The organism is Psychrosphaera ytuae, from assembly GCF_017638545.1.
Lineage (GTDB): Bacteria > Pseudomonadota > Gammaproteobacteria > Enterobacterales > Alteromonadaceae > Psychrosphaera > Psychrosphaera ytuae.
Genome location: NZ_CP072110.1, coordinates 171,904 through 402,589, shown reverse-complemented (window position 1 = coordinate 402,589; position 230,686 = coordinate 171,904). Strand labels below are relative to the sequence as shown.

General features: G+C 41.1%; 188 protein-coding genes and 3 tRNA genes (1 of these 191 cut by a window edge). 78 read left to right on the top strand and 113 right to left on the bottom strand.

Annotated features, from left to right (window positions below):
• Positions 1-25: 25 nt before the first annotated feature.
• From J1N51_RS01825 to J1N51_RS01815, 3 genes are all read left to right on the top strand, one after another.
• Positions 26-2,746, top strand: a complete 2,721-nt coding sequence (locus J1N51_RS01825; RefSeq protein ID WP_232842837.1) for a M14 family metallopeptidase — start codon at positions 26-28, stop codon at positions 2,744-2,746.
• A 293-nt stretch (positions 2,747-3,039) separates the two neighbouring features.
• Positions 3,040-5,277 (top strand): EAL domain-containing protein, encoded by a 2,238-nt coding sequence (locus tag J1N51_RS01820; protein ID WP_208832302.1) that lies wholly within the window; start codon positions 3,040-3,042, stop codon positions 5,275-5,277.
• Between the two features lie 12 nt (positions 5,278-5,289).
• A complete protein-coding gene (locus tag J1N51_RS01815; RefSeq protein WP_208832301.1) occupies positions 5,290-7,152 on the top strand; it encodes a sensor histidine kinase in 1,863 nt (620 codons plus the stop codon).
• A 14-nt stretch (positions 7,153-7,166) separates the two neighbouring features.
• Here J1N51_RS01815 and J1N51_RS01810 read toward each other — a convergent pair whose 3' ends face one another.
• The 14 genes from J1N51_RS01810 to J1N51_RS01745 all read right to left on the bottom strand — a co-directional run bounded on the left by J1N51_RS01810 (position 7,167) and on the right by J1N51_RS01745 (position 22,583).
• Positions 7,167-8,840: a GGDEF domain-containing protein gene (locus J1N51_RS01810; protein WP_208832300.1), complete on the bottom strand. Its 1,674-nt coding sequence runs from the start codon at positions 8,838-8,840 to the stop codon at positions 7,167-7,169.
• Positions 8,837-10,333 carry a bifunctional metallophosphatase/5'-nucleotidase gene (locus tag J1N51_RS01805; RefSeq protein WP_208832299.1) on the bottom strand — a complete coding sequence of 499 codons (1,497 nt, stop codon included), beginning with the start codon at positions 10,331-10,333 and terminating at the stop codon, positions 8,837-8,839. The genes J1N51_RS01810 and J1N51_RS01805 overlap by 4 nt, the downstream gene beginning before the upstream one ends.
• A gap of 26 nt (positions 10,334-10,359) precedes the next feature.
• Positions 10,360-10,923: a lipid-binding SYLF domain-containing protein gene (locus J1N51_RS01800; protein WP_208832298.1), complete on the bottom strand. Its 564-nt coding sequence runs from the start codon at positions 10,921-10,923 to the stop codon at positions 10,360-10,362.
• A 99-nt stretch (positions 10,924-11,022) separates the two neighbouring features.
• Complete coding sequence (locus J1N51_RS01795; RefSeq protein ID WP_208832297.1) at positions 11,023-12,423, bottom strand: alpha-amylase family protein; 1,401 nt, start codon at positions 12,421-12,423, stop codon at positions 11,023-11,025.
• 128 nt (positions 12,424-12,551) lie between these two features.
• Positions 12,552-13,478 carry a WYL domain-containing protein gene (locus tag J1N51_RS01790; RefSeq protein ID WP_232842836.1) on the bottom strand — a complete coding sequence of 309 codons (927 nt, stop codon included), beginning with the start codon at positions 13,476-13,478 and terminating at the stop codon, positions 12,552-12,554.
• Positions 13,479-13,524: 46 nt separating this feature from the next.
• A complete protein-coding gene (gene pyrF / locus J1N51_RS01785; protein WP_208832296.1) occupies positions 13,525-14,223 on the bottom strand; it encodes an orotidine-5'-phosphate decarboxylase in 699 nt (232 codons plus the stop codon).
• Between the two features lie 20 nt (positions 14,224-14,243).
• A complete protein-coding gene (locus J1N51_RS01780; protein ID WP_208832295.1) occupies positions 14,244-15,398 on the bottom strand; it encodes a hypothetical protein in 1,155 nt (384 codons plus the stop codon).
• Complete coding sequence (locus J1N51_RS14805) at positions 15,391-15,549, bottom strand: lipopolysaccharide assembly protein LapA domain-containing protein (protein ID WP_408635907.1); 159 nt, start codon at positions 15,547-15,549, stop codon at positions 15,391-15,393. The genes J1N51_RS01780 and J1N51_RS14805 overlap by 8 nt, the downstream gene beginning before the upstream one ends.
• Before the next feature lie 117 nt (positions 15,550-15,666).
• Positions 15,667-15,948: an integration host factor subunit beta gene (locus tag J1N51_RS01770; RefSeq protein WP_208832293.1), complete on the bottom strand. Its 282-nt coding sequence runs from the start codon at positions 15,946-15,948 to the stop codon at positions 15,667-15,669.
• 78 nt (positions 15,949-16,026) lie between these two features.
• Positions 16,027-17,694 (bottom strand): 30S ribosomal protein S1, encoded by a 1,668-nt coding sequence (gene rpsA, locus J1N51_RS01765; protein WP_208832292.1) that lies wholly within the window; start codon positions 17,692-17,694, stop codon positions 16,027-16,029.
• A gap of 93 nt (positions 17,695-17,787) precedes the next feature.
• A complete protein-coding gene (cmk, locus tag J1N51_RS01760) occupies positions 17,788-18,465 on the bottom strand; it encodes a (d)CMP kinase (protein ID WP_208832291.1) in 678 nt (225 codons plus the stop codon).
• A gap of 142 nt (positions 18,466-18,607) precedes the next feature.
• Positions 18,608-19,897 (bottom strand): 3-phosphoshikimate 1-carboxyvinyltransferase, encoded by a 1,290-nt coding sequence (gene aroA, locus J1N51_RS01755; protein ID WP_208832290.1) that lies wholly within the window; start codon positions 19,895-19,897, stop codon positions 18,608-18,610.
• Between the two features lie 13 nt (positions 19,898-19,910).
• On the bottom strand, positions 19,911-21,008 hold the full coding sequence (serC, locus tag J1N51_RS01750) for a 3-phosphoserine/phosphohydroxythreonine transaminase (protein ID WP_208832289.1): 1,098 nt from the start codon (positions 21,006-21,008) through the stop codon (positions 19,911-19,913).
• 93 nt (positions 21,009-21,101) lie between these two features.
• Complete coding sequence (locus J1N51_RS01745) at positions 21,102-22,583, bottom strand: FAD-binding domain-containing protein (protein ID WP_208832288.1); 1,482 nt, start codon at positions 22,581-22,583, stop codon at positions 21,102-21,104.
• A gap of 136 nt (positions 22,584-22,719) precedes the next feature.
• On the opposite strand from J1N51_RS01745, the gene J1N51_RS01740 reads away from it, so the two are divergent.
• On the top strand, positions 22,720-24,948 hold the full coding sequence (locus J1N51_RS01740; RefSeq protein WP_208832287.1) for a carbohydrate binding family 9 domain-containing protein: 2,229 nt from the start codon (positions 22,720-22,722) through the stop codon (positions 24,946-24,948).
• A gap of 68 nt (positions 24,949-25,016) precedes the next feature.
• Here J1N51_RS01740 and gyrA read toward each other — a convergent pair whose 3' ends face one another.
• A complete protein-coding gene (gene gyrA / locus J1N51_RS01735) occupies positions 25,017-27,665 on the bottom strand; it encodes a DNA topoisomerase (ATP-hydrolyzing) subunit A (RefSeq protein ID WP_208832286.1) in 2,649 nt (882 codons plus the stop codon).
• A 251-nt stretch (positions 27,666-27,916) separates the two neighbouring features.
• On the opposite strand from gyrA, the gene ubiG reads away from it, so the two are divergent.
• From ubiG to yfaE, 4 genes are all read left to right on the top strand, one after another.
• Positions 27,917-28,639 carry a bifunctional 2-polyprenyl-6-hydroxyphenol methylase/3-demethylubiquinol 3-O-methyltransferase UbiG gene (ubiG, locus tag J1N51_RS01730; RefSeq protein WP_208832285.1) on the top strand — a complete coding sequence of 241 codons (723 nt, stop codon included), beginning with the start codon at positions 27,917-27,919 and terminating at the stop codon, positions 28,637-28,639.
• A gap of 319 nt (positions 28,640-28,958) precedes the next feature.
• The gene (gene nrdA / locus J1N51_RS01725) at positions 28,959-31,274 is read left to right on the top strand and encodes a class 1a ribonucleoside-diphosphate reductase subunit alpha (RefSeq protein ID WP_208832284.1); all 2,316 of its coding nucleotides are present in this window, start codon (positions 28,959-28,961) and stop codon (positions 31,272-31,274) included.
• A gap of 42 nt (positions 31,275-31,316) precedes the next feature.
• The gene (nrdB, locus tag J1N51_RS01720) at positions 31,317-32,447 is read left to right on the top strand and encodes a class Ia ribonucleoside-diphosphate reductase subunit beta (RefSeq protein ID WP_208832283.1); all 1,131 of its coding nucleotides are present in this window, start codon (positions 31,317-31,319) and stop codon (positions 32,445-32,447) included.
• 21 nt (positions 32,448-32,468) lie between these two features.
• Positions 32,469-32,735 (top strand): class I ribonucleotide reductase maintenance protein YfaE, encoded by a 267-nt coding sequence (gene yfaE, locus J1N51_RS01715; protein ID WP_208832282.1) that lies wholly within the window; start codon positions 32,469-32,471, stop codon positions 32,733-32,735.
• Positions 32,736-32,774: 39 nt separating this feature from the next.
• Here yfaE and J1N51_RS01710 read toward each other — a convergent pair whose 3' ends face one another.
• The 3 genes from J1N51_RS01710 to J1N51_RS01700 all read right to left on the bottom strand — a co-directional run bounded on the left by J1N51_RS01710 (position 32,775) and on the right by J1N51_RS01700 (position 34,926).
• The gene (locus J1N51_RS01710) at positions 32,775-33,428 is read right to left on the bottom strand and encodes a DUF2987 domain-containing protein (RefSeq protein WP_208832281.1); all 654 of its coding nucleotides are present in this window, start codon (positions 33,426-33,428) and stop codon (positions 32,775-32,777) included.
• A gap of 33 nt (positions 33,429-33,461) precedes the next feature.
• Positions 33,462-34,253 (bottom strand): glucosaminidase domain-containing protein, encoded by a 792-nt coding sequence (locus J1N51_RS01705; protein ID WP_208832280.1) that lies wholly within the window; start codon positions 34,251-34,253, stop codon positions 33,462-33,464.
• A gap of 97 nt (positions 34,254-34,350) precedes the next feature.
• Positions 34,351-34,926 (bottom strand): hypothetical protein, encoded by a 576-nt coding sequence (locus J1N51_RS01700; RefSeq protein WP_208832279.1) that lies wholly within the window; start codon positions 34,924-34,926, stop codon positions 34,351-34,353.
• Between the two features lie 149 nt (positions 34,927-35,075).
• On the opposite strand from J1N51_RS01700, the gene yfbR reads away from it, so the two are divergent.
• From yfbR to J1N51_RS01670, 6 genes are all read left to right on the top strand, one after another.
• Positions 35,076-35,669, top strand: coding sequence for a 5'-deoxynucleotidase (gene yfbR / locus J1N51_RS01695; RefSeq protein ID WP_208832278.1), 594 nt, complete (start codon positions 35,076-35,078; stop codon positions 35,667-35,669).
• A 9-nt stretch (positions 35,670-35,678) separates the two neighbouring features.
• A complete protein-coding gene (locus J1N51_RS01690) occupies positions 35,679-37,013 on the top strand; it encodes an anti-phage deoxyguanosine triphosphatase (protein ID WP_208832277.1) in 1,335 nt (444 codons plus the stop codon).
• A gap of 317 nt (positions 37,014-37,330) precedes the next feature.
• Positions 37,331-38,848, top strand: coding sequence for a diguanylate cyclase (locus J1N51_RS01685; protein WP_208832276.1), 1,518 nt, complete (start codon positions 37,331-37,333; stop codon positions 38,846-38,848).
• 9 nt (positions 38,849-38,857) lie between these two features.
• Positions 38,858-40,213: a nucleotide 5'-monophosphate nucleosidase PpnN gene (gene ppnN, locus J1N51_RS01680; protein ID WP_208832275.1), complete on the top strand. Its 1,356-nt coding sequence runs from the start codon at positions 38,858-38,860 to the stop codon at positions 40,211-40,213.
• Positions 40,214-40,306: 93 nt separating this feature from the next.
• On the top strand, positions 40,307-40,687 hold the full coding sequence (locus J1N51_RS01675; protein ID WP_208832274.1) for a DUF3192 domain-containing protein: 381 nt from the start codon (positions 40,307-40,309) through the stop codon (positions 40,685-40,687).
• Between the two features lie 314 nt (positions 40,688-41,001).
• Positions 41,002-42,471 (top strand): hypothetical protein, encoded by a 1,470-nt coding sequence (locus J1N51_RS01670; protein WP_208832273.1) that lies wholly within the window; start codon positions 41,002-41,004, stop codon positions 42,469-42,471.
• On the opposite strand, the gene J1N51_RS01665 is transcribed toward J1N51_RS01670, so the two are convergent.
• Genes J1N51_RS01665 through J1N51_RS01655 form a run of 3 tightly spaced genes read right to left on the bottom strand, consistent with a single transcriptional unit; the run spans position 42,468 to position 44,493 of the window.
• Positions 42,468-42,851 (bottom strand): DUF423 domain-containing protein, encoded by a 384-nt coding sequence (locus tag J1N51_RS01665; RefSeq protein WP_208832272.1) that lies wholly within the window; start codon positions 42,849-42,851, stop codon positions 42,468-42,470. The genes J1N51_RS01670 and J1N51_RS01665 overlap by 4 nt on opposite strands.
• 60 nt (positions 42,852-42,911) lie before the next feature.
• Entirely contained in the window at positions 42,912-43,592 is a 681-nt protein-coding gene (locus J1N51_RS01660) for an alpha/beta fold hydrolase (protein ID WP_232842835.1), read from the bottom strand.
• Positions 43,585-44,493 carry a transcriptional regulator GcvA gene (locus tag J1N51_RS01655; RefSeq protein WP_208833282.1) on the bottom strand — a complete coding sequence of 303 codons (909 nt, stop codon included), beginning with the start codon at positions 44,491-44,493 and terminating at the stop codon, positions 43,585-43,587. Before J1N51_RS01655 ends, J1N51_RS01660 begins: the two co-directional genes overlap by 8 nt.
• 227 nt (positions 44,494-44,720) lie before the next feature.
• On the opposite strand from J1N51_RS01655, the gene cysK reads away from it, so the two are divergent.
• Together cysK and J1N51_RS01645 are read left to right on the top strand one after the other, a co-directional pair.
• The gene (gene cysK / locus J1N51_RS01650) at positions 44,721-45,683 is read left to right on the top strand and encodes a cysteine synthase A (RefSeq protein ID WP_208832271.1); all 963 of its coding nucleotides are present in this window, start codon (positions 44,721-44,723) and stop codon (positions 45,681-45,683) included.
• 103 nt (positions 45,684-45,786) lie between these two features.
• Entirely contained in the window at positions 45,787-46,245 is a 459-nt protein-coding gene (locus tag J1N51_RS01645) for a hypothetical protein (RefSeq protein WP_208832270.1), read from the top strand.
• Positions 46,246-46,247: 2 nt separating this feature from the next.
• Here the strand turns inward: J1N51_RS01645 and ggt are convergent, their stop codons facing one another.
• Entirely contained in the window at positions 46,248-47,978 is a 1,731-nt protein-coding gene (gene ggt, locus J1N51_RS01640; RefSeq protein WP_208832269.1) for a gamma-glutamyltransferase, read from the bottom strand.
• 96 nt (positions 47,979-48,074) lie between these two features.
• On the opposite strand from ggt, the gene rrtA reads away from it, so the two are divergent.
• Complete coding sequence (gene rrtA, locus J1N51_RS01635) at positions 48,075-48,677, top strand: rhombosortase (protein ID WP_208832268.1); 603 nt, start codon at positions 48,075-48,077, stop codon at positions 48,675-48,677.
• Between the two features lie 23 nt (positions 48,678-48,700).
• On the opposite strand, the gene J1N51_RS01630 is transcribed toward rrtA, so the two are convergent.
• The 3 genes from J1N51_RS01630 to J1N51_RS01620 all read right to left on the bottom strand — a co-directional run bounded on the left by J1N51_RS01630 (position 48,701) and on the right by J1N51_RS01620 (position 54,982).
• Complete coding sequence (locus J1N51_RS01630) at positions 48,701-51,082, bottom strand: S9 family peptidase (RefSeq protein ID WP_408635906.1); 2,382 nt, start codon at positions 51,080-51,082, stop codon at positions 48,701-48,703.
• Positions 51,083-51,153: 71 nt separating this feature from the next.
• Positions 51,154-52,218 (bottom strand): protease SohB, encoded by a 1,065-nt coding sequence (sohB, locus tag J1N51_RS01625; RefSeq protein WP_208832266.1) that lies wholly within the window; start codon positions 52,216-52,218, stop codon positions 51,154-51,156.
• A 100-nt stretch (positions 52,219-52,318) separates the two neighbouring features.
• On the bottom strand, positions 52,319-54,982 hold the full coding sequence (locus J1N51_RS01620) for a VolA/Pla-1 family phospholipase (RefSeq protein WP_208832265.1): 2,664 nt from the start codon (positions 54,980-54,982) through the stop codon (positions 52,319-52,321).
• Between the two features lie 234 nt (positions 54,983-55,216).
• On the opposite strand from J1N51_RS01620, the gene J1N51_RS01615 reads away from it, so the two are divergent.
• Positions 55,217-55,966: a YciK family oxidoreductase gene (locus tag J1N51_RS01615; protein ID WP_208832264.1), complete on the top strand. Its 750-nt coding sequence runs from the start codon at positions 55,217-55,219 to the stop codon at positions 55,964-55,966.
• Positions 55,967-56,048: 82 nt separating this feature from the next.
• On the opposite strand, the gene J1N51_RS01610 is transcribed toward J1N51_RS01615, so the two are convergent.
• Complete coding sequence (locus J1N51_RS01610; RefSeq protein WP_208832263.1) at positions 56,049-58,043, bottom strand: sensor histidine kinase; 1,995 nt, start codon at positions 58,041-58,043, stop codon at positions 56,049-56,051.
• 118 nt (positions 58,044-58,161) lie between these two features.
• Here J1N51_RS01610 and J1N51_RS01605 point away from each other — a divergent pair, with 118 nt between their 5' ends.
• Entirely contained in the window at positions 58,162-59,724 is a 1,563-nt protein-coding gene (locus J1N51_RS01605; protein WP_208832262.1) for an HD domain-containing phosphohydrolase, read from the top strand.
• A 78-nt stretch (positions 59,725-59,802) separates the two neighbouring features.
• Here J1N51_RS01605 and rluB read toward each other — a convergent pair whose 3' ends face one another.
• The 5 genes from rluB to J1N51_RS01580 are packed head-to-tail and all read right to left on the bottom strand — an operon-like array spanning position 59,803 to position 63,689.
• Positions 59,803-60,669: a 23S rRNA pseudouridine(2605) synthase RluB gene (rluB, locus tag J1N51_RS01600; protein ID WP_208832261.1), complete on the bottom strand. Its 867-nt coding sequence runs from the start codon at positions 60,667-60,669 to the stop codon at positions 59,803-59,805.
• Positions 60,670-60,691: 22 nt separating this feature from the next.
• Positions 60,692-61,315, bottom strand: a complete 624-nt coding sequence (gene scpB / locus J1N51_RS01595; protein ID WP_208832260.1) for an SMC-Scp complex subunit ScpB — start codon at positions 61,313-61,315, stop codon at positions 60,692-60,694.
• Positions 61,316-61,318: 3 nt separating this feature from the next.
• Positions 61,319-62,143, bottom strand: coding sequence for a segregation and condensation protein A (locus J1N51_RS01590; protein WP_208832259.1), 825 nt, complete (start codon positions 62,141-62,143; stop codon positions 61,319-61,321).
• A gap of 26 nt (positions 62,144-62,169) precedes the next feature.
• Positions 62,170-62,790 carry an L-threonylcarbamoyladenylate synthase gene (locus J1N51_RS01585; protein WP_208832258.1) on the bottom strand — a complete coding sequence of 207 codons (621 nt, stop codon included), beginning with the start codon at positions 62,788-62,790 and terminating at the stop codon, positions 62,170-62,172.
• A 53-nt stretch (positions 62,791-62,843) separates the two neighbouring features.
• On the bottom strand, positions 62,844-63,689 hold the full coding sequence (locus tag J1N51_RS01580) for a PHP domain-containing protein (protein ID WP_208833281.1): 846 nt from the start codon (positions 63,687-63,689) through the stop codon (positions 62,844-62,846).
• 312 nt (positions 63,690-64,001) lie between these two features.
• On the opposite strand from J1N51_RS01580, the gene J1N51_RS01575 reads away from it, so the two are divergent.
• The 6 genes from J1N51_RS01575 to trpA are packed head-to-tail and all read left to right on the top strand — an operon-like array spanning position 64,002 to position 70,819.
• Positions 64,002-65,621, top strand: a complete 1,620-nt coding sequence (locus J1N51_RS01575) for an anthranilate synthase component 1 (protein WP_208832257.1) — start codon at positions 64,002-64,004, stop codon at positions 65,619-65,621.
• Positions 65,614-66,213 (top strand): aminodeoxychorismate/anthranilate synthase component II, encoded by a 600-nt coding sequence (locus J1N51_RS01570; protein WP_208832256.1) that lies wholly within the window; start codon positions 65,614-65,616, stop codon positions 66,211-66,213. Before J1N51_RS01575 ends, J1N51_RS01570 begins: the two co-directional genes overlap by 8 nt.
• 2 nt (positions 66,214-66,215) lie before the next feature.
• Positions 66,216-67,238, top strand: coding sequence for an anthranilate phosphoribosyltransferase (gene trpD, locus J1N51_RS01565; RefSeq protein ID WP_208832255.1), 1,023 nt, complete (start codon positions 66,216-66,218; stop codon positions 67,236-67,238).
• Positions 67,239-67,242: 4 nt separating this feature from the next.
• Complete coding sequence (gene trpCF, locus J1N51_RS01560; protein ID WP_208832254.1) at positions 67,243-68,787, top strand: bifunctional indole-3-glycerol-phosphate synthase TrpC/phosphoribosylanthranilate isomerase TrpF; 1,545 nt, start codon at positions 67,243-67,245, stop codon at positions 68,785-68,787.
• 8 nt (positions 68,788-68,795) lie between these two features.
• Positions 68,796-70,013, top strand: coding sequence for a tryptophan synthase subunit beta (gene trpB / locus J1N51_RS01555; RefSeq protein WP_208832253.1), 1,218 nt, complete (start codon positions 68,796-68,798; stop codon positions 70,011-70,013).
• Positions 70,013-70,819: a tryptophan synthase subunit alpha gene (trpA, locus tag J1N51_RS01550; protein WP_208832252.1), complete on the top strand. Its 807-nt coding sequence runs from the start codon at positions 70,013-70,015 to the stop codon at positions 70,817-70,819. The genes trpB and trpA overlap by 1 nt, the downstream gene beginning before the upstream one ends.
• Before the next feature lie 128 nt (positions 70,820-70,947).
• On the opposite strand, the gene queE is transcribed toward trpA, so the two are convergent.
• A complete protein-coding gene (gene queE, locus J1N51_RS01545; RefSeq protein ID WP_208832251.1) occupies positions 70,948-71,622 on the bottom strand; it encodes a 7-carboxy-7-deazaguanine synthase QueE in 675 nt (224 codons plus the stop codon).
• Positions 71,623-71,744: 122 nt separating this feature from the next.
• On the opposite strand from queE, the gene queC reads away from it, so the two are divergent.
• Together queC and J1N51_RS01535 are read left to right on the top strand one after the other, a co-directional pair.
• On the top strand, positions 71,745-72,404 hold the full coding sequence (queC, locus tag J1N51_RS01540; RefSeq protein WP_208832250.1) for a 7-cyano-7-deazaguanine synthase QueC: 660 nt from the start codon (positions 71,745-71,747) through the stop codon (positions 72,402-72,404).
• 15 nt (positions 72,405-72,419) lie between these two features.
• Positions 72,420-73,082, top strand: coding sequence for a DNA-J related domain-containing protein (locus J1N51_RS01535; protein WP_208832249.1), 663 nt, complete (start codon positions 72,420-72,422; stop codon positions 73,080-73,082).
• A gap of 13 nt (positions 73,083-73,095) precedes the next feature.
• Here the strand turns inward: J1N51_RS01535 and J1N51_RS01530 are convergent, their stop codons facing one another.
• Entirely contained in the window at positions 73,096-73,335 is a 240-nt protein-coding gene (locus tag J1N51_RS01530) for a hypothetical protein (protein ID WP_208832248.1), read from the bottom strand.
• A 121-nt stretch (positions 73,336-73,456) separates the two neighbouring features.
• Here J1N51_RS01530 and fabA point away from each other — a divergent pair, with 121 nt between their 5' ends.
• Positions 73,457-73,972: a bifunctional 3-hydroxydecanoyl-ACP dehydratase/trans-2-decenoyl-ACP isomerase gene (gene fabA, locus J1N51_RS01525; RefSeq protein ID WP_208832247.1), complete on the top strand. Its 516-nt coding sequence runs from the start codon at positions 73,457-73,459 to the stop codon at positions 73,970-73,972.
• Between the two features lie 84 nt (positions 73,973-74,056).
• Here fabA and rmf read toward each other — a convergent pair whose 3' ends face one another.
• The 5 genes from rmf to rlmKL form a co-directional block, all read right to left on the bottom strand.
• Entirely contained in the window at positions 74,057-74,230 is a 174-nt protein-coding gene (gene rmf, locus J1N51_RS01520) for a ribosome modulation factor (RefSeq protein WP_208832246.1), read from the bottom strand.
• Positions 74,231-74,400: 170 nt separating this feature from the next.
• Complete coding sequence (locus J1N51_RS01515; RefSeq protein WP_232842912.1) at positions 74,401-76,077, bottom strand: DUF3466 family protein; 1,677 nt, start codon at positions 76,075-76,077, stop codon at positions 74,401-74,403.
• 21 nt (positions 76,078-76,098) lie between these two features.
• Positions 76,099-78,012, bottom strand: coding sequence for an ATP-binding cassette ATPase Uup (uup, locus tag J1N51_RS01510; RefSeq protein ID WP_208832244.1), 1,914 nt, complete (start codon positions 78,010-78,012; stop codon positions 76,099-76,101).
• Positions 77,999-78,235, bottom strand: coding sequence for a glutaredoxin family protein (locus J1N51_RS01505; RefSeq protein ID WP_208832243.1), 237 nt, complete (start codon positions 78,233-78,235; stop codon positions 77,999-78,001). Before J1N51_RS01505 ends, uup begins: the two co-directional genes overlap by 14 nt.
• A 4-nt stretch (positions 78,236-78,239) precedes the next feature.
• Positions 78,240-80,360 (bottom strand): bifunctional 23S rRNA (guanine(2069)-N(7))-methyltransferase RlmK/23S rRNA (guanine(2445)-N(2))-methyltransferase RlmL, encoded by a 2,121-nt coding sequence (gene rlmKL / locus J1N51_RS01500; protein ID WP_208832242.1) that lies wholly within the window; start codon positions 80,358-80,360, stop codon positions 78,240-78,242.
• Positions 80,361-80,563: 203 nt separating this feature from the next.
• On the opposite strand from rlmKL, the gene J1N51_RS01495 reads away from it, so the two are divergent.
• The 3 genes from J1N51_RS01495 to J1N51_RS01485 all read left to right on the top strand — a co-directional run bounded on the left by J1N51_RS01495 (position 80,564) and on the right by J1N51_RS01485 (position 81,035).
• Positions 80,564-80,640, top strand: a tRNA-Met gene (locus J1N51_RS01495).
• Between the two features lie 74 nt (positions 80,641-80,714).
• A tRNA-Met gene (locus J1N51_RS01490) sits at positions 80,715-80,791 on the top strand.
• Between the two features lie 167 nt (positions 80,792-80,958).
• Positions 80,959-81,035, top strand: a tRNA-Met gene (locus J1N51_RS01485).
• 249 nt (positions 81,036-81,284) lie between these two features.
• Here J1N51_RS01485 and J1N51_RS01480 read toward each other — a convergent pair.
• The 3 genes from J1N51_RS01480 to J1N51_RS01470 form a co-directional block, all read right to left on the bottom strand.
• Complete coding sequence (locus tag J1N51_RS01480) at positions 81,285-82,403, bottom strand: MFS transporter (protein WP_208832241.1); 1,119 nt, start codon at positions 82,401-82,403, stop codon at positions 81,285-81,287.
• Between the two features lie 187 nt (positions 82,404-82,590).
• The gene (locus tag J1N51_RS01475; protein ID WP_208832240.1) at positions 82,591-82,917 is read right to left on the bottom strand and encodes an Hpt domain-containing protein; all 327 of its coding nucleotides are present in this window, start codon (positions 82,915-82,917) and stop codon (positions 82,591-82,593) included.
• Positions 82,918-82,921: 4 nt separating this feature from the next.
• Positions 82,922-83,878 carry a response regulator gene (locus tag J1N51_RS01470; RefSeq protein ID WP_208832239.1) on the bottom strand — a complete coding sequence of 319 codons (957 nt, stop codon included), beginning with the start codon at positions 83,876-83,878 and terminating at the stop codon, positions 82,922-82,924.
• A 130-nt stretch (positions 83,879-84,008) separates the two neighbouring features.
• On the opposite strand from J1N51_RS01470, the gene J1N51_RS01465 reads away from it, so the two are divergent.
• From J1N51_RS01465 to J1N51_RS01455, 3 genes are all read left to right on the top strand, one after another.
• Complete coding sequence (locus J1N51_RS01465; RefSeq protein ID WP_208832238.1) at positions 84,009-86,756, top strand: response regulator; 2,748 nt, start codon at positions 84,009-84,011, stop codon at positions 86,754-86,756.
• A gap of 121 nt (positions 86,757-86,877) precedes the next feature.
• Positions 86,878-89,220 (top strand): carbohydrate binding family 9 domain-containing protein, encoded by a 2,343-nt coding sequence (locus J1N51_RS01460; protein ID WP_208832237.1) that lies wholly within the window; start codon positions 86,878-86,880, stop codon positions 89,218-89,220.
• Between the two features lie 153 nt (positions 89,221-89,373).
• Complete coding sequence (locus J1N51_RS01455; RefSeq protein ID WP_208832236.1) at positions 89,374-89,676, top strand: isoamylase early set domain-containing protein; 303 nt, start codon at positions 89,374-89,376, stop codon at positions 89,674-89,676.
• A gap of 4 nt (positions 89,677-89,680) precedes the next feature.
• Here the strand turns inward: J1N51_RS01455 and J1N51_RS01450 are convergent, their stop codons facing one another.
• From J1N51_RS01450 to J1N51_RS01440, 3 genes are read right to left on the bottom strand one after another with little or no spacing between them, the layout of a single operon-like run.
• Positions 89,681-90,259 carry a glutathione S-transferase family protein gene (locus J1N51_RS01450; protein WP_208832235.1) on the bottom strand — a complete coding sequence of 193 codons (579 nt, stop codon included), beginning with the start codon at positions 90,257-90,259 and terminating at the stop codon, positions 89,681-89,683.
• A 14-nt stretch (positions 90,260-90,273) separates the two neighbouring features.
• Complete coding sequence (locus J1N51_RS01445; RefSeq protein WP_208832234.1) at positions 90,274-91,044, bottom strand: methyltransferase domain-containing protein; 771 nt, start codon at positions 91,042-91,044, stop codon at positions 90,274-90,276.
• Between the two features lie 15 nt (positions 91,045-91,059).
• Positions 91,060-91,821, bottom strand: coding sequence for a Nif3-like dinuclear metal center hexameric protein (locus J1N51_RS01440; RefSeq protein WP_208832233.1), 762 nt, complete (start codon positions 91,819-91,821; stop codon positions 91,060-91,062).
• Positions 91,822-92,003: 182 nt separating this feature from the next.
• On the opposite strand from J1N51_RS01440, the gene J1N51_RS01435 reads away from it, so the two are divergent.
• Entirely contained in the window at positions 92,004-92,387 is a 384-nt protein-coding gene (locus J1N51_RS01435; RefSeq protein WP_208832232.1) for a hypothetical protein, read from the top strand.
• Between the two features lie 76 nt (positions 92,388-92,463).
• On the opposite strand, the gene ihfA is transcribed toward J1N51_RS01435, so the two are convergent.
• The 5 genes from ihfA to J1N51_RS01410 all read right to left on the bottom strand — a co-directional run bounded on the left by ihfA (position 92,464) and on the right by J1N51_RS01410 (position 98,187).
• Complete coding sequence (gene ihfA, locus J1N51_RS01430) at positions 92,464-92,778, bottom strand: integration host factor subunit alpha (protein ID WP_208832231.1); 315 nt, start codon at positions 92,776-92,778, stop codon at positions 92,464-92,466.
• 4 nt (positions 92,779-92,782) lie between these two features.
• Positions 92,783-95,194: a phenylalanine--tRNA ligase subunit beta gene (gene pheT, locus J1N51_RS01425; protein WP_208832230.1), complete on the bottom strand. Its 2,412-nt coding sequence runs from the start codon at positions 95,192-95,194 to the stop codon at positions 92,783-92,785.
• 12 nt (positions 95,195-95,206) lie between these two features.
• On the bottom strand, positions 95,207-96,187 hold the full coding sequence (pheS, locus tag J1N51_RS01420) for a phenylalanine--tRNA ligase subunit alpha (protein ID WP_208832229.1): 981 nt from the start codon (positions 96,185-96,187) through the stop codon (positions 95,207-95,209).
• 137 nt (positions 96,188-96,324) lie between these two features.
• The gene (hda, locus tag J1N51_RS01415; RefSeq protein WP_208832228.1) at positions 96,325-97,017 is read right to left on the bottom strand and encodes a DnaA regulatory inactivator Hda; all 693 of its coding nucleotides are present in this window, start codon (positions 97,015-97,017) and stop codon (positions 96,325-96,327) included.
• Positions 97,018-98,187 (bottom strand): DUF2066 domain-containing protein, encoded by a 1,170-nt coding sequence (locus tag J1N51_RS01410; protein WP_208832227.1) that lies wholly within the window; start codon positions 98,185-98,187, stop codon positions 97,018-97,020.
• A 205-nt stretch (positions 98,188-98,392) separates the two neighbouring features.
• Between J1N51_RS01410 and J1N51_RS01405 the strand changes: the two genes are divergently transcribed.
• The 3 genes from J1N51_RS01405 to J1N51_RS01395 all read left to right on the top strand — a co-directional run bounded on the left by J1N51_RS01405 (position 98,393) and on the right by J1N51_RS01395 (position 101,096).
• Positions 98,393-98,761 (top strand): histidine triad nucleotide-binding protein, encoded by a 369-nt coding sequence (locus tag J1N51_RS01405; protein WP_208832226.1) that lies wholly within the window; start codon positions 98,393-98,395, stop codon positions 98,759-98,761.
• 42 nt (positions 98,762-98,803) lie between these two features.
• On the top strand, positions 98,804-99,403 hold the full coding sequence (locus tag J1N51_RS01400; protein ID WP_208832225.1) for a tRNA-uridine aminocarboxypropyltransferase: 600 nt from the start codon (positions 98,804-98,806) through the stop codon (positions 99,401-99,403).
• Positions 99,404-99,485: 82 nt separating this feature from the next.
• The gene (locus J1N51_RS01395) at positions 99,486-101,096 is read left to right on the top strand and encodes a GMC family oxidoreductase (RefSeq protein ID WP_208832224.1); all 1,611 of its coding nucleotides are present in this window, start codon (positions 99,486-99,488) and stop codon (positions 101,094-101,096) included.
• Positions 101,097-101,104: 8 nt separating this feature from the next.
• On the opposite strand, the gene J1N51_RS01390 is transcribed toward J1N51_RS01395, so the two are convergent.
• The 8 genes from J1N51_RS01390 to J1N51_RS01355 are packed head-to-tail and all read right to left on the bottom strand — an operon-like array spanning position 101,105 to position 110,079.
• The gene (locus J1N51_RS01390; protein WP_208832223.1) at positions 101,105-102,025 is read right to left on the bottom strand and encodes a 2-hydroxyacid dehydrogenase; all 921 of its coding nucleotides are present in this window, start codon (positions 102,023-102,025) and stop codon (positions 101,105-101,107) included.
• 23 nt (positions 102,026-102,048) lie between these two features.
• Positions 102,049-102,870 (bottom strand): tRNA cyclic N6-threonylcarbamoyladenosine(37) synthase TcdA, encoded by an 822-nt coding sequence (tcdA, locus tag J1N51_RS01385; RefSeq protein ID WP_208832222.1) that lies wholly within the window; start codon positions 102,868-102,870, stop codon positions 102,049-102,051.
• A 33-nt stretch (positions 102,871-102,903) separates the two neighbouring features.
• Positions 102,904-103,584, bottom strand: coding sequence for a TIGR01621 family pseudouridine synthase (locus J1N51_RS01380; RefSeq protein WP_208832221.1), 681 nt, complete (start codon positions 103,582-103,584; stop codon positions 102,904-102,906).
• A 23-nt stretch (positions 103,585-103,607) separates the two neighbouring features.
• Complete coding sequence (gene kdsB, locus J1N51_RS01375) at positions 103,608-104,387, bottom strand: 3-deoxy-manno-octulosonate cytidylyltransferase (RefSeq protein ID WP_232842833.1); 780 nt, start codon at positions 104,385-104,387, stop codon at positions 103,608-103,610.
• A gap of 34 nt (positions 104,388-104,421) precedes the next feature.
• Positions 104,422-104,616, bottom strand: a complete 195-nt coding sequence (locus tag J1N51_RS01370; protein WP_208832220.1) for a Trm112 family protein — start codon at positions 104,614-104,616, stop codon at positions 104,422-104,424.
• Between the two features lie 23 nt (positions 104,617-104,639).
• Entirely contained in the window at positions 104,640-105,683 is a 1,044-nt protein-coding gene (gene lpxK / locus J1N51_RS01365; protein WP_208832219.1) for a tetraacyldisaccharide 4'-kinase, read from the bottom strand.
• Positions 105,684-105,686: 3 nt separating this feature from the next.
• On the bottom strand, positions 105,687-107,423 hold the full coding sequence (gene msbA / locus J1N51_RS01360; RefSeq protein ID WP_408635869.1) for a lipid A export permease/ATP-binding protein MsbA: 1,737 nt from the start codon (positions 107,421-107,423) through the stop codon (positions 105,687-105,689).
• A 40-nt stretch (positions 107,424-107,463) separates the two neighbouring features.
• Entirely contained in the window at positions 107,464-110,079 is a 2,616-nt protein-coding gene (locus J1N51_RS01355) for a DNA internalization-related competence protein ComEC/Rec2 (RefSeq protein ID WP_208832218.1), read from the bottom strand.
• A 109-nt stretch (positions 110,080-110,188) separates the two neighbouring features.
• Here J1N51_RS01355 and J1N51_RS01350 point away from each other — a divergent pair, with 109 nt between their 5' ends.
• Together J1N51_RS01350 and pyrC are read left to right on the top strand one after the other, a co-directional pair.
• A complete protein-coding gene (locus J1N51_RS01350; protein WP_208832217.1) occupies positions 110,189-110,734 on the top strand; it encodes a DUF2062 domain-containing protein in 546 nt (181 codons plus the stop codon).
• Between the two features lie 21 nt (positions 110,735-110,755).
• Complete coding sequence (gene pyrC / locus J1N51_RS01345; RefSeq protein WP_208832216.1) at positions 110,756-111,793, top strand: dihydroorotase; 1,038 nt, start codon at positions 110,756-110,758, stop codon at positions 111,791-111,793.
• Positions 111,794-111,860: 67 nt separating this feature from the next.
• Here the strand turns inward: pyrC and J1N51_RS01340 are convergent, their stop codons facing one another.
• From J1N51_RS01340 to J1N51_RS01330, 3 genes are read right to left on the bottom strand one after another with little or no spacing between them, the layout of a single operon-like run.
• The gene (locus J1N51_RS01340; RefSeq protein WP_208832215.1) at positions 111,861-113,132 is read right to left on the bottom strand and encodes a lipoprotein-releasing ABC transporter permease subunit; all 1,272 of its coding nucleotides are present in this window, start codon (positions 113,130-113,132) and stop codon (positions 111,861-111,863) included.
• Positions 113,132-113,797 carry a lipoprotein-releasing ABC transporter ATP-binding protein LolD gene (gene lolD, locus J1N51_RS01335; protein WP_208832214.1) on the bottom strand — a complete coding sequence of 222 codons (666 nt, stop codon included), beginning with the start codon at positions 113,795-113,797 and terminating at the stop codon, positions 113,132-113,134. Before lolD ends, J1N51_RS01340 begins: the two co-directional genes overlap by 1 nt.
• Before the next feature lie 9 nt (positions 113,798-113,806).
• Positions 113,807-115,045: a lipoprotein-releasing ABC transporter permease subunit gene (locus J1N51_RS01330; protein WP_208832213.1), complete on the bottom strand. Its 1,239-nt coding sequence runs from the start codon at positions 115,043-115,045 to the stop codon at positions 113,807-113,809.
• A gap of 95 nt (positions 115,046-115,140) precedes the next feature.
• Here J1N51_RS01330 and J1N51_RS01325 point away from each other — a divergent pair, with 95 nt between their 5' ends.
• The 8 genes from J1N51_RS01325 (at position 115,141) to J1N51_RS01290 (ending at position 124,834) form a co-directional block, all read left to right on the top strand.
• Positions 115,141-115,749: a PilZ domain-containing protein gene (locus tag J1N51_RS01325; RefSeq protein ID WP_208832212.1), complete on the top strand. Its 609-nt coding sequence runs from the start codon at positions 115,141-115,143 to the stop codon at positions 115,747-115,749.
• A gap of 2 nt (positions 115,750-115,751) precedes the next feature.
• Positions 115,752-116,783: an agmatine deiminase family protein gene (locus J1N51_RS01320; protein ID WP_208832211.1), complete on the top strand. Its 1,032-nt coding sequence runs from the start codon at positions 115,752-115,754 to the stop codon at positions 116,781-116,783.
• Positions 116,784-116,881: 98 nt separating this feature from the next.
• The gene (locus J1N51_RS01315) at positions 116,882-117,781 is read left to right on the top strand and encodes a carbon-nitrogen hydrolase (RefSeq protein WP_208832210.1); all 900 of its coding nucleotides are present in this window, start codon (positions 116,882-116,884) and stop codon (positions 117,779-117,781) included.
• 28 nt (positions 117,782-117,809) lie between these two features.
• Entirely contained in the window at positions 117,810-121,301 is a 3,492-nt protein-coding gene (mfd, locus tag J1N51_RS01310) for a transcription-repair coupling factor (protein ID WP_208833278.1), read from the top strand.
• Positions 121,302-121,360: 59 nt separating this feature from the next.
• Positions 121,361-122,788 (top strand): CsiV family protein, encoded by a 1,428-nt coding sequence (locus J1N51_RS01305; protein ID WP_208832209.1) that lies wholly within the window; start codon positions 121,361-121,363, stop codon positions 122,786-122,788.
• 13 nt (positions 122,789-122,801) lie between these two features.
• Complete coding sequence (locus J1N51_RS01300) at positions 122,802-123,611, top strand: purine-nucleoside phosphorylase (RefSeq protein ID WP_208832208.1); 810 nt, start codon at positions 122,802-122,804, stop codon at positions 123,609-123,611.
• Between the two features lie 2 nt (positions 123,612-123,613).
• Positions 123,614-124,393, top strand: a complete 780-nt coding sequence (gene deoC / locus J1N51_RS01295) for a deoxyribose-phosphate aldolase (RefSeq protein WP_208832207.1) — start codon at positions 123,614-123,616, stop codon at positions 124,391-124,393.
• A gap of 24 nt (positions 124,394-124,417) precedes the next feature.
• Complete coding sequence (locus tag J1N51_RS01290; RefSeq protein ID WP_208832206.1) at positions 124,418-124,834, top strand: hypothetical protein; 417 nt, start codon at positions 124,418-124,420, stop codon at positions 124,832-124,834.
• Between the two features lie 52 nt (positions 124,835-124,886).
• Here J1N51_RS01290 and chrA read toward each other — a convergent pair whose 3' ends face one another.
• The gene (gene chrA, locus J1N51_RS01285; RefSeq protein ID WP_208832205.1) at positions 124,887-126,065 is read right to left on the bottom strand and encodes a chromate efflux transporter; all 1,179 of its coding nucleotides are present in this window, start codon (positions 126,063-126,065) and stop codon (positions 124,887-124,889) included.
• Positions 126,066-126,179: 114 nt separating this feature from the next.
• Positions 126,180-127,364, bottom strand: a complete 1,185-nt coding sequence (locus tag J1N51_RS01280) for a sensor histidine kinase (RefSeq protein ID WP_208832204.1) — start codon at positions 127,362-127,364, stop codon at positions 126,180-126,182.
• Between the two features lie 60 nt (positions 127,365-127,424).
• Between J1N51_RS01280 and J1N51_RS01275 the strand changes: the two genes are divergently transcribed.
• The gene (locus J1N51_RS01275; RefSeq protein ID WP_208832203.1) at positions 127,425-128,972 is read left to right on the top strand and encodes a DUF3369 domain-containing protein; all 1,548 of its coding nucleotides are present in this window, start codon (positions 127,425-127,427) and stop codon (positions 128,970-128,972) included.
• Positions 128,973-129,022: 50 nt separating this feature from the next.
• Here J1N51_RS01275 and J1N51_RS01270 read toward each other — a convergent pair whose 3' ends face one another.
• The 28 genes from J1N51_RS01270 to J1N51_RS01135 all read right to left on the bottom strand — a co-directional run bounded on the left by J1N51_RS01270 (position 129,023) and on the right by J1N51_RS01135 (position 165,817).
• On the bottom strand, positions 129,023-129,997 hold the full coding sequence (locus J1N51_RS01270; RefSeq protein ID WP_208832202.1) for a sensor domain-containing diguanylate cyclase: 975 nt from the start codon (positions 129,995-129,997) through the stop codon (positions 129,023-129,025).
• Between the two features lie 202 nt (positions 129,998-130,199).
• A complete protein-coding gene (locus J1N51_RS01265) occupies positions 130,200-132,416 on the bottom strand; it encodes a TonB-dependent receptor (RefSeq protein WP_208832201.1) in 2,217 nt (738 codons plus the stop codon).
• Positions 132,417-132,845: 429 nt separating this feature from the next.
• Positions 132,846-134,426, bottom strand: a complete 1,581-nt coding sequence (locus J1N51_RS01260) for an amidase (protein ID WP_208832200.1) — start codon at positions 134,424-134,426, stop codon at positions 132,846-132,848.
• A gap of 86 nt (positions 134,427-134,512) precedes the next feature.
• Positions 134,513-135,118, bottom strand: coding sequence for an HD domain-containing protein (locus tag J1N51_RS01255; protein WP_232842832.1), 606 nt, complete (start codon positions 135,116-135,118; stop codon positions 134,513-134,515).
• A gap of 12 nt (positions 135,119-135,130) precedes the next feature.
• Positions 135,131-135,715: a thymidine kinase gene (locus tag J1N51_RS01250; RefSeq protein WP_208832199.1), complete on the bottom strand. Its 585-nt coding sequence runs from the start codon at positions 135,713-135,715 to the stop codon at positions 135,131-135,133.
• A 91-nt stretch (positions 135,716-135,806) separates the two neighbouring features.
• On the bottom strand, positions 135,807-136,862 hold the full coding sequence (locus tag J1N51_RS01245; protein ID WP_208832198.1) for an esterase-like activity of phytase family protein: 1,056 nt from the start codon (positions 136,860-136,862) through the stop codon (positions 135,807-135,809).
• Positions 136,863-136,987: 125 nt separating this feature from the next.
• A complete protein-coding gene (locus tag J1N51_RS01240) occupies positions 136,988-137,458 on the bottom strand; it encodes a Dps family protein (RefSeq protein ID WP_208832197.1) in 471 nt (156 codons plus the stop codon).
• Positions 137,459-137,607: 149 nt separating this feature from the next.
• Entirely contained in the window at positions 137,608-138,396 is a 789-nt protein-coding gene (locus tag J1N51_RS01235; RefSeq protein WP_208832196.1) for an SIMPL domain-containing protein, read from the bottom strand.
• Between the two features lie 26 nt (positions 138,397-138,422).
• The gene (locus J1N51_RS01230; protein WP_208832195.1) at positions 138,423-139,631 is read right to left on the bottom strand and encodes a phosphopentomutase; all 1,209 of its coding nucleotides are present in this window, start codon (positions 139,629-139,631) and stop codon (positions 138,423-138,425) included.
• On the bottom strand, positions 139,628-140,158 hold the full coding sequence (locus J1N51_RS01225; RefSeq protein WP_208832194.1) for a cell division protein ZapC domain-containing protein: 531 nt from the start codon (positions 140,156-140,158) through the stop codon (positions 139,628-139,630). Before J1N51_RS01225 ends, J1N51_RS01230 begins: the two co-directional genes overlap by 4 nt.
• Before the next feature lie 70 nt (positions 140,159-140,228).
• Positions 140,229-141,236, bottom strand: a complete 1,008-nt coding sequence (pyrD, locus tag J1N51_RS01220) for a quinone-dependent dihydroorotate dehydrogenase (RefSeq protein ID WP_208832193.1) — start codon at positions 141,234-141,236, stop codon at positions 140,229-140,231.
• A gap of 81 nt (positions 141,237-141,317) precedes the next feature.
• Positions 141,318-146,147 carry an NAD-glutamate dehydrogenase gene (locus J1N51_RS01215; protein WP_208832192.1) on the bottom strand — a complete coding sequence of 1,610 codons (4,830 nt, stop codon included), beginning with the start codon at positions 146,145-146,147 and terminating at the stop codon, positions 141,318-141,320.
• Positions 146,148-146,372: 225 nt separating this feature from the next.
• Complete coding sequence (locus tag J1N51_RS01210; RefSeq protein ID WP_208832191.1) at positions 146,373-148,679, bottom strand: efflux RND transporter permease subunit; 2,307 nt, start codon at positions 148,677-148,679, stop codon at positions 146,373-146,375.
• A 12-nt stretch (positions 148,680-148,691) separates the two neighbouring features.
• A complete protein-coding gene (locus J1N51_RS01205; RefSeq protein WP_208832190.1) occupies positions 148,692-149,711 on the bottom strand; it encodes a WD40/YVTN/BNR-like repeat-containing protein in 1,020 nt (339 codons plus the stop codon).
• Positions 149,712-149,790: 79 nt separating this feature from the next.
• The gene (locus J1N51_RS01200) at positions 149,791-151,152 is read right to left on the bottom strand and encodes a DUF1329 domain-containing protein (protein WP_208832189.1); all 1,362 of its coding nucleotides are present in this window, start codon (positions 151,150-151,152) and stop codon (positions 149,791-149,793) included.
• A 10-nt stretch (positions 151,153-151,162) separates the two neighbouring features.
• Positions 151,163-153,238 carry a DUF1302 domain-containing protein gene (locus J1N51_RS01195; RefSeq protein WP_208832188.1) on the bottom strand — a complete coding sequence of 692 codons (2,076 nt, stop codon included), beginning with the start codon at positions 153,236-153,238 and terminating at the stop codon, positions 151,163-151,165.
• Positions 153,239-153,402: 164 nt separating this feature from the next.
• Positions 153,403-153,627, bottom strand: a complete 225-nt coding sequence (locus J1N51_RS01190) for a DUF2835 domain-containing protein (RefSeq protein WP_208832187.1) — start codon at positions 153,625-153,627, stop codon at positions 153,403-153,405.
• Positions 153,628-153,639: 12 nt separating this feature from the next.
• Positions 153,640-156,222, bottom strand: coding sequence for an aminopeptidase N (gene pepN, locus J1N51_RS01185; protein WP_208832186.1), 2,583 nt, complete (start codon positions 156,220-156,222; stop codon positions 153,640-153,642).
• A 70-nt stretch (positions 156,223-156,292) separates the two neighbouring features.
• On the bottom strand, positions 156,293-157,726 hold the full coding sequence (nhaC, locus tag J1N51_RS01180; protein WP_208832185.1) for a Na+/H+ antiporter NhaC: 1,434 nt from the start codon (positions 157,724-157,726) through the stop codon (positions 156,293-156,295).
• 26 nt (positions 157,727-157,752) lie between these two features.
• Entirely contained in the window at positions 157,753-159,138 is a 1,386-nt protein-coding gene (locus J1N51_RS01175) for a sodium-dependent transporter (RefSeq protein ID WP_208832184.1), read from the bottom strand.
• Positions 159,139-159,244: 106 nt separating this feature from the next.
• Complete coding sequence (gene prc, locus J1N51_RS01170) at positions 159,245-161,293, bottom strand: carboxy terminal-processing peptidase (RefSeq protein ID WP_208832183.1); 2,049 nt, start codon at positions 161,291-161,293, stop codon at positions 159,245-159,247.
• An 8-nt stretch (positions 161,294-161,301) separates the two neighbouring features.
• Positions 161,302-161,925, bottom strand: a complete 624-nt coding sequence (gene proQ, locus J1N51_RS01165) for an RNA chaperone ProQ (RefSeq protein WP_208832182.1) — start codon at positions 161,923-161,925, stop codon at positions 161,302-161,304.
• Positions 161,922-162,206, bottom strand: coding sequence for a VIT1/CCC1 transporter family protein (locus tag J1N51_RS01160; RefSeq protein ID WP_208832181.1), 285 nt, complete (start codon positions 162,204-162,206; stop codon positions 161,922-161,924). Before J1N51_RS01160 ends, proQ begins: the two co-directional genes overlap by 4 nt.
• 4 nt (positions 162,207-162,210) lie before the next feature.
• Complete coding sequence (locus J1N51_RS01155) at positions 162,211-162,684, bottom strand: GAF domain-containing protein (protein WP_208833276.1); 474 nt, start codon at positions 162,682-162,684, stop codon at positions 162,211-162,213.
• Between the two features lie 146 nt (positions 162,685-162,830).
• Positions 162,831-163,655 carry a LytR/AlgR family response regulator transcription factor gene (locus J1N51_RS01150; RefSeq protein ID WP_208832180.1) on the bottom strand — a complete coding sequence of 275 codons (825 nt, stop codon included), beginning with the start codon at positions 163,653-163,655 and terminating at the stop codon, positions 162,831-162,833.
• A gap of 12 nt (positions 163,656-163,667) precedes the next feature.
• The gene (locus tag J1N51_RS01145; RefSeq protein ID WP_208832179.1) at positions 163,668-164,747 is read right to left on the bottom strand and encodes a sensor histidine kinase; all 1,080 of its coding nucleotides are present in this window, start codon (positions 164,745-164,747) and stop codon (positions 163,668-163,670) included.
• 115 nt (positions 164,748-164,862) lie between these two features.
• Positions 164,863-165,336: an Mpo1 family 2-hydroxy fatty acid dioxygenase gene (locus J1N51_RS01140; protein WP_208832178.1), complete on the bottom strand. Its 474-nt coding sequence runs from the start codon at positions 165,334-165,336 to the stop codon at positions 164,863-164,865.
• A 70-nt stretch (positions 165,337-165,406) separates the two neighbouring features.
• Positions 165,407-165,817 (bottom strand): acyl-CoA thioesterase, encoded by a 411-nt coding sequence (locus J1N51_RS01135; RefSeq protein ID WP_208832177.1) that lies wholly within the window; start codon positions 165,815-165,817, stop codon positions 165,407-165,409.
• Positions 165,818-165,936: 119 nt separating this feature from the next.
• Here J1N51_RS01135 and J1N51_RS01130 point away from each other — a divergent pair, with 119 nt between their 5' ends.
• Positions 165,937-167,733: a M61 family metallopeptidase gene (locus J1N51_RS01130; RefSeq protein WP_208832176.1), complete on the top strand. Its 1,797-nt coding sequence runs from the start codon at positions 165,937-165,939 to the stop codon at positions 167,731-167,733.
• Positions 167,734-167,745: 12 nt separating this feature from the next.
• On the opposite strand, the gene J1N51_RS01125 is transcribed toward J1N51_RS01130, so the two are convergent.
• On the bottom strand, positions 167,746-168,678 hold the full coding sequence (locus J1N51_RS01125; protein ID WP_208832175.1) for a M23 family metallopeptidase: 933 nt from the start codon (positions 168,676-168,678) through the stop codon (positions 167,746-167,748).
• Positions 168,641-169,507, bottom strand: coding sequence for a 6-pyruvoyl trahydropterin synthase family protein (locus tag J1N51_RS01120; protein ID WP_208832174.1), 867 nt, complete (start codon positions 169,505-169,507; stop codon positions 168,641-168,643). The genes J1N51_RS01125 and J1N51_RS01120 overlap by 38 nt, the downstream gene beginning before the upstream one ends.
• A 153-nt stretch (positions 169,508-169,660) precedes the next feature.
• On the opposite strand from J1N51_RS01120, the gene J1N51_RS01115 reads away from it, so the two are divergent.
• On the top strand, positions 169,661-169,978 hold the full coding sequence (locus J1N51_RS01115) for a putative signal transducing protein (protein ID WP_208832173.1): 318 nt from the start codon (positions 169,661-169,663) through the stop codon (positions 169,976-169,978).
• Positions 169,979-169,997: 19 nt separating this feature from the next.
• Here J1N51_RS01115 and J1N51_RS01110 read toward each other — a convergent pair whose 3' ends face one another.
• Entirely contained in the window at positions 169,998-170,438 is a 441-nt protein-coding gene (locus tag J1N51_RS01110) for a VOC family protein (RefSeq protein ID WP_208832172.1), read from the bottom strand.
• A gap of 200 nt (positions 170,439-170,638) precedes the next feature.
• On the opposite strand from J1N51_RS01110, the gene J1N51_RS01105 reads away from it, so the two are divergent.
• On the top strand, positions 170,639-171,577 hold the full coding sequence (locus tag J1N51_RS01105; RefSeq protein WP_208832171.1) for a tRNA-dihydrouridine synthase: 939 nt from the start codon (positions 170,639-170,641) through the stop codon (positions 171,575-171,577).
• 156 nt (positions 171,578-171,733) lie between these two features.
• Complete coding sequence (locus J1N51_RS01100) at positions 171,734-173,575, top strand: M2 family metallopeptidase (RefSeq protein ID WP_208832170.1); 1,842 nt, start codon at positions 171,734-171,736, stop codon at positions 173,573-173,575.
• Positions 173,576-173,694: 119 nt separating this feature from the next.
• Here the strand turns inward: J1N51_RS01100 and J1N51_RS01095 are convergent, their stop codons facing one another.
• Positions 173,695-174,534 (bottom strand): isopenicillin N synthase family dioxygenase, encoded by an 840-nt coding sequence (locus J1N51_RS01095; protein ID WP_208832169.1) that lies wholly within the window; start codon positions 174,532-174,534, stop codon positions 173,695-173,697.
• A gap of 125 nt (positions 174,535-174,659) precedes the next feature.
• Positions 174,660-175,559 (bottom strand): DMT family transporter, encoded by a 900-nt coding sequence (locus tag J1N51_RS01090; RefSeq protein ID WP_208832168.1) that lies wholly within the window; start codon positions 175,557-175,559, stop codon positions 174,660-174,662.
• 163 nt (positions 175,560-175,722) lie between these two features.
• Here J1N51_RS01090 and J1N51_RS01085 point away from each other — a divergent pair, with 163 nt between their 5' ends.
• The gene (locus J1N51_RS01085) at positions 175,723-178,203 is read left to right on the top strand and encodes a DUF748 domain-containing protein (protein ID WP_208832167.1); all 2,481 of its coding nucleotides are present in this window, start codon (positions 175,723-175,725) and stop codon (positions 178,201-178,203) included.
• A gap of 89 nt (positions 178,204-178,292) precedes the next feature.
• Here the strand turns inward: J1N51_RS01085 and J1N51_RS01080 are convergent, their stop codons facing one another.
• The 5 genes from J1N51_RS01080 to dapA form a co-directional block, all read right to left on the bottom strand.
• Positions 178,293-179,513, bottom strand: coding sequence for a phosphoenolpyruvate carboxylase (locus tag J1N51_RS01080; RefSeq protein ID WP_208832166.1), 1,221 nt, complete (start codon positions 179,511-179,513; stop codon positions 178,293-178,295).
• A gap of 12 nt (positions 179,514-179,525) precedes the next feature.
• Positions 179,526-180,161 carry a condensin complex protein MksE gene (locus J1N51_RS01075; RefSeq protein WP_208832165.1) on the bottom strand — a complete coding sequence of 212 codons (636 nt, stop codon included), beginning with the start codon at positions 180,159-180,161 and terminating at the stop codon, positions 179,526-179,528.
• Positions 180,158-183,880: an ATP-binding protein gene (locus tag J1N51_RS01070; RefSeq protein WP_208832164.1), complete on the bottom strand. Its 3,723-nt coding sequence runs from the start codon at positions 183,878-183,880 to the stop codon at positions 180,158-180,160. Before J1N51_RS01070 ends, J1N51_RS01075 begins: the two co-directional genes overlap by 4 nt.
• A 93-nt stretch (positions 183,881-183,973) precedes the next feature.
• Complete coding sequence (gene bamC, locus J1N51_RS01065; protein WP_208832163.1) at positions 183,974-185,041, bottom strand: outer membrane protein assembly factor BamC; 1,068 nt, start codon at positions 185,039-185,041, stop codon at positions 183,974-183,976.
• A gap of 23 nt (positions 185,042-185,064) precedes the next feature.
• Positions 185,065-185,949 carry a 4-hydroxy-tetrahydrodipicolinate synthase gene (gene dapA / locus J1N51_RS01060; protein WP_208832162.1) on the bottom strand — a complete coding sequence of 295 codons (885 nt, stop codon included), beginning with the start codon at positions 185,947-185,949 and terminating at the stop codon, positions 185,065-185,067.
• Between the two features lie 141 nt (positions 185,950-186,090).
• On the opposite strand from dapA, the gene J1N51_RS01055 reads away from it, so the two are divergent.
• Entirely contained in the window at positions 186,091-186,645 is a 555-nt protein-coding gene (locus J1N51_RS01055) for a glycine cleavage system protein R (protein WP_208832161.1), read from the top strand.
• Positions 186,646-186,660: 15 nt separating this feature from the next.
• Complete coding sequence (gene bcp, locus J1N51_RS01050) at positions 186,661-187,137, top strand: thioredoxin-dependent thiol peroxidase (RefSeq protein ID WP_208832160.1); 477 nt, start codon at positions 186,661-186,663, stop codon at positions 187,135-187,137.
• A gap of 81 nt (positions 187,138-187,218) precedes the next feature.
• Here the strand turns inward: bcp and J1N51_RS01045 are convergent, their stop codons facing one another.
• The gene (locus tag J1N51_RS01045; RefSeq protein ID WP_208832159.1) at positions 187,219-188,304 is read right to left on the bottom strand and encodes an AI-2E family transporter; all 1,086 of its coding nucleotides are present in this window, start codon (positions 188,302-188,304) and stop codon (positions 187,219-187,221) included.
• Positions 188,305-188,306: 2 nt separating this feature from the next.
• Complete coding sequence (locus tag J1N51_RS01040; RefSeq protein ID WP_208832158.1) at positions 188,307-188,579, bottom strand: sulfurtransferase TusA family protein; 273 nt, start codon at positions 188,577-188,579, stop codon at positions 188,307-188,309.
• Between the two features lie 46 nt (positions 188,580-188,625).
• Here J1N51_RS01040 and J1N51_RS01035 point away from each other — a divergent pair, with 46 nt between their 5' ends.
• Genes J1N51_RS01035 through J1N51_RS01000 form a run of 8 tightly spaced genes read left to right on the top strand, consistent with a single transcriptional unit; the run spans position 188,626 to position 195,484 of the window.
• Complete coding sequence (locus J1N51_RS01035; RefSeq protein ID WP_208832157.1) at positions 188,626-189,294, top strand: hypothetical protein; 669 nt, start codon at positions 188,626-188,628, stop codon at positions 189,292-189,294.
• Between the two features lie 8 nt (positions 189,295-189,302).
• A complete protein-coding gene (locus J1N51_RS01030; protein WP_208832156.1) occupies positions 189,303-190,796 on the top strand; it encodes a beta-barrel assembly-enhancing protease in 1,494 nt (497 codons plus the stop codon).
• Complete coding sequence (arsC, locus tag J1N51_RS01025) at positions 190,797-191,144, top strand: arsenate reductase (glutaredoxin) (protein WP_208832155.1); 348 nt, start codon at positions 190,797-190,799, stop codon at positions 191,142-191,144.
• Entirely contained in the window at positions 191,144-191,716 is a 573-nt protein-coding gene (locus tag J1N51_RS01020) for an NAD(P)H-dependent oxidoreductase (RefSeq protein WP_208832154.1), read from the top strand. The genes arsC and J1N51_RS01020 overlap by 1 nt, the downstream gene beginning before the upstream one ends.
• Positions 191,717-191,750: 34 nt before the next feature.
• Positions 191,751-192,218 (top strand): DUF2069 domain-containing protein, encoded by a 468-nt coding sequence (locus J1N51_RS01015; RefSeq protein WP_208832153.1) that lies wholly within the window; start codon positions 191,751-191,753, stop codon positions 192,216-192,218.
• Between the two features lie 54 nt (positions 192,219-192,272).
• Complete coding sequence (locus tag J1N51_RS01010; RefSeq protein ID WP_208832152.1) at positions 192,273-193,751, top strand: DASH family cryptochrome; 1,479 nt, start codon at positions 192,273-192,275, stop codon at positions 193,749-193,751.
• Between the two features lie 54 nt (positions 193,752-193,805).
• On the top strand, positions 193,806-193,934 hold the full coding sequence (locus J1N51_RS01005) for a DUF2256 domain-containing protein (protein ID WP_208832151.1): 129 nt from the start codon (positions 193,806-193,808) through the stop codon (positions 193,932-193,934).
• Positions 193,931-195,484 carry a cryptochrome/photolyase family protein gene (locus J1N51_RS01000; protein WP_208832150.1) on the top strand — a complete coding sequence of 518 codons (1,554 nt, stop codon included), beginning with the start codon at positions 193,931-193,933 and terminating at the stop codon, positions 195,482-195,484. Before J1N51_RS01005 ends, J1N51_RS01000 begins: the two co-directional genes overlap by 4 nt.
• Positions 195,485-195,519: 35 nt before the next feature.
• On the opposite strand, the gene J1N51_RS00995 is transcribed toward J1N51_RS01000, so the two are convergent.
• Positions 195,520-195,924: a hypothetical protein gene (locus tag J1N51_RS00995; protein ID WP_208832149.1), complete on the bottom strand. Its 405-nt coding sequence runs from the start codon at positions 195,922-195,924 to the stop codon at positions 195,520-195,522.
• 317 nt (positions 195,925-196,241) lie between these two features.
• On the opposite strand from J1N51_RS00995, the gene J1N51_RS00990 reads away from it, so the two are divergent.
• The gene (locus J1N51_RS00990; RefSeq protein ID WP_208832148.1) at positions 196,242-199,094 is read left to right on the top strand and encodes a TonB-dependent receptor plug domain-containing protein; all 2,853 of its coding nucleotides are present in this window, start codon (positions 196,242-196,244) and stop codon (positions 199,092-199,094) included.
• Between the two features lie 146 nt (positions 199,095-199,240).
• Positions 199,241-200,977: a protein adenylyltransferase SelO family protein gene (locus J1N51_RS00985; protein WP_408635868.1), complete on the top strand. Its 1,737-nt coding sequence runs from the start codon at positions 199,241-199,243 to the stop codon at positions 200,975-200,977.
• A gap of 91 nt (positions 200,978-201,068) precedes the next feature.
• On the opposite strand, the gene J1N51_RS00980 is transcribed toward J1N51_RS00985, so the two are convergent.
• Positions 201,069-203,141, bottom strand: coding sequence for a S9 family peptidase (locus J1N51_RS00980; protein ID WP_208832146.1), 2,073 nt, complete (start codon positions 203,139-203,141; stop codon positions 201,069-201,071).
• A gap of 246 nt (positions 203,142-203,387) precedes the next feature.
• On the opposite strand from J1N51_RS00980, the gene J1N51_RS00975 reads away from it, so the two are divergent.
• Positions 203,388-204,983, top strand: a complete 1,596-nt coding sequence (locus J1N51_RS00975; protein ID WP_232842831.1) for an AbgT family transporter — start codon at positions 203,388-203,390, stop codon at positions 204,981-204,983.
• A 91-nt stretch (positions 204,984-205,074) separates the two neighbouring features.
• On the opposite strand, the gene J1N51_RS00970 is transcribed toward J1N51_RS00975, so the two are convergent.
• Positions 205,075-207,297 carry an NADP-dependent isocitrate dehydrogenase gene (locus J1N51_RS00970; RefSeq protein ID WP_208832145.1) on the bottom strand — a complete coding sequence of 741 codons (2,223 nt, stop codon included), beginning with the start codon at positions 207,295-207,297 and terminating at the stop codon, positions 205,075-205,077.
• 136 nt (positions 207,298-207,433) lie between these two features.
• Here J1N51_RS00970 and rluE point away from each other — a divergent pair, with 136 nt between their 5' ends.
• From rluE to J1N51_RS00930, 8 genes are all read left to right on the top strand, one after another.
• A complete protein-coding gene (rluE, locus tag J1N51_RS00965) occupies positions 207,434-208,135 on the top strand; it encodes a 23S rRNA pseudouridine(2457) synthase RluE (RefSeq protein WP_208832144.1) in 702 nt (233 codons plus the stop codon).
• A gap of 139 nt (positions 208,136-208,274) precedes the next feature.
• On the top strand, positions 208,275-209,387 hold the full coding sequence (gene mnmA / locus J1N51_RS00960) for a tRNA 2-thiouridine(34) synthase MnmA (RefSeq protein ID WP_208832143.1): 1,113 nt from the start codon (positions 208,275-208,277) through the stop codon (positions 209,385-209,387).
• Between the two features lie 12 nt (positions 209,388-209,399).
• Positions 209,400-210,035, top strand: a complete 636-nt coding sequence (gene hflD / locus J1N51_RS00955; protein WP_208832142.1) for a high frequency lysogenization protein HflD — start codon at positions 209,400-209,402, stop codon at positions 210,033-210,035.
• Between the two features lie 10 nt (positions 210,036-210,045).
• Entirely contained in the window at positions 210,046-211,416 is a 1,371-nt protein-coding gene (gene purB, locus J1N51_RS00950) for an adenylosuccinate lyase (protein ID WP_208832141.1), read from the top strand.
• A gap of 87 nt (positions 211,417-211,503) precedes the next feature.
• Entirely contained in the window at positions 211,504-212,649 is a 1,146-nt protein-coding gene (locus J1N51_RS00945; RefSeq protein WP_208832140.1) for a cupin domain-containing protein, read from the top strand.
• A gap of 2 nt (positions 212,650-212,651) precedes the next feature.
• Complete coding sequence (locus tag J1N51_RS00940; protein WP_208832139.1) at positions 212,652-213,107, top strand: GNAT family N-acetyltransferase; 456 nt, start codon at positions 212,652-212,654, stop codon at positions 213,105-213,107.
• Between the two features lie 228 nt (positions 213,108-213,335).
• Positions 213,336-214,379 carry a Glu/Leu/Phe/Val family dehydrogenase gene (locus J1N51_RS00935; RefSeq protein WP_208832138.1) on the top strand — a complete coding sequence of 348 codons (1,044 nt, stop codon included), beginning with the start codon at positions 213,336-213,338 and terminating at the stop codon, positions 214,377-214,379.
• 263 nt (positions 214,380-214,642) lie between these two features.
• Positions 214,643-217,213 carry a TonB-dependent receptor plug domain-containing protein gene (locus J1N51_RS00930; RefSeq protein WP_208832137.1) on the top strand — a complete coding sequence of 857 codons (2,571 nt, stop codon included), beginning with the start codon at positions 214,643-214,645 and terminating at the stop codon, positions 217,211-217,213.
• Between the two features lie 161 nt (positions 217,214-217,374).
• Here the strand turns inward: J1N51_RS00930 and sucD are convergent, their stop codons facing one another.
• From sucD to sdhC, 8 genes are all read right to left on the bottom strand, one after another.
• Positions 217,375-218,247: a succinate--CoA ligase subunit alpha gene (gene sucD, locus J1N51_RS00925; protein WP_208832136.1), complete on the bottom strand. Its 873-nt coding sequence runs from the start codon at positions 218,245-218,247 to the stop codon at positions 217,375-217,377.
• The gene (sucC, locus tag J1N51_RS00920) at positions 218,247-219,413 is read right to left on the bottom strand and encodes an ADP-forming succinate--CoA ligase subunit beta (protein ID WP_208832135.1); all 1,167 of its coding nucleotides are present in this window, start codon (positions 219,411-219,413) and stop codon (positions 218,247-218,249) included. The genes sucD and sucC overlap by 1 nt, the downstream gene beginning before the upstream one ends.
• Before the next feature lie 164 nt (positions 219,414-219,577).
• On the bottom strand, positions 219,578-221,074 hold the full coding sequence (gene odhB / locus J1N51_RS00915) for a 2-oxoglutarate dehydrogenase complex dihydrolipoyllysine-residue succinyltransferase (RefSeq protein ID WP_208832134.1): 1,497 nt from the start codon (positions 221,072-221,074) through the stop codon (positions 219,578-219,580).
• Between the two features lie 15 nt (positions 221,075-221,089).
• Complete coding sequence (gene sucA, locus J1N51_RS00910; RefSeq protein WP_208832133.1) at positions 221,090-223,897, bottom strand: 2-oxoglutarate dehydrogenase E1 component; 2,808 nt, start codon at positions 223,895-223,897, stop codon at positions 221,090-221,092.
• A 126-nt stretch (positions 223,898-224,023) separates the two neighbouring features.
• Positions 224,024-224,737 carry a succinate dehydrogenase iron-sulfur subunit gene (locus tag J1N51_RS00905; RefSeq protein ID WP_208832132.1) on the bottom strand — a complete coding sequence of 238 codons (714 nt, stop codon included), beginning with the start codon at positions 224,735-224,737 and terminating at the stop codon, positions 224,024-224,026.
• 18 nt (positions 224,738-224,755) lie between these two features.
• Positions 224,756-226,522, bottom strand: a complete 1,767-nt coding sequence (gene sdhA / locus J1N51_RS00900) for a succinate dehydrogenase flavoprotein subunit (protein WP_208832131.1) — start codon at positions 226,520-226,522, stop codon at positions 224,756-224,758.
• On the bottom strand, positions 226,522-226,869 hold the full coding sequence (sdhD, locus tag J1N51_RS00895; RefSeq protein ID WP_208832130.1) for a succinate dehydrogenase, hydrophobic membrane anchor protein: 348 nt from the start codon (positions 226,867-226,869) through the stop codon (positions 226,522-226,524). The genes sdhA and sdhD overlap by 1 nt, the downstream gene beginning before the upstream one ends.
• On the bottom strand, positions 226,863-227,237 hold the full coding sequence (gene sdhC, locus J1N51_RS00890; protein WP_208832129.1) for a succinate dehydrogenase, cytochrome b556 subunit: 375 nt from the start codon (positions 227,235-227,237) through the stop codon (positions 226,863-226,865). Before sdhC ends, sdhD begins: the two co-directional genes overlap by 7 nt.
• Before the next feature lie 392 nt (positions 227,238-227,629).
• On the opposite strand from sdhC, the gene J1N51_RS00885 reads away from it, so the two are divergent.
• The 3 genes from J1N51_RS00885 to J1N51_RS00875 all read left to right on the top strand — a co-directional run.
• Entirely contained in the window at positions 227,630-228,916 is a 1,287-nt protein-coding gene (locus tag J1N51_RS00885) for a citrate synthase (protein WP_208832128.1), read from the top strand.
• Positions 228,917-229,159: 243 nt separating this feature from the next.
• The gene (locus tag J1N51_RS00880; protein ID WP_208832127.1) at positions 229,160-230,242 is read left to right on the top strand and encodes an efflux RND transporter periplasmic adaptor subunit; all 1,083 of its coding nucleotides are present in this window, start codon (positions 229,160-229,162) and stop codon (positions 230,240-230,242) included.
• A gap of 22 nt (positions 230,243-230,264) precedes the next feature.
• On the top strand, positions 230,265-230,686 hold the 5' portion of the coding sequence (locus J1N51_RS00875) for an efflux RND transporter permease subunit (RefSeq protein ID WP_208832126.1). Its footprint extends 2,872 nt past the window's final position; only the first 422 of its 3,294 coding nucleotides appear in the window; its start codon is at positions 230,265-230,267; its stop codon lies off the right edge, out of view.

Below are 230,686 nucleotides of genomic sequence, written 5' to 3'. Positions count from 1 at the left end.
AGGTTGTTTTTAAACAGGAAAAAACATGAAAAACACAAAAAGGATCAATTTGCGTAACGCCTTAAGTGCGGCGCTTATGGTATCAAGCGTTGTAGCTACTCCGTTAATACACGCAGAGACCGCCACATCTATCGTCCAAGCTTCAACAGTACAGGCTGAATACACAAACCAAATTCCTACAGTACAACAAGTACTTGGATATGCATCCGGCTCAAAGATTACTAATCACAGTGATATGATCCGTTATTTTGAAGCATTAAGCTTAGCGGCCCCTGACCGTGTAAAGTTATTTGATTATGGTGTGACCTGGGAAGGCCGTCGTCTTATTTATGTAGCTATCAGTAATAAAAGTAACATAGATAATTTAGATTCCTTCGCAGAAAACATGCAACGACTTTCTGACCCTAGAAAAACAACCGAAAAACAAGCACAGGAATTAATCGACAATATGCCATCTTCTGTTTGGCTTGGTTATAGTGTTCACGGCAATGAAATCAGCGGTACAGATGCCGCTATGCGAACTGCTTACCACTTATTGGCGGCATCAAATGATAAAACAGTGAACAAAATCTTGGATAACACCGTTGTTTTTATCGATCCATTACAAAACCCAGATGGCCGTACTCGTTTTACGTCGCGTTATTACGCAACAGTAGGACTTGAACACAGTTCAGACCGTTTAAGTGCAGAGCACAATGAACCATGGCCGCGTGGTCGTAGCAATCACTATCTATTTGATATGAACAGAGATTGGTTGGCAGTAACTCAGCCAGAAACCAAAGGCCGTATCGCTGCAATAAATGAATTTAGACCGTTAGTAGTCATAGACCTGCACGAAATGGGCGGTGATCAATCATATTACTTTGCGCCGGCAGCTAAGCCATTTAATCCACATATGACCGACACTCAAGTCGCAAATATGAACACCATAGGTGCGAATATAGGCAAGTATTTTGATCAAGATGGTTACGATTATTTTACTCGAGAAATCTTTGATGCATTTTATCCAGGTTATGGTGACAGCTGGCCTACCTTTTATGGAGCGTCGGCATCTACCTACGAAGTGTCTTCTTCACGGGGAGAGCGCTATACCAAAACGACGGGTGAATTACTGACCTATGACAATACAGTTCAACGTCATTTTGTTGCGTCAATTGCGACAGCCGAAGGCGTAGCAGACCACCGCAAAAAACTTCTTAATGATTACTATCAGTATCAAGTTACCGCGATTGAATCGGGTAAGGGCAAAGAGCGTATCTATGTTCTAAACGATGAATTAAATAGGGCAGGTAGCCACCGTCTAGCAACTTTGATGGCCCAACACGACGTCGAAGTTAAGCAAGCGACAGAATCCTTTAAACTGTGCGGTAATACTTACCCGACTGGGACTTATTTTATTGATTCGGCCCAACCTAAAGGTCGTTTTGTCACAACAACGATGACCGAGCAAGTCAACATGTCTGAGGCGTTTATCAAAGAGCAAGAACGTCGTAGAGCTCGTAATTTAAATGATGAAATTTACGATGTAACCGGCTGGTCACTACCATTAATGTTTGGTGTTGATGTTGATTCATGTAAATCAGTGCCTAAGGTAAAGTACACGTTTGTAACACCTGATCAAAAGCTCAAAGGGCAAGTAGAAAATTTGAATGCCAAGGTTGGTTACATTATTCCATGGGGTGATATGGCCGCAGGCCGCTTTTTAACTCATGCATTAAAGGCTGGGCTAACTGTAAAGACCGCAGATAAGTCCTTTACTTTAGATGGTAAGCAGCGTTTTCCAGCTGGTAGTATTGTTATTGAAAAGCGACAAAACTCAAAAGATTTACCATCAGTGATAAGTTCAATTGCAGCACAAACTGGCGCGAAAGTGATCGGAATTGATACAAGTTGGGTCACCGATGGCCCAAGTTTAGGTAGTGGCTCAATGCCTGAGCTAACTGCACCACGTGTCGCGATGGCTTGGGACGAACCTGTCAGTTCTCTTAGTGCCGGTCACACTCGTTTTGTTATCGAGCGTCAATTCGATTATCCAGTTACAGCCATTCGCACAAATGTATTGCGCTATGCTGATTTAAGTAATTATCAGGTGTTAATCCTACCACACGGTTATTATGAAAACGCGTTAGGTAAGGGCGGAGCTGATAACCTAAAACAGTGGGTTAAAAATGGCGGAGTTTTAATTACTTTTGCTGGTGCAACAAAATTTGCGTCAAACCCAGATTATGCAATTTTAGACGTACAACGCGAACGAGCCGTTAATGAAAACCCTAGTGTCTATAAAGATTCGGACTCAGGCTTGGTTGATGGTGTTGTTATCAAAAACCGAGAAACGTTAAAAGTAGCGACTGAAGAATTTGATAAAAATCCAGATTTTGTCGCTGGCGTGTTAGCAAACGTCGAAGTAGACCAAGAACATTGGCTAACTGCGGGCATAAAGCCTAACGTTGTGGGTATTGCTTATGGCAGCGACATTTTTACGCCGATCAAATTAAACTCGGGTAAAAACTTAGCTTGGTTTAGTTCGGAGGATAAAGTGTTGGCGAGTGGATATTTATGGGAAGAAAGCAAAAAGCAGTTGGCTTACAAACCGTTTTTAATTCACCAACCAATGGGCAAAGGTATGGTCATTGCGTACACGCAAGAACCAACAACTCGCGCATATCTTGATGGTCTAAACGTGATGTTAATGAATAGTATTTTCCGAGCAGCAGCACACGCATCGCCGTTAAAACAAATCCATTAACTAGCTATTTAGTTTCTAATGAATACAAAGAAAAGGAAGTGAAAGCTTCCTTTTTTGTTTAAGGGATAGACTGAGGGTAGAAGCTTCAAAGTAAGGCTCAGAGTTTAATCTTACAAGTATTACAATACTTGATTTAACATAATGTATATTATGTGCATATCAATGTATGGTATTGAATTTACAGTTGCGAAAATACGTTTTTACTACTGTACTGTCTCTTAAGCTAAACAAATACAATTGGCCTCTCAACATTTGTAACTTTTTGACGCCGTGATAACTGGAGTTAACCCAAAATGGCCGAAGGTTTATTTACCTTTACAGAAGACAAAACTAAAGTAAAAAATCAATTGGAACCTTGGCATGTTTTAAGCGTTGAGGATGATCCGGATTATCAGAAGACTCTTGAGCTTTGCCTTAATGGCCTAGAGGTTGAAGGCAGACCTATTGTACTCCATAAGGCTCAATCCGCTACCGAGGCGTCAACTTTTCTATCAAATCGTAATGACATTTCAGTCATCCTACTTGATGTGGTTATGGAGGAAGATGATGCTGGATTAAAACTTGTTAGCACGATCCGTGACGTTATTGACGACAACAGAGTTAGGATTATCTTATTAACCGGTCAAGCGAGTTTAGCGCCTCAAAAAGATATTATGGCCAACTATGATATTGACGAATATTGGAACAAGGTTGACTTAACCTCTGAAAAACTAAAAAGCTTAATAATTGCCAATATACGGAACTGGGATACGCTCAATCAGTTGTATATTGCCAAACGTGGTTTGCAAATAATTGTTGATGCGTCACGCTCAATCACACGTAGTAATGACCTGCAAAGTTTTACTTCAACCGTGCTAAATGAAATTAGCCGTGTCATACAAATTGATGAAACAGACGGTATAGTTTGTGTGAATTTTAACGATGCAAACACTCCAGAAACCTTTCAAATTCTGGCAACAACCAGTACTTATATTTCTCTCAATAATAAAGCGTTAAATGATTACCTAACGACACTAGAAAAAGAAGATTACAATACGGTTTTAGGTTTGGTTGATAAAGTAAAAAGCACAAAACAACATCAATTTGATGGAAGATGGAACATATTGTTTTTTAGTACCAAAGAATACGACAAAGCATCTTATTTATTTATAGTGCGAACAAATAGCCAAATAAAACAGCAGCATATCAACTTATTGAATGTATTTAGTGACAACATCAGCACTCGTTTCGCAAATCTTGCGTTGATGAATAAGCTTTCTTTCTTAGCATACTATGACGTAAGAACCCAGTTACCAAATCAAAACTGGCTGGCTAGAGAACTCGACAGCTTTAACCACAAAGACCGTTCCGAAGTCGTGCTTTTAGCCCTAAAGATTAACGAATTCCCTTCTCTAGAACTATGTTTAGGTACAGACAACATAAATCGCTTATTAAATGAAATGACGATAACCATTAAAGATCGGTTTAAGCAAAGCTATGCGGTGACTCTAGTAAGTCAGGATACTTTTGTTTTAATGTTTGATTCGCAAAGTTTTAAAACGAGTGATGTAACTTCCATTGATGAGTTGTTCATTGATAATGGCGATTTCCAGCATCATGTATCAATGACGGCTTTAACAGTTAAATTAGATTCATTAACCGAATTGAGCAGCTCAGATATAATCAACGCTATCGAAATTGGTCTGCTAGACATGCATGTTCAAGGTGCCAAGCAAGATGTTTTCGACAAAGAGTTAATTAACAAGACCTCTGAACGCCAAATTCTTTTACACCAACTTAATGACGCCATAAAAAGTAATAGTGGTATCCACTTAGTTTTTCAACCCAAAATTGATACACATACTAATACCACGGTCGGTGCCGAAGCGTTAGTAAGGTGGAATTTAGACAATAACCTACAGCTAAAGCCCGATCAATTCATACCACTTGCTCAGGATTCTGGCTTGATAACTCCACTAGATCAGTTGGTAATGGAGAAAACGTTTGATGCAGTTAAGCTACTCTTAAGTAAACAGCTGCCCTGCTCTTTATCTTTTAACGTAACCTACAGTGATTTAATTAATCAGAAATTTACTTCTCGGCTAATTGACCTCATCAAAGAAACCAAAGCACCGAACAACAGTATCGAAATAGAAGTTACCGAAACAGAATTAATGGACGATTATTCGATGATTGAACCAATCATAAATACACTGTTACAAAATGGTGTAAAAGTAGCAATTGATGATTTTGGTACTGGTTACTCTTCACTCGGTGTAATCACAAAATTGCCAGCCACGACTCTTAAGTTAGATAAGGTATTTGTAGACTCTCTTGCTACAGAAAAAGCTTCGCAAAGCGTAGTAAAGACAGTCAAAAGTCTATCAGACATTTTCAATTTTGAAGTCATTGCTGAAGGTGTCGAAACCGAACAACAAAAGCAAATTCTTGTGTCTATGGGAATTAAGGTCTGTCAGGGATATTTATATGCAAAACCCATGTCTTTAACAAACCTTGTGACGCGTCTCGAAAATGAGCGCCAAACTATATAGCGGAACAATCAAATGGATGAGTCCGAACACAGCAAAGGTTCAATTAATGGTGTATTAGTTTTAACACTTTCTCTATCGCTCATTACAACTTTGTTTGTTTATAGTATTTTAAAAACTGAAAAAGTATCTCGATTACAAAGCACGCAAGATTTGATAATCAATCAGGCGTCCATACTGTTTACAAAGCAAGTAGCGAATATAAGGCAAAGTTCTTTTTTGATTTTTCAGTACATCAAAGATGGCCATTCGGTACAAAAAACCTTTAATCCAGAACCATTACTAAATAAAGTCAGCACACTGCTACCCAATATTTCACAGGTACGGGTCCTAGATGAGGACGGAACGGAATTGGTTCGTGTCAATGTGCGTGATGGTATAGCAACTACCGTGGCCTCTGAAGAATTACAAAATAAAAGTAATCGAGATTATTATTTACAAGCTAAAAAACTAGCACCAGATTCACTGTATTTGAGTCAAATTGATTTAAATATTGAACAAGGCGTCGTGGTAAAACCAATTGAGCCAACTATAAGAGCTGTTTATCATTGGCAATTGGAAAAACGTTTTTATTTAGTCATCAATTACCAGCTCACGGAGCTTTATCAACAACTTAGAAACCTATCAACGGATTCAACCTTTTTAAAAGTAAGCGCGGGTACTGACTATTTCATAATTCACCCCGATAAAAAAAAGGAATGGGCAAGTTCCTTCGAGGAAAGAAACGCAACACTTAGTAATGAGTACCCTTCTTTAGCAGATACCTTAAATAATAACGTTTCTACACGTTTTTATTACGACAGTGAACTTGGTTACGTGAGTGGCCTTAAACTAAGTATTTTAAATGAAGAAATAAACGATAAAGATTCGACGAGTGGCTTGAATGATTTGATTTTTCTTACTATTACAAAAAAGGATCAAGAATTAATTCTCTTTTATAATGTTTATGTCTATACCCTACTCACCCTTTTTCTCTCTATTGTCGTGTTTGGCTTGTTAGGATACAAAGAGCTCAGCCAAAAAAGAGAATTAAAGCGATTAAACCAACAACTCGACCATGAGCATAAACAATTAAAATGCGCTTTAGAAATAGAACAAAAACTTAAAGACGAATTAGTGCAAGCCGAAAAAATGGCGTCTTTAGGATTTTTAGTTTCGGGTGTAGCACACGAACTAAATACACCAATAGGCGCCGCGAAAATGACTTCATCGAATTTAAAAACAATAAATCAAGATTTTGGCCTCAAAATTGAGCAAGGGATTTCTAAATCAGATTTATTAGAGTTAGTTGAAGGAAATGTATCCGGAAACCAACATATTCAAAATTGCTTACAAAAATCCAGTGATATTATTAAAAGGTTTAAGCGGTTAGCAGTAGACAGGCATGAAGAGGAGGTACAAACATTTGACCTGATCACTATAATAAATGATGTATTGGATTCTATGGGCCCTATTCTTCGAGAAGCAAAAATAACGACAAAACTACATGCTCCAAAAATCTTGGAAATGCAAAGTTACCCTGGTGCTCTTTCTCAAACTATCCAAAATATCGTAAAAAATTCAATGGACCATGCCTTTGAAGGGGTTACTTTTCGACGAATTGACATATCTGCGAATGCATCTCGAGATAGTGTGCAAATTGTGTTTGAGGATAATGGCATTGGTCTCAGTCAGACTATAAACGATGTGTTTGAACCATTTGCGACAACAGCAAGACATCAAGGTAATACAGGACTGGGCCTCCACCTAGTACATCAATGGGTAAACCAGTTATTAAAAGGCTCTGTTTCAATTTCAACTCGAAATGAAGGTGGTACGTCAGTAAATATAAGAGTCGCGAGATATATTAGTGATAAGCCAGACTCAAATGAAAACTAAAAACGAGTTTTGTATTAATGGCTGTAAACGACATAACGATTTCTGCCACGAGATTTTGCTTCGTATAGCGCAACGTCAGCACATTTGACAATGTCTTTGCTCTCGTTTGCATTATTACTATAGTCAAAACATGCAATGCCAACACTAATAGTGACTCTATCTGATGCAACACTGTACTCGTGGATTAAATTAGCTTGGTAGACTGCATCAACTAAACGTTTCGCAACAAGTTCTGCGCCTTTTCGGTCGGTGTTTTGAAGAATACAGCTGAACTCTTCACCACCATATCGCGCTATGAAATCAGTACCACGAGATAATTGGTTAGAAAGCGTGTTGGCAATAGCTTGCAAGCATTTGTCGCCTTTGGCATGCCCATAATTATCGTTATAAGGTTTGAACGAATCTACGTCTATCATCAACACAGACATTGACCACTTTTCTCGTTTGGCGATATGTATATCTGATTTTAACCGTCCATCAAAGGCCCGCCTGTTTGGTACCCCAGTCAATCCATCAGATAGCGAGAGTTCTTCCAATATTTCTTTTTGCTGCATAACGGTTTTGTAATAAATATTAAATGAGAACGCGATATCCGCTATTTCATCATTACCTGAAGTGTCTATCTGTACGACTTCCCCGTGTAATTTTCTTTTTATTGTATCTTTTAAAACCAATAAGCGCCTCGCTACTCTTACATGCAAAAACCATAATGTTATGCACAAAGTTAACACCGCTGTAACCGCCATAAAGGTAATGACTTGGATCTTTTCTTCTAGTTGCTGGCGCTGTTCTTTGGCTGCTGTTTCAACCGCTAATTTTTGTTTGTAGCCGTTGTACTCTGCTTGATTCGCGTAATCTAAAATAAGGTTGTGCATGAAATTTGCGCGCCCTTTCGTTCGTCCCCGCAACTGAATTAAGTCTATTTTTAGCTGAACTAAACCATCCTGACCTAAAATTTTATTTTCTAAATTAGTCAGTCCATTGTTAATCTTTTCAGAGTTGTAATTGGGAAAAGCAGACACAAACGTCCTTAAATGGGCTATATGTTCTTTGAAGATGGTTCCTAATTCTCGAACCTTAGAAAGATGCTCTGTTTGAGCAACTTCTCCTACCGGAATAATCACATCTGCAACCTCTTGCTGCCAGTTATAATAATCGATAGATGATTTATTGTTATCTTTTACATTTTCCTTTGTAAGTAAATTCCTATAGATGTAATACACATCCTGCTGAGTCTGGGAAAATTTTTCTGTTTTATTTAATTGATCCTTAACAGCCGTTTGTAATTCATATAGCTCTTTAATTACGGTCTGAAGTTGTACTTTAAAAAACACATTACCTTCAAATTTTGCTGCTACTATAGATAACTGTTCAAGGTGATGTTTAACGTCATCAAAGTTAATTCTTAATTCAGCTTTACTTCTTGAGTAAGCCATTCGCTCTGTTAAATAGGTTAACGTATTAATGTCACTGTATAGTCGGTTTGCTGTGGTAATTGATGGAATTGCTCTTTCTGTAAACTCATTTACTGTATGTTTAACATCTAATAACTGCGAAAAAGATTGAGACACCAAAATAATAAAAATCGTCAACACCACGACGATTGCGGTAGAAAGAACCACTCTAACTGATGAAATAAAACGAGCTAAATTACTTGGTACCATCAAACTAGAAAAATCTGATTTCATTTTGTATTTACCGTTATGCGCCCTTCAACTCGATTATGAATTTCAGGACGCTCTTGAATGTAACTAATCAAGACTTCAGACAAAAGTGGTGTAAGCCTTACGCCTATATCCACCTTTTCAGCAGTTTCGAACATAGTATATCCATCGCCCCCTGCAAAAATATAATCAGACGTTGCCATTGTGTATGTCTTATCTTTATCCAAAGGCCTACCGCTTATTTTTATATTGGTTACGCTTGGTGTTCCTTGAGTATTTTCAATGGTATATGACATACCGGAAACATGCGGAAAACGACCTTTTCTCAAAGCTAATTCACTTACTCCATTATTCAACGCAGCTTTGATTTGTTCTCCTTTCACTTTCAACAATATTACTCTACTTCTAAATGGGAGCTCAGTAGCGATGAGTCTACGAGTAATCTCTGTCCCCTTAGGGTAAATGGAATCACCACGGATTACACCACCGTTGATTAACGCAACGTCACTACCTACAAAGCTTTTCATTGCATCGGCTAAAAGATTTGCGAAACTGTTTTCTTCACTTCTAACTGATACTTTTAAAGTGGAAACTTGTTGTTTAAATGTTCCTAACTTAACGTCTAACAATCTGTCTAAACGCTTAGTGTAACCTTCTATCTGTGCGCTGACGGCGGTGTCAGAGGGTAGATTACTTAACTGAAATTTTTGAGAATTGGTTTTGGTTTGACCATTTAATATTAAATTTATCGTCAAGGCCGAGTTAGAATTAGAAAAATATTCATGATTATCAATTTCATCTAGCTTGGTTTTTTCTTCGTCTGTTAAATCATTATTCACAAGAATAGCAAGGTCAACGACACCTTTATTAACAAGCTCTAAAATCTTTTCGTTAAACCGCGAGTATATTAAAACGACAGCATCAACGTTTGCGGCCCGATACCTCCTAGCTTGATTGATAATTGTACTAGACTTGTCCATTACTTCTACGCGCGTCAGTAAATACTCATCTATAACTGAATCATCAATTAAGCTAATTATCCCCAGAGAAACATCGTTTTTGGTAATAACTACATCTCTAACTAAACCATCGAGTGGATCTTTAGTTCTGGAGTCTCGTAAATTACTGCACAAAATTGGAAAGCCGGCTTCGTAAGCGCGCATTGAGAGCTCATCTTCAAAATAAATAAACTCTCTTTTAGTTACAGACATTACATCAGGTTCTAATGAGTTCAATATATCTATGACGTGTGCGCCCTTATCAAATGACGACATAGGACTCGGTCCGATTGAACCTCCACCAAAAAGAAAAAATGTCGGTGCGGCTTTGTTCCGATAATCATTTAAAAGAAAGGCTAGCTGTCGGTAGTCACCTTGTACTTTATTGTTAATTAAAGGCATATCAGCACTAAAAACGATGTTTGCGACCTTTTTATTACCTTCTAGTGAACTAGCAGATGGCGTATATAAGCTCCAAAGCACTAGACACCAGCCAACCAATACCTTCATTGTTGGCATATTAGCCCTCTCTCATATGATATTTTTCAGTTCAATTCTTTATCGACCCAAAATTTGGTGCCTTTTATCGTAGCCTGCAGTGCAATGCCACTTTCGGTAAATGTATAAACTGTAACATCGCCGTAATAGGCTTCACCTTCTACAGATGCGCCTTTGCCGTTTGCTTTTACACCAGCGTCAGCATTACCGCCAAAGGTCCAACCGCTTTCTATGAAATTATTAATCGCTTGTTTGTTGTGAAATACCATCACAATTCGATAGTCTTTAGCACCGAACCCTAATCCTACGCCAGCTTCCGCCATATTCATATAGGTCGTTTCACCAGAAACCTTGTTTTTAACTACTCCATATCCTGTGCCTGCAGCGACGAATATAAAATTAACATTCGCGTTGCTAAATACAGCATATCCCGGCGCCGTGGAGATTTGAGCACGTGTATCTGGTTTTGTACGATAAAGCTCTTGAAGCGCTTCACGCTCCATATCTAATATTGCTTGACGTTTATCTCCCGGAGTACCATCGCCCATGGAAGCACAGCCATTGATGCCAATTATTAATAAGACAGAAAGCACTAATTTCAAAGTTTTCATTACGTTAATCCCTAAAGTTATTTGTCCCTATAACTATAGTGCGTATTAAAAAAAGCCCCAATAAATCGTTTTTATTAGGGCAATTATTGAACAGTGGTACTATTCCATTAGCCACATGTGGGCAGTTCGTGCACTTACTGTAAACTTATGCCAGGTGCTAGAAATATATTGAGTATTTGAGGCGTTTAAAGTGTCACGATACGTACGGTACCAATATAAACCGTGATTACTTGTATCCACCCAAATTTCTTGGCTTGTTCCACACTTGTTTATTGCAACAATCCCTTTATAACCGCGGTTGAACATAAGAATACAGTCATTACTCGCCATAACCTGCATCCCTTGTCCCTGGACTTCGTTGTGAAAACGGATCATATTAACTACATCCGTTCGTTTATATAGATCCTGCCAACGTCCACCGTCATTACTCTCGTTGTGGTCAGAATACATCATTGGCACACCACCATCTCGACCGAGAATATATGCGTTTGCCAAATATTCATCGGTTGAATCCAAAATTTGATACCTAAAACCATCATTTAATGGAATATCATGGGTTACAGAAAAAGTAAGTGCGCGTGATGGATTAATCGCTTGACCGTATGCCCCAGGGTCGACTAAAAGGTTCATAGAACCACCATATCCAAGTGCGGCTCGTATTTGTGCAAACAACGGGAAGTCGTATGCTGCATGGTCTGTTTCGTTGAGATATGGCTTCAAAAACGTCTCATATCCACTTTCTCCAGCGCCACCTGACGTTATTATCTCGCCAATGATATGCATGCCATTTTTGATATCTGGGGTAAAAACTGCGTTTAAGTGATATGCAGTCATATGCTTGGCAGCGTCTACCCGAAACCCCTTTACCCCCATGTTTTTCAAGGCTTGAAGATAGGCTTTTTGTTGAGAAACAACCCAATTATTAGGATCTAAATCCGGTAAACCTGTATCGCCATTACCACCACATAACCTGTAGTATTGCACTTCACCTCTATCGTTGTAATTTTGAATACAACCAGGTGCATGAAAATCACCTGCCCCTAAATAATTTTGTGACAGATCACCAAATAGGGTCTGGCTTGCGTAATAACCAACATTATTTGAGTAAGATTGTAAGATTTCTTGACCCGGATAATTTAAGTCAGAGCGTTTCCATGACTCATTGGCCTTATGGTTAAACACAATATCCGCATACACATCTACACCTTGTGCTCGTAGAGCATTAACCATGGCCTCAAAATTAACTCTGTTGCCTAAAGGATTATCTATTACGCGAATATCTTGAGGTTGATATCGAGCCCACCATTCATTTCCTGATGATTTGTAAGCGGGTGAAACCAAAACCTTTTTATAACCAAGGTTAGCTATTTCGTTAGCTTTAAGTCGAACGTCATCATACGTCCAATTAAATGCATGTAATATAACGTCTGCGGATGCCGTAGTGCACGACAATGCCGCAACGCCAATTAATGCCGCTTTGATTGTTTTGTTTGTTTTCATATTATTTCCTGTTGTTATTTGAGAAAGATTTCCTCTTTCCGCTGGAAATAATAAAAACAATTGTCACGACATGCGCTAAATTACATACGTATTCAAAGCGGGTTTCATCAGTAACTTGTTACTAATTATTAATAGCCTGGTGCTATGGCTAAGTTTTGTACCTGTTTGATCTCATTTCTGTTTTTCAACCAAAGTTGAAATTCGCCACCAGTTAAGTGAGCATCTACCGAACAATCAACATTCCAGCGACGTAATAAGTAGCCAGCTAAAGCGGCATTAGTGTTTATTTCTAATACGCCATCAATCATTCCATAATCGATTTCTATAGCCGTGGCAAATTGAACATTTTTGGGATGAGCGACGATTTTTAATTTTATAGGTGAGTTCCACTCTTCGTCATACCGTTTGGTTTCACGAATATCGTTGTCATTTGATAAGAGTGAAACCTTGCTGATCCTCGTTAATACAAAATCTCTAAATGTTTGGCTTTTTCTATCAAACGCTCTAAGGTGCCACCTTAATCCATTATCTACGATGCTATGAGGAACAAGATCCCTTGCACTAGAGCCGCTTGATAATGATGTATAAATCACATTAACCGCATTGCCATTCATAATAGCTTGGGATAACCGCGCAACGACTGTTAAGTCAGGAGTGTTTAATAATGATGGCGCTTGAATTGGATAGGGTTGTGCCTCAATTGCATCGAATCCGTCGGAAATTCCATTGGTGATTTTGGTCAGGGTTCTACGTACGTCATAAGCAAACAAAGGCTTAAAGCTATTACTTTGAAAATACCTTTGATTCAATTCGTCTAAATCAATATTCTCAGGGGCGCAGTCTAGATAATGTTGAAAACTAGCAAGCGCGTCAGCCGGTGTGAGGCTGAATCTCTCCTGTAGTGAAGATGTGTTTAAGTGCCCCTTAAAAAACAAACTGAAATCAATAAAATAAAGCTGCTTTATTTGAGAATGGGTGTAAGAGTCCAATTTTTTCTTAAGTAGAGGGTTTTCTTTTGATTTGTTTATTGCATATTCCATGTTTGCGTAATCCATACCACTTACTTTAAAACATAAAAAAGCCCGTTATACGGGCGTTTAGTTATTTACTTATCGACTGATAAATCGCTTTCATTGTTGCAATTGGATCGGGAGACTTTGTGATGGCACGTCCAATCACTAGAAAGTCAGCTCCGGCTGCCACTGCTTTTTCTGGTGTCATAATACGCTTTTGATCATCAACCGAAGCATCTGCAGTTCGAATGCCAGGGGTAACTAACTTAAAGTCAGAGCCATATTCAGCTTTGAGCATTTCGGCCTCTTGCGCAGAGCATACAACACCATCAAGGCCTGCCGAGTTTGCCAACCCAGCTAAAAACTTTACTTGCTCCTTTGGACTTCTCGTTATGCCTAATTCCACTAAATCGTCTTCAGACATACTAGTCAAAACAGTTACGGCTATTAATAATGGCGCTTTGTCGCCGTAGGGCAATAGCGCTTCTTTGGCTGCGGTCATCATTTTAACACCGCCCGAAGCGTGAACATTAACCATCCAAATACCAAGTTCCGCTGCTGCCTTAACCGCTTTAGCTACGGTATTAGGTATATCGTGAAATTTAAGGTCTAAAAATATCTCAAAGCCTTTGTCATGCAGAGTATTGATAAATTGAGGTCCAAAATGGGTGAACATTTCTTTACCAACTTTTAGTCGACATAAGTTTGGATCTAACTTATCGACTAACTCCAAAGCCTTAGTTTGCGATTCGAAGTCTAATGCGACTACAATTTTTTTGTCTTCCACTGTATATCCCAATTTTACGTTTAAATCCCATCAAGACCCGTCAACGGCTTAATGGTTTGCCAACTATTACACGCTGGGCAACGCCAGCTAAAATTATTTGTCGAAAAACCACAAGATTTACACTCGTAGTTTGGTTTTAATTCTATGTATTTTTTGACCAAACGTTGCAACTGGTCAAAATGCTCATCGGACATAAAGAACTCTTTTTCAAGTTCGATAAGTTTACTGAACCCCCTGACGCTTGGCACATATTGTAATTGTTGAATTATGTATTGACGAGCCGCTTCTACGCCCTTCTCCTTTGCGATAAAGTCCGCCATTTGATTATGCGCGTTTACGCTACTGATGTTCTTTTCTTTGATTAGCCAATATAACCATGCCGCCTGTTCAAATTCATCAACAAAACACTCTGGTGCTATATCAAAAATTGCCGGAGCAAAACTAGGTTCCTTATCTAAGGCTTCAATAATGAGTTCACGTGATTGTTGTTTATTATTGAGCAACAAATATAACTTTGCCAATGACACCATACTGCGCAAGCATTGAGCATTAACCTTTAACGCACGTTTATAAGCTTGTTTTTTTGTTTTTACACTATCGCTTTGGTCTGCCAACTCGCAATAAAAGTGACTTATCAGCTGCCTTGTATTTTCATTAATTAGTGTTTGTTTAGTTTTTAGATACGCATCTATGCCCTTTTGCCATTCTCTTGTTTGTTCAAACAAGTGTAGTAGCATCATCAGGGCTTCGTTGGCATGTGCAGACTTTAAGAGTGGCTCAAGCGTTTTTAAAGCGTGCTCTAGCATACCTGCGGACATGAAGTCTTGAGCTAACTCTAATTTTATAATTTCTAATTCAAACTCTGGAATCTTGATCTGATCGGTGTTTACAAGACCTTCATGAATAGCGATCGCCTTGTCAATCTCACCTTTCTTTCGAAAGAGCTTTGCTAAAGTTAAATAGTTTTCAATATTTGCGGGGGTATCATCAAAGTATTGTATGAGTCGATCAAACGCCTGCTCCTCTTTATTATTAAGAAGTAACGTAACACTCGAGGTTAATGCTTGGTTGAGGGACTTTTGCTGTTGAAGGAGTTCTTTTTTCGCATTGTGTTTGCCCATGACCCAACCATAAGCAACTGCGACCGGTAACAACAAAAATAACAGTTCAAGCATTTTTCTTGTTGAATACCTTAGTAATCGTCATCATCACATACGTGAAAAAGGCACCTAAAAACAGGCTGCTGAGTAGTAAAACAGAAAGTGGCGCGGTCAGTTTTATAAATAACAGATTAATCTCTGTTAAATGGCCATTTTCACTACCCAATGCGAGCGCAATGAACAGTATGACTAAAAATATGAGATATTTTATAAGTTTCAAAAGCCTACCCCTTTGTTTAGGGGTATAAGGCTATTGTAAGTCTGAGTTATAGTCAATCACGTATTACTTATAATCGACTCTTTCACGCAACTCTTTACCTGGCTTAAAGTGTGGTACGTACTTCGCGCCTAGTTCGACTGACTCACCTGATTTTGGGTTACGACCTACTCGTGGTGCTCTGTAGTGCAATGAAAAGCTTCCAAAACCACGAATCTCAATGCGATCACCACTAGACAGACTTTCTGCCATATTATCAATGATGCTTTTTACAGCGGTTTCTACGTCTTTAATAGGAAGTTGTTGATGTTGCTCTGCAAGCGCTTCTATTAATTCTGACTTAGTCATTTAATTCACCTTTTATTAAGACAAAAATAAGGGAGCATTACGCTCCCTTATATTTATAGCTCATTTAAATTCAAAAGCTTAGTCTTTTTGTGCATTTTTAAATGCAGCAGCCATAGCATTTTCGAATTCAGGCGTTTGATTTTGTAGATTATCTAACGCTTGCTTCTCTTCTGCTTCGTCAATCGCTTTGATTGATAAGCTGATAGTGCGGTTCTTACGATCAACACCAACAAACTTAGCTTCAACTTCTGAACCAGCAGTTAATACTGTAGAAGCGTCTTCGATGCGGTCACGTGAAATCTCAGATACACGGATGTAACCTTCAACGTCAGTACCTAGCTCAACAGTTGCGCCTTTCGCGTCAACGTCTTTGATAGTACCTTTAACAACTGCACCTTTCTTGTTGTTTTCTAAGTATTCAGAGAACGGATCAGAATCCATTTGCTTAACACCTAGAGAGATACGCTCACGCTCTGGGTCTACCTGTAGAACAACCGCTTCGATTTCGTCGCCTTTCTTGAATTCACGTACTGCTTCTTCACCTGCAACATTCCAAGAAATGTCAGATAAGTGAACAAGACCGTCGATGCCACCGTCAAGACCGATGAAGATACCGAAGTCAGTGATTGACTTGATGTTACCTGAAACGCGGTCACCTTTGTTGTGTGACTTAGCGAATACTTCCCATGGGTTGTCTTTACATTGCTTAAGACCTAGAGAAATACGACGACGCTCTTCATCAATTTCAAGAACTAGAACTTCAACTTCGTCACCTAAGCTAACAACTTTAGATGGGTGGATGTTCTTGTTAGTCCAATCCATTTCAGAAACGTGTACAAGACCTTCGATACCGTCTTCGATTTCAACGAAACAACCGTAGTCCGTAAGGTTAGTAACACGGCCTTTAAGGCGTGAACCTTCTGGATAACGACCAGCGATGTCGCCCCAAGGATCTGAACCAAGTTGCTTAAGACCTAGAGAAACACGGTTTTTCTCTTTGTCGAACTTAAGAACTTTAACGTCGATCTCGTCACCAACTGCAACGATTTCGCTTGGGTGCTTAACGCGTTTCCAAGCCATGTCAGTGATGTGTAGTAGACCGTCTAAACCACCTAGGTCAACGAATGCACCGTAGTCAGTTAGGTTCTTAACGATACCTTTAACTTCTGAACCTTCTTCAAGGCTAGCAAGAAGTTGCTCGCGCTCTGCAGAGTTTTCAGTTTCGATTACTGCACGACGTGAAACAACAACGTTGTTGCGCTTCTGGTCAAGCTTGATAACTTTAAATTCTAGTTCTTTACCTTCAAGGTGAGAAGTGTCACGGATTGGGCGAACGTCTACTAAAGAACCAGGTAAGAATGCTCTGATGCCTTCAACTTCAACAGTGAAGCCGCCTTTAACTTTACCAGAGATAAGACCTTTAACGATCTCTTCTTCTTCACATGCTTTCTCAAGACGTACCCAAGCTTCGTAACGCTTAGCTTTTTCACGAGAAAGGATAGTCTCACCGAAACCGTCTTCGATTGAGTCTAACGCTACGTCAACTTCGTCACCAACGCTAACTTCTAATTCACCAGCGTGGTTTTTGAATTGTGCCGCAGGGATTGCAGATTCTGACTTAAGGCCAGCGTCTACTAATACTAGGTCACGTTCGATAGATACGATTGTACCTTTAACGATTGAACCTGGACGTGTTTCGATAGTTTGAAGGCTTTCTTCAAATAATTGAGCAAAATTTTCTGTCATGATTTATCTTCATTTAATCCTATGTTGCGTTCCTGCGACAAAGGGGTTGATGTTTAACTTGTTACTTCCGTGCTAACAAGGCTTTCTAAAAGGTTATTTTAATTTACTTTCAACAACTTCTAACAGCTGTTCAAAGACTTGATGAGCGTTAAGATTAGTAGAATCAATAGAAATTGCATCTTCTGCAGGCACTAATGGCGCTACGCTTCTGTTCATATCACGCTCATCACGAGCTTGAATATCGCTCAAAAGGTCGCCGATTTTAACATCGTGCCCTTTGCCCTGCAACTCTTTAAAACGCCTATTTGCGCGTTCTTCCGCACTTGCAGTTAAAAATACTTTGATTGTTGCATCTGGAAAGACAACAGTGCCCATATCTCGACCATCTGCGATAAGGCCAGGACTTTGTCTAAATGCGCGCTGACGACGTAACAACGCCTCACGAACTCTTGGTAATGCAGCGATTTTTGACGCTACTCCACCGACTTCTTCGTTTCGAATCGAATGCGTAACTTCTTCACCTTCGAGGATAATCTTTGACGCATTTTGTTCCGCAACAAATTGAACGTCCAAGTGTGCTGCCAAAGGGATTAAGCTCTCTTCGTCACTTGGTTCAATTTGATGGTGAATCGATGCCAATGCTAATACTCGGTATATAGCACCGCTATCTAAGATCTCCCATCCCAGTTTATCTGCCAAAAGACGACATACTGTGCCTTTCCCTGCACCGCTTGGGCCATCGATGGTAATGACTGGTACTGAATGCTCCATAAATACTCCACTCGCTAAAATTGCGGGCAGTATTATACGCTAATCCGCCCAAAAAAAAATGAATTTAATTTGAACGGATTAGTTTCGCTTATCTAAAATGTCACATAAATGTGATGAAAAGACCGGTATTTGTAGTTTTCCGCTAATTAGTTACAGAGTTAAAACGCTCGAAATAATCTGGAAATGTCTTACTCGTTACTTTGGGATCATTGATAGTTATGCCACTTGGCTTAAACGACAGTAAAGAAAAACACATCGCAACTCGATGGTCGTCATAAGTATCTATGGCTACCTGTCTTTCTTTATCAGGTGTCACCTCGATAAAGTCATGACCCTCTACCACTTTTGCACCATATTTTTTTAGTTCAGTGGCCATCGCAGCTAAGCGATCGGTTTCTTTTACACGCCAATTGTAAATGTTGCGAATCTTAGTCGTACCTTCCGCAAACAAAGCGGTAGTTGCGATTGTCATCGCTGCATCGGGTATGTGATTCATGTCCATATCAATGCCTTTTAGTTGACCATTTGACGATACAGTCAAATGATCATCAAAATATTCAACTTCCGCTCCCATTGCAGCGAGAACTTCTGCAAATTGAATATCGCCTTGGACGCTGTTTTTGCCGATACCGAAAACTTCAATAGGACCGCCAGTGATTGCGCCCGCAGCCAAAAAGTATGAGGCAGATGATGCATCACCTTCTACCATAAACGTCTTTGGCGACTTGTATTGTTCGGTGCCGGTTAATTCGAACGATTGAAAGTCATTGTTGGTGATCTGTACACCAAACGACGCCAAAATAGATAGTGTTAAGTTGATATACGGCTTAGAGACTAGCTCACCAATAACATTTATTTTTACAGGAGAATTTAACAATGGTGCAGCCATCAGTAATGCAGACAAAAACTGACTCGACACGCTGCCATCTATATTGAATTCGATTCTATCTTGCTTTGTACCAGCGTATGGTCGAATTTTAAGTGGCGGATACCCCTCTTCTGCTAAATAAGTGACGTTATCTGCGAACGGAATTAACGCATCGATTAAGTGTCCGATAGGACGTTCATACATTCTTGGTTCACCGGTTAACGTGGCGTTTACTTGGCTAAAGGCCAAAACTGCGGCCAAAGGACGCATCGCAGTGCCCGCATTACCTAAAAATAACTCTTGGTTAGGAGACTTAAACGACCCACCAACACCGTGAACAATGCACTCTGTTTTATCTTCATTTAACTCGGTTTTAACGCCAAGTTGCTCCAGCGCCGTTAGCATATGACGAATATCATCGCTATCGAGCAGATTGGTTATCTTGGTTGTCCCTTCACATAAAGCAGCCAATAACAACGCTCTATTTGATAAACTTTTAGAACCGGGAACAGTTACTTTGCCAGAACAGATGGTTTTTTGTGACAGGGTTAGAGATTCAGACATACTACGGCTGGCCCTACTTAGTTTTGTGTTTTAGTTCAAATGTTTTCATAAATTCTACTAACGCTTTAACACCCTCAATTGGCATGGCGTTGTAGATACTGGCACGCATTCCACCGACACTGCGGTGACCTTCGATGGCAACAATACCATTGGCCTTAGCTTCATCTATAAAACACTGATTCAATGATTCGTCTTTCAAATAAAACGTAACGTTCATTAAAGAGCGATTTTGTTCTGCTACACGGTTCTCGTACAGCTCTGAATTATCAATCGCTTGATACAAGATCGCGGCTTTATCACGATTTTTTTGCTCGATAGCTTCTACGCCACCATTTTTTTGTAACCAATCAAACACTAATTTAGACAAATAAATTGCAAAAGTTGGTGGCGTGTTGTACATGCTGTCTTTCGCTTTGGTGATAGCATAATTTAGGAAAGTCGGTACCGACTCAGAGCTTCGGTTTAGTAACGCGTTATTAATAATAACAATAGCCATGCCAGATGGGCCGATGTTCTTTTGAGCGCCTGCGTATATTAAGTCGTAATCCGTAACATCGATGACACGTGACAAAATATTTGAACTCATATCAATAACTCTTGGAACGTCACGCGTAACCAAAAGTTGGTTCGCTGATTCAAATATCTCAATACCATCGACCGTTTCATTTAGACAGTAATGAATAAAGTCACTTTCCTCACTTACATTCCACTCGGCCAGAGGTAATATTGATGTTTTACCATTTACAACGACTCTGCAATCCTGCTCTTCAACCGTTAAGAACTTATTTCCTTCTACGACTGCATCTTCTGACCACAACCCTGTTGTGACGTAATGCGCTTTGCCATTTTTTTTAAGATTTAACGGGACGGATGAAAATTGGCCGCGACCACCACCTTGCATAAACAGAACACTGTAGTCATCTGGTATTTTCATTAATGATTTTAGCCCAGCAACAGCTTGCTCATAGACCTCAATAAACTCAGGACTTCTGTGACTCATTTCCATCACAGAGCACCCTGTGTTCTGCCAATCTAAAAGTTCAGATTGAACTTTTTGCATTACTTCCTTTGGTAACATTGCTGGACCAGCGCAAAAATTATATACGGTCATTGTTTACTCTACTAATTGCAAGGGGTTGAGGGATAATCGAACTTTTACTCTAACTTGTGTGACCCATGCTGACAAGTGATTAGTCAGACAAATTTAAAACAAGTTTAGTTGATCATCATTAAGGGTGGTTTTTCTTTTGTTTTTATTGGTATTTCGCTTCCTGCTCGCATGCTTTTTTACCACTCTTTCAGTTTCATCCCTATCTATATGTTTCTTGTAATAATCGGTGATCTTTTGCTTTGCGATTTTTGCTAATTCCGTTGGAGGTGTTGATTTTGGATATAGATCTTCTTTTAACCCACAATACATCCAGGGTTGATGTATATAACTATCTGGAACATGACGTAACTCTGGTAACCATTGTCGAATGAAATGGCCTTTGGGATCGTATTTTTCTCCCTGTGTGACTGGATTATAAATTCTAAAGGGATTTATACCAGTAACACCGGACTGCATTTGAATTTGTGGAAAATGAATACCAGGCTCGTAATCAACAAACATTTGAGCCAAATGTTGTGCGGGCTTTTGCCAATGTAGCCATAAGTGATAGCTAGAGTATGCAGTTAACATGGCGCGCATTCTAAAGTTTATCCACCCTGTATGGTGCAACATCCTCATACATGCATCTACAAAAGGAACCCCAGTATTACCTGTTTTCCACGCATCAAAAAGACTGTCATCAAATTCATCACGACGCATTTCATCAAGCGCCTTGTTTACCGCTCGGAATTCATGTTCTGGCTCTGATTCAAATTTTTGGATAAAGTGTGAATGCCAATACAAGCGAGATATAAATCCAGACTTATTGCGTTGGGCAAAGTCCCGGTCAAGGTTCCAAGCTGTTTGCATCACCTCTCTTAAAGATAAATTTCCGTACGCCAAATAAGGACTTAATCTAGAGCTTGCTGACTGACTTTTTATTGGACTTGATATGCCAAATAAATAGGAGGTAATTCGCTGTTCTATAAAAGACTGTAAAACGGCCGTACCTTGAGACCTACCGCCAATCTGAGGCGCTTTGGCATATAACGAGTCATTTCCAGGATAAGTCTGTAAATGTTCTAAACCGGAATGTTTGTTGATTAAAGGCTCGGCTTTTATTGGGCCTGTTTCAATTAGTGATTCAAAAAACTCATCTGCTTTTTTAGAATATTCATTTCGATCAAGTATGCCTCTAAAAACCGCTTTTTGTTGAAACTCAAACCAATCAATTTGGTTTTGCTGTAACCATGCTTTGACTTGCAAATCGCGCTGAAAAGTCCAGTCATTACCGGTTTCTTCATGGCTAAATACAGCATTAATGGCAATATATTGTTGTATTCTTTGTAATACCTCTACGACATTTCCTGTACGTATAGTTAAAGTAAGTCCAACTGATAAAAGTTCTTCGGAAAATTGCAGGAGAGACTCTTTAATAAAGTTAAATTGCCGTGCACTCGTATCTGGTAAAGACCAATATTCCGGTTCAATTACGTAAAGTACAACAATCGGCAAACCCCGCTTCGAGGCGTTGACGAGCGGCGCGTGATCAACAGCTCGTATATCTCTTTTTATCCAAACTATATTAATCGCCATAAGACACCCATGTTTACCAGAGTGTTTACGTAGAAGTAGGCAAATTGATCATTTTAGCGAACTTTTTTATTGGGAATTCAAACCTTTTTATTACTTGCAGCGACTAACTAGTAAAATAATTAGGAAAAATGGAATTATGAAACGTCAATATCTACCCTTAGTCTCAACAATACTAATATCCGCAGCCCTGGGTACAGCACCCATTAGTGCAAAGCAAATGTACCCAGTGATGAAAAACAATGAAACCATTACCGTCGATGCAAATCTCGATGAAGGGGTTTGGCAACAGGCCACTCAAATAAAGTTACTTTATGACATTAATCCTGGGTTAAACACTAAGGCGCCCGTTGAAACTACCGCATACATATACGAATCAGAGAGTTCGTTGTTTATAGGTTTTATTGCTAAAGACCCTAACCCCGAAAAAATTCGCGCTTATTACCGTGACCGAGACACAATATTCCAAGATGACTTTGTAGGTATTGTGATTGATACGTTTAATGACAACCGCCGGGGATATGAGTTTTTTGTAAACCCGTTTGGCGTGCAGGGAGATTTGATAAAAGACGATACTCAAGGTGGTAACGAGGACGCAAACTGGGACGCAATTTGGAACTCTGCAGGTCGAATAACAGAGGATGGATATATAGTAGAGATGGAGATCCCTTTCAGTGTAATGCGATTTCCTGCGGATTTAGATCAAATGAATTGGGGGTTTCAACTTCTCAGAATTTACCCACGTGATAAGCGTACCGTTATTTCCAACAGTGCGATAGACAGGGACATGGATTGTGGTATATGCCAATATGATTTGTTAACTGGCATTAGTAAAAAAGACCAAGGTAAAAATCTACAAATAACCCCAACCGTTACCTATTCGTATAGCGAAGAAAGACCAGAGATTAACAGTCCATGGAATGACGCCGACAAAAAAGCAGACGCTGGAGTAAATGCTAGGTGGGGGGTCAATGACAACCTTTATTTAAACGCCACTTTAAATCCAGATTTTTCTCAAGTAGAGGCTGACGCAGCGCAACTAGACATTAACAACACCTTTGCATTGTTTGTTAATGAAAAACGCCCATTCTTTCTAGATGGTAGTGATTATTTTAACACCCAGCGAATGAATCTTCTTCATACACGTAATATTAATGCACCTGACTACGGCCTAAAATTAACGGGTAAAACCAACCGCCACACTTACGGTTTTCTGACTGCCAATGATGAGTCTACGACATTTTTGGTACCAGGTACGCAAGGTTCGAGCGTCGCGCAAATTCAGCAAAAATCAAAAATAATGGTGGGTAGATACCGTTTAGATGTTGGCGAAACAAGTAATGTTGGATTAATGGTCACAGATCGTCGAGGCGATAACTACAGCAATACGGTCACTTCAATCGATGGAAAAAACACCATCACTAAATCAGACACAATTAGCTATCAGGTAGCACATTCTTCAAGTGACAATCCTGACTCAATTCAACAAGAATATGACGTCGATAAAAAACAAACTGATTCGGCCTATTCTTTGCGTTATAGCCACAACACCCAAAACTATGGATTTAGTGCCTCACACATGAAATACGGTGAGAACTTCAGAGCAGATTTAGGCTTCGAAAGCCAAGCAGGCATCAAAAAATCCATCATTGGTGGTTATTACGACTGGCGTCGTGGTAGTAGTAATAATTGGTCACGTATTGGTGTTTCAGGGGATTGGGATAAGACCTATGACCACACCGGCCAAATGTTAGAAGAAGAAGCTGAAGTTTACTTTAATGCAGATGGTCCAAAGCAGCTTTTTGCAGAAATAGGTTTGTTAACTCGTGAAAGCTACTGGGAGGGACAATACTATGATGTTAACAATGTAATGACATTTTTTAGATTTGACCCTTTCGATAATTTGAGAGTCTGGAATTTTATAAGAGTTGGTGATCAAATTGATTATGCAAACAATCGAATAGGTGATGGCACCATAGTAGAACTTGGCGGCAACTTTAAACTTGGAAGACATTTAAACGGAGAAGTTAACTACAATCACAGAAAAGTCGATGTTAACGACCAAAATGTCTTCTCTGCTAACCAATATGACGTCAGGCTAAATTATCAATTTAATCTGCAGTCGTATTTGCGCTTTATTGTTCAGTACACGGATATAGAGCGCAACCCAGAGATGTATTTATATGAAAGCGTCGACCGCCGCTTTAAAGGCGTCAAAACCGAACTACTTTATGCATATAAGCTCAACCCTCAATCATTAGTTTATGTCGGTTACACCGACAGAGCGAAACAAACTGATGAGTTAGAGGATATAGAAAAAGACAGCCGTAAAGTCTTCATGAAGTTAAGTTATGCTTTTCACTTATAATTCGCTTGTTAGCTAGGCAATAAAAAAGGGCGTAATAAATACGCCCTTCTCAATACTAACCTAGTGACTTAAGCTTCGCCTTCAGCATCTGACGCTGAGTTTTCAGAATCATTTGCTTCTGTCGTTTCAAGTGATTGTTCACCTGTTGCTTCGCCTTCAGAACCTTCAATTAGTTCGTCTTCCGGCTCTTCTATTTCTTCGATCTTAGCTAGACCAACAACAGATTCACCTTCAATCGTACGAATTAGACGTACACCTTGGGTGTTACGACCAACAACGCTCACTTCCTCGACACGAGTTCTTACCAATGTTCCTTTGTCACTGATGATCATGATTTCGTGATTGTCGGCAACTTGTGTCGCTCCAACTACTAAACCATTACGCTCACTGACCTTTATAGAAACAACACCTTGTGTCGCACGACTCTTAGCTGGGTACTCATGTTGTGGAGTACGTTTACCAAAGCCGTTTTCAGTTACGGTCAAGATGTTGTCTTCATGGTTAGGTACGATAAGTGATACTACTTTACTTTCTTCAGTAAGCTTAATACCACGTACACCTGTTGCCGTACGTCCCATTGAACGTACTTGGTTTTCATGGAAACGTACAACTTTGCCGTTTTGCGAGAACAACATAATTTCATCTTCGCCGTTGGTAATCGCAGCGCCGATTAGCTTGTCACCTTCATTAAGGTTAACAGCGATGATGCCGCTTGAACGAGGACGAGAATATTCTGTTAGAGCTGTCTTCTTAACCGTACCGTTAGCTGTCGCCATGAATACGAACTTATCTTCTTCAAACTCTTTAACTGGAAGAATCGTTGTGATCTTCTCTTCCGCGTCTAAAGGTAATAAATTAACGATTGGACGGCCACGAGATTGACGGCTCGCCAATGGCAATTGGTAAACCTTCAACCAATACATACGACCAAAGTCAGAGAAGCACAGAATAGTATCGTGTGTGTTAGCAATTAATAGCTTCTCGATGAAGTCTTCATCTTTCATCTTAGTTGCAGATTTACCACGGCCACCACGACGTTGAGCTTGATAGTCAGTCAACGGCTGATACTTGGTATAACCTTCGTGAGATAGTGTTACAACTACGTCTTCTTCGTTGATTAAATCTTCAAGATTAATATCGTGAGATGCATCACGGATTTCTGTGCAACGCTCATCGCCATATGTTTCGCGGATTAATTCTAACTCTTCACGAATTACTTCCATCAAACGAGCTGGTGATCCCAAAATCTCAAGAAGTTCAGCGATTAACTCTAACAGATCTGCGTATTCGCCTAGGATCTTCTCGTGTTCTAAGCCGGTTAACTTGTGTAGACGCAATTCAAGGATAGCTTGAGCTTGTTGCTCAGTCATATGGTACTCGCCATCGCGAATCCCATATTCAGGCTCTAACCACTCTGGACGTGCTGCATCATCACCAGCGCGCTCTAACATTGCCGCTACATCACCTAACTTCCAACCACGAGCAGTTAATCGAACTTTAGCTTCTGCAGGTGTCGGAGATGTTTTGATTAATTCAATAATTTCATCAATGTTAGCGAGTGCGATTGCTAGTGCTTCTAATATATGCGCACGATCTCGCGCTTTTCTTAAGTCATAAACGGTTCTGCGAGTTACAACTTCACGGCGGTGCGATAAGAATGCTTCTAGCATTTCCTTAAGGTTAAGGATTTTTGGCTGGCCATGATCTAGAGCGACCATGTTAATACCGAACACAGTTTGCATTTGGGTTAGTGCAAACAAGTGATTAAGAATGACTTCTGTAGGTTCACCGCGCTTCAGCTCGATAACGATACGCATACCGTCTTTATCTGATTCGTCGCGAAGTGCAGAAATACCTTCTAATTTTTTATCCTTTACCAACTCAGCGATTTTTTCGATTAATCTTGCTTTGTTTACTTGATAAGGAATTTCAGTAACGACAATTGTGTCTTTACCTGTCTTTTCGTCCGTCTCAATTTCTGTGCGAGCTCGGATATACACCTTGCCACGACCAGTGCGATAGGCTTCTTCAATGCCTTTTCGACCATTGATAATTGCCCCAGTAGGAAAATCTGGTCCAGGAAGGTGTTCCATCAACTCAGGCAATGTAATGTCACCGTTGTGAGACAGCGCTAACGTTGCGGCAATAACTTCACGTAGGTTGTGAGGCGGTATATTGGTTGCCATACCTACGGCAATACCAGATGAACCATTTACAAGCAGGTTAGGAACTTTTGTTGGAAGTACAGCTGGAATTTGTTCTGTACCATCGTAGTTCGGAACAAAGTCGACCGTTTCTTTTTCTAAGTCTGCCAAAAGTTCGTGTGCTAGTTTTTCCATACGAACTTCTGTGTAACGCATTGCAGCCGCTGAGTCACCATCGATAGAACCGAAGTTACCCTGACCGTCTACTAACGTATAACGTAGTGAAAAAGGCTGAGCCATACGTACGATAGTGTCGTAAACCGCACTATCTCCGTGTGGGTGATATTTACCGATGACGTCACCGACGACACGAGCAGACTTTTTATAAGGTTTGTTCCAGTCGTTTTTTAGTTCGTTCATGGCGAACAAAACGCGTCGATGTACCGGTTTCAATCCATCGCGGACATCTGGTAACGCACGGCCTACGATTACACTCATCGCATAATCTAGGTAACTGGTTTTTAATTCTTCTTCAATATTAATCGGACTAATATTGTTGGCGAGATCTGTCATAAACGCACTGTTCCCTGCAACTACTTTAATGAAGTTTTATTGTTATAAATCAGCTCGCGATTGTAACACAATGCTCCAAGCTGGCTAGTTTAAATTATTACTTTGACAACCTGACGACGAAATTTCAATCTCTGTTGGTTGTTATTTGACTGATCTGTCAGAAAGATCTTTTTTCGATCTTTATAATCTTTATTAATTATGTCATCGTAAAAAGGTCAATAATTTGTGTCTAAATTTAGACGTGGAACAAGATGAATTCTGAGGCAAATGTGAGTGGTAATGTAGACCACCAAGAAATAGAAAAATTTAACTCCATCGCATCTGCATGGTGGGACCAAAGTGGTGAATTTAAGCCGCTTCACCTATTGAATCCGGTTCGAGTTTCTTATATTCAACAAAAGATTAATGCCCTTTCCGAGAAGCATTTACTCGATATTGGTTGTGGTGGCGGAATTCTCGCCGAACAACTCGCTAAATTAGGTGCTAACGTAACTGGTATTGATCTTGCCGAAGATTCTTTGGCTGTGGCCAAACTGCACGCACTTGAACAAGGCGTAAAAAATGTAAGCTACGAAAAAGTGTCCGCAGAACAACACGCTGTGGCATGCCCCGAGCAGTATGATGTAGTTACGTGTCTAGAAATGCTTGAACACGTACCAGACCCTCAGTCTATTGTAAAAGCCGCTGTAGATGCGTGTAAGCCAGGTGGAAAGCTATTTTTTTCGACATTAAACAAAACGTTCAAAAGCTATCTACTTGCTATTGTCGCGGCTGAAAAAATGTTAAAGCTTGTTCCTGACGGTACACACGACTTTGAAAAATTCATTAGACCAGCGGATCTTATTCGCTGGATCGAGTCACATGGCGTAAAAGTTAGAGAGTCAATCGGTGTTCACTACAACCCGTTGACTGAGCAGTTTTCTATAAAGCCAGGTGTCGATGTTAACTACATTCTGTATTGTGAAAAGTTATAACATTTGGGCTCTTTTTTGAGCCCTTTTTTATGAAAAATTTCGAATAAAAAAAAAAGAAAAATTCCGGTTTTTGAGTAGATTTTTATTTTCTATTATTGGAATAAACACTGTAGCGTTAGGGGCTACTTACCCAAAAAATCACCGTCTATTTTTACGGCATATTTTGGGGTTGCAATTAGGATTCACACACACTATCTTGTGGTCTTGTAAATTTTAAAACACTATATGATGTGTTTTTATCCAAAGGGTAAAAACAGCTAGTTTTTAAGCAGAACGCTAGCCGTGCGCACATAATAAAAACAAAGGACAACTGGGCAAAATGAACAACAGCCTTTCTGTTAGCAAACGTGACGGTTCGAAAGAACCACTCGACCTCGAAAAAATCCACCGCGTCATTACATGGGCCGCAAAAGGTCTAGATAATGTATCCGTTTCAGAAGTTGAAATTCGCTCTCATATTCAATTTTATGACGGCATAAAAACCGAAGACATACACGAAACGATCATTAAAGCTGCGGCAGATCTAATTTCAGAAACGACACCTGACTATCAGTATTTGTCAGCTCGTCTTGCTGTGTTCCACCTTCGTAAAAAAGCATACGGACAATTTGAGCCGCCTCGTTTATACGATCACGTTAAAAAAATGGTCAGCGAAAAACGTTACGACGAACATTTGTTAGCGGATTACAGCGAAGAAGAGTTCGATGCTATTGATCAGTTTATCGTCCATAACCGAGACCTTGATTTCAGCTACGCTGCGGTTAAGCAATTAGAAGGTAAATACCTAGTTCAAAACCGTGTAACAGGTGATATTTACGAAAGCGCACAGTTTCTATACGTCCTTGTAGCAGCTTGTTTATTCGCGAAATACCCTAAAGAATCTCGTTTGGACTACATCCGCCGTTTTTATGATGCCGCGTCACAGTTCAAGATTTCTCTACCTACACCTATTATGTCAGGTGTTCGTACTCCAACTCGTCAGTTTAGTTCTTGTGTTTTAATCGAAACAGACGACAATCTAGATTCAATCAATGCCACCTCATCTGCTATCGTTAAATATGTCAGCCAACGCGCTGGTATTGGTATTAATGCTGGCCGTATTCGTGCTTTAGGTAGCTCGATTAGAAATGGTGAAGCATTTCACACAGGTTGTATTCCTTTTTACAAGCACTTCCAAACCGCGGTTAAAAGCTGTTCTCAAGGTGGTGTTCGAGGCGGCGCTGCTACCCTATTCTACCCATTATGGCATCTAGAGATTGAGTCATTACTAGTACTCAAAAACAACCGCGGTGTAGAAGAAAACCGAGTTCGCCACTTAGACTACGGTGTACAGTTCAACCGCACTATGTATGCGCGTCTTATCAAAGATGATTACATTACGTTGTTCAGCCCGTCTGATGTACCTGGACTTTATGACGCATACTTTGAAGACCAAGATAAATTCGAAGAGTTATACGTTAAGTACGAAAACGACCCAGCTATCCGCAAAAAGCGAATCAAAGCCGTTGAGTTATTCAGCCTGTTCTTAAACGAACGAGCGAGTACCGGTCGTATCTACCTACAAAATGTTGATCACTGTAATACGCACAGTCCGTTTAATCCAAAATACGCGCCTGTACGTCAGAGTAACTTGTGTCTGGAAATTGCTTTACCAACCAAACCTCTACAACATTTCCATGACGAAGAAGGTGAAATTGCACTTTGTACACTTTCTGCCTTTAACTTAGGTGCAATCAAATCTCTTGATGAACTTGAAGAATTATCAGAATTAGCAGTACGTGCGCTTGATAGCCTATTGGATTATCAGGACTACCCTGTTAAGGCTGCATACAATGCAACTATGGGACGCCGTACACTAGGTATAGGTGTAATCAACATGGCTTACTATTTAGCCAAAAACGGTGCTAAATACTCGGATGGTTCAGGTAATAACCTAGTTCATAGAACTTTCGAAGCAATGCAGTATTACCTATTAAAAGCATCAAATAACCTAGCCAAAGAACAAGGTGCATGTCCAAAATTCAATGAGACCACCTACTCTCAAGGCATTTTACCGATTGATACCTACAAAAAAGCGGTAGATGAATACTGTAACGAGCCACTGCATTTAGACTGGGAAACATTACGTGAAAACATCAAGCAACATGGCTTACGTAACTCAACCTTGTCAGCATTAATGCCGTCGGAAACATCGTCACAAATTTCAAATGCGACCAATGGTATTGAGCCTCCGCGCGGTTTAATCAGTGTTAAAGCAAGTAAAGACGGCGTGCTTAAGCAGGTTGTGCCAGAAATCACAACGCTTCGCGACCAATACGAGTTATTGTGGAGCTTAGAGAACAACACTGGTTATTTACAGCTTTGTGGCATCATGCAGAAGTTTATTGACCAAACGATTTCAGCGAACACTAATTATGATCCAAGTAAATATCAGGACCATAAAGTTCCAATGCAACAGTTATTAAAAGACTTGTTAATGGCCTACAAATACGGTGTTAAAACACTTTATTATCACAATACTCGTGACCAAGCCGGTACAGTATCAAAAGACGGTAAAGTAAAACCAGCAGAAGCACCAACTACGGTGGTTATTGAAGAAGACGAAGGCTGTGAAGGTGGTGCGTGCAAGATTTAATGCACCACCAGAATTAACTAATTTAATTTAGAGTTTATAAAAATGCGTTATACCACTTTTAACCAAAATGATGTGAATCCTCTAGAGCAGCCAATGTTTTTTGGCGAAAGCGTGAACGTTGCGCGTTATGACCAACAGCGCCATTCTATTTTTGAGAAGCTAATCGAAAAGCAACTGTCTTTCTTCTGGCGTCCAGAAGAAGTTGACGTGAGCCGCGATCGTGCAGACTTCCAAAACATGACGGATAGTGAAAAACACATTTTTATCTCTAACCTTAAATATCAAACGCTATTAGATTCGGTACAAGGTAGAAGCCCTAACGTTGCATTGTTGCCAATTACATCACTGCCTGAGTTAGAAACTTGGATCGAAACTTGGTCGTTCAGCGAAACGATTCACTCGCGTTCTTACACACATATTTTACGTAACTTGTTTACGGACCCTAGTGCGGTTTTTGATGACATCGTGAAAAACGAAGAGATTTTACGTCGAGCTACGGATATCTCTAAGTATTATGATGACTTGATTTTCCATACTCAATTATTTCAAACACTAGGCGAAGGTCAGCATATTGTAGACGGCGAAACGTATAACGTAACGCAACGTGAATTGAAGAAAAAATTATATTTGGCGGTTAATTCAATTAATGCCTTAGAAGCGATTCGTTTCTACGTTAGTTTTGCTTGTACTTTTGCATTTGCAGAACGCGAAATCATGGAAGGTAACTCAAAGATCATTCGTCTAATTGCCCGTGATGAAAACTTACACTTAACCTCTACGCAACACATCATTAATTTGTGGGCTGACGGTCAAGATGATCCTGAAATGCAAGAGATCAGCATGGAGTGTTTCCAAGAAGCACAAGATATCTTCATGCAAGCTGTACAACAGGAAAAAGAGTGGGCAGCATACTTGTTCAAAGATGGCTCAATGATTGGTCTAAACGAAGAAATTTTATGCCAATATGTAGAGTACATTGCAAACCACCGCATGACTGCCATAGGTATGCCAGCTAAGTTCGATGTGAAGAGCAACCCTCTTCCATGGATGAACAAATATTTAGAGTCAGACAACGTCCAAGTAGCGCCACAAGAAGCTGAAATTAGTTCTTACCTAGTAGGCCAAATTGACTCTGAAGTTAATGCTGCCGAGTTTGATGGCTTTGAGCTATAAAGCCACAGACCACCAGTAATAATGACGAAGGTAAAGGTCTCAAAAGGAAGTGATTCCGATACTAGCTTTGAGTTTAAAGAAAGTGATACAAACCTACTTAATGCGTTACAAAGTAACGGAGTAGATATCTTGTATCACTGCCGTGAGGGATTTTGTGGCGCATGCCGTTGTAAAATAAAAGACGGTGACGTTGAATACTTGAACGAACCTTTAGCGTTTGTTCGACGCGGTGAAATCTTAACCTGTTGCAGTAAACCCACATCAGATATAGAAATAGAGCTTATTTAAGCTCTATTTTTTTATAACTTTACATAATCTAAGACATGATTATTTAGTGATGTAAGGTAAAGCCTTAACGGGTGCAAGGTTAAATAAGACAGTATCAACCTGCTCAATTTCTTTTATGGTGATCGTGCATCGATTAGATTTGCACTGGCCCACTTTTGAGTTAACTACCTTCAATTCATCGGCTGGTGCAGCCAAAAATGTAACACCTACAACATCAGGTGTTAAAAAAGCCATCATTCCAGCAAGAGACTCTAACGCACCATCAAATTGGCTAGTTAACTTTGTAATACGACTTGTGCTTACTTCTGACTGAAACAGCTCCGTAGACTCTAGTCTCATATCTAAACCACACTCTTCTAGAGTGTCTTTATCAATGATCACTTTTGCTTTGTCCAAGTCTAGCTGCTTGTCATAAGGAAGAACGACTTCGCCCGTATCATAGAAGTAGACGGGCTTTTCCTTGAGCTTAGTTTTGAGCGTCACGTTTTTGATTGGACAAACCTGCCCGTCAGACAGTTGCTTTAAATAAAACGCTAACTTTACACTAGTAAATTCAGGCTCATCGAGCTTTTCGATTCGGTCGAAAAAGCCATCATAGTTTAAAACCATTTTGGTATCTGCAACCGCAAAACTGCTGGCCAATAAACAAATGGGCGCTAACCAAGCACCCATTTTTATTTTTAAAAGACTCATAACACCCTACTTATAAAACGAAATTCTGGCGTATTATAAATACTTTTTGTTAACACGGATCATATTTTGTATTTCAACGACATACTCTTCACGGCGTATCGAATATTTAGTTAGTCCTTCTGCTAATTCGGTAGCAGATGGTTGAACACCCTCATTGCGGAGCTCTTGACGAATTGCACGTAAATCTTTGTACGCATGCCCGGTATTTAAGTTATTAAAATAACTACGAATAGAATCTATTGGGTGGTCAAACTTGCGAACTTCATAAGTTTCACCTTTTGGTCGGCCTTTCGGAACCACACCACAACCTGGTGAGAAGCACCACTGACCAAATAAGTTGTTTGCTTGTAAGGCAAAACGAGACGTGCCCCACGCACTCTCATTTGCCGCTTGCATGAGTACGAGCGCCACGGGCAAAGTATCGACACGTCTCAACAAAACTTTTTTCATTTCAACGAAGTCACCTTCAACCTCTATATCATAACGTTTTAAAAGTTTGTTTAACCTTGCTAATTCCTCACCTTCAGTCGGTAGAGCATCAAGACTCTTAATGAAAGCGCGATTTGCCCTTACTTCTTCATTCACTTGTTCAACTAAAGGCTTGAGATAACCAAAAAACTCAGTCTTCTTTTTCTTCACGTCTCTAATTGCAGAAAAGTCTGGTAAAAATTCATTGCTGTATTTTTTTACCGATTTATTTTTTTTCACTACGGGCTTAGGTTGTTCCTGAGTGGGCGTGCCCTTATCTAAAAATGGATAAATAGCTGCAACACCCAGAACAAATAACAAAAAAACCTGGGTAAAGATACGACCTACATTATTCATAATGACTTACTACCTCACTAAAATAGCTGGTAAACACGGTCCAAAAAAGCGGACCTGTTAAAAAATAGCCGGCATACTATCATAGCCGTTCAACTTGTTATACCTTAACTTTATCCCAGTAAATATCTCTTCTATATTTATCTAGCAGTGTTTTGTTAAGTTCTCCAAACGTCACGACATTCTTTTTTGGTCCAAAAAAAGACGCCACAAAGCTATGACAGTTATTTTTTAACAACTCGTATTCTTGATAAGTAAACACCATCTTTAACGCTTTATCTGCCACATTTGGATCCGCGAGTGGCTCACCTAAATTGTTACATGCAACATATATTTCTTTTCCGGATCTATTCTTCAAAAAGCGCTCCGCACTTAAAGCCTTAATCAAACCATTATCACTAAATTCAATAATGCAATCAGAGTCTAGCCAAATTCCTGTATGCTCTAACTCGTGGAAAACTTCACAACACACCACAGAACCTTTCACCGGTTTTGAATGATGCAAATGTTGGCGGTCAGCGATATAAGAATTGGGTCCAACCTGGACCGCAGGTGCTTGCGTATTTGAAGTTACCAATTTACGTGTATTCAATACTTCTAAGGTTTTCTTATTAGCATTGTTAGCTGCCATCCCCGCAACTATCGAAGCACCTAATAAGTATAATGGTAAGGGCATAAAGACTCCTCAATTGATAGGACTTATACCTTCTATCATTATAGCCCAACTATTACTTAGTAAATTAATGCAACAATTTGTTAAATATATTTCGGCTATACACATTTATTGTTATGATTTTTATATTATTTAATAAGATGTAGGTCGTTATGGAAACCAGTCACTTCTTCGCCAATATGTCTCGTCTAAAGCTTATTTTTAGATGGCCACTAATGCGCACAATCACGCCAGAAAATGTTCAGGAACACAGCCATCAAGTTGCAACTGTTGCACATATGTTAGCGGTCATAAAAAACAAAAAGTTTGGTGGAGATTTAAACCCTGAGCACGTTGCTGTAGTGGCGTTATATCATGATGCCAGCGAAGTACTAACCGGTGACCTACCTAGTCCGATTAAATATCACAATGATGAAATCGCTCGGGCCTATAAAAAGATTGAAAACATTGCCGAACAACAACTCATTGCCATGTTACCAGAGGAATTTAGAGAGGACTTTTTGCCTTTAATAGACCATCACGAAATTTCACCAGAAATACGTGACATTGTTAAAGCTGCAGATGTTATATGTGGCTATATCAAAACCATCGAGGAGATCTCAGCTGGTAACCATGAGTTTGAAAAAGCGAAAAAGAACATTGAGCAGACTATGAAAAAGTATCAGTCAGAAGAACTTAAATACTTCATGGACGTTTTTTTACCAAGCTTTACACTCAATCTAGACGAAATTTCTCAACCTTTGTAGGACACAAAAATGAAGAATATGGATGCTAGGTTTTCTGGCAGCAATAATATAAGACCTAACGACCATCGAAACCCCTTTCAAAGAGATCGGGCCAGGATTCTTCATTCATCAGCGTTTAGACGTTTACAAGCCAAAACCCAAATAGTAGGCATTGGTAAAGATGACTTTTACCGCACCCGTCTCACGCACTCGTTAGAAGTAAGTCAAATAGGCACGGGGATTCTTGCTCATTTGCATCAACAAACAGATGTTTTAGCGAATCCAGAATTGTTGTCAGCATTACCCAGTGACGCGTTGATAGAGTCACTTTGTCTAGCCCATGACATTGGCCATCCGCCTTTTGGACACGGAGGTGAAATTGCACTTAATTATAAAATGTGGAAAGCGGGAGGTTTTGAAGCGAACGGTCACACCCTACGGATCGTTTCTAAATTAGAGCCTTATACCAAAACTCATGGTATGGATTTAACGAGACGTACTCTATTGGGATTAATAAAGTACCCTCAATTTATTAGAACAAACACAGATTACCAGGGGGATAGAAACCAGAGATTCTTTTCTGTAGATGAATGGAAACCAATAAAGGGTATCTTTGGTACCGAAATATCTACATTCCAATGGATTTTGGAAGGCTTAAGTAAAGATGACCAAGTACTTTTTAAATCTCAAACCGACCTTAATAAGAATAAAGTACAAACAAGCCCCTACATCAGAACCAAAACTACATACAAATCCCTAGATGCTTCTATTATGGAAATGGCTGATGATATTGCCTATGCAGTACATGACCTTGAGGACGCTATTGCCCTTAATATTGTGAATAAGGACATGTGGATTTCTGACGTATTAGACACCTTTTCATCTGCGGAAAACCCTTGGGCTAAAAAACATGCGTCCCAACTCACCGAAATGTTATTCAATGATGAACTCCATCAAAGAAAAAATGCTATTGGTGCCCTTGTTAACCATCTGATCACCAACACTGAAACCTTTCAAGTTAACCAACAGTTTAACTCTCCAATATTAGCGTTTAACATTCGCCTAAATGACGCTGCTTCACCAATCCTAGAATTACTTAAAAAGTTTGTTTATCAGCGGGTTATTTTGTCAACTGCGATTCAACAAACTGAGTTTAAAGGCCAGCAGGTGTTAACAGACCTTTTTGACGCGTTTTATACGGAACCTAAGCGTTTGATGGGTAATTCCGTTTCTCTTTCGGATGATACTTTTGAAGATGAGATAAAGCTCAAGCGCTTTGTCTGTGACACGTTAGCGAATATGTCTGATAATCAAGCCTTACAGGTATATGGACGCCTTTTTGGTGATGGAAAAAGTATAACTTAGCTATTACCCTCTATGTGCAAGTTGATTTCGCGCCAACTAAACTAAACAATAGCGCACCTTGTAACCCACACTGTAATATTACAAAAACACTTTCACAAAAAATATTTTTAAGCTAGACTTTAGGTTACTCATAATGGTGAGTTGGAGAGAGACATGAACGACGAATACACTAGTGAACCAAATTGGTTACCTTATTACTTAACAAAATAATACACTTTAATTCCCCTCAAAAAGCCATGTTAAATGGCTTTTTTCTTGCTTTCTTATTATAGTTATCTCAATCATTTACCTAACATTGATCCGGCCAATAGAGAGATATGAACTCTAAAAGTACTAATGAAGTAAGCCAACTTAGACGGGCTTTAAGCGAACAAAATGAAGTAATTACAGGTTCTTTTAAAGTCATCGATCGCCTAGGTATCGTACTAAAAGGCAACCACAAAGAACTCGACATTCGATTAGCGGATTTGCGTCGTCTGATTAAAAAGGATGCGAGTATTGATGATGTTAAGGCCGGCTTGGACAATGCAACAAATAAGTTAGCAGAATTTGAAAAGCAATTTTCATTTAGTCTAAGAGAACTCAAAACCCACTTGCTAGCCGCTGGCGAATCTTTACAGGCAAGTAAAGGCATGGACAGTGACATACGACGCCGTTTGCGTATGGTAATGAACAAACTAAAGTCCACTGACTCTTCTCAACTTGCTGAATTACAACCAAACTTTTTAGCCTTTTTTGACATAGTGACTGCCCTTAAAGGAAATAATCAGGAGCAATTAATTGCTAATGCTGAGCCCTTTTCCACTGAGTTAATGGAAAAACTGATCACTGGCCTGAGTTCTATTTCTAACAGTGATGTTGTTAAACCTAGTTTAGATACCTTTTCTGATAGAATAAAAGTTGCTGATTCTGACAATCACAAACTGGATATCTGTTTGAACTTTTTTGAGGACGTTGTATCTCGTTTTTCCGAGGAGTATACCCAGACTCAAAAGCTCATAATCAATATCAACAAAGCGCTTGCTGATGTCCACAACACCCTTTTAGACTCATTAAAAAGTTCTAAGAGCTATGACAAGCAACTGAAAGTCCTCAATTTACAGATTGATAAGCAAATACAAGAGTTATCAAAAAGTACAACACAAGCTACCTCACTATCTGAACTACAAGTAGTCATCGACAAAAAGCTCGGAATTATAAACACTTCTATTAAACAGCGGGATGAGATAGAGCAAGCTCGCAGTGATATGTTGCAAAACGCCATAGAAAAAATGGAAACCAAGTTAAGCGGCTTAGAGCAACGTACCGAATATTACAGAAAGAAATGGTTAGAAGAAAAAGTCCGTAATGGCCTCGATTCGTTAACCGGCTTGCCTAATAGAGGCGCGTACGACAATCGGATGAAAGAAGAGTATCAACGATGGTTACGCCAACCACAGCCGCTGTGTGTTGCGGTTATGGATATCGACCACTTTAAAAAGATAAATGATAATTACGGCCACAGTGTTGGTGATAAAACACTTAAGATTGTCGCTAACGCTCTTCAAAAACAACTTCGTGCAACAGACTTTTTAGCTAGGTATGGTGGTGAAGAATTTGTTGCAATATTAATAAATAGCGGTACAAATGAAGTAGCAGCGCCTCTAGAGAAACTTCGAATCGCTGTTGAAAAAATACCATTTAAAGTTAAGGACACACCTTTAAATATCACAATATCAATAGGTTACACAGAGCTTCGAGAAGGTGACAACATTCACACTGCCTTTGATAGAGCAGATAAAGCCCTCTACGAAGCTAAACAAACAGGAAGAAACAGGGTGTGTTTCAAAGAATAAGGAGTATCTATGCGGATAGAATTAAACCCGCTAAACGGGATGAATGTACTTTCTCAAGTTGAAGTAAAGCGTCTCGAAAAATCATCAAATAGCAATCTTTATCATTTATTCAGAAATTGTGCGTTGGCTGTACTAAACGTAGGTAGCACCACAGATGTAAGTTCTGACGTTTACGAAGCCTATAAAGACTTTGACATTCATCTTATCCCTCGTGAACGCGGCATCAAAATTGAACTTATTAACCCTCCTAAGTCAGCGTTTGTAGACGGTAAAATTATAATCGGTATCCAAGAGCATCTTCAGGCCGTTATTCGCGATATCTTGTTTAACGCAGATCGTTTCGAAGAAAAACTTGTTAAAGACATCTCGCCTGCAGCCCACATCACCAATAACGTGTTTGATATGCTTCGTAATGCCAACGTCATTCACCCTATAGACAGCCCAAATCTGGTTGTTTGCTGGGGTGGACATTCAATTAATGAAGTAGAGTACGATTATACTAAAGAAGTAGGTTACCAACTTGGTTTGCGTGGCCTCAACATTTGTACTGGCTGTGGTCCCGGTGCAATGAAAGGACCTATGAAAGGCGCTACACTCGCCCACAGTAAACAAAGGATTAAAAACGGACGTTATTTAGGTTTAACAGAACCGAGTATAATTGCCGCTGAAGCACCAAACCCGATTGTTAATGAGTTGGTTATTTTACCAGACATCGAAAAGCGACTAGAAGCATTTGTTAGGGTTGCCCATTCAATCATTATTTTTCCTGGTGGCGCAGGAACCGCTGAAGAATTATTGTATATCCTTGGCATCATGCTTGACCCAGCGAACAAATCCCAAGTTTTGCCAATTATTTTAACCGGCCCTTCTGAATCAATTGCTTATTTTGAAGAGATAGCAGAATTTGTCGAATCAATTTTAGGTAAGGAAGCGCGAGATTTATTAACAATAATCCCGGATGATCCAGAAAAAGTTGCAAAACTGGTAAAAGAAAACATGATCCCAGTGCGGGATTATCGTCGCAATATAGGCGATGCCTACCAGTACAATTGGACGTTAAAAATTCCAGAGCTGTTCCAACAAAGTTTTAATCCAAGTCATGAAAATATGGCAAACTTGGATCTGCACCTTGATCAACCATCACAAACATTAGCGGCAAATCTTCGCCGGGCATTTTCTGGAATTGTTGCAGGTAATATAAAAGATGAAGGTATAAAATCAGTTCAAAAGCACGGTAAATTTCAATTATCTGGTGACCCAGAATTGATGCGTAAGATGGATTCATTACTCATGGCCTTTATCAAACAAGGTAGAATGAAGTTGCCTGGGTCTGTTTATGAGCCATGTTACGAAATAAAAACATAATAAATTAGTTACGAAATTTTACATTATATGCCTTTTATAAACTGCCTCCATAGATATAATAGTGGCGGCAGTTTTTAAAGGTGAAGGATTAAAATGAAAAACCCAGTGGTAAAGTACGTCGGTATTGGCTTTATATTATATGCAGTTTTTGCAGCGTCGGTATTGACGTTTTATGAAGACGATCCTGATCAAATGAACTGGGAAGATAGACAGTCCTACAACCTTAAATTCATCAACAAACTCAATCTAGATCACCTGCATACGATAGAAAGTATCGTGGAACAGCTAGGTGCACCAGATATCACGGAAGCACGAAAAAACAAAGACACCACGTTACAGGTTATGTTTTATCGCACCAAACACGCAAAGTCTGATGGAATTACGACAAAAGACGAATGCACTCCATTATTGTTCAAAAATGGCAAGCTCATTGCTTGGGGAATTACAGCCTTTGAACAATACAATGCACTTTGATGAATCTTACGAATAGCCGAGAAAAAACCGAAAATACATCCACACTGAGTGACGTTTTTGACACTGTCGCTCAATGTAACGCTTTATTTAAAAATAATAGCAGCGCGTTTATTGACAGTTTTTATCAACTATCCGAACAATTACAAAGTATTTATTACAGTTCACCCACGTCTATTTCTGTTGCGTTACATAACTTAAACTCAAATCATTCAAAAGACATAAATTTTATTGCCAAAGCAATTTTTTTTAGTCAGTCGTTAAGCGCTGAAACTCGGTTCGACCAAGAATCACAAAATGCGTTAAACCAAGTAACCTTGTTTTTGGCGTTAACCTTATGTGCATCTATTAAACAGGCAAATGCTACACAACAATCAATCAAACAGGTACTGGCAACTTATCCAAAACACTATTATAAACTTTCAAAACAAGTTTTTAGACGCCAACCTAGCGCATTTCGATTGTTTACCCAAATCGCTGACCTTAATGATTTTAAAAATAAAAACCAAACGGCCCAAACTATATTATTAATGAGTTTAAACTTGGCATTTTTGAACGTGGGCTTAGTTACGCAACGCGTAAGTGTTTCTTCAGCAATAAACTCAATTAGATTTAAACCCTTGTTGGTAATTAATAAAGCCTTTTGTAAAAACCATCTTCATTATTTGATCAATAAAGTTGTTTGGCATAGCCAGGCATTCAACATGGGTATGCTAGTGCGGACGGCGTTAGGACAATATGCGTTTACCCTCAATAGACAACAATCTCTATCTGGCAAAGTAAAATGGACCGTCGTAGAAATTGATAACCCTAATCAAATCGAAACAAAAGACGTTAATGTATTAGGTGAAAAAGATTTGCTATTGACCCGTGTTCAACCTGCTATCGATTATCGCTTGGTTGATTCATTGATGGTTGAATTGACAAATTACGACGTAGTAAAAAAATATATAGAGCAGAAGCAAGAATTATCTGTATCACGCTATTCATTAACTACTCCCAACACATTAAACGACTTTTCGAAACTTTTAATTAATGCGACAAATAAACAAATTGCAGAATATTTAGAAGCACAACCGGCAACTGCAAAATTAATTCAAAGTTACGCGAGTAACTTATCCAGAGTCCAATCTCCAATTAAGGATTTGAAACATGCTGCTGCGTTAATTGGATTGGCTAAGCTTTATCCTGTTGTTTGTAATAGTGAAATATTAAAGTATCAAAAAACAAGCCATTTCATAGGTTCGGGTGAGGCGTTTAATAAAGTATCATTATTACACAATATCGCTATCAAATTAGGTCAGGATCTAAAGTGTGACATCCCCGAATACTTAGGTACGGTTTGTTTAATTATGTGTCATGCGGTTCTTTTAATCCCAAAGGGGCGCCACACTGCCACTGCTGGCAAATTAGAGAACAAACAAGGCTGTGCTAATTTAGCAGAATTCTTTGACATTTCTAATATAGAACAATGGCTTAAGATAACAGGAAAAATGGCTAGAGAGTGGCAATTACCTGTCAGTTATTTAACGCTATGCAAAGACTATTTTCGTTATATTGAAGGACGACTAGATCCTAGCGCTCTACCAAGAAGTGCCAAGACGCAGCTCGCCGCCCTTTTGATGACTCACTGGGTATTTATCCAAATTCAGTCTGGTATCGCTGTACCAAAAGAATTACCACGTACAAGCTTATTTAAAAATGTATTAGGTTACAGTAATAGTGATGTTTTGAGCGTCTATCGAGACGTAATAGAAAAGCTGGCACCACACACTCAGTTACTTTAAGGTTTTAATCGACCTTTCCATCCGGTCACAAACAACAAAACCCAACCAATCAAAAGTAACATGCCGCCAATCGGTGTAATTGCACCTAACCATTTTGTGCCAGTTATTGCTAAGACCTGCAATGAAACAGAAAATACTGCACACCCAAAAGCAAAGGAGATAAACGAATACTTCGCTGTTTTTTCTACTCCGGACATAAAATTAGGAAGTACAATAGCAAACAGCATGACTGGAACGTGAAAGAGCAAATAGTTTACTGCTGTTTGCCAAATACCTAATTCATAAGTAGACAAAGAGCCTTTTAAAGCGTGTGCACCAAAAGCGCCCGATGCGACACCCCAAAACCCCAAAAGAGATGCGATCATAACAAATCGTTTCATAAACATGCCCTGTTTAACTGTGACTGTGTAATTTTGTCCAATTATTTATTCGTGTAGCAATTAAGGAAGCTGCCCCAAAATAAACTTCGTCGTATATTCACAAGCAGTTTGAATGTTTTGTTTCTCTGTTACTGGAGCGGATTTACGAGGCTTAAAGCTATGGTCGCCATCAATTAACCATTCAATATCAATACTTGCTAAGCTAGGCGTTGACGCAACTAATGTTTGGTTTCCAAATGTATCTCTTTCTCCCTGGATAATAAGCATTGGTACCTTTAACGCACTGAAGTGCTCGATTCGCTCAGCTAACTTTTCTTTTTTACCAGGTGGATGGAAAGGATAGCCAAGAGCGACTACGCCTTTTATCTTTGTATTAAAATCGGGAGTTTTGCTCGAAGCTAAAAGTGTCGCCATCCGGCCGCCCATACTCTTACCAACAATAAAAATATCAAGTGAGGGTGAGATCGCTTTAGAAATCCACTCAACTTCGTCTTGCAGAGCTTGTAACAATTGAGGTGCTTTATTCGGCGGGCGCTTTTTGTCTAATTCATAAGCTGATTCCATATACGGGAAGTTCAACGCTGAGACAGTAAACCCATTTTCGGCAAGCAACATAGCGACAGTTTTTATAAATTCGTGTTGATTACCCGCACCTGCACCATGGGCCAGAACCACCAAAGCGTTAGGGTTTTTAGCGTGATACACATCCCTCTTATTTGCAAACCGTTCGATGTTAATCAAAAGACATCTCCTGCTGCTCTTTTTTAACTTTATTCAATAACCAATGTCTAAACACTTTTATTTTTTGGCTGTCTAATTGTGCTTCTCGGCAAACCAAGTAGTAAGCGCGTTCACTCACAAGTGCTTGGGTAAAAGGCACTACCAAACGACCTGAGTCTATGTCAGGTTGGGCAAGGACACTGTGTGCAAGCGCAATGCCTTGGCCATGGATTGCAGCTTGTAGCACCATAGAGGAATGAGAAAATATTGGACCTTGATTCACATTAACGTCCCTTACCCCAACTGACTTTATATAGTCTTTCCAATTGGTACGAGCGGTATCGTGTAATAACGTAAAGTTTGCTAAATCATCTAATGATCGCAGCCCAGTACCTTGGCTTAACAACAGAGGAGAACAGACTGGTATTAAGTATTCTGTATGTAATTTGTCAGCGTGAATACCATTCCACTGGCCTTTGCCATAATAAATCGCAACGTCAACATCATCAGTTAATGAGTTTTCATCGTGGTCTTGTGCTTTAATACGGATATCAATATCTGGGTTATGCTGTGAAAAGTCACTCAGACGTGGTACTAACCATTGAATAGCAAAGCTTGGGGTCAATGCGATACTAACAGCACCTTTAGCACCGCGGCTCAAAAGGCGTTCCGTTGCATCATGTAAATTAGCAAATACTTCTTTGATATCTAGGTAATAACTCTGACCCTCTTCCGTCAACAGCAAAGAACGATTCCTTCGCATAAATAATTTTATGCTTAAATGTTCTTCCAGTAATTTAATTTGATGGCTGATAGCGGCTTGAGTAACAAATAGTTCTTCAGCAGCTTTAGTAAAGCTTAAGTTGCGTGCTGCAGCCTCAAATGCTTTGAGAGAATTTAGCGGTGGTAAACGACGAGCCATTGTTATTTTTATCATTAGAAATATTATTGCGGTAGTGTATCACTAGGTTGAAAAAAGAACCAAATCAAACTGCTAAAATTTCAAAAAAGTCTCGATAAAGAAAATCAACTCAAACTTAAACGGGCGACATATAAAAATCACATATATATTATGAAGAAAGGTGATTTTGATTAACCCCAAAAAGGTTTTAACTTTGGCCTCATAACTAATTTCAGGAACATCAGACTATGATCTACGAAGACAATTCAACCAGTATTGGCAATACTCCTATAGTGAAACTAAACCGCGTTACCAGCGGTAACGTGTTTGCAAAGATGGAAGCTCGAAACCCTTCATTCAGTGTTAAGTGCCGTATTGGTGCCAATATGATCTGGGATGCAGAAAAGTCAGGTGTTTTAACAAAAGATAAAGAACTTATCGAACCAACTTCTGGTAATACTGGTATAGCGCTTGCGTTTGTAGCTGCGTCACGCGGTTATAAGTTGACCCTTACTATGCCAGAAACGATGAGTTTAGAACGTCGAAAATTGCTTAAAGCCCTTGGTGCAAACCTCGTTCTAACTGAAGGACCAAAAGGCATGGGTGGTGCAATAGCAAAAGCAAAAGAAATTGTTGACTCTGCTCCTGACAAATACGTTTTACTACAGCAATTTGAAAACCCAGCTAACCCACAAATTCACTTCGAGACTACTGGCCCAGAAATTTGGCAAGCAACCGAAGGTAAAATCGATGTTTTCGTAGCAGGCGTGGGAACCGGTGGTACAATTACAGGTGTTAGCCGTTATATAAAATTAGAGAAAGGTAAAGCGATTACGTCTGTAGCTGTAGAGCCTACGGATTCTCCTGTGATCAGTCAAAAACTTGCTGGACAAGAGTTAAAACCTGGCCCACATAAAATCCAAGGCATTGGCGCTGGCTTTATACCTAAAAACCTTGATTTAGAAATGATCGATGCCGTTGAGACCGTGACTAACGACGAAGCGATGGAAATGGCCCACAGATTAATGAAAGAAGAAGGTATCTTAGCAGGCATTAGCTCTGGTGCAGCGGTTGCTGCAGCTAAACGTCTTGCTGAATCAGACGAATACAAAGACAAAAACATTGTTGTTATTCTTCCTAGCTCGGCAGAACGCTATCTGTCTTCACCGCTGTTTGCTGGTGAATTTGGTGACAGCGAACTCGTTCAATAATAGCTAAGAGATCTCTCAGGCGGACTGCTTCGGTGGCCTGCCCCTTTCTTATTAGGCAATTAGATTATACACTTACCTTAGTTCTGAGATTTAAGGTATTACCGTGATAAAACGTTTTATTAGTCTAATTACAATTACTTTTTGCTTTCTACTCACTGCGTGTAGTGAAAAAAGTGACAATATCCCAGCCTTTGCAAACCCAGCAACGCCAGAATACAAAGCGCTTGCATTTTTTGATGCTTTATACAACGAAGATGATTTGCAAAAAGCTTTATCCCTTGCGACTAAAAGCCATGCACGAATTATAAAATCATACGGCAGTACTAAAGGTTATGCTCGATATGTACTAAACCTTCAATTTGATCCTGGTGTAGAGTTAAAAATCGATAGGACTTTAAGCCAAGTGGAAACAGAAGCGTCTAAGACAACATCGGTTAATGTTCTTTTCACTGGCTTTTATCAAGGCGACCGAGTTAACGATCTTCGTGAAGTTAAGTTTGAAAAAATAAAAGGGAAATGGAAGATAGCAAAAATAGCGGGCGATCCATACGCCCGCCGTTAATTTTATAAACCGACAGCGGTACCTTCTCTTCTAGGGTCCGCTGCACCTTGCCATCCTTTATCAGTTCTCAAAATACCGTGTATTCCGGATGTCATGTTCATTACACGAACTTTATGGCCTTTTCTTTCTAATTCTGCTTTTAGCCTGTCATTGTTATACCCCGCCTCAATTGAGGTATAACCATTCCGGTTGGAAATACGAGGCGCATCGATAACTTGCTTCATATCTAGGCCATATTCTAATAACCCCAATAAGGCATAACCAACATAGTTGATAATCCGACTCCCACCAGGTGAACCGATAACCGCAAACACTTTATCATCCTTAAAGATGATAACAGGCGTCATTGAGCTGCGTGGCCTTTTGTTTGCCTCCACTCGATTGGCCACCAGTTTGCCATCTACCTCAGGCTTCAAAGAAAAGTCTGTTAATTGGTTGTTTAACAAAAAGCCGTTGGCCATGACCGTCGAGCCAAAGCCCATCTCAATGCTAGACGTCATAGAAACTGCATTTCCAAAAGGGTCCACAATAGACATGTGCGTAGTATTGGGTTGTTCAACAGAAACATTTTCATGCAGATCCGAACCAAATACTCCTGCGGAGGCTTTACCCATATCTCTACTGTTACTAATTAACTTAGCTCGCTCTTTTAGATAGTTGGTATCTAATAAATTTTGAATAGGAACATCAATAAAGTCACTATCGGCCATGTATTTGTCGCGGTCCGCAAAAGCTAATCGTGCAGCCTGGGTGTATTTATGAATGGTATTTGGATGTTCATAAGGAAATTCATTTAAATCAAAACCTTCTAACATCTTTAATATTTGTAATACCGTTATCCCGCCTGAGCTTGGCGGTCCCATACTGCAGATTTCATAACTCTCTGCTGATTTATATTCAACACAGACAGGTACACGCTTCTTTGCTTGATAATTTGCTAAATCGACCTCTCGAAGTAAGCCCGGCGCCGCGTTAGATGACTGCACGGCCTGTGCAATATTTTTAGCAATATCACCTTTATAAAACGCACTTGCACCCTTTTCTGCCAGAACTTGTAATGTCTCTGCATAAGCAAGGTTTTTTAGGATTGACCCAGCTTTAATTGGTTCACCGTTTGGGAAAAAGTATGAGCTCGCTGTTTCTGAATGTCTTAGCCCCGGATTCATTTCCATTTGAACTAATTTTGCTAAGCGTGGGCTAACAACAAAGCCGCTTTGAGCTAATTTAATCGTTGGCTCAAATAGCGCTTTCCATTCTAATTTTCCGTGCTCCTTATGTGCCATTTCGAGCATCTTTAAAATGCCAGGAACCCCTACAGAGCGACCTCCGACAACAGCGTCAATCCATCGCAGAGGTTTACCGTTCGAATCTAAAAATAAACTCGGTGTCGCTTTTGAAGGTGCCGTCTCTCTGCCATCATAGGACTCTAATAATTTAGCATCAGCATTGTAATGTAGCATAAATGCACCACCGCCAATGCCTGAGCTTTGCGGCTCTACTAACGTTAGCATCAACTGTGCTGCAATAGCTGCATCGACTGCACTTCCACCCTTTTTCAGCATGCTCACTGCAGCGTTTACAGCATGAGGATTAGCTGCACTTACCATGGCTTTCTCAGAAAAACTCGCTTTGGTATAATTTAGTCCGGTAAATGCTTCGGGCACAGCTCGAGATGCTTTATCAGCAAACGCTGTGCTTGCAAATAAAAGGGGAATAAGAGTTAATAACCGCATAAAATTCCTAACAGAAAATAGATATTGACATGGTATCAAATAAACGCCGAATTCAAAGTGGCAATATCAAAGTAAAAATATAACAAAGGACATGCTTTGCTCGGATTTCCTACCCAACCAAGATATCTTTTACCATTTATCACTTTAATGATTGTTTTCACTGTTTTAATGGTGGTCCCTGAGCGTTATTCAAGTGCCTTGGTATTTAACTCAAACCTTATTAACGACGGCGAAATATGGCGCTTGTTAACCGGACATTTAGTGCACTCAAACTTCAATCACCTTTATCTAAACTGTGCAGGTATGTTGTTGGTCTGGGCCTTACATGGCGAATATTATCCTAGGTTTAAAGGATTACCCTTGGTGTTGATATCAAGCATAGTGATAGGTATTGGTTTGTTTTTGACAACTGACTATCAAAACTATTATGGGTTTAGTGCAGTAATTCATTTTTTGTTGGTTTGGGGCGCGCTCATTGACGTTCAGAACAAGGATAAAACAGGATACTTATTACTTATAGGTTTGATCTTTAAAGTAGGATATGAACAAGTTACTGGTGGCGATCCTATGACAGCAGCAACCATTGGAGCCAATGTCGCCACAGAGTCCCACTTGATCGGTGTTTTAGTTGCACTGGTTCTTTTTTTCTTAATGCCGAAAGCAATATTTGACGTAGACAATAAAAAAGCCGCTATTTAGCGGCTTTCTCTTCTATAAAGTCATTACAAGTTGTCTTCAAACAGCTTGTAAATCCTACGATATTCATCCAGCCAACTCGAAGGTTGTCTAAAACCATGTGGCTCTACAGGATATATTGCGGTCTCAAAGTTTTCTTTTTCTAGCTCAATTAGGCGCTGTACTAATCTGACGACATCTACAAAAAAGACGTTATCGTCGATCATAGGTGCATTGATTAATAATGGCTTTTGTAGTCCTTCTGCAAAATATAACGGTGAGCTTCTTCGGTAAGCAATCATATCGTCTTCAGGTCGGTTAAGAATGTTAGACGTATATCCGTCGTTATAATGTGCCCAATCGGTAACCGGACGCAATGCCGCCCCAGCTTGGAATAAATCAGGCTCGGTAAACAAGGCCATAAATGTCATAAAGCCACCGTAAGAACCACCATAGGTTCCTATTCGGCCGCGATCAACATTTGCATTTTTAACTAACCACTCTACACCATCAACTAAGTCTTGAGTTTCAGGCGTACCCATTTGACGGTAGATGGCTGTGCGCCAATCTCGGCCATATCCTTTAGAAGCTCTATAGTCCATATCTAACACGACGTAGCCCTGCTGTGCCAACATGTTATGGAACATAAACTCTCTAAAGTAACCAGACCAACCTTTGTGACTATTTTGTAAATAGCCTGCACCGTGGTTGAAAATAACAGCACGTCTTGGCTCGCCAGACTGGTAGTCTTTTGGTAAATACAGGCGCGCATAAATTGGCTTGTCTACGTGGGACGACGGAACTTCGATAATTTGTGGAGCTTGCCACGGCATCGACTTAAATTCTTCAGAAACAGTATCAGTCAAGCGTGTAATTTTGTTTGTGCCCACATCAAGCTTATATAAATCACTTGGCCTTAACAGAGTTGAGTGGGTGATTAGTAAGCTCTTTTCATCCGGGCTTAGACTGTAATTATTTTCACCAACCAATGCGCCTGTTAAGTTTACTGGCTTAGCGTTTTTTGTGTTTAAATCTAAACGGTAAATGTGGTATTCACCAGGATGGTTAATGTTACCTTTGAAATACATTGAGTTACCGTCTTGGGTAAGCGTCAAATTTGAAACTTCAAATTCGCCTTTAGTACGTTGAATCGGCTTTTGACTCAAATTTTTGGTGTAAAGGTGTGAGTATCCTGTTTCCTCAGACAAATAATATAGTGTTTCTTCTTGAGGTAACCAGCCAAAATCATTAAACGTATAGTTTATCCAAGCATCATCGTGTAACTGGTGTTGAGTAACTAGTTTACCATTATCGAAATCAACGGTTGCAATCCAACGATCTTTATTATCCCTAGCCTCAAACATCATCGCGACTTGTTCACCATTGTTATGCCACTGAATCGGACTTTGAGACCAAGACCAATCTACAATTAAATTGATGGTTCTTGGTGATGGTTTACTTTCATACTCATTGCCTGCTGCTTTGGCGTTTTCCGCTTTTACATCTGCGAGTACGTCTTTGTTAAAATCAGGTAGGTCCGAAACCGCTAATTGTTTTTTTTCACCGGTGGCTAGATTTAACAAATGAAAACTTTGTTGATTAGGTTTTGCGTCAGCAACACGACGGCGGACCTTTTCAAATTTTATGCGTCCATCATCACCAATATAATTTGGCATCAAATCGTCTTTACCGCGCCAATCAACTTTGGGTGCTGTAACGACGACAGCATAATTTAATGACGGTGAAACTTCCGCTGAGCGAACTGTATGCTCTTTATCAAAATAAAAGGTTTGCTTGTTAGCGACTTTGTTTTGCTTCGTTAACTGTTGATTAAATTCAAACCTCTGTTGTGCCGCTTTGTGCTCTTTAGCGACATATTCGATTAATTGGTGTTGTTCTTTCGCAATTAGATCTTTAGGGCCATCTGGTCCACTAGGTTGCTCTGCCATCTTTAAAGCGAAGCGTTCACGGATAACACGAGTTGTTAGGTTAACAGTAAAATAGTTATTGCCCTGCCAATAACCTAAATCGCCATTGTTTAAAAATTGTGGTCCGCGTTCTGTTGCACTGGTATGAGTTAGTTGAGTTACCTTATTGGTATTTTGATCAACAACAAAAATATCGCCTTTAAATACATATGCCGCTTTATTGTCTCCACCATAAGTTACTTGACTTAACTGCACCGTATGTAATGCATCAAGTCCGACGTCCTTCTGGCTAGCAGGCGAAAGAGTATCTAATCTAACAACTTTGTTTATCGCGTGATCCTTCACCGCTTGTTCAAAAACAACATGCCTTGAATCAGGTAACCATTTGGCTGACAAAGGTGTTTCAGCAATCCAACTTGGATCTGACATTATTTTTTCTAGTTTTATGTCTGAATTCGTATTGGCTAAAGCAGAACTTGAAACTAAGCCAAGAAACAACATCGAAACAAAACGTTTCACGTTTGTTTCCTTTGTGTTTTTTATAGAGTCCATAAACTCCTTCCCTATTTTTATTATTTAGAATGAGTCAACGACCAAGTCGAAAACTTTCCTAATGTTTTAGTAAACGCCGTACTTGCCGCTACACCCAGTTTTTCCGCAATGTTGTGTTTGATCTTGTATTCAACTGAGTAAACGTCTTTTTCTTTATGTAATTCTAGAATCAGATCATCACTGGTTTTGACCTGATCTATCAGGTTTAATTCTTTTGCCTGTACACCATACCAATGTTCACCCGTCGCAACCGTGTCGATTTCGACCACAGGACGGTTTTCCGAGACAAAGGATTTGAACAGTACGTGAGTTTCCTCTAGCTCTTCTTTGAACTTTTCTCGAGCTTTGTCCGTGTTTTCACCCAATACCGTTAAAGTTCGTTTGAACTCACCCGCTGTGTGCTGCTCAATTTCTACATCGTGCTTTTTTAATAACTTATTAATGTTTGGTAGTTGAGCTACAACGCCAATTGAACCAATAATTGCAAATGGCGCAGCAACGATCTCATCTGCAACACAGGCCATCATGTAACCACCACTTGCTGCAACTTTATCAACAGCAGCAGTAACTTTAATACCTCGTGACGTCAGTCGTTGAATTTGTGAAGCAGCTAAGCCATACCCATGAACCATCCCGCCAGGACTCTCTAGCTTGATTACCACTTCATCGTCTGGCTGCGCAATAGAAATAATCGCGGTGACCTCCTCTCGCAAAGACTCAACAGCGCTTGCTTCTACGTCGCCGTCGAAACTAACAACAAACACTCTTTTGCGCATTAATTGCTCTTCATCAGCCGCGGATGCATTTGATTTTTGTTTTGCCTTTTTGTCTTTCTTTTCTTTTTTAGCATTAGCTTTTATTTGTTTTTCATGCTCTTTCAATTCTTCTTTGGACATCATGGACTTTTTAATGTCATCCATATCCTCATTAAATTGTTCAGTCAGGTGGTCTATATTCAATTCACCTTTTTTACTTTGCTTTTGTTTGATTGCGGCACCTACTACAAAGCCTACAACTAATAAAACTGCAACGACAAAAGTGACTGCTTTTGCTAAAAACAAACCGTATTCGTAAAGATATTCCAAAACCTACTCCTGTATTTTGTTATGGGCTAATTGTTTCACAACTTGAATTGAAAGCAAAAAAAAACCAGCCGAAGCTGGTTTTTATTACGATTAATAGCTCTTATTCTGGGCTACAGTTTTCTTCGTTAGCGCCTTTAACTAAACACGCACCAAAACCTGCATCAGAAATATTTACTACTGTACCTTTGCTCTTCATGAACGTTGCTGCAATTGCCTGCATTTCTTGGTTCACTGCATTAAACAATGCCGGGTAGTTACCTTCTAGGCTTGTTGCTGGTGATAACAACGTTGAGTGGCCACCGTATCTAAATTCAACGATAGCTTGCAAACCAGACTCAAGATCAATAACTGATTGCTCAGTTACTTTTTGTAGTCCCATTTGCATTTCTAGACCTGAAGTACCAGCTAACATATTTGTCGAAACACGGTTTGGAACAACTTGATCCGATGGGTTCATACCACCTTCTTCTAAGTCACCAACCATTTCATACATTAGTACAGGAGTACCAGTTGCAACTAAGGTTTGGGCATAGTTAGTTGGGTCTGCCGCATCAATTACCGTTTGCGCTGCAAATGAGAACGACGCTAAACCAGACTGAACTTGTGCTTTTTGTTCGTCGGTCGCCGTAGCCATAAACGCTTCGTACGCACATACGATAGCAACACTTTGGTTAACTAAGTTACCTTCGCCGTCAAACGCTGCTGCACAGCTTGGGTTTGCCATCACAATTTGACCGTACGTTTCTGGTGCTAAGTTCGCCATTACCGCATCAGACAGTTCGTTTTCAAGACCTAGGACAACTGAAGCCGCTACTAACGGACCAAATGCACCTGATTCAAGTAAGAAATTACCGACACCTGCACCTGGGTTTGCCAAAACAGCCGTATCAATTTTGTATAGACCATCAAGAGACTCGTTACCAGTCGGACTGTTTGCTACTGCTGCAAAACCAACACCTGTGATACCGCCAAGTGAATGACCCAAGTAATGAACTTCTGAAGCATCAATAGTTGCAACAGTAGGATTTGTACCGTCAATCATCGCGTTTAGAGACAATCTTAGTTTTAATCCGTCTGCAATCGATTGACGCATATTGTCACGACCTGACAATAAACTCGCTAGGTTTAGGTAAACCGTCGGGTCACTACCTTCAACCGAACTACTTGCGTTGATAACAGTACCATCTTCAAGTTCAAACCCACGAGAACCGTGTAATGGGTGATCGATTGCTACCGTAGCAAAACCCATTGCAGATAGCACACCTGTCAAAGCAAGCATATCTTCTTTCTTAGAAGTAACACCGTGTTGTAGAATAACTACCGGCCAACCTGTCATAGGCTTGACCAAATCAGCAGCTAAACCAAAGCTAGGGCGTACCATGTTTGCGTTTTCAACGTTAGGTAGCGTTACCTGAATCGCAACTTCCTGCATTGATTTAGTTGCAGGTACTGGATTGAACTTGGTCAAATGACGATATGTGTCAATCCCAAAGTCAGCCAGTCCAACCTGCGAGCAAAGCTCGTGATTATCGCCAGCTTGTGCAGCTAGCGCAGCTTTTTGCTCATCACTCAACGCACGTAACATAGCACCTGAATCACATGCTGCTTCCCAACGCCCTGTTACTGATTCAGCACCAGACTCAAGGTAGTAAGGAACCGTCATAGAACCAGAATACAAGTTTGCAGAGTTAAACAATGCATAGCTTGGATTCATTGGGTCATTAGGGATCAAGTTTTGTGCTGCTAATGCTTGCGCAACCGTTAAATTAATTGATACTTCTGGAGCAACTTGCATCGAAACTGGAGCAATAACGGTTACTACAGAACTCGCGTCAGCTTGCGCCATCATACCAAACGCTTGGCCATTAAGCTGTTTTACGATTTGTAGTGGATCAGAAGTTGGTACCCCTGCCGACTGAACAGTAAACGCCTGCGTGTACGTTATTTTAGACGCATCAGCACCTAAATCCGCTTCTAGTACGTCTTCAAAATTATTAACCATAGTTTGAAGTAGACGTATACCCGCTTGAGTTGCGTTCAATTCGCTATCCGGGATAGAAGGCAATACTAATGGCGAAGAGTTTATGTCTGTTTTAACTGACGCATAAGTCGAAGACGGCGCCAATGCATTACCCAATGAGTCTTTAATATCATCTGATAACGCTACTACATAACTTGTGCCTGCTTCGAATGCCTTTAAAGGTACGATAGCAATGTTTTTGCCGCTTAGGGTTGCTACATAGTCAACTCCAAATTGAAGTTGCTTCAAACCTTTACACAAAAGACCAGCTTTTGTCGCGTCGCTACAATCTGGATCAGTCAAAGAAGGAAACTTTTCAACTTGGTAAAGAGCAACGGCACCAGGCACCTGTAGAGTAGCCGGATCTATTTGTAACTCATCGCTGTCGTAATCAAGCGCGATGGTAAATGAATTCTGAGTACCCCAACCGTCCAAAGCACCAAGTGCGATTTGAGGGTTTGTGAAGTCAACATCACCTGCTTCTTTCTGTGCAACTTCAGCAGGTATTTCTAAAGTACCGTCTGTTGTTCCGCTGAATAATAAGTCATTAGGTATGGAGATGTTTCCACCTGAAGGGTCAAACACCGTGCGTACACGAGGTGTCGTTAATTTTGCTACAGCTTCGGCTTTTAATTCGGCTTTTGCGGCAGCATTTTCCTGTTGAACGTCTTCCAAAGTCGTATCTTCACAACCTGTCAGACCCAGCGCACTGGTTATCGCTATGCTAAGTACTAATTTTTTCATTGTTCTCCCCAGAGTCCTAGTTTCTTTATTTTATTATTGTTGCGGAGTTACTTTGCGTACCTTCGCTTTGTAATTTGGACAATTTTAACAGCTTAGACCAGTTAAAGTTACATTAGAAAAATGGAATAAGCTAGCCCCAAAAATAAATTGAGCATAAAAAAGTGTAGCGGATAATGAATTTAAATGCGATGAGCGGTAACATATACGCTAATTTTTCTTTAATCCATGATATTTATGAATCTTTCTTCGTTACCAAACGACAAAAACGCACTACAAAACAAAGTTATATTAGTAACCGGCGCCGGAGATGGGATTGGCCGCCAAGCAGCGTTAACATACGCTGAATACGGTGCCGAAGTGATCTTACTCGGCCGTACGGTAAAAAAACTAGAAGCCGTTTATGACGAAATCGTTAAGGCTGGCGGTAAAGAGCCTGCTATTATTCCGCTTGATATGAACGGTGCAACAGTTAAAAACTATCAAGATATGGCCGCGACTATCGAAATGGAATTTGGCCGTTTGGATGGATTATTAAATAATGCATCCATTCTTGCTTGCTTAAACCCAGTAGAATTCATAACGGAAGACAGCTTTGACAAAGTAATGAAAGTAAACTTCAAAGCAACCTTCTTTTTAACTCAGGCGTTATTACCTGTCCTAAAGAAAGCCGAGAACCCGTCGATTATTTTCACTTCAAGCGGTGTTGGCAAAAAAGGTAGAGCGTTTTGGGGCGAGTACGCATTTTCAAAGTTTGCAACAGAAGGCCTAATGGAAACAATGGCTGACGAATATGGCCACACGCACATGCGCGTTAACGCCATAAACCCTGGCGCAACAAAAACTAAAATGCGTGCAAAGGCGTATCCTGGCGAAGATGTTGAGAAGCTGAAAACGCCGTTAGATTTAATGCCTGGATATGTATATCTAATGTCAGATGAAAGTAAAGAGGTGAATGGTCAATCAATCGACCTTCAACCTAAATAATCAACATAAATATTAGGCTAAAAACAAAAAGAAGCGACACTGGGTCGCTTCTTTTTTGTCAAAATTATTTTATCAAATCTAATTATTCCACCTCTGCAGACGAAATATCTTCAGCTTTAAGAGCCTTAGGTAGCTCGATGGTAAATGTCGTTCCTTGACCCAGTTCACTACTCGCTTCAATTCGACCGCCTAAAGCTTCGGTAACTATGTTGTAAACGATGCTCAAGCCTAAACCACTACCGCCTTGGCCACGTTTGGTAGTAAAGAATGGATCAAAGACTTTTTCTAAGTTCTCTTTGCTTATGCCTTTTCCGTCGTCACTGATTTCAACTTTAATTTTGTCGCCAATTTCCTTACAGTCAATTTTTACCATCCCTACTTCATTATCGTCAAAGGCGTGAATTAAACTATTGAGTAATAAATTGGATACAACCTGTGAAAATGCACCCGGACGTGTTTTGAGCGCTAAAGATTCGTCACAGTCTAAATATAAATCAATGTTCGTCGGTTTAAATTTAGGACGTACTGTATCCATGACCTTATTCATGTAGGTATTGAGTTCTACATCTCTAATATCTGAATTGTGCTGGTCGACGGCAACTTCTTTGAAGTTCTTAATTAAAGACGACGCTACTTGCAGTTGATCATTCATCAACTCGACCAAGCTTTTTGTCTCATTAATAAAGCCATCAAAATTAGATGCTGTTAGCTTACCTGTATTTTTATTGGTTTCTAATTGCTGCAATTGACCATCAATTTGACTTATGCCCGTAACAGCTACACCAAGCGGGGTATTAATTTCATGTGCAACCCCAGCTACCAATTCGCCAAGGGAAGCCATTTTTTCTGCTTTGACCAGTTCATTCTTGGTGTCGTGTAACTCTTCTAAAGCCTCTAACAATAGCGCGTTGGCCTCTTGAAATTCCTGCGTACGTTCATCAACTGCAAGCTCCAAATTTTCAGTGAGTTTTGTCAATTGCGCCGTTCTCTCCGCGACAACAACTTCTAGGTTTTCATTCATTTTCCATAGACTATTGGCCATTTGCGCAATATTTGTAGTGAGTGTTTTAATTTCCCTTGGATCTTTGGCTTCACTCACAATTTCTATTCCCTTCTCTCCCTCGGCAATTCGACTGACCGTTTTATTAATGCGTGTAATAGGTCTTGTAATTTGTCGGCTAAACAACCAGCCAATAACACCAGTTATTGCCATAGCAGTGATTAATGCCATTAACATTTGATGATAAAAGTTATCAATTGGGGCAAAGACTTCTTGTTTATTTAAATTAACTTGTAAAACAACTGCTCTACCGCTTATACGACGAGAAATCGTAATAAACTCATCACGCTTCCCACCAAAAGAAGATAAATAACCATCGTATGAGATATTCTCTAACGTTAGATCCTGATTTACATTTTGCTTGATACTAAGATCTGAAATATCCACCCAATTCCCTACTGCCGTAAGGGTCAGTACTCTTGTAAACCCGCCTTCTCCTAAGCCTGTTTTGTCGTAAAACGCTTCAACAAATCCCGTTACATCGATAATTATGTCCAACTCAGCGACCAGTTCGTCTTCATAAATGACCGGTTCGTTAAGATGGACATAGGTTTTACCAATATTGGTTTTGCTTATTTGGTAAAAGCCAAAGCTATAACCTTCACTCACATCTCGTAATATAGAAGCTCGTTCTACCTCACTCAAAAAGCCTAGACTTACTATTGGTTCGCGTTCTGGCGTAAACAACGCAAGCTTTACTAATACGCCTGAAGACTCTAATACGTCATCAAGTATGTTTCTGACTAAAGCGTAATCGTCAGGGTCACCATTTTTATTGTACCGGCCCAAAGCTTCTGACAATTGCGAATTATTAGAAATCAAAGCTGCTGATTCTGTCCAGCTATCAAGAGCCTGGCTAACTTTGATCTCTTGATTGCGAATCAGCGCATCTAGTCTTTCTGTAAGTGATGTATTGATATAATTTTGACTGAAGTTTATCGTCAAAAAAGCGAGTAAAATGAGTGCAGCCATCGCTGTTCCCATTACTAAGATCAGAGTACGTGAAAAAATTGACAAGACCGCATTCCTCTTCTATTAAATTAAGTAGAGACAGACAGTTAGTAGTTAACTCTCTAAGTTCTCACAATTAAAAGTAGCACAAATATTTAAAATTAAATTATGGGAATCAAACTCTATGTCCAACGATGGCCTAGACAGTGCATTTGTATTTGCACCAGAAGTAGATGTGGTCGCAGACGATACAACTGAAGAAACGTCCCCTTGGAAAGTTCTTATTGTTGATGATGAACCAAGTATCCATAAAATAACCGAGATAGCTCTTGGTCAATTCACTTTCTCAGATAAAGGCTTAGAGTTTCTTCACGCATATTCAGGCAAAGAAGCTGGCGAACTTTTATCTAAACAAAACGATATCGCTGTCGTTTTACTAGACGTCGTCATGGAATCCGATGATGCAGGTTTAAAAACCGTCAATTACATAAGAAATGAACTCGATAATCACAATGTACGAGTCATTTTAAGAACGGGCCAACCCGGCCAGGCTCCGGAAGTTGAAGTAATTGAGCAATATGACATCAACGGATACACCGAGAAGACCGAGTTAACTGCCAAAAAGCTACATTCAGTTGTCTACACTGCACTTCGCTCCTACCGAGACATTGTTGCACTCGATAAGCACCGTTTAGGTTTAGAAAAAGTCATAGATGCGACGGCAAGTATATTGGAAAAAAGTTCGATAAAAGGTTTCGCTCAAGGCGCATTAGAGCAACTTGCTGCAATATTATATTTAGAAGACGATGTATTCTTAATGGAATACGATGCGGTTATGGCTAAACAAGATGAAACGGACTTACAAGTCATAGCATCCGTAAAACAAGGAAATAGCAGCGGTGACGACAGCGCCTTATTTAACGAAGTTAAAAACAGAGCTTCTGAAACAACCGGAAGCGTTATTGTTTCAGATAAAAACAGCATAACGTTTACCAACGTTTATGGCGACAAAAAGCTCGTTTTATGTATAAAAGGCTCTTCTGAAATAAGTCACGTAGATTACTCCTTAATAGAGCTGTTTTGTAAAAATGTCTCTATTGCATTAGAAAACATCGAACTCTATGAAGACGTAACGAATACTCAAAAAGACATTATTTATTCGGTTTGTGAATTAGCTGAATCTCGGAGTAAAGAGACGGGTAATCACGTTCGAAGGGTTGCTTTATTTTCACGTTTACTTGCTGAATATTATGGCTTATCTGAAGCGCAATGTGACGAATTATTCTATGCGTCTCCACTACATGACGTCGGTAAAGTAGCGATTCCAGATAATATTCTTAACAAGCCAGGACCTTTAGATCCGGAAGAATGGGAAATCATGAAAACCCACGCTGAAGTCGGATATAACAGTCTTAGACATATGGAAAAGCCCATTTTCCAAGCAGGTGCAATCATAGCTGGTCAACATCATGAAAACTGGGACGGCAGTGGATATCCTGACGGGTTAAAAGGCGAAGAAATTCATATTTACGGTAGAATAACAGCAGTAGCTGATGTTTTTGATGCATTAATGAGTAAACGTTGTTACAAACCAGCTTGGGAACAGGAAGATGTAAATAAGTTTGTGATTGAGCAAAGCGGCAGTAAGTTCGAACCCAAACTTATTGAAATATTCGAAAAGCACAACGATGAGTTTGTAGAAATTTACAACAAATATCGGGATGAAGTAATAGACGATATGAAATAGATATAAGGTAAATAAAAGATACAACAGAAAAGAGGCTTAACGCCTCTTTTTTTAATCTGCAATTTTCTATATCGATAATTAACGTTTTTTCGTTTGACGCATTTTGTGTTTTTTAACCGCTCGCTTGATTCGTGCGTGTTCTACTCTGCGCGTTTGAGCCGTCTCTTTTTGGATATTTGGGTTAAACTCTCTTAGTTCGCGATCTAACCCTACCTTTTTACGCAATGCATTAACGTCGTCTAAACCAAGCTCTTTCCATCCACCTTGGATCAATCGTCTATCTAGTTTGATATCTGCATAACGAACTCGAACCAAGCGAGAAACGGTAACATCTTGTGACGCCCATAACCTTCTGACTTCGCGGTTACGGCCTTCTCGTAGACTTACCGAATACCACTTATTTTTACCTTCGTCAGACATATTTCGTTCGGCTTTAACGCGGTCGAACTTAGCCAAACCATCCTCAAGTTCTACACCTTGAGTAATGTTTTGCAATGTTTCATTAGTGACTTCACCAAAAACACGAACGGAGTATTCACGTTCAATTTCATAACTTGGGTGCATTAATCGGTTGGCCAGTTCGCCATCATTAGTAAACAAGAGCAATCCTGACGTGTTTACATCTAATCGGCCAATACCAATCCAGCGGCTATTTTTTAATTGAGGCAAGCGATCGTATACCGTTGGACGCCCTTCTGGATCTTTACGTGTACACATTTCACCTTCTGGCTTGTTGTACATCAAGACACGACATATTTCTTCTTCGCGACTACGAACATCAACGATATGTCCATCGACTCTGATGGTTTCTGAACCATCAACACGATCGCCAAGCTTAGCAACGTTACCGTTTACACTAACACGGTTATTAGCTATGTAGGTTTCCATCTCACGACGAGAACCCACACCTGAACGGGCTAACACCTTTTGTAATTTTTCACTCATTTTGAATCTTTTCTCTTCACAGTTAATGTGTTTGTTGGGAGTCTGGTTGTTGTTCCAGATTGTGCCCCATGAATTCTGTTTCTAGGCGCTTAGCAACGGCTTCTAACGATTCTGGTTCAATTAATTGCGGTAAGTCTGATAGACTTTTTAAACCAAAATAATCTAAAAACGGTTTATCTGTCCCGTATAAGGCAGGACGACCTGGCACCTCTTTGTGCCCTACAACTTTAATCCACTGCCTCTCGGACAAAGTCTTTATGATATTACTGCTAACAGCAACGCCACGAACGTCTTCAATTTCACCTCGTGTGATTGGCTGTTGGTAAGCAATCAATGCCAGTGTTTCTAATAATGCTCGTCCATATTTAGGTGGTTTTTCTTGCCATAACTTACTGATCCACTCACCATATTTCTCTTTTGTCCTAAAAGAAAAACCGCTCGCTGACTCCACTAATTCTACAGCTTTATGACTGTAGTCTTTTTTTATCGATTGTAATACGTCTTCAATTTCCATTTTTTTGATGTTTAACTCAGCGAACACCAAACTTTGGATCTTCTCTATCGAAATAGGCGCCGGACTCGCAAAAACAACTGCCTCGACGATTTTTTTCAACTCTTGTTTAGTTAATGTTTGTTCTGAAGACATAATCTAGTCCATCTCTGGCTGGCGGTATTTTACATGGATTTGCTGAAAAGCCGAAGTTTGAATCACGTCTATGAGTGATTCTTTTACCAATTCTAAAATTGCTAAGAAAGTTACAACAACTCCCTCTCGCCCCTCAGAGAGCTCAAACAATTCACTAAACTCGGTAAAATCACTTTTATTTTGTAGCATTACCAAAATTTGAGACATTCTTTCCCGAGTAGAAAGTCTTTCTTTACTAATCTCATGATGTTGAAATGCGTCGACCCTTTTGAGAACCGACTGAAACGCTAGCACCAAGTCCTGTAGGCTTACATCTGGCTCGATATCTTGCCTGACCATCGCATCAGGGTTGGTCACAGATATAGTAAATACGTCGCGTTCTGACCTGGGCAAGTCATCTAAATCTTGCGCGGCGTTTTTAATCACCTCATATTGCTGCAGCCGACGGATCAATTCTGCTCTCGGATCGACTTCTTCTTCGTCCTCAAAGTCGTGCTTGGGCAGTAACAACCGCGATTTAATTTCTGCTAGCATAGCAGCCATCACTAAATACTCAGCAGCTAATTCAAGTTTGAGTTTGCGCATCACCTCAACATATTCCATATACTGTTTAGTGATCTCAAAGATAGGCAAGTCGACAATATCGAATTTTTGTTTTTTAATCAGATACAACAAAAAGTCCAACGGCCCTTCGAATGCTTCTAAAAATACTTCTAACGCATCCGGTGGAATAAAAAGGTCCTGCGGTCGTTCAATGACAATCTCGCCGCGCACAAGTGCTAGGGGTAACTCCTGTTGAACCATTTCTGTTGTGTTTTTAGTATCCATTTAATCTTTAGTCAGCCACTAAATAATTACTCAAACTGGCTAACATCTCCTTCACCGCGTCGCAAAATTACCGCTTCGCCGTCTGAGAAATCAATCACTGACGTAGGTGACTCACCTAAAAAGCCGCCATGGATGACTAAATCCACTTGTTTTTCCAAACGTTCGCGAATTAATTCAGGGTCAGACTCAGCAAATTCATCACCAGGTAACAACAATGACGAAGACATAATCGGTTCATTTAATTCTTCCAGTAATGCTAGGGCAATGCGGTTATCCGGCACGCGTATACCTATAGTTTTGCGTTTTTCATTGAGAAGTCGTTTGGGAACCTCTTTGGTACCTTTGAAAATGAAGGTGTAAGGACCTGGTGTCAATGAACGAATCGTTCTAAACGCTTGATTATCAACCCGTGCAAAATTAGCGATTTCTGATAGGTCTTTACAAACCAGGGTAAAGTTGTGGTCCTTGCCAACTTTTCTTATCTTGGTAATGCGCTCCATTGCTTTTTTCTCGCCAATACCACAACCGATGGCATATCCAGAATCTGTAGGATACACGATCACCCCACCCGATTTGATAATATCCGCTGCTTGGGCAATGAGTCTTCCCTGGGGGTTGTCTGGATGAACATGAAAAAACTGGCTCATAAATTCTCTTTTATTTTAAAAGCTTAATAATATTTCTACAGTATACGTTCAAACTATAATAGGCGCCAACTGGGATGTTCCCAAACTGGTTTGCATTGCTCTGTTAATGACAAATTACGGCCTAGCTCTGTCCAGCGACTTTCATGATGAAAGTCAGAACCTTGCGAACTATACAAACCATGTTCCTTAGCGAGAGACGCGATGAATAATTTTTGATCTGGGTTCATTTGCACCAAACCAACTTCCAAGGCATCACCACCAGCAACAGTAAACTCTACGATTAGCTTTCTTAACCATTTGTTAGATAGGTCATATCGCACCGGATGCGCCAACACTGCTATACCGGCAGCTGACTTAATCGTGGCTACGGCTTCTTGGACACTACACCACTCAGGAGCGACAAAGGCTTGTTTGCCCTTGCCAATATATTTTTTAAAGGCACTATCAAAATCTTTGACATAACCAAGGGCTAGCATAGCTTTGGCAAAATGTCCGCGACTTACAGACTCGCCCGCAGCATACTGACAAGCAAGTTCGTACACGCCTGACAGGCCTTTCTTTTCGAGTTTTTCACCAATTTTTGCCGCTCTAATTCGACGCTTTTCTCTTTGTGATACCAAAAATTTTGTCAGTTCTGTAGAACTGTGATCAATGCAAAGGCCAACAACGTGTATGTCAAAACCATGCCATTTTGTAGAAATTTCTACGCCGGAGATTAACTGTACTTTATAGTTTTTCTTGTTTATTTCCTGTTGTGCAACGTCAATTGCAGCTACGCTATCGTGGTCTGTGATAGCAAGTACATCGACGTTTTTAACCTCTGCTCTTAGTATTAGTTCGCAGGGGGATAACGAACCATCAGAGCAGGTAGTGTGGCAATGCAGGTCATACTTCAAAATAGAAACCTAAAACTCGAATTAAACTGTAGCGGATTATGACATATACCGTATCGTTCTACCATTTTATCGCAATGTACCCAAATATATGATTGACAGCTAATCAAAAACACGTTTTTATATAACCACTTTTTACAAGCACATAATTTTGAAAGGCAGATACATGACTTTATTACATTCAACTCGCTCTTGGCATTGGTGGAATCCTATTTAACGCGGGTGGATGATCTGTATCTGGCTTAAAAGAGCCCTATTCTGAACAAACCCGCTTTTTGCGGGTTTTTTTGTATCTAAATTTAAGTGAAGAAGAAACATATGTTATTCAGTCAAATAACAACGAACATCGGAGAAGCAACAAGTATTTCATTACCCTGCAAATACGTTGCTGAACCAACCATAGCGTTTCAACAACTAACTTCGTCAAACGCTCATAGTTTGTTACTAGAATCCGCCGAGATTGATAGTAAAGACGAGCTCAAAAGTATTATGTTGATCGACACAGCGGTGACCTTTGAGTGCTTTGGAAAAAGCGTTGTTGTCAAAGCAACGACTAAAAATGGTGAATCTGTCGTTAGCTACCTAAAAACACAATTGAGCAAACTTAAAGAAGTTTCAATAAATGAGCTCAAGGAAAGTGACAATTTAACAGAGCTAACCATAACGTTTGACTTCAACGCTGAAGAGGTCGATGAACAAACTAGACTTAAGCAAGTTAACGCATTTGAAGTACTAAGAACCGTTGTTAGAGATATAAAACACAGCCCAAGTGATAAATATGCAACGTTTTTAGGGGGTGTATTTGCCTATGACATGTTGGCCAATTTTGAATCACTGCCCGACGTTCAAGAAGGGTTTAACACCACTCCGGATTATGCCTTTTACTTAGCAGAAACCTTATTGGTGATCGACCATAAAAATCGAGCATCTGAAGTAATTGGCAATGTTTTTAGCGACGAGAATGTCTATCAAAACTGCTTTGCCGTTGGCAAACGTTTAGAATCATTAAAGAATCAACTCGATGAATTAGATCAAACACGAGTGGGTGTGGAACAAAACTCGGATGTACCATTAGACTTCTCGTTAGCAACGGTTGATGTCAGTGATGAAGTATTTAAGAGTCAAGTCGCTAGTCTCAAAAACAACATAGTTCAAGGTGACATATTTCAAGTAGTGCCAAGCCGAGGATTTACACTTAAATGTAGCAATGCAATAAACGCCTATTCAGAGTTAAAACAGGATAATCCGAGCCCTTATATGTTTTACCTGAAGCACCCCGAATTTGAATTGTTTGGTGCATCGCCAGAGTCTGCACTCAAATATGACGCTCGTTCTAGACAAGTAGAAGTGTATCCAATTGCAGGTACCAGAAAACGTGGTTTCAATGCAGATGGCTCGATTGATCGTGATTTGGATTCTCGAATTGAGTTAGACCTGCGTAACGACCAAAAGGAAGTCTCAGAGCATACTATGCTAGTTGACCTTGCTCGTAATGATATCGCCCGTATTAGCGAAACGGGCTCGCGATATGTAAAAGACTTACTTAAAGTTGATAGATACTCTTATGTAATGCACCTTGTTTCGCGTGTCGTTGGCACTCTTAAACAAGATTTAGATGCCCTACACGCCTACCAAGCTTGTATGAACATGGGAACACTAGTTGGCGCACCAAAAATAAAAGCAGCGACGCTCATTCGCAATACTGAACAAAAGCGCAGAGGCAGCTATGGTGGCGCTGTTGGTTACTTAAACGGCAATGGCGACATGGATACATGCATCGTGATACGCAGTGCGTTTGTTAAAAACCAAACTGCATTTGTTCAAGCTGGCGCAGGCGTGGTCTATGACAGTGACCCTCAGTCTGAAGTAGAAGAAACATCAAATAAAGCAAGAGCTGTGCTAAAAGCAGTTTTGAGAGCGGAGTCGAACAATGGCTAGTGTAATTTTTATTGATAACCAAGACTCATTTACATACAACATTGTCGATGAACTAGAAAAACTGAACCATTGTGTAACTGTGTATCGTAATACAGTTAATAAACAAACGATTATTGATAAAATAAAAACAGCTCAAAGTGAGGGTAACTCGGTAGTGTTATTTTTCTCACCGGGGCCAGGCAAACCTTCAGATGTATTATTAATGAGTCAATTATTATCGACCTTCAAATCCGAGATCCCTATTATTGGAGTTTGTCTGGGCCACCAGGCTATTACTGAATTTTACGGTGGCGTAGTGGGATTGGCACCAGAGACCATTCACGGAAAATCTTCGAGAATAAACCTGCAAGAGCATCCAATTTTTGCCGGGCTAACAAACCCATTTACAGTTGCACGATACCATAGTTTAGTTGCGACTAAAGTACCTCAATCATTGACCGTAATTGGTGAAGTAAACGATTTACCAATGGCAGTGATAAACGAAAAAGATAAAGTTTTAGGGTTTCAGTTCCACCCAGAGTCTGTCCTGACGACCGAAGGTGCTACCCTTTTACAACAAAGTATTAATTATTTATTAGAAAGCGAACGTTAACCATGAATACAGTACAATTAGACTTAATCCACTTGGCAATGACAAACAAGTCACTCACTCGCCAACAAACCTATAAGTTATTTACCGATGTTGTTAACGGCGAAATGGACGACATCGCTCTTTCTGCTTTACTAAGTGCACTTAAGGTACGAGGTGAAACGCCAGATGAAATAGCCGGTGCGGCACAAGCCTTAGCAGATAATGCGCTGCCATTTCCAAAACTGGACTTCGAAACAGTGGATAACTGTGGTACCGGTGGCGACGGTACAAATACGATAAACATAAGTACCACCTCAGCCATTGTTGCTGCGAGCCTAGGCATAAAAATGGCGAAACATGGCAACCGCAAAGTTTCGTCAAGTACAGGATCGGCTGACGTCTTATCCGAATTAGGTATACCGTTAGACATGACACCTGAGCGTGCCAAAGAGTGTTTAGAAGAAACAAACTTAACTTTCTTAATGGCTCCGCACTATCACAAAGGCATCAAGCACGCTATGCCAGTGAGACAGTCCCTGAGAACCCGTACCATTTTTAATATACTTGGACCGCTAGTTAATCCTGCCAAATGTGAAACTAATATCATAGGTGTTTACGATCCAGAACTTTGTCGGCCTATGGCTGAGTCACTTAAGATACTGGGTAAAAAGCGAGCTTGGGTTGTTCACGGTGCCGGCATGGATGAAGTTGCGGTTCACGATGTCACTAAAGTCGTGCAATTAAAAGATGGTGAAATAACCGAATTTGAAGTAAAGCCAGAAGATTTTGGTCAAGTTCGTTACACCATTAAAGATTTGGTGGGTGGAGAGCCACGCCTTAACGCCAGTATCATTCGTCAAATCTTAGCTGGTGAAGGCGCTCCAGCGCACAACGCGGCCGTTATAATTAATACCGCACCGTTATTGTATTTGATCGGTAAGGCTGACTCTTTAATGGCTGCAGCTAAGATCGTCGAAGAAGCGCTCAATTCAGGTAAGGCACTTCAAACCTTGCAATCCTTCGTTGAAGTAGCAAATCGCGGTTAATACTATGACGATTAAATTTGAACAAACAGACATACAAGCCAATCAAACGAATGTCTTAAACAAAATCGTCCAAGACAAGCGCCTTGAAGTAGCTGAGCGCAAACAAGCCATGCCTCAATACGCAATTGAGCCAGGACTGACGACTTCTTCACGGAATTTCTTTAATCGTTTAAAAACCGATTACGACGAAAAAGGTGCGGGCTTTATTTTAGAAATTAAAAAAGCCAGCCCCTCTAAGGGTCTTATAAGAGAAAATTTTGACTTGGATGAAATATGTGAAGCCTACCGTCACTACGCGTCTTGTGTTTCTGTGCTGACGGATGAAAAATACTTCCAAGGTGACTTTGAAAGATTACCTGCCGTACGCGAAAAGTTGAATCAACCGCTATTGTGTAAAGACTTTTTTGTTGATCCCTACCAGGTGTATCTTGCTCGTTTTTATGGTGCTGATGCCATTTTACTTATGCTATCTGTGTTAGACGACGAAACGTACCAACAGCTGGCAAATGTGGCAAAAGAGTTCAATATGGACATTCTTACCGAAGTAAGTAATGAGCAAGAAATGACTCGTGCCGTTAAGTTAAATGCCAATATTATTGGAATAAACAATCGTAATTTAAGGGATTTAACTACCAACTTAGAGCAAACGCCTAAACTCGTAGACTTATTTACGGATATTGCATCACCAGCACAACAAGCCCGGACCCTATTAATAAGTGAGTCTGGTATTTACACCCATCAACAGGTCAAACAGCTTTCCAAAATAGCGCATGGTTTTTTGGTTGGCAGCTCTTTAATGGCCAAACAAAATCTAAAGCAAGCATGCCGCCAGCTTATTGTTGGCGAAATCAAGGTTTGTGGCATAACTAACACCGACGATTTAGTGGTGTTACAAGATCGCAACGTAGACTATGCAGGATTGATTACTGTTGCTGAAAGTAAGCGATTTGTTAGTGATGACGACATCGGCACTTTACTTAGTGAAACCTCGCTAAAGCTCAGCAATAATCAGCTTAACACTAAATTAGTCATGGTAACGCGAGACCTAAATATTAGCGACGTCGTCAGTAAACTATCCAAATTTCCAATCTTTGCAGTTCAACTACACGGTAGTGAAGACCAAACGTATATTGACGAGCTAAAGCAAACTCTACAATCGGCCAATCTCAACACTGAAATTTGGAAAGCTATTGGTGTTAGTGATGTTTATAGTGAAACAAATAATCAAGCTTTTACAGAGCTCTTAGCGCTAACACACAGTTATACCAACATTGACAGATTCGTCTTTGATACGTCCGCAAGTAATGGCCAGTCCGGTGGTACAGGACGCTCTTTTAACTGGGATCTGCTCGATAGTTTTGCGAACAATTTGTCTATGCCGAGCTTTTTAATTGCTGGTGGAATAAACCTAGACAATGCTGAGCGGGCAAGTGCCGCACTCGCGAATGGATTTGACCTAAATTCTGGGGTTGAGTCACAACCGGGAAATAAATCAGCGCAAAAGATTGATAACGTATTAACTCATTTTATTGGCCGATACGAGGCTTAAGGAATAACATGAATTCAAACAAAAAAACATTACCAGCTTACTTTGGTAAGTTTGGTGGAATGTTCGTACCAGAACTATTCGTTCCTGCTTTGGAGCAATTAGAGCAAGCCTACATCGACGCTACAGGCGACCAAGGTTTTTTGGACGAGTTCAACAGTTTATTAAAAGATTATGCGGGTCGCCCTACGCCCCTTACCTTATGTAAAAACCTCACAGAGGGTACGAATACAAAAATATATCTAAAGCGTGAAGATCTTTTACACGGAGGTGCCCACAAAACCAACCAAGTACTTGGCCAAGCATTATTAACCAAGCGTATGGGTAAATCGCGAGTCATTGCCGAAACCGGAGCAGGACAGCACGGTGTAGCGACAGCATTAGCTTGCGCCCTATTGGGATTAGAAGCCCGAATTTATATGGGCGCAAAGGATATTGACCGACAACAGCCAAATGTCTTTAGAATGAAGCTCATGGGCGCAGAAGTCATTCCTGTAAATTCAGGTTCTGGCACTCTAAAAGACGCAGTTAATGAAGCAATGCGTGATTGGGCATCGACGTATGAAGACAGTCACTACCTCCTTGGTACAGCGGCAGGACCTCACCCTTTCCCGACTATTGTACGTGATTTCCAAAAAATGATTGGTGAAGAAGCGAAAAAGCAAATTTTACAAGCAGAAGGTCGTTTACCGGACCAAGTCATCGCTTGTGTTGGTGGTGGTTCTAATGCTATCGGTATGTTCAATGACTTTATAAATGAAGACGGTGTTGGCTTAATTGGTGTTGAGCCTGGCGGCAAAGGACTTAAAACTGGAGAGCATGGCGCAGCCTTAGCTGTAATTAAAGAAGGTATAGATTCAACCGGTATTTTACACGGTGCGTTTACCCACATTATGCAAGACAAAGATGGCCAAATTGAAGAATCGTATTCAATTTCTGCCGGGCTTGATTATCCAGCCGTTGGACCTCAGCATGCGCATTTGATGTCTACAGGACGTGCTGACTATGTCGCAGTCAATGACGATGATGCATTAGAAGCATTTCAATTATTAGCTAAAAAAGAAGGTATTATACCTGCGGTTGAATCCAGTCATGCCCTAGCTTATGCAATCAAACTGGCTAAAGACAACCCAGATAAAGAACAAATTTTGTTGGTTAATCTATCTGGTCGTGGCGATAAAGACTTAGCTCACGTTCACGCAGTACTGACCGAAAAAGGAGAACAATAATGAGCCGCTACGATGACATGTTTGCATCACTTGCCGAAAAGAATCAGGGTGCGTTTATACCCTTTGTCACCATTGGTGATCCTAGTTTAGAGCGCAGTTATGAAATTATTGAACAGCTTATAGTATCTGGCGCAGACGCCTTAGAGCTTGGTTTGCCTTTTTCTGACCCGATTGCAGATGGACCAACCATCCAAAAAGCCAATATCAGGGCGCTACAACAAACAATTACCACACAAGATTGTTTAGATTTAATCGTAAAAATTAGGTCAAATTATCCGTCCACGCCAATCGGTCTCCTGTTATACAGTAATTTAGTTGTCGCCAAAGGCATCGATAGCTTTTACAAAGCCTGTTTTGAAGCTGGTGTTGACTCTGTGCTTGTTGCCGATGTTCCTGTACGCGAAAGTAAACCGTTTAGGCTGGCCGCTAAAACCAATAATATAGCACCAGTGTTTATTGTCCCACCGTCGGTAAATGATGACACCTTACGTCAAATTGCTTCGTACACTCGGGGCTATACCTATTTATTAAGTCGTGCAGGTGTAACAGGCGCAGAAACAAAAGCCAGTATGCCACCGGAATTAATGGTCAAGCAGCTTAAAGAATATCGTGCAGCTCCTGCTGTATTGGGTTTTGGTATTTCTTCTCCAGAACAAGTGAAATCTGCAATCGAGGCAGGTGCCGCTGGTGCCATATCGGGCTCGGCAGTCGTAAATATCATTGAGTCACATGTTGATGATCAGACAGCACTGCTTGGCGCCCTAGGTAAGTTTGTTAGTGACATGAAAGCCGCTACACAATTCTAAAACACAAACATATTTTCCAAATGCAAAAAGCCTAATCATTGGGATTAGGCTTTTTTATTACTGCGTGGTACTGAAGCGTGGTACTGAAGCATGATATTGAAGCGTGCTAATGGAGCGTGAACTTTGTATCAAGCAATACCAATGTATTTGTGTACCTGAATACTCAAACGCCAGTTCTTTTCCATACAGGTTTCTATAGCTAACTTGGTTGCTGGTATTTTTTGGCTGATTGGCTGTAAATAAATCAACGTACCTTCAGACACAGGAGCAGTATTTAACAGTTCCTCTAGTTCTTCGACATGTGACTGACGAGCAATCGGATGTTTGATTTCATTTGCCCTTGCCATTGAACTAGCCAGTACCTTGTACCCACCTGCCATATTTATTTTTGGCGATACTGTAACCCATGTTTTTGCTGGAACTTTAATTTCAAATGTGCCACTGGTTTCGATTTGCGTGCTAAAACCATGTGCGTGTAACGCATCACACATCTCAATTAAATTGTACATTGCCGGCTCACCGCCAGTAATTACAACGTGTTTAGAGCGATAACCTTGTAGTTTTATATGCTCGACAATTTCATTAGCACTTAAACTCGCCCACTGGGGTGTTTCTACGGTTTTAGCAAACACCTGTTGGATTGGTATCTGTAGGTCGTTTTCTACTTCCCATGTATGTTTGGTATCACACCAAGAGCAGCCAACCGGACATCCTTGCAAACGAATAAAAATTGAAGCGGTTCCCGTGTATTGGCCCTCACCTTGAATCGTTTCAAAAAATTCATTTATTTTGTAATTTGTCATGTCCAACCTAAACTATTAGCAACATTCGTCTTTTTATAAAACACGAGTTCGATTAAAATCAAAGAATCGCAAATTATATCAAACAACTCACAAATCTGTGAGTGTTATCAAGGTTATCGTTTATGTCTGAAAAGGTCGTCGTAATATATTCGGGTGGAATGGACTCGTTTACAGTGTTGAACAAAGCAATTAAACAAGGCTATGCCGTCCATGCACTTACTTTTAATTACGGGCAGCGCCATGTAAAAGAAGTGGAATATGCAAAGAATGTTTGTGAGGAGTTAAACATCCCACACAAAATAGTCGATATAAGTGCTATCAACTCTATTATCGCTGGTTCTTCGCTAACTGACGATATCGATGTACCAGAGGGACATTACGAAGCTGACAACATGAAGCAGACGGTCGTACCAAATCGAAATATGATCCTTTTATCTTTAGCAATCGGCTATGCGGTATCGCTCGAAGCAACAAAAGTCTATTACGGAGCGCACTCAGGCGATCACGCTATCTATCCAGACTGCCGACCAGAATTTGTTAAAAAAATGCAAGACGTTGCTGCGATTGCCAACTATGACGCAATCGATATTGCTGTGCCATATTTGAATAACGATAAGATTGAAATCTTAGCTGATGGTATCGAAATGGGATTGGATTACAGTAAAACCTGGACGTGTTACAACGGCCGTGAATTGGCCTGCGGAAAGTGTGGTGCGTGCCAAGAGCGACTCGAGGCTTTTGAAAAAAACAACGTAACTGACCCGCTTACTTACGAAGCTTAATGCTAAGCGACTAAAGTGAAACCCGAAGATTCTAAACAGGGCCCTATCCCATTTAACAAGCCACTTGATGAGAACTTAGTTGCTTTGGATTGTGCTCTGTTAGAGTTGTTAAACAAAAATGAATATACAGAATTCGAGTTAATACGTGCACTTCAAAGCTCGCCATACAATCTTTTTTCAACGGACTCCTTGAGCCAACCTCTAAGTCTTTTTCAAACCCACTTTGTACTATTTAATGCCCTTTACAGAATCAAAACGCATTTAAACGATGCTGACGGTTCCGACATCACTATTTCTGCGTTAAAAATAGCGTGGCACAGAAGCAATGCCCAAAGCGGTAATAACGAAATTCAAATAAATCACGAATCGGACGAAAAGCTCTCCACCTATTATTTAGATTGGCAAAATTTTAAATGTGCTGATGAACAAACCGTTAATTCATTATTAGATTCATTTTGGGAAAAGTTTTTAAAAAGCAGCAAGCCAGGGTTAGATCTTGAAGAGGCGTTAACAACATTAAACCTTGATCCTTCCGTACCATTAGAGTCGTTGAGTAAACAGACCGTAAAAAGCGCCTACAAATCCCTATCGCTTCGCCAACACCCTGATAAAGGCGGTAACAAATCAGATTTTCAAAAAACGACTGCCGCCTACCATGTTATCTTGCAAAACCTTTGAGAGCTTGAAACATCTATTTTTGGTGTTTAGTTAACCAGTTGTTCAGCAGTTTAATTTGTCCACATTTTTGGGCTGCATAGGTTAGCCTTAGTGCGTTAGACAAAATAGTAGAATCATCCCACCCCGTTTGTTCACGCAGTTCTGTTAGTACATCCTGAGCTTGTTCGGACAAATACCCTCTTACCTCTTTTTTTCCTTGGTTTGCTTTTCGCTCTCGATATCTTTTTTGTTTTTCTGCATTTGTTAACGGCATTGTCTTATCCAATGGCTATTATTTATTAAACACTACTTCACTGTTCAGAGTTGTTTAGCGTACAAGTGTACGCTAAATTAGCTGTTCTAAAATTTTACTTTAAGAAATAAGCGCTAACAAAATGATACAGAAAAACAGTTACGATAAAAACGATTTAATTGCATGTGGCAATGGTGAGCTTTTTGGTCCGGGTAACAGCCGTTTACCTTCAGACAATATGCTAATGATGGACCGCATCGTTTCGATCACGGAGGATGGTGGTGAACACGGAAAAGGTCAAATAGTAGCTGAATTAGACATTAATCCAGATCTTTGGTTTTTCGCCTGTCACTTTAAAGAAGATCCGGTAATGCCGGGCTGTTTAGGTTTGGACGCAATGTGGCAACTTGTTGGCTTTTTCTTAGGTTGGTCAGGTGGTCCAGGTAAAGGACGTGCTTTAGGTGTGGGTGAGGTTAAATTTACCGGCCAAATTTTACCAACAGCCAAAAAAGTAACTTACAGAATTAACCTGAAGCGAGTGATCAAACGTAAACTATTTATGGGCCTTGCCGATGGCACCGTGGAAGTTGATGGCAAAATTATCTACGAAGCTAAAGATCTAAAAGTTGGCTTATTTACCGATACTTCTAGTTTTTAATTAAGCATAAATTTTAAAAGCCCTAAAACTTGAAAGCTCGCAATGATGCGAGCTTTTTTATGTTGAGACAGAACCTAAAGTTCTTTATTTAAATAAACCTTCACTTTTATCACCGATGGCCTCTCTGTAACCTCCGAGCCATTGTGATTTTGAATCTTGAGAATGATATGGGCATGCGTCTTTCGAACGTCCTGAAATACCTGCTTTGTATCCTTGTGAATGAGCTCTATCTAAGCGGTCACGTTTTTGTCTTTTCATAGGCAGATCCTCTCTGTTTTTTAAATAAACACGGCCGTCGGACAATTGCCGAAAAACCGTACTACTATGAATAGTAAATTACAGAACGATGATCAATAGATAAATTGAAACAAAACGGTAAAAATAAATAAGCCCCTGATAGTCAGGGGCTTTTTATATAGAATTGATCGTTATATAAAACGTCTTCTAATAACAGCAAAGAATGAAAGAGTCGCCAATAACCAGATAGAAGTCGACATGCCTTGTCGCTCATAAGAAGGCTCTTCGAGTTCACCACAGTCATCAATTTGACCGCCCGAAATTGGCTCCAGTAACACAGCAACAGGTTGAGTCGTTGTTACATTATTACCATTATCATCAAGAACCGGCTCACCGAGCGCATTAACTACGTTTACCGTTTTAATCGCCGTCGCCGATATTTGGTTGTTGTTATTAATATCCGATACTTCAACAATCTCGTATTTCGACTGACACTCTGTTAAGTCATTTAAATCTAAAACCTGGTCCGTATTTAAGTCGTATAAGAAACCGTGCTTCCGACGAATTTGTGATGTCGTCAATTCGTACTCAGCCACACCAACAACATAACCATTATCATTAATGGCAGCCGCCTGGCTTTGTGCCGACTTGTAAAATGTCGTTGGAGTTTTAATTTCACCCGTGTTTATGTCGTACACAAAAAATTCATCGTTATATTGGCGATCAACGAATTTCTGTAAATGACCTACGACTAACCCCTGATTATTTATATCTGTAGCGTAACCACCGTCATAATCACGGTTATCTTCTAAGATTTGAATAGTGGTTCCGTCTTTAAACAAAAGTGGGAATTTTAAAATAACATTATCATTATCAGTCGCAGGAGCGTCACCGTAACCAACGGCAACACCCATTTCATTTACTGCAGAAGCGTATGCGACATAATTTCCGTTTTGATTTTCTTTGGGTGTGAACGCGAGTGGATACTCTGATTTTTCTAGTACATTTCCTTCATTATCGATAGACCAAACCACGGGACGTAAATCGTACAACGAAAGATTTTGAGCCAAACTCCACGCGCAGACGTTTTCAGGTAATGATTCACCTTTACAATCATTTTCTATTGTTGTTTGTGCCACTTCACGAACAGAAACAGATTGATAACCAGAAACGAAGTTATTGTCAGTAATCGACGTCGCAGCAGATACCCCGCCAAAAGTCACTTCTTTTGGAGCAATGGTTAAGACATTACCGTTGTTAATAACTGTTGCTCGACTGGTAAAGTCTCTTTCAAATAGAGTTATTGGGCTCTCACTAGCGTTTTCGCCAGTTTGTTGAAAACTAATCTTGCGATATGGAGCCGAAGCAGTACCTGCGGCAAAACCCAAGTTATTAATGTCGTTTAACTGCTCTACCGTACTGCGAGACAAGCTATTTAATTCTTCGACAAAAACATCTGTCAGTGTTGTTTGCGTCGTTTCGCCGGCAGAATATTTAAAAGAAACCACATCCCCTATTTTCTGATATGAAGGACTATCAACAAAATTACCACTAGTATTGCTCAGTGTGCTTTTCAAACAAGACGCACTACTGGCATCTAATTGACCAGCTGAGATTTCTGCATCGCTAATACCACAGTTTGCGCGAATACTCGCTGATGCGTTAGTTATGTAATTTTCAAAATAAAACGGAAAGTTAACACTGCTACGAGCGATACCAACCACTTCACCAACATTATTTAATGCGGTCGAAAATTGCTGACGATGATCTTTTACGTTAGGAATTTCTTTAATCTCGTAGGTTGCCGCATTCGCGTAACCAAATGAAAGCATTAAAGAAAGAGCGATTGTGGATTTAGCGAACTTCACGTATTTCAAAATAACTACCTGTTAATTCTTTTGTTTTTCTTCTAACTCAGTCCATCGTTCAAAAGCGATGTCGAGTTTCGACTCGATTTCAGCCAATTGGTTCAATGCTTTTTTTGTTTCTTCTGGATCCTGTTTAAAAAACTCTGGATCGTTGACCAATTCTTGCGCTGTCTCTAATTCCAGCTCGAGGGTTTCGATTAATTTCGGCAACGATTCTAACTCTCTCGACTCTTTATATGAAAGCTTTTTCTTAGAAGAATTAGGTTTACTGTCTTTAGCCTCTGCACTTTTGGGTTTTGGATCTGCTTTTTTAACTTCATCTTTACTTGGCTTGTTACCTTCTACTCGCCCTAAATAAGCAACATAGTCCTGGTAGCCACCAACAACTTTATTAATCAACCCATTGCCTTCAAACGCCCAAATAGACGTCGCAGTATTGTCGATAAATTCACGATCGTGGCTTACTAATATCACAGTACCTTGGTAACTAGAGACTAACTCTTCTAACAGTTCTAGCGTTTCAACATCGAGGTCATTTGTCGGCTCGTCGAGGATCAATAAATTCGACGGTTTAACAAATAGCTTTGCAAGCAAAAGTCTATTTTTCTCGCCACCAGACAGAGCCTTTACTGGTGTTCGAGATCTCACAGGTGGAAACAAAAAGTCTTGCAAATAACCTAAAACATGACGCGTAGAGCCATTAAAAGAAATTTCTTGTTTACCATCTGCTACGTTGTCTTGTACTGATTTTTCCAAATCCAAAGCAAGACGGTGCTGATCAAAGTACGCTACCTGAAGGTTTTCTCCAATGTGGACAATACCCTCATCTGGTTGCAAGTCCCCTAACAACAGCTTAATCAAGGTAGATTTGCCTACGCCATTTGGCCCAACTAAAGCGACACAATCGCCTCTCATAACTAAACTAGAAAAGTCTCTGATCAAAGTACGGCCAGGAATACTGTAAGAAATATCTTTGGTCTCGAATACTTTTTTAGCGCTCTTTTCACCTTGCTGTACCGTCATGTTTGCGGTGCCTGGCGCGTCGATACGTTGCTTTCTGGTTTTGCGTAACTCTTTTAATGCTCTAACACGACCTTCGTTTCGGGTCCTACGTGCTTTAATTCCTTGGCGGATCCAAACTTCTTCTTGAGCTAGCTTTTTATCGAACAATGCGTTTTGTTGCTCTTCCACTTCGAGAAGTCGTTGTTTCTCGGTCAAGTAGTAATCGTAAGTCCCATCAAAACTTGTAAGGTCGCCTCTATCGAGATCTAAAATACGTGTTGAAATCGCTCGAATAAATGCACGGTCGTGAGATATAAAAACAATCGCACCTTTAAATTCAACTAAAAAGCTTTCGAGCCAAGCTATGGCGTCAATGTCCAAATGGTTTGTGGGTTCGTCTAAAAGCAGGATATTAGGCTGCTGCACCAGTGCTTTAGCAAGCGCAACTTTTCTTAGCCATCCTCCTGATAATTTTGCTACTTCTTGTTCAGGGGTTAGACCAAGTCTAGTCAAGGTCTGACTAATCCGGCTATCAACAGACCAGCCATCGAGTTGGTCAATTTGAATTTGGACCTTTTCCATCCGACTCATTAAATTCGGTGATTCGGCCACTTTCATTGATAAGTCGTTAAATTCTGTAACTAGCTCGATAACGTGACTGACACCTGCACTTACAAAGTCGTATACCGTTCCTTGTTGCCCACGAGGTGGATCTTGCTCCAAACGCGCGACAGTCACTTCATTTACAAATTGAATTTTACCGTCGTCAAGGCCTAAATCTCCACTGATCACTTTTAGCAGAGAAGATTTACCTGCGCCGTTTCGACCAACAATACAAACCCTTTCACCTTCATTTATTTGAACATTTACCTTGTTCAAAATAGGCGCCGTACCAAACGCTAGTTGCGCGTCGCTTAACCTAACCAATTCCATAATATTTTACGTACTCAATCACTTGTTCTTTTTCGAAGGGCCAAAACAAGGCTTGTTCTGCACCTTCAACAATCAAAACCGGAATCGAGGCACCATATGCCTCCACTAACGCTTCATCTGTCACTATGTCCAATACCTCAAACGATAAGTTCAAGCTATTGAGTTGCTGTATTGCCACATCGCATAAGTGGCACCCGTCAGTACTTAATAAAAAGAGATTCATATCTTTATTTCAGGGTCAAACGCCAACAGTGATGGATATTCTGGTTGCGTTTAAAGTCCTCTGGCAACGTTAAGTGTTTGATATCTTCAATTTCAAACCCAAGCTCTTCGATTGCTTCTTTTTCTAATTTAAACTTTCTTAAATTATTCGAGAATAGAATTTGGCCACCATCCGTGAGTCGTTCTTTGACTAGTTCAAGGATTTCAACGTGATCTCTCTGAACATCCCAAGTTCGGTCCATCTTTTTGGAGTTTGAGAAAGATGGTGGATCCAAAAACACTAAATCAAACTTATCTCTAGACTTACTTAACCAATCTAAACAGTCAGCACGGTGGAAATAGTGGCCCTTGCTACCAATTTTATTTAACGCAAAATTGTCTTTAGCCCACTCAAGATAAGTATTAGACATATCAACACTTGTAACACGCTTAGCGCCGTTTAAGGCCGCATGCACACTTACACTACCGGTATAACAGAACAGATTAAGCACCGACTTTCCATCACACCAAGAAGCAAACTCTTTGCGAGTAGACCGGTGATCTAAGAACAATCCAGTATCTAGGTAGTCCTGAATATTGACGTAAAATTTAGCGCCGTGTTCCTCCACCACAAATCTGTGATGCTGGTTATTTTCTTTTTCGTATTGCGATTTACCTTTTTGCGCCTTACGTACTTTAAGTGCGAAATTTTCGGCAGTAAGTTCTAGCTTCTGTTGTAAAATACTTACGACATCCAACAATCGAATTTCAGACACCGATTCCTTTACTGATTTTGGTGCTTGATACTCATATACAACAACACGACCGTCATAATAATCTACGGCAACGTTAAATTCTGGTATATCTGCATCATAGATTCGATAACAATGGATACCCTCTTTACTGGCCCATTTTCTGAGCTTTTTGAGGTTTTTGTCTATTCTCTTGGAGAAAGACTGACCATCCTTACTCAAATAGTACTCACCGCGCTTAGCTTCTTCTGAGAGCTCACATTGTTGCGCCGTAAGCTCATAATTCGCTAAAACAGTATCTAATGGGCCATTTTTAAATTTGAATTCTTTTGATTTTTGTAAACGAAGAAGTTTCAACAATAAGGTTTGCCCTGTCAGTAATGACACATGCCACCCTTCAAAATTGGTCTTCAAGTTTAGGCCTAGCCTTTTGAATAAAGACAACAACTCAATGGAGTCACCAATCCTTTCTCCATAAGGTGGGTTTGACACGATATAACCAGGCTCTAACTTTTTAGAGACCGTCGCGTTTGCCGCGTCTTGTTGGTTTACGGTAATGACATCGGTCAAATTTGCTTGTTCGATATTCGCCTTAGCTTTCTCAAGAACATAGTTATTTATTTCGAAACCAATAAAAGAAACTTCAGGGCTCGTCTCTGCATTAATCGCTTCTTCACGAAGAGTTTCGTATTTGTGGACCATGAACTCAGGGTGTTTAGTGAACTGAAACGTTCTTTTATTCAAACCTGGCGCTCGATTTAAGTGCATATTGGCCGCTTCTATTAATAACGTGCCAGAACCGGCAAAAAGGTCTACAAAATTAGACTTTTTATCCCAGCCGCTTCTCATAATTAGTGCAGCCGCTAAATGTTCTTTTAGTGGAGCGGCACCTTGCTCGATCCGATAGCCTCTCTGATGTAACGAAGGACCTGAAAAGTCGACAAAAACATTACAACGGCCTTTGAATAATCGTGCGTGAATTCGAAGATCCGGGTTATCCTTTGAAATGTCGGGCCTTTTACCTGTTTCTTCGCGAATATTATCAACGATCGCGTCTTTGACGGTTAAAGCACCAAATTGACTATTTCTTATACTTTTGTCCGTTCCGACGAATTCAACCGCAAAACTTCTTGTTTTCGTAAAGTAAGGGTGCCAATCAAAGCCCAAAACTGCATCATAAATTTTTTCTTTCGTATTCCCCGGGATCTCAATCACATGCTTCATAACACGTGTCGCTAGACGAGACCAAAAGCAAATTCGAATCGCATCTTCGAATGAGGCGGAAAAATAGACTGATTGTAACTTAGGCTGTACATCAGTAGCGCCAAGGCTACTCAATTCATCAGCTAATAGCGGTTCAATACCCGCAGAAGTAAGGGCTATAAAATTTGGCATAATCACTAAACTTAAAAAATTTGAGGTCATTATAGCAAATTTATTCAAAAGACCTATTTATTACAGTTTTTTTAATTTGTGGGTTGCAATTGAAAATTAAATCGTTAGTATACGCACCTCGTTGAGGGACAGGCCTCAGCAAGCAGGTAAACTGCATGTCGTCGGAACCGACGACACTAATATAAACAGTTCAAGTCTACTGGCGCGGGATGGAGCAGCCTGGTAGCTCGTCGGGCTCATAACCCGAAGGTCGTCGGTTCAAATCCGGCTCCCGCAACCAATTTTTTGATTAAAGTTGGACAGTAACAGGTCGTCGGAGCCGACGACATAAATATAAATAGCTCAGTCTACTGGCGCGGGATGGAGCAGCCTGGTAGCTCGTCGGGCTCATAACCCGAAGGTCGTCGGTTCAAATCCGGCTCCCGCAACCAATTTTTGGTGTAGAAAAAGTTCGTCGGAACCGACGACACTAAAATAAACAGTTCAAGTCTACTGGCGCGGGATGGAGCTGATGGTAACTCATCGGGCTCGCTACACCCACAAGAGCCGAAGGTCGTCGGAACCGACGACACTAATATAAACAGTTCAAGTCTACTGGCGCGGGATGGAGCAGCCTGGTAGCTCGTCGGGCTCATAACCCGAAGGTCGTCGGTTCAAATCCGGCTCCCGCAACCAATTTCTAATTTTTCTAGTCAGGTACAAAGCCCATCGGGCTCAACTCTTCATAAGAGCCGAAGGTCGTCGGTTCAAATCCGGCTCCCGCAACCAATTTCTAATTTTTCTAGTCAGGCACAAAGCCCATCGGGCTCAACTCTTCATAAGAGCCGAAGGTCGTCGGTTCAAATCCGGCTCCCGCAACCAACTTCTAATTTTTGCAATCAAGTACAAAGCCCATCGGGCTCAACTGTACGCCCGCTACTCTAACTATTGAACTTCATCAAGTTTATAAGCCGTTATACATGCACCAAATGCCATTGTTGCAAAAACATAAAGTACAACGTCAATCCCTAAACTAGAAGCTATATAGCCAAAAACAGCACTAACTAATAAAAAGATGCCAATTATCGTGTTAGATAATGCGGTATACATTGCTCTATTCTCTTCAGAGGCCATGTCCACTAAATAAGTTGAACGACCTAACCTTACTCCTTGATACGCGATCATCAAGGTAAATAAAAAAAGAGGCAGCGCCCAGAAACTGCTTAACGTGCCATTTGCGTATGAAACATTAGTGAACAACAAAGCGATACAAGAAACGGCACCCGAAATTAATAAAACCAATCGGCTCGATTTGTCTGCTAGCCTTCCCCAAATATAACTGCTCAATAATGAAGCGAGTGACGATGCGAATAACAAAATGCCAAGGTTTATTGATCCGCTATCAGAACTTTCATTAGTTAACGCCACCATAAAAGGCGGTGCCAATGCCGAACTGACAAGTAAAGCTCGCGTCGTGATAAAAAGCCTTAATTGTTTGTCCGATTTTAATAAATCGATATTTTCATGGAAAATAGAAATCGGGTTGCCGCCACCTTCAGTCGCCCCTTCCGCTTCAAATAAAGTTGAAAAGACAAACGAAGCAAACAGCCACAGTATACTAGCTAGAAACAACCCCAAAATTACAATACTCTGTTTTTCAAATATTTCGGTAGTTAAAAGAGCGGCAAAAACAATGACAACACCTGCTGATATCGAAGTGGCTAATCCAGTCGTCGTGCCTCTTTTGGACTTGCTGATGGTCTTACCCAATACATCTTTGTAACTAACTGAGCACAAGCTACGAGCCAAACTTAGTGTTATTAAACTGATGACTACTGCCCATCCAAAACTATTACCTTCTAAAAATATTGCACTAATAGCAATGGATAAAGCCGATAATCCTTGAATAAATGCCCCTATCGTCCAGACCCATTTGCGAACTTTTAACGAGCGTAAATACTGTGCAGTAAAAAGTTGTGGGAGCAAGGCACCAGCTTCACGTATTGGTACAAGTAACCCTAAAAAAAAGCTTGAGGCACCTAAATGTGTGATAAGCCAGCTCAATATCAACTTAGGATCAACTAGGCCATCAGCACTTTTAGACATTATGAGTGACATTAGATGTTTTATGAAACTTTTGGGTTGCTCGTCACACGCTGATTCGGGAATGTCTTTGCATACCCTTCCGTCGTCTTCGGATGTCAGTAAGTTATAAGCTTTCTCGGACGCGGATATTTTCATTTATTTCCTTTTAGTATTTTAAGCTGGCCACATAGGTTTCTATAGCTATTTTTACCTTCGGCCAATGTTGAATGATGTGCTCTTTTTTAACTTTACCTTGACCATTATTTTTTTCAAACTCCTCACATATCAAAGCCATTTGCATAGCTCCAACCATTTTAGACATAGTTTTCAAACTATGGGCATGCCGGACAAGTGTCTCCATGTCTTCATATCGCATTTCATTTATATACACTTCAGCTTCCTTACAATAAGATTCCAAACCGTCAATCAACATGACCTCAGGCAGTCCCTCATAATTCTCATTAACAACGTCTTCAGAAAAAAGTTCGGTCATTTTATTATCCCTTTTTACGTTGAATAATTGGTTTGGATAAAATAGCAAGCCATGCGTTTCGCAGGTTTTTACTGAAAGCTTTACCCGTGTCTTCTGTAATTTTATCAGCACTAAGCCTTTTAAATGGCAGTTCAGAAATCATTTTTACTCGGTTTTGCAACGCTTGCCATATGGCTAAGTCTGGGTTTGCCTTTTTTAACGGTTTTACAGCGTAATTGAGATCATCAATACAAAGAGATATTTGTTCTATGTCTTTCTGAGCTGTTGGATATACCGGTTTATTAGTGCGATAAAAATGGAAATGGTTTAATTGATAACACAAATCTTTTAATCGTCTATCTAGCTGATGAAAACCAGTAGTTGCATTAGCAGGCCACTTTAAAAATTGATTATTCTCAACTTCATCAGCTCGTTTTTTAGAAGAATAGCTGCCGCTGCTCTGAGGTGTTTTTGATTGAACAACTGAGCTTGTCGGTTTAACACTTGGTTCTTTTGGCTTTTTCGCCATTAACTCAGCATCTAATTTTTGAAAGTATTCACAGCCAGGAAGCTCAACTGGCTTTTTTAGATGTGCTTCTACTTTTTTTCGCAACTCCATTGCAATAATAGGTTTGACGATGAAATCATTCACCTTAAATTGAACACACTCGGTTACTGCTTCTTTGTATGTATTACCCGAAAAAATCAAGATTGGAATATCATGCGCCCCTTTACCCTCACCTTTTCTGATTGCTTTAACGATTTCTATTCCATTTCCATCGGGTAAATTCAAATCAATGATAGCTAAGGAAACCGCAACACGTTCTATTACACCAGCAGCGCTCGCAACCCGAGCCGCAGTATGACATTCGACGCCACTAATTGGCCGCAATGTCTCACTCAGGAACTGACACATCAAATTAACGTCGTCCAAAATCAAAACATTGACCTTCTTTGTACTTTTAACTTCGCTCGGTGACATATTTTTGTTACAAACCTTTTCGCTTAGGGAATTTAGTGGATTAGAACGTTTCACATATCCATAAGCTTATTTATAGTCTATAAATTATTTAATTACATGAAATTGAAAACTTAAACTAGACGAAAAACCTATGCACTCTTCAAGTACGTTGAAGTTACTTGGTGGAATAAGCGGCCTGTTTGCTGCTTTGATTTTTGATGTCATCAATCTTTCAATGGGACTCTCTACAGCTTTGTATTTTTTCAGCCTGTTTTTTCTCAACCAGGCGATTAAATCCGAAAAGATCTATGTTTCTATTGGGTTATTTTGTTGTATTAGCATAGTAAATATTAGTTTAATAAAAAACGGGATCATACCTGCACTTTATAGTGCGGAAGACACTTTATCAGTTGTTGAGTCGACCGCCTTCGTGTTGTTTTCTCATTCATTTTTAGTATCTCTATTGCTACTGTTTTTTGTGGTCTTAACCAGAAAGTCACTTTCACCTTTATACCAAACCGAAACTATAACCGACCGTACCGCTACTTCCGATGCCGTAGTTGGCGTTCAACTTAATTCAGACGCACAAACCCAGTCTCTTGATTTAGTGGGTAAGGAAAGGATTAAGTTTGAGCGTTTTGCTAACGCTTTACCTATTTTTACCGCAACATTTTACGCCAATGGGAAAATCGATTTTATTAGTGAAAATTACCAAACCTTTTTTGGAAAAGACCCTGATTATATTAAAAAAAACTGGAAGTCGTTTATTCATGAAGACGACGCCCCATTCGTCTTTAAGAAATGGAACTCTGCATTAAAAAACAAAGCCGATACAAGCTTCGCTTATCGCGTGAAGGACAAGGATAATAACGAACGTTACTTTTATTCTCATTGCAGAGCCGTACAAATAAATAAAACTGGAGAATACCGGTGGTTCGTTTCAACTTTTGATAACAGCGAAACAGAATTACTGCGATTGGACAATGACAAACTCGTTGCAAAGTTACAGGGTATCCTACAAGGCATGGAAGATGGCTTTATTAGCCTAATTCCGACACGAGATAGCTTTAAAATAGAGTACTATAATTTTAGGGCCGAAATTCTTGTTGGGTTGCCCCGAGATGCTGATGGGATTCCAATTGAAGAATGTGGTGAGTTTTTCTCTAACCAAGAGCTCAATGATGCCATCATAATGGTAAATAATGAACAAATCACTAAGACACTTTCAACTATCTACGACAGTATAGAGTTGTTAATTAGAGTACATGCTAGTCCAAATGGAGTGAGGCTGTATATTCAAGATATTACATCCGAAAAAGCTTCCATTAATGAACTTAACCTTCTTCGAACCGCAATAGACAAAGCAAATGATGTAGTTTTGATTACCCAAGCGGAGCCAATCGATAAAACAGGGCCAAAAGTCGTTTACGTCAACGATGCTTTCGAAAAAGTAACCGGCTATAAAAAAGAGGAAATCATAGGTAAAACAGCGCGAATTTTACATGGCCCAAAAACCGAAACAAAAAGTAAAAAACGGCTGACAGAAGCTATGCTCAATGCCGAACCTGCTCGAGTATTAATAACTAACTACACCAAATTAGGTGAAGCTTTTGATAATGAAGTTGACCTTTCCCCGCTAAAAAACAGCAAAGGAAAAACGACCCATTTTATTGCTATAGAGCGTGATATCAGCAAACAAAAAGCCCAAGAGCAAATGGCGTTTAGAGCTCACAAAATGGACTCGATTGGGTTAGTTACAGGTGGCGTCGCCCATGACTTTAATAACCTACTTACCATAATTTTAGGTAACGCAGACCTACTGCTTTCTTCCGACAAGTTCCTAAATGACACTAACAGCAGTGACAAACTAAAATCAATATTTGAAGCCGCAAACCAAGGCGTTTCACTAACGAGAAGCTTATTGGCATTTAGCAAGCGTCAACCGATTTCTCAAGCGACGGTTGATATGCAAAAACTTATTTCTTCTGTTGAGCCGATCATTACAACTGCGTTAGGCGCAGAAATTAAACTAACTATCAGAACAAACGCTAAACGCCTATTAGTCAAAGGCGATCAATCGCAACTAGAAAGCCTATTTTTGAACATGGCAGTAAATGCGAAAGATGCAATGTTAAATAAATCAACACACTCTAGTGATAAAGAAATACAATTTTTGGGTGAGTTCACCATATTAATAGATAATAAGTCAGTGAAACCAGACAGTATTCTCGCAGCGTCGTTAGCGCCCGGTAATTATTTACGGTTAACGTTTAGAGACAACGGCACAGGAATTGATGAAGAAAATATTTCTAAAATATTCGACCCGTTTTTTAGTACCAAACCACTGACAAAAGGAACAGGTTTAGGATTGAGTATGATTTACGGGTTTATCACTCAGGCAGGTGGGCACATTGAAGTTAATTCCAAACTCGGGTTTGGTACCGATTTTGTCATCTACTTACCTTTAGCAAAAGAAGATGAGTCAGAGCTTACATCAACTCTCAACAAACCCACCTCTTATCAGCCTAAATCGTATAAAGGTAAAACAGTTCTTGTCGTCGAAGATACCGAAATGGTAGCCAAAGTCGCTCAGCATATTCTTACGGACGCTGGATTCAAGGTATTAATGGCTAGTGATGGCCCTACAGCGTTAAAGATATACCAATCCGAACCGATTGACTTACTGTTTACGGATATTATTTTGCCTAATGGAATTAATGGCAAAGAGCTGTCAGAAAAACTCCGAGCCAGCAAACCTGAACTTCCGATTATTTATACCTCAGGCTTTACCGATGGCAAGTTAAAACATGAGGATTATCAACAAGAAAACGTGGACTTTTTACAAAAACCATACACCAAAAAGCAACTCCTAGAGGTTTTAGAAAAAATACACCTCTGATGAGCTATTTATCGGCAAACCTTACCACCTCATCGCAATTTTAAATAAGTCATACGTTTTATCGGTTAGAATTTCTAACAGTTAACTATAAATAAAAAAATCAACTACCGATGAGGCATTAATGGACAAGTCTTTAAGCGTCAAACTAACAGCAGTATTGTTTGGCCTATCCGTATTTTCATCGCACGGAAACGTAGCTTCGCTTCATACCGAAAATACCCAAATCCATATCCCTAAAACAAGTTCGAATATTACCATTGACGGTCAAATAACAGAAAAAGCTTGGCAAAATGCCAAAAAGGTTTATATCAACAATATTACCTACCCTCAGGAAAATCATAAATCTCCGGTGAAAACTGAAGCGTTTATGCTCCAAGACGGTGAAACTCTTTATGTCGCATTTAAAGCATTTGACCCAAACCCAGAAGCAATTAGAGCGGTCCTAACAGATCGAGACAAAAACTGGGATGATGATTTGGTAGGTATCAAAATTGATACCTATAACGATCACGCCCTTGCCTACCAGTTTTTTATCAACCCACTCGGTACACAAACGGACTCAATAGAAAACGAACTCACTGGCAGAGAAAGCGCTGCTTGGAATGGTATATGGGAATCGGCAGGTCAAATCAATGACCAGGGGTACTTCGTAGAAGTAGCGATTCCACTCAGGATACTAAATTTTAATGATGGTTTAGACATACAACAATGGGGATTTGAACTGATCCGTTTTTTACCACGTGAAGAGCGTTATAGAATTTCCAATATGCGGGTCGATCAGGGTAACAACTGTTGGATTTGTCAAATGCCTACATTAAAGGGGTTCGCAGGCGCAAAGCAAGGAAACAACCTAACCGTTGTACCAACCTTTGTCAGCGGTATTTCAGAAGAACGTGAAATTACAGCCGATCAAGCCCCTCCATTAATCGGTGAATGGACCGATGAAAAGAACAATCAATTAGGCATGGATGTGAAATGGGGCATTACACCAGATGTGACACTAAATGCGACGATCAACCCAGACTTTTCACAAGTAGAGGCCGACTCTGGTCAACTTAATGTAAACAATACCTTTGCGTTATTTACTCCAGAAAAGCGTGCGTTTTTTCTTGCCAATGAAGACTACTTTAAAACACCTGTAGATTTGGTTTATACCCGTAACGTTCAAGCACCTAGTTACGGCGGTAAAATCACAGGTAAAGTAGATGAGCACTCCTTTGCAGCATTCGTTGCAGACGACGAATCATCCTTGTTTCTACTGCCAGGTAACTTAGGCTCTAACCTGTTTGAAATCGACGAAACTACCACTAACGGTGCATTTAGATATAACTATATGGTGAATACTGATGTAAATGTCGGTGGCACTGCGACGATTAGGAAAAACGATTCTTATCACAATTACTTAACAAGTATCGACACCAAATACCAACCAGATGATCACAACCGACTTGATATTCAATACATGGTTTCAGATACCTATTTAAGTGATATCTATGTCAATGAAATTGCCAATTCTGGTGATTATAGTGATGAACAGGAGCTTCGTGCAGCAAGTATAAATGGTAGTGATATCGCTTTTCGCATTAACTACGAACACAACCGCCGTGATTGGTTTTTTAGAGCAAACCATATGAACATTGGTGAGGCATTTAGGGCGGATTTAGCATTTTTTAACAATACCGATCAACACAAGACTGTAATTGGTGGTGGTCGTATTTGGCGTGGCGATGAAAACAATTGGTGGACTAGAATGTCTCTTGAAGGCGATATCGACGCAACGTTCTCTCAAGATGGTGAAAAAATTGAAGAAGAAGCTGAGATGTTCTTTAACATTAACGGCCCACGTCGCTCTTTCATCCGTCATGGTGTAATTGTTAGAAATAAAGTTGGAAACCGCTTAGATACCAGTAACCTAGCTATAGAAGGTAACACTGAGACTTTCAAAGAGCAGGAATTTCGGTCGTGGATGGAGTTTCGACCCTACCCAAATGTTTGGCTAGGTAACTTTTTTAAGTTTGCTGAAAATCTAGACTACGCCAACTCTCGCCTCGGTGACGTCATTGCGTTTGAGCCAAGAGTAACACTGAACTTGGGTAAGCATATTGAAACTCGACTTTCTTACAAATTTAACCAAATGGAATATGAGGGCGCTGAAGTATACACAGCAAACTTGTTAGACTTGCGTATGAACTATCAGTTTAATATCCGTAGTTTTTTACGCCTAAGTGTCGTTCGCTACGATATTCAGCGTAATTTAATCAATTACCTCCCTGAAGTACGTGAAGACTATTCTGAGAACTATAAGAGTATCGCAACTCAGTTGTTGTTTTCTTATAAAGTAAACCCGCAGACTCTATTCTTTGTTGGTTATTCTGAAGGCAGCTTCCAAACCGAAGAGCTAACAAAATTAACCAAAGATCGCCGCAGCGTATTCTTAAAAATGAGTTATGCATGGATTTTGTAACAGCTCAAAATGATTAGTATTAAAAAGAGGCCTTGATGCCTCTTTTTTTTACAATCGAATTCATAATAAATTCATACAATTTTACTGACGTTTTAATAAATCACCTTCTATATTAAAGATTAGAGTAAATAGTTTAATAGAAGGAGTTTTTAAATGAGTCTTAAAAAACAATACTTAAAATCCAAACCCATTTGTAAAGTAACATTTAGATGTGCCAAAAATGAAGCTCAAGGTGCGCACAGTGCGGAAGTTCTTGGTGAGTTTAATAACTGGACCCCTACGCCTATGAAAAGGCTTAAATCAGGTGATTTTACTCTGACGGTCGCACTGGAAAAAGGAAAGCAATATCAATTTAGATATTTACTCGATGGTGAACAATGGGAAAATGATTGGGAGGCCGATGCTTACCTCCCTTCACCATTGAGTTACGAAGACAACTCAGTCGTTGCCGTTTAGATTATTAATCTTGAGGTTTCGTCTCTCTTACACCCGGTTGATTTTGGCAGTGGGCGATGAAGTTGAGTATTGCTGGATAGTTATTAAAATCGAATAGCCCTCTAAACTGGGCCCACTCAACCAATACCAAAAAGCTAATCGCAATGTAATCCCAGTCAAATTGATTGGCTTCAAGCTTTTTCTCAAAGTAATCAAAGGTTGTTATACAGCGCTCTCGTTGGATATTAAAGTAAAGCTTATCTTCATTAACATCCACCTTTGAACGAGTCAAAATCATCATGTTTACAAGACTGTCGTTACAGCTATTTATTAGCGCCAGGTCATTTTTCTGGTGCCAACTTAATGCTGGAATAGACAGCTTATGGGCAATGTATTCGTAGATAATATTTGAATCTAATAACAAAGGAACCGAAGCATCGCTCTTATCTTCAAACATTGGAATTTTGAGCGTTGGGTTAACTTCTTTTAATTTACTTCTTTCTTGCCCAAAAATATTTACTGCCTCAAACTCGTAGTCTTGCCCTGCTAGTAAAATACGCAACCTACGAACATACGGCGATGTAATCGAACCATATAGTTTCATTGTTAGTTCCTTTGTTATTCTAAAATTAAGTGAGTGTAGCGGCCGATTTGATTGTATGGAGACTTTAAACTGTATTCTAATTCCATTTCAATGATTCCCGGTAAGTCATCTTGCCACTTGTTGATGTCTCTCATATAGTCGTGAAAACAACGCACCCCAGATTGCAACACGATAGACAAACCGTGTTTGTTTACCCAATTAGCTACAGTATCAGCATCTAACGAGCTTTGTGGGTTGAGCTTAACCACTTTACGCCCTTTCATTCCGTCCTTGATATACTCGAAGTTTCCATACACCAAGTTACTCAGCGTTTGACCCACTTTATTGTAATACATGAAAGATAGTAGCCCATTGGGTTTAACTAGGCTCGCCAATATATCAAAGCCTGACTTTGGATCTTCTAACCACTCGAAAACTGCATGGCATAGAACCAGATCAAATTCGTCTTTAAAGGTATCCCCGCACGCTTGCAAAGACATTTGTTGTATTGTGATATTTGTTACTTTGTTTTGGTCTGCATAGTTCCTTGCAACGTCCAACATCTCGTTTGAAATATCCGTCAATACTACATCGTGGCCAAGGGCAGCTAAAAAGAACGCAAGTTGACCTTGGCCACCACCGACATCTAAGACTTTTAAGCGGGTGCCTTCTGCAAATGACTTCTCAAGGATTAAGGTTAGATCTCTTTGTAAAATGGCTTCTCGAACTTTGCCTTTACTCGTCCCATAAATATTCTTTTTAAATGTGCTGTTACTTTTATCAAAATTGACATCTTTTGAAGCCATTATTTGCCCTTTGCTTTATACAGGGTTGTGAATATCGACAAACACAACATTGATATCTAGTTGTTCAGCAATATACTCGCCAACGGCTTTAACGCCATAGCGCTCAGTCGCGTGATGACCAGCCGCAAAAAAGTCGATATTTTGTTCTCTGGAACTATGGATAGTTTGCTCCGAAGCTTCTCCTGTCAAAAACGCATCAAGCCCAAGCTCTGCGGCTTTATCGATATAGCCCTGACCACCTCCTGTACACCAGCCGATCGTTTCGATGAGTTGATTTCTAACGCTACTGATCATAGGAGCACGCTGCAGTGCTGTTGTTATTTTTTTGCCAAACATCTCCGCCGTCATTGGCGACTCTAGCTCGCCTTGCATTAACACACCTTTAGGAGATATAGACTCTACTGCCGTCACATTTTTAATCCCAAGTAAATTGGCAAGTTGTGCGTTATTACCATGCTCAGGATGTACGTCTATCGGTAAATGGTATGTAATTAAGCTGATGTCATTGGCTAACAACTTACCAATACGCGCCTTTTTCATTCCGGTGATGACCTGACTCTCACCTTTCCAAAAATAACCGTGATGTACCAAAATTGCATCGGCCTGGTGTTCAATTGCCGCATCGATTAACGCTTCTGAAGCGGTAACACCTGTTACTATAGTATGAATCTCTTTTTTGCCCTCAACTTGTAGGCCATTAGGGCAATAATCTTTTATTAATTGCGAGGATAGGTGTTGGTCAAGATAAGATATTAAATCTGGTAAGCGAACGGACATAACAATCCTTTTTTACAAACTAAAATTAAGTTGAATTTTAAAGTAGCAAATTATCCTTACAAGTGAAATTGGCTCATATTCCACCGAAAACCCGCTATTTTCCCTATAAAGTTGAATTTATGCGTGAAAGTTTGTATAAATAACCTTCATCTTTTAAATATAAAAATTATTAGGTAATCGTAATGAGCAAACTAGACAAAGATCAAGTCTTGTCTGACTTCACTGAAGCGTACAAAGCTAAAAACGGCAAAGAGCCAGAAATCGAAGTGAAGAGTGGTTGGTACAGCGTTGATGGTGGTAAAAATGTACGCTTAGCCGCTATCGTAGACATGACTGCTGAGTTGACTGGCGGCGAAGCCCCAGCAAAAGCAGAAGAAAAGCCAGCTGCGAAAAAAGAAGCTAAGAAGCCAGCAGCTAAAAAGGCTAAGACACCAGCTAAAACAACTGCTACCTCTAAAGGTTACACAGTGACTAAAAAAGGTGATGGCTATAATCCAGCTAACTTCTGGTTAGATTACCTAGCGTCTTTAGGTAGTGACAGTCGTACACCACAAGGTTTCTACTAATTAAATCTTTTTTATAAGTTAGAAACAAAAAAACCAAGGCAATGCCTTGGTTTTTTTATGTGTATGCAACAGTCTGTTACGACTGTTGCTCTTTGACTAAGTCAGCCGTGCCAACTTCCACCCTCGCCTTTAGTTTTTGGCCAGGTCGAAAAGTGACAACACGTCGAGCTGAAATAGGAATATCCTCACCCGTTTTAGGATTACGTCCTGGACGAGATTTCTTTTCCCTCAACTCGAAATTACCAAATCCAGAAAGTTTAACCTGCTCGCCGTTCTCCAACGTCTCGCGTATCTTCTCAAAAAAGTCTTCAACTAAAGCTTTTGAGTCAGCTTTACTTAATCCTACTTTTTCAAACAAATATTCAGATATTTCTGCTTTGGTTAGTGCCATAATTCTATTGCCTTAGCGTCGCGTCAAATTTATCAGTTAACATACTAACTACTTGATCAATCTTAGTACTAATATCCTGTTCTTCCAATGTTTTATCAACATCTTGTAGTACTAATGAAATGGCAAGACTTTTGTTGCCATTTTCGATACCTTCTCCACGGTACACGTCGAATAAGTTTAGGTCAACCAATTGATTTCCGCTAATATTTTTTATTTCTTTTAGTACTTCACCTGCATTTACCGACTCTTTTACAACGACTGCGATATCGCGACGGTTCGATGGGTACTTAGAAATTGGTTGCGCTTCTGGTAAGTTACGCTGTTCGATTTCTGATAATAACAGTTCAAAAACAAACGTTTTACCATTCAACCCTACCGCTTTTTCCGCTTGTGGGTGAACCGCACCAACGTAACCTATCACTTTGTTATTACGACGAATTTGAGCCGATTGACCTGGGTGCAAAGCGGTTTTATTCTGATCATCCGCTGGCATAGGGACAAACTCAATAACTGCATTGTCTGCACATTTCGCTAGTAATGATTCTACGTCACCTTTAATGTCGTAAAAATCTACTGCTCGTGGGTTACCGTCCCAGTACTCGCCAGCAATAGTTCCAGAAATTACACCTGCAATCATAGCTTCTTGACGAATGTTCATTTCCGCTGATTCATCTGGAACAAAGCGTAAGCCTGTTTCGAATAAACGAACTCGGCTTTGTTGACGTTTTTGATTATAAGCTACAGCCGGCAGTAAACCAGACCAAAGGCTCAGACGCATTACCGACATATCTGCTGATATCGGATGCGGTAAAGTTAGACCTTCTAACTCAGGGAACAATGCTGTTTGAACCTTAGGGTCTACAAAGCTATATGTAATAGCCTCTTGATAACCAAGGTCAATCAAAGTTGAAGCAAATTTAGACTTATTAATTTGACTCTCTTTATGCTGAGGCATAACTAATGAAGCAGTCGGAGCAATATTTGGAATATTGTTATACCCGTATACTCGAGCGACTTCTTCTATTAGATCTTCTTCAATAGAAATGTCAAATCTGAAGCTTGGCGACGTAGCCGTCCAAACGTCATTTTCAAATGATACGTTTAAACCTAAACGAGAAAGTATCGTTGTCACTTCTTCATCGCTGATAGAATGACCTAATACTCTGTCTAAACGTTGTCTGCGCAATGTTACTGGTGTCTCTTGCGGTAAATCAGCGTCACTAATCGCTTCCACAATCGGGCCTGCTTGACCACCAACAATCTCTAGTAACAGGTTAGTTGCGCGTTCCATTGCCGTACGCTGAAGTTTGAAATCCACTCCGCGCTCATAACGATGAGATGCGTCTGTGTGTAAACCATAGCGACGCGCAGTACCTGCCATCGCAACAGGAGCAAAAAATGCACTTTCTAAAAGTACATCGTTTGTTTCAGACGTTACCCCTGAATTTAGACCACCAAATACACCGGCGATCGCCATAGGTTTGTTATGATCAGCAATAACTAACGTATTTTCGTCTAACGTTACTTCGTTTTCGTCTAACAAAGTTAGTTTTTCACCTGCGGTCGCTTTACGTACCTTAATGCCACCTTCGATTTTAGCTAAATCAAACGCGTGCATTGGGTGACCAAGCTCTAACAATACGTAGTTTGTTACGTCAACAACTGGATCAATTGAGCGAACACCACTACGGCGTAACTTTTCAACCATCCATAATGGCGTTGTCGCATCTAAGTTAATGCCTTTAATCACTCGTCCTAAATAACGAGGACAAGACTCTTTATCTTCAAGCTCAATACTCAAAGTATCGCTAATCGAAGCAGAAACCGGCTCAACTACAAACGGGTTTACGTCTGCGTTATTCAATACACCAACTTCACGAGCCACACCCATAATACCTAAACAGTCACTGCGGTTTGGTGTTAGGTCAATCTCGATAATTTGATCATTTAGATTCAAATATTCACGGATATCCGTGCCTAACGGAGCGTCTGCTGGTAGTTCTAAAATACCATCTGAGTCTTCTGCCATGCCAAGTTCTGACCATGAGCACAACATACCAAAAGACGGTTGCCCGCGGAGTTTAGCTTTCTTGATCTTAAAATCACCAGGTAAAACAGCTCCTACCATAGCAACTGCGACTTTTAAGCCTTGACGACAGTTTTTCGCACCACAAACGATATCGATTAATTCGCCATCACCTGCCGTACCGACATTGATTTTGGTTACTTGTAACTTATCGGCTTCAGGGTGTTTACCACATTCAACCACTTCGCCTACGACAACACCGCTGAATTGGGCTGCTGCTGGCTCAACGCCGTCAACCTCTAGACCAGCCATAGAAAGCTGTTCACTCAACTCTTCGGTTGAAATATTAGGGTTCACCCATTCACGTAACCATTGTTCACTAAATTTCATTTGGCTGAACTCCTATTTAAACTGCTTTAAGAAACGAAGGTCATTTTCGAAGAACGAACGCAAGTCGTTCACGCCGTAGCGCAACATAGTTAGTCGTTCGACGCCCATACCAAATGCAAAACCAGTGTACTCTTCTGGATCTATACCTACTGAACGTAAAACATTAGGGTGTACCATTCCGCAACCCAAAACTTCTAACCACTTACCGTTTTTACCCATAACGTCGACTTCAGCCGAAGGCTCAGTAAACGGGAAATAAGAGGGACGAAAACGAATCTGCAAGTCCTCTTCGAAGAACTGGTGTAAGAAGTCGTGTAAAATGCCTTTTAGTTCTGCGAAGCTCACGTTTTTGTCAACCATTAGACCCTCTACCTGATGGAACATCGGAGTATGAGTTTGGTCGTAGTCGTTTCGATATACACGCCCTGGTGAGATGATTCGCAATGGCGGCTTTTCTTGTTCCATTGTGCGGATTTGAACACCAGAAGTTTGGGTTCTCAATACCGTATTAGGTGTGAAGTAGAACGTATCGTGATCAGCTCGCGCCGGATGGTGTTCAGGAATGTTCAATGCGTCGAAGTTATGGAAACCATCCTCTACTTCTGGGCCCTGCTTTACTTCAAAACCTAAGTCACCGAAAAATTGTTGGATGCGCTCTATTGTGCGATTTACCGGGTGCATGTTTCCAGGTGTTACACCTCGGCCAGCTTTAGTTACGTCAATGGTCTCTGACGCTAACTTTGCATTTAACGCTTCAGTTTGCAGCGCTTCACGACGCGTGCTTAACGCTTTTTGTACGTCACCTTTAGCAACGTTAATTGCCTGGCCTGCTTCTTTGCGTTGTTCGTGGTCCATCTTACCAAGTCCCTTTAACAACTCGGTGATTCGACCTTTTTTACCTAGAAATTCTACGCGAACTTCTTCAAGCCCAGGTATATCCTTGGCATCTTGAATGGCTTGTTTAGCTAAGCCAACAATTTCTTCTAAATTCATGGAACACTCTTATTGGATTTCGTGATGTTCAGTTTTGATTGATTTTTAATAAATTTTAGGGCGCAAATCTTAGCGCAAATCGTCTAAAGATTTTAGCTTTAATTGATCAAAATTGGGGTTTTTGTATGGTTTTTTATTTAAATACCGAGCACTTCTTTCACAAAAGGTACGGTAACGACCCTTTTTAGTGCGACACTTTGTTTAGCCATGGTTTCGAGGGCTTGCATTAAAAAGATCATATTACGCGGAAGTCGATTGATCATAAATTTAGCAACGTCTTCTGTAACCTCAAATTCCATTAAGTGGGCATGTTGAATCAAGGCTTCTATTTTTTGGTCTTCTGACAATTCCGGCAACTGAAAAAGCGTACACCACTGCAGTCTTGACCCTAAATCAGGTAGAGACAAAGTTAACTTATTAGGCGCTTGGTGACCGGCAAAAATAATTGTCGCTCCATTTTGTTGCAACGCATTAAACAAATTAAACAGTGCGGTTTGCCATGTTGCGCTCGTGGATACTAAATCAACATTGTCGATACAAACAACGTCAACGCTTTCAAGTCCGTCAATGAGTTCAGGTGTCGCAGAGATCACCTGCTCCAGCGGCAACAACATACTGCTCTTACCGATTTCGTCCGCATAATGACAACTCGCATTGAGTAAATGAGTACAACCTACTCCGTGTTGTCCGGAAAGGTAATGCGCAGTAAACTCTTTGCTTTCTATCGCTCTGTGTAATTCATTAATCAGTAATCCCTCGATTCCTTCACCTTCAATAAAGGAGCTGAAAGTCTGTGTAGAATTATAAGTTACAGGTAATAATAACTGCATTTATGCACCTACCCACTGATAGTGCAGTATCGTGTTTTTCGTTTCTGCCTTGTTCGCTTGATCATCCAAGTTACCGATATATTCATTGGTTAACCTGTCCAAACGTTCTTCTACAGAAAGGTTAGGTTGTACTTCTTTTACCGGATTTTCTAATTGGTTAAAGTTCGGAAGTAATTCCAGCGCTTTAATTACATCTAGGGTTTGACCACTGAGCCACAATTTAAAAGTTATTTGGCCAGATTTATATGCGGTTAAATAAGACTTTTTAACTGGTGGTAACGAATTAACCTGAGTCTCCACGCGTTTGAGGTCTAACATAGAATTGATGCCTGAGATTGTTAGAACAACTTCGTCTTGTTGGACTTGAGCATTATCAATTGCATACTGTTTTGCAAAATAATCACCTAAGCTATTAATCAATTCCCGTAAAGACGTAAACTGGTCAGTATTAAAACTGCCTTCATTCAAAAACTGATTACTTGAAAAAAGCTGGTAATCAAGCAGCCATCCAGTTTTGTATTCTGGCTCATTCAATGAATCTACGTATCGCAAACGAGCCATCACAAAATGCTCAGCCCCTAACTGTTGACTCTCTTTTGCCACAACTCGGTCAAATCGCGCCCAAACATCAGACACATAAATGCGCTCCTGGCGCTGTTTATCCATTGTTGGAATTACGACAGGCACACCTCTGTTTTCAGCACTTTGGTTCAGAACTTCGGCAAGTTGAGGAAAGTTGTCTTGTGTAACTATTTGGCGACGATTGCCTTCCTCCAGTACTAGCCAAATACTGGTCAATGGACGGCGTTGACCCCATATTGCGCCATTCACCTTGCGGATCAGTTGGTCAATTTTGGTTTGGTCAAATTCGTCGACTAAAAATGTCCTGTCTTGTTCGTCAGTGACAAATGAAAAGGATTTGATGTAGTTTGCTGTACGAACACGAATTTCATACTGGACTGTCTTATCTTCAAGAATATCACGTGAACCGGTCACTTTTGTTAATACCTGCTCTATTGCCCAGCGATGAGCTTTTACCCTCGTCTTTTGGGTCTTATCAGTCACAAGTATCTTACCCCGATATAGGTTTTCTACCTCGACGGCAGGCGCAGATGTACTGATCAGTATCACAACTACTGTTAACAAAAGCTTTATTATAGGATGTGTCACGATAATTCTGTTTACCCTAGGTGGTAATGGCTCAAAAACAATCATACCCAAATAAATAGCACAAAAAAACTATAAACTAGTCAAATGATTGCGCATTAACCCGTTTGAGCTTGCGAAACATACTTCCGGTGTTTAAAGTTCAGTGTTACTGACCATCTGAGTTTCACGATACTCACTTTTCTGTAACCTTATTCGAGGAAAAAGTATGTCCGAGTCCACTATTTTCGACAAAATTATTAGCAAAGAAATACCTGCTGAGATTCTCTATGAAGATGATCAAGTACTGGCTTTTAAAGACATCAATCCACAAGCGCCTGTACATTTTTTGGTGATTCCAAAAGTCCGTATTGCAACAGCAAATGATATTAATGAAGAAAATGCAAAAACCGTTGGTTTACTTTACGTAACAGCCGCAAAGATTGCTAAGCAAATGGGTTTTGCTGAAGATGGTTATCGTTGTGTTATGAATTGCAACCCGCACGGAGGACAAACTGTCTATCATATTCACCTTCACGTTTTAGCTGGCAAAGCGTTAGGTTGGCCTCCCTACCAAGATACGTTAAAAACCCAATAATAATTACTGTATTTAAAACTTGATTTTAAAAGGCGTTTTATTTTGGCAAGAACCTTATGCAGCTCATGTGGCCAACCTCTGGCCACCTGTTTATGTCAATTTATCTCATCGGCACAACACTCGACCTCAATTATTATTATCCAATGCGGTAAAGAGTCTCAGCACCCAAAAAACACAGCGAACTTGTTGCCACTTCTTTCTGATCACATCACATTGGTTCAAGCCGCTGACGTCGACACCATGTCGCGATTGCGAAATAATATCGAATCCAATCCAAACAAATACGCTCTTCTATTTCCGATACCAGAGTCTCAATCAATAGAAGAATACGTACAACAAAACACCCCAAAAATTGAAGTGCTTCTTGTCATTGATGGAACTTGGCGAAAAGCTAAACGATTTTTTTATGAAAATGAATGGTTGCAGCCACTATCTGCACTTTGTTTGAGTCGTGAGTACGATAGCCAATATGCCATTCGAAAAACGAGTGTCACCAATGGCTTATCAACTCTTGAAGCCATAGCCTATAGCTTAAATGAATTGGAAAAGGCTGATGTAAAACCCTTCTTGCAATTATTAAACGGAATTAATACTGTATTTACTCAGCGAATGCCCTCAGATGTAAAAGCTCGCTATAAATAAAATCCACGTGCTCACATATCTATGTGCCTACGTACATACGTATCATTGTTTTTCGATAATAACTATACAAAAGGGAAACGCAATGCAAACAGAATTCGATTATATCATCGTCGGTGGTGGCTCTGCCGGCTGCGTACTGGCCAATAGACTAACCGCGGATCCCTTGACTAAGGTACTACTCCTTGAGGCGGGTGGAGATGATACAAACCCGCTAGTGCACATACCTACTGGCGCCGTAACTATGGTACCAACGCGTTTTAACAACTGGGCACTTTCATCTAAGCCTAACCCACACTTAAATAATCGGGTTGGCTATCAGCCTAGAGGTAAGGTTCTTGGTGGTAGTAGTGCAATCAATGCCATGATTTACATCCGAGGCCATCAAGATGACTACAATGACTGGAAAGATCTTGGTTGGGGTTGGGATGATGTGTTCCCTTACTTTTTAAAGTCTGAAAACAATCAACAAATCGATAATTCATTCCATGGTAATCAGGGCCCGCTTTATGTGAGTGACTCGCGCTCGCGTCATCCAGTTGCACAAGATTTCATCAAAGCCGCAATAGATGTTGGCCATCAGCATAATTCAGATTTTAATGGTCAAGAACAAGAAGGTGTGGGTTTTTATCAGGTTACTCAAAAAAATGGAAAGCGCTGCAGCTCAGCAGTAGCCTACCTGTCTCCTGTAAGACACCGAACTAACCTAACTGTCATCACCAGTGCTCAAGTACAGCACTTGACCTTTAACGAAGAATCAACTCCTACCTGCACAGGGGTCGTAGCATTGGTAAATAATGAGGTAATTGAATTTAAAGCCACTAAGGAAGTGTGTTTATGTGCGGGAGCAATCCACTCTCCACAACTGTTGATGGTCAGTGGTATTGGCGATGCCGAACAACTGTCCAAACACGGCATAGATGTAAAAGTGTCGTTGCCAGGTGTAGGTGACAACCTGCAAGACCACCCCGATTACGTAAGTTGCTATCAGGCATATGACTACAGGCTTTTTGGTCTCTCTTTCAAAGGGTTAGTACATTTAGCCAAAGAAACCTTTCGCTTCTTCAATAAAAGAGAGGGAATGTTGACCAGTAACTTCGCCGAGGCCGGCGGCTTTTTAAAGACTCACGCCAAACTTGATCGGCCTGACATTCAATTTCATTTTGTTGTAGCGACAGTAAAAGATCATGCTCGGGATTGGCGTGCAGCTTTGCAACACGGATTCAGTAATCATATTTGTGTGCTACGCCCCAAGAGTAAAGGTTCAATTTCTTTACGGTCTGCATATATGAAAGATGCACCAATCATTGATACCAACTTTATGGCTGAACCCGAGGACCGCCAAACCCTTATCAACGGCATCAAACTCTCTAATGAAATCATTAAAAATGAATTTATGGCTAAATATAAAGTTAAACCACTCAATGATGACTTAACGTTTGATGACGACAAGTTACTGGAGAAATTAAAAGCACATACAGACACGGTTTACCACCCTATCGGGACTTGCAAAATGGGGCATAAGTCTGACCCTTTAGCGGTAGTTTCACCTGACCTTAGAGTTTATGGGGTAGAAAAGCTTCGAGTGGTTGATGCGTCTGTTTTCCCAAATTTAATTGGTGGTAACACCAACGCACCAACAATTATGTTAGCAGAGCGAGCGGCCGACTTGATTATTGGTAATAAAGAACAATAGTCAATTGGTTAATATCCTTTTTGTCTGTCCGCTAGGTTAATCATAGGCTTACCACTTTTGACGTTTTTGTAATTAACCAAAATCTGTTCTAACGCTGTATCTAGATTGGTGACAGCAGAAATATGTGGGGTTATTGTTAGATTAGGGGTACGCCAATATGGATGTTGTTCTGGTAGTGGTTCAATATCGAAAACATCTAAATAAGCTTGAGCTATTTCTTTGTCATACAAGGCGCTAATCAAATCATCCTCGACAACATGCCCACCTCGTGCAACATTTATCAAAACCGCCGTATTTTTCATTTTGGTGAATACGGTACGGTTAAGCACGCCTTTCGTTTGTGGTGTCAGCGGTAATAGGCAAACTAAATAGTCAGAGGTCGACACTAAGTTGTCAAACTCCGCTAAGCCAGTGACTGATTTAACACCTGGGAGCTGTTTTATAGATTGACTCCAGCCTGTCACGTCAAAACCGCAAGAGACTAACATATTTGCAGTTTGTTGACCTAACTCACCTAACCCTAAAATACCAACTTTGTTGCCTTTTCTATTAGATCTCGGTTTCCATAGTGCCAAAGCTTGTTGTTGTGAATACTCGGACAAACGCAGTTTATGGGAATTAATTAATGTCGTTACATAAACTGCCATTGAGTTAGAAAGCTGCTCATCGACAATCCTAGCCACAGGGACACTTGGCAACTCTTTATCGGCAAATATCGCATCAACCCCTGCCCCAAACGAAGAAATCCCTTTTAGGCTAGGTAAGTTTTTTAATGTACCGGACTCGTGTTTCCAAACTAACGCAAAATCAACGTCTTCAGGCGAAGGAACATTTGGCCAAACAAATACGTCCTGCTGACCGAGTGCCAACACTAAACGTTCGGTCAATTTTTGGATATTGCGGTTGGGAATATTAACTAAAATTGCCATGCCTCTTCCTTGTTTATTTACAACTAGCCTTTTTGTTCTTTGTTTATTGAGCGCTGAGTCTTGTCGATGAACTTTGAAATCGCTTTTGACGCTGCAAAAAAACCAAACGTGCCAGTCACCATGGTTGCAGCACCAAATCCCATATTACAATCCAAACGCATAGTACCTTCTGCTGTCACTTTAGCCGCACAAACCGAACCATCTGATTGTGGATAGCGCAATTGCTCAGTACTAAACACACAGTCTATTGAAAACTTGCGTTTTGGATTTTTACTAAAGTTAAAATCACGTCGTAATTGGTTTCTGACCTTAGACAATAAAGGGTCATGTGTTGTCTTAGCAAGATCGCCAAATTGAATCTGGCTTGGGTCTATCTGACCACCTGCTCCACCTGTAACAACTAAAGGGATTTTATTGCGGTGGCAATGTGCAATCATAGCTACTTTGGCTTTTATGCTATCTATGGCGTCAATGACCATATCAAATTTTGGGGTAGTTCTATCGCCAAATAACTCAAACAAATTGTTTTCCGTTACAAAATCTTCAATACACTCAACATGACAATCTGGGTTTATCATGCGAATGCGATCCGCCATAACATCAACTTTAGCTAGACCGACCGTCCCCTGCATCGCATGTATCTGTCGGTTTGTATTCGTCGTGCATATATCATCTAGATCTATTAAAGTGATATGGCCTACACCAGAACGTGCCAGAGCTTCCGCCGCCCAAGTACCTACACCACCAATGCCAACGACACAAAAATGCGCTTGTTTTAACCAGGCACTAGCTTGCTGACCGTAAAGACGACCAATACCACCAAACCTAGTTTCAAAATCACTCATTATTTGAAAATTACCTATTTAACTTAACTTTAATTAACTTGGCCAATTGAGCTCAAGTAATTGTTCAACCACAGATTCTATTTTTAGCTGATCTTCTAAAAACACCTGACCTGAATTTGGAAGGCGAATTAAGTCTATATTTTGGTCCTTATAATTAAAAACCAACCTTGTAGCATGCAAATAAACACGGTCCGAGTTCGAGCCACTATAGAGTTCATCCCCAAGTATTGGCGCGCTTATGCTCTTCATTGCGACGCGCAGCTGATGGGTTTTTCCCGTCTCTGGTTTAAGTAAAAACAAGCGGGAACCTGGCTGTGTCAAAGGAACTGTGTGAAAACGTGTTACCGCAGGACTGACTTTTGTTTTTAATAGCTTCCACTGACCGCGCCTTGCTTTGGCCATGTCGCCTTTAATCGTACCTTGTTTCTTCTTGGGCTTTTGATCAGTAACCGCAATATAAAATTTAATGATTTGCTTATCAGCAAAAGCCAATTGAAACCACTGAGCAGCTTCTAAAGTCTTCGCCATTATTACTAAACCTGATGTCACCTTATCCAATCGGTGTACTGGATACAAAGTGTGTCCATATTGGTTCATACACTGATTGAAAAAACCCTGGCCTAAGTCGCCCTCATCGTGAAAGTTTACGTTAGCCGGTTTATCAACAACCAAAAAGTCAGGATGTTCTAATACGATATTGATTAATTCAGTCATTACTATTCAAGTTAGTTTAGACGTTACAGCTTCTTCAAACTTGCCACTAAACGTCTTACTTGCTCTAGGTCTTCAGGGGTATCTACGCCTGCTGGAGGTGGCTCAATCGCTAAATCAACATGAATAGCTTCGCCCTGCCACAATACTCGTAATTGCTCTAAGCTTTCTATTTTTTCGATTTCGGATGCTGGCCATTGCACATATCGACGGATAAAACCGGCACGGTATGCGTAGATACCTATGTGTCTTAGGTATGGAAAAGCCAGTGAAGTCGCTGAGTTCTTACCATCTCTATCATAAGGCAAAACAGAGCGAGAAAATGCAATCGCAAAGCCATTAATGTCCTTAACTACTTTTACAACATTAGGGTTATTTAACTCTGTTAAACTCGTTATTGATTCAGCTAAGGTCGCCATCCCGGCTTGGTCAGCAGGCAGTTGTGCTAAGTTTTTGGCTAGCTGAGATACGTTCACTGATGGGATCATAGGCTCATCACCCTGAACATTTACGATAATGGTTTCATCATCAAATTTATAACGTTCTACCACCTCTGCTAGACGCTCAGTTCCAGACTCATGATCCGTAGAGGTCATACACACTTCGCCGCCGAACTGCTCAACTGCGTCATATACACGTTGATCATCCGTTGCCACTATGACCTTTTGCGCGCCTGAAGCGATACTGCGTTCGTAAACCCACTGAACCATAGGCTTACCATCGATATCAGCTAATGGCTTTCCTGGTAATCTTGAAGAATCATAACGCGCCGGAATTACTACAACGAATGGAATCGAGTTTGACATAATGTGCTCTGAACTATCTGGTGTCATAAAGGGGTTATTTGTACTGTTCGATTTCTTCGAAAGTAAGTTGGCGAGCTTCGCCTTCAAGCATAACCGGGATATCTTCTTTTATTGCATAGGCAATGCGATCATTTTTACAAATCAGTTCATTTGCTTGTTCAGCGTAATGCAATGGTGATTTACAGATCGGACAGGCAATAATATTTAATAATTTTTTGTCAAACGCCATGTGATTCTCTCTTGTTTAATTTTCTAACTTTGTTTTTTCAGTAGTGTAATGCGTTCTTTTAAAAGTGACTCTAATGAGTCTGAAATTACCGCTTCTATTGGCAATATGTACCAATTTTCTTGTGCATATGAACTGCATTTAACCGCGTCTTTTTCAGTCATTACGACAATGTCTGTGTTTTTGTCTAAGGTCTGTAAAGTCGCGAAATCTGATTCTACAAATTTGTGGTGATCGGGGTACCAAAGGGTCGAGACCACATTTAAGCCAGCTTTTTTAGCGGTCTTTTCAAACCTCAACGGGTTGCCTATTCCCGATACTAAATGAACATTTCGCAATTCATCGTCAATTGATATCGAATCACCCGTAAAGCTGTGTAATGTATTAGCACGTAAGCTGTAATCCGGTACCAAGGAGTTGTATCTGCTCTTTACGCCATCTGTGAAACCACTATTAATAATCGTAAAATCAACTGTCTGCAAACGACTAATAGGTTCTCTTAACGGCCCCATTGGCAATAAGAGGCCATTGCCAAACTTTCTATCACCATCCACCAGCGCGATTTCTAACGCTCGATCCATTTTATAGTGCTGTAGGCCATCATCAGAAATAACAATATTTACTCCAGCTTTCTCTACCAATGACTTTACCGCTCTGACACGATTAGAATCTATAAAGACTGGTACTTGCGTCCGCATCGCTAACAGCTTTGGCTCGTCTCCTGTCAGTTCTACATCGTCTATTTCATTGACATATCTAGGAAAAGGATACGCTTCGCTCTCTTTCGCGCCATAGCCCCTACTGACAATCCCTGGGGTAAATCCAAGGCTTTTTAAAAGCTTAACTAGGTATATTGTGAATGGGGTTTTTCCTGTACCGCCGACTGTTATATTTCCAACCACAATAACTGGTACTGGTAGCTGTTTGGTTTTAATCCATCCTCGTCTAAAAACCACTCTACGTATAAACGCTACCGTCGCAAAAATTACAGTTAACGGCAAAAGGAACCACAACCAAAGTGGTTTCCATTTCGGGCCGTTTTGATACCAAGCTCTTTCAAGCGTATTCATTGACTATTCTTCACCAAACTGCAGTTGATGAAGAGCTGCATAAGCGCCGCCACGAGCTAACAGCTCATTGTGTGTTCCTTGCTCGAGAACACGACCTTGATCCATAACAATGATACTATCAGCACTTTCAATGGTAGAAAGGCGATGTGCAATCACAATACTGGTTCGATTTTCCATTAGGTGGTCTAGTGCTTCTTGGATAGCACGTTCTGACTCAGTATCAAGAGCACTAGTTGCTTCATCCATGATTAAAATAGGAGCGTTTCGTAGTATTGCCCGCGCAATCGCGATCCGTTGACGTTGACCACCCGAGAGCAACACACCATTTTCACCGACTTCCGTCTGTAAGCCCGCTTCCATATTATCAGTAAACTCTTTAACGTGTGCCAATACTGCAGCCCGCTCAATATCCTCTGGCGATGCGTTAGGCGACCCGTAAGCAATATTATTTGCAATCGTATCGTTAAACAGCACAACATTTTGAGACACTAAGGCAATGTGTGAACGCAAATTAGTGAGTTCAAATTCGTTTAGATCTACTCCATCTAGAGTGATATTGCCCTCTGTAGTAAAGTAATAACGAGGCACAAAATTACTAATAGTCGTTTTACCACTGCCAGAACGGCCAACAAGTGCGACTGTAGTACCTGGTTTGATATCCAAGTTAAAATCACTGATCACTTGTTTTTCAGTATTAGGATATTTAAAACTGACGTTAGAAAATACCAGGTGACCGTCCACCTTGTCTTTTTTGTGAGTGCCATTGTTTGTCTCTGAAGTCTCATCTAAGACTTCAAATACACTTTTCGCAGCCGTTAAACCACGTTGAAATTCACTGTTTACCGTTGTTAATAGTTTTAAAGGGCGTAAAAGCATCATCATCGATGATAAAATCACCGTAAAAGCACCAGGAGAAAGGGTTTCCAACATTTGTGGTTGCGCAGCTAAATACAAGACAGCAGCAAGCGCAAAACTTGCGATTATTTGAATGACTGAAACACTCAAGCTTTTGGTAACGACCATTTTCATGCGTTGCTGACGGTTGTGGTTATTACCCTCAAAGAATGACTTCGACTCTTGTTTTTGACCACCAAACGCCAATATTACTTTATGACCAGAAAGCATTTGTTCAGATTGCTTGGTTACACTGCCCATCGCGTTTTGAATTTTTTTGGATATGACTCTAAAACGCTTAGTTACATAACTAACGATAACCGCGACGATTGGCACAATCACTAAAATAGCGATAGACAGTTGCCAACTGTGGTAAAACATAATGCCTAACAAACCAAGAACCATAGCCCCCTCTCGGACTAACGTCATCAATGCTTTACTGCAGGCATTTTCAATTTGTTCAGTATCGTAAGTAATTTTAGAAATCAGCGTACCGTTTGACTCTTTGTCGTGATAGCTCACAGGCAAAGACATTAACTTTTCATATAACTCTTGGCGCAAGTTCATCACAATGTTACTTCCGACCCAGCCAAGACCATAGGTAGCCATGTAATTGAAAACGCCACGTAAGATAAAAACCACAACTACAAAGATTGGAGCTGCCGCTAAGACACCGCCATTTTGTTGCGTCAAACCTTCATCGATGAAGGTTTCCAATTCGTTAATAAACAAAACATCGATACCGGCATATCCAAGCATGCCGATTAAAGCGAGAACAAACCCCATTTTGTAAGGCTTAATATACTGACGGAGGCGTTTAAAAGTCGATGTATAATTATCTTGCAAGTGACTATCCACATGTTGTTTTTTGCGCAATGTGCTAATTCTACCGTATTTGTTGATGAAAGCTAAAAGGATTTTGTTTTTTCCAAAATGGCGACCATTTATTTAAAGACGTTGTTACTTTAACAGGACTATTAGGACCCGCACCTAAATCAACACGTATTTGTCCATAGTTTGTGGTTGAGACTTGTCTAGCTCCATAACGTTGATATCGCTCGATAACAGAATTGGTGGGAAAACCAAAACGATTCGCATATCCCGCATCATGAATAACTAACTTTGGATAAATCGCATAGATATAAGGTAACGAAGAAGAATAACTGCTGCCATGATGGGGACTCAACATGATCTCGCTCGCCATATTAATTTGCCCTGCTTGGTGAGCTCGAGCGAGTTGTAGTTCGACTCGGTGGCTAATATCTCCACTAAATAAAATCCGTATACCTGAAGCCTTAATGGTAAATTTCATAACACATGATAAATCGTTGCGTTCACTCGAATAATCAGACCAAATAGACGTCTTGTCTCTTAATTCTGGACGTGGCCATAACACTTGCATCTTAATCTCATCTGTTTCGAAATCAGCGCAAGGTGTAGGGTTTTTGTAAGGGAAGACATCATATAACTCAGCGAGGTCGCCTTTGTGATCAGAATCATAATGAGTTATTAAAACTTGATTTATAATTGGTACTCCTAGTCCGACAAGATTGTCCTTTAATACTCGCTCCGTTGCATTTGAACCGCCCCGATAAATCGGTCCCAAATCGATCAAACTCCTATTGTTTCCGCTTGTGATTAAACTTGCGCTGCCTTGCCCAACATCAAAAATGTTTATTGAGTTTGTGGATTTTGAAATTTGAATCCAAATGAAACATGCAACAATAGATACCACTGCTAAGTAAAACGCCCGAGTTACCTTAAATCCACTTACCCTTGCATTAATCTTTGACGATCTTCTAATACGTTTAGTTATAAAACTTGATATAAGTAAACTGGTCCCGATGCAGAGAAACAAAATAAGTCCCCAGTCACTCGAGATTGTAAAAACGGAAATTTCACTAGTAATACCCGTTCCTAGAGACCACAGAGCTTCGATTAAATGATCAGCAACTGCTACAAGTCCGTGAAAAGTTGACGATTCCGTAATGTTGATTTGGACTGCATCTAGCAATACCCCGACAACCAGCAATGGCATAATTATCAATGAAACTACCGGGGTAAAAATTAAGTTATTAACCAATGACATACTGGCAACCACTTGGAAATGGATTACAACTAGCGGCAACATCCAAATGGTTATAAAGACCTGAAATAAAACCAGTTGGGCAAAGCCTTCTTTAATTTTGGCGTAGATATCGAATAACTTGGACTCTGGATATTCAGGGACATTGAACAGGTTGACCTTTACAAAATTATGACGATATTCAATAAAAGTAATAATGCCAGCTACAGCCCAAAACGATAGTTGCCAGGCAACAGAAAGCGGTAGCCATGGATCCAAGGTGACACTCAAAGTTGCAACGTACAGTAAAATAGCGAGCGGTGGTAAATTGATTTTACTAACGTGCAGCAATAGCCAAAGCAACACTGCAATCCATGCTCGAATGGCTGACGGTGGTGCGCCAATTAACCACACATACCATCCTAAAAATACAATAGTGATCATAGGTACGCCAATAAAGCCCACTTGACTTACAAGGTGCTCAAAACCCAAACTAGCCCTTTTGTGACCATTACATATTAATAACGCCACGCCAGCTATCGTGCGTACCAGTAAACTTAATATTTTGTGACCGAGAAAATATAAAATACCTATGTGTAAACCTGAAACCGCAAACAAATGACCCACACCAAAGTCTCGGAGCTGTTGTCTTTCTGTTTTTGTTAGAAAAGATTTGTCGCCAGTCAACAAACTAAATAACAACGCAGGTCTTTTAAACTCACACGATTCACAGAATAATCTGCGATACAAAGTGCTTAACTTGTCTTCTTGCCAAGGTATTTTTGAGGTAGCTTTGGAAGACTCGGTGATTTCTTGGGTACTTAGTTTGGCCTTGATTCGTTTTTGTAAATAAAACTTATATTCATCAAACCCATAGTCATTGGCCAGTTTAGGCGCTGGTTTTATCGCTGACTTAAAATGAATTAAGGTCCCTTGCTGAAAAGGTTTTACTACCGTTTTATGATGTTGCTTGGGATACCAATACAAAATTGCCAATTGACCAGGCGCATACCAGGGAACCGACTGACCATTAATCTTTTCGATTTCTACGATCAGTTTCACTGGATTTTGCATTGACTCATCAGTCTTCTTTACTGATTTGTCATTTATTTTTTGATGGATTGATAAATTTTTGACCCGTGCGTCAAATTGAAATTGGCTAGCCTGGGAGTACTGTTCCGTCGTATTATTGATATTAGAAACAACCAATTGCCAACGACTGTATTCATTTTGAAAAACAACACCTATCAATACCCCAATCAACAAAAATAAAACACCTTGGATGTGTCTGTTGATCTTTGTTCTAGCTTGGTAAAGTGCAAAAAAAGTACAGAACGTGCCGATACACAAATAGCCCAGCTGGCTCCATGTAAGCAGAATTGGACTATATAAAAAGCCCCAAAGCCCGATCAAAAAACCACCAACCAGTTTGTTCAATCAAAATTCCTTGGCTATTGTCATAATTCGTTAATTACAAATGTCTAATTTTAAGGTAACTTACACGGCAGTTTAGACAAGTACAGATCCTTGCTCATCGCGAAAAATTATGCCTAAGAAGTTCATACAAAAATTTTTGCCTGACCACCAAAAAGTCAAACAAAACAAAGCCGTTAATATGTTTGGTGATCTATTACACGACGCCAACCTCTGGCACTTAAACCGCCGCTCAGCCCGTGGTGCTTTTGCCATTGGATTATTCAACGCCTTTATCCCTGTGCCGTTTCAAATGTGGCTATCGGCAGTTGGAGCCATCATTTTTAAAGTCAACTTACCTTTGTCTGTCGCACTTGTGTGGCTTAGCAATCCGTTGACCATGCCACCATTATTTTACGGTTGTTATCTGCTTGGAGAGTGGATTTTAGGTGGCCCAGCACAAGAGTTTGCCTTTGAGTTGAGTTGGGAATGGCTCATGTTAAGTTTAAGTACCATTGGTCCAGCTTTTATTACAGGCTGCTTGGTTGCTGCATCTGCAGCAGCTCTAATCGGATACTTTGGGATTGATTGGTTATGGCGATACTCTGTTGCCAAATCTTGGCAACGTCGCAAACTAATCCGTCTCGCTAAACAACTAAAATCGACAAACGACAACTAATAGCAGCATTCAGGAGCCGCAATGACTTCAATCACGATACAGACCCCAGACGATTGGCACCTCCACTTTAGAGATGGAGAAATGTTAAAAGAAACTGTGCCTGCAACGGCCCGTTGTTTTCAACGAGCGATTGTCATGCCTAACCTAGTGCCTCCCGTCACCAACGCACAAATGGTTAACGAGTATCGTCAGCGAATTCTTAGCGCACGCCCAGAAGGCAGCACGTTTGAACCTCTAATGGTGTTATATCTTACCAACGACACCACCAAACAAGACATCATCGATGCCAAAGCCGCGGGAACCGTAGCTGCGAAGCTTTATCCGGCAGGCGCAACTACCAACTCAGACGCTGCCGTGAGCGCGCTTGATGGTCTGTTTCCTATTTTTGAAGAAATGCAAAACCAAGGTATGTTGTTGTTAATCCACGGTGAAGTAACGGACAACCACATTGACATTTTTGATCGTGAAAAAGAATTTATAGACCGCAACATGAAGCGAATTGTCAGCGCTTTCCCTGAATTAAAAGTTGTCTTTGAACACATCACAACAAAAGACGCGGTGGACTTTGTATTAGCTGCTAGCGACAATGTTGCAGCAACTATTACCCCTCAGCACCTATTACTCAACCGTAACGATCTTTTAGTAGGTGGTGTAAGACCACACAACTACTGCTTACCAGTGTTAAAGCGCAATACCCATCAACAAGCCTTACGTGAAGTTGTTGCTACTGGTAACAAAAAGTTTTTCTTGGGCACTGACTCAGCGCCTCACGAAAAGTCAAAGAAAGAAAATGCCTGTGGTTGTGCAGGTTGTTACAGTGCTTGGAGTGCGATAGAACTATACACTCACGTGTTTGATGAACTAGGTGCGTTAGATAAACTTGAGGGCTTTGCGTCGCATCATGGTGCTGATTTCTACGGCCTACCAAGAAACCAAGGAACGATTACCTTAGTAAAAAAAGACTGGACTATCCCTGAATCGATCACGCTTCCTACCGGTGACGACATTGTGCCGTTTTTTGCAGGGCAAAATTGTACTTGGAAATTAGTGACAGCTTAAACTTGTAACTGTTCAGTTTGTTAATAAAAGGCCTGTTTGACAGGCCTTTTTTGGATGAAATTTAAATCTATTGAATTAATTCAACAGGGTTCATCCTACTGGCCTTTCTAGCCGGATACAGGCTGGCTAAATAGGCTATTACTAATGCGGTGGTCACAATAATTACTACCTGCCCTACATTCACTTCGCTAGGTAGATAATCAATAAAATATACATCACCATCTAAGGCCTTAAAGTTGAACAAGGTCTCTGCAAAGTGCATTATCCCAGACAGGTTTAGTCCCAATACAATCCCAAAAAACGTGCCCCAAGCTATTCCCTGAACCGCGGTAAGTAACCCCATCATAACGAACACCTGACGCACTTGCGCTACACTCAACCCCATGGTTTTTAAGATACCAATATCGCCGTACTTTTCTTGAACTGACATGGCCAAGCTCGAGACGATATTAAAACTTGCTACCGCCATCACTAACACCATAACCAAATACATAATGTCTCTAACTAACACAATGTCATTGTAGACATGACCATGCGTTCTAAACCAATCCAAAACATATACATAGTCATTTAATAATTGGCCAACTTCACTACCTAGGGTTCGCGCTGCAAATGGATCTTCAAAAGACACGGCTACACCTTGTGCTTGAGTGATAGACAAGCCCTGCTTTTCAACTAATGGACTAATACTGGTAAACACTTGACCCTGGTCGACTTGACCACCAACGTGATAAACACCAACAACCTGGTACACCAAATATGATGGTGCTTTGAGTTTACCGGTTTCAGAATAAGACGGGATTAAAAGTTCTAACTTATCACCCACACCGATACTGAGTTTTTCAGAAAGCCCTGAACCAATTACTACTTCTGCATTTATGTCCGAACTTGGTGTCGATAACCAGTCCCCTTCGCGAATACTTTTTGGAACGATACTAACCTCAGGTTCTAATATCGCATCTACTCCTTTGAGTAAAACCGCTTCCATTTGTTGGCCTTTTTGGACCATCGCGTTTAACTTAAAGTACGGTGCCGCTCCAACGACTTTTTCGTGTTGTAAAGCTTGTGTAGCTGTTTTAGACCAGTCAGAGAGGTGGCCATCAACAGCTTCATATTCAACGTGTGGAATGGCAGATAACAAAGTATTTTTGAGTTCGCGCTCAAAGCCATTCATCAATGACAAACCAATAATTAAAGCCGCAACTCCAATCGCAAATCCGATACGAGATGCCCGGTTTATAAAGCGTACATAGGTACTTTCAACACCGGTCGAATAGTAACGCGTTGCCAATTTAGTGGTTAGCGTATACCGTTTAAACCATGATTTGAACACGCTCATCAAACAATTCGTCCATCATCAAGTTTGATTACTCTGCCAAACTGGTTGGCGAGTTGTTGGTCATGGGTAACGACGATTAAGGTGGTGTTTAGCTCTTTATTTATTTTTAAAAACAAATCAAACACCGCTTGGGCATTCGCTTTGTCTAAATTACCTGTCGGTTCATCTGCTAACACTAATTTAGGTTCATTAACTAAAGCGCGCGCAATGGCGACGCGTTGTCGTTCACCACCAGAGAGCTGTGATGGCTTGTGGTTTAAACGGTGACTTAACCCGACTAACTCGAGTAGTTCAGTCGCTTTTTGTTTGGCTCTCGATTCATCTTTACCTGCAATTAACAGAGGCATCATCGCATTTTCAAGTGCTGTGAATTCCATCAGTAAATGATGGAATTGATAGATAAATCCCATATTTTCATTTCGAAACGCCGCAATCTTATCATCGGACAGCGTCGATATATCTGTATTTAATATGGTGACTTGACCCGATGAAGCACTGTCTAAGGCACCAATGATATGTAAGAGCGTACTCTTTCCACTTCCTGACTGACCTAAGATGGCCGCTTGCTCACCAGCTTCTATACTTAGGTTGAGCTCTTTCAATACCTCGGTCGATTGCACGCCTGGGTATACCTTAGTTAGATTAATACAATCTACGATTTTCATACTGCTATCCTATTCGTATCTGAGCACATCAGCCGGCTGCAGTTTTGCAGCTCTCCGTGCCGGGTAGACGCTTGCTAATAACGCCAATCCTATTGCCAATGCAGCGATAGCTACAACTTTCAAACCATTAAACTCGACCGGTAGACCTAATCCAGGTACTCCCAATATATTAATGTTAGTAACTGCCATTAAAGGGTTAATACCCAGTGTTACAATAGATCCTAATACAACACCCCAAATTGAACCGACAACACCATTCAACATACCCTGTAGAGTAAAGACTTTGGCCACATTGGTGTTCGATAAACCCAAGGTTTTTAAAATAGCAATTTCGCCTTGTTTTTGGGTAACCATCATGACTAACGCTGAAACAATATTAAAGGCCGCAACAGCGACAATAAGACTCAACATCAACCACATCATGTTTTTTTCCATTTTTACTGCATCAAACAACTTGCCATGTGTGCTATGCCAACTCTTTACCTCAAAATCTTTTAAATCAAAACGGTTATCTAACTCCGCAACGACTCGCTGCGCCGAAAATGCATCGTTCAATACCAGTCTTATTCCCTGACTACTGTCAGTTGGTTGTTTTAATAATCGGTTTAGGTTATCGCTTTTTACAAACACCATTTGTTGGTCTAGTTCGCTTTCTGTTTCAAAAAAGCCAACTACGGTAAAATTACGTTGCGCTGGTAATCGGCCAAGTGGTGTGTAAGAACTCGCTCCACTTACAATGAGACGAACTTTATCACCTAGACCAATGCCCTTTTGCAAAGCCAAGTAACGGCCTATTACAACGCCATAATTCCGACTAAAAAAGTCTTGCCACCGGCCGTTGACCAATACAGATTTAACCCCTAATGGTATAGAGTCTTGATCTTTTATTCCCTGCACCATTACGCCTTGCAAATCATTTGGCATTTGCAACAGTGCAGTGGTTTGAACGAGAGGTAATATCTGTTGAATTTGTGGGTGTGCATACTCTAATTGATTACTTAACGTGATTAGATCTGGCCCCCCACCGCTTAGCTCTTTAGGTTGAATAACAATGTGAGGGACAGAATTGAGTATGCGCTGTTTTAATACTCCTTCAAAACCATCCATGACAGAAATGACTATAATGAGAGCCATTACACCGATCGCTATACCCGCTTTGGAAAAAAGAGAAATCAAACCGACGAATTTTCCGTCCTTTGAAGCTTGAGCGTAACGACGTGCGATTATTAGACTGATAGGTAAATTCATCTAAGATCTTGAATCTTTTTAATTAAATTAGTGAAGGAAAGGATAAGGTTCGATAATATGTGTTTCTACCCAAAAGTACAAGCAAGGCAACCTTTATGAACGAGCAAGATAAGGCGTTATTCGAAGAGTATTTTCAACTAGAGCACAAAGTCGACATTAATGTTCAGCAAGGCGTTTTGTTATCGGACTGTCCAGACGAAGATGAATTTGAAGCCATGATCCCAGTGCCGTTCAAGTTGGCGTCAGAAATGAAAGGTGTAGAGCAGAATATGTTACGCCCATTGCGCCAATTAGGAGACGTAATCGAGCCTCTCGCAGACTACTTAAAAGCTCAAAGCCGTAAAATCGACCTAATGATGAGCTACATATTGCAAGCACAAGATGACTCTGATCACAAAACTCAAACTGTTTCTTATGGCGGCGGCGGCTTTGTGTTTACGTCTATTCAACAATTCGATTTGGATTCGGTCCTAGAATGTAAACTGTTTTTTTCAGAAGAAGCTTCTGCTATCTACTGTTTGGGGCGTATAATTGAAGTGAATGATGTAGACGTGGAAGAACATGAATCCCCATTGTACCAGTACGCTGTTGTGTTTCATCGAATTCGAGAAGACGACCGCGAACTTGTCGTGCGTGCTTCGTTGCATCAACAATCAAAACAATTATTGAAAAAAACCAAACAACGACAAAGTGAGAATCAGTGAAGATGGCGTTCACCCTACCTTCTGAATGGGCTTTACAATCGGCTGTCCAGTTAACATGGCCCCACGAAAATACCGATTGGCGTCCAATATTGACCGAAATTGAAAACGTATATATCGAACTTGCGAAAGCGATCAGTCATTACCAAATCGTCGTAATCGCTTGTCACGACGAGCAATTACAGCAGCGAGTCGTTGCTCTTTTGACTGAGCATCAAGCAAACTTAAGCCGAGTACGTACATTTATCGCGCCATGCAATGACACGTGGGCACGTGATCACGGCCCAATTACATTAACAAATGGCTCGCAGTCTAAAGTTTTGGATTTTACCTTTAACGCTTGGGGCGCTAAGTACGAATCAAATTTAGACAATGAGATTACCGCCAAATTAGCGTCTCAAGCCTTTTTCAATGCAGGTTCCATCGTCTCTCTCGACTTAATCCTTGAGGGTGGAAGTATCGAAAGCGACGGTAACGGTACAATTTTGACCACAACCCGTTGTTTACTTAACGAAAACCGTAATAAACATCTTTCTCAGCAAGAAATAGAACACGCTTTGTTGACAAATTTAGGCATGGAAAAGGTCATATGGTTAAAACACGGCTATTTGTCTGGTGACGATACTGATGCTCACATTGATACTCTAGCCCGCTTTGCACCAGAGGGCATTGTATATGTCAAATGTGAAGATTCATCGGATCCGCATTTTGAAGAGCTAAACCAAATGGAATTAGAATTAAAGTCTGCAACAGATAAACACGGTATGCCCTACTCTTTATTCCCGCTTCCAATGCCAAAGCCAGTGTTGGATGAAGAAGGAGAGCCATTACCTGCAACGTACGCCAACTATTTGATCATTAATGACGCAGTCTTAGTTCCAACCTATAATGATGTTGCAGATCAAGACGCCTTGGATATAATCGCCGCCGCGCACCCGGGTCGCGCGATAATAGGCATTGATTGTCGTGCAGTTATAAAACAATTTGGCAGTTTGCATTGCCTAACAATGCAAATTCCTGCAGGCGTTATAGTTTAACTACGCGACTTAATTAGACTACGTCAAACGTTAAATCATTTTTACAAATCAGTGATAGAGGCAAGCCCAAAGTGCATGCCCTTTTTGAGAGAATAGACATGTCACAACCGTCACAAAAAAAACTAAAGGTTGCTGTAGTTCAACACAGCAACAGTGCGGATATAGAACACAACGTAAACAAAACCATTCAAGGCGTTAGAGAAGCTGCAGCAGAAGGCGCCAAATTGATTGTCCTACAAGAACTGCACAGGTCTTTGTATTTTTGTCAAACCGAACAAACTGACCTGTTCGATCTCGCTGAAACTATTCCAGGACCTTCTACAGAACAATTTGGTGCTCTAGCAAAAGAACTCAATGTTGTTTTAGTTCTTTCTCTTTTTGAAAAGCGTGCCGTTGGTATTTATCACAATACGGCCGTTGTCATAGAGTGCGATGGTACTATTGCTGGAAAATACCGTAAAATGCATATCCCAGATGATCCTGGTTTTTATGAGAAGTTTTATTTCACTCCGGGTGATATGGGTTTTGAACCTATCGAAACATCAGTAGGGACACTAGGCGTATTAGTGTGCTGGGATCAATGGTTCCCTGAGGCTGCGCGTTTGATGGCGATGGCCGGCGCAGACATTCTGATATATCCAACCGCTATAGGCTGGGACACCAGAGATGATGAAGATGAACAACACCGCCAATTAGATGCCTGGGTAATTTCTCAACGAGGTCACGCTGTCGCTAACGGATTACCAGTCATCTCGTGTAACCGTGTTGGTCAAGAGCCAGACCCAAGCGGTCAATCAGAAGGTATTCTATTTTGGGGTAATAGCTTTATTGCTGGCCCTCAAGGTGAAATTTTGGCTCATGCTGGCGCCGAGGATGATCAAATCCTAACGGTCGACGTATCATTGTCTCGCAGTGAGGACGTTCGACGTATTTGGCCTTTTATGCGTGACCGTCGTATCGACCATTATTCGGACCTAACAAAAATATATAGAAAATAAAATAGGGATAAGTGTGCTTCCGCAATTACTGAATTTACCACTACCTAAGCCTAAAACGGGCGATGTAAAAAAAGCTGATAAAATAACTTGGGCTAGATTGGCCGGCAGTAGTAAGTCCCTCGCAATTGCGGAAGCGGCGTGTCATTCCGATCACGTAACGATTGTGGTCACGGAAAACACGCCAGCAGCTCACAGGCTCGAAACCGAACTCACAAGTATCCTAGATATAAAAACTCACCCTGTTTTTACCTTCCCAGATTGGGAAATCCTTCCATACGATAGTTTTTCTCCACATCAGGATATAATTTCTCAGCGTTTGTTAACGCTATACAAACTCCCACAAATGAAAAAGGGTGTGGTAATCGTACCGGTAAACACCTTGATGCACTTTATTGCACCGAAATCTTACATTTTGGGTAACAGCTTTGTCTTTAAACCAGGTGATCAAAAAGACATTCAAGCGCTGGCTTTGCAATTACAAGAAAATGGCTATCGCAACGTTGAACAAGTAATTGAACACGGTGAGTATTCTGTGCGGGGTTCGATTCTTGATCTTTATCCAATGGGTAGTGAACTGCCCTACCGAATAGATTTTTTCGATGATGAAATCGACAGTATTCGAGTGTTTGATACCGAATCACAAAGAAGTAAAGATAAAGTCGACGCTATTAACCTGTTACCTGCTCACGAATTTCCGCTAGATAAAGACGGTATTGAGCAGTTTAGACAAGGGTATCGCGACCATTTTACGGTACGTAACGAAAAAGATAGCCTTTACAAGCAAGTATCTGAAGGTAGTTTTCCTGCCGGTATTGAATATTTTTTACCGCTATTTTTCGAACACACAGATTCACTATTCGACTACTTTCCAACTAATTGCCACCTTGTTCTCGATGGGGAAATACAAGCGCAGGCAGAGTTATTTTTAAGGGAAACTCAAAAACGTCACGAAAACTTAAATGTCGACCCTTTGCGTCCATTGTTGCCACCTTCAAAGTTATTCTTGGCGATTGACCAATTGTTTGCTCAGCTCAATCAGTGGCCTCAAATTTTGTTGCAGCCAGGTGTTGCAAAAGGTGCGGGTAAGTACAATGCAAACACAAGTATTATCGATGACATTAACATCGACTCACAACTCAAGCAGCCTTTTACCAAAGTACTAGACCACCTTGTGCAAATAAAAAGTGACCAAGGTCGGATTTTGTTTAATGTCGAGTCAGCGGGACGAAGAGAAACATTATTAGAGCTATTAAAACAAGCGCAAATAAAACCCACTAAACATTCAAACATTGAAGAGTTCGTAAGTTCTGACAGTGATGTTGGTATTGTGATCACCAGCTTAGAGAATAGTTTTAGCCTATTAACTGAACTCAATGGTTCGACTGTACCCTTTTCGTTTTTGACAGAAACGCAGCTGCTTGGTGGCAGGGTTACTCAACGACGTCGTAACAAAAGAGATAAGTCCATCTCAAGCGATGCAATTGTCAAAAACCTGGCTGAATTAAAAGTGGGACAAGCCATCGTACATATCGAACACGGTGTCGGTCGTTATAAAGGATTAGAGACTATCGACGCAGGTGGGTTAGTAAGTGAGTTTGTCACTATTGAATACGCTAACGAAGCAAAATTGTACGTACCCGTTGGTAACCTTCACCTTCTGACTCGATACACTGGCGGAGAATCTGAATCAGCCCCTATCAATAAATTAGGTTCAGACGCTTGGGAAAAAGCCCGTAAAAAAGCCGCAGAAAAAATCCGTGATGTAGCAGCTGAACTACTCGACATATATGCCCAACGTGAAGCAAAACCTGGTTATCAATATAGCCTTGAGCGTGATGGTTGGCGTCAATTCTCTGCGTCCTTCCCTTTTGAAGAAACAGAGGATCAACAAGCGGCTATAAATTCTGTCGTTAATGACATGAAGTCACCTAGAGCAATGGACAGATTGGTTTGTGGTGACGTTGGTTTTGGTAAAACAGAAGTAGCAATGCGTGCTGCGTATATAGCAGTAAACGATGGCAAACAAGTAGCTGTATTGGTTCCTACTACCCTGCTTGCCCAACAACATTATGAAAACTTTACAGACCGTTTTGCGGATTGGCCTGTCAAAGTCGATGTGCTCTCACGTTTTAAAACTGGCAAGCAACAAACAAAGGTACTCGAGCAACTCGAGGATGGCCAAATTGATATCATTGTCGGTACCCACAAGTTAATCCAAGAAAACATAAAATTTAAAGATTTAGGCTTGTTGATCATTGATGAAGAACATAGGTTTGGTGTTAAGCAAAAAGAAGCGATCAAAAAGCTAAGGGCTAATGTCGATATTTTAACACTGACGGCAACGCCTATTCCTCGTACGCTAAACATGGCAATGTCTGGTATGCGGGATTTATCAATTATTGCAACGCCTCCTGCAAAGAGATTGGCGATCAAGACCTTTGTAAAAAACTACAGTGATGAACTAATCAAAGAAGCCATCATGCGTGAGACCAATCGCGGTGGCCAAGTTTATTTTTTACATAACAACGTCGAAACCATTGAACAACGTGCTCGTGATATAGAGCAGCTAATGCCAGATTGTCGCGTCATAGTTGCACACGGTCAAATGAGAGAGAAAGAACTTGAACGTGTAATGGGTGATTTTTATCACCAGCGTTACAACGTCTTAGTGTGTACCACCATTATTGAGACGGGAATAGATGTCCCGACCGCCAACACCATCATCATGGAGCGAGCGGATAAACTAGGGCTCGCCCAACTTCATCAACTTCGCGGACGGGTTGGCCGCTCTCACCACCAAGCATATGCGTATTTATTAACGCCACCGCCTAGAGCTATGACCAAAGATGCGCAAAAGCGCCTAGAAGCGATTGGTTCACTTGAAGACCTAGGCGCAGGTTTTGCCCTTGCGACGCATGACTTAGAAATACGCGGTGCCGGAGAGTTATTAGGTGATGATCAAACAGGTCAGATCCAAACTATCGGCTTTACCTTATATATGGATATGTTAGAGCAAGCAGTTGAGGCGTTAAAACAAGGCAAAGAACTCAGCCTAGATGCACTAACCAATAAACAAACAGAAATTGAACTTAGGCTACCAGCGCTTTTACCTGACAGTTACATTCCAGATGTTAATATGCGACTTAGCTTATACAAACGGATAGCGACCTGCACTGATACAGATCAGCTAGACGATATCAAAGTTGAATTGATTGATAGGTTCGGATTGTTACCTGATGCGACCAAAAACTTGTTTACCGTCAGTGAATTTAGACAACGAGCTCAAGCTATTGGAATCACCAAAATTGAAGCTGGCCCGAAAGGCGGAAAAATTGAATTTGCTGAAGACACTAAGGTAGATCCTGTCTTTTTGATAAGTCTAATTCAACAGCACCCATCGGTGTACAAACTAGAAGGTGGTCAAACCTTAAAGTTCATAGTCGACAACAAAGACTCTGAAGATAGGATTAAATACGTCAATGCCATGCTAAGGGATTTTGAACACAAACAAAAAACGTAGATCAAGTCTTATGACTAACGTAAACTGGTGTTTAATCAAATAAAAGGACAAGTGCAGTAATGGGTGTAAAAAAGTCGTTAACAAAGCAGCTCGTTTTAGCCTCAACCTTGTTGATGGCGTATTACAGTACCCATGCAAGTGCCAACCTAAGTAGTGCGTTAACAAGCGACGATAAAGTTCAAGATCAGCGCATCCCGACTGAAGAGTTGATCGAGGGTATTAAATCAGCTGATGGTCGGTGGTTTGATGTAGAAATAATTATTTTTGAGCGGACAAGAGAGTCAGCAACCAGAGAGCGCTTCGAACAGACCATAACCAATAAAAAACCGCGTTACGGCTGGGATGTGCAAGCTGATCTGTTAAAGCCTGATATTGCACCTTTACTCTACAACTTGCCTAACTGTCACTCAGATAGCGACCCACTCGCTGTACCAATAGACAATCAAACGGATGATCACGCCGAGTTTTATCAACGTTATAACCAATACCAAAGATTAATTAGCGAGCAGTGGCAGATCAGCCCTAACCTGTGTCTATTACCCAGTGAAAAATTAAGCTTTTTTTGGCAATTAATGACTGCTCCGCAATTTTTACCTTCGAGCCAGCAGCTATATACGTTTGTGCCTTTTGAGTACTTTCCAAAACGGCCGACGGGTAGAGATTTCGACGATTACCGTGGCGTGTATTTGTTATCAGAGCAAAACCTAGAATTAAAAGAACAAGCGGACAGACTTGATAAAAATTGGAGTACACGAGTACTATTGCATATGGGTTGGAGACAGCCAGGCTTGTCACCCAATAACGCGATTAAAATGTATTTACGGGCAGGTAAAAACTTCACTGAGCAATTTAATTACGATGGTTCTGCCAAGTTAGATACCGACCTACTTGCAACACAATTAAACCTGTCAGATCAACAACAAGATCCTAATAACACCTTCGCTAACAACGACACTGACCCGAAAAGTTTACTTAGAGCATCAAATCAAGAAGCGATTCATCGTCTGTTAAGTCAACTCGAAGCTGGGGCAATTATCGACCCAAAAACTCAAACCCTGAAAATGCCTAACGAACAATATTTTCCTAATGACGTATGGCAATTAGACGGAACTATTAAGGTAATATTGGACCACTATCTATTTTTAGACGCAGACTTTAATTTTAGAGAAGTTGCTAAAAAACCATTAGATATCGAACAATTAATCGGCAACCAAACAGAAAATCAGGCCACATCAGCCACAAACGTCTTGACCTCAAACGGTCAAAGCGTATTAATAAGCGCAGCACAAAAAGATAATCAAGTCTCCGAGTTTAACGAATTTAAAGACGACCAAAATGATTCATCGAATCCAGCGTCTTTATTGGAAGTAGAATACCTACAAAATTTCCCATTCAAGCAACTAAGACGAACGTATTCAGGTGATCTACACTATCTAGATCATCCTAAGTTTGGTGTGCTTTTCCAAATAAGAAAATATCGACATTAACGGGATATTGTATATGAAAGATTTTGAAATTAGCGCAAGCTATATAAAACAACAACTAAATGATTTTAAACCAGAAACAGCCATCGTACTGGGTAGTGGTCTCGCCGATCTTGCAGATCAAATTGTCGACCCAATCAGCATTCCTTATGCGGATATTCCAGAGTTCCCACAAAGCACCGTAGCCGGCCACACGGGTCGCTTGGTAGCGGGTACGTTAGGTGGCAAAAACGTGATCTGTATGCAAGGTCGTTTTCACTACTACGAAGGCCACTCTTTTGAGAAGATCGCCATTCCAGTAAGAAGCTTCAAAGCGTTAGGTTGTAAGTCAGTAATTTTGACTAACGCCGCAGGCTCATTAAATGAAGATATGGGTCCTGGTAGTATTATGTTGATTACTGACCACATTAACTTTTCTGGGTTTAATCCACTCATTGGCCCTAATGACGATGAAATTGGCCCACGTTTCTTAGATTTAACCCAAACTTACGATCGTGAGATTGGTGAAAAGGTAGAAAAAGCCGCATTAAAGTCTGGCTTAACACTTTATCGTGGTACGTACATCTGGGTATCAGGTCCAACATTTGAAACGCCTGCAGAAATCCGCGCTCAAAGAACCCTTGGAGCCGACGCGGTAGGTATGTCTACTGTTCCTGAGGCAATTGTAGCCCGTCACTGTGGATTAAAAGTGTGTGCTATTTCGACCATCACGAATTTAGCAGCCGGCTTGTCCGCGACTAACCTTTCTCACGACGAAACACTAGAGCAAGGTCAATTAGCGGCTCAGCGTTTAACTACCCTTTTAACTGATTTATTAGCGGGTTAATCATGTCAGAACTTCAAGCCTATGCACAACAAGCGTTACAACTTATAGATTTAACGTCATTAAACTTAGACGACACAGAGCAAACTATAATCGATTTGTGTACAGCGGCTAACACTGACTACGGTCACGTCGCAGCTGTCTGTGTTTACCCTAAATTTGTTGCATTGGCTCGGGGAACACTTGATAAACTTGGTTTAACGGATGTTAAAGTGGCAACAGTTACCAATTTTCCATCTGGGGAAGAAAGCCTAACTACAATCATCAAAGAAACCAATAAAGCAGTAGCAGATGGTGCCGACGAAGTCGACGTTGTATTGCCTTATCGTGCCTTCATGAAAGGTGACTTAGAGCACTGTGAGCAGGTTTTAACAAAGAGTAAAGCGGCTTGCGGTGATAAAACCTTGTTAAAAGTAATTATTGAATCTGGTGAAATGCTAGATGATTCATTTATCAAAGCGGCAAGCGAGTTTGCAATAGACTGTGGTGTTGATTTCATCAAAACCTCAACCGGTAAGGTACCTGTCAACGCCACATTGGAAGCTGCGGATATCATGTTAGCGGCAATTAATACTAATAATCCAAACGTTGGATTTAAAGCTGCAGGTGGTATTCGAACAGCCAACGAAGCAAAGTCTTATTTAAAACTGGCAGAGGATAAACTTGGTAAAGACTGGATTAACCCTGCTCACTTCCGTTTTGGCGCGAGTAGTTTATTGGGCAATTTAGTTGATTGTTTAAATGGTAAACAAACGGCATCCGAAACTGGTACTTCGACATATTAACATGGGTTATTGGAGCGACTAGAAATGGAAGACTTACCTATAATCGTTGACGTTAAAGGACTGTTTGATCTGAAAGATCACAAGACAGCTGCAATGCTAGAGCGAGTTAATGCCTGGATAAACTTTCAGGCACTTGGTGCAAATTGGTTTGCAGACGAAAGCGCCATTCCATCATTTTATATTGAGCTTTACCCAGAAAATCAATATTTACAACAGTCAAAGCAGTTGAGCGCAGGATGGAATACTGCTACGGGTGGTGGCTTTACTGGCATTGTAAGTTGTGATTTAGATACGCTTCAATTTAAATGCATTGCTGCAATTGCCAACCAAGATTTAAAAGAAATGATGGATGACGGCTCTATAGTCGAGTCTAATCTTCAAGCTATGTCTAAACACATTTGTAATTATTTAAGCAAAGACTTACAGCTTAATTCATTATAAAAAGTTATTAACCTCATTCAGCACACCAAAGTCCCTCCGTTAACGTTTTTAATTATAAAAACAATAAGCCAGATGCTGTAAAGAATATTACCACGTATATGACCGAGGCTTTTAGTATTCTTAACGCTGCAAACCCTAAAAGCGCCAGCGCAATATCTACTGAAGAAGTTATCGCCTCGGTTAACACAGGATTGATAAATGCAGTTAACAATAAACCAACAACACACGCGTTTATACCGGCCGAAGCGCCTTGTAGCTTGGGCACGGTCATTAATTTTGACCAGGCAGATCTTACGCCTAGCAGCAGTAAAAAGCCCGGTAAAAAGATAAAAATCGTCGCACAAATCGCTGCTAACCAAGGTGAAATAGGAAGCAATTCTGCCCCTAAAAACGCCGCCAGCGAAAACATCGGCCCTGGCATTGCTTGCGCACTGGCATAACCAAGTATAAATTGCTCTGAGGTTAATTTGTCCGCCACAAGCTCTTGTAAAAGTGGTAATACAACATGCCCACCGCCAAACACCAAACTTCCAGCGTAATAAAAATCAGATGCCAAACTAATCCAGGAATTTTGCACTGCAAATAGCGGTAACCCAATAAACAAAATCAAGAACAAACAAAGCGCTGTCCAATTTAGCTCTGCAAATAAGGTTAGCTTTGTATTCTGATTGGTCGTCAAAGTGTTAACGTCTTGCTCAGGCTTTAATAACAATGCTCCTAATAAAGCAGCAACTCCAATCAATAGCATTTGTAATAAAATACTGGGATGTAAAACAAGAAGTGCAGCAGTAAGAAGCGCAATACAAGAAGTTAGCCGTGTCTTACAAAATGATTTAGCCATTCCTAATAACGCATCAGCTACTACCACCACCGCTAATAACTTTAAGCCATGGACTACTCCCTGCCATAGACTGTCTGCTTCAAAATTAGTAAACGCAAATAGCGAGATTAATACAATGAGAAGAAAAGAAGGTAACGTAAAGCCAAGAAACGCAGCAATCGCCCCTCTCAAACCATCGCGATGGTGACCGATCGCAAAGCCGACTTGGCTTGATCCAGGTCCGGGTAAAAAGTGACTTAGTGCGACAAGGTCGGCATATTCTTTATCCGTTAACCACTTTTGGTCGTCGACAAACTTGACCTTGAAATAGCCAATATGTGCTGCTGGGCCGCCAAAGCTGATACAACCCAATAATAAAAATTGCCAAAATATTTGGAGTGTTTTTGTCATCTTAATCAATGAAACAATTACAAAAACATAGAATAAAAGACACTTGGTGTAACTACAATATTTGTATTAATAAATGTGTAGTTTTAACTTAAAAAGAACTGCAACCTGAGGATATCAGTCTCTCTCAACCGGAATTTCAATTACAAAATCCGATCCACCCAAGTCATTGGATAGAAAATACAACTTTCCTTTCAATACTTCTTTACAAATATTATAGGCTAAGCTCAAGCCCAAACCACTGCCACCATGCCCTCTTTTTGTCGTAAAAAATGGTTCAAAGATTTTTTTACGTTGACTAATAGGTACACCAACTCCATCGTCTCTGATGGTTATGAGAACTTTATTGTCCTCCACTTTGTATAACACATACACAAAGCCCACCGAACGGCCTTCAAATGCGTGATGCAACGCATTTTGAATCAATATAGTAATAACTTGTGATAACGCACCAGGACACGTAAGGACATGTTGGACTTCTAGTTCTTCAGGTACTAATTTAAATGGCGTTTTTTTAAAAATAGGACGCAAAGTTGATAATACTTTTTCGATATATTCAGACAGTTCTATTTCGCGGGTCACCGGTGCAGACTGGTCAACAGCGACTTGCTTAAAGTTTTTGATGAGGTCCGCGGCAATATAAACTTGGTTTAAAACCAAATCGATTGATTTTTCAGCCTCTTTTAAAAAACTCTTTAAATCATTGGCGGTTATTTTACCACTCTCTAAGAGACCGTCTGTTTTAACTTTTTGGGTTTTTAAATGCGTCATTCCGGTAACGGCTATCCCAAGCGGCGTATTGATTTCATGGGCAACTCCAGCCACGAGACGGCCCAATGAAGCCATTTTCTCTGTTTCAATAATGTCTTCTTGTTTTTCTTTTATAAAGTTAAGCTCCTTTCGAACAGCCTGAAGTGCCATATTAGTTTGTTGAAATGTATAACAATAATTGTCTAAGTTTCTGTTAAATGCTGATATCAGCTCTTTATTTTCTTTACTGTAATTCTCATCAATTTGAATTCGAGGACGCTCGGCAATATCATCCTTACTCTCTATATCTGATAGGATACGCTTTAGCTCTTCATCTGAATTAAGTTTGATCCAACTGATCGAAATGATTAAGAACAGCATCTGAAAGGTAAGGATGACCATCAAGCTCAGCGCCTTAGTAGTCAGTGATATTTCAAAGCCTTCAGACCCCTGACCTTCGTTCACAACGAAAAAACCAATCGTCGCCGCAATGATGACAACTAAGGTTAGGTTCCCGGCCAATATGCTGTTTACTCTGTACCTATTTTCCATCTTGTTACTTTAAATAACTAATACTACCTTTAAACATAGAATAATTTTTAGGTATTACTAATGACGTTAAACGATGAATCTCCGCTTTTTTCAATGGAAGAAATCACTGAAGAATTTGTAGAGAAGCAAATTGAAGAGACTGGCTGGAAAATATTAATAGTTGATGATGAAGAGTCTATTCACAATGTTACCGAATTAGCGCTCAGTGGCTTCACCTTTGCTGAAAAGCCACTAACCTTTTTACACGCTTACTCAGCAAAAGAGGCAGAACAAGTTTTAAAACGTGAACCAGATATTGCGGTTACTTTACTTGATGTCGTGATGGAAAGTGAAAGTGCTGGGCTAGATTTGGTCGATGTGATTAGAACAAAACTGGATAATCACCATGTGAGAATTATTTTGCGAACCGGACAACCTGGTCAAGCACCAGAGTACGACGTTATTAAAAAATACGACATCAACGACTACAAAGAAAAAACTGAACTCACTAACCAAAAGCTCAATACCGTCATCTATTCGGCATTAAGGTCTTATCGAGACATTACCGCGATTAATCGTACTCGTATGGGGCTGGAGCAAATCATTGACGCTACAGCTTCCCTCTTACAAATCCAAAGTTTTAAAACCTTTGCGAAAGGCACCCTACAACAAATGGCGGCTATGATGCATATAGATGCGGAAGTTGTCATTGCTGAAACCACCACAGTCTTTGCTGAAAAAAAGCACACACAAATTGAGCTCGTTGCCTGTATTGATCACGGCGTAGTAAAAGATGCGGACGAACGCATAACAGAAAAACTCAGTCGTCACTTTGCCGAGGGTGAATACCCAAGAGATAAAATGGTTATAAATCCTGATGACGCTTTTTACGTCTCAACTCATGGTCAAAAAGAGCTAATTTTATATCTAGAAGGTAAAACAGATATTCTTTCCTTCGACCCAAATATATTAGAGGTATTCTGTCGTAACATTGCTATCGCAATAGAAAACCTCCGCCTCAATGACCAACTGCGTAAAACCCAAGAAGAAATCGTTTATTCTATTTGTGAGGTAGCCGAAACTCGCTCTAAAGAGACCGGAAATCACGTAAGACGCGTTGCAATGTATTCTCGTCTAATTGCAGAGCATTTAGGCTTGCCCTCTCGAGACATTGAAGAATTGTTTTTAGCTGCACCATTGCATGATGTAGGCAAAATAGGTATCCCAGATTCAGTACTTAATCATCCTGGTAAATTAGAGGGCGAAAAGTGGGAAGTCATGAAAACCCATGCAAAAATTGGTAATGATGTCTTAATGCGTTCTGAGTTACCTATAATGAAGGCAGGTGCCATTATTGCCGCAGAACACCATGAAAATTGGGATGGTAGTGGTTATCCCAATGGTAAAAAGGGCAATGAAATACATATTTTTGGACGGATCGTTGCCTTGGCAGATGTATACGATGCTTTGATGACCAAACGATGTTACAAGGAAGCCTGGACTCTAGAAAAGGTAGAGGATTTCATACAAGAAGAAGAAGGGAAAAAGTTTGACCCTCAAATTGTTAAAACTTATTTCGCATTGAAAGACCAGTTCACAGAAATCTTTAATAAATATGGGGATGGCTAGCGCCTCCCCATATTTATTAAACATTTATCGTTTATTTGAGTTATTGCTTATTAATGATGGTTGTATTTATCGCGGCTCTTTTTGTTTCGATACATTTCCTTATCGGCTTTTTCTAAAAGCTGCTCTACGCTGTCACCGGGTTGCGGCATAGCCGATACATGTCCTACACTAAATTCTAGCTTCCATTCAGATACATTTAATTTGTTGTAATCTGAAACTTGCTGTTCAACCCGCTTTAATGCCGATTTAGCCTCACGAAGGTTGGCATCTGATAAAAAGGCCACAAATTCATCTCCACCCAAGCGCGACACTACATCGGATTGTCTGAACGAATTTCTTAAAATATCTGCAAAGACACCTAAGGCCCGATCCCCTTCTGAATGGCCATATTTGTCGTTTATAGGTTTAAACTTATTGAGATCAAAAAACAATAAACTCACTGCCTGTTCGTTTCTAACACAATTCGCGAACAAATGACCGGCTAGTGACATAAAGCCTCGACGGTTGTTAAGTGCAGTCAGCTCGTCTAGGGTCGCTAATTGAACCGACATTATTTCTTGTTCAACCATCATCGCTAAATCCTTTAATAGTAATCGATCTTCATCCGTCAATTCTCTTGGCTGATCATCTATTAAACATATTGTTCCGAGCTTATAGCCACTGGCTGAACGAACCGGACAACCAGCATAAAAGCGAATGTGTGGCGCTTCAGTTACCAATGGATTATCGTGGAATCGCTTATCATTTAGTGCATTGGGTATATCAAAGATATCGTCCCCCAAGATAGCGTGACCACAAAAAGAAATATTGCGAGGAGTTTCGCTGGCATCCAAACCCTGTTTAGACTTGAACCATTGCCGATCTGCATCGACCAAACTAACTAAAGAAATCGGCACGCCAAACATGCGCTTTGCCATTCTAGTGAGACGATCGAACCGCTCTTCGGGCGAGCTATCCAATATCTGTAATGCATGAAGGGCCTCTAGGCGCGCTTTTTCATCAGCTGGTAATCTGGGTTCTATCATCTTTTCACAACTCCTAACATCGTGACGATACAAGTACCTAATTTAGTAAAAAGGTCGACTAATAAACTAAATATAGACCAGCATGAAGAGAATGTTATAAAACCGAATTTACTTATTTTGATAGAGTTCGATTGGTAAGCCTTAAGTTATAAATAAAAAAAGCGCCCTAAGGCGCTTTATCGATTTACTACAACATTCTACATTAGAATGAAGCTGAGTAACGTACACCAAACTCGCTAGCGTCGTTGCTCTTAATAACTAACAAGTAGTCACCTGTGTTAAGACGTGCATCGTCATAACGTTCATCTGTGATATTTCGACCGTAGAAAGACACAGTCCAATCAGCATTAGCCGGTGAGTATGACACATCTAGGTTTACTAGAGTACGTGCTTCTACCACTGTCATTCGTGCAGGGTCTGAGCTAGGCTCGCCATACATGTCATCACGGTAAGAGAAGTCTACTCGAGTATTGATTAACGCGCCATTTTCTAGTTCGAACTCATAAGACGGGCTGATTGACGCTGTTAATTCTGGAGTTAATGGTGCAACAGGTTTAACACCGTTTTGCTCTTCTACGTCTACGTCAATATATCCAGCACTTGTGTGAAGGGTTAGATTATCTGTAACCAACCATGTGCTTTCCCATTCGATACCACGAGACGTTTGTTCAACGATAAGGTTCTTAGTATCGAAACCTGAGTCAGTTACTGTGTTTACTTGGTATGGTAAATCTTCATACTCAGTGTTGAAGAATGCAACACTCATGTTGAAGTCACTTGTTACCTGACCTTTTAAGCCCACTTCGTAGTTAACCGCTGTGATGTTGTCAGAAGCAACAAAACACTCTGGGTTACCGAACAAACAGTATGGACGTGCTGGGAACTGACCACCTTGGTAACCACTTTGAATGCTCGTATATACATTCAAACCGTTGTCCATAGTGTAGTTTGCTGATAAATCGAAAGATACTTGATCCCATTTATCAGAAGCAAATGCTGGACCTGAAGATTGACCAACAAACGCTGTCGCTTCTTTTTCATCAGTTGTGTGACGAAGGCCACCAGAAACGCGAAGTTCGTCAGTAAGGTCATAACCTAGGTTAACGAAAATAGCGCGGCTTGTTGTTTCTTGATCAAGTTGTAGAGTGTTTGGTCCGCCGTTGAAGCTCGAGTCTTCACCTTGGCGGTTTTTACCTTCTTCACTAAACCAGTATAAACCTGATACAAAATCTACTTCACCAATAAAACCATTTAATTGTAATTCAACTGACGTTTGGTCTGCTTCACCACGTTCTGGGTATTGGTCCATATCGTAAATAGTACCATCATCATCCAAGCCAGCTTTGTATTCCGACGTACGGTTACTAATGATGAATTTTGCGCCTAAATCAGCGTTAATGTTGTAATCAGCTGTGAAAGACAAACCACTTGCTTTGTTTGTTACTTCCGTCACTTCAATTGTGCCAGTCGCATTATCATATGGGTCTGCAGCAACATCTGAATTACGCAAAGGACCTGACGGTGTTGGAGAACCAAAACGCATGCCTGTGTAATATGCACCGTTTGGAACTTCGTCAATCTTCACTGTGTAAGGACGTAAACCACCTTCACCATTGTTTGCATCAGCAGTAACAACAAAGCTCAAGTCATCACTTGCATTAACTTTAAGTGAAAAACGACCATAGTATTCTTCACTCTCACCCACATCCCATTTCGCTTCAGGAAGGTTGATAAACTCACCTAAACCATCACGACGGTTGTAACCAGCGTTGAAGTTAAATGCTACGTCTTCTGAAATTTCACGGTTAACAAAAACATCACCCTTTAAGCGACCACGAGTCCCTACTTCCGCCGTCACTTTTGTTTCTGGACGAGCATTTGGTTGCTTAGTGATAATATTGATTGCACCACCGATTGAGTTACGGCCGTACAAAGTACCTTGAGGACCACGTAACACTTCAATTCGGTCAATGTTGTTTAGATTCCAGTTTTGACCAACTTGACGACCTAAATATACTCCGTCAACGTAAATACTTACGCCAGGATCGGTTGTGATTAGGTGGTCTTGTAGACCGATACCACGAATGAATGGGTTTGCTGATGAAGTGTGGCCTGCTGAAAAGCCAGTGATGTTTAGGTTAGGAACAAATTTACCAACATCTGTAATGCCAGTAATGCCTTGCTCTGCCAATGCGTCGCCGCTAAAAGCACTCATTGCGATTGGCACTTCATAAATAACTTGGGAGCGCTTAGTTGCAGTAACTGTGATCGCTTCCATTTTTGACTCTTCTTTTTTCGCTTCAGTTTCTTCCGCGTAAGAAGGTGCCACAAATGCCGATGTCGTTAATGCAAACGCCATAGCTGCTGCTACAGGGTTTAAAGTTCGCACACGTGCGCTCGAACCATTATTTAAATTCATTTTTGTTCCTTAGTAGAGACAATAATTGCTAAAACATAAACCTTAGTTGCTCGTTTGGAACGCCCAACCAAGAACCAGCTAGCGGTTTGAATTACTCTCGAAGGTATAAATCGCGCGCACAAAAAAATACCATCCAATTAAGGTGGTAGGTAAAAAATCTATGCTTTTTGAGAAATACAGACGAGTAGCTTTCGAAACCTTGCTACTGTACGGTTGGAACGACATTCTAGCATCAGTTCGAGAAATATCACAACAAAAAATAATAAAAATGTAACATTTAGAAACAGAACGAAACAAACACAAACGTGTAACTTATTGTTAAAAAACATGAATACACTAATTTTCGACTAAGAATAATATTTTGAAAAAGTTCCCCTACTTTAAAAAAAAACAAGCTCACTACTATTTACATAGTGAGCCTATCTATTTCTATTTTTGTAAAACAGTTTCTAAAGATGCCGCAATGTTGAGAGCTTTTTCATCATCAGCAAAACCTGTCATCACAGAAATGCCTATAGGTAAGCTATGTAGTTTAGCCATTGGTATTGTTATATGCGGGTATCCTGAAATAGCTGAAAAGCTCGACACACCACCATTGCTATGATCACCGTTTATTTTATCAATCTTCCATGCAGGGCCTCTAGTTACTGCAATCAAAGCGTCAAGCTTGTGCTTTTTCAACAAGGCATCAATATTTTCTTTACCGGTAACCCGCTTTAACTTAGATTTCAGGTTTTTGTATCTTTGCGTGTTCATCCCTTCTGTTGCCTGAGACTTAACGAATATTTCTTGCTGAAAAAATGGCATTTCCCGTTCAGCATTTTGTTGGTTGAATTCGATTAACCCCTCAAGAGTTAAGCTATTTAATTCATTAGGTATATCGCTTGGTAAAGAAGAAAAGTAGTGATTTATTGAGGTTTTAAACTCGCGAAGTAGTTGCGTGTAGGAATCGGCCCAAAAACCATCGTAACTCTCAAATTTCAAATCGATAACTAACTCTACTCCATGTTGCTTTAACAATAGTTGGGCTTGTTTCATGATATCCGCCACTTGTTCGTGTTGTTCGGCAGAAGAATAAACAACGCCTAATCGCAAACCCTCTAGTGGAACAGGCGCAGCTACTTTTGATACTTTCTTTAGCCCACTTTGTGTCGTTTCTATATCTTTGGTGTCCATGCCTTGCATTGCAAACAATATACGTTTGGCGTCTGCAACGTTTTTGGTCATAGGTCCCGCTGTATCTTGTGAGGGCGAGATGGGCACAACACCAAAACGGCTCACCAACCCAACCGTTGGCTTAACCCCTACAACGCCATTAACTGCAGCTGGACAAGTTATTGAACCATTTGTTTCTGTACCTATTGCCGCTATTGCCAAATTTGCAGCAACCGCAGCCCCCGAACCAGAGCTCGAGCCACAAGGAGTTCTACTGACATCATGTGGGTTTTTCGTTTGGCCACCTACTGCAGACCAACCACTCGATGAACGTTCTGAACGAAAGTTAGCCCATTCGCTAAGATTGGTTTTGCCAAGAATCAAGGCGCCATTTTTTCGTAAATTTGCGGTGAGGGTTGCATCGCGTTTTGTGTTGTTATTTATTAACGCAAGTGACCCCGCCGTTGTAGGAAGCTCAAAACTCTCAATGTTATCTTTGAGAAGAATTGGCACGCCAAACAAAGCAGGGATATTCTGTTTATTGTATTGTGCCAATGCCTTATCTTGGTTCTCCGCTACAGTTAAAACGTTTGGATTTAACGCTATTACAGAATTGTATTTGTGATCTTCTCGTTTAATCTTATCTAAATAAAATTGAGTCAATCTAGATACGCTCAGCTCACCTTTAAGGTAGGCGTCTTGTATTTCAGCGATCGATTGAGTAGATGTGAATTGTTCGAGTTCTTGATCCGTCCATTTTTTGGCTTGAATAGCAAAGCTATTAAAACCCAAAACCAATGCCAATGTGGCCAAAGACGAAAAGCGATAATTAGATTTTATTTTTAAGAGCGACATACCGAGACCGTGGATTTATTGTTGTTTTATTCAACATATCAACGTCTTGGTCCCGGTGCAAATTTCAATCAGACCAACGGATAATTTTACTCGTTTAATAACCAGCCGTTTTCCGTTGCCTGGTCAATTTGACTTTGAACAAACTCCCACAGAGCCGGAGCCAATCCTTCTAAATATTGATTGCGCGCTAGTACAGCTGAACGTTTTACTTTGTGTTGTGCCCAACTGCCTCCGTCATTTTGCATGTTTTGGATGAGAGGTAAAATTCTGTCTATGGCTTTAGCAAAGCGGCCGTCCGCGCTGCTACATTCTTCAAACTCTCGAAATAGCGACTTCAAGTACCCAAACTGTTGTTTAGGTAATAAGCCAAAAATTCGATTAGCTGCGGCCTCTTCCTTGGCTTCTTGCGCAGCCAAGCCTGCTTCTTCCGCAAATGCAAATGTGTCACCAGCATCGATTTCGACAATGTCATGGATTAATAACATTTGGGTAACTCTTGCAAGGTTGACGGGCTCTTCTGCATACGGGTGTAAAACCTGTGCAGCCATTGCAATATGCCAACTGTGCTCAGCACTGTTTTCATATCGATTATCATCACATTTGATCAACGCTTTGCGTTTTACGGCTTTTAACTTGTCCAGCTCTGTAATGAAAGAAAGCTGTTGTTGTAAATCATAGCTTGGAGATATCACTACTCTTTGTTCCTATTGCTCGTTTTTAAGGGCTTGCTTGTAGTGTTTGCGGCACATTGATACATACCTGTCATTTCCACCAATTTGAACTTGGTCACCGTCGGCAATGGCTTTGCCATTTTCATCTGTGCGCAACACCATATTTGCTTTTCGACCACAGTGACACACGGTTTTCAATTCAATTAATTTGTCTGCCCAGGCCAATAGGTACTGTGCGCCTTCAAATAGCTCGCCCAAAAAGTCGGTTCGTAATCCGTAACACAGGACTGGAATTTTTAATTCATCAACAACTTGAGTTAGTTGATCGACTTGTTGTTTTGATAAAAACTGAGACTCATCAACCAAAATACAATCGACTTTTTTTTCTTTTAACAAGTCTAATACATCGGCTTTTAAATCTGTTTCGTTATTAAATATACGAGCAGGTGCTTCCAGACCTATACGCGAGGTAACTTTTCCAACTTCGTATCGATTATCAATGGCAGCGGTATAAATTTGGGGCTCCATGCCACGCTCTTTGTAGTTAAAAGAAGACTGTAACAAAGTCGTAGATTTTCCAGCATTCATTGCCGAATAATAAAAGTATAATTGCGCCATCGTACTCACATTTGGATTATTGTTTTTATGAAAGTCGACGATGCTACTTAAATAGCCGCCATTTTTAAAGTCAATTAAACAAAATAGCGGCCTACGGTGATAGCTTAGTGGAATTAATTAGATCCTGAACCTGAAATGACAGTAATAGTGTTTTTTGGCGGGGAATGTTTTTGTCTTCGAAATGACGTTTTGGCCAGTCACCATTGTCGTCAGAAACTATAAAAATCCGCTCTTTGTTATCAATAGTACAGGACGCCATCCCCTCAAAGTTATCGTAGTCGATAGCGGTTAAATCAAACACGTTTTTGGTGTTCACGATTTGATCCACTTGCCAATTGCTATAGTTTGGCTCAGCTAATAACGAGAATCTCAATCGAGACCCTTTCTCTCTTAACCAATCTTTCTCAAGTATTACTAATGTACCATCCTCTAACACGGTAGCGTCTTTTGGATTACTAACCGCTTGTAAAGTCCATGATGACTGCTTACTGTCTTTTTCTATGATGTTCATGGTCGCAGTTAATTCATCACGTTTTGTTTTTTCCCAGATGGAAATTATTGTGCCGTCTTTCAATTTAGCAATTGTTTCTAGTCCATCATTGTCCAGTCCCGATGAAGCTTGTTGCTTGTAAATTGTCGGAGTCACTTCAAATATGTTTCCAAATGGTGTTTTACTTGGATATAACCAAAGATCTCCAGTATCATCAAAGGACACTACATAACCGTCACCATTCCAAAATATAGATTCGGCGGCGCCTTTAAGTGTTGTCCCGTCCAACGCTTTAAGAGCACCTGATTGCGTAACAGTCATACTTCTTAAGTGGCCTTTTGGGTCAAACGTATTGAGGGTTTGGTACCACATTGAGCGCCGGACAGGTTGCAAAGCAAGTTCGTCCTCAGGTACTTGGCTGTAATCAGATACAAACAAAAATTGTTGGCAATCATCACTCGCCCACATTGCCGAAAACCCACCGCTTTGAGTTCTATCGATGTGGATCAATTGACCTGCGTCATGCGCTCCCGTAATGGTTTGGGAAACATAGGAAAATGGCTGGAATGTTTGCTGTTTTGAACTACTTGTTTCATCGGATGATGCTCCATGCGCAAAGCCGCTTAATAGCGACAGTAAAAGCACACTACTTGTCATATGCGAAGGCCTGATCTTAAAAAAACGGTCCAATTACCTTCTCCTGATTAACTTTTCAAAAAGTTAAAAAAATAGGCGACTAAAGCCGCCTAATACTAATACTTATCAAATCAACAAAATATCAATTAGTCACGTGTGGCACGTAACATCCACGAATTCTTCTCGTGAATTCTCATTCGATCGCCGACTAAGGCTGCTGTTGATTCGTCATCTGCTTCTTGGGCTAGTTTTAACACATCACGAGCTGTCTTGACTACTTGTTCGTTGCTCTTAGTTAAAATATCAACCATTACCCCTGCCGCCGGAACGCCTTCTGTTTCTTCAATTGAACTCAACCTAGAAAACTCTTTATAAGTACCTGGCGCAACAAAATCTAAGGTACGGATGCGTTCAGCTATATCATCGACAGCCAGAGCCAAGTCTGTGTACTGTTCTTCAAACATTAAGTGTAACTGTCTAAATTGAGGCCCTGTTACATTCCAGTGAAAGTTGTGAGTTTGTAGATATAAGGTATAAGAGTCAGCCAATAAGCGTTTTAACCCTTCCGCAACTTTACTTCTGTCTTCTGCATTGATTCCGATATTAATGTCAGTCATTAATTTCTCCTTGATTGCAAGTTTAAGAATGTCTCCTCAGAGCATAAAAAATGAGTGTTAACTCTCTTAATTCATTTAATACTACTCATACAATAGGTATATCGATCAATTTGATATTTTCAAGGGGTAATTTGATTTTTCATTAATAATTAATCTTTTACCTTTAAGTCAAAGACAGCTTTGACAGTCGAAGAAAAGACTAGGTCTTCGTGAATGTATTGACCATTTCCTCTTTTTGACGCTTCCATTCTCATCATAGTCGCATTGGGCTGGGCAACCATGCCTTCAAAGTTTGTCGGTTCGACTGCATCTATAGAAAAAATAGCTCCTAGTTGCGCCCCAAATGCATTGGCTAACCACTCACCCTGCTGTTTCGCGTTAGCAGTCGCAAGAAGCGTTGCACGGCGTTTGAGTTCATCGCTTTTAGAAGACGTTAATTCGATACCATTGATTTGGTTTATCTGTTCTTTTAATGACAAATCCATTACATCATTCATCATCGACAAATCTTTTAAATTAACGGACAACTGGCGAATAGCACGATAGCCTGCCAACGTACGAGGTCCATTAGCCTGGTATTCGTATTGTGGTTGAGTATAAATAACAGAGGCTACGATAGCGTCCCTCTCTATACCCAAGGCTAACAAACCATCAATATAGCGATTAACATTTTCATCAACTGCGTTTTTGGCTGCTAAGCTGGTCTTTTCAGTCGCATCGACTGATAGATTGATGGTTGCTCGATCTGGTTCGGTTGTGACTTCACCATGACCAATCACACTGATATGACGGCCACTATGCTTTGTTGCCTCTGAATTGACAGAAGAGGCCTCAGCTGAGTTATCAATAACAAAAAAGCCTACTACCAACAACAAAAAGAGAGTCAATGTTACTATCGATTTTGAACCACCAAATAAAGGGTTAAACACACTTTTCATTGCTCTCTCCTAAGGTTTAAATGAAATTACTTTAATTGTCCTGCAAAACTAGTCCCATACTCGCAAGATTGAACATTCAACAAGTCTGAAATAGTTTGTCCCATATCGGCAAACGTATCTCTTAGTCCTAAATTGACCTCTGCCATGCCATTTTTATAAGCAATGATCGGGACGTATTCTCTAGTATGGTCTGTTCCAGGCCAGCTTGGGTCACAACCGTGGTCGGCGGTAATGAATAAAACATCATCATCACGCAGTGCAGCTAACACTTCTGGAATTCGAGTGTCAAAGTATTCTAGTGCCTCAGCATAGCCTTTGATATCTCTACGGTGTCCATAGTCTTGGTCAAAGTTCACTAGATTAGTAAATATAATACTTTTGTCATCAGCTGTATTCATTTGCACCAGTGTTGTGTCAATCAATTCCTCTAAGCCTGTGGCCTTGTACTTTTCTGTAATACCCTGATGAGCATAAATATCAGAAATTTTACCGATGCTAATCACCTTATTTCCCGCTTCAGTATTGCGTTGAAGTACCGTTGGCGAAGGTGGCAATACAGAATAATCACGACGATTGCCAGTGCGCTTAAAATTATCTTCACTGTCACCTAAAAACGGACGAGCTATAACACGACCAATGTTATATTCATCAAGTAACTCTCGAGCAATTTCACAAAACTCATATAACTTATCAAGGCCAAAGTGTTCTTCATGTGCTGCAACCTGAAAAACGCTATCGGCACTGGTATAACAAATTGGCATACCAGTTTTAATATGTTCCTCACCATGCCAACGCAACACGTCCGTGCCTGGAGCATGGCGGTTCGCTAAGATACCTGGCACACCTGTCCTTTTGACTAATTCATCGATAAATTCTGGTGGGAAGCTATTAGTTTTATCTTTAAAGTAACCCCATTCAAATAAGACTGGCACACCCGCCATTTCCCAATGGCCACTCGGTGTGTCTTTGCCAGTTGAAAGCTCTTGCATGTGTCCATAAGCGCCTTCAACTTGGTGATTTGCAAAGCCATCAAAACTAATATTTTTGGCTTGTTCACACGCCTTTACCAAACCTAATTTGGCCAAATTTGAAATTTGTAAGATATGGTTGTGTTCTGATTTCATATGCTGAAATATATGAAACAAGGTATTTGCGCCGGTATCTCCAAACGCATCAGCATCGGCGGAGCTACCTATTCCAAGGCCGTCTGCCACTAAAATTACTACTCTACTCACAATTGATGCTCCTGTAATTCATAATACACGGGGCTCAGTCTGTCGTTGTGAACCCGCACTGGCTTACCCATTTTGAATTGCCGCTGTTCATCTATTCGGTGTGACTTACTAACAAGCATTACGTCTGAGGCCGTTGTGTCTGTGTTTAATACTAAATATATGGCTTCTTCTGAGGTATTCAAGCTAACCCAATCGCCAACGTGGACCGGCTTACTTAAATCGCTAGAAGCCTCTTTAAAATACCAACTCTTGTTGGCCATTGGCTTGAGATAATTGGTTGAAATGGTTGCGCACACCGCTAGAGTAAAAGCATGCTCTTCACTGATCGGAAGTGGTGCAAATTTATCACGGTGCAAACTATAAACAAACGCATCCGAGGTTGTGAAGCAGCTGCCACTTTGACAATTAGAAGTGAGCTCTGTTTGTTTAAAAGGTGTTTGAAACAAAAACTGCTCTGTTAGTTGTAGGGTTAATAACCCACTTTCTTCTATTAACCAATGCCAATCTACATTATTGGTTACAGCCAAAACCGCCTGCCCTGTTAATTGTCTGTTTGTTATACAGCAGAATATTAAGGGCAGGATCTCGTGTCAACTCTTATAGACCTTCAACTATATCTTTTATTAACTTAGGTCCTTGATAAATAAAGTTAGAGTATATTTGGACTAGATTCGCGCCTGCTTCTAACTTTTCTTTCGCTGCGGCTGCGCTACTAATACCACCTACCCCAATGATTGGAATGTCTTTGTTGATTGTTCGAATCGTTCGAATCACTTCAGTGCTCATTTCACGTACTGGATCGCCACTTAGACCACCCATTTCGTCTGCGTGTTCAAGTCCTTTTACCGCTTCTCTGCTCAACGTTGTATTCGTTGCAATGATGCCATCCATTCCCTGTGAGGTAATACAATCAACCACTTGCTCAATCGCTACTTTATCCATATCAGGGGCGATTTTTACTAAGACCGGAACGTATTTTTTGTGGGTGTTTGACAATTCTGTCTGCGCTTCTTTTACCGCTGACAGCAAGGTTGTTAGCGACTCCCCAAATTGAAGATCCCGCAGCCCTGGAGTATTCGGAGAAGAGATATTAACTGTAATGTAATCTGCATATTCATACACTTTATGCATACAAATTACGTAATCTTCATGCCCTTTTTCATTAGGTGTATCTTTGTTTTTGCCTATATTAATGCCTAATACGCCGTTGTATTTTGCGCGCTTAACATTTTCAACTAATGTATCAACCCCGCCATTATTAAAACCCATACGGTTTATGATGGCGTTTTTTTCTGGAATACGAAAAATTCGAGGCTTTTCGTTACCTGGCTGCGCTAACGGAGTAATGGTACCAATTTCAATAAAGCCAAAACCCATTTGGCCAAAGCCATCAATGCATCGCCCATTTTTATCTAATCCTGCCGCAAGACCAACGGGATTAGGAAATTTAATACCCAATACTTCTACCGGCTTATTCGGGACAGTCTGCTTCCAAGCATAACTCAATGGTGTGTTTGCAAAACGGCTTAAATTATCCAGTGCAAAGTCATGTGCCCACTCTGGGTCTTTACTAAACATAAACTTTTTGGCTAATTCGAAAAACATAGACTGATCCTTTTTATTTGCGACCGGATACAAAAACGCCCCGACGATACGGGGCGTATTTTATGCGAGTTGACGGTTTATTTAAACCGCTGTTTCACAGTGGTGACTCAACAACATCAACTCTCTAAGTGCTACAGAGAACTTGGCAAACTCGTGACTCTCAGTTGTCTTGAATTCAGCGATCATGTGCTCCCAGCGACCTAAGATGTGGTCAAAGGCTTGACGCCATTCATCGTACATAACATCAATGTCTTTGCTTGATGAATCAAAGTTAAGAACTGCACCAGTAAGTGCTCGTTGTTGCCAATCAAGCTCTTCGCGATAACTTGCACGAGCCAGCGCTTGCCAATGGTTACCAACTGGTTGATTGGTAATTTGGTCAAGGAACCAGTGCAGGCCAAGGTCAGAACCAAGTTTGAAGTACAATGAAGCAACTTGTTCAACCTTACGGCCAGTTACTGACGCAACATCGGTGATATCCATAACTGAGAATATCGAGGATAATTGAGCCACATAAGCAGCAATATCTGCTGGAACACCTTCTTTTTCAAAACCTTTTTGAGCCGCGTCCAACTGCGCTTTTTCTTTCTCAACTAAGTATTCACCAATGTGTGTAGTGATCTTGTCGAAGTTAGCTTTGTAATGCTCAATTGTTTGCGCCAAGTCCATTTGTTTGTTGCGATGACGCAAGAACCAGCGAGAAGCACGACGCACAGTACGGCGGATCTGATGAAGCATCTCAGTTTGAACAATAGCAGGAACTTTATTGTCTAACGCTTCGATTTGTTGCCATACGTCTTTAAGACCAAATACTTCCCTTGCCATCATATAACAGGTTAATACTTCATCTACAGTCGCACCCGTTTCTTCTTTCATACGAATAACGTAATTCAAACCCATGTCGTTGACGACTTCATTGGCAAGTTTGGTTGCAATGATTTCTTTGCGCAGTGGATGCTGTTGAATTTGTTCTGCGTATTTCTTTTGTAATTGCGGAGGGAATGCCCCAATTAACAACGGCGTGTAGTATGGATTGTCATTAATTTCGTCTATAGCAAACTGCTCTTTCAAGATCATTTTGCCATAAGCAACTAATACTGATAACTCAGGTCGAGTGAAACCCATGCCCTTAGCTTGGCGCTCTGCAATTTCTTCATCGTTAGGAAGAAACTCAAGGTCACGATCTAATTTACCTGCTTTTTCTAACTCATGGATAAAGCGCAGTTGTTCTTTTAATAAGCTCACACCTTTTAATTCGGTAATCGAAATTGTGTGAGTTTGACGATAACAGTCTTTAATAACGATTTTAGAAACGTCATCTGTCATATCGTATAACAATTGGTCACGATGCTTTTTCGTTAACTCGCCTTCGTTTACCAACTGGTTAAGCAGAATCTTGATGTTAACTTCGTTATCCGAACAATCAACACCACCTACGTTGTCAACGAAGTCGGTATTAATTCGGCCACCGTTTTGAGCAAACTCAATACGGCCCAATTGAGTTAAGCCTAAGTTACCACCTTCACCAAACATCTTGGCTTTTAACTCGCAACCATTAACTCGAACAGCGTCATTTGCTCTATCACCAACTAACGCATCGGTTTCAGACGTTGCTTTGACGTAGGTACCGATACCACCGTTCCAAATCAAATCTACCGGCATCTTAAGAACCGCTTTGATGAACTCATTCGGCGTTAGACTTACTTTTTTGGTGCCTAACATTTTTTTGATTTCTGGCGTCAATGTAATGGATTTAGCACTGCGTGAGAAGATGCCGCCGCCTTCAGAAATTAACGACTTGTCGTAATCTTCCCAAGAAGAACGCGGTAATTCAAACATGCGCTTGCGTTCTTTATATGACGCTGCAGCATCTGGGTTTGGATCGACAAAAATATGCATGTGGTTAAACGCAACTTGTAAGCGAGTGTGTTTTGATAACAGCATACCATTACCAAAAACGTCACCTGCCATGTCGCCAATTGCCACACAAGTAAAGTCTGTCGTTTGACAATCGATACCCATTTCACGGAAGTGACGTTTAACTGACTCCCAAGCACCACGAGCTGTAATACCCATTTTCTTGTGGTCATAACCGACACTACCACCAGACGCAAACGCATCGCCTAGCCAGAAGTTGTATTCTTCTGATATCGCATTTGCTATGTCGGAGAAGGTTGCCGTACCTTTGTCCGCCGCAACAACTAAGTATGTATCGTCCTCATCGTGACGTACCACATCTTTCGGAGGCACAACTTCACCATGAACAATATTATCTGTAACGTCTAGCAAGCCGCGAATAAAGATCTTGTAGCATTCTTGCCCTTCAAGGAAAAACGCATCACGTCCACCAGTCGTAGGCAGTTGTTTACAAACAAACCCTCCTTTTGAACCATTAGGAACGATTACCGTATTCTTTACTTGTTGCGCTTTAACTAGACCTAGTACCTCTGTACGGAAATCTTCCATACGGTCAGACCAACGTAAACCACCACGAGCGACTTTACCGCCACGTAAATGCACACCCTCGATACGCGGGCTGTATACAAAAATTTCGAATTTAGGGCGCGGCAGTGGGACCTCAGGAATTTGCTCCGGAAGTAATTTAAACGATATATAAGGCTTGTCAGAACCATCTTCCGCCGCTTGATAAAAGTTGGTGCGAAGGGTCGCGTCCATTAATGTAATGTATAAGCGAATGATTCGGTCGTCATCAAGGTTTGCAACGTTATCTAACTCAAGAAGTACTTTTTCTTTGAGCTTATCGTATTTTTTCTCGTTGGCTTTTCTCGGCTTGAACTTAAGAGTAAACAACTGAACAAGCTGGGCAGCAATCTTTGGATAGCGATCAAACGTAGATTCGATGTACGTTTGTGAGAACGTCACACCAATTTGACGCATATATTTAGCGTAAGAACGGATAACTGATGCTTCTCTTCCGCTCAACTTTGCACCAAGAATTAGACGGTTAAACCCATCGTTTTCAAGGTTGTTTTTCCAAACCGCATCAAATGCAGTCTGGAACAACTCTTGAGTGGTTTCAAAGTCAGAGTTGTCACCATTAGTTAAGCGCATGGTGAAGTCCATCACCCAGCTCGTGCCTACTTCTGTCTTAACTTGATATGGTGTTTCACCAATAACGCGTAGACCAAAGTTTTCTAAAATTGGCAACACGTCTGATAAATGGATAGGTTCGTCTTTGTGGAACAGACTCAAACGGACGGCATTTTTATCACTTTCTTCTTGAGGGCGATAAAACAACATGCTCAACTTGTTGTCATCACTTAGCTTCTCTAAGTGGCTGATATCAACAGTAGCTGTTGACGGTAAAACTTGGTCCTTATAAGACGAAGGAAACGCATTTGCGTATTTAGCCGCTAATGCTTTACCTTTCACACCGCCGAAGTTTGTAATTAACGCACTAGATAGTTTGTCATCCCATGTACGCGCCGCTTCAATTAAATTATTTTCGATGTCTTTCACGTTAAGTTCTACATCCTGGTCAGTCGCTCGAACTATGTAATGAGTTCGGGCCAATGGTGATTCTGAGAAGAAAGTGGTGAATTCGACTTCACCTTCGCTGTTCATTGCTTGCTGTAGTACGCGCTGTGTTTCGCGGCGCAACGCGGTGTTGTATCGCTCACGACGAACAAACACCATACAAGAATAAAAGCGACCAAAAATATCTTTTCGAATGAATAACTTAGTCATATCGCGTTCTTGCATTTGCAATACGCCTAAGGCTACTTCTGTTAAATGCTGTTCACTCGCTTGAATCAATTCGTCACGTGGATATGTTTCCAACACATTCATCAGTGCTTTGTACGCGTGACTGCCTTTCGCAAATGAGCTTTTTTCGGTAATTCTTTCAATCTTTTCACTTAACATAGGAATAGATTGCACACTTGCATTGTAAAACGCTGCACCATAAAGACCGATAAATCGGTGTTCGCCCACCACTTTGCCGCTCTTATCAAAGATTTTAATACCTACGTGGTCCATGTATGCTGGGCGGTGTACACGAGAGCGCGAGCCCGTTTTTGTAACAACCAAAATGTTATCTGACAATGCTTCTTGACGAGCCGCATTTGAAAAGCTCGACATCATTCTGCTTTGCTCTTCACGATGCTTTAATAAACCTAACCCAGTGCCTTCAACCGGGGCTATTTCCATATCACCTTCTACTGGAGTGACCTTGTATTCGCGATATCCCATCAGTGTGAAGTTGTGGTTAGCAAGCCACTCTAAAAAGGCAATATTAGTCTTTAAACTCTTTTGATCGGCAACTTTTGACTTTTTCGCTTCCTCAATGCACTCATTGAGTTTTTTCTGTACCGGTTTCCAATCGTCTACCGCAATACTTACGTCTTCTAATACTGACTTCAGTTCGGTAGATAAGGCTTTGATTGCTTTAGTGTCAGTTTGACGGTCAACTTCAATTAAAAACACCGTCTGAGTATGCGTCGATTTTTCTGAAGACTTAACGTCTAAGAATGACACAACGGCACCTGATTTATCTCTGTTTACTTTAACCGGTGTATGGATAAGTAAATGAGACGTTATATTTAAGCGATTCAATGCCATTCGAACTGAATCAACTAAAAACGGTAAATCATTAACAACAATCTGAACTATCGTGTTCTCAGATTCCCAACCGTGCTTTCCTAATTCTGGATTGTATACCTTGATAAAAGGTTGATCAGAATGAGCCTCATTAAACGCATTGAACAAGCTCAAAGCGGCGCCGTACAATTCAACATCAACCTTTTGTTCTAGGTCTTGTTTGGAGATATTTTCATAAAGAATAGACGCAAACTGCTCTACATGTGTTTGGCGCTCTGTCGGCAGTTTGTCTTCGATAAGCTTTGAGACATTTTTAAGAATGACAGATGAGGAATTACGTAACAAGGTCATTACAGTTTCCTTATAACTATTAAATGCTGATATTTGTTATATTTTTTTACCCAACAAGTGTAGCCCTAATCTAGCGTTAATTAAAACGAAATTTTTCAATGTGTTCGCATTAGGATCACTGTTCGGATCTGTTGAATAACAAGATATGCAGCACCAATAAATAAAAAAGCGACAAAACGTCGCTTTTTTAATTATTTATGCAATATCAGCTAGATAAATTATTTTTTAATCCGCTGTATTTTGTTTGCGCCAAAGGAAGCTAGCAAGCGCAGGAAGGACTAAAATTGCGCCTAACATGTTAACTAAGAACATAAAGGTCAACAATATACCCATATCGACTTGGAATTTAAGTGCCGAGAACACCCAAGTACTTACCCCAATCGCCAGAGTCAAGCCAGTAAACAACACCGCACTACCGCGCTCTTTAAGAGCGTTAAAATAAGACGTTCTTAAGCTGTGGCCATTTCGTAATGACTCAACCATAGTAGAAAGAATGTAAATACCGTAATCAACGCCTATACCAACTCCTAAAGCAATTACTGGTAATGTCGAAACAGTCAAACCAATCTCTAATGATGTCATTAACGCTTGTGCTAAAGTCGAAACAACAAACAGTGGTAAAACAACTGATATCGTTGCTTTTACTGATCTGAAGCTTAATAAACAAAGTGCAATAACGGCTCCATAAACGTACCACAACATTGGAATTTGAGCCGCTTCTACCGCTTCATTCGTTGCAGCCATTACACCCGCAGAGCCCGAAGCCAAACGGAATGTCACTTCGTCATTTTGCATCTCTTCACGAGCTTTTTTGACTTCGTCAACAATACGCTCGATAGTTTCTGCTTTGTGATCTTCCAAAAACAGAATAATTGGCATTACGCTACAGTCTCTATTCAACAGGCCCGTACTCGTTTCTATACGTGCAGTAGATTGAACTAATGACGTTGAGTTGCGAGGAAGCGTGCGCCAATTTAAGTTACCTTCGTTAAAACCAGTGTTAACCACTTTGGCCACTGAGCTAAGGCTGACGGCTGATTGCACTCCCTCAACATTTTCCAGTCGCCATTGGAAGCGGTCTATCTGGTCCATCACAGAGTGATAAGTACAGCCGCTTTCTTTGGTTTCGACGATAACTTTTAGAATATCTGTTGAAATCGCATACCTGTCGGTGATCAAAAACGTATCTTGATTATAGCGAGAATCAGCATGAAGGCTCGGTGCACCAGCTTGCATGTCACCTATTTTCATGTCTTGGCTTTTAACAAAACCAAACGCGTACAACACAACCGTTATAGCAATTACCACTGATGCGACTTTAGGCTTTGTCAACGACGACATCGCTCGCCAAATATGATCATGGGAGTCTTCAGGTTGCGCTTTAAACTTGTTTTCAAAGTCAATGTAAGATGCTAATACAGGCATTAAGAATAGGTTAGTAAATATAATAACCGCAACACCAACACTTGCTGTAATTGCCAACTCACGGATAATTCCGATTTCAATGTTGAGCAAGGTTAAAAAGCCCACAGTATCTGACAATAATGCGATACCACCTGGGATCAATAATTTAACAAAACTTGCGCAACTCGCTTCTTTTGCTGTCATGCCCTCGTGAACGCGCTTACCAATCGAGTTGATCATTTGCACGCCATGACTGACACCGATTGCGAATACCAAAAACGGCACCAAAATCGACATTGGGTCTAAACCGAAGCCCATCGTATTTAACATACCCAGCTGCCAAATTACGGCCATTAAAGAACAGACAATCGGCAAAACAGTTAACATTACCGAGCGGCAGAAAAACCAAACCATTAAACTTGTAATCGCAATGGCAATCGCAAAAAAGACGAGTACATCTTTTGCACCCGCAGCAACATCGCCGATCATTTTTGCGAATCCGATTATATGAATCGATATTTTATCGTCTTCAAACTGACCGCGAATTTCTTTTTCTAACTTATTAGCTAACGCAATGCTATCAAGGTTTTCACCCGTTTCTGGGTTTACTTCTAACAGTTGGCTCGAAACCATTGCACAAGAGTAATCATCAGATACACTTCGACCAACGATACCGGCTTTTTCAATGTTTTGTTTGACTTGTGCCAAGCCCTGCTCGTCTGCTTGGAAATCAGCAGGAATAACCGGACCGCCAGCAAATCCATCTTCTACAACCTCTATAAATCGAGTGCTTGGAGAATATAAGGAGTTAACAAGCGTACGGTTAACCCCTGGGATAAAGAACAACTGATCATGAACTTTCTTCAAAGTATCAAAGAAGTGCGGATTAAAAATATCACCGTCGCGATCACACACTGAAATATAAACGGTGTTTGCACCACCAAATTCTTCACTGTACTGCACATATGTCTGCATGTACTCGTGTTTTAATGGGATGTTTTTGTTAAAAGAGGCATCCAACTGAATGTTAGAAGCCTGATAACCTAGCACTGCGGTCAAAATTGCAAAAAGTGCAATGACCAACAAACGCTGTCTAAATAAGAAATTTTCGAGAGATTGGATAAACATGTGCGTCTCTTTTTACTTTATTTCAGAAATTAACATCGTTTTAACGCCAGCTTCTGTCGCTAAAACTAATTTATCTTTTAAAACAACACCAGACATAACCGCTTTACCATCATCAAAAATATGGTGTTTTAACGCTTGGTTTACCTTACCCATATAAAGATTGCCCGAATTGCCAAACAAAAACATCTGTTCGTTATTCAGCAACACATCATTCAATGTCGCTTTACCAGGCAATATTTCACCAGACCAATCTTCGCCTTGTTCGACAAACAAGTTGCCTCGAAGGCCTGCAACTATCAATTGTTGCTCATCGCTTTTTGCTTTTTCTACTGCGAAAAAAGAGCCGTAATAATCAATTTCGAGACGCTGCCAATCTTTACCTTGATTGCTGCTTTTTGCCAAAAAGCCAGCCTCTCCTGCCATATACCAAGTGTCACCTTTAATTAATAAATCATTAAAATGTGGCAGTAAGTATTGGCGCTCGCGCTCGTAATTTTCTGGTTCAAATTCTTTAATGTCTTGTAAATACAGTCGGTCGTCTTCTCTTAATAACTCATCTTGGAAGAGACTTGTCCAAGTTTCACCGCCGTCTCTACTTTCGTAATACAGTCCATAAGCACCGACTGCAACAATTTGGTCAGCCGCCCCAGACACAGACAACAATGGTCGGTCTAATTCAGGCTGATAATTTACTAATGTCCAATTTTGACCACCATCGGTGGTTTTTAAAATAACAGCATCATGGCCAACGGCATACCCTGTCGTTTCAGATACAAATGCAACTGAAGTCAATAATACACTTACTGGAACGTTTGCCTGCTGCCATGTTTCACCGTCAGAAGAGATCAAAATATGACCGCGTTCGCCCACGGTGACAACCTTGTCATTAATTAGAGTGATATCGGTTAAAAGGCGCTGTTTAGCTAGGTCACTTTGGATAGCTGGTATCGGTTGAGGACCTGTCTCTGCTACAACGGATAGGCTCAAAATAGAGCTTAATAATAACGTCGGAAAGTGCAAAAGGTTTGTCATGTAACTCAATGTAACTTTGTTTAGAGGTTGAATAGAGGAGTGAGAAAACGGTTGGCAGAGCCAACCGTTTTTACAGTGTTTAGCGATTTGCGCGACGCAGTGCCGCAGGTGTGAAATCGCTAGCATTTTGTTCAGTTTGGAAATCATACATTTCTTGCTCATTGTCTAAACCAATCGCGATATAGCGTCTTGAGTTTAGATCATAATATGCATCTAATGTACTCCAGTGTGTCGGAACTTCATAATAGTTGATACCGTATGCTACACCAACGCGATAAAGTTCATCACGGTTGTCATACAGATCAGCGATATGGATTTGCCAGCTGTCTTCATCAATGTAGAAGGTACGCTTTTTGTAAACATGGCTGATGCCATCTTTTAATGTTGCTTCTACAACCCAAACACGGTGTTTTTCCCAACGTACTAAGTCGCTGTTAATGTGACCAGGCTTGATGATGTCAGTATACTTTAATGAATCACTGTGTAACTTGTAGCTGTTGTAAGGAATATAAACTTCTTTTTTCCCTTTAAGCTCCCAGTTGTAACGATCTGGAGCGCCGTTGTACATATCGAAATCATCGGTAGTACGCAGACCATCAGATGCTGTTCCCGGTGCGTCATATGCTACGTTTGGTGCACGACGAACACGACGTTGACCTGAGTTATATGTCCAAGCTTGACGAGGCTTTTTAACCTGGTCCATTGTTTCGTGAACTAATAACGCTGTACCAGCCAGACGAGCTGGTTCAGTTACGTTTTGCTTAAAGCGGAATAAAATGTTGCTCTCTTCAAGCTCTTCAGGTGTCGCACCTTTTTTAGAGTATTCAATTGCAATCGCTTCATCAAAACCGATATAGGTAAAGTCACCGTCAGCAGTAGGAACAGCTTGACCACCGTTACGAGTAGTTTGCTCACCGCGATAGCGAAGAATGTGGTTCCAGATAGCTTCTAAACCGTTTTGTGGAATAGGGAAAGGAACACCAATAGCAGCACCAGTAATGCCGTTACCACCTTCCACTAACTCTGCACGTGATGCATTTGCAATAGTTGCATCGTAAACGTGTTGAGGGAACGAGGCTGTACGACGAGTTTGGTAAACGTTCATTTTGTATGTATCAGGGTACGTTTCGAACATTTTAATCAAACCAGGCGTTAAATGCTCTGCATATTGCGCTTTGTTTGCGTTAGTAATTGTGAATAACACCTTGTCACCAGAAAACGGGTCCGGGTGGTGCATACCAATTGTGTAGCCAGCTGGAGGTGCAGTAATACCGCCCTTCCAAGCCGGAATAGAACCATCTGCATTGGCACCCATAACGGCACCGTATGGCGTTAGCTCTTTACCTAGTTTCGCCGCTTCCGCCGGCGCAACTTTGGCATTAGCTGCTGCAGAGGCAAACGCCAATGCAACAACTGAAGATAATAGAGTAATCTTTTTCATCTTTTTATCCTTACAGCGAATACTTAACATTGAAAGACACATAATCACGATCTTCTTGGGTGTTTGAATTGTTTACACCGCCATAGAAAGTGTTATACGAGAAACCAAAAGAGAAGCTGCTTTGATAATCTACTTCTACCGCTAAGCTAGCTGACTTTTTGTCTTCAATGAACAAATACAATGGGTCAGGTGTAACACCATCAACATCGTGAGAGAACGTAAAACGTGGTTTAACGTTAAATGAACCCATTACACGGTTAATTTCACCGGCTAAAATCAAGCGGTAGCCCCACGCATCTTCAGTTGGGAATACTTGATCAGCAACACCGTTTTGAACTCCGTTTAATACACCTGCCGCAACGTCGTCGTAACCTTGGATACTACGTGCTGTACCTGGCGCATTGAATGCTAGTACTTCTGGGTCTGGCAAGTCTTTAACTTGGATGTAACCTACTTCAAATACAGCATTGAAGTTATCCATACCAAAACTTGGACCGAACGAGTGAATAGCCGTTGCCTGTGCTTGTAATGTATCAAAACGACAGAAACCATCTGCAGTTTGACCTAACTCAGGAGATTGAATATCACAACCTTCTACTTGAGTACGGCCGTATTGAGATAAGCCGTCTAATTCGCCACGAATACCAGCATTAGCTAACTGTTGTGGCATTGCAGCAAACAATAACTCAGCGTCATCGATTTGGAACGGTTCGTCTTGACGGTAAGAGATCTCACCAGAAACCGCGGTAGTACCAATTGTCGTATTGAAGCTGAAGCCGTATAGCTTGATGTCTTCAGGGAATACGATGATACCTTTAGTAAATGCATTTAAGTTATTGAACTGTTCAACCGACAAACCACCGTTTGCTTGTGACAACGCGATGTTTTGTAAGTCCGCACCAATTGCTGCTTGACTGAAGTCTGACGCAACACCAGAAATCAACGGACGACGGCTGTGATAGTTGATGTAGTAAAAACCAAACTCAGTGTAGTTAAGATCTTCCGCAAACCAACCTAGTTTTAAACCGTACTGGCCGCTGTCACTTGCAAACTGATCGCCTTCATTATTGCGAATCGCAAACTTAGTTGCGTAACTTAGATACATGTTGGCAGCTGTAGTTTGGTCGACCATTCCGCCGCCAAGCATTGTGCCGATTTCATTTAGGCCTGCCATCAAACCATCGCGATCTAAATCTGGGTTTGATGCAAAGTTAAGTTGGATGTTGTTGTGTTGACCACCTTCACCAGCGAAGTCATTACTTGAAAAGTAAGACCCTGGAGCCGGAAGATACGTTTCTTGCCATTCGTATTGATAAAACGCTTCTAATGAGAATGCTTCACTTAGACCCACGTTCGCCCATACCATACCAACCGGAATAAACGCTTCTTTTAAGTCTGCGCCAGGTGCACGTAAACGCGCAATATCAACAGGGCTTACGTTGATACCGTGAGGAATTAGTGTACTCTCACCCCAAGATAAAACTTGCTCACCAACACGAATAGATACTGGGTTTGCACCGTCGTTAAAATCGAAGTCAGCATATAAATATGCGTCTAAAACACGAAAGTCTTCACAAACTAATTCTTTGGCTTCTTCATCACGACAAACATCGTAAGATTTGCCTGTTACCGGGTTTTTGTGACCGATACCTTCAGCAGCAAAATCTTTGTAGTACATGAAGCTAACTACGGCACCGTAGTTGTCACCGCGAACATTTAATTCATGAAAGCCTTTTAAAACTTCAGAAAAAGCTTCACCTGAATCGTAGTTCAGGTTACTTAAATCACCGTTTGTTGAGTATGAACCCTGTTGCGCCCAAACATCGGTATTTGCATATAAAGGTGCATAACCTTTGTAACCAGCCCAGTCAAATAATTGGTTATTTGACTTACCAATGTGTTTATTAAAATCGCGGTCTTCAATACGGTACGCTGCACCTGCAGAAAACGTCGAGTCGAATGTGACATCAAAATTCCCTACTTTAAAGCTAGCGGCATTCGCCCCGACTGCTCCCATTGCCAATAAAGCACTAGCCACACTAAGTGCTAAAGGCTTGAGCGCAATTTTACGTTCCCCTTTACTCATATGTTTCTCCCCTGTCCCCTTAGGTTTAATTTTTTTATTTTATTTGAGGAAATTAAGCTCATCGGATGAGCAGAATTAATCTAATAATTACACCATTTATAATGGCACGCAAGACCTAAGTGCAATTACTCTCAACTAAAATTGTTACTTCCATTACTTTTTTATTACTGTTTTTCTAATTTTATAAATTTGTTCTGCTCATCAAGATACAGCTTAAAAATTCCACGAACGCCCGAGTTTGTCATAAACGGCCTTATATGCCTTGCTGGAAACATTACTGTTTTTCCAACATCTGACATTACTTTTAACGAAGTATAATGACCTTGATAATACTCTTGGCACTCACGCGCAGACAAATTGATCGCAAAACGAAATACTTTGTAGCCCACGACCTTATTCCATTAATTTGCCAGTGCAGAATGCACTTTTTCGTATAAATCTTTTGATAGCTCCGTACTTGAAAGTCTCAGCAACACGCCTTTCATAAGCGCTACCCTTTGCTCATCATATCGTTGATAACTCAGTAAAGGATCGATTAGACGGGCCGCTAATTGTGGATTTTTGGCGTCTACATCGGTTAATAGTCTCTCTAAAAACAAATATCCCTTACCCGACAATGCGTGGAACTGTGCTGGATTTCTCATCACAAATGCACCGTACAAAGATCGGATTCGATTAGGATTAGATGGATCAAATTCTTCTTGAGACGCCCAATACTCCATCATTTGATAAACCTCGTCACCATTGTACGATGCAGCTATTTGACAAATTTTATCAAACACTAATGGCTGTTGGCTAAAGCTCTTGTGCATTTGGTTCAATAAATCTTGAACCAAAGCGTCACCTAAATTTAATGACGCGTTTAGTGCGCTTACTCGCTCTGTCATATTCGGAGCATTGTCATACACACTTCTCAAAATACTCTTAACTTCTTCACCATCGCTAAAAGATAGGAGGTTTAATAAGCTTGCTTTCAACGAACGTTGGGCAACATTTTCTTTGTTGTAATCATTATTTACAGGCCCCATTTCAGCAAGTTCATTTCTAATTGCCTGTTGAGTCTGTTCTGTTACTAGACTTGGAATTAATGTTCTTGTCTTTAAGATAGCGTCTACGTTAATTTCATCAAAAGCTTCAGCAAGACTTTGGAATGAAGGAATAGTCAGTAGCTCAGCGCGAATGGCTGGATCTAACTCTTGTTTTAAGACAATATCAATTAAACAGTTGACCAACGTACGGCCAGCTTCACCATCTGCTTTACCCTCTTTAGCGACCATTTGCCACAACGTTTGTAACATATCCCATCGACAAAACGCATCACTGGCATTATTGATGATTAGTTTAATATCACTTAAAGGTAACGAACGTTTTACTTTTACTGGTGAAGAAAAGTCTTCAAAGAGTACAGTCACGACGTCTTGGTCAGTTTTGATTTCTAATTTACCTTTGTGCTCTTCTAGCACAAATACGCCTCGTTCCACTTGCTGACCTGTGTGTTTATTTAGGACTTCATATTTGACAGGAATCGTTAATGCTTTATACGCGTCATCTCTCCCATAAATACGCTGACTAAATTCGACAGTATAAACAGATCCTGTTTTGGTCTCTTGTATGGTTAACTCTGGCGTACCTGATTGGCTATACCAACGAGAGAATTTACTTAAATCTTTATTGTTAGCATCAGCCATGGCAGACACAAAATCATCGCATGTCACTGCTTGACCATCATGTCGCTTAAAATACAAATCCATCCCTTTGCGGAACCCTGACTCTCCGAGAAGACTGTGCATCATACGAATGACTTCAGCCCCTTTGTCATAAACAGTTACAGTGTAAAAGTTATTCATTTCGATAACTTTATCGGGTCTTATCGGATGCGACATAGGGCCAGCATCTTCAGCAAACTGCATGGTCCTCATCACTCGAGCATGGCTGATCCGCTCTAGGACGGGGTTACCCATGTCGGCACTGAACTGTTGGTCTCGAAAGACGGTTAAACCTTCTTTCAAACTCAATTGAAACCAATCGCGACAGGTAACTCGATTACCCGTCCAATTGTGAAAATACTCGTGAGCTATTACCGACTCAACACCATGGTAATCAGTATCCGTTGCGGTTTTTTCATCCGCTAAAACATACTTACTATTGAAAATATTCAGTCCTTTATTTTCCATTGCGCCCATGTTGAAAAAGTCAACTGCAACAATCATATAAGTATCTAAGTCGTATTCTAAACCATACTTCGCCTCATCCCACTGCATGGACTTTTTCAGTGATTCCATCGCATGATCGGACAAATGCAGGTTACCCTTATCTACGTATATTTCTAACGATACTTCACGACCACTTATCGTCGTATAGGTATCTTTTAACAGATCAAAATTCCCGGCTACCATAGCAAACAAATAACTTGGTTTCGGAAATGGATCATTCCATGTAACAGAAGTTAAACCCGTTTTATGATCTTTTTGTTTAGCGATTAAATTACCGTTCGCTAAAATATGAGGATACTGCTCCTCATCTGCAATTATGGTTACTGTATAAATTGAAAGAACATCAGGACGGTCTAAAAACGGTGAAATTCGTCTAAACCCTTCCGCTTCACATTGGGTGCAATATGCACCAGCAGACAAATAAAGCCCCTCTAAAGCTGTGTTCGCTTTGGGATTGATTTCTGAAACTATAACGACCTGTGCTTTTTCGAACGCTCTGTTGATCGTAAGTTTACCATTTTCATAAACAAACTCATCAGGGCTGAGGCCCTCGCCATCGATTTCGATTTGTACAACCTTCTCGACCTCTGCATCTAGTTCGAGTGAGTTGTTATGGACACCGTTTTTTTCAACGACTAGTGAGGCTTTTACTTGGGTTTGCTCTGGGTCTAATTTGACTTCTAAATTTGTCGTGGGGATCAAAAAAGCCGGAGGCGTATAATCAGCTCGATATTTTGCTTGATTTGCTGTAGTGGAAACTGAGTCTGTCATAGATAAACCTTCACAGATAACAAATAAAAACGGACTATTCTCATAGTCCGTTGCTCGTTTAGACAGTTAATTATGCTGGCTGCTTTTTAAGTACCTTAATACCAAGGTAGGCAAATAAAATCGCTAACACAATATTTATTAGGTTAAAAAATGCATACGGCCAAAACTCTAACGGGCTAATCAACAATACCCCAGCCATATATGCACCACATGTGTTCCAAGGGATCAGTGGACTTGTTATTGTACCGCCATCTTCCAATGCACGAGAAAGATTAACGTTATCTAACCCTCTGCGTTCGTACTCTTCGCGATACATGCGTCCAGTCATCACCAATGACATATATTGGTCAGCTGTTACAACATTAATACCAAATGCAGTTCCTATCGTCGCTGTAACGAGCGACCCTGACGATTTCGCAGCTGATAATATGCTTTTTACAAACACAGCTAATAAGCCTAGCTTTTCCATTACCGCACCAAACATTAAAGCGGTCATGATTAACCAAGTAGTATTAAGCATGCTAGACATACCACCACCACTCAGTAGTTTATCCATATTTTCATCGCCAGTGGTTACGCTAAAGCCATCAAACATGGCTTGCCAAACAACTGAGATTACTTCAACAAAAGAACTACCACCGGCAACACGAGCCAATAACTCAGGCTGGAACACCATGCCCCATACGGCACCAATGATTGCACCGATAAAAATGGCAGGGAATGCTGGTACTTTTTTGATTGCCATTACAACTAAAACAACCAGAGGTAACAAATGAATCAGGGAAATATTGTATGTCGCTAATATTGTCTCTTGTACCGAGCCAATGCTCACCTCTTGTGCACTACTGTCTTCTGTAAAGCCCATTATGGTAAACAAAACAAGTGCAATTACAAAAGCCGGAACCGTCGTCCACAACATGTGACGAATATGATCAAACAAATCACTTCCCGAAACGGCTGGGGCTAAGTTTGTAGTTTCTGATAGAGGACTGATTTTGTCACCAAAGTAAGCCCCTGACACCACTGCGCCTGCTGCAATGGCTGGCGACATACCAATACCAGTTGCAATGCCCATTAACGCGACACCTACCGTCGCGGCAGTCGTCCAAGATGAACCAATACTCATAGCAACAATTGCGCTTAATAAACACGCAGCGGCATAGAACCAGTCAGGACTTAATATTTGTAAACCATAATAAATAAGTGTTGGCACCGTACCCGCAAGTAGCCATGTACCAATCAACGAACCTACCGCTAATAAAATAAAGATGGCGCCCATTGAAACCGAAATACCATGGACCATAGCATCTTCTAATTGTTGCCATTTGTAGCCGTTTTTAAGACCTATTAAACATGCAACACCCGTTGCTAATAATAAAACGATTTGGTTTGGACCATATGAGCTATCTCCGCCGTACAAGGCTACCGAAGCAGCCAACAGTAATACCAAGAATATAAGCGGAATCAAGGCGTCCAAGAAAGATGGTTGTTGTGTAGTTTTCAACTGAAGACCCTCAAAAAAAGTAATCGTTAGCCGCCAAAGCTAACGATACCTATCAAGTTAAGAAATACGAATAAAATAGCGATTGGTGTAAACCAGCGAAGTGTCACGTACCAAATACCAAACTTACCGTCAGATAAATTTAGTTCTTCTTGTACCACATCTCGTTTCATTACCCAGGCAACAAAAATTGCTGTCGCCAAACCGCCTAGAGGTAACAACACATCTGCAGTCAGGTGATCGATTAGCTCAAAGTAGTTGTTGACGTGTTTACCAACAAACACAAAATCGAGTTTTGCCCACTCTGCTCCGGTAAATGAGAATACCGTCAGCATACTGACTAACCAAAGACTCAACACTGCAATTAAAGCCGCTTTACCACGTTCTAATGCTAACCTTTCGACTAACCAAGCGACTGCCGACTCAACCATAGCTATGGCAGAGGTAAACGCAGCAAAGCCCAACATTACGAAGAAAATAGTACCAAATATCGTACCACCCCACATTTGGCCAAAGGCAATAGGCAAACTTACGAACACCAAACCTGGCCCCGCCGTCGCTTCTAAGCCATTACCAAACACAATAGGATAAATGGCTATACCTGCAATCAATGCAATGACTGTATCAGCGATGGCAATTGCCATTACACTCTGAGAAATACTGGTTTTCTGTGGAAGGTAAGCACCATAAATCATCATTGCGCCTGACGCTAAGCTCAATGTAAAAAATGCATGCCCTAACGCAATCAAAACACCTGAATAAGTTAGTTTTGAAAAGTCTGGGTAGAACATAAATTGAATCGTTGCACCAAAGTCACCGTTAATTGCGGCATAACCGGCAATGATTAACAACAACACAAACATCGAAGGCATCAAGTAGGTCACGGCTTTTTCTAAGCCATCTTTTAAACCCTTGCCCACGATAATGCCGGTGATACCCAAGACTACTGTCGTCCAAGCAACTAATTTTCCAGGACTAGCAAGTAAATCGTTGAAAATACCTTGGATTTTTTCAGGAGATGCACCAACAAAGCTACCAGAACCAGCTTCGAAAATATAAGAAACCGCCCAACCTGCAATTACTGCATAAAAAGAAAGGATTAGAAAACCAGCTAAAATTCCTACCCAGCCTACGACACTCCACTTGGTATTTGCACAAGCTTCCAATGCGAGTGTACGCACTGAGTTTCCAGGGCTTTGTCGACCGCGACGGCCAATCAAAACCTCAGCCATCATGACTGGAATACCGATTGATAAGATACAAAGGAGGTAAACGATAACAAAAGCGCCACCGCCGTTTTCGCCCATGATGTATGGAAATTTCCAAATATTACCCAGCCCTACTGCAGAGCCAGTCGCCGCCAAAATAAACGCGAGTCTACTTGACCATTGACCATGATCAACGCTGGTTGTCATGCGTCCCCCTATACATTGTTGTTATTATTTTATTATTTTTATATTTAGCAAAAAAGCAGCCTAGGGCTGCTTTCAGCGCACTCTCTTACTACTTGTGTTGCGTAAGCTATTTTGAAACTAACGCAAATTGACCCGTTTCAATCAAATCAGCCACAATTCGGGCAGTTTCTTCTAAAAACGGATCTAGTTCTTCTAATACTTCTGGCAAATCATCTTCTAATGACGAAACTGGCTCAAGTCCTAACCGAGCTAAACGTTCATTAACTCGTTTTAGTCGCTTCGCTTTGCCTTCATCGCGTTCAGCTATGCGCTCAGCTTCATTTAAAGAAACAAAGTTCTGATCTTTTTGCTCTTTGTACTCGACGATATCGTCATTTAAGTAATTAAACTCTGGCTCTTTACTAATTCGAGCCTTATGACGCTCATCAAGTCGTTTAATCTGACTAGAAATTGTCGCCAATGGCTTATAGCGTGCTGGACGAATATTATCCCAAGGCAATGCGTTTTCTTCCTGGCTTTCACCCCATTCAGACGCATCGATTGCAGAAGGGAATAAAATGTCTGGAACGACGCCTTTGTTTTGTGTACTTCCGCCATCAATACGATAAAACTTGGCAACTGTAAATTGAATTGAACCTAGCTTGTTATCGAAACTATCAAAGGCACGGCCTATGCCACGGTGCTCTTGCACTGTACCCTTGCCAAAGGTTTGCTCACCCACTACTAGTGCTCTTCCGTAGTCTTGTAACGCCGCAGCGAAAATCTCAGACGCTGACGCACTATATCGGTCGACTAACACTGTTAACGGGCCGTCATAATAAGTCTTGCCGTCATAATCACCACGTTGGCTAATATTACCAACGCTATTTCGAATTTGGACAACAGGGCCTTTATCGATAAATAAGCCGGTTAATAACGAAGCTTCAGACAATGAGCCACCGCCGTTGCCGCGAAGGTCGATAATGAGGCCTTCAATGTTTTGATCTTTTAGCTTTTTGACTTGTTTTTTAACGTCTTCTGATAAGTTGTTGTAAAAACTAGGTATGGTTACCACACCCACTTTAGCATTCAACTCACCAATTTTAGATTCAAATACTTGAGAATCAGCTGCACGGTCTTCTAAGCGGACCTTGTCGCGAATAATAGAAACTTGTTTTGAATTTCCAGAAATGTTTTCGCCACGAACAACTTGCAGTCGAACTTCTGTGCCTTTTTTGCCTTTGATCAATTCGATTACGTCATCTAAACGCCAGCCAACGATATCAACAAAATCATCTTCGCCTTGAGCGACACCGATAATTTTATCTTCTGGCTTAAGCTGGTTCGTTTTATCTGCTGGGCCACCAGGTACTAAGCTTCTAATTACGGTAAATTCGTCTACTGGTTGCAGAACCGCACCAATTCCCTCAAGTTCAAGATTCATCTCAACTTTGAATCGATCTGCACGACGAGGTGAAAGGTAAGAAGTATGTGCTTCAATACTGCGAGCAAAAGAATTCATCACCAGCTGAAAGGCATCTTCATTTTGCGTTTGAGTCAGTCGTCTTATGGTATTGGTATAACGCTTTGTTAACGTTTCTTTGATACCCGCTTCATCTTTGCCTGCTAGCTTTAGATTTAACGCATCGTACTTTAATTTTTGACGCCAATATTCATCAAGCTCTTCGGTTTTGCTTGCCCAGTCAGCGTCTTCACGGTCGTAATAAAAGACCTCTTTTTTAGTAAAATCAAAAGGCGTTTCCAACCACTTTATCGCTTGGCGATAACGTTCTACACGACGAGTCAGCGACTCTTCGTATAGATCAAATGCAAAGCCCAGTTGGCCTAGGCTAATGCCTTCATCAAACTGGAATTTGTATTTGTCGAATTTTTCGATATCCGACTTTAAAAATAAACTTTTGTTGTAATCTAAGTTTCTTAAAAATCGGTCATAAACTTTTGCAGACAGATCGTCGTTCAGCTTCACTTTTTTATAATGAGAGCGCGAAAACCAAGCTGTAATTCTCTTTGAAGCGACCTTGTGTTGGGATTCCTGTGCCAAATCCGGTACGACAAAATCATCGAGATTTGCGTCTTTACTGTCAGCCCAAACAAGAGCCGAGAATAAAGCGGTTGCAATGATTGAGCTGGTAAATACGTGCTTAACTGTCTGCATATAAGCTCCTATGCTTTAAAAATACTGTCCTTTGTTACCTTCATGACCATTCCTGAAGACAATTGAACAGAAACTTCATCTTTTGAGGTTTCGACAATCGTCGCGGCCATTGGTTTCATACCTAGCTTAACTAATACGGATTTGCCCACAGAAAAGTCTTCATTTGAAACGAGTTCTTTTGCTGGCTGTTCTTCTTTGGCTTTAGTTGGAGCAGGTTTTGCTTTTCGCTTTGGAGGGTTTTTAACTGATTTAGCTGGACGCTTTGGTGCGTCTTTTTTGCTATTCGCTTTGCGCTTTTCGTCAAATTTAGCCTTGCTTTCAGCCAATTGAGTCGTTGCGTGCTCAACGTGTTCAGCCGTTAATTCTTCGACATCATTACCGTCAAGGTCAACTCGCATGCCGCCTTTTTTAACCGCCTCTAGATATCTCCAACTATTGGTGTAGCGACGTAACGCATGACGAACTTGTGTCTTTGACACTGGATCTTCTTCAGTAATACGTTCTGCAATGTCCGCAAAAATACCAATTTTTAATGGCTTTGCTTCGCCTTTTATGCTGAAGCTACTAGGAAACTTAGTGGCTAAAAACTCTATTACTACTTTTAAATCTGTTTTTTGTTGAGATTGCATCAATCGTTCTCTATTTCATCTAATTTTTCGCGAACAAAACTGGTAACCCAGCTCTCAAGTTCATCTAATTCGTTTTCGATTATAAAATCTTGACCGGCAACGGCTTCCCATAACTCGTCAAACAATTGCTCAGCCATAAACTGGTCTGCGTGATCTGGGAGCATTCCGTATGCAATATAAATAAGCTCGTTGATTCGCTCAACGACCTCTTCTTCCTCGCCATCCCAATCACCGACTATTTCGATACCGACTAAAAAGTCGCGAACATCAACCAGCTCTTTCATTGAATTACCAGTTAGTTTGGATCATATCCACCAACAGCTCAAGGCCGCTAGCGTCTTCTTGGTCAAACCTAGCTAGTGATGGACTGTCAATATCCAAAACAGCGACAACTTGACCGTTAACTTCGATCGGCACTACTACTTCTGAGTTGCTTGCTGCATCACACGCTATGTGACCTTCAAACGCATGAACGTCTTCAACCAATTGTGTTTTATTTTCTGCAACAGCCGTTCCACAGACTCCGCGCCCGACCGGAATTCTTACGCAAGCGGGTTTACCCTGGAATGGCCCAAGAACTAACTCTTTACCATCTCCGGCTAAATTATCAGCCATAAGATAAAAACCGGCCCAGTTAATGTCTTCTAGACGGTCAAATAATATAGCACTGATATTCGCTAAATTTGCAATTCGATTAGGCTCGCCATCACACAAAGCTGACGCTTGCATGACGATTTCGCGGTAAAACTCTTTTTTATCCAAGCTTAGACCCATTGAAAGTTACTGGTTTAAAAATTCAGCCTGCTAACTTACTCTTTCTGACCTTAAATTTAAAGCCATAGACAGCATTTAATCGACAGGACAGACCCTAATTGAGTGTTTTTCGGTCACAAATAACTCGATTTTAATCAGAGAAACAAAGAACGGACTTTTTCGCGGTAGCTTCGGCTCACCCTTATCTCGTGTTCGTTGTTTAATTGAATCACATATTCACCGTTACTCAAGGTCAGAACTTTTTTGACCGCATCGTTCTTAACCAAAACGGAACGGTGGACTCGAACGAATAATTTCGGGTTTAATTCGGTTTCGAGTTGTTTCATCGTTTTACGTAATATATGGGTTTCGCCATCTTTGCAATGAACACACATGTAATCACCCGCTGCATCAACCCACAATACATCGTGTACAGAAATACGAGTAGTTTCACCAACGTCTTTCACAGAAATATAATCGCGATAGTCCGATACCGAAATGGGCTCGCCTTTGGCCAGGCTATCCAAAATAGAATCAGAGTCTGCTCCGGTAATTTCTGCCATCATGTTGACCAGTTTCATTTGTTGGTCATTGTCGGCACTGCCACCAAATTGCGCCAGCACTTTTTCAATACACTCTTTGAGGCGGTCTTCATCAACCGGCTTGAGCAGATAATCAATTGCATGTACTTCAAACGCTTGCAACGCATATTGGTCATATGCAGTTACAAATACAATTTTGGGCATTTTAATCGATGCTTCTTGCAGGTTTTTTAATACTTCAAATCCAGTCATTCCCGGCATTTGAATATCTAAAAATACTAAATCTGGCTTCAACGCTTCAATTTGCTCTATTGCTTGTTGGCCATTTTTGCACTGTTCGACGACGGCGATCTGCTCAAACTTATTCAAGCGCATCGACAAACCCTTACGCGCTAATGGTTCATCATCGACAATAATTGTTCTAATTGTATTTTGCATGTTCTGAATCGCCTACTCCGTATCAAATTCCAGCGGAATCCGTATGTTGACCTTTAAACCTGTTGGTTCGACAGACGACAACACAAAACTGTGATCGTCATAAAGAGTGAGAAGTCGTTCTCGAGTATTTGCGATACCTACTCCTACTCCATTTACTTTATTCGCTTTACTTGCCTTTTGACTTGTTTCTAGGCCTGGACCATTGTCTTTTACTTCTAATAACAAATCATGACCAAATGTTTTGGCACTGATCGAAATCACACCACCGTCATCCATTGTCGCAATAGCATACTTAATCGAGTTTTCGATAAGTGGTTGTAACAACAAACTTGGCACTAACGCCTGCTCGGCATCTTCAGTGACATTCCACTCCACGCTAAGGCGATCTTCAAACCTTATCTTCTCTATCTCTAAATAGAGAGATAGCGCTTTAATTTCCTGTTTTAAGGCAACCTTTTTAATTGGATCTGTGTGCAGTGAATAGCGCAAGAAGTCACTTAATTTACTGACCATCCCATTCGCTGTTTTATTTTCCTCACACATTATCAGAGTAGAAATTGCATTTAACGTGTTAAACAAAAAATGGGGATTCAGCTGGTAACGCAACATTTTTAATTGTGCTTGGTTTGCCATATTAGCGGCTTTAAGAGCTTTTTGTCGCTCTTTTTCAAGCATTTGGTAATACTTAATACCGAAATACAAACCACTCCAACACAAGACAATATAAAAACTACCTAGTGTATTTCGAAAATACCCAAGCCAATCGGATGGAGTATAACCAAATCGATAAAACTCAAAAAAACTGTAATTTTGTAAGACACCCCATAACGTACCGACAAAATAGGACGCTGTCAGGATAGTAATGACTAGCCACATTGGCGACATATCCCAAACACGGCGGTAAAGGTATCGCAATGGCAAGGTCAACATAGCGCCTAGGTATGCATTGGATATGATAATGAAGATATAAGCGTCACGCATGTCATTAACAAACGAGCCAATGTAGTGGACTAACGCAAAACCTATCCATCCACCAATATGTAACACCCAAAAAAATTGGTTTCGCTCGTCGAGCAACTTTTGAACATTCAAACGAATTCGCCTCGTAATTACGGCAGCCTAATACAGGACATTATAAGGAGATAAAAGGATTAAATAAGTTAAACGAACCCGACTTAGGGTCCGTTTGTCGCATAAATTGTTTGTACTAATGTGCGGCTCTTTTGGTTTTTTCTGTCGGAACAAAGTGACAGAAAATCCATGCAGGACCAATTAATAAAAACTGAACATCTTTAAAAAACGACGGCTTTTTTCCCTCAATCTTATGACCTATGAACTGCAATATCCAAGCGATAACAAACACGGCAACAGACATAAATAGAACTGACACAGGCATGTTGGCTTGCCACCACATTAAAAAGGCAACACAGATAGCTGAAAACAGTAACATTCCCAGTCCTAGCACTAATGATAAGGAAAAATAAAATAACAATGCTGGCGCGAGTAAAGCGGTTGACCAATTTACCCAGGATAGGCCCGTTTCAATAGGAAATGGAATGGACCACAATAACCCAATCACCGTCATGAATATTGCAGGAACACATAAATAGTGGATCAATTTGTTGGTGTGATTTTGGTGGCTTTCGCCATATTCATCCAACCAAGTTTGTAGTGGTTTCATTGTTCACCCCATTGATAGTTATTATTATTGTGTTGCCAATATAACCACCAACGAGGTGAGAGTTCAATTCTTATAATTCAATGCCCGCTAAAACAGGAGTGGGCTTGCGATCTTCATCTAGCGCAACAAATTTAAATGAACCACTGATGGCTTTGTGTTTATCATCTTGGTACATACCCTCGACAAAGACATTTACCTCGACAACAATACTTGTACGACCAATATTGGCAATACTAGCGACCAATTCCACTATCGTCCCTTCTGGAATTGGCTCTTTAAAATCAACTCGGTTGGAAGAAATAGTAACCAATGGTTTGCGGCAAAAACGCGTTGCACTGACAAATGCAATTTCATCCATCCAAGCCAAAGCTTCACCACCAAAAAGGGTATTGTGATGATTGGTACGACCTGGAAACACGGTTTTGGTTGTGTAGGCCGTTGCATAATTGATTCTTGCTTGGACTTTTTCAGAATATTCCATAAGATCACTCTATATTAATTGGTTTTTTTAAGTATAAACCGATTCAGTTAGTAACCCATATGAATACTGCATTTATATTGGCTAACTGTTTTAAAAATAGACGATATAGGTGAGTTTTCATGTCAGATGTCAAATATACGATTTCCGTTGTTGATCCACTTCAACATTTGTTCGGAATCCAAATAGAGTTCCAACCCAAATCTTCAGAGCCCGTAAATTTGTCTTTGCCAAACTGGTTACCTGGCAGTTACATGATCCGAGACTTCGCCAAACACGTTCTGGATTTCACTGCGCAAGACCAAGATGGTCCACTTCTTTGCACACCAACGTCTAAGTCTAGCTATTCAATAGAACACAACAACAAAACCATCACCGTAAGTTATCACTATTACGCATTTGATTTGAGTGTGCGAAAGGCATATTTAGATCAGCAATATGGTTTTATTAATCCTGCCAGCAGTTGTTATCAAGTCGACTCTCACAAAGACGAGACTTGCCTAGTGACTATTGTCAAACCAAGCCATTATGTTGCCCAACATTGGGTACCTGCGGTTGGCTTAACCAGAACCAAAGATACCGAGCTTTTCAGTTGGGGTAATTATCAAGCGACGAGCTACATCGACTTTACTGACTACCCAATTTTAATGGGAAAACTGGACATTGCTAAATTTGAAGTCGAACAAGTACCTCACTATATGATCACTGCAGGTCAGCACTTTGGAGACTTATCAAGGGTCGTAAATGACCTAAAACCTATTTGTGAATTTCAAGCCAACGTTTTTGGTGGCTTACCATCGGATGTAGACCAGTATTTGTTTTTAACGATGATCACCGACAGTGGCTTTGGTGGATTAGAACATTTAAATAGCACCGCACTGGTTTGCAGCCGCTATGACATTATTAAAGATTCACAGCCAATGACAGACGGTTATGAAACGTTCTTAAGCCTTTGTAGCCACGAATATTTTCACACATGGAATGTTAAACGCCTTAAACCGAAAGAGTTTATTCCGTTTGACCTGAATCGCGAAGTATACACAGAACAATTGTGGTTTTATGAAGGCATGACTTCTTACTTCGATGATTATAGCCTCGTTGCAACCAATACTATCTCGCCACAAACCTATTTAAACACCCTTGCTAAAACTTTGACGCGGGTTCGCAGAGGTAACGGTGAAACAAGACAATCTGTAACAGAAAGCAGTTACTTTAGTTGGACTAAATTTTATCAACAAGACCATACGGCACCTGACCAAATTACCAGTTATTATAGCAAAGGCGCGCTTATTGCTTGTTTTGCAGATTTATCGATTCGACAACACAGTGCCGGACAAAAAACATTAGCCCATTTGATGAATGAAGCTTGGCAACAATGGGGCGCGAATGGCATTGGTACTACTCAAGCAGAACTTGAATCGCTGTTTGAGACTTACCTCAGTAAAGCCGACTTTGAGACTTTTAAAGAGCTTTTATATCGGGCGTCTCGAATTGATTTATCAAACATGCTTGCCGAAGTTGGCATCGACTTAAATTACTTTCCACAATCCAAACCAAATCAATGGTTCATAGATGGTGCTTCTGAATACAACCCTGAACAACCTGAATTTTGGCTAGGTGCTACGTTAGCGCTGGAAAATGGTTTGCACACAGTTAAACAGGTGTTAAACAACAGTCCTGCAGAGCGCGCGGGCATCGCAGTCGGAGACCAGTTGGTCGCCTTTAACCAAATAAAGCTACCGGCAACAGACGTCGAAAGTTGGTTTAAGAAAGTGCAGCGAAAAGACGGAAATCAAATTCATTATTTTAGAAAAGATAGCCTAATGTGTGCACACTTAGAATTAAAACCAAGCCCTGCCTTCGTCGCACAGTTACGACTCAAACACGAAGACAAAGCCAAAACCTGGCTTAATTCGTAACCCAAAATTGTGTTAAGGCAATAGCAAACCTGGATCTAGACGGCGATTAAACCAATTTAATCGCCAGTCTAAATGTGGTCCGGTTACCCTTCCGGTTTCCCCTATTTCTGCAATTTTTTGACCTTGCTCAATTTCATCTCCTACTTTGACATCTAATTTACTTAAATGAATATAGGTCGAAGTGATTCCCATGCCGTGGTCAATAATTAACGTACCACCTGAGTAATAAAGATCAGGGTCAGCAAACACCACTTTACCAGACCATGGTGCGTTTACTTTTGTTCCCGTAGGAGCTGCAATGTCTAAACCAAAATGCGGCCTTTTAGGTACGCCATTAAATACTCGTTGCGAACCATAAACACCACTGATCCGCCCTTCTGCAGGTTTTAAAATAGCCGTCATAAAGTCGGTTCTAAATGTCATCTTTTGCCTTGCCTCATAAACTGCAGCGGCTTCGCGCTTAGTGCGCTGCGTAACGGAGGCAGGCGGAGACACATACTTTTGCGCTACGCCATTCACCCGGTCTATCTTATAATCACGCTGTAAAACATTCATCGGCAACTGAAGCTCTGTTGAATCTGCGTATTGAATAACTAATTCGGAGTTTGCTTCGGCATCACGACCAAACCCAAACACAAACACTAACTGGTTAGGGTGTACGGGTACTTTTACGCCATCGATAGACACTTTTTCAATGGCTTTGGTAGCATGACCTACGATCATTCCGCCTTGAGTAGCGTGACCTTTTATCGTTATTGCTGAGGATTGATGAATAACAGGTGAGGATTGAGTTTGAGTCTGAGCTGTATCAGCAGCGAAGGCCGAAACACTTTTTAGACTTAGGGCTGTAACTAGCCCCAAAACGAGTGAGGCGGATACACTAGCGGTACCCGCAAAACTAAAACTTTTAAGAAAACGCGATTGCACCTTTTGCAACACCTTCATACGCTACCACCTTGTAGTCATTATCTGGGTTTTGTTGTTTGAGTTTGTCTGCTAGGTATTGTGCAATTAATTCTACAGTTGTGTCCACCGGCATAACGTAAACCGCTGAGGTTTCCATAGCGAGCTCAAAATGCCCTTGAGAAGACTCGTACTTAAACGCAACTTGGCTATTCGTCTTTTCAATAAACTCCAAATCCGTTGCTTCTACCTGGTCTTCTAGCGTTGCGATGTAAATATCCTGCCACTGAGTTGCTAACATCTTTTCGATGCGTGGCGACTTCATACCATTTTCAAAAACTTGGATCTTTGAGCGGTGCCCATGAGCGATACGTTGGCAATTACCGTCGTGCTTCTTTAAACCATGCGTGTAGTGATAGAAAAAGCCATTGATCTCTTCTGTTCGCAAAGACAACTCGACCTTTTTTACATTTTCAGGCAGCTGCGGCTTGATAACTGAGGCTAAATGAGCAATGACATTGTCCATCTCAACTTTAGTAGCATCGATAAAGCAGTAGGCATCTTCAGGACTTGAAATATGTATCTTACGGCCTTGCTCATCAACAAATTCGACCTTGATGTAGTCAGTGCCATCGATGTGCGTCACATGAGATTGATTGTATTCAGATGGCACGACTAACTTGTGATCAACGGTGTCATCAATAATGCGTTTAACTTGCTTTTTGACTTTACCAAAATCAAGAACCATATTCTGTTCGTCTAGCTCACCGTGTAGTGTCAGATCTACGATCCAACTTTCCCCTACCATGCCACGCTGTGTGCACAGGTACGAAAAATCAATTACGGTAAGGTCATTAACAAACAATTGCATATTAGGCTCTCTCAAAAAAATTCGGCGTGTATTATAAAGATTTCTGCGCCAATCCGCATCAACTGTTTTTGTTTATTTATCGAACTTTCATGGCATATTATCGCTAAATGTTTCATAGTTAAAAAACAAGCTTTTCAACGATAAAGGTAGTGCATGAAACGAATTTTTACCTGTAATAATCACCTAGAGTTACAGGCGTTCAAAGAAGCGTTAAATCGAGTTGGCATTCAACACTTCGTTAAAAACGAGTACATTTTTGGTGCGGTTGGGGAATTGCCCTTTACCGAAGCTTGGCCAGAACTCTGGGTCGTTAACGAAGACCAACTCGAACAAGCTCAACAAACCTGTCGAGAAACCGAGCAAGCGATGCGAGCTGACAAGCCCGAGTGGTTATGCCGTCATTGCGGAGAAACGAATGACGGCAGCTTTGAATTTTGTTGGCAATGTGAACATATAGTTCAAAATGGTTAGCTAAAGTTTGAGCTAAGTCTTACCAACTTCCTGTATTTTCCATTGATGCCCAAGGCTCTTGTTTTTCTAACGCTTCACCCTTTTGCAATAACTCAATGCTTATCCCGTCGGGTGAACGAACAAAAGCCATGTGGCCGTCACGAGGTGGACGATTAATCGTAATCCCATTGTCTTGTAGCTTTTGGCAAAGCTGATAAATATCATCGACTCGATAAGCCAAATGACCAAAATTACGACCACCTGTATAAGTTTCAGGGTCCCAGTTGTAAGTTAACTCAAGTGTAGGAGTTTTTGTTTTTTTCGCTTCTTCGTATTGCCCTGGAGCCGCTAAATAAACCAAAGTAAAGCGCCCCTTTTCACTGTCCATTCGATGGACCTCTTTCAAACCTAACAAGTCACAATAAAAATGCATTGAGGCTTCTAAGTCACTGACTCGAACCATAGTATGAAGATATTCCATATTCTGCCCTTTGTTTTGATTAGTTAGCGCTAGTCGTTTCGCTCAGTAATTGAGCCTTAAATCAAACGCAATAGCGTATTAGCATACAAGTAACCCATCAGTTGGGATCAATTATCTATTTTCAACCCCGAGGTTCTGGTAGTTTTATCCAGCTAGACTTATAATTGCCGCCGTTTTTTGTAGTACAAGGCTCCCATATAATGCGAATCACTCTAGCGCCGATGGAAGGCGTTATCGACCATCTCATGCGCCATATGCTCACAGAGCTTGGTGGTATCGATTTATGTATGACCGAGTTTATTCGTATTGTTGATCAAAAACTGCCTGAAAGAGTCTTTCATCGATATTGTCCCGAATTAAAGTCAGGATCAGTCACACCCAATGGCACTCCGGTAAGGATTCAGTTACTCGGGCAAGACCCTCACTGGTTAGCGGAAAACGCGGTAGTTGCAACAGACTTGGGAAGCCAAGGTATTGACCTAAATTTTGGTTGCCCTGCCAAAGCCGTTAACAAAAGCAAAGGCGGTGCGGTCCTTCTCAAAGAGCCTGAAACCTTATACGCAATCGCCAAATCCGTTCGTCAAGCGGTGCCTAAACATCTCCCGGTCACCGCTAAAATGCGCTTAGGATTTGAGGATAAAACCCTAGCTATAGAAAACGCACAAGCGCTAGAAGCTGGCGGCATCGATGAAATAGCAATTCATGCAAGAACCAAGGTCGAAGGTTATAAACCGCCAGCCTATTGGGAACATATCGCTTTAATTAAACAACACGTGCAAACCCCACTGATTGCCAACGGTGAAATCTGGAACCCACAACAGGCCAAGCAATGCCAAGAGCAATCACAATGTGAAAATATCATGCTAGGCCGAGGTGCGTTGGCAGTGCCTAATCTTGCCGCTTGGATCAAAGGCCAGTCAAACAAAATACCTTGGAATCAAGTGTTGGCTCTTCTACTTACCTATTCAAAATATGAAATCGAAGGAGATAAGGGACTTTATTATTCAAACCGGGTTAAACAGTGGATGGTTTATCTCAAAATGGCTTATCCTGAGGCAAATGAGTTTTTTAGAACTATTCGTACCATTCGTAAAACCGATGAAATGTATACCGCTATTTCTGCTCAGCTAAACCAATAAATAGACTAAAAATAGTGGCTTGCTGTTTGCCATTTCACAACACCTTCGATACTCTGATTTTATAACGGTTGGTTACAGGGCTAAGTTTTTTCAAGCGCAGTCTAACCAGCCCAAAAAATAACAATAAATCAAAATAAACAATAAGAAAGGATGGTTATGACGTTCATCAAATCGACGACCAGTATTTTTGTTGCCAGTGCCCTAACGTTAGGATTAACAGCATGTGGTGATGAGAGTGCAACCAGCTCAAAAACAACAAGTGCTCCAGTACAACAAAAATTAACCGCAGAAGACGCAAAAGCGTTTATCGCCAAAGCAGAAAAAACATTTGCTGAGCAATACGAATATGCAGCCAAAGTCGCTTGGGTTTCACAGACATTCATCACGGAAGATACTCAGTATCTAGAAGCAAAATCTAGTGAAGAGCTAAAACTTATTGGTATTGAGTTTGCGAACGGTGCGGCTAAATTTAAAGACTTAGACCTCGATTACGACACCAAACGCAAACTAGATATGTTGCGCTTAGGTCTAACTTTACCAGCGCCAGCTGATGCACCAGATCTAGCTGCCGAATTAGCTCAAATCGAATCAAAACTTTCCGCAATATACGGCTCTGGTGAAGCCGCCGACGGTAAAAAATACGACTTAATCAAACTATCTCGTACTTTATCGACATCCGACGATCCAGAAGAGTTACTCAATGCGTGGGTTGATTGGCGTAAGGTGTCACCAGCGATGAAAGACAAATACGTAAGACTGGTTGAAATCGCAAACCAAGGTGCACAAGATTTAGGATTTAAAGATGTAGGCGCAATGTGGCGTTCTAAATACGACATGGACCCAGATGCCTTTGCGGCTGAAATGGACCGAGTTTGGGATCAAGTTAAACCTTTATACGATGCCCTACATTGTCATGTTCGCGCAAAATTAAACGATAAATACGGTGATGAAGTAGCACCAGTACAAGGTGAAATCCCAGCTCATTTATTAGGAAATATGTGGGCCCAAACTTGGGGTAACGTATATGACCTAGTTGCACCAGAGGGTGGCAGCGGCATTGACGTAACAGAAAAGTTACTAGAAAACGATTACACCCCGGTGAAAATGGTTGAGCAAGCTGAATCATTTTTTACATCTCTAGGATTTGAACCTCTTCCAGAGACATTTTGGACCCGTTCTATGTTCGAAAAGCCTGTGGACCATGATGCAGTTTGTCACGCAAGTGCTTGGGATATGTCTGAAACGGACTACCGAATCAAAATGTGTATCCAAACAACTGGCGAAGAATTCAATGTTATTCACCATGAGTTAGGCCACAACTTCTATCAGCGTGCATATAATCAAGTACAGCCACTGCTATATCGCGGTAGTGCAAATGATGGCTTCCACGAAGCAATTGGCGACACCGTTGCGTTATCAATTACACCAAAGTACCTTAAAGAGATTGGCTTAATTGAACAAGAACCGGATGCGTCTGGTGATTTACCATTCTTAATGCGCATGGCGATGGACAAGGTTGCGTTTTTGCCGTTTGGTTTAATGGTTGATAAGTGGCGCTGGCAGGTGTTTAGTGGCGAACTAAAACCAGATCAATACAACGAAGGTTGGTGGAAGTTACGTGAACAGTATCAAGGTGTTAAAGCCCCTGTTTTACGTACAGAAAACGACTTTGATCCAGGTGCTAAATACCATATTCCAGCAAACACACCTTATTCACGCTATTTCCTAGCGCACATTTTACAGTTCCAATTCCATCGTGAGCTGTGCAACATCGCAGGTGAAACAGGCCCATTACACCGCTGCTCTATCTACAACAATAAAGAAGTAGGTAAGAAACTTAATGCAATGTTAGAAATGGGTACAAGTAAACCTTGGCAAGATGCACTAGAGGCAATGACGGGTTCTCGTGATATGGATGCAACGGCTGTTATCGATTACTTTGCACCATTAAAAACGTGGTTAGATGAGCAAAATGCAAATCGCCAATGTGGTTGGTAGTAACTAGTTAAATCAGGTGGCTATTCAACCTAGTCACCAAAACAAAAAAAGCGGTTATCCCAATAAGGTAATAACCGCTTTTTTATATGCAGTGTTTGACGACTGCTAGCACAAAGCTATTATTTTACGCCTAACTCACGTAAACGTTCGTCAAGGTATTCACCCGCTGTATAACGGTCAGATAAAACAACATCTGGACGTGGGTGTAAGAATAGTGGCAATGAAATACGAGACTTAGTACGGTCCGCACCTTCAGGGTTAATTACTCGGTGAATCGTCGATGGGAAGTAACCACCAGACGCTTCTTGAAGCATGTCACCAATGTTAACAATCAAACAGCCAAAGTCACCAGGTACGTCTAACCACTCGCCGTCTTTCTTAAGAACCTGCAAGCCACTTGCGTTTGCTGCCGGTAAAACCGTAAGTAAGTTAATGTCGCCATGTGCTGCCGCACGGATAGCGCCGACTTCTTCATCACCTGTAATCGGTGGATAGTGAAGAATACGCAACAAAATTTGTTCGCTGTTTTTGATCATAGAAGACAGCGCTTCTTTGTAGTTTACAGATACTTCTGCTGGAGAGTGTTGCTCAACCCAATCTAATAAAGTCGATGCAAATGCCGTCGCTTGCTCGTAGTAAGCGTGGATTTCTTCTCGAAGTTCCTCTGGGCACTGGCCCCACGGGTAGTAGTGGTAGTACTCTTTAATGTCTTTTTTGTCTGCGCCCTTTGCAGTTTCACTTACTGTGTCTGGGAAAAAGCCGTCTTGAGTTTCTACATTAAATTTGAAGTCGTGTTTTTTCTCATCAGCAAAAAAGCCTGCCCAATTTTTATAAATTGATTCAAGCATGTCTTTTTGTAATGGGTGGTTCTTTAAAACACCAAAACCCGTTTCATGAAGAGACTTTACAAACTCTTCCGCTGCATTATCAGCGTTAAAATCTACAATTGGTAACATCATTTAATCCAACATCAATACTTTAAGTGGCGCGAATTATATGCGAGATTCCCTTCGAATCCAAAAAAAAACCTTAAAAAATAGACACAGATCAAAGTTAGTTTGTAAGTTACTAATAAATGCTCAATTTATTTTGCTATTTTAAGCGCTCGACGTCGCTCTAACCACCGATTACCAAATTGAAATACCCCTAATCCAGCCATGATTAAAATACCGCCCACTAATAAAGACATAGAAAAACGCTCACCATTGAGTAATATGCCCAATGTCATAGAAACCACTGGGGTCATCATAGTAACCAGTGCCACCGTGCTCGCCTCTAACTTTTGCAAAATATAAAAATACGCTAAAAAACCCAACAAAGAAGCAAACACTCCCATGTAAATTACTGCCCCAATTGCCCTAGGCTGCCATTGTTCATAATGAATTTGCCCATCCAATACCCACCAAGCCAAAAGATAAACGGGTAACGAAATTGTCAAACTACCCACTGTCGTCGATAACGGATGCAAGTCAATTTGTACACCTTTGACCAAGACACTGCTTAAGCTAAACAAAATGACACCGATAAAAATGAAGGTAAAACCCCAAACCGCACCGTCATTTATCATTAAATTTTCACTACACACCAAACCTAATCCTGAAAGTGCGATCAACAAGGACCTCTTTTTGGTTTTGGTAAACTTAGCTTCCGCTAACATTTTTTGTGCAAAAAGACCTGATAAAATTGGTGCTAAACCAAAGCTTAAAGCCATTAAACCAGAAGAGATATATTGAGCTGCAAAGTAGCAAAACAACATACCAACGGACAAAGATAGACTTGAGTACAGATAAACTTGAATCGCTCTAGGGCGCAAATCTAACTTTATTTTTAAAAGCCTCATTAACAGCAATCCAAAAAAAGACGCTATCGTCATTCGCAAAAATAATGACACTGTCGGCGGAATCGATTCACTGCTCCACACAATACCCAGCGGGGTCGTGGACCAAACCAAAACAACCACCAAAAAAGCCAAAGAGACAGGCATACCCTTGTTGATTCCTATATCAAATAACCGAAAGGTAGAGTATATACTTTAACCATTAACAACAAATAGTCATTGAGCAAATAAATTCGTTCGTTAACCAATTTGCCATGCCAAAAAGTTCAAATAAATGCTAAGTTTAAGGCTCATTTACAGGGGAGGGAAAATGAAGCGCGCTATCGTATTATTTATCGTAGGTTTTGTTGTTCTAAGTGTAATTACACTATTTAGTCTCACTGGTGCTATTAGCCGTTATGCAGTCAAAACTCTATTCGAACCGCAGCAACTAACACTGAGTGAAAAGACTCATGTCAGTTATGATCCATTTGAAAACTCTCTCAAAATTACTGACTTTGCGCTTTTGCACGAACAAGCAAAAACCTTATTATCGATGGAAAAACTGCTGGTCGAATTTGATTTGATCCCGCTGTTTAACAACCACATAAAAGTAAACCGATTTGAGCTTACTGGCTTATCCACCGCAATCAGCCAAGACCAAGCGAACCCTGGCGCTTGGAAACTCAACGGTTGGTCTACCGCTAATTTGGCGAGTAGCACTGAAGAGATACAAGTTAAACAACAAGCCACTTCTGAGCCTCAGCCCCTAAAAATATCAGTAAACAACCTCCAACTTTCTGATATAAATGTCACCGCTGAGTTACCCAAACAATCACACAAAGTTCTGTTGAATTCCCTTAGCTTATTAAATTTTGAGTTACAACTAGACGCACTGAAACAACCTCAGAGTATGGGTTTTGAGCTAACTGCAGATTTACAAACCCAAAACACTATATCCCGTGCGGAAACTGTTTTTGACAATAACAACCAAGTCACGGAGCCATTGCCTTTATCCTTTGGTGCCGACTTAGAATTATCGTTACAACCGGAAGTAGAGTTTACTGAGCAAGTCATTCAAATTAAAAACGAGCAAACTATTGATATTAACTTGGCCAATGTAAAACTAAACGATGCTTCAAGTGACCTAGCGATATCTTTAGGTAATTTACTCCTTGGTATCAAGGCATTGGAATTAACAACACCGGTCAATGAATCAGCCTCAACTAAACTTACCGCAGAGCTTTCAACAAATTTAGAACAGTTATTGGTCAACAATAATGACAAAACCGTCGAATTAGTGAATTTAGAAAGTGCCGCCCTTCTCCCTGCTCAAATCATGTTTGAACAAGGTCCTTGCCAGGCAACGCCAATTTATAATCTTACAACCAAAGAGTTTCGACTCGACCAGTTAACCGTCATGAAACACCTTGACGAAAACAAACCAACTTTGTCTACTCTCGAAAAGCTAGTAATGTCGAATCTCGTTGCATCAGATAGCGCAATTGGCGTTGATTTAATCCAAGTCGGAAAGTCTACGAACAACCTCCTTATCAACGATACAAAGCAACTCGCCAACTTGTATATTCCTGGCGCTCAGTTAAATACCCCCGAGACAAAAAATGAGCAGCCAGCCGACCAAGCTGACAAAAGTAACCCAAGTGAACAACCACAGCCTGTAACAGAAGCTAAGCCTGAAAGTGCGCCTGAAAATGCGTCTGAAAATTCAACTAAAAATACTCCAGAAGCAACGATACCGGCCTTTGGCCTAAGAATTAACGAAATGGCCAATGTAGGTCCAATTTCTGTTAATACTGTCGATATGAGCGTCTCTCCTATTTATCGCTCGTTAATTGAGATAAGTCATATCGGTTTACAAAATTTAGATTCTGAAAAACCGGATCAAACAACTACCTTTAACCTCAATGCGACTAATAACAAATACGCAAAGATTAACGTGAGTAGCCAAAGTAAGCCATTTACTCAAGACCCTAGCCATGATGTGCAAGTTACCTTGGACGAAGTAGACTTATCAGCGATTTCACCGTATATCAGTGGTGCCCTGGGATACCATATCAACAGTGGTCAGCTAGACAGCAATATCACCGCCAATGTAAAAAATGAAAAAATAGACGGTAATGCGGATTTGTTGATCCGCTCTATAGATTTGACAGCAATTTCAAATCAAGGTGAAGAGAGCTCTATCAGTACCGGCGCAATTTCGTTTAACTATGCACTTAGTATGTTAAAAGACGGGGACGGTAATGTAGATTTGTCGGTGCCCTTTTCTGGTGACTTAAACAACCCTTCTGTGGGTTTTAGTGGATTTATGAGCCTAATTGTTAAACGTGCAACCATGGCTGCCGCAAAAGATTACTTAATTAATACGTTTGTTCCTTATGCTAACGTGGTTAGTTTTGCCCTAAGCGCCAGTAAACATATTCTAAAGTTACGATTTAACGATTTGGCATTTGAGGCTAAACAAGTGAACCTAACTGAATCTCAGCAAGACATCATCGAACAATTAGCCTTAGTCCTTGAGAAGCACGACTCAGTGTCTATTAAGTTATGCCCTATTAGCACAGTTTCTGATCTTGAACTTACATCTGATGCAGAGGCTCCGACTGCAAAAACAATCAACACAAGTCAAGTAAGTCATCTTCTCGACCTTGCTCAAACCCGAGCAGACAATGTAAAACAGGCCTTAGTAGACACGGGTAAAGTTACGTCAAAAAGACTGCTGTTTTGTAGCCCAACAATTCGATACGGCCAATCTGATACGCCGCGTATCACGTTTGACCAACTGAATTAATTGCGAGACTAAAAAAACAAAGCGCCTGAAGAATTCGATATATTGAAATTCTATAGGCGCCTACTCTTGTGCTTAACGAAGGGTTTTAATTAACGAAGGCCGAGCTCAATATCTCGGATTACATAGTTACCAGTAAATTGTGGGTCCGGCTCACCTATGGTTTCTACCGCAAAGTACGCTTTATCTTGTTCTGTTAAGCCATGATATCCACCAATAATTTGGTATAACCACACCTCTTTATCAAAATCCAAGCCTTTTTGTTCATAATAGTCCAACGCCGTTACGTTTTGACCCGCGTCAATCACATCACAGAAAAACGTCTCAACGGCAGCTTTTAATCGGCTCTCTTCTAACGCGACGGCAACGCTGTCTTGCATTATCAAAGGGCCGGTGTTCGATACTGACCGCACCGCTTGTTTATTGCGATTAATGTGCTTCATTGACTGGACGAGCGATAACAATTCATGCTCTTGTTCTACCCGATTTACATCAATGCTCGCTGGCTTTATCACAGCTCCGCTCACGTTAAACAAACTCGGGACTTGACTCAGTTTACTGTAATTTTGCGGCGCAAAATCAGGCTTTTGTTCCATGTGTAAAACAAAGCCCTTTAATAAACGTGTACGGCCTTTGAATTCCCTAAATCTGCCCAATAAATCAATCAGTTTACTCTGGGCAAGACTGAGCTCCTGGGTACAATGCGCAAAACTGCTCTGTAATGTGACAACCAACAAGGTTCTCAATTCGCGATGGCTGCCCGCAATCAATGACAACTGATCAAACTGGAACAAAGACAATTGGTTTAGAAGTTCTGACACTTGACTTTGTGCCAGCTCATTTTCACGTATCTTGGCATCAACCGTCGACACATATCCAAATTCGTTGCTGATCCTCTGCCAAATCAAACGAACATTGGTCGCAAGCATATCAGTCAAGCTATATACACGCTCTGTTAAGTCCGACAAGTGACTTTCGGCTTCGTGATAACGACCATGACTAAGCGATTCTTTATAATGCTCTGCTAAGGTAGACAGAGACGCTAAGCTCGAACCGATATTCGCGTCAATTTGACGGTTAGACTCATCTTGCAAACTTTCTTCTAACAAGGTTCTCAAGGCAGGACGCAAGCGCAAGCCGCGCTCGTTTTCGGGGCGCCACATGATCTTCAAGTCAATTAGACTTTTAATGACCTTGGGTGAATATTCTGACTCGTCAATAGCACCTGAAAAATAGGCTTGCATAACTAAATCAGAGTGCCGGCTCAATGCATTGAGTAATGTAGCGCCAGCCTTTTGTAAATTATGATTCATGACACAAGCCCGTTATATAAGGTTGGTTTGTGACATGGCATCTTCTGCCTGTTGAGCCAGCGACAGTTGCTCAGTTTCATCAATAAATTTAATGACATCAAACAGGTAGTCAATCTTGCCCGTTACTGTATAAATCTGTTTATCTTGGTTTGGACGAACTAAGTAGCCCAATTCAACCAAACGTTTAAACACAAGTTTTAGCTGAGCATCTAGCTCTGCAGCCTTAGAGCCAAACATCGCATATCGCGAAATCTTATTTAGTTGCTCTGCATAGGCTGGCGTGTCTTCAATGACAGTTTGTAACTCGGCTAAGCGCAGATTCATGCCTTGGCTTAGACTGAGGTCTTTGTTGAGTGCCTCTTGCACTAATAACATCCACTCAACTAGCGGCATCAAGTGATTAGAAATATCTTCAAACTGCTTAGATAACTGGTCACGTTCGCTTTCACCGATATCTGCGTACGCAGCAAAAAACACTTGTTCTTCTGCAGCCGTTGCTAAACGTCGATTCATAATTGCCAACTGAGCCTCAACTTGCTGTTGATTTTCAGAAGACTTCAAAAAACGATAGCTATCTTCATCAGTGGTTTGGCAAATAAACTGACCCGATAACAAAGACTCTAATACTCGACCTAATGGGCTGTTCATGCCGATACCTCCTCAGCAACTTGAGATGTTTGGCCCTTGGCCTCTGACTGTTTTAATCGTTCGCTGATGCGCGTCGAAATTGCACTTACTTTAGGTTCAACCACTTGTAATTGTCGTTTTTGTTTATCAATCAAGTAGCGGTTTTTGAACAAGGTTAGTACTTCAGATTCAGGGTTCGGGAACGCGCCTACTACATGTATTTGGTTGTTTTGACAGGCATCAAAAATCTTCTTGATGTTGGTTTGATGTAGCGTGCCTAATTCGTCTATCGGCCAGTGAATAATGGCTTTACTGTCACCACGTAACAATCGAGTGAAGGCCAACAAGAACTTACATAAAATCAAATATGCCATGCCGTGGCTCGACGACTCATTGAGTTGTCGGTCAGTGCGGATCACAAGGTCTCGGCCACTTTCTTTAATGTGTAACTCAATGTCCAGTAGTTTGCTAATACCGCCAGATAATGCCGCGCGGCCTAATATATCAATGACGCGGCGCATGCTATATGCGTACTCCTCGTCTGGAAGCGTATGGGCGCCATTGCTAATCCATTCATTGTAAAGCTCATTGAATTTCTGCAAATCAGGCCAAAACTCTAATTCACTGACTTTTGAACGGATCACTACGGCCGAGTCACTGACTCCATCTAGGAACAGTTCTTCATCTACTTCTTTACTAATACGACTACTTTGCTGGCCGATGTGTTGCTCTATGTCTTTTAATATTTTGTAGTATTCCGACAATGCCAAACCAAAGATTCGACCTTGCTCTCGGATACTGTTGAGCTTTTGAGGCACTAAGCCATTAATGAGCTGATCCAACTCTGGTACAAGACGCACTGGGTCTAACTGACGATTGCCCTCTTCGTCGATTCGACTGCACGCTTCGCGCGAACGCTCCCAAGCATCATAAAAACCAGTACCACTTTGTGCTGCAATCTTTTGGTCAAATCGCTCTATGTAATGACGAATTGCATTGTGACAATCTTCGCGTTGCGCCATTAAGCTTGACGCTTCACTGATTCGTTGCGCTGTTTTACCAGAGTCTGCTGAGACACTTACTTCTGTTAATTTAAGCTTTTTCAGTTGAGCGATCACTAATTGCGCTTGTTGCTCTTGCTCTAACGTTGATTTAAGTGATTTTTCAGACTCAGCTAAGCGTTGTTTATTCGCTGTAGAGCTCTGTTTGTATTGCGCTAAACCTTTGTCTAACTCACGTTTGCTCTGACTTTCTAGTTGCTTGGCTTGGGCTAATTGATTTTGCCAATTAACTTTTTGATCAACGTAATTGGTTTGGTACCACACGTTAAATTCAAGGACTAAGTGGCGGTCTTTTTCGGTGTTTTTAATCGCGTCTTTGAGTTGCGTGATCTTTTTCTTTAATGAACCGATGTCATCAATATCTACACCGCGATTGGCAAGTTCGTCTTGTTGCCATTTATCAAGCTGTTTTATTTCCGTTTTTAACTGGCTTTGACATTGAGCCAAATGACTTTCAACTTGGGCAATTTGTTGCTCAACTTCGTTGATCAGAGTTTGCCAGTGGGTTTTTAATTCCATCTCAGCTTCGCGCTGCTGGTCGAGAAGGTCCTCAACTGCCTCATCTCGTTGAGACTGAAGGGTTGCCAAATCACTTTGGCGTTTCGCAACTTGCTTTTGATAATGCTGTTTACGCTCGCGCAACGCATTTTGAAACTCTTGATTAGCTTCTGCTTTATCTTGAGTTGCTCGCTTACGGTTGGCTTCTGTATTGTTGGTTTCGGTTTGTGCCTTTGCCAATGACAATTCGGCGTTGCGAACCTGCGAGCTCAGCTCCATCAACTGGGCTTCGATATCGTCTTGCTCAGCCATGGCTAATTCTAATTGCGCCTCGGCTTCAGACAACAAGTCTTGTAACTCGCTTTCATTAGCACAGGACTCATCAATCGTTAATTTCGCCAAGTCTAATTCAACGCCAGAAAACGATGTACTGCCTTGCTCTGAAACTGTTGGATTTAAATCGGTGCGATTTAACAAAGCCGGATTGATCACTTTGCCTAAGTTTTCTTCCCAACCAGGCTGCTCCAGTCTTAAGAACTCCAAAAGAGAACCTTGACCTGGATACAACATGGCGTTCACATCAGTAACACGCTGTTGTTTTTCTGAAACTTTTTTACGCGCCTGTTGTAAAGCCGCATCAACGTTTTGACGCTTCGTTTTTAAAGCATGTAAATCATCATTGGCTTGACGTAGTTTTGAACGTGCGACGTCCTCTAGTTCAGTTGCTTCTATAATTGCACTCTCTAACATGTCTAATTGCTGTTGTTCTTGCTGGGTATAACCCACGCTTTGTAGCAATGTTGAGAGTTGTTTAATATCGGCTTCTATTTCGAACTGCTGGCCTTTAAAGTCACCTTCTAGCGCTGAACGCTCTTGGGCAAAGCGAGAAGATAACTCACTGAGTTGGCTGTTTTGTGCGGCTAGATGCTCAATTCTACGTTCTTTTAACTCGTCTTTTTGTCCTGCATACGCTTCGCGCTCTTGCTCGTTACGTTCTTTGATATCAAGCAGTTGTTTATTAAAACGAGATTCGATGTCTTGGTGCTGATCGGTAAGTAAAGTCAATCGAGACTCAGCGCTAGATAACTCACTTTGCCAACGAGGTAGCTGTTCTAGATTGTCTTTAAGCGTATCGATGTTTTTGTCTTGCCACTTGTCGTATTCCTCTTCGACTTTATCAAGTTTTGACTCGTAGTTGTCGACGTCGGATTTGGCCGCAGAATAACTCTGGTTTAACCCATCACGTTGTTCTGCCCACGTTTGCTCGATGTGATTTAAATCAAACTTGGCTTGCTCTATAAGCGCTTCTAATTCTACTTTATCGGCTGCAAGACGACTGATATCAAGCCCTAGCTGGTGTTTCAACTCTGCTAGGCGATGGTTAATTTGATTAAAATCAGAGTGTGCTTGTTCTAGTTTGACGTATTCTGGCCTAATTTCATCAAAGCCTTTGATTAATTTGCACTCTCTGATCCATTCATCGATTTTAGTTGGGCTCAGCTTTGTTTCGCCCGGCGTAATTCCATCTTCCTCAAGAATTGCTGCCACCATCGCCTTGATGGTTTCCATTTTGCCTTCTTTGCTGTGTACTGCTTTGGCAAGCTTTTCTATGTGGCGCAGGTTTTTGTTGTGTTCACACAAACTAAATAAACGAGCAAAACCGGTCAAATCGCGAGAACTACCTAAAATCGAACGATCATTTTGAATCACCGCTTTAAATTCTTTGGTGTTAAGTTTACGAGTGCAAAGTACGCCGTCACGCTTGATGTTTTTGACCAATTCCGTTGGCGCTATCGCATGCTGCTCTCCCGTTACGGTCGAGGTTAGGTAGTCTTCAATACTAAATGACTTATTGATGATTCTATAGTCAACACCTTTACCACTCGAGGTTAACACTACCTGGCAAATCGTCGCATCAGTTGCGTCTTCATTCTCATCACCACGCTTGTACTCATAAATGATGTAACTGTTTAGCTGTGGCAGGTACCACTTTTCAAACGAGTCACGGGTGGCAGGTACTACACGACTTGGATACTCACCATAAAACACAGGAATAAGACGTTGTAATGTCGTTTTTCCTGACGCGTTTGTACCACAAATGTTGGTATGACCGTCCAAATTAAGTTCAACAACGCCTGTCATATGGGTGTTGATAAGAATGATCCGATTTAACGAAGGCATGATTTTCCTTTATTCATCGTCATAAAAATAATAATTAAACACAACAACGCCGCTTTGAAAAGCGGCGTTGTAAACCTCATCACTCAAAAAATGTTAGAGGTCTAATTTTTCTTCATTTGCATATTTTATTGCAAGGTCATAAATAGCTTGGACTTGCTCTTTTGGCAGAGCTTGACCTGTTTCATCAGTGAAGGCGACATGAACACCGTCAACACTTGACATAAACACTACTTCATATACGCCTTTTGGTAAATCCAACTTACGTGCGTATTCAGACTCAAAGAATGACATAAACGACGTATTGTTTTTATCGTATTTAACGGTATAGCTATACAACTTGTCGTCTTCGTCTTCGATGTCAAAACCTAACGCTGAAATGACGTCTTCAAACTCTCTAAATACAGTGCGAATTTCTCTTTGGCTAGTAATTACGTCTTCGCCTGCCGAGTTTTTGCCAACTGTTAGAGTTACTTGCTGAGAAACGTTATCTTTTTGGACTTTTAGTCGCTCTTGGAAACTCATTTCGATAGAAAATTGATTCATCATCTCTACCGCTAATTGGTCAGTTCTCACTTGCGCTGACAAATCTGGCGCTTCACCGCGCTTTAAAACTTCGTAACGGATAGGGTCGATGTAAACTTCAGCCGTGCGACCGTGCGGTTTCATATCAACTGTAAGGTCAAATACAAACTTTTCTACGTCGACATTACCCGACCAAAACCAAAAACCGGTTTCTTTGCGTTTAATGGCTTCTACACGGTATTTGTTGCCTGTCTTTGTATATTTATACTCACGACCTGCCATCAATTCTTCAACAGAAAGTGAAATAAAAGCTTCTAAATCGTCAAGGTATTGTGGTTTTTCAACAATCAGTTTGTACGGGTGAGGATCGTCTTTGTTGATCCAACTGCCTTGGAAAATCAACAAAATGCTCGATGGTGATGTCAACTGTGTTGCTCTTTTTGCCTCATGACTCCCATCATAAAGGTGGAACTCTGAAGACTTATTAGGGTTTGTATACTGTTCAGGAACAACAAGTTCTGCGGTGGTTTGTTCCGGCGCATCTTCGACCAAATCATCGGCAAACAAAGGAGAAAAGTTTGCACATCCTGCCATCAGCGAGGCCGCGGTTAGGACTAAAGCCGGTTTAAAATAACTCACTTACATCTTCCTTTTTTATAATTTTATTTAATAGGTTGTAGCGCTTGTTTGATAACGTTTTTACTATTTGGTTCCAATTCAACCAGAGGCAATCGAACAAAGTCACTTGAGATAAGGCCCAATTCTTTTAAGGCAAACTTAGCTGGTACTGGGTTTGGCTCGATAAACAAATCTTTGTGTAACGCTTCGATTTTACTATCGACACTGCTTGCTAAAGTTGAATCCCCTTTTCGCGCTGCAGTGATCATTTCTGCAACGAAGTGCGGAGCTACATTCGCTGTTACCGAAATGGTGCCGTGACCGCCAAGACGAACAAACTCTCTGGATGTGGCATCATCACCACTTAACAAAACAAACTCATCACTTGCTTGCTTGAATACACCGACGCGATCTAAGTCACCTGTAGCATCTTTAATCCCGACAATATTTTTTATCGCCATGAGGGTGATAACAGAGTCATTGCTTAAATCTAGGTTAGTGCGGCCAGGTACGTTGTACAAAATAATAGGTTTATCGGTTGCCTCAGCGACGGCCTTAAAATGTGCGACCGTGCCACGCTGGTTAGGCTTGTTGTAATACGGCGTCACGGTTAAGTAGCCGTCAATGGCTAATTCGTTGTACTTTTTAGTCGTTGCTATCGTCGTTGCGGTACAGTTAGATCCGTTACCAACAATAATAGGTAGGCGACCATCATTAATTTTAATGGCATGAGTTAACACGGCCCATTTTTCTTGTTCGGTTAAGGTTACAGTTTCTGCTGTTGTACCCAAAATAACCAGGCCATTGGTTCCGTTTTCGATGTGCCACTCAATCAATTTTGACAAGGCGTCAAAATCAATCTCACCCTGTTCTGACATTGGGGTGATTAAAGCCACAAAACTACCTGAAAACTTCTCTTTTAAACTCATACTTCCTCCACGACTAAGCGGACCTATGTTACTTAGCTGTATATCAATACACAAGTATGTTTAACCCGATATGATGTGTTTTTATGCGCTTATGTTAAACTAATCGGCCGACACAGAATAAGAAGTATAGATTTGGATATCATGTCAACGGTTAATACTGCCCCTCAATACCTTGTTATTACGGCCATTGGCCAAAATAAAACAGGTCTCGTAAGTGAACTTACTGGCCTTGTCTATCAATGCGACTGTAACGTCGTAGACAGTAAGATGGCGATTTTTGCCAACGAATTTTCGATCATTATGCTGTTAGAAGGTGGTCATACTGATCTATTGAGGTTAGAGAGTCAGTTGCCGCAGCTCGCTATGGAGCTTAACCTGTTGACTATGATCAAGCGTACGCACAAGCGCCATGTAGAAGAGCATTTTCAACAATACCTTATTCATATCGAAGGCCCAGACAAAGCAGGTACCATCCGCGAATTCACTTCACACCTTGCTGAACAAGGCATCGACATTACGAGTCTGAAGTCGAACATCACTGAAAAATCTTCAGGAACCTACCAATCAGCACAAATCGAAGTATGCCTGCCGGACGTACTCACTCTCGAGCAAGTAGAACCTTCATTGAGCAAAATGTGCGAAAAGTATCAGATGAGTTGCTCAATTAACCCTATTACAATCGAAAACAACGAATAACAAAAAGGAGCAAACATGAATACGCTTCAAGCTGGCGATAAAGCGCCCATGTTTAAACTATTAGACCAAAACGGAGAGACATTTGATCTAGCTGAACAGCTTAAACAGCATCAAGTTTTGGTTTATTTTTACCCTAAAGCCATGACGCCTGGCTGTACCGTTCAAGCTCAAAATCTACGTGATGTAAAAGAAGACCTAGCCAAGTTCAATACAATCGCAGTAGGCATTAGCCCTGATGCGGTAAAGCGCTTAACCAAATTTACTGAGCGTGACGAACTAAACTTCCCGCTATTATCAGATGAAGACCACAAAGTAGCAGACGAGTTTGGTGTGTGGGGACTTAAAAAGTTTATGGGTAAAGAATATGACGGTATTCACCGCTTAACATTTTTGGTTGGCCAAGACGGTACAATCAAACACTTCTTTAATAAATTTAAAACTAAAGACCACCACCAAGTGGTCTTAGATGTATTGGCTGAATTAGAAAGTTAATAAACACAAAATTTACTCAAATAAAAAGGTCTCATTCGAGACCTTTATTTGATATTTACGCTGGGTGAGTTGCAATCAATCTTAATTAGACGCTTGTTGCTCTTGTTCTCTAGATTCGGGGATTTGCTTTACTGACCAAGCATTAATCAGCGCTTTGACTAGAGAAGCCAAAGGTATCGCAAAAAACACACCCCAAAAGCCAAACAAGCCACCAAAAAATAGTACCGCAATAATTATGTAAACCGGGTTTAAGTCAACGGCCTCAGAAAATAGGAGAGGAACTAACACGTTACCATCTAAAGCCTGAATAATACCGTAAGCAATGATCACATAATAAAAGTCAGGGGTTAAACCAAATTGGAATAACGCCACAACCGCAACAGGAATAGTGACAACCGCCGCTCCGATGTAAGGAATTAATACTGATAGACCCACCAGCAGCCCTAATACCGCCGCAAAGCGCAAATCCATTATGACAAATGCTACATAACTCGCTACGCCGACAATTAAAATTTCCAACATTTTACCGCGTATATAGTTGATGATTTGTTGGTTCATTTCGACCGCTACTTGAGTAATCAAGGTTCGCTCTGTCGGTAAAATCCGGTCAAAGCCTGCATACAACGCAGCTTTGTCCTTCAACATAAAGAACACCATTAACGGCACTAATATAAGGTAAATAAGAATTGCAACTAAGTCTGTAACTGAGGTCATTACCGTCTGTAAAAAGTCTTCTAAGAACGTCACCAATTTATTATCAACGTTACCCATCAGTTTTTCGACTAGCAGCGGATCTATGTTTGGATATTTGTCAGGGATAGTTTGAATAAATTCCTGCACATACTGCATCATCTCGGGTAATTCTTTTACCAACGAAATACTTTGTTGCCAAATAACCGGGATTACCATCACAATTACTGTCGTCAATGCCCCTACAAAAGCCGTTATAACAATGGATGTACTGACATTTCGGCTTAAACCTAAACGGCTTACATGTTTAACTGGCCAGTCTAGTAAAAACGCAAACACAGCAGCGACAATGACCGGGGTCATTAACTTTCCGACCCATGCAAACATTAAAATAGTCAACACAACTACCATTAACAAAGTAACGGCGTTGGGATCAGAAAAATTCTTGTGGTACCACTGTTTAATCACTTCAAACATAGTTAGCTTCCGTGGGTTGGTGTCGTCTTAATCGTGATTTCATAAAAAGATGTGTGTTCGAATACATCAAAATCAATATGTTGTTTTTCCATGTACTGCTTAAAATTATAAAGCGTAACCTTGTCATCTAACAGGAATTTCTGTGTTGAGTGATTTAACAGATGTTTTTTTAATAGCACAAAAGCAAGTGGACAACGCAATCCAATCGCATCAAATTGAAATACCTCTGCCAATAGGGTTCTCTCTTTCAGCATATACTTGTAAGCTATAGTCATTGTACACCGAACAACTCGACTTAAAAGTGGTTAAGAGAAAGTAATTATGGGTTTGTATCCAGAACAATACGGTTTACCTGATGACGCAGAGATAAAGGACATAAATGCGTTTAAAAAAAAGATAAACTGGGGTGAAATCCCTGCTTTCTTCCAATTGGTGGGTAAAGCTATTGCCGATGCCGAAGGTTTTATTCACTATGGTTTTGATAATGCGTTTAAAAAGTTAGTAGACCGCAAAAATTGGAACTATGACCTACTCGGTATAGCCGATACCGCTGACCGGACTCTTCCAGAGCACGCCATCGAACCCATTAGACCGCCTAAAATTTGTCTGTACCACGTATTTAATAAGAATGGTTATGAACTTTTAGCTTTTCCTTACGTCAATAACTTGCTGGTAGATGATTATCGAGAAGGCGACCCACAACTCGAATTTAAACGCTGGGACCCTAGCCAAATGAAAAAGCTAGTCAGGATCCCAGAGCTACACAAATTCATTGCGTTTACTCTCAATAAGGGCGACGACGCAGATATGGCGCTGATCATTCACGCCCACAATGTCGTCAACAGAATGATAAGTATGTTGCAACAAGAACTCATCGTTAATGAAATTCGTGGTCTCAGTATTGATCAAGCCTTCAAACGCCAAGAACGTCATCCAGAGCTCAAGCCTGAAGAGGCTATTTTGTCAGGCCAATTACAAAAAAACGGTTAAAGGAATCTATGCGATCTGTATTAAAAAACTTAGCTTTTGGGGCACTCTGTGCGACCGCTTGTGTCTCTAGTGCCTATTCAATGGCTAACGACAATGAATTACCAAATTTAGGCTCTTCTGCCCTCACCGTCTTGAGCATAGAAAAAGAAAAACGCCTCGGAGAAATAATTTACGAGCAATTTCAAGGCAGTGCAAACGTTACTCATGACCCCCTGATCAAAGAATACATTAACGACCTCGGTAATCGATTAATCACTCACACTGCCGACGTAAAATTCCCGTTTACTTTTTTTGTGGTAAATGAGCCAACAATAAATGCATTCGCGTTTTACGGTGGCCATATCGGTATTCAAACAGGTTTGATTTATCACGCTGATACCGAGAGTCAGTTGGCGTCAGTTCTGAGCCATGAAATTGCCCACGTAACACAACGTCACATTGCTCGGCGAAAAGAAGCTGCCAGTAATGCAGCACCGCTGACGTTTGCAGGCCTTATTGGCGCTATATTACTAGCAGCGGTAAGTCCTCATGCCGTTATGGCAGGTATGTTTGCGACTCAAGCTGGTAGTCAACAAATGATGATTAACTACACCAGAGGTAATGAGCAAGAGGCCGACCGAATTGGTATGCAAATTTTGGCAGAGGCTGGCTATGATCCTAATGCCTCGGCGGAGTTCTTTAGTAAACTCCAAGAGCAGTCGCGCTACCGCACGACATTACCGCCGTTTTTACAAACTCACCCAGTGCCAGACTCGAGGATTACCGATGCACGCTTGCGAGCTCTGCAATACGAACGAAGGTTTTTCAGTGACAATTTGGACTTTTTATTAATCAAAGCTCGTGTAAACGCCCGATTTGTTGACGTTAATAACAGTAGAGCTGACGGTGAAACCAAAACGGATGTGTTTACGGCACTTGATAGTAAAATTTCAAAATCTTCAAACACTAAAAAATTCGCTTTTCAATACGAAAAACTGCTCAGGCTGGTCGACTCTAAACGCTATGCGGAAGCGGAAGAACTATGGAGCGAGTTAAACCTACAAGCACCACAAAACTTATTTTTACTCGACACCTACACTGATCTTAAAGTCGCACAAAAAGATTATGAGCCTGCTATAAAAGCACTTAAGCAAGCCTACAAAATCAAGCCTAACAATTCGATCGTGACACTCAATTTAGCAAACACATATCTCGAAGCCGAACGTCAAAAAGAGGCTATCGAACTATTAGAATATTACCTGTTAGCCAAACCAAAAGACTTTTTGGGGACTCAATTACTGACAGAGGCCTACAAACAAGCTAAAAATATGGCAAAATACAACAGCACTAAAGCCGAGCTTTATGCGTTGATGGCAAGATATGGCGAAGCTATAACTTTTACCGACAATGCGATGAGCTTTCTTGGCAAAAATGACAATACTGAAATCAGCCGCTTACAAGCAATGAAACGCCAATATCGCAAGCGTCTCGATTATGTACAAGACTTAAGGAAAAACCTATAAATGTCGATTTCAATTTTACACAATCCACGTTGTTCTAAAAGCCGTCAAACATTGCAGCTATTGCAAGAAAAAGGCATAGAGCCAGAAGTCATTGAGTACTTAAAAACTCCGCCAAGTGCTGCTGAATTAAAAAGCATAATCACAAAACTAGGCATTGACACTCGTGACCTATTTCGCAAAAAAGAAGCCGAATACAAAGAAACGGGTGCCAATGACGAAAGTCTGACGGAACAACAACTGCTAGACATCATGGTCGCGACGCCAAAATTGATCGAACGTCCTATTGTCATTAATGGTGACAAAGCAGTAATTGGCCGTCCGCCAGAAAACGTGTTGGACATTATTTAATGACCACTCCATATATCCTCGTTCTGTATCACTCAAGACATGGTTCGGTAGAACAGCTTGCTTTGCAGATCCGTAAGGGCATTGAGAGTACCGGACTCGAAGCTAAAGTGCGCAGTTGCGAGCAAGCAGAGCGTCAATCGGACTCAATGTATCCACAAGTAACGATCGAGGATTTAAAAAACTGTGCAGGACTTGCAATGGGAAGCCCTTGTCATTTTGGAATGATGGCCAGCCCACTTAAGGCGTTTTGGGAAAGCACATCGACTCAATGGTTATCCGGTGATTTGATTGGCAAACCAGCCGTCGTCTTTTCTTCTAGTTCTAGCCTGCACGGAGGTAATGAGAGTACATTATTATCAATGTCATTACCTTTATTACATCATGGCATGATGTTACTTGGCATTCCCTATTCTGAGCCTGAGTTGCACACCACAACAAGCGGTGGAACGCCATATGGCGCAACACACGTTGCTGGCCTCAACAACGACCATGATTTAACCCCACACGAAAAAAACTTAGCGTTTGCATTGGGCAAAAGACTGGCACAAACCGTACAGTTATTAAATCGCTAAAGCGATTAACGCTATTTTAGGAAGTAAACATACTATGCAAAAACATCAGGCGACGAGCGCCGATTACAAAACGGCGCCCATGGCTAAATTCGTCAAAAAGCTCCAAGTGACAGGCCTAATTGGCTATTTAGGCCTAGTCGTGTACATGCCGATTTTAATACTTGCACTTAACCCGACAGACAACTCGCTGGGTTACATAACTCTTACCCTGTTTTGGTTCCCCTTGTTGTTTGCGGTTAAAGGGTTAGTTCAAGGAAATCCATATACCTATGCATGGAGTAACTTTGTCATTATGTGGTGCTATTTACATGGGTTAACCGCAATTTGGACGTTTGAAGGTAATAAACTTTTTATCGTAATAGAACTTGTTTTATTGACCCTAGCATTTATTGGTAATACCTATTTTGCGCGTTACCGTGGTCGTGAGATGGGCTTAGCCTTGCCAAAGATCAAAGAGCTCAAAGAACAAGAAAAAGCGCAATTTGAGGGAAAAGCCAAGTAAACCAAATTTCCTCTCCTTCGTATAACTGCCATAAGCAAACGGGACACAATTCTTATGGCAGACGCGCTTTATATATTTACCAACGATCTTAGGGTTAACGACAACCCACAACTTCAATCCTTGCTAGAACAACATCAAAATGGCGACGTGACGTTACAATGTGCGTATGTCTTTGATCCTCAGCTTCTCAAACCAACTAATTTTAATAGCCGGGGCATTGGTCCTTTTCGGCTGCTTTTTTTACTGCAGTCGTTACAAAATCTTGCATCAAGTATCATCAAACAAGGCGTCAAGTTCCACTTTGTCGTTGACACACCGACAGAGGGAATAATGAACCTGGCGCTTCAAATTAGCGAAGGTGAAAAGCCAGCGCCGCTGAAAATACACACTCAGCGAGCCATCGGCACGTACGAGCAAAACACTAACCAATCAATCAGCAAGCGATTAGCGCGACGTAATGAAGAGCGTCACCCATCAAACGAAATTACTTTCGAAACCCACCAAGGTTTTACATTATTTAATTCAAAAGACTTACCTTTTGCCGTAAGTGACTTGCCTAACAGCTTTTCGAAATTCAGAAGAAAGGTCGAACAGTTGGATTTGGATTCCCTTTTCTTTTTAAAGTCTCAAGCGGTACTGCCTGTTCTTAATAAATCAGAAATACAAAAAAGGCTTAAACCCGAAACACAAAGTCTAAATAAGTACTTTCAGCAACAGTTTAACCTGTTTATAACTCTGCCAGACGTTGAGCAAATGTTCATTGACAACGGTCGCCACGCTGAAGAGCTAAAGCGTACTATGGTTTTTGAAGGAGGAGAATCTGCAGGTTTAGCCCACCTGCAAGAGTATTTTGAATCATCCGCGCCACAGTCATACAAACAAACTCGCAATGCGTTAGATGATTGGCCCTCTTCGACGAAATTTAGCGCATGGCTTGCTAATGGCTGTGTTTCGGCCCGTCGAATTTGGACAGAAGTATGCTTATACGAACAACAGCACGGCGCCAATGATTCAACCTATTGGATTAAGTTTGAGCTTTTGTGGCGCGAATACTTTCAATGGCAGGCCTTAGCGATCAAAAGCAAACTTTTTAAGTTTGGTGGGATTAAAGAACAAGGGCCACTTACGTCTTTTTACCCACAAAGGTTTGCCAAATGGTGTCAAGGCCACACACCTTACCCCATTGTCAATGCAGCCATGAAACAACTAAATGCAACCGGCTACATGTCAAATAGAGCAAGGCAAATCGTCGCCAGCTGTTTAATACACGAGCTGCAATTAGACTGGCGGTATGGGGCCGCTTATTTCGAACAACAATTAACTGATTACGACGTGGCCGCTAACTGGGGAAATTGGCAATATTTGGCGGGCGTCGGGTTTGATCCTCGAGGCAGTCGTCGGTTTAACCTCGACAAGCAAACCGCAACCTATGATCCTGACGGCGAATTTATCAATAAGTGGAACGGCCAAGATCAAAAAGCTAGTCAAAATACATTAGATAATGTCGATATCGTCGACTGGCCCGTATCTTAGTTTGTTTTCTAGGTCACAAAATTCAATCATGGTTTAAAAGAAGTAGCGCATAAGATGAAAAAACAACATCTCCCGTCTAAAGTATGTAAAACCTGCGGTTTGCCTTTCACTTGGCGTAAAAAATGGGCCCGTTGTTGGGAAGAAGTTAAATACTGTTCTGAGCGTTGCCGGAGAGCAAAATGAATCCTTCGTATGACGAAATAAGGCTAGTTTTAGGTGACCAACTCAATGCGGCTCACTCTTGGTACAAAACCAAAGACACCAAAGTGTTGTATGTCATTGCAGAGCTCAAGCAAGAACAAGAATATGTCACCCATCACATTCAGAAAGTCCAAGCGTTTTTCCTTGCAATGGAGAAATTCGCCAGTGCATTAAAAGAAGCTGGCCACCACGTACTTTATCTAACACTTGATGATACTGAAAAATACGCAGACTTACCCGATATGGTCAATCAACTGATTGATCAATATTTACCTAAACAATTTTGTTATCAACAGCCCGATGAATATCGACTGTCTGAGCAGCTCAAAAATATGACCATTAATTGCGATAAATCATGCGTCGATACAGAGCATTTTTATTTGCGACATGATGAACTATCAAAATATTTCAAAAAAGACACTGGGCATCGCCTTGAAGCTTTTTATCGCAAGCTACGAAGTCAATTTAATGTATTGATGGATGAAGGTGAGCCTGAAGGTGGTAAATGGAACTACGACTCCAGCAATCGCAACAAACTCAAAAAAGACGATCTCAAGGCCGTTCCTAGTCCATTGTTATTTAGTAATGACGTCAGTGATATTAATAAAAGGATCCAACGCCATAAAATAAAAACCATGGGCACAGGAGGAGATACTTTACTTTGGCCAGTAACTCGAACTCAAACACGTGAATTATTGAACTTCTTTTGCAAATACTGTTTACCAAAATTCGGTGAATTCCAAGATGCTATGACAGCTAAGCTCCCGGATAAACAGTGGTCTTTGTATCACTCACGGATATCCTTTGCGCTAAATAGCAAAATCGTTTCACCGGCCCAAGTTGTTAACCATGCCATAGAGGCATATCGCCAAAACAGCAGCACAATTTCGATCGAACAAATAGAAGGTTTTGTGCGACAGATATTAGGATGGAGGGAGTTTGTAAGAGGGATTTATTGGTTAAATATGCCGGACTACAAAACCAAAAATGCATTAGAGGCTTCGCGTCCTCTACCCGATTTTTACTGGACAGGTAAGACTAAGATGAATTGCTTGAGCAATGCAATATCTCAGAGCTTAGAATATGCCTATGCGCACCATATCCAGCGACTAATGGTGACAGGTAACTTCGCACTTTTAATTGGTGCAGATCCGGACCAAGTCGACTTATGGTACTTAGGTATTTATATCGATGCCATTGAGTGGGTAGAAATGCCAAATACACGAGGTATGAGTCAATTTGCCGACGGCGGCATTGTCGGCTCCAAAGCCTATGCCTCTAGTGGCAATTACATTCAAAAAATGACGGACTACTGCAGTGACTGCCATTATGACGTAAAACAAAAAACCAGTAACGATAGTTGTCCGTTCAACAGCCTGTACTGGCACTTTATGACACAACACCAAGAAAAGTTTGGTAATAACCCAAGAAATGCAATGGTTTATAAAAATTGGGATAAACGCTCAGATATGGAAAAACAAGAGGTGTTAGAAAGAGCGGAATGGGTACTACATAATTTGGACGCACTTTAACGTGCGTCCTGACACACTGTCAAAACAACCAAATGCTATTTGATTGAAGACAATAATGTCTCGTCTAAACCTTCATTTACCAAACCAATCACGGCTTTGCAGTGCTCAAGAGTAAACTCACCATCGGCAATTTGTTTATTAAGCTTTGCACGACGAGCCGTCACTGTGTTCTTGATTGCCTTTTTGTCATCTGCATTGATATCTAAAGCCTTAACTTTAGCATCCAAGCGTTCAAAGAAAGGGTATAACTGCCCTTCTGCCTTATATGCTTCTGCGCGAGTCGAAGGATGAAAATCTTCACAAGCGTTTAAATTCATTAAGTAAAAGTTTAAATAAGTAGACACTGTGATTAATTTGTAACTTTGACTTTGCTCAGCGTTTACTTTTACAGCACTTAGGCCAAGGGACAACAATAAAGTGAAAAGAGTAATTTTTTTCATTTTTATACCTCTATTTAATTTGAGGTAAATGTATGTTCTACGCTTACAAAGTGCAATAACTTTCTAATCATTAAACAATAAATCAGACAGACGAAACAAACTCGCCAAAAAGTACTAACCACCAAGCGAGCATAATTTAAACAAATATTTACGCTCTCTCGTTACTTTATCGAAGAATAATCCGGATCCATACTTGATCCGTACGGTAAATTGTGATTTCTTTACGGTCGGCATTTGATCAAAACCAACTCTGCCGTAAAAAATAACAACAAACAATAACAACAATGTCGGAATTATAAATTCCACAGGAATGATGTATGAAAAAAAGATCTCTAGTGAGTAAGGCTATTAATCTAGCCTTAGTAACAGGTCTCTCTTTTACTGCGCAAGGTGTTCTTGCAGAAGAGATGGCTAAAGAAGACGTAGAAAAAATCACCGTAACCGGTTCTCGTATCGCTAAAACCGAACTTTCTTCTCCTACGCCAGTACTTGTTTTAGGCCAAGCTGAAATCGCTCGATTTGGTACACCTGACCTTGGTAGTGTTCTTGCAGAGTTACCAGCTATTGGTGCAACAAACACTCTATCGGGTAACGCGGGAAGCAACGCTTTAGCAGGTTCAAGTTCTGCTGACTTACGTCGTTTAGGTGCGAAGCGTTCTTTGGTTCTAGTAAACGGTAAACGTCACGTAGCGGGTTCTCCAGGTTCTTCTACAGTTGACCTTTCGACTATCCCAGCAGTTCTTATTGAACGTATCGAGATCATCACTGGTGGTGCATCTGCGATTTACGGTTCTGACGCGGTTACAGGTGTAATCAACGTTATCCTTAAGAGTGACTACGAAGGTCTAGAACTTAACGCGACTGCAAGTGACTCTACTGAAGGTGTAGCAGCGCGTAACCACACTGTAAGCATCGTAGGTGGTACCTCAAGCGACCGCGGTAACGTGACGTTTTTCGCTGGTGTTGAGCGTATTGAAGAAACTATGTCTGCAGACATCCGTCAGTTGAAAAACTGGGGTACGATTGTAAACCCTGAAGACACTGGCGAAGAAGACGGTATCTTTGACCGTTTACGCGTACCTTACGTTGGTTCAGAAATGATCAACCGTTTTGGTGTAATCAACCCATTTGGCGGTGACCGTTTCACGTTTGACGAGACTGGTAACGTAATCGAGCAGTGTGAGCGTACAGCGACAAACAGCTTTGCATTTGGTCAATTACCGGCTGATTGTAAGACAGGCTTCTTCACTGAAGACTACGAAAACATCTATCCAGCAGTTCAACGTTTCTACGTAGGTAGTACAATGAACTACGAGATCACTGATCAAGTTCGCTTCTTCGGTGACTTCAAATACAACTCTGCTGAAGTTCAGCAGCAGTTCCAACCAAGCTTCCGCTTCGGTAACATCTCAATTGACGTTGCAAACAATGCTTTCCTATCTGACGAAGCTCGTGCTCGTTTAGGCGGAACTGGCAACGTTTCTATGGCTAAGTTCTTTGATGAGCTAGGTAACCGTTCAGCAGATAACGAACGTGAGTTATTCCGTGCAGTAGCAGGCTTTGATGGTTACTTCACTCTAAGTGACACTAACTTCGACTGGGAACTTTTCTATGTATACGGCGAGTCTAACAACATCCGTGTTACCGAAAACGACCTAATCCCAGAAAACTTCGCAGCAGCGGTTAACTCTGTAATTGACCCTGACACAGGTGAAGCAGTGTGTGCTGACCCAACTGCAGGTTCTGTAGCGGCTGGTAGCTGTGTTGCTTACAACCCGTTTGGTTTCCGTCAAGCTTCTCAAGAAGCGAGAGACTGGGTTTCTGCTAACGTAACTCGTCAAGACCAAATCACTCAAGAAATCGTTGGTGGTTCAATCTCGACAGATACAAGCGAGTTCTTAAACCTTCAAGGCGGTCCAATTGGTCTCGCTGCAGGTTTTGAATACCGTGAAGAGACTTACTCAACAATCACTGACGAACTAACTAAATCTGGTGCGTTATTAGGCGCAGCAACTCCAGATGAGTTCGGTGACTACGACGTAACGGAAAGCTTCGTTGAAATCAGCTTACCACTACTTGCTGATGTAGACTTTGCACATGAGTTAACATTAGATGCAGCATACCGTACAGCAGACTACTCTCACGCTGGTGAAGCAGATGCTTGGAAAGTTGGTTTAATGTATGCGCCAATTAAAGACGTTCGCATCCGTGCGACAATTGGTGAAGCGGTACGTGCTCCTAACCTAAGTGAAGCATTCAGCCCACAATCTCCTGGTTTCGCTCGTGTATCTGATCCATGTGACGCAGACAACATCAACGAAGATCCAGATCGTGCAGCAAACTGTCGTGCGTTAGGTATTCCTGAAGGTTTCGAAGCAAACGATAACGTTTCTGTAAACCTAATTTCTGGTGGTAACCCAGAGCTGTTCTCTGAGACTTCAATGTCAAAAACAGTAGGTATCGTTTGGACACCTGAGTCAATCGAAAACTTCACGTTCACTGTTGACTTCTACGACATCGAAATCGAAGATGCGATCATCGAAGTAGCAGCGCAAGACATCGCGGACAACTGTGTTGACGCAACTGGCGGTCCAGATGAGTTATACTGTTCTGCAGTAGACCGTAACCCAACAACTTACGACGTTGAGTTAGTACGTTCTGGTTTCCTTAACGCAGCGGCGTTAAACGTTCGTGGTGTTGAATCAGAGATCAACTACTCTACAGATTTAGCTGACTTTGAACTTCCAGGTGAGTTATCTGTTAAGTTATTCGTATCTAAGTTACTAGAGCTAGAACAATTTGAATTCCAAGACCGTCCAGACGAAATCAACGTTGAAGATGGCGAAGTGGGTGACCCTAGCTTACAAGTACGTTTAACAACTAACTACCGTTTAGACGATCTACTAGTTAACTGGACTGTTCGTTCAATCGACCGTTCTGTAACTTATGACGTATCTCCTAACGGCGGTTCTCCAGAAGACACAAATCCTTCTTGGGTTCCTTCAATCGTTACACATGACTTCTCTGCAAACTACATCATTAATGATAATGTTCGCGTAGACTTCGGTGTTCGTAACGCATTTGACAAGCTAGCACCGGGTTACACAATTAACCCAATTTACGACATCGTAGGTCGTCGTATCTTCACTGGCTTAAATGTTAAATTCTAATTTGAATTAACGTCGTAAAAAGGTCGCCAATGGCGACCTTTTTTTATTGCCTTCAATTGATTTACTTTCTAATCCTTAGCGCTCGCTCTATCTTTTAAAATTATTTTGATACACTCGCACCTCTAATACAAAAAGGCCATATGTCTATGCCAGCAGATACAATTCGATCTCAGTCTTCAAATATTACTACCCTAGATCAGTTAGGCGAACACAGTGACTATTCCTATATTCGATTGTTAAATGCCGACCCGCAAGCAACACCAGATGGTCGGGATCACAGAGCAAGACAAGTCTTTTCAGGTCATTATGTACCAGTAAAACCAACACCTATCGCCTCGCCTCAATACATTACTCACAGTGAAACATTCTTCAAAGAGCTAGGTTTAGATGACTCGTTGGCAACAGATGAAGGTTTTATCCGACTTTTTTCAGGCGATATGACTTCGCTGCCCGATACAATGAAATCAACGGGCTGGGCAACCGGTTATGCCCTTTCAATTTATGGCACTGAGTATGTTCAGCAATGCCCTTTCCATACTGGCAACGGTTATGGTGACGGTCGTGCGATTTCGGTGGTCGAAGCCGTTTTGAATGACAAGCGCTGGGAAATGCAACTCAAGGGCGCAGGTCCAACGCCCTATTGTCGTGGCGCTGATGGAAGAGCCGTTTTGCGCTCAAGTGTCCGGGAGTTTTTGGCGCAAGAATTGATGCATGCTTTGGGAGTGCCAACCTCGCGTTCTTTGACCTTATATACTTCATTGTCCGAGCGTGTTGACCGACCTTGGTATTACCCGGACTCACAGTCCACTGACCCAGAAATCATGGTTTCGAACCCTGTCGCCATTTCGACTCGTGTCGCTCCGTCATTTATTCGTGTTGGTCAAATAGAACTATTTGCTCGTCGAGCGAGAAGTAATGAGCACCCAACGGCTCATCATGAGCTACAACAGATTGTCGAACACCTTATTACCAGAGAATATTCGAACGACATCGATCTAAGCTTACCGTTGACCGAACAAGTTGTTGAGCTTGCCAAACACTTCCAATCACGACTCATTAACCTAGTTAGCAATTGGCTACGAGTTGGCTTTTGCCAAGGTAATTTTAATAGCGACAACTGCGCGGCAGGTGGTTTTACCCTTGATTATGGCCCGTTTGGCTTTTGTGAGTTGTTCGAACCAGCGTTTCAGCCTTGGACTGGCGGCGGTCGACATTTTTCATTTTTTAATCAGCCTGCGGCAGCCCAAAAAAACTACGAAATGTTCTGTAAAAGCTTGAGAGTGTTGTTAGAGGGTTTAAATGTCGACGCAGAAGCCTCAAACGACTCATTACAAGCGTTAGAAGTTATCGAAGATAACTTTTCTAACAATATGGAACAGCAGCTCAACGCCATGTGGGCACAAAAACTTGGCCTTGCCAAATACGATACCGATTTGTTTGTAGAACTAATTACTCTAATGGCAAATACAGGTGTGGACTACACGATTTTCTTCAGAGAGTTGTCCAGCCTTCCAAATGAATTGAGCGACTTAGATAACAGCTTCTACCGACAGCCACCAGAGGATTTACTCGATAGGTGGAATACTTGGTTAGCCAAATGGCAACAAGCTATTAAGCTAAGCGAATTAAACGACCACCAGTGTGACATCATCAAACAAAATATGCAGAAAGTGAATCCTAAATACACTTGGCGTGAATGGCGCGTCGTACCTGCTTATCAAAACGCAGAAAACGGCCAATATGGATTGATTCACGAGTTACAGGAGCTATTCGCTACCCCTTATAAGGAAGGTACGGCAGCGCAAAATGAGAAATATTATACCTTGCGACCTCAGCAGTATTTATTTGCTGGCGGTGTATCACATTATAGCTGCTCGTCGTAACCAAAGAAGTGGTACAACAGATACAAAAACGGCCCTGAATTTGATATTTGATCATAAGTAAATTCGAGGGCCGTTGAGAATTGTAATTATTCTATTTAGCTTCGTTTTTGTATTTATCAAACCAAGCCAAAATATTACCTACCTTGCGAGCTAAATTAGATGGTTTAGCCGCAATACCATGATAAGCACCTTGAATGCGAACCAGTGAACTTTCGACACCTTCAAGTCGCAACGCACCATAGTATTGTTCACTTTCACTCATAGGCGTGCGCACGTCCAGCTCGCCAGTTAATACCATAGTGGGTGTTTTCACATTGCCCACTAACGACAATGGCGAGCGTTTCCAGTATTGCTCGTAGTCATTCCAAGGCAAGTCAGTAAACCAATACCGACTCATAAAGGTGTAAATATCAGATGTACCTATCATGCTCGTCCAATTAATTACAGGCTTAGCCACAACAGCAGCTTTAAATCGGTCGGTATTACCGATAATCCATGCCGTTAACACGCCACCACCTGAGCCACCTGTCACAAACAAGTTTGATTCGTCGATATAACCTTTTTTGATTACGCCATCTACCATATCCATTAAGTCGTTGTAGTCTTCGGATGGGTAGTTTTTATCAATTAGGTTTGCAAAGTCAGCACCGCGAGAAGTTGAGCCACGTGGGTTGCCATAAACTACGACGTAGCCAGCGGCTGCAAACAATTGAACTTCAGATGAAAACCCAGGGCCGTAAGCCGTATGTGGTCCTCCGTGGATTTCTAATATCAAAGGGTATTTTTTGTTTGGGTCAAAATCTGGAGGTGTAACAATCCACGCATTTAATTTACGTCCATCAACCGAGCTTTTTACGGTAAGTAACTCTGGTTGCTTTAACACCTTATGATCAAACACATCACCATTGAGATCAGTTAATTGGCGCTTGCCCTTTCTTGTCGTCACAGCGAGTTCTGCCGGACGATTTCCTAGCGACTGGGTATAGACGACTTGACCGTCATTAGTCACATCAAACTGACCCGAGGTATAAGGGCGACCTAGGCTCATGCCACCTAGGTTGTCCGTCAGTATTTTTAAGTCACCCGATAACGTCGAAAATGCAACGTACTTTTTTCCTTCGTTGTCATAACTGAAGTACAAGCCTTTACCGTTGTTTGCCCACTGGACATTACCTACCGACCTATCCAGTTTTGGTGTCAGATTACGGATGTTCTTACCATCAATATCCATCACATAAAGTGACGTGATTTGGTTTGACTTACCATTGTCATCAAAGCCAACGAACGCAACCGACTTACCATTTGGACTGACCAGCGGGTTGCCTTCTGGGCCACTTTCGTTAGTCAATTGAGTAGACCGCTTAGTTTTAATATCAATCGCAAAAATATCGGTATTAAAAATATCAAAGTCTCTGTCTTCTCGAGTGTTGGCAGAAACAAGAATAGACTTGCCGTCTTTTGTCCAAGCTAATTGTCCTGCGTAGTCGTACTCACCTTGAGTGATCTGACGTGGTGTACCACCGATAGCAGGAACGACATACACTTGCATATTTCCCGGACGATTCATTCCTGCGCCATCACGTTGGAACAAGGTATCATCGATATATTGTGCATTGTCAGCCCACTTCGCGTCTTTTGGTTTAAAATTTAAGCTAAATAGAGGCTTAGATTTAAGCGGTGTAAACATTGAGAACGCAAGCTGTTGGCCATCGGGTGAAAAGCTCAACCCTGAAGGCGTCATTTCAACATCCGTGACACGTGTCGTAAGACCCGTTTGCATGTCTCTTAAATAAATTTGTACCTTGCCTTCTTTACTCGATAAATAAGCGAGTTTTGATCCATCAGGGGAAAACACTGGACTAAAGTGATTGTTAGAATCCGAAAGTAACGGCAAATGGCTTTTGCCATCAAGTGACACCATCCACAAATTACGACGAATACTGTCCGTCATAATATCCATGCTGCGACGCTCGTATACGACTTTGTCTTGCGAAGGCATTACCAATGGATTTGCCGCGTATTCAAAATTAAAGATATCTTGGTAATCGAGCTTAGTAGACTCTTTGTTAATATCGCTCGCTTGAATATTAACGGAAAGAAATAAACTCAAACTTACTAATGATGTCAGTCCAATTTTTAAATTGTTAGATCCTAATGATTTCATTTTAACAACCTCAGTTAGCGCACTTAGCTTTTAAATTCAAAACTTTTAAAAATTTAAACATAACAGTAAATTTAGTTGCTAACGATCAAATTACTTGAAAAGCGCTAACTATTTTTGACATTGAAGCGTCAACAGGTAAGGATCAGCTTGTTAATTAATAATCTGCAGTTCTCAAAAGGGTAAATTAAGAATTGAAGACTCTTGATTTAGCCATTGGGTAAAACAGCATCTTAGTGAGAAGAAAAATTGAATAACAACTCAAACTCTATCGCACAACAGGACAAGTTGAATAACGGGGCTTTTTCTCGGTTTTTGGCCACTGTCGAATGGTTAGGAAACCTACTTCCCCATCCAGTTACATTGTTTGCCATGTTAGCCGTTTTTATCGTGGTTTTAAGTGGCATTTTGGGCTTTTTTGAAATTTCTGTCGCGGACCCTCGTCCATTAGATGCCAAAGGACGAGCACCAGATGGCATGATTGAGGTCGTTTCATTAATGAATGCCGAAGGGTTACAACGCATTGTAACAAGTTTGGTCACTAACTTTACTGGTTTTGCGCCACTGGGTACGGTGTTGGTTGCGCTTTTAGGCGTTGCTGTTGCAGAACACAGTGGCTTACTGGCGACAGCTATGCGCTCTATCGTACTCAATGCCTCTAAACGCGGCGTAACATTTGCCATCGTATTTGCAGGTATTGTATCTAATACTGCAGCAGAACTAGGCTATGTTGTCCTTATTCCACTTGCAGCAATGATCTTTCATTCACTTGGCCGACACCCACTTGCTGGTTTAGCCGCAGCCTTTGCCGGAGTTTCTGCGGGGTACAGTGCTAACCTTCTAATGGGAACTGTTGACCCTCTGTTGTCTGGAATTACCGAAGCCGCTGCGCATATGATCGACCCAGATTATGTCGTTGGCCCAGAAGTAAACTGGTACTTTATGTTTATTTCTACGTTTGTCATTGCGATCATGGGCACATTCGTCACAGAAAAAATTGTTGAGCCTCGCCTCGGTAAATTTGACCCCAAAAATGCGTCGGTTGAGCTTGAGCCACAGTTGATGCAACCACCGACAGCCAAAGAAAAATATGCATTAAAAATGGCAGGTCTAGCTTTTGCTATTGTATGTGGCATTTTGGCGTTAACGGTCGTACCAGAAAATGGCATTTTACGTGACCCAGAAACAGGCAAAGTCGCTGGCTCTCCTTTCTTAAAGGGTATAGTCGCCTTTATTTTCATAACGTTTGCGATTCCGGGTTTTGTTTACGGCAAAATCGTTGGCACTATGAATAATGACCGAGACGTAATTGCTGCAATGGCTAAAAGTATGAACACCTTGGGCTTGTACATCACCTTGGTTTTCTTTGCTGCGCAGTTTGTTGCATTTTTTAAGTGGACCAACCTAGGTACTGTATTAGCGGTTAAAGGTGCTGCAACGCTTCAGGCACTTGGCCTAAACGGCCCTGAAGTGTTTGTTATCTTCATATTGATGTGTGGCTTGGTTAACTTATCTCTTGGTAGTGCGTCAGCGCAATGGGCAGTTACTGCACCTATTTTTGTGCCTATGTTGATGTTAATTGGTTTTGCCCCAGAGGTTATCCAAGCGGCTTATCGTGTCGGTGATTCAGTGACTAACGTCATTGCACCTATGATGAGTTATTTTGGCTTGATATTAGCTATGGCGGCCAGATACCAGAAGGACTTAGGAATGGGTACCTTAATAGCAATGATGCTGCCTTACTCGCTGATTTTCATCGTGGGTTGGACCATCCTATTTTATATTTGGGTGTTTGTCTTTAACATGCCAGTGGGTCCAGGTGCAGCAACGTATTATCAACCCTAATCAATTACCTTGATGACAAACATAAAAAAAGCACCGTTTAAACGGTGCTTTTATTTTCTTTAAAATCAGTTAACTAAACGCTATTCGCTTATTAACCTAGTTTTGCTAATGCATTGTTAAATGTATTGCTAGGACGCATCGCTGCAAATCCTTTTTCATCTGATGGACGGTAGTAACCACCGATGTCCATTGATGTGCCTTGAGCGCTGTTAAGCTCGTTCACGATAACGTCTTCATTAGCTGTCATAACTTCAGCTAGTTCAGCGAACTGACCTTTAAGTTCAGCGTCGTCATTCTGAGCCGCTAGTTCTTGTGCCCAGTACATTGCTAGGTAGAAGTGAGAACCACGGTTATCAAGTTCGTTTACACGACGTGATGGTGACTTGTTGTTATCAAGGAACTTAGCCGTTGCTTTATCAAGTGTTACTGATAATACACGTGCTTTTTCGTTACCAACAGTGTTCGCTAAATGCTCGTAAGAAGCCGCTAACGCTAAGAACTCACCTAGTGAATCCCAACGTAAGTGGTTTTCTTTTTCGAACTGTTGTACGTGCTTAGGCGCTGAACCACCCGCACCAGTCTCAAATAAGCCACCGCCGTTCATTAGAGGAACGATTGATAGCATTTTTGCTGACGTACCAAGTTCTAGAATTGGGAATAAGTCAGTTAGGTAGTCACGTAATACGTTACCAGTAACGGAGATTGTGTCTTCACCACGCTTCATACGCTCTAGTGAGAAACGAGTCGCTTCTACTGGCGCCAAAATGCGTAGGTCTAAACCATCAGTGTCGTGTTCTTTTAAGTACTCGTTCACTTTTTTGATTAACTCAGCGTCGTGTGCACGAGCTTCGTTTAACCAGAATACCGCTGGCATGCCAGATAGACGAGAACGGTTAACCGCTAGTTTAACCCAGTCACGGATAGGTGCGTCTTTAACTTGACACATACGGTAGATGTCACCCGCTTCAACAGTGTGTTCGAAAACAACATTGCCATCTTGGTCTGTTACTTTAACAGCACCGTTTGCTGGGATTTCAAACGTCTTGTCGTGTGAACCGTACTCTTCTGCTTTTTGAGCCATAAGACCAACGTTAGGAACAGTACCCATAGTTGCTGGATCGAATGCGCCATTTTCTTTACAGAAAGAAATAGTTTCTTGGTAAACACCTGCATAACAACGATCTGGAATAACCGCTTTCATGTCTTGTTGTTTGCCTTCAGCATTCCACATTTGACCAGAAGTACGGATAGCTGCTGGCATAGATGCATCGATGATTACGTCTGAAGGAACGTGTAAGTTTGTGATACCACGATCAGAGTCAACCATTGCGATATCCGGTGCAGTTTCATAAACCGCCATGATGTCCGCTTTGATTTCTTCTTGCTTAGCCGTATCTAGCTTTTCGATTTTTGCGTAAACATCACCAAGACCGTTGCGTACGTCAACGCCAATCTCTTGGAATGTCGCAGCGTGTTTTGTAAATACGTCTTTGTAGAACGCCTTAACAATGTGACCAAAGATGATTGGGTCTGATACTTTCATCATTGTTGCTTTTAAGTGAGCTGAGAACAATACGCCCTGCTCTTTTGCATCAACGATTTCTTTGGCTAAGAATTTTTGTAATTCGGCAACGCTCATGAACGTCGCGTCAACAATCTCACCTGCTAATACAGGTACAGATTCTTTTAATACATTTGATGAGCCATCTTCACCAACAAACTCAATCTTTAAGCTGCCGTCTTTTGCGATAGTTGTTGATTTTTCACTTGCGAAGAAGTCGCCTTGTTCCATGTGTGCAACGTGAGACTTAGAGTCTTTTTTCCACTCACCCATTGAATGAGGGTTTTTCTTAGCGTATTGCTTAACAGCACCTGGAGCGCGACGGTCAGAGTTACCTTCACGTAAAACTGGGTTTACCGCTGAGCCTAATACTTTTGCGTATGCCGCTTTAATCGCTTCTTCTTGCTCGTTTGCTGGCTCTTCCGGGAACTCAGGAAGCTCAACACCTTGAGCTTGAAGCTCTTTGATTGCTGCTTTTAACTGAGGGATTGACGCTGAAATGTTAGGAAGCTTGATGATGTTTGCTTCTGGCGTTTTAGCCAACTGACCTAAGTATGCAAGGTCGTCAGATACACGTTGGTTTTCTGGCAAAAATTCGTTAAGGTTCGCGATGATACGAGCTGCTAACGAAATATCACGTGTTTCAACGTCAATACCAGCTGTTTTACTGAACGCTTCAACAATCGGTAAAAATGAATAGGTCGCCAGAGCCGGCGCTTCATCTGTTTTTGTATAGATGATTTTTGATGTCATTTAGGTTCCCTACATGTGCAGTGAGTTGTTCGTCGCTATAGTATAGACAACGAAATCTGAATATAAGTCTGAATTTTGGGTGTGCATACTATAAAATACCAGCCCTTTTTTAAAGACCTTTGTATATAATAGCGTCATGAAAACCGTAAAAAAAAATAGCCAATCACCTAAGCCAGCACCAAGGCATAGACAAAAAAACAACAATTCAGCCAAAGGCTTTAAAAAAACCAGTGCCCGTCGACCTGCAGAGCAACGAAACAAACCAAACCGTGCGATCAAAAAACAACAAGGTCCTACTCAAGTCGTTTTGTTTAACAAACCTTTTGATGTCCTGACCCAATTCACTGATGAACAGGGTCGTAAGACACTCAAAGATTATATACCGATCCCTGGCGTTTACCCTGCAGGCAGGCTCGATAGAGACAGTGAAGGCTTATTAGTTTTGACCAATAACGGTGCGTTACAAAACAAAATTGCCAGTCCCCAGCACAAAACGACTAAGTGTTATTGGGTTCAAGTCGAAGGTGTACCAGACGAGACTGCACTACAAGCACTACGTGACGGAGTGGAACTAAAAGACGGCTTAACTAAACCAGCTAAAATCAAGGCTATTGAAGAACCCGCTATATTATGGCCTCGAAATCCGCCAATCAGAGAGCGTAAAAATATCCCGACGACTTGGCTTGAAATCACCATTTCGGAAGGCAAAAACCGTCAAGTCAGGCGAATGACCGCACACATAGGTCACCCAACATTGCGTTTAGTACGTTACCGAGTGGGTAATTGGACTATCGATGATATTCCAAATGGTGAATACCGCATTATTGAACTTGGATAACAAAGTTTAATGGGTCAATTAGCAGGTTCTAATTTATACTCAAAAATAATGCTAAAAAGGTCGCCGAGCCGTACTCAAGGGCGCTTTGTTGTGTTAGAATCCGCGCAAATTTTAACTCCCTAGGTAGATTTCCATTTATATGTCAGAAATTACGTCCGAAAACGCAAATACAAAAGTCATCATTGGTATGTCTGGTGGTGTCGACTCTTCAGTCTCTGCTTACTTGTTGAAACAACAAGGCTACCAAGTAGAAGGCCTTTTCATGAAAAACTGGGAAGAAGACGATGATGATGAGTACTGTGCGGCGGCGGAAGATTTAAAAGACGCGCAAGCGGTCTGTGACAAATTGGGGATCGAGTTACACACAGTAAACTTTGCTGCAGAGTACTGGGATAATGTGTTTGAGCACTTTTTAGCTGAATACAAAGCGGGCCGCACGCCTAACCCAGACATTATGTGTAACAAAGAAATTAAGTTTAAAGCTTTTTTACAGTTTTCTGCCGAAATCCTTGGTGCCGATTACATAGCAACGGGTCATTACGTTCGTCGCACCAACGAAGCAAACCCTAAAATGCTTCGTGGCTTAGACAACAATAAAGATCAGTCTTATTTCTTGTACGCAATTGGCGAAAAGCAAATCGCGCAAACGTTATTTCCCGTTGGTGAGTTAGAAAAGCCAGAAGTTAGACGCATAGCTGAAGAACAAGGTCTAATTACCGCTGACAAAAAAGACTCAACGGGTATCTGTTTTATCGGTGAGCGCAAGTTTAAAGACTTTTTACAAAAGTACTTACCAGCTCAACCGGGTAATATTGAAACGCCTGAAGGCGAAGTCATCGGCCAACACGAAGGTTTGATGTACCATACTCTTGGTCAACGAAAAGGTTTGTTAATTGGCGGTCTCAAAGATTTTAATGATCAGCCTTGGTTTGTGGTCGATAAAGACGTTGAGCGTAACGTTTTAATTGTGGGTCAAGGTAAAAACCACCCTTTACTGTTTTCTAACGGCCTCGTTGCGAAACAACTAACTTGGATCGATGGTAAAGGTCCTCAAGATGCATGTCGCTTAACTGTCAAGACTCGTTACCGCCAAGAAGACATCCCTTGTTCTGTTGTGCATGATTTAGAGAACGACACCATCAGAGTGCTATTCGACGAGCCTCAGCGCGCAGTTACACCAGGACAATCAGCGGTATTTTATGACGGTGATGTATGTTTAGGTGGCGGCATCATTGAACAATATATTCGATAAGCGCAGCTTAAGATGAACGACAACGCCCGTAACCAAACCATTGCCATGGCCGCGATCTGTCAAGCCGCATTGATGATCCAAGAAGCGGCTAAAGGTCAGTCGATTGACTATGACGCCCTCAAAGTTTTGATGGAAGGGGTTTTACAAACAGACCCTAATTGCATTGAAGATGTTTACCCAGACTTATCAAAACTCGAGAGAGGCAGTGCCCTACTCGTCCATCAGTTAAGCGGTCAAGCCACGGCAAAAGACGTAGAAGTGACTCGTTATTTAGCAGGCATAATGTCACTGACCAAAAAAGTTATGGCGTCACAACAAGTCGCCAGCCAGTTGAGTCAGTTTATCGAAGACGTACAACGTCGTTTAGACCACTTCGAGTTAACTTCGCCAAGTATTATTGACAATTACGCCGATGCATACAGCCAAATCATCAGTCCAATTGGACAAAAGATAAAAGTCATTGGCTCGCCCGCCGTATTAAAGCAACCGAGTGTTCAAAACTTAGTTCGAGCTCTATTATTGACAGGCGTTCGAGCGGCAGTTTTATGGCGACAATACGGTGGCAAACGTCGCCAATTTATATTTGGTCGAAACACGATTTTAAGAAACGCAATTTCATTTAACAAAGAATTATCACTAATTAGTTAAGAGGTCACTCATGCAACTCTCTGCTCTTACAGCAATTTCTCCAGTCGATGGACGTTACGGAAGTAAAGCGAGCAAACTACGTTCTATCTTTAGCGAATTTGGTTTAATTAAATTCCGCGTCGTGGTTGAAGTTCGCTGGTTACAAAAATTAGCTGCAACTCCAGCAATCACAGAAGTCCCAGAGTTTTCAGAGCAGGCAAATGCCCTTCTTAACAGCATCGTCGATAACTTTTCAGAAAATGACGCAGAGCGTATTAAAGAAATCGAACGCACAACGAACCACGACGTAAAAGCAGTTGAATACTTTTTAAAAGAGAAGGTATCTGACAATGCTGAACTAACGGCCATTAACGAATTTATTCACTTTGCATGTACCTCTGAAGACATCAACAACCTATCACATGGTCTGATGTTAACAGCTGCACGTGATGAAGTTGTATTGCCTTATTGTGACAAACTATTAGCTGAACTTAAGCGCTTAGCAATTGAGTACAAGTCTATTCCAATGATGTGTCGTACACATGGTCAACCAGCAACGCCATCGACAATGGGTAAAGAAATGGCAAACGTTTACGTGCGTCTTCAGCGTCAGCGTCAACAAATTGCGAATGTGGAAATCTTGGGTAAAATCAACGGCGCCGTTGGTAACTACAATGCTCACATCTCTGCATACCCAGAACACAACTGGCATCAGCATTCAGAAGAGTTCGTTACGTCTCTTGGTCTAAGCTGGAATGCGTTTACGACGCAAATCGAGCCACACGATTATATTGCAGAATTGTTTGATGCAATGGCTCGCTTCAACACAATCCTTTTAGACTTTGACCGTGACGTATGGGCTTATATTGCACTTGGTCACTTCAAGCAAAAAACCGTTGCAGGTGAGATTGGCTCGTCAACCATGCCTCATAAAGTTAATCCAATTGACTTCGAAAACTCTGAAGGTAACTTAGGCATTGCCAACGCAATCTTTGATCACTTAGCTGCTAAATTACCTGTTTCTCGCTGGCAGCGTGACCTAACTGACTCAACTGTACTAAGAACGTTAGGTGTAGGTGTTGCTCACTCTATCATTGCTTACCAAGCTACACTTAAAGGTATCAGTAAATTAGAAGTTAACGAGCAAAGCTTATTAGACGAGTTAGACGACAACTGGGAACTATTAGCTGAACCAATTCAAACGGTTATGCGTCGATACGGTATCGAAAAGCCATATGAAAAACTTAAAGAGTTAACTCGCGGTAAAAAAGTAAACCAGACCGTTATGGCTGAGTTCATTGACGGCTTAGAATTACCAGACACAGTAAAAGCCGAGTTAAAAACAATGACACCTGCTAATTATATTGGCGACGCAGAAAAATTCATCGACTACCTAAACTAGTCTAAACTTTTCTATATTGTAAGCCAGTGCCCTATTGCACTGGCTTTTTTGTCTCTTCAAACTCATCAACACGTGCGTAACAAAATTATGAATATCAACTGGACGAACCTTTCTCAACAGACGTTTATTACCGAATACTGGAATAAAAAACCCGTCGTACTAAAAGCAGCAGTCACAAATTTTGACGATCCGATTGACGCTAATGACCTGGCGGGTTTAGCCATGGAAGAAGTTGTAGAGTCTCGAATCGTTCGTTGTGACCAAGGTTGGAATGTAAAGCATGGTCCTTTTTCCGATTATGGCGACTTACCTGAGCGCCAATGGTCGTTACTCGTTCAAGGTGTTGACCGTTGGATTCCTGAAGTTCACGAACTGCGCAAACTAGTATCCTTTTTGCCACAATGGCAAATAGACGACGTCATGGTTTCGTTTTCGAGCCAAGGTGGTGGCGTGGGTGCTCATTTAGACCAGTACAACGTATTTATATTACAAGGCCAAGGGCGTCGTCATTGGCAAGTTGGTGCGGTAGATAAGACTTTACAACAAAAAGAAACGGTAACCGACTTGTTACAAGTAGATAGCTTTGACGCCATAATCGACGAAATACTAGAGCCAGGTGATCTTTTATATATCCCGCCTTTTAGTCCGCATTGTGGCGAAACATTAGAAGATGCTATGAGCTATTCGATTGGATTTAGAGCACCAAGCCAAACCGAACTGTTAACGTCGTTTGCAGATTATATTTTTGAAAATGAATTGGGAAAAAACAGATTTTCAACCCAAGTCAACTCTAACCCATCAAGACTTAAAGGTGCCATACCTGGACAAGATATAGATGCTCTCAAGCAATTTATGCTAGAAAGTATAGAGTCTGGTAGGTTTGAACATTTTGCTCATCAATTTTTAACCGAGCCAACTCGAGAGTTAGATATTGTTCCAAGTGAACACGAGTGGAGCGAATCACAATTGTTACAAACCTTACAATCTGAGCACGTACAACTGAACAAAGTGTTAGGCTTACAAACCTCCTATCGCATCACAGAACAGTCATTACAATTTTTTTGTAACGGCATGTACTTTTCGCTTGCACCTAATCAATTGAATCTCATCGAAATCTTATCTAAGCAAGAAACAATGACTAGTAAAGAACTAAAAAGTTCCTTAGTACAATTAGAAAATATCACTCTATTGACTACACTTATAAATACAGGGTACTGGTATATTAGTGAGTAACAATGAGCTACAAGAGCAACAAGGTAAAGTGGTGTAATTACTCTTCAGAAATCCGTTCGATTAGAGAACAAGTATTTATTTATGAATACCGATTTTCTGAAGAGCAAGAATTTGATGGTGACGATAACGAAAGCGAACATATTTTAGTAAGAGACCCCACTGGCAAAGCGATCGCGACTGGTCGCTTAAGTCGAGATGGCAAGATAAGCCGGGTCGCTGTCCTAATGCAATATCGCAAAAAGGAAGTGGGTAAAACGGTCATCAACGGGCTGCTGAATATTGCGAAAGAACGAGGTCTAAAAAAGGTCTATTTCGATTCTCTATTAGACGAAGTTCGAAAATATCGGAACCAAGGGTTTATTCCTATAGGTAGTGTTTATATGGAAGCCGGTATCGCCAAACAGCCCTTAATGTGTGACATAGAACTATTCAAAATATCAACTACAATCCTACACTAAGCAGTTTATAACAAGTTAGAGTTCTCCCATTAAGGCCAACTTGGAATGGCCGACCTTCCTTCCCTTTCAACAGTAAAATCTTTAGTTAATTTTCTAATACCACATGGCCAATTTTTATTTACAAAGAAAAGAGGTCAAACCAGTGGTTGTGCACAGAAATAGTTAGGTACAAAACCGCGAAACTGATAGAGTCTCGGCAAAATATTTAGTTACATAGAGGACCTAACTTTGGCCGTTTTTTCTCAACCAGAATTCGATAATCACGAGCAAGTAGTTTTTTGTAATGACGAAGCTACAGGCTTAAGAGCAATAATTGCCGTACACAATACAAACTGTGGACCGGCTGTTGGCGGTTGTCGCTTTTGGAATTACGACAATGATGAAGAAGCGCTTGTCGACGTATTGCGCCTGTCAAAGGGAATGACTTACAAAAATGCTCTGGCTGGATTAAATTTTGGTGGTGGTAAAGCCGTTATTATTGGCGATCCTAAAAAACTAAAATCAGAAGCTCTATTCCGTGCATTTGGTCGTGCTCTCAACAACCTAAATGGCACCTATTACTCTGCAGAGGACGTTAACATAACGACCGGAGACATCATGCATGCTCATAAAGAAACAGAGTTTGTAGTGGGTCTCGAAGGTAAAAGTGGTAACCCTGCACCATTTACTGCATACGGAACATATTTGGGTATCAAAGCTGCTGTTAAACACAAGCTAGGCAAAGACAACTTACAGGGCTTAACCTTTGCAATCCAAGGCTTAGGCTCAGTTGGTATGTATTTGTGTGAACGTTTACACGCTGAAGGCGGAAAGCTGATCGTTACCGACATCAACCAAGACGCAATCGACAAAGCCTGTACAGAGTATCAAGCGCAGGCCGTCGGTCTGAATGATATATATGCCGTTGAAGCAGATGTATACGCGCCTTGTGCTTTAGGTGCCACTATTAATGATCAAACCATTCCACAGTTGAAGGTTTCTATAGTTGCTGGCTGTGCCAACAACCAATTAAAAGAACCTAAGCACGGTAATGCACTAATGGAAAAAGGTATCCTTTATGCCCCTGATTACGCCATAAACGCCGGTGGCATCATTAACATCTTCTTTGAGCAAGATCCAGAGGGTTACAGCGAACAAAAGGCAACTCGTAAAGTTGAAGAAATTTACGACACCCTGATGACAATTTTTGAGCGTTCTGCTCAAGAAAACAAACCCACCCATGAGGTTGCCGACATAATTGCACAAGAAATCATCAAGCGCGGTGGTAAGTAAGCTTCAACTGGTACAACCTCGTAAAAAAAAGCAGACACTCGTCTGCTTTTTTTGTGTTCGTTCAATGCAGTTAAAACCAAAATCTCTTATAAATATACATTTGTATATCTAAAAATAACGAAAAACATGCGTTTTTTGGTTTTTTTTTATCCAAATCATCACCTTGATCCCTAGCAAAAAAAATATTTTCCCTGTAGGTTAGAAATATCACCAATATAAAAAAAATTATGGTGATTCATAAGAATAATTTAAAGGGACCAAACATGTTTAAATTAAAACCAATTTCGAGAGTATTAAAGTACTCTTTGCTTTCGAGCCTTTCTGTTGGTGTTCTTTCCCCATCTCTTGCTGTAGCGAATGAGACCGCCGCAGAAAAAGACATTGAAAAGATTGCAGTTGTCGGTTCGCGAGCAGCGCCTCGCTCTATCGGTGATTCTCCAGTACCAGTTGATGTAATCAGCTCTGAAGAATTCAACAAGCAAGGTTCGACAGATATGGTATCGATGTTACAAACATCAGTACCTTCTTTTAACGTAAATGAACAGCCTATCAATGACGCATCCACCCTAGTTCGCCCTGCGAACTTACGTGGTATGGCTGCTGACCACACCTTAGTATTAGTTAATGGTAAACGTCGTCACCGCTCAGCCGTTATCACTTTCTTAGGTGGTGGTTTGTCTGATGGTGCGCAAGGACCTGACTTATCAGTCATTCCTTCAATCGCGATTAAGCAAGTAGAAGTACTTCGTGATGGTGCTGCCGCACAGTACGGTTCAGATGCAATTGCTGGCGTAATTAACTTTGTACTGAAAGACGACCAAGAAGGCGGTCAGTTTGAAGTTAAATATGGCTCTCACTACGAAGGTGATGGCGATACAATTCAGTACGCTGGTAACGTTGGTTTACCGCTAACATCTGAAGGCTACGCAAACTTCTCTTTCGAATTCAAAGAAGCAGACCCAACGAGCCGCAGTGTGCAACGCGATGACGCAGCAGCACTTATTGCAGCAGGTAACAACTTTGTCGCTGACCCAGCTCAAGTTTGGGGTAACCCAGAAATCAAAGACGACATTAAGCTATTTGGTAACTTTGGCCTACAGCTAAACAAAGACGCAGAAGCTTATATGTTTATCAACTACGCAGAGCGTGAAGTTGAAGGCGGTTTCTACTTCCGTAACCCACATAACCGTGGCGGTGTTAACGACGGTGGTACGGATGATGATGGCAACCAATTATTACTTGTTGGTGATTTAACAGGTGATATGAGTGGTAACTGCCCTACCGATATCCAAGTAGGTAGCAACGTTCTACAAAACTCACGTTACATCAATGAAGTAGCTAACAACCCAGATTGTTTTGCGTTTAACGAAATGTTCCCTGGTGGCTTCACACCTAAGTTCGGCGGTAAAATCGTAGACTCTGCGATCGCTTTAGGTACAAAAGGTGAAACAGACCTATTCGTTGACGAGTTAAACTATGACATCAGCTTCTACGCTGGTTCAAACGAAGTTGACTTCATGATACGTAACACGATCAACCCTAGCTTAGGTCCAGATACGCCAACTGAATTTAAGCCTGGTAAATACATTCAATCAGAACAGTCTCTTAACCTAGACCTTTCTAAATACTACGACAACTTCAACGACGGCACGTTAAACGTTGCCGGTGGTGTTGAGTTCCGTCACGAGTCGTACGAAAGTATCGCAGGTGACTATAAGTCATGGGAAATCGGTCCTTTAGCATCACAAGGCTTTGGTATTGGTTCTAACGGCTTCCCTGGTTTATCAGCGAAGAGTGCTGGTAAAGCAGACCGTCGTAGCTTTGCAATCTACACTGACCTAGAGTACATGGTTAATGATGATCTAATGCTATCTGCAGCATTGCGTTTCGAAGACTTCTCTGACTTCGGTAACACAACAAAAGGTAAACTAGCAGGTCGCTACCAGTTAAATGACACTATGGCGCTACGTGGTGCATTTAGTACTGGCTTTAAAGCACCTACGATTGGTCAATCAAACGTTCGTAACGTAACAACAGCGTTCGGTACAGACGGCAAACTTATCGACCGTGCGACATTACCTCCAACAAATCCTGTTGCGGTATTAAAAGGTGGTCAGCCACTACAACCTGAAGAGTCTGAATCAATCAGCTTCGGTTTTGTCGGTGAGTTTGACAACGGTTTATTCGTTACAGTTGACTACTTCAACATTGAAGTAACAGATCGTATCGCTACCGTTTCTGGTATCAAGCTAACTCAAGACGACATCGACACGCTTCTAGCACAAGGTGTTCAAGACGCATCTAGCTTTACTGAAGTAAGTTACTTCACTAACGACTTTGACACTGATACTAAAGGTGTTGACGTTGTAGCTAACTACTCTCAGGACTTCATGGGCGGTGAGAACAAGTACTCTTTAGCGTACAACTGGACTGAAACAGAGGTAACTCAGCACTCTGAGAACATCTCTGCAGAACGTGTACGTATGATTGAAGAAAACTTACCTAAGCACCGTTGGAGCTTTACAACTAACCACCAAAATGACGGCTGGCGTTTAATGGCTCGTGTTAACTACTTTGCAGACATCTATGAAGATCACTTAGACTCAGGTCTACCGATTGAAGATATCTCTGCCGAGTTCACAGTTGACTTAGAAGCGGGTTATGACATCAATGAAAACTTCGAACTAATTGTTGGTGCGAAGAACGCATTTGATGAAACACCTGACGAAAATACTCAGTGGGACAATGAAATTGCTGGCGCGAAATACCCAGTAACTTCACCTATTGGTATCAATGGTGGCTTCTACTACCTGAAAGGTGTTTACAAGTTCTAATCCAGAACGACAAATCAACCTAATAAGAAACCTGATTCCTATGATTCAGGTTTTTTTATACTTTGATTCTGTGAATCTAATATCAAAAAAAAAGCTAGAGCAAATTGCCCTAGCCTTTTCGTGATATTTGTTGTTTACACTTAATTGTAAACAATCAGTAATTACCAGCCAGTTTTCTCAGCTAGTGCTTTACCGATGTCAGCAAGAGAGCGAACTGTTTTAACACCAGCTGCTTCTAACGCTGCGAATTTGTCATCAGCAGTACCTTTACCACCAGAGATAATCGCACCAGCGTGACCCATACGCTTACCAGCAGGTGCAGTAACACCAGCAATGTAAGAAACAACAGGTTTAGTTACGTTTTCTTTGATGTATGCAGCAGCTTCTTCTTCTGCCGTACCACCGATTTCACCGATCATTACGATAGCTTCAGTTTTAGGGTCCTTTTCGAACATTTCTAAAACGTCGATGAAGTTTGTACCTGGGATCGGGTCACCACCGATACCAACACACGTAGACTGACCGAAACCAGCGTCTGTAGTTTGTTTTACCGCTTCGTACGTCAAAGTACCTGAACGAGATACGATACCTACACGACCTGGCTTGTGGATGTGACCAGGCATGATACCGATCTTACATTCACCTGGAGTGATTACACCTGGACAGTTAGGGCCAATTAGGCGAACACCTAGCTCGTCACAACGAACTTTAGCATCTAACATGTCTAAAGTAGGGATACCTTCAGTAATACAAACGATAAGTTTGATACCAGAGTTAGCCGCTTCTAAGATTGAATCTTTACAGAATGCTGCAGGTACGTAGATTACAGACGCGTCAGCACCTGTTTCTGCTACTGCTTCAGCTACTGTGTTAAATACAGGTAGACCTAGGTGAGTTTGACCACCTTTACCTGGAGTAACACCACCAACCATGTTAGTGCCGTATGCAATTGCTTGCTCAGAGTGGAAAGTACCTTGAGCACCAGTGAAACCTTGACAGATTACTTTTGTATCTTTGTTAATTAAAATGCTCATTATTTGCCCTCTGCAGCTTTAACAACTAATTCAGCAGCGCTTTGTAGGCTTTCTGCTGCGATGATGTCTACGTCAGAATTTGCTAGTACTTCACGACCTTTTTCAGCGTTTGTACCTTCTAAACGTACAACTACAGGTACGTTTACGCCTACTTCTTTAACCGCACCGATAATACCTTCTGCGATCATGTCACAACGAACGATACCACCGAAGATGTTTACTAGAACAGCTTTTACATTGTCGTCAGAAAGGATGATCTTAAATGCTTCTGCAACACGTTCTTTAGTTGCGCCACCACCTACATCTAGGAAGTTAGCTGGGCTACCGCCGTTTAAGTTAACGATGTCCATTGTACCCATTGCAAGGCCTGCACCGTTAACCATACAACCAACGTTACCGTCTAGTGCAACGTAGTTTAGTTCCCACTTCGCTGCATCTGCTTCACGCGCGTCTTCTTGAGAAGGATCGTGCATTTCTTTGATGTCTGGGTGACGGTAAACCGCGTTGCTGTCGATCGCTACTTTAGCGTCAAGACAGTGTAAGTCACCAGCTGGAGTGATTACTAATGGGTTAACTTCGATAAGTTCAACGTCTTTCTCTTTAAACATTTTTGCAAGACCTAAGAAGATCTTAACGAACTGAGAAACTTGCTTGCCTTCTAGACCAAGCTTGAACGCTAAGTCACGGCCTTGATAAGGTTGAGCACCAACTAGTGGGTCGATAGTTGCTTTTAAGATCTTTTCTGGAGTTTCTTCTGCAACTTTCTCAATCTCAACACCACCTTCAGTAGACGCCATAAATACGATACGACGGCTCGAACGGTCTACTACCGCACCAAGGTATAATTCTTGTGCGATGTCTGTGCATGTCTCAACTAAGATACGGCTAACTGGTTGGCCGTTTTCGTCTGTTTGGTAAGTAACTAAACGCTCACCTAACCACTTTTCTGCGAATGCTTTGATTTCGTCTTTAGTCTTAACAAGCTTAACACCGCCCGCTTTACCACGGCCACCGGCGTGAACCTGTGCTTTAACTACAAACTCGTTTCCACCGATTTGGTCTGCTGCTGCAGCCGCTTCTGCTGGAGTTTCGGCAGCGATGCCTTTAGATACAGGAAGCCCGTATTGAGCAAACAACTGTTTACCCTGATATTCATGCAAGTTCATGATGTTCTATCCATCTCTATTATAAGTAAAAGGCTGCAACTTCTATGCAGCCCAATTTAACATGCGGGGCTATTATAAATATCCCCTCAATTAGTGCAATAAAAGGCATTAATAAATGCCTTCAATTGCCATATTTAATCGACGTTTAGGACTATTATCTAAAATTAGATGTCTAGTAATAAACGCGCAGGGTCTTCTAGTAACTCTTTAACTGTTACAAGGAAACCAACTGACTCTTTACCATCGATTAAACGGTGGTCATAAGAAAGAGCTAAGTACATCATTGGTAAGATTTCAACCTTACCGTCTACCGCCATTGGGCGATCTTGAATTTTGTGCATACCCAAGATTGCTGTTTGCGGCAGGTTAATGATCGGTGTAGAAAGCAACGAACCGAAAACACCACCATTAGTGATAGTGAAGTTACCGCCTTGCATTTCTTCAACCGTCAATTTGCCATCACGACCTTTGATCGCTAACTCGCGAATGCCGTTTTCGATTTCTGCAAAATTCATCTTATCGCAATCACGTAATACTGGTGTTACAAGACCACGAGGAGTAGAAACCGCAATACTTACGTCAAAGTAGTTGTGGTAAACAATGTCGTCACCATCGATAGATGCGTTTACCGCAGGGAAACGCTTAAGCGCTTCAACAACAGCTTTAACATAGAACGACATAAAGCCTAGACGAGCACCGTGACGCTCTTCAAATACGTCTTTGTATTGCTTGCGAAGATCCATAATTGGCTTCATGTTAATTTCGTTAAATGTAGTTAACATAGCCGTTGAGTTTTTCGCTTCTAACAAACGGTTCGCGATTGTTTTACGAAGACGAGTCATTGGAACGCGTTTTTGTGTACGTTCACCAACAGGTGCTGCCGGAGCAGGAGTTGAAGATGCAGCTTGCTTAGGTGCAGGAGCGCTAGCGCCTTGCTTTTCAAACGCCTCTACGTCTTCTTTTGTGATTTTACCGTTTTTGCCAGTACCTTTGATCTTGCTAGCGTCAAGGCCTTTTTCTTTAACCAGACGACGAACAGACGGAGACATTACTTCATCACCAGATTCCGCCGGCGCTTCTTCTGTTTTCGCGGCTGGAGCAGCTGAGCCGCCAGCAGTGATTTCTGCGATGTCTTGTTCACCAAGAACAGTGTCACCTTCTGGATTCATAATCTTAGAGATTACACCTGATTCTGGCGCAACAACTTCTAGAACAACTTTGTCAGTTTCGATATCAACTAAGTTTTGATCGCGTTCAACACTGTCACCTTCTGACACGTGCCAAGTTGCGATAGTTGCATCAGCAACTGACTCAGGAAGAACTGGAACTTTGATTTTTACCACTTGTTTTTCACCACTGTCGTTAGACGCAGATTCTTTCTTTTCAGAACCAGTGTCTGAGCTAGCTTCTGCAGGAGCTGCGTCAGCTGCACCTACTCGTGCGATTACTTGTTCGCCTAATACAGTCGCACCTTCATCTTCAAGAATTTCTGTAATAACACCGTCTTCTGGTGAAACTACTTCAAGTACAACTTTGTCTGTCTCGATGTCTACTAGGTTTTGATCGCGAGATACTTTGTCACCAACCTTAACGTGCCAAGTGGCCACTGATGCGTCAGCAACTGATTCTGGTAATACTGGAACTTTAATTTCAGTAGTCATGATTAATCCTTGAGATTATTTAATCGTTAATGCGTCGTTAACCAACGCTTGTTGTTCTTTGGCATGGACAGATGCATAACCTACCGCTGGCGAAGCTGATGCTTTACGGCCCGCATAAGTTAGATTTGCCCCAGTTGGAATCGAGTTCCAGAAATGGTGTTGACTACAGTACCAAGCACCTTGGTTCTGAGGTTCTTCTTGACACCAAACGAAGTCTTTTACGTGCTTGTACTTTTCGATTACTTTGTCCATTTCTGCATGTGGGAATGGATAAAGCTGCTCAACACGAACAATTGCCACGTCTGTTTGCTCGTCTTTACGACGCTTGTCCAGTAGGTCGTAATAAACTTTACCTGAACAGAACACAACGCGCTTAACGTCTTTAGCTTCGATGTCATCAATTTCGTCGATCACATTGTGGTACGTACCTTCCGCTAATTCTTCTAAAGAAGAAACGGCAAGTGGATGACGCAATAGAGACTTAGGCGTCATTACCACAAGAGGACGACGCATCGGACGAATTGCTTGACGACGGATCATGTTAAATACCTGAGCCGGCGTTGAAGGCACACAAACTTGCATATTGTGGTCAGCACAAAGCTGTAAAAATCGCTCTAAACGCGCAGAAGAGTGCTCAGGGCCTTGACCTTCGTAACCGTGAGGTAACAACATAGTCAAACCACATAAGCGGCCCCACTTTTGCTCACCAGAGCTAATGAATTGGTCGATGACAACTTGAGCTACGTTGGCGAAGTCACCAAATTGCGCTTCCCAAATAACAAGAGAATCTGGCTCAGCCGTCGCGTAACCATATTCAAAGGCTAGCACGCCCACTTCTGACAATACTGCATCATAAATTTCAAAGCGGCCCTGGCCTTCTTTGATATTTTCTAATGGTGTGTACGTCGCCGCATCATCTTGGCTGTGAATTACAGCGTGACGGTGGAAGAAAGTGCCACGGCCAGAGTCTTGACCTGTCAAACGAACATTGGTTCCGCGTTCAACTAGATCTGCATAAGCTAATGTTTCAGCCGTACCCCAGTCTAACAACTTTTCACCATTAAGCATTTTAACGCGTTCATCGTATTGCTTTTTAACACGAGAATGTGGCTTAACATGGTCAGGGTAAGTAGTGATTTTATCACCGAGTTCTTTTAACTTTTCAACTGCAACTGCTTTATCGTACTCGATATCCCAGTCATGGCCTAAATATGGTGACCAATCTACAGAATGCTCAGTCATTGGACGCCATTCTTCTACGGTACACTCACCTTGGTCTAGAATAGCGCGATATTCATCCATTAGCGTTTTAGCTTCATCATCTGACAACACACCTTCTTTTACTAGACGGTCGATGTACAACTGACGAGGTACTGGATGCTTTTTGATTTTTTGATACATCAAAGGTTGCGTTGCGTTTGGCTCATCAGCTTCGTTGTGGCCATGACGACGGTAACAAACTAGGTCAATCACAACATCACGACGGAACGTGTTGCGGTAATCAACAGCGATTTGTGACACTAACGCAACCGCTTCTGGATCATCGGCATTCACGTGGAAAATCGGTGCCTGAACCATTTTAGCAATATCAGTACAGTATTCTGTCGAACGCGTATCTTCTTGGTTAGACGTAGTAAAACCAACTTGGTTGTTTACAACGATTCGAACCGTACCACCAACTTTGTATGCACGAGTTTGAGACATGTTAAACGTCTCTTGTACAACACCTTGACCCGCAATCGCAGAGTCACCATGAATCGTGATCGGTAAGGCTTTAGAACCCGTATCACAGTCGCGACGGTCTAAACGTGCACGAACAGATCCCATAACCACAGGGTTTACGATTTCTAAGTGAGAAGGGTTAAATGCCAACGCCAAATGAACGTTGCCACCTTCTGTAGCGAAGTCTGAAGAGTAACCTTGGTGATACTTAACGTCACCAGCTAATAAAGACGGGTCGACTTTGCCACCGAACTCTTCAAAAAGCTCACCAGATTTTTTGCCTAATACGTTAACAAGAACGTTCAAACGACCACGGTGTGCCATACCAATAACGACTTCTTTTTGACCAGAAGTACCAGCGCTGTGAATGATTTCTTTAATCATCGGTACCAGCGCATCACCACCTTCTAATGAAAAGCGTTTAGCACCAGGGAATTTTGCGCCTAAGTATTTTTCAAGACCGTCTGCCGCAACTAGGCCTTTTAAGATTCGTTTTTTGATCTTTGTATCAAATTGAGGCGTACTCTTGATTGACTCTAAGCGATTTTGAATCCAACGCTTTTCATCAGTATCGGTAATGTGCATGTATTCTGCACCGATAGAGCCGCAATACGTTTGTGTAAGTGCATCGAAAAGCTCGCCTAACGGCATTTTGTCTTTTCCGATCGCAAACGAACCGACATTAAATTCTTTGCTCTTATCAACGTCCGATAGCTCGTGATGCTCTAATGTCAACTCACGAACTTTTTCACGCTGCCAAAGCCCAAGCGGGTCTAAATTGGCGTTCTGATGTCCGCGGAATCGGAAAGCATTAATAAGTTGTAATACTTTTACTTGTTTGGCATCAGCTTCGTCGGCTGCAGATACCACTGTGCGGTCTTTAGTTTTGGCTAGTTGAGCAAACAGGTCGCGCACTTCAGAGTGTTTAGTCTCAACCGATACCCCTTCTACTTTAGGGAGGTGGTCAAAGATTTCACGCCACTCGTCAGAGACAGATGTAGGGTCATCTAAGTACAGTTCGTACATCTGCTCAACATATACCATGCTGTTAGCTGAAAGATGGGAGCTTTCTAGCCAAGTTTGCATAACACCTTCGTGCATTAGATATATATCCTTGTAAGTCGTTAAGACTATATTTTACATAAATTTAAAATAAAAAAGAGCCCTTCCAAGTAAATGAAACGACTCTTTTTTGTTAAAGATTAACCACTGGACTTTCTGCCAAGATTAAACTGACCTCTGCAATAACATTGATTTAATGTGACCAATCGCTTTGGTCGGGTTTAAGCCTTTAGGACAAACATTCACACAGTTCATGATGCCGTGGCAACGGAACACACTGAATGCGTCGTCTAAATCAGCTAATCGTTCTTCAGTCGCAGTATCACGGCTATCGATTAGGAATCGGTAAGCGTGAAGAAGGCCTGCAGGACCAATAAACTTGTCCGGGTTCCACCAGAACGACGGACATGATGTCGAACAACACGCACACAAGATACACTCGTAAAGTCCATCAAGCTTATCGCGGTCTTCAATTGATTGAAGGTGTTCACGCGCAGGTGGTTGTTTGTCATCATTAATTAAATACGGTTTTACTTTTTCGTATTGAGTGTAGAACTGAGTCATGTCAATTACAAGGTCTCGTACTACTGGAAGACCTGGTAGTGGACGAACAACAATTTTGTCGCTACCCAATGCCGATAATGGCGTAATACACGCTAGACCATTTTTACCGTTCATGTTCATGCCGTCAGAGCCACAAACACCCTCACGACAAGAGCGGCGGTAAGATAATGTAGGGTCTTGCTCTTTAATTAGGTTAAGAGCGTCCAACACCATCATGTCTTGACCTTCCTCAACTTGAAGTTGGTAGTCCTTCATGTACGGCTTGTCGTCAACGTCCGGGTTATAACGGTATATAGAGAAATTCAACGTTTTCATAATGCGTTACATACCTTCTTAGTAAGTTCGCGCTTTTGGCGGGAACGCTTCACGGTGGTTAGGTGACATGTTTACGTCACGTTTACTCATTTCTTCCGTCGTAGGATCATAGATACTGTGACATAACCAATTTTCATCGTCACGCTCTAAGTAATCTTCACGGCTGTGAGCACCACGGCTTTCTGTACGGAAGTTTGCAGCTACCGCTGTTGCGTATGCAGTTTCCATCAAGTTATCAAGTTCTAAACACTCGATACGTTGTGTATTAAACTCAGAAGAGTTATCAGAAAGTTTAGCGTGTTTTAAGCGCTCACGAATTTCTTTAAGTTCAGATAGACCTTCTGCCATCGCTTCACCTGTACGGAATACAGAGAAGTTTAATTGCATGCAGTTTTGTAGGTCTTTCTTAATTTGAACCGGATCTTCACCTTGCTTAGTAGACTCCCAGCGGTTGTAACGTTGCATTGCTTCTTCCGCGTCATCTTTTGAGTAGTTAGTAGCACCACCACCTTCACCAAGGTATTTTTCAAGGTATAGGCCAGCAGCACGACCAAATACAACTAAGTCAAGAAGTGAGTTACCACCTAGGCGGTTAGCACCGTGTACAGATACACATGCAATTTCACCTACTGCGAATAAACCTTCAACTTCTTTGAATGAGCCGTCTTCCGCTTTTGTTAATGCTTGACCATTAACATTAGTAGGAACACCACCCATCATGTAGTGACATGTTGGGATTACTGGAATTGGTTCGTCAGCTGGGTGTACGTGAGCAAATGTCTTAGACAATTCACAAACACCTGGTAAGCGTGACTCAAGCGTTTCACGACCTAAGTGGTCTAGTTTCAGCTTGATGTGTGGGCCATGTGGACCGTCACAACCACGACCTTCGCGGATTTCTGTCATCATTGCACGTGCAACAACGTCACGACCAGCAAGGTCTTTCGCGTTAGGCGCGTAGCGTTCCATGAAACGTTCGCCGTCTTTATTTAGAAGGTAACCACCTTCACCACGACAACCTTCAGTAACTAAGGTACCTGCACCAGCAATACCCGTTGGGTGGAACTGCCACATTTCCATATCTTGAAGAGCAACACCTGCACGAGCCGCCATACCAACACCGTCACCAGTGTTAATGTGTGCGTTGGTAGTAGACGCGAAAATACGACCTGCACCACCTGTTGCTAGCACAGTTGCACGAGCTTTAAAGAAAACAACCTCACCAGACTCGATGTCGATTGCCGTACAACCGATAACAGCACCGTCTTGGTTCTTAACCAGGTCTAATGCGTACCATTCGCTGTATACAGTCGTCTTGTTTTTAACATTTTGTTGGTATAACAAGTGTAAAAGAGCGTGGCCTGTACGGTCAGCTGCTGCAGCGGTACGTGCAGCTTGTTCACCACCAAAGTTCTTAGACTGACCACCGAATGGACGTTGGTAAACTTTACCGTTTTCGAAACGCGAGAAAGGTAAACCTTTGTTCTCCATTTCTAAAATTGCTTCAGGACCTGTTTTACACATGTACTCAATTGCGTCTTGGTCACCGATGTAATCAGAACCTTTAACGGTGTCGTACATGTGGAATTCCCAGTTATCTTCGTGGGCGTTACCTAAGGCAACGGTAATACCACCCTGTGCAGAAACAGTGTGTGAACGAGTTGGGAAAACTTTTGAAATCAAAGCACAAGACTGCCCTGATTCAGCAATTTGCAATGCAGCACGCATACCCGCGCCACCTGCGCCGATTACTACGGCATCAAATTCTTGAACAGATATACTCACTAGACACCCCACAGAATAAATAAGCCAGCTACAACATACGCAAGACCAATAGTATTAAGGATAAAAGTCAATACTGTGCGAGTTGCTGTGTTTTTAACGTAGTCTGTTAGTACTTGCCATAAACCGATACGAGTGTGGACCCAGATACATAATAATGTAATGAAGGTAAAGATTTTCACACCGAGGTTTGCAAACAGACCTGACCAAATTTCGTAGGTCATTTCTGGCGTTGTTAAAAAGACATATAAAATGAAAAACGTGTACGCGGTCATAATCAACGCAGTTGCACGCAACGATACGTAATCTTGTACACCGTCTCGCTTTAAAGAAGCTTGATTGATTACCATATCCATACTCCTGCTAAAATTACTGTTACTAACCAAATAGCGATTGCTAATTTAGCACTAAGGTTACCTGACTGAAGTTCTTCCCAGTGACCCATATCCATAACCATGTGACGTAAACCGCCAATGATGTGATATGAAAGTGCTGCCAGAGTACCAATTGCAACAATTTTACCGAATACACCTTGGATTAGTTCTTTTGCGAACTCAAAGCTTTCAGCAGATTGTAGAGAAATGGCCCATACTACGATTACAAATATGAGTGCGAAGAACATAGCAACACCCGTTATGCGGTGTAGAATCGACGCATTTGCCGTAGCTGGCATTGAGATAGTTGTCAGATCTAGATTTACAGGTCTTTGTTTTTTCACGATTACATGCCTATCAGAGCTGTTGTTTTTTTAGAGTATACCGATGTATTACACCGATGGATTTGTTGAGCTTTAAAATTTCTTTGTTTATTTATGTCCAAGCTCACCAAAGGCTTACTGCATACGTGTGCAGTAGTCGCAGTATATATAGCGATTTGAGATATATCAATTTCTGTTTAAATTTAACGTGTTAAAGTTGACTTTTTGACCACTTCGACACGTATAGTGAATAAAAATTAAACATTTGTGCAATTAAATTGACTTTTTACTCTACTTTAGAGTTACAATGTCGTGATTTTTTAAATGACTTACGCTTACTCTCTTTTATTTTCTTCTATACTGAAGAGCAATAAAAAAGATGAGTCCAACTACTATATATGAGGAGAACATGCATGGCAGATAAAAAGGCCACAGTTCAAGTCACAGGGCAAGAACCATTCGACTTACCAATGATGTCTGGTACAGCTGGTAACGATGTTATCGACGTACGTACTTTAGGTGCGCAAGGCGTATTTACATATGATCCAGGTTTTTTGGCCACTGCTTCATGTCAATCTAAGATCACGTTCATTGACGGTGCTAAAGGTATTCTTTTACACCGTGGCTACCCAATTGAACAATTAGCCAATGAATCATCTTACTTAGAACTTAGCTACCTGCTACTTCACGGTGAACTACCAAGTGCAGAAAAGTTAGCTGAATTCGAAGAAACAATCACACACCACACGATGGTTCACGAAAAAATTGCGACCTTCTTCCAAGGTTTCGTTGTTGACGCACACCCAATGGCAATGCTTTGTGGTGTAACTGGCGCATTATCAAGCTTCTATCACGATGACTTAGATATCACAGATCCAGAGCAACGTAAGCGCAGTGCATATCGCTTAGTAGCGAAGTTGCCTACGATTGCAGCGATGGCGTACAAGTACAGCATCGGTCAACCATTTGTTTACCCTCGCAACAACTTGTCGTACTCAGAAAACTTCTTACACATGATGTTCTCTGTACCAGCAGAAGAGTATAAAGTTAACCCTGTTCTTGCTTCGGCAATGGACAAGATCTTCATGCTTCACGCTGACCACGAGCAAAATGCTTCAACGTCTACAGTTCGTTTAGCTGGTTCTTCAGGTGCTAACCCTTATGCGTGTATCGCAGCTGGTATCGCTTCACTATGGGGCCCAGCGCACGGTGGTGCAAACGAAGCATGTTTAAACATGTTGAAGAAAATTGGTTCTGTTGATCGTATTCCAGAATTTGTTGCACGTGCAAAAGACAAATCTGACCCGTTCCGACTAATGGGCTTCGGTCACCGTGTTTACAAAAACTTCGACCCTCGTGCAAAAGTTATGCGCGACACATGTCACGAAGTTCTAGAAGCACTAAACATTAAAGATCCTCTACTAGATGTTGCTATGGAACTTGAGCGCATCGCTTTAGAAGACCCGTACTTCGTAGAGAAGAAGCTATACCCGAATGTAGACTTCTACTCAGGTATCATTCTTAAAGCTATTGGTATCCCAACAAGCATGTTTACAGTTATCTTCGCGATGTCTCGTACTGTTGGTTGGATTAGCCATTGGGACGAAATGCTTAGCGAAGAAGGCCAAAAAATTGGTCGTCCTCGTCAGCTTTACACAGGTGAAGCACAACGCGATTACGTACCAGCAGACAAGCGCTAATTTTAGCCTTGTACTATTATTAAAGCGGCTTTATAGCCGCTTTTTTTATGCCTGTTAACCAGAAGTTTATTCGTGCTTGCTGCGCTTGATGAAATCGGCCAATTATTAGTGAAAATATTAACTTTTTCGTAATTATTGAAATAGAACCTTTATTGAAATGAAATAAGTTACTGAAAATAAAGTAAATTAATATTGGCATTGGTCTTGCCACTTAAGTAAAAAATTTATAAATGGAATATTAAAATGAAAACTGACCGCTTGCACCCTCTTACCAAAGTGTCTCTTATTGCCCTAACAGTTGTTGGCTTACTCAATATTTCTGGTTGTGAAGAAGCGACCGCTTCCGTTGATAGCGAAAAAAAGCAGGAAGAAGTTATTAAAGTACCTGTTGCCGTTACGAGTTTACAACGTCAAGACATTGCCAACTACTATGCATCTAATGCCACGCTAGAAAGCCCAGCTGAAGCAGACGTGATCAGTAAGGTCCAAGGCTTAATCGAAAAAATATACGCCGAAGAAGGTGATTACGTTCGCAAAGGACAAGTATTAGCCGAATTAGACAGTGACCGGTATCAACTCGTCCTTCAACAGCGCGAAGCCGATTTACGTCAGGTTAAAAGTGAACTTGACCGTATTAACGCAGCTAAAAGTAAGAACCTTGTCAGTGCCGACCAGCTCGAAAAACTCCAATGGCGACTCGAGTCACTTGAGGCTTCTACAGAGCTCGCGCAATTGGATGTTAATGAAACAAAAATAGTCGCACCAATTAGTGGTTTTGTTTCAAAACGCTACGCCAAAGTGGGAAATCTTGTCCACCAGTACCAACACCAAAACCTTTACCATATCGTAGCTCAAGACAAACTTGAGGGCGTGTTGTTCATTCCTGAAAGCCGTTTTAAAGATATTAAATTGGACCAACCGGTTCAGCTCTCGCTTTCAGCCCTAAACAATAAGACCTTTGACGCACGTATCGCACGTATTAGCCCGGTTATCGACGCTAATAACGGAACGTTTAAAGTCGTGGTTCAAGTCGATAATAGTCAAGGTGAGTTAAAGCCAGGTATGTTCGCTGAAGTGAACATTCAATTAGGCTTACACAAAGATGCGCTGGTTGCTCCGTCAAATGCAGTCCTTTCACTCGACAACAACCATATGGTTTATCAAGTTATTGATGGTAAAGCGGTTAAAACCGACATAACCATGGGCTATCAACACCAAGGAATGATTGAAGTTTTGTCAGGTTTAGAAGACAACTCGACATTAATCATTGCGGGCCATAACAATTTAAAAGACAAAGCCGACGTTACTATCGTAGAAAATAACTAATCGTTGAGACAAGGAAAACACTATGAAACTAGTCGAAGTCGCCATTAAACGTCCGGTCACGATTTGGATGTTTGTTTTAGCCGTCATGTTATTTGGTTTAGTCTCGTTAAGCCGACTTGCAGTAAACCTATTACCAGACTTGTCATACCCTACTCTAACAATTCGCACAGATTATGATGGTGCAGCTCCGCAAGAAGTAGAGATGCTGATCAGCAAGCCAATAGAGGAAGCTGTTGGTGTTGTGAAAAATGTTCGTCAGGTTCATTCCATATCTAAAGCTGGTCAATCAGATGTGGTTTTGGAGTTCAATTGGGGAACCGATATGGACATGGCGAGCCTGAACGTGCGAGAAAAGCTCGATATTATTCAGTTACCACTGGATATAAAAAAGCCCGTATTGTTGCGCTTTAACCCGAGTTTAGACCCGATCATGCGATTTGCATT

Excerpts from the sequence above, each read along its gene's own strand:
- J1N51_RS01100 (WP_208832170.1), top strand. The coding sequence starts at position 171,734 with ATGACGTTCATCAAATCGACGACCAGTATTTTTGTTGCCAGTGCCCTA.
- J1N51_RS01700 (WP_208832279.1), bottom strand. The coding sequence starts at position 34,926 with ATGCCCTTACCATTATACTTATTAGGTGCTTCGATAGTTGCGGGGATG.
- tcdA (WP_208832222.1), bottom strand. The coding sequence starts at position 102,870 with ATGAGTGATTTTGAAACTAGGTTTGGTGGTATTGGTCGTCTTTACGGT.
- J1N51_RS01290 (WP_208832206.1), top strand. The coding sequence starts at position 124,418 with ATGGAAGACTTACCTATAATCGTTGACGTTAAAGGACTGTTTGATCTG.
- J1N51_RS00970 (WP_208832145.1), bottom strand. The coding sequence starts at position 207,297 with ATGACATCAAAAATCATCTATACAAAAACAGATGAAGCGCCGGCTCTG.
- J1N51_RS01090 (WP_208832168.1), bottom strand. The coding sequence starts at position 175,559 with ATGCCTGTCTCTTTGGCTTTTTTGGTGGTTGTTTTGGTTTGGTCCACG.
- J1N51_RS01770 (WP_208832293.1), bottom strand. The coding sequence starts at position 15,948 with ATGACTAAGTCAGAATTAATAGAAGCGCTTGCAGAGCAACATCAACAA.
- J1N51_RS01745 (WP_208832288.1), bottom strand. The coding sequence starts at position 22,583 with ATGGCGATTAATATAGTTTGGATAAAAAGAGATATACGAGCTGTTGAT.
- J1N51_RS01690 (WP_208832277.1), top strand. The coding sequence starts at position 35,679 with ATGAAGAATATGGATGCTAGGTTTTCTGGCAGCAATAATATAAGACCT.
- J1N51_RS01240 (WP_208832197.1), bottom strand. The coding sequence starts at position 137,458 with ATGACTGACATTAATATCGGAATCAATGCAGAAGACAGAAGTAAAGTT.
- J1N51_RS01435 (WP_208832232.1), top strand. The coding sequence starts at position 92,004 with ATGAGCAAACTAGACAAAGATCAAGTCTTGTCTGACTTCACTGAAGCG.
- mnmA (WP_208832143.1), top strand. The coding sequence starts at position 208,275 with ATGTCAGAAATTACGTCCGAAAACGCAAATACAAAAGTCATCATTGGT.
- queC (WP_208832250.1), top strand. The coding sequence starts at position 71,745 with ATGTCTGAAAAGGTCGTCGTAATATATTCGGGTGGAATGGACTCGTTT.
- dapA (WP_208832162.1), bottom strand. The coding sequence starts at position 185,949 with ATGAGTTTAAAAGAGAAGTTTTCAGGTAGTTTTGTGGCTTTAATCACC.
- J1N51_RS01815 (WP_208832301.1), top strand. The coding sequence starts at position 5,290 with ATGGATGAGTCCGAACACAGCAAAGGTTCAATTAATGGTGTATTAGTT.
- sucA (WP_208832133.1), bottom strand. The coding sequence starts at position 223,897 with ATGCACGAAGGTGTTATGCAAACTTGGCTAGAAAGCTCCCATCTTTCA.
- J1N51_RS01315 (WP_208832210.1), top strand. The coding sequence starts at position 116,882 with ATGTCACAACCGTCACAAAAAAAACTAAAGGTTGCTGTAGTTCAACAC.
- purB (WP_208832141.1), top strand. The coding sequence starts at position 210,046 with ATGCAACTCTCTGCTCTTACAGCAATTTCTCCAGTCGATGGACGTTAC.
- J1N51_RS01585 (WP_208832258.1), bottom strand. The coding sequence starts at position 62,790 with ATGAGCCAGTTTTTTCATGTTCATCCAGACAACCCCCAGGGAAGACTC.
- trpA (WP_208832252.1), top strand. The coding sequence starts at position 70,013 with ATGAGCCGCTACGATGACATGTTTGCATCACTTGCCGAAAAGAATCAG.
- J1N51_RS01260 (WP_208832200.1), bottom strand. The coding sequence starts at position 134,426 with ATGTCGCTCTTAAAAATAAAATCTAATTATCGCTTTTCGTCTTTGGCC.
- pheS (WP_208832229.1), bottom strand. The coding sequence starts at position 96,187 with ATGAATTTAGAAGAAATTGTTGGCTTAGCTAAACAAGCCATTCAAGAT.
- J1N51_RS01320 (WP_208832211.1), top strand. The coding sequence starts at position 115,752 with ATGGCGTTCACCCTACCTTCTGAATGGGCTTTACAATCGGCTGTCCAG.
- J1N51_RS01795 (WP_208832297.1), bottom strand. The coding sequence starts at position 12,423 with ATGAAAACAAACAAAACAATCAAAGCGGCATTAATTGGCGTTGCGGCA.
- J1N51_RS01405 (WP_208832226.1), top strand. The coding sequence starts at position 98,393 with ATGTCCGAGTCCACTATTTTCGACAAAATTATTAGCAAAGAAATACCT.
- arsC (WP_208832155.1), top strand. The coding sequence starts at position 190,797 with ATGTCGATTTCAATTTTACACAATCCACGTTGTTCTAAAAGCCGTCAA.
- trpD (WP_208832255.1), top strand. The coding sequence starts at position 66,216 with ATGAATACAGTACAATTAGACTTAATCCACTTGGCAATGACAAACAAG.
- J1N51_RS01070 (WP_208832164.1), bottom strand. The coding sequence starts at position 183,880 with ATGCCTTCGTTAAATCGGATCATTCTTATCAACACCCATATGACAGGC.
- trpCF (WP_208832254.1), top strand. The coding sequence starts at position 67,243 with ATGACGATTAAATTTGAACAAACAGACATACAAGCCAATCAAACGAAT.
- J1N51_RS01005 (WP_208832151.1), top strand. The coding sequence starts at position 193,806 with ATGAAAAAACAACATCTCCCGTCTAAAGTATGTAAAACCTGCGGTTTG.
- J1N51_RS01245 (WP_208832198.1), bottom strand. The coding sequence starts at position 136,862 with ATGACAAGTAGTGTGCTTTTACTGTCGCTATTAAGCGGCTTTGCGCAT.
- J1N51_RS00880 (WP_208832127.1), top strand. The coding sequence starts at position 229,160 with ATGAAAACTGACCGCTTGCACCCTCTTACCAAAGTGTCTCTTATTGCC.
- J1N51_RS01655 (WP_208833282.1), bottom strand. The coding sequence starts at position 44,493 with ATGGCTCGTCGTTTACCACCGCTAAATTCTCTCAAAGCATTTGAGGCT.
- J1N51_RS01530 (WP_208832248.1), bottom strand. The coding sequence starts at position 73,335 with ATGCCGTTAACAAATGCAGAAAAACAAAAAAGATATCGAGAGCGAAAA.
- aroA (WP_208832290.1), bottom strand. The coding sequence starts at position 19,897 with ATGTCTGAATCTCTAACCCTGTCACAAAAAACCATCTGTTCTGGCAAA.
- J1N51_RS01130 (WP_208832176.1), top strand. The coding sequence starts at position 165,937 with ATGTCAGATGTCAAATATACGATTTCCGTTGTTGATCCACTTCAACAT.
- trpB (WP_208832253.1), top strand. The coding sequence starts at position 68,796 with ATGAATTCAAACAAAAAAACATTACCAGCTTACTTTGGTAAGTTTGGT.
- queE (WP_208832251.1), bottom strand. The coding sequence starts at position 71,622 with ATGACAAATTACAAAATAAATGAATTTTTTGAAACGATTCAAGGTGAG.
- J1N51_RS00940 (WP_208832139.1), top strand. The coding sequence starts at position 212,652 with ATGAGCTACAAGAGCAACAAGGTAAAGTGGTGTAATTACTCTTCAGAA.
- rluE (WP_208832144.1), top strand. The coding sequence starts at position 207,434 with ATGAAAACCGTAAAAAAAAATAGCCAATCACCTAAGCCAGCACCAAGG.
- J1N51_RS01330 (WP_208832213.1), bottom strand. The coding sequence starts at position 115,045 with ATGAATTTACCTATCAGTCTAATAATCGCACGTCGTTACGCTCAAGCT.
- fabA (WP_208832247.1), top strand. The coding sequence starts at position 73,457 with ATGATACAGAAAAACAGTTACGATAAAAACGATTTAATTGCATGTGGC.
- J1N51_RS01200 (WP_208832189.1), bottom strand. The coding sequence starts at position 151,152 with ATGAAAAAGATTACTCTATTATCTTCAGTTGTTGCATTGGCGTTTGCC.
- J1N51_RS01280 (WP_208832204.1), bottom strand. The coding sequence starts at position 127,364 with ATGGAAAATAGGTACAGAGTAAACAGCATATTGGCCGGGAACCTAACC.
- ihfA (WP_208832231.1), bottom strand. The coding sequence starts at position 92,778 with ATGGCACTAACCAAAGCAGAAATATCTGAATATTTGTTTGAAAAAGTA.
- chrA (WP_208832205.1), bottom strand. The coding sequence starts at position 126,065 with ATGACAAAAACACTCCAAATATTTTGGCAATTTTTATTATTGGGTTGT.
- J1N51_RS01000 (WP_208832150.1), top strand. The coding sequence starts at position 193,931 with ATGAATCCTTCGTATGACGAAATAAGGCTAGTTTTAGGTGACCAACTC.
- J1N51_RS01205 (WP_208832190.1), bottom strand. The coding sequence starts at position 149,711 with ATGACAAACCTTTTGCACTTTCCGACGTTATTATTAAGCTCTATTTTG.
- pyrD (WP_208832193.1), bottom strand. The coding sequence starts at position 141,236 with ATGTTTTTCGAATTAGCCAAAAAGTTTATGTTTAGTAAAGACCCAGAG.
- J1N51_RS01605 (WP_208832262.1), top strand. The coding sequence starts at position 58,162 with ATGTCCAACGATGGCCTAGACAGTGCATTTGTATTTGCACCAGAAGTA.
- J1N51_RS01120 (WP_208832174.1), bottom strand. The coding sequence starts at position 169,507 with ATGCAATTGTTTGTTAATGACCTTACCGTAATTGATTTTTCGTACCTG.
- sucC (WP_208832135.1), bottom strand. The coding sequence starts at position 219,413 with ATGAACTTGCATGAATATCAGGGTAAACAGTTGTTTGCTCAATACGGG.
- pheT (WP_208832230.1), bottom strand. The coding sequence starts at position 95,194 with ATGAAATTTAGTGAACAATGGTTACGTGAATGGGTGAACCCTAATATT.
- J1N51_RS01080 (WP_208832166.1), bottom strand. The coding sequence starts at position 179,513 with ATGAATCATAATTTACAAAAGGCTGGCGCTACATTACTCAATGCATTG.
- J1N51_RS01015 (WP_208832153.1), top strand. The coding sequence starts at position 191,751 with ATGCAAAAACATCAGGCGACGAGCGCCGATTACAAAACGGCGCCCATG.
- serC (WP_208832289.1), bottom strand. The coding sequence starts at position 21,008 with ATGACCGTATATAATTTTTGCGCTGGTCCAGCAATGTTACCAAAGGAA.
- J1N51_RS01465 (WP_208832238.1), top strand. The coding sequence starts at position 84,009 with ATGCACTCTTCAAGTACGTTGAAGTTACTTGGTGGAATAAGCGGCCTG.
- J1N51_RS01265 (WP_208832201.1), bottom strand. The coding sequence starts at position 132,416 with ATGAATTTAAATAATGGTTCGAGCGCACGTGTGCGAACTTTAAACCCT.
- J1N51_RS01035 (WP_208832157.1), top strand. The coding sequence starts at position 188,626 with ATGGGTTTGTATCCAGAACAATACGGTTTACCTGATGACGCAGAGATA.
- J1N51_RS01085 (WP_208832167.1), top strand. The coding sequence starts at position 175,723 with ATGAAGCGCGCTATCGTATTATTTATCGTAGGTTTTGTTGTTCTAAGT.
- J1N51_RS01450 (WP_208832235.1), bottom strand. The coding sequence starts at position 90,259 with ATGAAACTATATGGTTCGATTACATCGCCGTATGTTCGTAGGTTGCGT.
- J1N51_RS01615 (WP_208832264.1), top strand. The coding sequence starts at position 55,217 with ATGAATCTTTCTTCGTTACCAAACGACAAAAACGCACTACAAAACAAA.
- J1N51_RS01665 (WP_208832272.1), bottom strand. The coding sequence starts at position 42,851 with ATGAAACGATTTGTTATGATCGCATCTCTTTTGGGGTTTTGGGGTGTC.
- J1N51_RS01460 (WP_208832237.1), top strand. The coding sequence starts at position 86,878 with ATGGACAAGTCTTTAAGCGTCAAACTAACAGCAGTATTGTTTGGCCTA.
- J1N51_RS01075 (WP_208832165.1), bottom strand. The coding sequence starts at position 180,161 with ATGAACAGCCCATTAGGTCGAGTATTAGAGTCTTTGTTATCGGGTCAG.
- J1N51_RS01275 (WP_208832203.1), top strand. The coding sequence starts at position 127,425 with ATGACGTTAAACGATGAATCTCCGCTTTTTTCAATGGAAGAAATCACT.
- J1N51_RS00905 (WP_208832132.1), bottom strand. The coding sequence starts at position 224,737 with ATGAAAACGTTGAATTTCTCTATATACCGTTATAACCCGGACGTTGAC.
- J1N51_RS00995 (WP_208832149.1), bottom strand. The coding sequence starts at position 195,924 with ATGAAAAAAATTACTCTTTTCACTTTATTGTTGTCCCTTGGCCTAAGT.
- sdhD (WP_208832130.1), bottom strand. The coding sequence starts at position 226,869 with ATGGTAATCAATCAAGCTTCTTTAAAGCGAGACGGTGTACAAGATTAC.
- J1N51_RS01705 (WP_208832280.1), bottom strand. The coding sequence starts at position 34,253 with ATGAATAATGTAGGTCGTATCTTTACCCAGGTTTTTTTGTTATTTGTT.
- J1N51_RS01590 (WP_208832259.1), bottom strand. The coding sequence starts at position 62,143 with ATGGATACTAAAAACACAACAGAAATGGTTCAACAGGAGTTACCCCTA.
- J1N51_RS00990 (WP_208832148.1), top strand. The coding sequence starts at position 196,242 with ATGAAAAAAAGATCTCTAGTGAGTAAGGCTATTAATCTAGCCTTAGTA.
- ggt (WP_208832269.1), bottom strand. The coding sequence starts at position 47,978 with ATGCGGTTATTAACTCTTATTCCCCTTTTATTTGCAAGCACAGCGTTT.
- J1N51_RS01620 (WP_208832265.1), bottom strand. The coding sequence starts at position 54,982 with ATGAAAAAATTAGTACTTAGCATAGCGATAACCAGTGCGCTGGGTCTG.
- J1N51_RS01340 (WP_208832215.1), bottom strand. The coding sequence starts at position 113,132 with ATGAGCGTGTTCAAATCATGGTTTAAACGGTATACGCTAACCACTAAA.
- J1N51_RS01115 (WP_208832173.1), top strand. The coding sequence starts at position 169,661 with ATGAAACGAATTTTTACCTGTAATAATCACCTAGAGTTACAGGCGTTC.
- J1N51_RS01825 (WP_232842837.1), top strand. The coding sequence starts at position 26 with ATGAAAAACACAAAAAGGATCAATTTGCGTAACGCCTTAAGTGCGGCG.
- J1N51_RS01055 (WP_208832161.1), top strand. The coding sequence starts at position 186,091 with ATGTCAACGGTTAATACTGCCCCTCAATACCTTGTTATTACGGCCATT.
- J1N51_RS01250 (WP_208832199.1), bottom strand. The coding sequence starts at position 135,715 with ATGGCGCAATTATACTTTTATTATTCGGCAATGAATGCTGGAAAATCT.
- scpB (WP_208832260.1), bottom strand. The coding sequence starts at position 61,315 with ATGTCTTCAGAACAAACATTAACTAAACAAGAGTTGAAAAAAATCGTC.
- yfaE (WP_208832282.1), top strand. The coding sequence starts at position 32,469 with ATGACGAAGGTAAAGGTCTCAAAAGGAAGTGATTCCGATACTAGCTTT.
- nrdA (WP_208832284.1), top strand. The coding sequence starts at position 28,959 with ATGAACAACAGCCTTTCTGTTAGCAAACGTGACGGTTCGAAAGAACCA.
- J1N51_RS01105 (WP_208832171.1), top strand. The coding sequence starts at position 170,639 with ATGCGAATCACTCTAGCGCCGATGGAAGGCGTTATCGACCATCTCATG.
- J1N51_RS01110 (WP_208832172.1), bottom strand. The coding sequence starts at position 170,438 with ATGGAATATCTTCATACTATGGTTCGAGTCAGTGACTTAGAAGCCTCA.
- J1N51_RS01195 (WP_208832188.1), bottom strand. The coding sequence starts at position 153,238 with ATGAGTAAAGGGGAACGTAAAATTGCGCTCAAGCCTTTAGCACTTAGT.
- J1N51_RS01370 (WP_208832220.1), bottom strand. The coding sequence starts at position 104,616 with ATGGCGTTTGACAAAAAATTATTAAATATTATTGCCTGTCCGATCTGT.
- pepN (WP_208832186.1), bottom strand. The coding sequence starts at position 156,222 with ATGACAGACTCAGTTTCCACTACAGCAAATCAAGCAAAATATCGAGCT.
- J1N51_RS01175 (WP_208832184.1), bottom strand. The coding sequence starts at position 159,138 with ATGACAACCAGCGTTGATCATGGTCAATGGTCAAGTAGACTCGCGTTT.
- J1N51_RS01160 (WP_208832181.1), bottom strand. The coding sequence starts at position 162,206 with ATGAAAGAGCTGGTTGATGTTCGCGACTTTTTAGTCGGTATCGAAATA.
- hflD (WP_208832142.1), top strand. The coding sequence starts at position 209,400 with ATGAACGACAACGCCCGTAACCAAACCATTGCCATGGCCGCGATCTGT.
- gyrA (WP_208832286.1), bottom strand. The coding sequence starts at position 27,665 with ATGACAGATCTCGCCAACAATATTAGTCCGATTAATATTGAAGAAGAA.
- sucD (WP_208832136.1), bottom strand. The coding sequence starts at position 218,247 with ATGAGCATTTTAATTAACAAAGATACAAAAGTAATCTGTCAAGGTTTC.
- pyrC (WP_208832216.1), top strand. The coding sequence starts at position 110,756 with ATGACTTCAATCACGATACAGACCCCAGACGATTGGCACCTCCACTTT.
- J1N51_RS01820 (WP_208832302.1), top strand. The coding sequence starts at position 3,040 with ATGGCCGAAGGTTTATTTACCTTTACAGAAGACAAAACTAAAGTAAAA.
- uup (WP_208832244.1), bottom strand. The coding sequence starts at position 78,012 with ATGGAATTGGTTAGGTTAAGCGACGCGCAACTAGCGTTTGGTACGGCG.
- J1N51_RS00980 (WP_208832146.1), bottom strand. The coding sequence starts at position 203,141 with ATGAAATCATTAGGATCTAACAATTTAAAAATTGGACTGACATCATTA.
- J1N51_RS01390 (WP_208832223.1), bottom strand. The coding sequence starts at position 102,025 with ATGGCAATTTTAGTTAATATTCCCAACCGCAATATCCAAAAATTGACC.
- J1N51_RS01685 (WP_208832276.1), top strand. The coding sequence starts at position 37,331 with ATGAACTCTAAAAGTACTAATGAAGTAAGCCAACTTAGACGGGCTTTA.
- J1N51_RS01010 (WP_208832152.1), top strand. The coding sequence starts at position 192,273 with ATGGCAGACGCGCTTTATATATTTACCAACGATCTTAGGGTTAACGAC.
- J1N51_RS01045 (WP_208832159.1), bottom strand. The coding sequence starts at position 188,304 with ATGTTTGAAGTGATTAAACAGTGGTACCACAAGAATTTTTCTGATCCC.
- ubiG (WP_208832285.1), top strand. The coding sequence starts at position 27,917 with ATGAATTCTGAGGCAAATGTGAGTGGTAATGTAGACCACCAAGAAATA.
- J1N51_RS01455 (WP_208832236.1), top strand. The coding sequence starts at position 89,374 with ATGAGTCTTAAAAAACAATACTTAAAATCCAAACCCATTTGTAAAGTA.
- rluB (WP_208832261.1), bottom strand. The coding sequence starts at position 60,669 with ATGAGTGAAAAATTACAAAAGGTGTTAGCCCGTTCAGGTGTGGGTTCT.
- J1N51_RS01030 (WP_208832156.1), top strand. The coding sequence starts at position 189,303 with ATGCGATCTGTATTAAAAAACTTAGCTTTTGGGGCACTCTGTGCGACC.
- J1N51_RS00930 (WP_208832137.1), top strand. The coding sequence starts at position 214,643 with ATGTTTAAATTAAAACCAATTTCGAGAGTATTAAAGTACTCTTTGCTT.
- prc (WP_208832183.1), bottom strand. The coding sequence starts at position 161,293 with ATGCAGACAGTTAAGCACGTATTTACCAGCTCAATCATTGCAACCGCT.
- J1N51_RS01020 (WP_208832154.1), top strand. The coding sequence starts at position 191,144 with ATGACCACTCCATATATCCTCGTTCTGTATCACTCAAGACATGGTTCG.
- J1N51_RS01675 (WP_208832274.1), top strand. The coding sequence starts at position 40,307 with ATGAAAAACCCAGTGGTAAAGTACGTCGGTATTGGCTTTATATTATAT.
- J1N51_RS01135 (WP_208832177.1), bottom strand. The coding sequence starts at position 165,817 with ATGGAATATTCTGAAAAAGTCCAAGCAAGAATCAATTATGCAACGGCC.
- J1N51_RS01270 (WP_208832202.1), bottom strand. The coding sequence starts at position 129,997 with ATGATAGAACCCAGATTACCAGCTGATGAAAAAGCGCGCCTAGAGGCC.
- J1N51_RS01505 (WP_208832243.1), bottom strand. The coding sequence starts at position 78,235 with ATGAATCTCTTTTTATTAAGTACTGACGGGTGCCACTTATGCGATGTG.
- hda (WP_208832228.1), bottom strand. The coding sequence starts at position 97,017 with ATGCAGTTATTATTACCTGTAACTTATAATTCTACACAGACTTTCAGC.
- J1N51_RS01800 (WP_208832298.1), bottom strand. The coding sequence starts at position 10,923 with ATGAAAACTTTGAAATTAGTGCTTTCTGTCTTATTAATAATTGGCATC.
- J1N51_RS01140 (WP_208832178.1), bottom strand. The coding sequence starts at position 165,336 with ATGAAACCACTACAAACTTGGTTGGATGAATATGGCGAAAGCCACCAA.
- J1N51_RS01790 (WP_232842836.1), bottom strand. The coding sequence starts at position 13,478 with ATGGATTACGCAAACATGGAATATGCAATAAACAAATCAAAAGAAAAC.
- J1N51_RS01570 (WP_208832256.1), top strand. The coding sequence starts at position 65,614 with ATGGCTAGTGTAATTTTTATTGATAACCAAGACTCATTTACATACAAC.
- odhB (WP_208832134.1), bottom strand. The coding sequence starts at position 221,074 with ATGACTACTGAAATTAAAGTTCCAGTATTACCAGAATCAGTTGCTGAC.
- J1N51_RS01215 (WP_208832192.1), bottom strand. The coding sequence starts at position 146,147 with ATGACCTTGTTACGTAATTCCTCATCTGTCATTCTTAAAAATGTCTCA.
- lolD (WP_208832214.1), bottom strand. The coding sequence starts at position 113,797 with ATGAAAATCGTAGATTGTATTAATCTAACTAAGGTATACCCAGGCGTG.
- J1N51_RS01740 (WP_208832287.1), top strand. The coding sequence starts at position 22,720 with ATGAAACGTCAATATCTACCCTTAGTCTCAACAATACTAATATCCGCA.
- J1N51_RS01095 (WP_208832169.1), bottom strand. The coding sequence starts at position 174,534 with ATGATGTTACCAATTGTAGATTTTAACGCTGATAATGCAGCGGAAGAG.
- J1N51_RS01395 (WP_208832224.1), top strand. The coding sequence starts at position 99,486 with ATGCAAACAGAATTCGATTATATCATCGTCGGTGGTGGCTCTGCCGGC.
- J1N51_RS01325 (WP_208832212.1), top strand. The coding sequence starts at position 115,141 with ATGAACGAGCAAGATAAGGCGTTATTCGAAGAGTATTTTCAACTAGAG.
- J1N51_RS01780 (WP_208832295.1), bottom strand. The coding sequence starts at position 15,398 with ATGCTTGAACTGTTATTTTTGTTGTTACCGGTCGCAGTTGCTTATGGT.
- J1N51_RS01475 (WP_208832240.1), bottom strand. The coding sequence starts at position 82,917 with ATGACCGAACTTTTTTCTGAAGACGTTGTTAATGAGAATTATGAGGGA.
- J1N51_RS01575 (WP_208832257.1), top strand. The coding sequence starts at position 64,002 with ATGTTATTCAGTCAAATAACAACGAACATCGGAGAAGCAACAAGTATT.
- yfbR (WP_208832278.1), top strand. The coding sequence starts at position 35,076 with ATGGAAACCAGTCACTTCTTCGCCAATATGTCTCGTCTAAAGCTTATT.
- J1N51_RS01305 (WP_208832209.1), top strand. The coding sequence starts at position 121,361 with ATGGGTGTAAAAAAGTCGTTAACAAAGCAGCTCGTTTTAGCCTCAACC.
- kdsB (WP_232842833.1), bottom strand. The coding sequence starts at position 104,387 with ATGTCAAACTCGATTCCATTCGTTGTAGTAATTCCGGCGCGTTATGAT.
- J1N51_RS01470 (WP_208832239.1), bottom strand. The coding sequence starts at position 83,878 with ATGTCACCGAGCGAAGTTAAAAGTACAAAGAAGGTCAATGTTTTGATT.
- J1N51_RS01710 (WP_208832281.1), bottom strand. The coding sequence starts at position 33,428 with ATGAGTCTTTTAAAAATAAAAATGGGTGCTTGGTTAGCGCCCATTTGT.
- J1N51_RS01235 (WP_208832196.1), bottom strand. The coding sequence starts at position 138,396 with ATGAAAAGTGTGTTTAACCCTTTATTTGGTGGTTCAAAATCGATAGTA.
- J1N51_RS01630 (WP_408635906.1), bottom strand. The coding sequence starts at position 51,082 with ATGTTGTTTCTTGGCTTAGTTTCAAGTTCTGCTTTAGCCAATACGAAT.
- J1N51_RS00885 (WP_208832128.1), top strand. The coding sequence starts at position 227,630 with ATGGCAGATAAAAAGGCCACAGTTCAAGTCACAGGGCAAGAACCATTC.
- J1N51_RS01150 (WP_208832180.1), bottom strand. The coding sequence starts at position 163,655 with ATGCAAAATACAATTAGAACAATTATTGTCGATGATGAACCATTAGCG.
- J1N51_RS01440 (WP_208832233.1), bottom strand. The coding sequence starts at position 91,821 with ATGTCCGTTCGCTTACCAGATTTAATATCTTATCTTGACCAACACCTA.
- J1N51_RS00945 (WP_208832140.1), top strand. The coding sequence starts at position 211,504 with ATGAATATCAACTGGACGAACCTTTCTCAACAGACGTTTATTACCGAA.
- J1N51_RS01040 (WP_208832158.1), bottom strand. The coding sequence starts at position 188,579 with ATGACTATAGCTTACAAGTATATGCTGAAAGAGAGAACCCTATTGGCA.
- rmf (WP_208832246.1), bottom strand. The coding sequence starts at position 74,230 with ATGAAAAGACAAAAACGTGACCGCTTAGATAGAGCTCATTCACAAGGA.
- ppnN (WP_208832275.1), top strand. The coding sequence starts at position 38,858 with ATGCGGATAGAATTAAACCCGCTAAACGGGATGAATGTACTTTCTCAA.
- J1N51_RS01380 (WP_208832221.1), bottom strand. The coding sequence starts at position 103,584 with ATGACTGAATTAATCAATATCGTATTAGAACATCCTGACTTTTTGGTT.
- cysK (WP_208832271.1), top strand. The coding sequence starts at position 44,721 with ATGATCTACGAAGACAATTCAACCAGTATTGGCAATACTCCTATAGTG.
- J1N51_RS01805 (WP_208832299.1), bottom strand. The coding sequence starts at position 10,333 with ATGCCAACAATGAAGGTATTGGTTGGCTGGTGTCTAGTGCTTTGGAGC.
- deoC (WP_208832207.1), top strand. The coding sequence starts at position 123,614 with ATGTCAGAACTTCAAGCCTATGCACAACAAGCGTTACAACTTATAGAT.
- rpsA (WP_208832292.1), bottom strand. The coding sequence starts at position 17,694 with ATGACAGAAAATTTTGCTCAATTATTTGAAGAAAGCCTTCAAACTATC.
- J1N51_RS01300 (WP_208832208.1), top strand. The coding sequence starts at position 122,802 with ATGAAAGATTTTGAAATTAGCGCAAGCTATATAAAACAACAACTAAAT.
- J1N51_RS01350 (WP_208832217.1), top strand. The coding sequence starts at position 110,189 with ATGCCTAAGAAGTTCATACAAAAATTTTTGCCTGACCACCAAAAAGTC.
- rlmKL (WP_208832242.1), bottom strand. The coding sequence starts at position 80,360 with ATGCCAAATTTTATAGCCCTTACTTCTGCGGGTATTGAACCGCTATTA.
- bcp (WP_208832160.1), top strand. The coding sequence starts at position 186,661 with ATGAATACGCTTCAAGCTGGCGATAAAGCGCCCATGTTTAAACTATTA.
- J1N51_RS01810 (WP_208832300.1), bottom strand. The coding sequence starts at position 8,840 with ATGAAATCAGATTTTTCTAGTTTGATGGTACCAAGTAATTTAGCTCGT.
- lpxK (WP_208832219.1), bottom strand. The coding sequence starts at position 105,683 with ATGAATACGCTTGAAAGAGCTTGGTATCAAAACGGCCCGAAATGGAAA.
- J1N51_RS01445 (WP_208832234.1), bottom strand. The coding sequence starts at position 91,044 with ATGGCTTCAAAAGATGTCAATTTTGATAAAAGTAACAGCACATTTAAA.
- J1N51_RS00985 (WP_408635868.1), top strand. The coding sequence starts at position 199,241 with ATGCCAGCAGATACAATTCGATCTCAGTCTTCAAATATTACTACCCTA.
- nrdB (WP_208832283.1), top strand. The coding sequence starts at position 31,317 with ATGCGTTATACCACTTTTAACCAAAATGATGTGAATCCTCTAGAGCAG.
- J1N51_RS01210 (WP_208832191.1), bottom strand. The coding sequence starts at position 148,679 with ATGTTTATCCAATCTCTCGAAAATTTCTTATTTAGACAGCGTTTGTTG.
- cmk (WP_208832291.1), bottom strand. The coding sequence starts at position 18,465 with ATGGAGCATTCAGTACCAGTCATTACCATCGATGGCCCAAGCGGTGCA.
- J1N51_RS01125 (WP_208832175.1), bottom strand. The coding sequence starts at position 168,678 with ATGAAGGTGTTGCAAAAGGTGCAATCGCGTTTTCTTAAAAGTTTTAGT.